This window comes from Ruminiclostridium papyrosolvens DSM 2782, from assembly GCF_029318685.1.
GTDB classification, from domain to species: domain Bacteria; phylum Bacillota; class Clostridia; order Acetivibrionales; family DSM-1351; genus Ruminiclostridium; species Ruminiclostridium papyrosolvens.
On sequence record NZ_CP119677.1, the window covers coordinates 3092400 to 3323085 of the forward strand.

Consider the following 230686-nt stretch of genomic DNA (forward strand, 5'->3'; position numbering starts at 1 on the left):
TTTATTCCTCCGTGTCGAATATCCATTTTCTGTATATTATATTATTAAACAACTACTAATTTAAACTGGTTTTTTCAATCTGTCAACCTTACATTAGTAATTCTACATTAATTACTTGAAATTATTCTTATTTTTTTTATGTATTATGACTATATTATAACCTCAAATGATTTACCGGGGTTCTGTCCGATTATCCCTTTCATTTCAAGCATAAAGAGTATACTGTTTGCATCTTTTGCAGAAATATTACTTCTTACAAGTATTTCATCAATATTATGTGCTCCCATTAAAATTACCTTTAATATTTTTATTTCGTCAGTTGTTAGTCCTTTAAACAGATTTAGGTATTCTTTACAGATTTCATTATTGGTATCCTCATGTATAGGTGTAAAATTTTGTATTCCGCCGTATTCAAATTCTTCTAAAATATCTGAAGCATTTAATACCAGTTTAGCTCCTTCTTTAATTAATTGGTTTGTACCCATACTATAGGCACAGTCGATATTTCCCGGAACGGCAAATACCTCTCTTCCCTGTTCCAAGGCACACCCTGCAGTAATAAGTGAACCACTCCTTTTAGCTGCCTCAACCACAAGTACTCCACCGGAAATACCACTTATTATCCTGTTTCGCGCCGGAAAGTTATGTTGCAACGGAGGCATTCCCGGAGGGTATTCAGATAACACTAATCCTTTGGAATCAATTATTTCCTTAAATAATCCTGCATTTTCCTGAGGATAAATATTATCAAGGCCGGAACCGAGAACTGCTATGGTTTTTCCTCCTGCGTCCAGACACCCTCTATGGGCAATACTGTCTATTCCTCTTGCTAGGCCGCTTACTATTGCTACGCCTCTCATTGAGAGGTCATATGACAGTCTGCCTGCCGCTTTGGCACCATATACGGTAGTTCTTCTGGAGCCAACAATTGCAATAGAAAAACTGTCATATTCGAGCTTTCCTTTATAATATAAAGCTATTGGCGGGTCATAAATATTTTTCAGTTTTTGAGGATAGGTTTCTTCATAAATATTTACCATTTTTATATTATTTCGTATCATTGCTTGGTATATAGTACCAACTCTAGCTCTTTTGTCTGAGTTTAAAAGCTCTTTTATGTTTTTTTCAGTTAATCCTTTTGTATTTTTAAGTTCATTTTTAGAAAGGCCATATATAACATCGGGACTTTTAAATTTATCCAGTAAATCAAATGCTTTTTTGGGACTTAATCCTTCCAAAGATGATAACCAAATCCAATACTCAATATCTCTCATAAACTCTCCTCTATATTTTTATTCTGTCCATGCTGCGGTATTGTATCGCTTCGGCAATATGTTCAGATTTTATTTTCTCGCTATCATCCATATCAGCAATAGTCCTTGCTACTTTTAGTATTCTGTCATAAGCACGAGCACTCAGTCCAAGCCTTTCAAATGCCATTTTAAGAAGGCAAGAAGTACTTCGGTCAAGTTCACAGTATTTTCTTATCAATGTTGGTGTCAATTCAGAATTGGAATATATTCCTAATTTTCTGTACCTGTCATTCTGAAGCTTTCTTGCCCTGTTTACTCTTTCACGTATGACAGCAGATGTTTCTTCCTTAACCGCATTATTTAAATCCTCGTATCTTACCGGATGTATTTCTGTGTGTATATCAATCCTGTCCAGTAACGGTTGACTTAGTTTGCCAAGATATTGCTGCACCATTTTGGGTGTGCAACTGCATTTGTTGGTCTGCTCCAGATAATAACCGCATTTGCATGGGTTAGCAGCACAAATAAGAGTTGTTCTTGCAGGGTATGTAATACTTCCGTTAACTCTGGATATGGTTATCTCTCCATCTTCCAGAGGCTGTCTAAGTACTTCAATAGCACTTTTTTCAAATTCCGGGAATTCATCCAGAAACAGAACACCGTAATGAGCTAGGCTAACTTCTCCCGGTTTACACTGTTTTCCGCCTCCTACAAGACTTATTGCTGATATGGTGTGATGAGGATTTCTGAAAGGTCTCTGAGTAAGCAGAGAAGTATTTCTCGGCAAAAGACCCGAAATACTGTGTATTTTCGTTATTTGAACTGCTTCCTCGAAGGTCATGTCAGGAAGTATTGAGGGCAGTCTTTTCGCCAGCATTGTTTTTCCGCTGCCGGGTGAACCCATCATCAACATATTATGTGAACCACACGCAGCTACCTCCATTGCCCTCTTTAAACTTGCCTGCCCCTTTACATCACAAAAATCCAAGCTATCCTTAGTATTATGCATAAATATGCTGTCCACGTTCGTAAAGTAGGATAGAATAATGCTATCTCCATTCAGGTGCTTTATAATATCATTAAGGCATTTTACCGGTAAAATGTTTACACTGCTGAATACTGCTGCTTCATCCGAATTTGTTTCAGGTACAAATATATTTTTTATGTTATTTGCAGCTGCACAGCAAACCATTGATATAATCCCATCTATAGGTTTTATACTTCCGTCCAGAGAAAGTTCTCCTAAGAACATGTACGACGAAAGGTCAGTATTTTTTATTATATCCGAAGCTACAAGTATTCCTACTGCAATGGAAACGTCATACATTGATCCTCCCTTCCGCAGACTTGCAGGAGCAAGATTTATTGTTATTCTCCTTACGGGAAAATCCATACCGCTGTTCTTAATAGCAGCTCTGACCCGCTCACGTGATTCTCTCACTGCCATATCGCCAAGTCCTACTACGTCAAAATTGGGTATACCATTGCTTATATCCGTTTCAACGTCAACAATACAGCCGTCAATACCCAAAAGGGCACAGCTCTTTACCTTTGAGACCATATAAAAGATCCTCTCATTTAATTTTTTTAGAAATTTCAGATGTAAAACGCTTTAGAATATAACTTAAGAATTTTAATTAGAAGCCTTACCAATTTTTGAAAAAATACTAAGAAATTACAAGAAATGATATCATTTAAATGAAATTTTACCATATAATTTAAATAAAGTCAAAAAGCCCATTCAATAAAAGTGAATGGGCTGTATTTTTTATATAGACTATTCTATTTTTTCATCTCTAAGAAGCTTTCTGAGCTCGTCCATGAAAGTATTTATATCCTTGAATTGCCTGTAAACAGATGCAAATCTTACGTAAGCAACTTCGTCCATAGCTTTGAGCTTTGACATAACCATTTCCCCAATGTCTTCTGTAGTTACTTCCCTTTGAAGTGAATTATGCAGTTGTGATTCGATATTTTCTACCATTTTTTCCAAATCATTTATAGAAACAGGCCTTTTCTCACATGCTCTCAAGAGTCCGTTCATTAGTTTATCCCTATCAAAGGGCTGTCTTGACTTATCTTTTTTTATTACCATAAGTGGTAAACTTTCAACCTTCTCATATGTGGTAAATCTTCTGTTGCATTTTGTACATTCACGTCTTCTTCTTATAGCAGAGCCTTCGTCTGTAGGTCTGGAATCAATGACCTTATCTTCTATAAAACCGCAAAAGGGACACTTCATTTGTTTTTATCCTCCTGTTGTAAAAGCAAGTGTTTTTTATGCTGATTCCATTTTACCTTATTTGATAATATTTGTATACCTACAGCTACTATCATTCTAAAAACTTTCTGACAATATTCTCATTCATTTCAACCAGTATTATTTCGTCACCAACCTTTATTATGCTTTCCCATGGAATTATGTATTCATTGTCCTTTCCGAACAGACCAAACCATTTACCCGGTATCGGTACTACTATACCCTCTATTCTTCCTTCATTCAGGTTTATTTCAACATCTGAGACCATTCCCAGTCGTGTACCATCCGAAACATTTATAACTTCCTTCTCCTTCAGGCTGCTTGCTCTTCTCATATATTGACCTCCGCAATCTATAAAAAAATTAGGACATATATTAATCATTATATGTCCTAATTTTTTTGATATGAAATATTTAGTTGTTCATTTGTTAAATGTACTTCTTCATATGCATTAATGCTGTCTTTTCAAGCCTTGATACCTGTGCTTGAGAGATTCCTATTTCATCTGCAACTTCCATTTGAGTTCTTCCTTCAAAGAATCTGAGATTGAGAATCAGTTTTTCCCTATCATTGAGTTTACGCATGGCTTCCTTCAGAGAAATCGTTTCAAGCCAATTTTCGTCAATATTCTTGTCATCACTGACCTGGTCCATTACGTAAATGGCATCTCCTCCGTCATGGTAGACGGACTCAAACAACGATATAGGGTCTTGAATCGCATCCAATGCAAAAACAATATCCTCCTTTGGAAGTTGAAGCTCCTGAGCCAGTTCTGCGATTGTAGGCTCCTTTGAATTTTGTGTTGTAAGCCTCTCCTTTGCCTGTAATGCCTTATATGCAATATCTCGCAATGAACGGCTGACTCTTATGGAGTTATTGTCCCTGAGATACCTTCTGATTTCTCCTATTATCATGGGGACTGCATAAGTTGAGAACTTGACATTCTGACTTACATCAAAATTATCTATAGCTTTTATTAAACCTATGCAGCCTACCTGAAACAAATCATCTACATATTCTCCTCTATTATTAAATCTCTGAATAACACTTAATACAAGCCTGAGATTTCCATTTATAAACTCATCTCTAGCAGAATTATCGCCTTTATGCATTCTTTCAAATAGTACTTTTTTCTGTTCGTTAGTAAGAACAGGAAGTTTAGATGTATTAACGCCACATATTTCAACTTTATTGATAAGCATATAAAAAACCTCCAGAGCAATAATAACTATGCAATATCATTATTGCCATGAAGGCCTAATTTATACTGAATCAGCATCCAAAATATTTTTCTCCAAACCCTTGACAATCTTGCTTTTGAGGGCTCAACGGCTTCTTTCTAGGTCATCCTGCTAATCTCTTTTTTTAGTCTGCTGATAATTCTTTTTTCAAGTCTGGAAATATAAGACTGTGATATGCCCAGCATGTCTGCCACTTCTTTTTGAGTTTTTTCAACGCCGTTAGAAAGTCCGAAGCGGAGTTCCATTATTTTCTTCTCTCTTACTGATAATTTTTTCATTGCCGCAGCAAGAAGTTCCTTGTCAACCTCGTCCTCAATACTCCTATGAATCATGTCATTGTCGGTTCCAAGTATATCCGACAGCAGAAGTTCATTACCATCCCAATCGATATTTAAAGGTTCATCAATAGATATTTCGGCCTTAACCCTATTGTTTCTTCTCAAATACATGAGAATTTCATTTTCAATACATCTTGAAGCATATGTTGCAAGCTTGATATTTTTTGAAGGATTAAAGGTATTTATAGCCTTTATCAAACCTATAGTACCGATGGAAATCAAATCCTCTACTCCTACACCTGTGTTTTCAAACTTTCTTGCGATATAAACAACCAGTCTGAGATTTCGTTCAATTAAAATACTTTTAACACCATAATCGCTTTGTTCAAGCTTATTAAGAAGGTATGTCTCTTCGTCAAGGGTAAGAGGCGGCGGCAAAGCCTCACTGCCTCCTATGTAATGTACGGGAAAGACACTTCCAATCTTAAATTTTCTTAATAGCGTTTCGTACTTGATAAGTAAGTACATCTTACACCTGGATACAAAATTCATTTAGCTGTCCCCTTTCAAATATGTATATAGTAATTCAGCCTACGCAACCAGTTCCGGACCAAGCAGTGCCTTGTACTTTTCATTCCTTGATAGGGACTTGTTGTATATACCTACAATCACATTTTTTACATCCCTTTTTTCTTCTTCCTCACCTATTTCAATAAAATCAGGTTTAAACCCTATAAGCATTCCGTTTTCCTTGCCTAATGAGCTAAAGGGTATCAACCTGAATCTTGAAAACCACTTAGAAGTTGAAATTGTTGTAGTTACACAGCTTAAATCGTCTTCTTTTGAATTTTTAAAGATATCCTTTATCTCTATGGGCAGTAGTTCTTCTAATGCGTTAAATTCTACAACCATTACAGGATTATTTGTTAAAGGGTCCTTTAATGAATTACCGGTATCTACTAAAGCAGGAAACCCAATCTTTCTGTTATCAAAGGTAATCTTTACCGGTATCAGAAGATTCTCTCTTGTAAATTTACTTTGAATAACTTCCATAAATATTTTTATGATTATACCTACAGTAACAAGTGAAAAAAACATCAAACTCCACTTCGATTGTCCAAAAACATAAACAATACCGTTTTTCACAAAACCTCCCTGGTCATTGAAAAACAAGAACGCAAGTGCCGCACCGGCAAATATAAAAGTTGAAATGTAAAAGATTACCAATGTTTTTATAAATGTCATAATACTCCTCGGGAAAAAGGTTACAGCAATTATAAAAAAGGACAAAAGTATTTTTGCTACTGTAGTGTAAAATACCTTTATATCAGGTTCAATTATGATTATACCAACATATAAGGCACCTATTATCGCGCCTAAAAATAATCGCAAAGTACTGGTTCTGTATTTGGAAAACTTTGCAGTAACATATAGAATAAGATAATTGATAACCAAATTTTCAAGTATAAGAACATCCAAATAAATTTCCACTTTTATACCTCACAATTACTAAAAGACCTGTACGGAAATTTTATCTATTAAATTATTATTCAAGCCTTTATGTTTTTATGTTTATTATACATAGCTAAATAACAAAAGTTTGTCAAAAAGAAATGTAGAAAAAGAATTTTCATATGACAAAATAGGTTTGCAAAAACCTCGAAAATGCAAAAAACCCGTTGGAACTTCCAACGGGTTGTAAATGCGATAAATTAACTTAATTTATGCTCTATTTATTTAAATCTATTTCTTCTCAGAAAAGTTGGTATATCAAGTTCATTGTCAACTGACATTGAACCTGAGGTATTCTTCTCTTGGGAAATTGAACCGTAACTACCGCTTTCAACAGATGCTGAAGCATTTGTTGTTACAGAATTTTTAACTACTTTTTCAACGGGCTTCTCAGTCTTCTTAAGAATAGGACTAGTCTCAAAACCGGTTGCAATAACTGTTATCATAAGTTCATCCTTGAGATTGTCATCAATAACAGCTCCAAAAATTATATTTGCTTCGGGATCAGCAGATTTCTGAACCAGTTCAGCTGCAGTATTTACTTCAAACAGCCCCAAATCAGGTCCTCCTGTAATATTTACAAGAACTCTCCTTGCTCCCTCAATTGATGTTTCAAGAAGGGGACTTTGGATTGCCTGTTTTGCTGCATCTTCCGCCCTGCTTTCACCGGATGCTCTTCCAACACCCATGTGAGCTAAACCGGAACTAAGCATTATTGTTTTTACATCGGCAAAGTCAAGATTTACCAATCCGGGAACTGCAATCAAATCTGAAATACCCTGCACACCCTGACGTAGTACATCATCAGCCATTCTGAAAGCCTCTACCATTGTTGTTCTCTTCTCAACAACCTGAAGAAGTCTGTCATTTGGAATTGTTACCAAAGAGTCAACTGAATTTTTAAGGTTTTCTATTCCTCTTTCAGCATGCTGCATACGGGTTCTGCTTTCAAACATAAAAGGTTTTGTAACAACAGCTACTGTAAGAATACCCATCTCTCTTGCAAGTTGTGCTACAACAGGAGCAGCTCCTGTTCCTGTTCCGCCTCCCATACCGGCAGTAACAAAAACCATGTCGGCACCCTTTATGGCTTGAGCAATCTCATCTCTGCTCTCATTTGCTGCTTTTTCTCCGGTTTCAGGATTTGCACCGGCACCAAGCCCTTTAGTAAGCTTGTCGCCTATCTGAATCTTTGTATTGGCTTTTGATAAAAACAATGCCTGCTTATCAGTATTAATCGCTATAAAATCCACGCCTCTTAACCCGGCTGCTATCATCCTGTTAACGGCATTATTACCACCGCCGCCGCAACCAATAACTTTTATTTGGGCAAAATGGTCCATGTCAATTTCGAAATCTAGCAATTTAAATCCCCCTTTAGCATTTGTAATAAAACTTGATGTGTATATCTATTAAATTAAACGGAATAAATTGTCTTTTTTTATATATAGCGTAGAAAAACACATATTAATACTATATATTATAAAAACAAATTAGGCAAGTTTTGATTTTATTACCTAGTAAAAAAATTCTTTTAAGGCATTTAATACCTTTTTAATAAAGGATTTTTCTTTATCTTTTTTTACAGGCTTTAAATCAGTTTTTTTACTGATAGAACTTGTTGTACTTGCTTCTCTTTCCTGTTTTCCTATGTAACTGATTATACCCGCTGCAGTACAATGCTGCAGGCCGGATAAACTTCTTACCTTTGGTGTTGCTACCCGTACAGGCATATTGAATAGCTCATTTGCTATTTGTACCGCTCCATCCATTGCAGCTATTCCGTTTCCGGAAAGCACAACTCCTGCACCGTAATTACCCGGACAGTTATCTTGGATAAGCTCACAGCATATGCTGAACATCTCATAAACTCTTGCTTCAATTACCTCTATAATATCTGAAACCTTAATATTCTTCTTATAACTCTCGCTGATATCGTTTACGGTTATATCCTGATCAAATTTAATAAGAGCCGTGGAGGCCAGTTGAAGTTGTCTTTTTATCTTTTCCGCTTCTGAATAAGTAATTTTAAGAGCTATAGACAAGTCGTTGGTTATATGATCCCCACCCACAGGAATACACTTGTTCATAACCAACATCTCATTTTTGAAAACACTTATCTCTGTGGAACCTCCTCCAACATCAATAAGCACTACTCCCATCTCCTTTTCGTCGGGAGCTAAAATGCATTCCCCCGCAGAAAAGCCTTCGGGTATTATCCCATCAACTTTCAAACCTGCTTTTTCCATACTTCTTACAATATTTTGAACCGAGATAATTTTTCCTATTACTACGTCAAAATCTCCCTCAAGTTTTGTCCCCTTCATACCTACAGGATCTGTGATACCATCGTAACCGTCTACCAGGTACTGTCTTGGAACAACATCTATAATCTCACTGCCTTCGGGTATATCCATAGTACCCGCTGAGTAAAGAAGTTTTTGTACGTCGTTCCTTGAAATTTCCTTATTATCGCTGGCAACAATAGTAAAATTCTTATAATTTTTTATATCCACATGCAGTCCCGAAATATTTACGTATGCAGTAACAACCTTGATTTCTGCCTGAGTTTCAGCGATTTTCAACGAATTTCTGATAGATGACGAAACCGCTTCAATATCTATAATTATTCCTTTTTTAACTCCTGTACAAGGATCAGTTCCTTTACCTAAGACCTCTACCTCACCCATGCTGTTAATCTTTCCGATTACCGTACTTACTTTGGAAGTACCTATGTCAATTCCTACAATGATATCAGACACCGAACTGACCCCCTAAATGTGTATCTATAGTACTTTGCACAATATTTTAATCTAAACATCCTCTTTTACTATATTATCTTTTTTAAACGTTTTATTCAATAGATATCTTCTAATTAAAGCAAAGTTTAAGAAAAGTCTGTTACCGAAGGCAAAAATAGCTGCAAAGTATATTTGTATTCCCAGTTTGTCCCCAATATAAGCAAGACCGGCAGCAAGCAACGCATTACCAAAAAAGCCTGACAGGAATACTCTCATCTCAAATTTTTTGTTTATTGACGCAACTATTCCTCCAAAAACAGAGTCTAATGCAGCTAGTATAGCCACCGCCACATATGTAAAATACTCTGATGGTATTGTAATTGGAATAAACATCCCTGCAATTATTCCCAGAATTAATCCTAAAATCGGTATCATATTAACCTCCATAAGCCACAATATTATGTATTTTAATTATTCAGCCGGAGCAAAGAACGGATACTTGCCTGTGGTAAAATCCAGTGTACCCTTTTGCTTGGCATTAATATTATTAACAAAAAAATTCCTTAAGAACCCTATTTTATAATCCAATTCATCCATGTCACCAAACTTCACTGTAACCCTGTTTTCAAACACAGCTGTTATAACACCGGGATCAGACATATTAACTACAGTCAGCCTTGGATACATCTTTTGTTTAGTATCCTTATCATTTTTTATAAGGGCATTACAAAAAATCATCAAGTCACTCAGTGTATCTTTATTCTTAAATTTTAACTCTTGTCCCAACTTAAAGCTATCCAACGAATTACCTATTATTTTGATATATTTCTTTTTTTCATTTTGATTTGTAATAACTTCCAATGCAAACCCCTGTTTATCAATTAACAGACTTGTCCCTTTAATATCCAGTATGCAATAAGGTGTTCTCTCAGTAACCTTAATTTTTATGGATTTGGGTAGAGATGGCCTTATACTGATAGAGCTTATATACGGCATAGATTCAGAAACTGCTTTTTCCTTGTCTCCAAACTTCAGAGTTAACAGATTCTTTGGTTTCTCTCCAAGCATTTTGAACACATTCTGGCCTGTAACAAGCCCTGAACGTAAAATTATTTCGTTGGCCTGATATTTTTTATTGCCTGTAACCTTTATGTTATCTACTATAAAAACTGAAGAACGGACGAATAAAACAGCCGCCGTCACAATCACAACAAGTGTAAATAACTTTTTGAGCCTTCTTATTTTAAATCTGTATTTCTTTTTCTTTTTATCTTTTGTAGTTTTTAAATTTTTCTTTTGACTGTTATTCATTCGCTTTTATACCCTAATAATTTTTGCGCCTAAAGCAGACAGTTTATCTTCTATTTTATAGTAGCCTCTGTCAATATGCTCAAGACCAGTAATTATAGTTTCTCCTTTTGCTGCTAATCCGGCAAGAACCAAAGCCGCACCTCCACGTAAATCTCTTGCTGCAACCTGCGCTCCATTAAGGCTGTCAACACCTTTTATGACAGCTACACGACTGTCTATTCTGATGTTTGCACCCATCTTTAAGAGTTCGTCAACATGTTTATATCTGCTTTCAAATATTGTCTCAATTACAATGCTGGTACCCTTACATATAGAAAGCAATGTCATCAGCTGTGCCTGCATATCCGTCGGAAATCCCGGATACGGCAATGTACGCACTACCTCAACGGCATCTAGCCGTGTTCCGGCATTCATCTGTATGTCATTCCTTTTTATGGAAATCTGACAGCCAATATCCCTTAACACCGATGCAATTGATATAATATGTTCAGGTATAATGTTCTTTATTGTTACATTGCCGCCTGTAATAGCAGCAGCAACCATATATGTACCTGTAATTATCCTGTCTGGGATTACAGTATGCTCAACATTATTGGGCTTTTTCTCAAGGCCTTTAATTCTTATAACCCCTGAGCCTGCTCCGGTAACCTTTGCCCCTATTTTTTGAAGAAAATTCTGCAAATCTACAATCTCGGGCTCTTTTGCTGCGTTTCTGATAATAGTGTCACCCTGTGCATAAACAGCAGCTATCATTGTATTTTCCGTCGCCCCTACACTTGGATAATCAAGGTAAATTTCGCAACCCTTCAGTCCGTCTGTCTCGCATAATATGTAACCGCCGCTAATATCATCTATTTTTGCACCAAGGCTTCTTAGTGCTTTTAAATGTAAATCAATAGGTCTTGGGCCTAATTCACAACCACCTGATTGTGTTATATTGTTGTCATCATACTATAATAATTATATCATAATGTAATATTGCCCATCAATGCGATATAAAACATAAGAAAATTGTTAAAAATCAAAATAGTATATTTAAAAGCAAACTCAAGATGATATAATGTTTACTAAAAGTTATTTAATTTTTGGTTTTTAAAATTACTTAGGAGAACATATGAACTTAAGAAAAGTACTGACAATAATAATATCAAAATTAACCATAAGAATACTCAGATTACTGAAAAAAGGCGGCACGACCCTGCCCGGCAAGGTTGCGTTCAAATTATATCCGGATATTCTGAAATCAATAGCAAAAGACTTTGAAATAATCATGGTTACGGGAACTAACGGAAAGACAACAACTTCCAGAATTATTGAAGAAATTCTAAAAAATAATAATGTTGATTACATAACCAACAAATCGGGTGCAAACTTATTAAGCGGTATAACTACAACTTTTATACAGGCTGTTTCTCCCTTGGGAAAGCCAAAACATAAAACCGCCCTTATTGAAAGTGATGAGGCGGCATTTAATCAGGTTACAAAACATCTCCAACCAAAATCTGTAGTCGTTACTAATTTTTTCAGAGACCAGTTGGACCGTTACGGGGAACTATATTCTACATTAAATGCTGTTAAATCCGGTTTGGACAGGCTGGATGAAAAAACTACCCTTATACTCAATGCCGATGATTCAATGTGTGCGTCACTTGGTCACAAAACCGAAAAACTTGTATTTTACTATGGTTTCGGTGAAGCGGCAAGTCAACAGAGTTCTGAAAATATCAATACGGATGCCATGTTCTGTATTTTCTGCAAAGGGAAATATCAGTACAAAAGCCATGTATATGGCCATTTAGGCGGATTCTATTGCCCTGAATGCGGATATTCAAGACCCGTGGCAGACCTTGAATGTATTGGTATTGAAGAAGCCGGTAGCAACCATACAACCATCAGATGGAAATGTTCAAAAGCCTTGGACACCGACGAATCTGAGTATACTACTCAGATTAATCTTCCCGGTCTCTATAATGTATACAATGCAATGGCTGCCGCAACCTGTGGTCTTTCCCTTGCATATAGTCATGAAACAGTGCAGAAGGCTGTAGAATCCTTTGAATGCGGCTTCGGCAGAATGGAAACCATCAATGTTGGAAATAAATCAATAAAATTAATCCTTGTAAAAAATCCAACGGGATTTAATCAGGTACTTAACTTCCTGACCCTTGACAAGCAGCCCTTGAATATAGCCTTCCTTATTAATGACAAGCTGGCTGACGGGACAGATATTTCCTGGCTGTGGGATGTTGATTTTGAACATCTGAATACTGCAGGTGACAGAATCGTTAATCTTATAACCTCGGGTATTAGAGGTGAGGATATGGCTGTACGTCTTAAATACAGCGGCCTAGATACAAAGAAAATCAGAATAATAAAAGACTACCATAGGGTTATTGATGAGGGACTAAAAGCTGTTGCTGACGGAGGATGTTTTTATATCCTTCCTACTTACACAGCTATGTTGGATATCAGAGGTATTTTAAAGAAAAAGTTTAACTTAAAGGAGTTCTGGAAATAAATATGTATCAATTAAAAATTTGTCATTTATACCCTGACCTTTTGAACACCTACGGAGACATGGGAAACATACTTGCTCTGAAAAGACGTGCTCAGTGGCGCAATATTGATGTAACAGTAACCAATGTCACAATCGGAGACAGCTTCGACTCGGAAGAATACGATATTATTTTCCTCGGAGGCGGTCAGGATTACGAGCAGGAGATTATCCAAAACGATGTACTGCTTCAAAAGGGAGCAGAAATAAAAAATGCAGTTGAAGGAAGTAAGGTATTCCTATGTATATGCGGCGGATATCAGCTCATGGGAAAATACTATAAGACCTGGGACGGAAAAGAGCTTGAATACTTGGGTGCACTTGATTTATGGACAATCGGCGGTAAGGAGAGAATGATAGGCAATATTGTATTTGAAAGCGGTTTGATTTCAGATAATGGCTCACCTCTCAAAATCGTTGGATTTGAGAATCATTCGGGACGCACATATCTCGGTGATAATGTTCGTCCTTTGGGTAAGGTTCTTTCAGGTAATGGTAATAATGGTACTGATGGGTTTGAAGGTGCTGTTTACAAAAATGTATACTGCTCCTATTCACATGGAAGCCTCCTGCCTAAAAACCCTCATCTGGCAGATCATCTTATATCTATGGCACTAAAGCAAAGGTATAATGAATTTGAGGGCCTTACTCTGTTAGAAGATGAGTTTGAGAACGCAGCAAGAATTACCATGCTGCAGAGGCTACTAAAATAGTGTTAGCCATAAAAAACCATTGACTTTTTATTATAGTGCATGTTACTATAGTTCTAATACAATATTTGTAAGTAAATGTGATGAATGGGAAAAGTAAACTTTACGAGTCTTTAAAGCGAGCAGTGGTCTGGTGGAAGCATTGCAGGATAGTATTTTTGAAGTTCTCCCATGAACAGTTGGCTGAACCTTTTATGTAGGTCATACCGGGTCTTTCCCGTTACAGGAAGAAGTGTATCGGAATTTTATTTGTTTTCCCGTACATGATTGAGTGGGTTTTACCAATTTGGGTGGTACCGCGTAGGCTATAAGTCTTCGTCCCTTGTTTATAGGGATGAGGGCTTTTTTATTATCTAAAACCCAGAAATGCTCACTAGTTTGCTTGAGACATTTGTATTAAAAAATTAATTTGCGGAGGGTAAAGTTATGATTATTGTAATGAAGCAAAGTGCGACTGTAAAGGATATTGAAAACGTTGAAAACAGGCTGCTTGATTTAGGTTTTAAAACCCATCCCATTCACGGAGATATAAAAACGGTAATCGGAGCAATCGGTGATAAAAGGCTTCTGAATGTTCACGCTATATCCCAGATGCAAGGTGTAGAAACTCTTGTTCCAATTATGAAACCGTATAAACTTGCAAGCAATGAACTTCAACATACACCAACCGTTATAGACATCGGCGGTGTTAAAATAGGCGGTGAAGAAATTGTCGTTATGGCAGGACCCTGTGCCATAGAAAATGAAAAGGATTTTGTTGATACTGCTATAAGTGTAAAAAACAGTGGTGCTAAAATCCTTAGAGGCGGTGCCTTCAAGCCGAGAAGTTCTCCTTATGCATTTCAGGGACTTGAAGAAGACGGTCTCAAAATAATGGTTGCAGGTCGTGAGGCTACCGGTCTTAAAATGGTTACTGAGGTTGTGGATACCAGAGATGTAGAGCTTGTAAATAAATATACAGATATCTTCCAGATTGGCGCAAGAAATATGCAGAATTTCAGGCTATTAAGTGAGGTTGGAATGACCCGCAAACCTGTACTTTTGAAAAGAGGTCTGTCTGCCACTATTGAAGAATGGCTTATGGCTGCTGAATATATAATTGCAGAGGGAAATCATGAAGTTATTCTTTGCGAGCGAGGTATACGTACTTTTGAAACAATTACCAGAAATACCCTTGATTTAAGTGCAATTCCCGCAATAAAGGATGTTTCTCACCTTCCCGTTGTTGTTGACCCCAGTCATGCCACCGGTAATTGGAAGTATGTTCCTGCACTTGCAAAGGGAGCTATAGCTACCGGTGCAGACGGTCTTATAATTGAGGTTCACCCTAATCCCCCATGCGCATTGTGTGATGGTCCCCAATCACTAAGGCCGGAGAGATTCAAAAGTCTAATGGATGAATTGAGATTAGTGGCTCAAGCAGTACAAAGAACTATTTAATCTATACCAAAAAGGAAAGCTACTGATGAATCAGTGCTTTCCTTTTTATTTTTTGTGTCTTCTATACTATGTATTCCATATCGGCAGGCCTATACGTAATAACGTCATCCTCATTAGAAATAACCTGCATACAATCAACCCCGCTGTAATTGAGTTTATCCGCTTCGTTTAGTTTAAGATACACTAAGGTGTTTTCAAATATTTTAATGTTTATTCTGTCGAATATCTCCTTTTGCAAAATATCAATTATAGTATTGATATTTTCAATTGCCGAATGCATTGACTTCGATTCTATTATAACGGGTATCCTGGAATTTGCGGGACTTAAAAGCTTTACATGAAGTATTCCGGGATCTATAACATTTTGTGTAGGATATAGCAAATCTCTCTCAAATAGAAGTGAATTCATTTCTATTGCACCCTCCTAATCAGATATTACATTTTTCCTTACACTATAAAAATATCACTATTTGTCATCAGCGTAAAGCTTTTTATACATTTTATAGTATTTTTGTATTCTTGAAACATAATTATCTGTTTCTTCAAAAGGTATAATGTTAAGGCTCTTTCCATCATGACTTTTTTCAGGGTCCTTCAGCCACTTAGAAACATTTCCGCTGCCTGCGTTGTAAGCAGCCAATGCCAATACGGTATCATTATCAAACTGCTTTAACAAAGTTGCCAGGTACCAGCAGCCAATTTTTATATTGGTTTCGGGTTCAAGTAGCATACTATTTTCAAACTCTTTGATACCAGCCTTTTTGGCAGCCCACTCCCCCGTGCTATCCATTATCTGCATGAGCCCCTTGGCTTCTCTTGGAGAAACAGCCTTAGAATTAAAACTGCTTTCTGCTTTTATAACTGCATAAACCATATAGTTATCCAGCTTATATTGCCTAGCGTACTTCTCAACATACTCGGTATATTCCATAGGATATAAATACTCCAAAACATACCGTGAAGCAAATAGTCCGCCTGCTGCTATTATAACCAGTGTGATTAACACACCTAATAATTTTAAACCGCCTTTTTTCTTTTTCCTCAAAGAAATCACCTTAACAGCTTTTTAAACTGACTTTCCACTTCTTGTCTAAGGGTCGTCACATCATCATCATTATTGATAACTTTATTTGCGATACTTAAATATTCCTCATCGGAAATCTGGGATTTGATTCTTGAAACGGCTTCCTGATAGGTCATACCGTTTCTTTTCATTATTCTTTCAACCCTTATCTCCATTTGCGCAAAAACCGTCCAAACCTCGTCACATAAATCAAGAAAGCCGTTTTTAATAGGAATGGGTGCATCAATAACAATAATCTTTGTCTGTTTTAGCAGCTGTTCTTCCACATTTTGTTGTATTTTTTGGACAACATATTTATGCACAATACTGTTCAAAATCCTGAGTTTGTTTGCATCATTAAACACTCGAGCTGCCAGTTCCTTGCGATTAAGCTGTCCCCAATCATCAAGTATATCCTTACCGAACTCTTGTGTCAACTCATCTAAGGCCATTTTCCCCGGCTCTACGACTTCTCTGCTTATTACATCTGCGTCAATTACAACAGCGCCAAGTTCTTTTAGAATACTGCTTACTGTACTTTTCCCGCTTCCTATTCCACCTGTTACCCCTAAAATAATTGATTCGCTATTTTGTCTCATACCAACTATCCCCATGTTTTACATCCACTGTTAAGGGCACTTTTAATTGTACGGCATTTTCCATGCAATCCTTTAACAATTTTGAAACCTCTTCCAATTCAGATTTTTCCGTTTCCACAATCAATTCATCGTGCACCTGAAGAATAAGTTTTGACTTGAGTTTTCTCTTTTTCAGTTCATTATAAACTTTTACCATTGATATTTTTATTATGTCTGCCGCACTTCCCTGAATAGGCGTATTCATAGCAACACGCTCTCCGAAGGAACGCATATTAAAATTACTGGATTTAAGCTCAGGAAGATATCTTCTTCTGTTATAAAGTGTTGTCACAAACCCAAATTCTTTGCCTTTTTCAACAGTATCACTCATGTACTCCTTTACCTTTGAGTACTTGTCTAGATAGTCATCTATATATTGTCGAGCTTCCTTTTTGGTTACCCCGATATCCTTTGACAGGCTGAAATCACCTATACCGTAAACTATACCAAAATTAACGGCTTTCGCCCTCGACCTCATTAAGGATGAAACCTCCTCAGGAGGTATTCCAAATACCTTTGACGCAGTAGTAGTATGGATGTCCTCGTTTTTTAAAAAGGCTTCTATCATGTTGGAATCATCTGTTATATGCGCAAGTACTCTCAGTTCTATCTGTGAATAGTCGGCATCCAGAAGTACATAATCCTGATTGGTGGGAATAAATACCTTACGTATTTTTCTTCCCATTTCCAGCTTTACAGGTATATTTTGCAAATTAGGCTCTGTACTGCTGATTCTTCCGGTTGCAGTTACTGTCTGGTTAAAGTTTGAATGAATCTTACCATCCTGTTCCAGAACAGACAATAGTCCATCGGCGTATGTTGACTTGAGTTTCATCAGCTGTCTGTATTCAAGGATTCTTTCAACGATTTCATGCTTGTAAGAAAGTTGTTCCAGCACCTCTGCATTCGTTGAATATCCTGTCTTAGTTTTCTTTCCCACAGGCAGTCCAAGTTTTTCAAAAAGAATTACACCCAGCTGTTTTGGAGAATTAATATTAAAGGTCTCTCCTGCCTGCATGTATATTTCATTTTCAAGTATTACAAGTCTTGAATCCATTTCCTTTGAATATGCTTGCAAGCCTTCCACGTCAACTTTGAAGCCCCTTAGCTCCATATCAGCCAGTACCTCTACAAGAGGCAGTTCTATTTCATAATAAAGCTCATCTTGGCCGTTATCCCTGATAATAGGCCTCAGCTTCTGTATCAGCACATATATGGCATTTACCGCAGCAGCACAAACCTCGGATGAACTTATATCCTGTTCCTGTTGAAGTCTTTTGCCGTGCTTGTCATACAAAATCTCAACAGGAGTAATACTTTGTTTGAGTTTATCTTCATACAACTCAGAAATCGTGTAGGTACTTCTGGTAGGTTCAAGTATATATGCTGCTATGAAGGTATCAAATATTACATTTTCAAGCTCTATTCCATGAGATTTAAGATACTTGTATAAGTTTTTCAAATCATGTCCGTATTTTTCAATATCCTTACTCTCAAAAATTTCTCGCAGTTCATTAAGAGCCTCTTGGCAAGTTAATTTTTCAGAGAAAACAATATTTGCGGGAGCATATTCCTCATTGCAGGCAAAAATACACAAATCATCCATATAACTTCCTGTAGGGTCAACGTGATAATACACTGCTACCTTGCCGCTAAGCTTGATTGCACTTATATATGATTGTAAATCACTTATGGAATCAACATCTAAATGTTCAATTTTTAAAGCTTCAGTTGCTTCTACAAAAGGAGTATTTTCCAGACCGAACTTTTCTATGAGAGTCTTAAATTCCAGACGTTTGAAGATACCATATAGAGCTTCCTTATCAGCTTCAGTCCTTGCAAAACTGCTTAGATCCTCCACTCCGGGAACTTTTCTATATATAGTAGCCAGCCTTTTACTCATAAAAGCAAGTTCTTTGTTATTCTCAAGTTTTTCACGAACGCCCTTTTTCTCCACTTTATCTATGTTTTCATACAATTCTTCTAAAGAGTTAAACTTCTGAATAAGATTAAGTGCAGTTTTTTCTCCGACACCTGGCACTCCGGGAATGTTATCCGAAGTATCTCCCATAAGCCCCTTTACATCTATAAGCTGCCCCGGTGTTACACCGTATTTCTCTACTACCTTCTCATAATCGTACTCATCTGTTTCGGTTTTATTACCTCTTGTTACAGGAAGTTTTATTCTTGTATGGCCGGATGCCAACTGTAATGAATCCCTGTCTCCGGTTAATAGTATCGTTTTCAATCCCTGCTTTTCAGCATACGAAGAAACTGTTCCCAGTATATCGTCAGCTTCAAAGCCTTCAACTTCAACCCTTGCAATATTCATAGCATCCAAAACCTGTTTTATGATGGGAACCTGAACGGCCAACTCATTTGGCATTCCCTTTCTTTGGGCCTTGTATTGGTCATACTCCTTATGTCTGAAGGTAGGGGCTTTTAAATCAAACGCTACGCAAACATACTTTGGATTTTCATCCTGAAGATATTTTGAAAGTATATTTATGAAACCAAAAACCGCATTTGTATATAATCCCTCGGATGTTGTAAGCATAGCTGCTCTGCTTAGTCCGTAAAAAGCTCTGTTAAGTATACTGTTACCGTCTACAACTAAAATTTTGTCTTCAGAATTCATTTGTGCCTCCATTAATTATTTATCTGCAAAAGATATTCTTACCGTTATCATACCACTATTCTTTACAATCTCATCCATCTTTTGCGATAAATCGTCTCTTTCTTTTTCAAGAGTTACTGTGTTGTTACCTTTTACTTCCATATCGCTGATTTTTTGGCTCACCACATTCCTCTGTTTTTCAAGTTCTTTATATTTCTCTGTAATATTTTCTTTTGTAACGGGTATCTTTATGCTAATGTCCAGATTATATTTATCATTAGCCAACTGCTGTATTTTAGTAAATGATTCTAAGGGAATGACATAATCACTATAACTACTATTAGCCATAATAGCTATAGTTTTGTCGTCAGCAATCAGTTCTTTGCCTCCCAACTCTGACATTAGCCCCTTTAAAGCCTCGTCTTTATTTTCTTTATCCTTAGTATCCGTATTCAAAATCACTTCAGCCGTATTTGAATAATACTCCATAGGAGCGGCGGCAGTTTTTGTTCTGAATATAGATTCTTTTGAATCTTTTAATTTTTCATCCGCTTCTTGGATACTTTGGCTTGACTTTGATACAACTTTATTTTCACCTTTTTCCTCAAAAACCCTCTTTTTCGGGTAATCTTTTAATGCACCACTGCCTTTGGCAGCTGGCATTTTGTCTGAGGACAAATGGCTTTCATTACTACTCTCTTGGGAATTAGGGTTTTGTACAGCTTCCTCCTTTGAGGCTGCCGCTGAATTCTTTGCAGCATCCTTAACACTATCCTCGGTTGAGGTAAAAGCAGTTGTACCAGACGAGATACTATCATTCTTACGATTTAAATTTGTATGAGGAAGCAGGCTGTATGCCAATAAAGTTAATACCAGTACAGCAGCCGTTGACAACCCCGCAATTAACTTTTTATTATATATAAACAATTTACCTTTATTTTGTTTTTGCTTATCTGCAACTTCTACAAGTCTGTCATGGAGGGAAGATGAAAAATTCTGCGGCAGCATTATATCGTCGCTTTCTCTGCACAATTCCACCAAAGCCAAAGCTTCTTTGACCTTTTGAGAACATTTACCACATTCATTCAGATGATTTTCAAATTCTTCTTTTATTGCCTCTTCCAGCATGTCATCAATATATAAAGATACATAATAATCTGATTCCTTACAAAAATCCATTTCTATTCCCTCCTTTCAACTTATTTGACGTAATCGGTAAATAAATGTTCCTTATCCTTGCATAATAATTCTCTTAATTCATTTCTGGCCCTATTGATTCTTGATTTCACAGTGCCTACGGGAACTTTCATGGTGTCCGATATTTCGTCATAGCTGAGTCCCATAAAATCACGGAGTATTATAACCAATCGGTTTTTTTCATTCATTTTATCCATGGCTTCTTTAATGGCCTGTTTCTGAGCGTTGGTCTCTGCCACTTTTTCAGGCCCCGGATTTTCTGAAACCAAACTGTCTTTTAGCTGTAAATCTTCAAAAGTGTTTTGCTCTATGGAGATTACTTTCTTATTCTTGTGTTTTCTAATAAAGTCCAGACATACATTGGTTGCAATTCTGTAAAGCCACGTTGATATGGCGCAATTTCCCTTAAAGTCTTTTATGTACTTGAAAGCCTTTATAAATGTCTCCTGAGCCTGTTCATATGCATCTTCGGTGTTATTGAGCATCCTGTAGCAGATACTGTAGACTTTTGAATAGTATTCAGTCGTAAGCTCTTCAAATGCCCCTACGTCCCCGTTGCGTGCCTTTTGCAACAAGTTGTTTTCATTTATTTTTTCCATATTTTAGATCCTTACTTTTTTTATAGATCTGAAATGCCATTGTATCCAATAGCCCATAATATTGCAAGCCTTCATATTATTTAATAACAATTATACCATAATAATGTACAACTAAAATGTAACTTTAAATTCATCATTTTGTATAATATTTACAAGCTTTTATTTTGATGAAGGTTTTTTGTATTCTATATCGAATACTGTACTGGAATCAAAATAAATATACATAAGAAGGAGTATTCTATGATTAGTACTATTCTTGTAACTGATGATAATATCCTGGACAATGCAATACTAAGAAATTATCTCTACAAAGAACGTGTTAATATAGTTTCAGTCCTTAATGGACGGGAAGCTCTGGATATGGTAGAAAACAGAAACGTTGACGTAATAATACTTGATTTGGTAATGCCGGTTTTAGACGGGTTTGGTTTTCTTGAGGAATTCTGTAAAACGAATTCTTATAAGGAAATACCGGTAATAATAGCATCCAATATTGAAATGGATGAAATTGAAAAAGTGTTGAATTACGATATTTATGATTTTATTCCAAAACCAATCAATAAGCTTAACAAAATGGTGGTAGTAAATAAAGTTAGAAAAGCTATACAATTCAGAAAAATGATAAGTCAGCTTAAATTACTTGAATCCAAAGTAACACACTCACCCGGATAGCTTATAGTCACTTTTCCCTCTCTTGCCAGTATAGGACCCATAAATATTATTGATGATCTCATTTCTGCCGCAAGAGATTCAGGAACCTCTGTAGAAGATAATGTTGATGAATCTACAGTCACAACGTTATCTTCTACTTTAACTTTGCAACCGATAGTCCTTAAGATTTCAATTATAACTTCCACATCCTTAAACATTGGACAATTCTTGATTACATTCTCGCCACGGTTAAGAATTGTAGCAGCCAATATTGGTAAAACAGCATTTTTTGCACCCTCAATTTCTATTTCACCTTTTAATTTTTTACCTCCCGTGACTATTATTTTGCTCATAATAAAAAACACCTCCGTCATTCCGGGACATTGTTAAAATTTGTAATGTCACTTTTTTTCACTCCTATTTTAAAGTTAATTATAATAAATTTTATCTCGAAATATATGAAGCTTATAATAGCCCTATATAAAAAATTAAAATACAGATATATAAACCCCTATCCCTGCAATATCAGTTTATGCGTATGTGAATAAATTGTTACTCATGTTTATATTACGGTACAAGGCAGGCTGCTGCCTGCCTTGTACCGTAATATTACCCCATCTGGGATTCAATACCCTTAACCTTTTGCTGTGCTTGTGAAATCTCCTGCTGGTTTGCATTCTGAACGGAATACCAGCCTTTTTGGGACATAATGTCAAAAACATGTTTCTGTTCGTCAAAAGTTCTGGTCAATATACTCTTTGCATCGTTTCTAAGAGTCGGATTGGAGCTTTCCAGAATCAAATTTGTTAAAGATGATGCAGCAAGCTTTCTTTCATTTAATATTGATGCCATTATTTCCTTATCAGTTAACTCTGCCATATTCTACACCTCCTATTGTTGACCTGCTGTGTTTATGTGCTTCATCAAAAGCTGTAAACCATTCTTTTCTTCACTGGCTAATTGGTTACAAAGATTCTTTACCTGACTGTCATTTGCCAGCTGTGCACAGCCTTGTAAATACTTTATGTTGTTTTCACACATACTGATATTATCCTGAATCAGCATTAACTCTTTACTTGTAAGTGGCATGTCAATCCTCCCTTTTATTTTGTAAAATTATTCAACTTAAAGAAGTTGAATTCAAATGTTATTTTATACAAATATAAATATCATATTCTTAATTAATAATAATTGTATAAACATAAATAGTTCTGACTAACGATGATATTTGAAATAATAAGCAATATATGGTAGTCTATATAATTAGACATAATATAAAAATAATTAAAGGGTACTAACTAAATGAATAAAGTAAAATTAAAAACTAAGGAACATCGTCTTTTAAACATTGCTCCATCAAAGCTTTTGGTTTTAAGCTTCGCTGTTTTGATACTTACAGGGGCCGTGCTTTTGTCCATGCCGTTTTCCAGCAGGTCGGGAGAATGGACACCTTTTATGAATGCTCTGTTTACCTCTACCTCGGCATCATGTATAACGGGTCTGGTTCTTTACGATACCTATACTTACTGGTCAACTGCCGGTCAAATAATAATACTAACCTTGATTCAAGTAGGAGCATTAGGGATTATTACTCTGGCGACCTTTTTTTCACTGTTATTAAAGAAAAAAGTAGGGTTACGAGGGATGCTTATTGCTCAGGAATCCGTTAATACCTTTAGGTACGATGAAGTTCTTAGACTTGTCAGAAGAATTGTAACTACTACACTTTTGGTTGAAACTATTGGGGCAATATTATTGGCTATTAGTTTTGTGCCAAAGTTCGGTGCCTTTGGCTTTTATATGAGTGTTTTTCACTCTATCTCCGCTTTCTGTAATGCCGGCTTTGACATAACAAGCGGCGCCATTAACGGCGAATTCCTCAGTATTACGCCTTTTAACAACGACCCTATAGTAATATATACTATTTCAGGTTTAGTAATACTTGGAGGGCTTGGATTTACAGTTTGGAGAGATTTGTATGAGTTCAGAAAAAACAAAGCACTCCTTTTTCATACAAAACTGGTGCTTGTAATAACTGCTATACTTTTGGTATTCGGTACATTATTTTTCTTTGCAAACGAATATAGCAATATCAAAACACTTGGACCTATGAGCTTTTTTGAGAAAATTAACGCAGCCTTCTTTCAATCGACAGCCGCCAGAACTGCTGGCTTTAATTCAATTAGCCTTGCAGATATGAAAGAAATATCAAAAGTCTTCACAGTTTTCCTTATGTTTGTAGGTGCTGCTCCCGGCTCAACAGGAGGTGGTATAAAGGTCACTACCTTTGGTGCCGTTATGATTGCTGTTATATCACAAATTAAAGGCTCCGGAGATATAGTTCTCTTTAAGAGAAAACTGCACCAGTATACAGTAAACAAGGCTCTTTCAATAACCGGGCTGAGTGCTATTCTGGTTGTAATAATTACCACTGTCATTGTCACACTCCAAAGCAATTTTCATGTACTGGACATACTCTATGAGACAACTTCTGCTTTTGGTACAGTAGGGTTATCTCTTGGCCCTACACCCTTACTAAATACTGCCAGTAAAGTCCTCATTATTTTAACTATGTTTTTGGGTAGAGTCGGTCCTTTATCCTTTGCTATAGCATTGACCCTTAAGTCCTCTAAAAGAACTTCAGACATTGTTTATCCTGAAGCCAAGATACTTGTAGGATAAAAAAACGTTTGAATAAGTTTATTTGAAACTTATTCAAACGTTTTTTTAATTGGTCTATACTATACAAGCTTTACCTTTACAAAGCTCTTCTTACCCTTCTGAAGCATCATTTCACCGTTAACAAGGTCAGTTGTACCAACTGTGTAATCAAAAGCAGTTATCTTTTCGTCATTCAGGAGTACCCCACCCTGCTGAACAGCTCTCCTTGCCTCACTCTTTGAAGGAGTAAGCCCGGCAATCATCAGCAAATCAATTATTTTTATACCGGCCTCAATATCAGCTGACTTCACTTCAACAAACGGTATGCTGTCTGATTTACCTTTCCCCCCGAATATTGCTTCTGCGGCTTCTTTGGCTTTTTTAGCCTCTTCTTCACCGTGTACGATTTTTGTAACCTCATAAGCCAAAACTGCTTTCGCCTCGTTTATCCCGGCATCTTTCAATGCACCAAGTCTTCTTACCTCATCCATAGGAAGGAAGGTCATAAGTGCAAGACAATTCTCAACATCATTGTCAGCTATATTTCTCCAGTACTGGTAAAATTCGTATGGAGTAGTCTTTTCAGGATCCAACCAAACCGCACCATTCTCAGTTTTACCCATCTTCTTACCTTCACTTGTAGTTAGAAGTTTAAAGGTCATTCCGTAAACATCCCTACCCTCTGACTTTCTTACAAGGTTGATTCCTCCAAGAATATTAGACCACTGATCATCTCCGCCCAACTCCATCTTACAGCCGTATTTATCGTTTAAAACAAGAAAATCGTAACTTTGCATAAGCATGTAGTTAAATTCAAGGAAGGTCAAGCCCTTTTCCATTCTTGACTTAAAACATTCAGCAGTAAGCATTCTGTTTACAGAAAAATGTACTCCCACTTCTCTAAGGAACTGAACATAATTTAAATCCATAAGCCAATCGCCATTGTCAACCATAATTGCCTTGTTATCAGAAAAATCAATAAACTTGGATATCTGAGTTTTGAAACTGTCAGCATTGTGTTTAACAATTTCTCTGGTCATCATTTTTCTCATATCATTCTTACCCGTAGGGTCTCCAACCATAGCTGTACCCCCACCTATAAGAACTATAGGTACATGTCCGGCCTGCTGCATATGAGCCATAACCATCAACTGTAAAAAGTGTCCGATGTGCAGACTGTCTGCTGTTGGATCAAAGCCTATATAGAAAGTGACCTTTTCTTCACTTAAAAGCTTTTTTACTTCTTCCTCATGGGTAATCTGTGCAATAAATCCTCTTTCCTTTAATACATCAAAAACACTGCTCACTTTATCCACTCCTTATTTTTCTTATTAAAAATATATAAATAAAAGCCCTTTGTCCTGTATAAGGACGAAGAGCTTCGTGGTACCACCTTAATTCACACTTATGATATAACAATTATCAAAAATGTCTTATTGATGCTGTAACGGGCAAACCCGGCAGTAGCAGCTCATAATCTGTAATTCACTTACCTGCGCACTCCAGTCTTTTCACCCACCAGACTGTTCTCTATAAGTACGTTGCAGACAGTTACTGTAATTAATCATAGCTGTTTTCATATTCTTTTTACAATTCTAACATATGAAATCAATAATATGCAATAAAAATTATTATCCCAGGAAAAAGTCCTTTAATTCCTGTTGATCCTCTATGGATGACGCAGCCAGTATATGATCTCCCTCCATTAAGAGGGTATCACCGTTTGGTATTATTACATTCTCTTCTCTTATAACTGAAATTAGAACACATTCCCTTGGAATATTTATTTCCTTGAGTCTTTTGTTTTTTACCGGGGAAGTGGAAGAGAGCAATATCTCACTTAGAGAAATTTTGCCGTTTTTCAGTTTCATAAGAGTTTTCATTCCCGAATAGTCAACTTCCTGTTCAATTAAGTCAGCAATTATTGAAGTACTGCTGACAGCAATATCTACACCGAGCTTTTCAAAAACAGTAATGTTTTTTGGGTTATTTACTCTCGCTATGGTACGCTTGATTCCAAAATTTCTTTTTGCAAGCTGACATGCAATGAGGTTTTCTTCATCCTTTCCCGTAACTGCAATAAATATATCCGCCTTCTCTACATTGCATTCAGTCAAATGCTCAATATTAGTTCCGTCTCCGTTTACTACACAAACATTTAACTGATTTGCAATCTTTTCACAAAGCTCATTCTGCTTTTCAATAACTGATATTTTATGTTTATACGGCAATAGGGTTTTTATCAGATAAAATCCAACTTTTCCTCCACCGGCAATTACTATATACATTTAGTTTGTCTCCTTATAATTCTTATGAGTAGTATCTGCTACAACCAATATGTCACCTTTAACTAATCGGCCTGCGGCATTAGCCAGTAAAAATTCTCCCGAGCGCATAACACCAAATATCATACTCTGTTTAAGCTTAACCTGCTCAATCCTTTTGCCTATATAACCATCCGCTAATTTTACATGCTTGAATAATACAGAGGTATTCCCGATATTATGAGTACTGACATCAGCATTTGATTCCAGCATAGCCCTCATTACATTTACAGTAATATCCGTGGGACAAATAGTTTCCAGACCAAATTGATGGAATACATGTTCACGTGCAGGATTATAAATTCTGGCAATAACCTTAGGTACCTTGAATATTTCTTTTGCAACCTGACAAACCATGATGTTTACATTATCGTCTTCCGTTACTGCCACCAAAACATCAGCATTTTCTATGCCTGCCATTTTTAAAACATCCTGATCAATAGGCACTCCTGTCAAAGTCACTCCGTCAAAGTCAGGCGGAAGATTCTTGAAAGATTTTGGATCATTTGAAACAATTACAATTTCATTTCCTTCCTCAGAAAGAACTTGTGCAAACTTTGCTCCAACCTTCCCACATCCTATTATAACTACCTGCATGATTTCCTCCTATAAAAATCCAGATAAAAATAATGAGCATCATAGGTATGGTGTTTCTATGCCATACATAATGCCCCATAGTAAAGAATACCAAACAATTATATCATTATTTAATTATTTTATTAATCCGCAAAAAATGATTAAATATAAAAAAAATAACTTCACCAAACCAAATAGAGCTAAATTTTGCGGATTATCATTTATTATCTTAATATTACTTCAAATTTAAAACATTTTTTACTAATAAAAATAATGTATTTTTTTTAAGCTAATAAAAATAATAAGTTTATAATAAAACACATATGAAAAGAGGTATTTAATTGCTTGTTGTTTTTATAAGAACCCTGATACTTTATATCATCGTAATCATTGCAATGAGGATTATGGGAAAAAGGCAAATTGGACAGCTGCAGCCTTTTGAGCTGGCCGTTGCAATCATGATTTCAGAGCTTGCCTCAGTACCAATGCAAAACACAGGTATACCTCTGGTTAATGGAATTATACCCATACTTACCATGTTGGCTGCACAAATACTGATATCCTTCATATCACTTAAAAGTACAAAAGCCAGAACCATTATCTGCGGACGTCCAAGTATTCTTATTTCAGGTGGCAAAATAATGGAACAGGTTTTCAGGCAAGAACTGTATACCCTAAACGACCTGTTAGAGCAACTGAGAAATAAGGATATATATAATATTGCAGACGTGGAATATGCAATACTGGAAACCAACGGTCAGATTAGTGTCATACCCAAAGCCGGAAAATCAAAACCAACCTGTGAAGACCTCAATATTACAGGTAAATATGAAGCACCATCCGTTGAAATAATTATTGACGGAGACCTTATAGAAAAAAATCTTAAATTTTCCAAATTCAGCAAAGCCAAGTTGGAAAATGAATTAAAAAAGCTTAATATAAAAAGTACTAAAGATGTTTTTTATGCATGCGTTGGTTCAGATGGTCAGTTGTTCTGTCAGGAAAAAGAAAAAACTAAAAGGAGCTAATTGATATGTCAAACAACACAAAAACAGTAACTGTGGTTGTAAGTTTAGTTTTGGTTATAATCATTTCAGGAGTTCTGACTCTATTTTATCTGAATCGCTCCTGCGAAAAACTCCAAAAAGCTGTGGACTCTGCGGGTTTATTAATACAAGCTAAACAATGGGACTCAGCAGAAAAACTTCTGGATGCTTTTGCAACTGATTGGGATAGAACAAAGCCCGGTTGGGCTATCCTTTTAGACCATTTTGAGATTGATAATATTGATAATTCATATATAAAAACCAGAAAATATGTTGAGTGCAAGGACTATCCCTCTGCTTTGGCAGAGTTGGAAGCTTTGAAAGCATACATTAAGCATATTCCTAAAAAAGAGAGTTTTTCTCTGGAGAATATTATGTAGAATTATTTAAATCCCCTGAGTATCAAAAATACAATAAACAAGGCATAAAATATCCCTCCGGTGAGAAGTGGCAAGGGTGTTAAACTCCTTTTAACTTTTATCCATATATATGTAACAAGAGTTGAAGCCAGTGCCAGCAGAGAGCTTACTAAGGTTATTATATCAAGCTTCCAGTCTGTTGTGATTATGCCTATAGAAACCGGTATACAGCTTTGGAAGACCATTGCCCCGGAAATGTTTCCAAGGGAAAGTGTATCCTTGTTTTTGCTTATCCAAATAACACTGTTAAATTTTTCCGGAAGTTCTGTTGCAACAGGTGTAATTATAATTGACAGGGCAAGTGTTGAAATGCCTAGTGTCCCTGATATAACTTCAATATTCCCAACAAACATTTCAGCACCTAGAATTATTGAGAAAAGAGCAAGAGCAATCTGAGCCACAATAACCGGGATATTTTCATTTAATTTGAAAGTCTTTGAAAATATGAGCTCGTCAATTTCTCCATTGCTCGCCTTGTCACTGTTGACAGTTTTAAATACGTAATAGACATACGCTGCTATCAGAAAAATTGCAGTTATATTCTTTACAAAGCCTACTGAGAAAAATGACACGGAAATAGCAGATGTATAAACAATTACAAAAAATGAAATGTCTCTCCCAAGGATATCCAAATTGGTACTTAAGTTCATTCCTGTCTGTCGTCTGCCTGAAAATATTATTACACTTAAACCTGTAATAAAGAATGCAAGAGTCGCTAACATGAAAGGAGCGCCAACAATAGCGCCGATTCCTATATCCACAGAGTCCTTCTGATTTGAAAAAAGCAAAGCAATTACAGGAATCAGTGTTTCAGGCAGACAGGTTCCTACAGCAGAAAAGATACTCCCCACAACCCCGTCTCCAAGCCCTAGTTTTTTACCCAACCACTCAATTCCATTTGTAAACAACTCGCATCCTGTTAGAATTATTCCAAGACTAAGTAGTAAAATCAGTATGTTATCCAGCATAGTTCTCTCTCTTCTCATTTTTTTAGGGACAATGTCCTTCAATAATTCATATGCCGGATAGACAAGATTTAACACAAAAAAAACTGCTTGTATATACCAAGCAGTTCTGGTGACGAATACTGGGCTCGAACCAGTGACCCCTACCATGTCAAGGTAGTACTCTGACCAACTGAGCTAATCCGTCATTTGTACTACTATTATCCATATATTTTTATCTACTGTCAAGTACCTGTAACATTATTTTTAAAATACATATAAAACTATTATCCATTCTCTTTTTTTACGCCACCGGTCTTGAATTTATAGGTAAAAAATACTGCACACAAAATTATAAATATACCTGATAATCCGAATAGTATCAGCATGTTGTTGAGTACCGTTATGCCTATATCAAGTTTTATATTACTCAAGGCTCCGACGAGAAACGCACCCAATAATGCGCTTACAAATCCTGCCAATCCTGATGCTGCAGCATTAAATCCTACGAATATTGTACGCCCTTCCTGTGGTGCATGCTTGAACTGAATGTTAAACAAGGACATGTTAACACCTGACCATCCGGCTCCAGCTACTATCTGAATAAACGGTATAATTAAATAGCAGATTTCTTTGGTCACAAAAGCCCAAGTCAGGTGGCACAAGCCTAACATACCTATGGAAGCAACAGTAGTGACCTCCCAGCTGAATTTATCAGCCAGTTTCCCCCAAAACTTAGCTGTAGAAGCCTGTACTACGGATAGCAAAATATTCGCAAACATTATAAAGGTATAAGACAGTTTCAGGCCTGTTACCATGTAAACAGAAAAGAAAGGCAGTGCAATCTGCGCTGCAAAGCTCCATGCTGTATTTAATAAGATAACCGAGCGGAACTGCTTATTTTTCAGAGGCAGCGTAAAAAGACTCTTAATATTTACGTTCTGTCTGATAGGCACTATTTCAGGTTCTTTAATCTTTCTAAGTACATAAATATTCATTACAACTATAACCAATACAATTGAAAAAACAAGAATAAATCCCATAGATTCTTTGCCGGATAATTTGAATATATCAAGAATTCTACCCATGGATAGTGACAGAACAGCAGCCGATGAAATTATGAAGGTATCCCTTAGACCGAAATACCTGCCTCTGTATCGCTCCGGAACCAGACTGATAATCCAACTTCCCCCTGCCGGATTAGAAAAGCTGAAAATCAGATATGAGGTAAAATACATACCTCCCAGTAAAAGCAGTCTGGCAGACGTATTCTGTGTTATAAGGGGAATAATTATCATCAATCCGAGTAATGACCTATAAAAAAAGCAGGTAGTAACAATCAAGCTCTTTCTGCTGGTAAGTTTCTCCAAAAATATTGGACTGAACATCTGTAGAATATTTGCCAACAGGGGCATAGCCGCAATAAGACCTATAATCTGATCTGATGCCCCTAAAAATTTTGCATACCCAGCCAAAAACGCACCTGCCGTGAGGGTATAGACACCGTTGGAAAGGCAGCCCTCAAGTATAAAACGTCTACGGCTCAGCTCATAATTGTCATCTGAAACATCACCATAAAGCCTCGGTCTTTTTAATTTGAAAACCATGGAAAATAATCCCCCATCAAAGAACATTAGTATGAATTATGCTATAAATATTGAGTGTAAATATAAGTGTGACAGTTCTATTACCTATGGGTTACTTCTACCTTATATTCCAAATCCATATAAATTTTAATAATAAAGCGTTGCAGAATCATGCTGGATATTGTTGTCAAAAAAGCACCAATAAGCACACCTGCCATAGAGTTTTCAACTAAAAGAAATATCGGTAACTTAAATATTGCAAAATAAGCTACAAGAACGCCTGCAATCTGAGCTTTCTTGCCCTTTGTAGTCTCACTGCTGGCAGTCATTGCATCCGCCACCGTCAATTTGAGATCCAAAACATAGCAATAACCAAAAACAAACATTACGTAAGCTATTATACCGGGAATAACAAAAAACATTGAGCCAAACATTACAATAAGTCCAAAAATGACATTGTAAGCTATAATCCGGCCCATGTGCTTAAAAGCACCTGAAAAGCTTGCCCTAAATCCGCTTTCTTTACCTCTTTGTTCCGATAAATAAGAATACATATAAACCGACAGGAACAAATTTGAAACCAGCTTGGCCAAAAGAGATATTCCAAGTGCCACTAAAAAAGCATACAAAATATGTATGGACGGTTGATATATATCTGCGGACGATTTTGAAGAGAGCGATGTTAAATTATTATAAATCTTCTCAATTTCCTCTATAGGGAACATTTGGGTATATTTGTATAATGCATATTTACCTAACAATTGGCAAAAAAGGACAAGCACAAATATGAACCGTGCCAGCCCTTCTTTTTTTAATTTGTGAAACTTAATACTCTCCGGAAGATATTCAAAAAAAGTTTTGACTCCTGAAGAATTTCCCATTTATTATCCTCCAAGCCGCCAAGGCAGCATAAAATTTTTATATGTAATAAATTTGTGTCAATCACTAACAAAACAGACACTAGCTAGTATATACTTAGCATTGTATAAATTCAAGAGTAATTTGTAATAATAAATTTCTTTAACATTTAGTTAAATTAAGAACCCGCCGTTTGGGCTTATTACCTGCCCAGTTATAAACTTGGCGTTATCTGATGTCAGGAAGTAAACTGTTTCTGCAATATCATTACCTGTTCCAATTATGCCCAATGGTGTTTGTTCCTTCAGCTCGTCCAAGGTTTGGTCATCAAGTTCTGAGTTCATATCTGTATCAATTACACCGGGTGCAACACAGTTAACCTGTATATTAGACGGGCCTACTTCCTTTGCCAATGCACGTGTCAAGCCTATAATCGCCGCTTTTGAAGCAGAATAATGCACCTCGCATGACGCACCTGTCAATCCCCAAATAGAGGATATATTAACTATTTTCCCCCATTTATTCCTTATCATTTGCGGAAGTACGGCTTTACAGCAGTGAAACATCCCTTTGACATTAATATCAAACATTCTGTCCCATTCTTCTGTTGTAATGTCAGTAAATAAGCTTTGCCCCGCTATTCCGGCATTATTGACCAGTATATCTATATTACCTAAGTGTGAATTAACACTTTCTATCATGTAGAGAACCTGTTCCTGACTGCTCACATCCGCTTTTACAGTCATTACTCTGCACTGCAGTGAAGCTAACTCTCTTTCCAGGCTTTCAGCTGCTGTCCTGTTAACATTATAGTTTATAGCAACGTTAAATCCGTTTTGGGCAAACTTCTTAGCTATGGCATAGCCTATTCCTCTTGAAGCACCTGTTACAAGAACAGTTTTTTGTGTATTCATTAGTTAAATTGCCTCAATTCATTTATTTTTTTACACTGTAACAAATCTATTTGCCGGTAATCATATCATAAAAAGCTTCCTTATCATCAGCCTCTTTAAACATACCGAAATAATCGGCTATTTCAATAGCAAAATCAACAAAGGATATTCCTTTTGAAGTTATTACATTTTTATCCCTTACTACTCTGGTGTCGATAAAGTTTTCCCTTGGAAAAGGATCATCCTCGTTATTAAATGCTTCTCTTCTGGCTTGTGTCCATTCAACTATTGAAGTAGTATATTTCACATCATCTAATATGCCCGCCTTTGCAAGATATCTGGGGCCTGCACAAATAGCTGCAACGAGTTTTCCACTTGTATAAAAAGCTTTTATCAAATCAAGGATTTCTGTCTTTACAACAGGATTCCAGCCTCCGGGAATCAAAAAACCTTCATAATCATCTGCTTTTGCTTTGGCAACTGTGATTATCGGTGTAAATAGCAAACCACCTTTACTCTTAATAGTATTTTTTTCATATGCACACGGAACTATCTCTTTTGATAATTCATGTCCCAACAGGTGTGTAGCATATGTTATTTCAAAATCCGCCATATCGTTATACATAAATACCAATATTTTTCCCATATTTATTCCTCCTGATTTTGTTAGTTCTTCAAGCTTGTACAGATATTCCAAAGCAAACTGCCGGGATTCTCCGCACATTTCCTTTGAAGGCTTTAGGCTTGAACATACTTTAGGCCTTTCCGGCAGTCCAAAAAGCCTACAGCTATTGTCACTATTCAACTGGACGCATCTTACTCCCGCAGGCTTACCTTTTGGCATACCCGGTATAGACGATGATATTGATGGAGCAATACAGCAGGCCCCGCAATATTTTCTGCATTCCATTTGTAATCTCTTTTCATAAAAACATTAACCTGCTTACCAGGCGTTATAGGGATTATTGACAAGGTTTGAGTTATAATATCTGACATCTGAAGTTATTTCTTCTCCAAGCCAGTCCGGTTTATCAAAACAATCCGTCTCATTATTTAGTTCAATTTCAGCTACTACAAGACCCTCATTAGCTCCAAGGAATTCATCTACAACCCATTCATTACCCTTATATACCATAAAATACCTTACCTTTTCTATTATAGGCTGTACACACAAATTATCAAGCATATTGTCAGCATCCTCAGTTGGAATGCCATACTCGTATTCTAATCTGCTGCAATAATTTGTCTTCCCTTTTACGGTAATAAACCCCTTGTCGTTATATCTTCTTACCCTCACAGTTCTTCCGGCAGACGTACTTAAGTACCCCTGTCTGAATAAAACCGGCTTTGCACAAGTCTTGTATTCATCACTTTTTACAAGAAACTTTTTTTCAATTTCAATTGACATATAAGCTACTTCTCCTTTTGGCTACAAATAATTATAATAAGCAGGCTCAAGTTTTTCAATAGATTTTATAAGCATACGCAAGAAAGAGTCCGGTATATACCGGACTCTTTCTTATTCTAATAACTTTTTTACAATTTGGTTAACTAATTTACCGTCAGCCTTGCCTCTGGTCTTAGGCATTACTGCCTGCATTACCTTTCCGATTTCCTTAGCCGATGTAGCTCCGGTAGAAGAAATAGCTTCTTTTACAATTTCCTCTATCTCACCTTCACTCAACTGCTGTGGTAAATATTTTTTCAAAACTTCAATTTCTGCTTTAAGATTATCTATAAGATCCTGTCTGTTGCTTCTTTCAAAGTCAGGCAAAGTATCCGTTCTTTTTTTAACTTCTTTAGCAATAATCTCAACTATACCATCATCGTCAAGGGTAACCCTAGTGTCCTTTTCAACCTGAAGCACTGCTGATCTAGCCATCTGAACAGCTGTCTTTGAGACATTATCGCCATCCTTCATGGCTTTTTTCAAGTCTTGAACAAGCAATTCTTTTAGTGACATAATAAATATCTCCTATAGTCTTACTATTGTCACAAGATAAATTATTTAAATTTTCTTTTTCTTGCTGCTTCAGATTTCTTTTTTCTCTTTACGCTAGGCTTCTCATAATGTTCTCTCTTTCTAACCTCAGCCAAAACACCTGATTTAGCACAAGATCTCTTAAACCTTTTGAGAGCACTATCCAAAGACTCATTCTCTTTAACTCTTACTTCAGACACACACTTCCCTCCCTCCGATGGTAACAATTGTGCCGGGAAATAAGCCGTAGTACCTTATCACATACTGTAGGGAATTAAGCTAAATACAGCACACACTATATTATATATTAATTTTCAAAAATGTGTCAATATATATTTCATAAAAGATACAAATAATAACGACTTATTTACAAAAAAACAATGTTACAGTATTTTCGAACCCATTGCTGCGCCCCCCACAAGATGATAATGTAAGTGGAAAACAGTTTGTCCTGCATCTGCTCCGCAATTATTGATTAATCTGTATCCGCTGTCGGAAATACCGAGCTTTTTCGCAATTTCATTGGCAGCCAGATGAATATCCTTCATTACGTCAACATTATCTTCAGAAAGTTCGTTATGTGAAGATATATGTTGTTTAGGAACTATCAGCACATGTACCGGTGCCTCGGGATTAATGTCATGAAAAGAGTAAACCTTATCTGTTTCATAAACCTTTTTTGAAGGAATCTCGCCTTTTACTATCTTACAAAATATACAATCGCTCATAGTATCACTCCTTTTCTATTTTTGAATTTTATTTATTTAATTTGTGATTCCACAATAGAAACAGCAGACTTCAATGCTTCATCAATCTTTGACAAGTCTTTACCGCCTGCCTGTGCCATATCAGGACGTCCTCCACCGCCGCCTCCGGCAGTTTTTGCTACTTCCTTGATGATATTTCCCGAATGGATTCCTTTCGCCACAACATCCTTTGTAGCAGTTACAACAAAGCTTACCTTATCGCCATAGCCTGAGCCAAGAACAATAACTCCTGAACCAAGCTTATTTTTCAGCATGTCTCCTGTATTTCTAAGGCCTTCCATATCCATAGTGTCAAATCTCGCCATAACTACTTTTACGCCTTTTACTTCAACTGCATTGGCAAGAACGCTCTCTGATTCTCCGCTTACAAGCTTGTTACGAAGCTGCTCTATTTCCTTTTCTGCATTTTTTAGTTCCTGTCCCAGGCTTTCGACTTTTTTAAGGCTATCCTGTGGAGTTGCCTTTAAAGCCTGTGAAACTTCGTTCAACAGGTTTTCTCTCTCTGTGTAATATCTTATGGCCGCTTCCCCTGTTAGTGCCTCAAGACGCCTTACACCCGCTGCTACGCCGCTTTCACCAAGAATCTTAACAAGACCGGCCTGAGCTGTATTTTTCAGGTGAGTACCTCCGCACAATTCTACGCTATAATCCTCTACCTTTACTACTCTTACCGTATTACCGTATTTCTCGCCAAATAATGCCATTGCTCCCAGTTTTTTGGCTTCATCAATAGGCATTTCTTTTACATCAACTTCCATGCTGTTGAGAATAGCCTCGTTTGTCATATCCTCAACCTTTTTAAGTTCTTCAGGAGTCATTGCTGAAAAATGGCTGAAGTCAAATCTTAATTTATTTGGCTCTACAAGAGAACCAGCCTGATGAACATGGTCTCCCAATACAGTTCTCAGTGCCTTGTGCAGCAAATGAGTAACCGTATGGTTTCTGTTTATGGCAGTTCTTCTCTTTTCATCTATTGAAGCCGTAACAGTGCTCCCTGTCTCTACAAGACCGGTTTCAACAAAGCCTGTATGCAGGAATTTACCATCAGCGGTTTTTGTGCAGTTTTCAATCTTTATTACGCCATTTTTTGCAATCAGAGCTCCTGAATCGCCTACCTGACCTCCCATTTCAGCATAAAATGGAGTTTTATCAAGAATAACGGTAATTTCGTCTCCTTCTTGAGCGGTATCAACAATTTCTCCGTCCTTAACTATATACAATATTACAGATTCGCAAACTATATTTTCATACCCTACGAAAGCTGTTTTTTGACTTTTGTCCAGTTTGTCAAAAACACTGTCAGACCATGCCGATGTGTCCTTGCTGTTGTGAGCATCTCTTGCTTTCTTCCTCTGAGCGTCCATTTCCTTTTTGAAACCGTCCTCGTCAATTCCCAGACCGTTTTCTTCTGCAATTTCTCTGGTCAAATCAAGTGGGAATCCATAGGTATCATGGAGTTTGAAAACCATTTCACCGGGTATTACTTCCTGCTTTTTAGCTTTTATTTCATCAATAAAATCATTGAGAATAACTATTCCCTGATCAACAGTAGCCTCAAATCTCTCTTCCTCTATTTTTATAACCTTTTTAATGTACCCAGCCTTTTCAGCAAGCTCCGGATAGGCTTCCTTTGATTCGTTTATTACAACCATGGCTACATCATACAGGAAAGGTTTATTTATGCCCAATAACCTGCCGTGTCTTGCAGCCCTTCTCAGTAGTCTTCTTAAAACATAGCCTCTGCCTTCATTTGACGGCAAAACTCCATCGCATACCATCATTGTTGTACTTCTGATGTGGTCTGTAATTACACGGATGGATACATCTGTTTTCTCGGATTTTTTGTACTCAACTCCTGCTGTTTTACAGATGTAATCAAGTATATTCCAAACAGTATCAACTTCAAATAGATTATCAACATCCTGTGAAATACATGCAAGCCTTTCAAGCCCCATTCCGGTATCTATGTTTGGGTGTGTAAGTCTTGTATAGTTGCCCTGTTCATCTCGGTTGAACTGGGTAAAAACGTTGTTCCAGAATTCTACATAGCGGTCGCACTCACAACCGACCTTACAGTCCGGGCTTCCACAACCTTTTTCAGGCCCCCTGTCAAAGTATATTTCTGAGCAAGGACCGCAAGGGCCAGTACCATGTTCCCAGAAATTGTCCTTTTTGCCCATTCGTACAATTCTTTCAGCCGGCAACCCTACAACCTTGTGCCATATATCAAAAGCCTCATCATCATCCTCATAAATTGTTACCCATAGCTTTTCAACAGGCATTTTCAGATCTTCAGTTACAAATTCCCAAGCCCATGGAATAGCTTCATTTTTAAAGTAATCCCCGAAAGAAAAATTACCCAGCATTTCAAAATAAGTACCATGACGTGCCGTCTTTCCAACATTCTCTATATCAGGTGTTCTTATGCATTTTTGACAGGTTGTTACTCTTTTTCTGGGAGGTTCTTCTTGTCCCGTAAAAAATGGCTTCAATGGTGCCATTCCTGAGTTAATAAGCAATAGACTTGGGTCATTTTTGGGAACCAAAGGAGCACTTGCAAGCCTTAAATGTCCCTTGCTCTCAAAAAACTTCAGATAACGTTCTCTTAATTCATTTAATCCTAGTTTTTGCATTTATATTCGTCCTTTCAAAGTATATTGGTCTTCATTTTTTAAGAAGTTCTTTACATAAAAAAACTCCCATCCCAAAAATAAAGGGACGAGAGATATCTCACGCGGTACCACCCTAATTCCCCAAATAGGGGCTCTTAGTCAATCCACAATAACGCCGTGGGTACGTCTATCCTTTTTACCGGACAGAAGCTCCGGAAACTGCTTCGTAAAATGCTCTGCAAGAACTCGCACCATCCGTTCCCTCTCTTTAGCCAGAAAACATAAAACTACTTCTATCCTTCATTGCCATTCTTGATAAAATTATATACAATCTTATATTCCAGTGTCAAGGATTGCAATAAATTTAATCCCTCTGAGCAGCAGTTACAAAGTAAAACAGTTCTAAAGGCGAAGTCAACAGTATTTTTCCGCCACATGCCAATAATTCTGCTTCTTCACGAAAGCCCCATAACACTCCGGCTGCCAGCATCTCTGCATTATTTGCTGACTCCATATCGCCTCCTGAATCTCCCACATATATGGTTTGCTCAGGTGCAACTCCCAATCTTTGTGCAGCTTCTATCAGTGAAGTGGGGTCAGGCTTACGTGGTATTCCTTCCCGTTCGCCAAATACTACCTGAAAATATTCATATCCCAATAATTTTTCAACTATCTCATTTGTAGGTTTATGGGGTTTATTTGAGCAGACTCCCATTTTTATCCCTGCTTTTTTAAGCTTATCCAACATTTCAGGTATTCCTGCATAAGCTTTTGTTTTGTTTACATAATTTTTATTGTATATTGTATGATAGTCTTCCAGTAACTTCTCCACTGTTGTGTCATCTATTCCGTCAGGAGCAGCGTTTTTTATCAGGTTACGTACTCCGTTTCCTACAAACTTTTTATATGATTCAGTTGGGTGAGTCTTGAAGCCGTGTTTTTCTAAAGCTTCATTGGCACTGTCGGCCAAATCCTCCAGTGAGTTTATAAGCGTCCCATCCAAATCAAACAATATGGCTTTGTATTTCATTTTTTCCTCCGATAAATTGCATAGATTAAAGGCAGAACTATTATAGCATAATATTTTTAGTTTAGATTGAATATATGTCAAATTTAAATTGATTCATTCTGCATAATTATGTATAATCAACTTAAAATAAAGATGTTATTATTTGTATTCAAATTTAAATAGAGCCTGAATAGGCACATGGAGGTTCACATGAATATTATTGATGGTGGTGTTACTGCTCCCAAAGGCTTTAAGGCTGCAGGAGTTGCCTGCGGAATAAAGAAAAATAACAGGAAGGATCTTGCGATAGTTTGTTCTGAGGATACAGCCGTTGCATCAGGCGTATTTACAACCAACGTTGTAAAAGGACACTCCCTGCAAGTTTCAATGGAACATATTAAGAATGGTTTTGCCAGAGCGATTGTAATCAATAGTGGAAATGCCAACGCCTGTGTTGGAGAAACAGGTTATAAGGATGCAAAGGAAATGACCGAGTTAACTGCGGAGCTTTTACAGTGCGATGCTCAGGATGTTCTGGTAAACGCTACCGGAGTTATAGGTACAAAGCTGAATATGCCTTCCATAAGATCAGGTATTCGTTCGGCTGTTAATGCCCTAAGCTCTCAAGGCGGGTCGGACGCAGAAGAAGCTATTATGACTACCGATTTGATGCCAAAGGAAATAGCTGTTGATATTGAGCTTCAAGGTGAAACTGTTCGTATCGGCGGTATTGCAAAGGGTTCGGGAATGATTCACCCTAACATGGCTACTATGATAGGTATACTCACAACAGATGCAAATATTTCAAGAAGCCTTCTTGATAAAGCCCTTAAGCAATGTGTAAAAAAGACTTTTAACAGAGTTTCCGTAGATGGAGATACCAGTGTTTGTGATTCTGTTTTTGTACTGGCCAATGGTTTTGCAGATAATGATGCCATTGTTAAAGAAGACTATGAGTATTCAAAATTTGTTGATGCGATGATGTTTGTTTGTACTTACCTTGCAAAGCTAATGGCTAAAGACGGTGAAGGAGCTACAAAGCTTATTGAAATTCAGGTTGACGGTGCCGGTGATGAAAGCGATGCTTATAAAGTTGTCAGTACTGTTGCTAAATCTCCTTTGGTAAAGACAGCTATCTTCGGAGAAGATGCAAATTGGGGAAGAATATTTACAGCTGTAGGATACTCAGGAGCTTCCTTTGACCCTAATCTTACAGATATCTATATAGGAGATATCCTTGTCTGTCGGAACGGAGCTGCCGCTAATTTTGACGAAGCTGCCGCAAAGGAATTACTCAAGAAAAAAGAAATTATCATTAAAATAAATCTTAAAAAAGGAAATGTTTCAGACAGGATATGGACATGTGATTTTTCCTATGACTATGTTAAGATAAACGGAAGTTACAGAAGTTAAACGATTGCCGAATTTTACTATTACTGATATAATGTTTGTACAAGAAATATTTTGGGGAGGTAATTGTAAAATGTCTACGCAATTGGTTTTATTTAAGATAAATAATGAGATATTTGCAATTAGTATAAATAATGTAAATATTATTGAGAGAATTACAGATATTTACAAAGTTCCTGATACACCTGAGTATATTGATGGATTGATTAATTTAAGAGGAAAAGTCCATACAGTTTTCAATTTACGAAAGAAATTTGGATATTCACCAAAAGAATCTGATGACAATACAAGAATTATTATTTTGAATCATCAATCAAACGTTGGCCTTCTCGTTGATGAGGTAATGGAAATATTCAGCGCAGAAGATTCTGAAGTAAAGCCTGCACCTGAGCTTATTTCAGGTATTTCAGGTAAGTTTTTCAGCGGCGTTATTGAAAGAGACGGTCGTATAGTACTTATTCTTGATCTTGAAAAATTGTTTGAAGTGAAATAATACATTAAAAAACAGGTTTGATATTCTCAAACCTGTTTTTTATACCCCATCCGGTATTTTCTAAACTTTAAATAAACCTACAGATGAATTCAGCTTTTTAGATAAGCTCTTAAATATGTTTGATTTTTCATGGACTTTTTTTACGGAAGTAATATTATTTTTAGTGTACTGATGCACATCGTCAGAACTGTTTGCTATCTCTTCGGCAGCGTTATTTATTTGATTAACCAGTAATACAAGATTGTCTTTTTGTTTATCCATTTCATGTAAATAATCAGTTATATTATAAAGGCGAGTATTTATATTGTTTATATTCTTTTGGATTTCCTGAAAACACTCTTTAGTTTCATTTATACAGCTGTTTTGAGAATCCGTTCCTGTGCTTACCTCTTCAAAACCCATGCTAAGATTGTTGGAATTCTGTACAATGCTTTCAATCATTTTTCTTATTACCCCTGCCTGTGAGTTTGTCTGATTAGACAATTCCTTAATTTCTTCCGCCACTACGGCGAATCCTTTGCCTGACTCTCCTGCTCTTGAAGCCTCTATTCTGGCATTAAGTGATAACAGTTGTGTCTGTTTTGCTATACTCTGAATTGTAGCAGTTATAGAATTTATCTGTTGCATTTGTGTCTGTAGTCCAACTATCATTTCATTCATTTTACTTATGCTTTGAAGATTAAGTGTCGAATTTGCCTCCAGCTTATCCATTTGGCTCTTGCCTCTTTCCGCTGAACTGTTGAGTCTGTCAAGAAAGTTGTAGACATTGTTTGAGTGCTCCCTTGTGGTAGCAATCTGAGCTGCAAGACTTTTTATCTCTGCCGCTGCATAATTTGTATTGTCTGCTTGATTCTTAATATTGACATTAATGTTTGATATAGATTTTTGAGTATATTCTGATTTTTCAAATGATTCACTGGCCTCGCTGTACATGAGAGCGGACATTTCATCTATTTCCTTTGATGCCGAACTGATACCTGATATAAGTATATTCAGATTGCTTACCATTTTCATAAATGCATTTCTTAAACTGTTTATTTCTGATATATTGCTTTTTTCGGTAAAGTGAACTTCCAAAAAGCCTTCTTCAATTTTCTTTATTTGTGTAGTAAGTTCAACTACAGGTTTTGATATATATTTTGAATAAATAATGGAGATAATTGTGGCAAGGAGAAGCGATAATACTAAAACAATTATAAGAATAAGAATGTATTGATTCACAGGCAGCATAACTTTGCTATGACTCATTTGAGCACATACAGTCCAATTTGCAAGACCTGACTTCTCCAAGTGGGCTATTTTTTTTATTCCAGAATCCATATAAGTAGTATTTTCACCATATACAGCTCCCTTGATTGGAATTTTGCTGTTTACTTTACTGTTGTCCGTATCGTATATAATTTTAAAACCACTGTCCAATACAATAATTTCGCTTTTTATTTTGCTCTTATCAAGTTTGAAGAATTTATCATAGTCCACTAATGCAGTTATTGTACCACTGAAGCCTGCAAGACTTTTGACTGGTTTTGTAACCGGTATTACTTTTTTGTTTGTTTCTTTTAAAGTTATGTAATTTCCCACTAAAACTTCGTTATTTGTATCTTTTCTTATTCTTTCAAAAAGCTGCGTATCGTAAAAATTAACTATTCCTGATGTTTTTGATTTTTTGGCTGCTGAAGCTATCACTTTTCCGTTTTTATTACACAAATACATTGTTTCAATGAGTCCCTCTGAGCCTTCTACAACATTTCTCATTGAAAGCTGAATTCCGCTGTAGGTTGCTGTATCCATCTTTGCATTAACACTGTTTGCCATTTCAAGTCCTACTAAAAAGGCAGGCTGAGAAGCCACTCCCTTAATGGTACTGTCCAAGCTTTTTATTTTTACTTCTAAATTGTTCATGGTATTATAGGAATCAGATTTAAGATTGTTTAATGAAAGTTCGGTTATTTTTCCTATTGTTGTTACGTAAGTTGTAGTGCTTACTGCAATTATTGGAATAAGTGTTACTGTTATAAGTACAATAAGTAGTTGTATACGAAGCCTTATATTAGTTTTTATTATTTTTCTGCGTATTTTTGTCACAATCATTTTCCATTCCCCTCTGGAGATATTAAGAATTTTATATAAAACGTGGCACCTAAGTAAAAGTGCCACGTTTTATCACAATTCATTACTTATTTAAGCTTAGCTTTTTCAGCATCATAGCTTTCGAGAGGTATATAGCCTACTTCTTTGGTTAATTGTTCTGCTTTATCTATATAAAACTTTACAAATTCCTTAACCGGGGATTGATTAAGTTTATTTTTGTTTACATAAATATACAATGGTCTTGATAAAGGACTATAGGTCTTATCCTTAATTGTCTTTGCAGTCGGCTCAATAGGTCCTTTCCCTGAATCAATTTTCAATACCTTTAATGAATCCTGATTCTCTTCATAGTATGCGAATCCGAAATAACCCATTGCATCTTTGTCACCGGATATACCCTGAACCAGAACATTGTCATCCTCACTTGGAGTGTAGTCAGTTCTTGATTCCTTTGCCTTTTTATTAATCTTTTCGGTAAAGAACTCAAATGTACCAGAATCTGTACCCGGACCATATAATTTAATAGGCTCGTCTGGCCATGCAGGATTTACTTCCTTCCAAGTCTTTACTTTGCTGTCCTTACCCCATATTTTATTCAGTTCATCTACAGTAATAGTTTCAGCCCAAGTGTTATCTTTGTTAACAACAACAGAAATTCCGTCATATGCAATTTCAAGTTCTACATAATCTATACCTTTTGCTTTTGCTGCCTCTACTTCCTCCGGTTTTATTTTTCTGGAAGCATCACATATATCTATTTCCCCAGCAGTAAACTTTTTCATTCCTCCGCCGGTTCCTGACATAGCTACTGATACCTCAACCCCGGACTGCTCGTTCTTAAATTCTTCAGCAACAGCTGATGTTACCGGGTAAACAGTGCTTGACCCGTCTATAACTATCTTTCCGCTTAGATTGGAGTTACTGGCATTATCATTCTTTGTACTGCTTCCGCAAGCTGTCACCGAAACGGCTAAGGCAACGCCTAACGCTAATGAAACCACTCTTTTCATATTTACTAATTTAATCATTTTTATACCTCCCAAATTGAATCCTGCTTAGTTTTTGCAATTAACTGTAATTTATTATGATTAAATTATATAATTTGTTTTTAAAGTCCATATTGGGATTTGGTTAATTATTGTTAAGTCATTATTAAGAATTATTAACACATTTTTTTTCATAGAAAAAGCGGGCCTATTCAGACCCGCTTTTTCTATGAAGTGTCGATTAACGCTGTTTTCTTTTTGCAGTAAATCCGGTTGAAACAAGTTTTAAAACCGTTACTCCCTTTAGATGATTATCTTCATATGTGTAGTCATTTCTTTGAGTGTATTTTTTCATTATGAGGTTCAAACCATGAATTTTATCTTCATTATTAATGAGTACATGAGCAACAGCATCTCCTATAACACTTTCAAATTCCATTGAACAGTCACAGGCTTTTGTCCCTGTTACCAGCTTATGTTTGCAATCCATTTCAAAACATACCCTATTGTTGTTTTTTAATATGTCAAGTTTTCTTCCTGCATTTGCACAATGCAAATATATAATGATATTGCTGTCAACAACTTCGTAACCAAAATTCATAGGTATAATATAAGGCATATTATCATCTGATAAAGCAATTCTGCAAACATCACATCTTTCTATAATTTCAACTATTTCATCCAAATCCGTTACTTGCCTGTCTTTTCTTCTCATTATTATCTCCTGAGTATCAAATATTTTAATAAGTATTATAATGCAGAAAAAATAATTATTCTATGGATTTTTGATATTTATTTCTCAGAACAATGGCAATTGCGTTTGTAGTTAAAAGAATTCCCAGAAGTACTATAATACCTGCAGCAGCTAAGTCCTTAAACTGTTCTTTCGGAAGTCCCATCCAATAATATATTTGCATTGGTAATGCCGTAAATATAGAATTTAATCCTTCAGGGAGCTTTGAAACGTATGTTGCCGCCCCTACCATAATAAGTGGCGCAGTTTCCCCCAGTGCCCTTGATACAGAAAGTATGACTCCCGTAAATATTCCGGGAAGTGCCGCCGGTATAACAATTTTTCTGATGGTCTGCCACTTTGTAGCACCCAGTGCATAGGAGCCGTGTCTCAAATACTGTGGCACAGCTTTTATAGCTTCCTGTGAGGAAACTATTACTATAGGCAGTACAACCAGCGACATGGTCAAAGCTCCGGCTAAAATACTTTTTCCTAAACCAAGAGTTTTTACAAAGACAGTAAGTCCAAGTAATCCGTAGACAATGGACGGAGTTCCCGACAGGTTTGATATATTAATTTTAATAAACTTTGTAAAACGATTGTTTTTAGCGTATTCCTCTAAATATACTGCCGTCCCCAAACCTATTGGGACTGCAAAAAGTATTGTCAACACTATAATATACACACTACCATAAATACCGGGCAGTATTCCTGCTTTTTTAGGAAAACGAGATGGGAAATTTGTAAAAAATTGCTTTGTAAGAAAGGGTACTCCTCTCCTTATAATATCAGCCAGCAGAATGACAAGTACTACTATTCCTATTAGCGTTACGCAAAAAATTACTCCGTGAAAAATTGAATTTTTCATTTTTCTATACTTAATCTGATTCATACAATTACCTCCGATATTATGCTTTTAATATTCCTTTCTGTATTTTTCAACCATGTGATGAGAAAGAATATTAAGTCCCAGTGTAATAAGGAATAATAGCAGTCCTACGGCAAACAATGAATAGTAACCTACTGTTCCGTGAGGGTTATCGCCCTGACTTGCCTGTACAATAAACGAAGTCATGGTTTGTACGCTTTCCAACGGATTAAATGTAAGGTTGGGCCTTGCTCCTGCAGCGATTGTTACAATCATTGTTTCGCCTATAGCTCTTGAAATTGCAAGAACGAAGGAAGCGGAAATTCCAGATATTGCTGCCGGAACAACTACCTTCAAGGAAGTTTCCATTTTAGTTGAGCCTAAAGCAAGTGCCCCCTGTCTTAAGCTATCCGGAACAGCTCTTAATGCGTCCTCACTCAGTGAAGAAACCAATGGTATAGTCATAATACCAACGGCAATACTGGCGCTAAGTGCATTAAAAATTTCCGTCTGTGGCAAAAAAGTTTTGATTAGTGGTGTTATTACGGTCAATGCAAAATATCCGAATACTATTGAAGGTATTCCTGCCAGAACCTCCAGAATAGGTTTTATAATCTTTCTTACTCTTTTGTTGGCATACTCGCTGAGATAGATTGCAGTAAGCAACCCAATGGGAATTGATATAACTGCTGATACTAATGTGATTATTAATGTCCCCATAACCAGAGGTAGCACGCCAAAGCTAGGTTCGCTGAATAAGGGTGTCCATTTCCTTCCGAAAAGGAAGTCCGTAATTGATACATTTGAAAAGAAACCTATGGAATCCTTTAATAATGAAGCAATGATTCCTATGGTCGTTAATATCGTAATTATTGCAAACAAAAACAGGATGTTTCTCGCAATTACATTTGAAACCCTCATTCTTTTTATCCTGCTGTTTACAGCTTTTTTATTCTGAAAAGTACTTGTCGATTCTGTCATAAACACTCCTCCTAATATTGTAATAATAGCATCTGGAGCAATAGTCTAAAAGTAAAGTCATGTTAAACGTGTGTTAATATAATGTTAACTCATATCTGAAATCTATATTCTAGTTTTGTCCTATTGGAACAAAATTTATATATTTTTGTGTTTATGTTAATAATAAAAAATATATACATTATTAACACCGAATTAACACAGAATTAAACCTGCATTAAAAATATATTGATATTATTAATCTGCACAAGTAAATATTTTTTGTATAAGGAATGATAACATGACTAACGAATATAGAATTGTTACTAAGGATCTTAATCTTTACTATGGAGATATGCAGGCGTTAAAGAATGTTTCATTAGAAATTCCCAGCAACAAGGTTACTGCATTTATAGGCCCTTCCGGCTGCGGTAAATCTACCTTCTTGAAGACTTTAAACAGAATGAACGATCTGGTGGCATCAGTCAGGATTAATGGTGATGTCTATTTCGACGGTTTGAATGTTTATAAGGAATATGATATAGTTGAGTTAAGAAAAAATATTGGAATGGTATTCCAAAAGCCTAATCCGTTCCCAATGTCTATATATGATAATGTTGCTTACGGGCCTCGTATTCATGGGATAAAGTCTAAGTCCAAACTGGACGATATAGTTGAAAAGAGTCTCAGAAACAGTGCCCTTTGGGACGAGATTAAGGACAGATTAAAACAGAATGCATTGGGTTTATCAGGTGGTCAGCAGCAGCGTCTTTGCATCGCAAGGGTTTTAGCTGTAGAGCCTGAAGTTGTTTTGATGGATGAGCCTACGTCAGCTCTTGACCCGATTTCAACTCTTAAGATAGAGGATTTAATTGAAGAATTGAAGCAAAATTATACTATTGTAATAGTTACGCATAATATGCAGCAGGCAGCAAGAATATCAGATTTGACAGCTTTTTTCCTCCACGGGGAGGTAGTTGAATTTGGCAATACAAACCAATTGTTCAGCAATCCAAAAGATAAGAGAACTGAAGACTATATAACAGGAAGATTTGGTTAAGAGGTGATTATTAATGGTAAGAAATTCATTTGACAAAGAACTGGAACATTTGCACGGACTTATGGTAAAAATGTCAGCACTGGTTGAGGAATCTATAGAAAACTCTGTTATCGCTTTCAAGAAACAGGATGTTAGTCTTGCTAAACAAGTATTTGAAAGTGATGATACCATTGATGATATGGAGAGTAAAATAGAAAAGATTTGTATAAATCTGATTGCAAGACAGCAACCGCTGGCAAAAGACCTTAGAGCAATAAGCACAGCACTTAAAATTATTACTGACATGGAGAGAATAGCAGACCATGCTGCAGATATTGCCGAATTAACAATCAGAATGGCTGATTTAAAGCAAGTTAAGCCACTGATTGATATACCTCTTATGGCTGACTTAGCGAAAAAAATGGTTACTAAATCCATTGATTCCTATGTAAAGCATGACATTGCTCTTGCTAAAGAGGTCTGCAACAGTGATGATGCAGTAGATAATTTATTTTCAAAAATTGTTCTTGAACTGATTAATATAATGAAGAACAACCCTGAAACTGTAGAACAGGCTACTGATTATATGTTTATAGTGAAATATCTGGAAAGGATTGGAGACCATGCTACCAACATAGCAGAATGGGTGGTTTTCAATGTAACGGGTTCCCATGATCATTTGGCCCGGAAAAATGAATAAATTTTAATTTTATGGGGTGACAGAATGTCTAAACAAGTAATATTTGTAGTAGAAGATGAAATGCATATTCAACAATTGATAAAATATAACCTTGAGGCCAACGGCTTTAAGGTTAATGTTTTTGATAATGGAGAAGATTTGTTGGCATATAGTTCTGAAAATATACCGGATTTATTTATTCTGGATATTATGCTCCCCGGTATAGACGGGCTTGAAGTTTGCAGAAACCTGAAGCAAACAACTAATACAAAGACTATTCCAATAATTATGTTAACTGCTAAAAGTGAGGAATTTGATAAAGTATTGGGACTGGAGCTTGGGGCCGATGACTATATTACAAAGCCTTTTAGTGTAAGAGAACTTGTTGCCAGAGTTAAAGCTTTGTTTAGAAGAGTTAATACAGCTACGGAGCCGAAAATCGATGTCTTGTCACATGGTGAGATTACAATCGATTGCAACAGAAGAGAAGTATACAAAGGCAGCAGGCTTCTGGAAATGCCACTAAAAGAATTTGAACTTCTTAAAATGCTGGTTCTTAACAAGGGCAAGGTTTTATCCAGAGAGCATCTTTTGGATAAAATATGGGGGTTTGATTATTACGGAGAAACTAGAACAGTTGATGTTCATATAAGATATTTAAGACAAAAAATTGAAGATAATGATGAAAATCCTACTTATATCGAAACTGTTCGCGGAATAGGCTACCGTTTTACTGATAAGAACCCTGATTCAGCTAATTAGATGTATTAATTTATCGCTAATGGGGGTGCCCTGAAATAAATGAGAAAAAAAATAATTCAATACTCCGTAATGTTAGTAATAATTGGTATAACCACTGCAGGTATTTTTACCTCTGCAATGGCCAGATATTTCTACAAGCTGGAGGTTCAAAATAATATAGAAAGTATTGCTGTTCTGCTCAAAAACGATATAGTAAAAGAGACCTCTGCTAAAAGCAACTTGGACTTTAACAAGTTTGTAAAAGATTATGCATATCTTCTTAATTCCAGAACAGATAAAGATAAAAATTTCCCTTTGGCCACCAGAATAACAATTATTAACTTTCAGGGAAAAGTACTAGGTGACTCCGACTCTAATATCGATACAATGACAAACCATTTAAATCGAAAAGAAGTTCAAGAAGCTATCCAAGGTCAAACAGGAAAAGACCAACGCTTCAGTTCCACTATGGGAATGCCTTATTTGTATGTTGCTCTGCCAATTAGCGAGCATCACATTATTATAAGAATTTCTGTGCCTTTATATCAGCTTAATGCTATAAATAAAGCATTTTTATATTATACATTGCTTGGAATTCTGGCAGGTTTGTTACTTACTTTACTTATCTCATTAAAATTATCCAGTTTTATTACAAAACCCGTTTACCATCTAATTAATACATCTAAAGAAATAGCCGGAGGTAACTACAAAAAGAGAGTTGATGTGAATTATAAGGACGAGATTGGTCAGTTAGCGTTAACCTTTAATGAAATGGCCGATAAACTTGATGAAACTCTCAGTGGTATAATGGATAAAAATGTAAAGGTAGATACAGTTATTAATAGTATGCGAAATGGTATAATTGCTATTGATAACAACTCAAAAATTATTATCATAAATGCCACAGCCTGCGATATGTTTGATGTCCAGTACGGACCTGGAATTATTGGTAAGAATCTTATAGATATAACGAGAAATTCTAAAGTTAATTCATTATTACGGGAAACAATTAAAAATGATTCCTCGTTGATTGACGAGATTGTAATGTTTTCCCCTTCACTGGGAATAGATAAAATATACAGAATCTATACTAACACAATTAAATCATCAGATGGAAAACACCAAACAGCCGGAGCAGTAATTACTCTTAATGATATAACTTCAGTAAGAAAATTGGAGCAAATACGCACCGAATTTGTGTCAAATGTCACTCATGAATTGAAGACTCCCCTCACATCAATAAGAGGATTTGTTGAAACTTTAAAGAACGGTGCTATTGAGGATACCACAGTAGCTGTAAAGTTCCTTGATATTATTGATATTGAAGCTGAGAGGCTCTATACTCTCATTAACGATATTTTGCAGCTGTCGGAAATAGAGGCTATGCGAAAAGATGACAGTGTAATGGAAATAGATTTAAGGCAAATAATTGATGAAGTTGTCCTTATATTAAAATCTTCAGCGGACAAAAAGAATATTCTTCTTGAGGTTTCAACTGTTCCCTCCCATATTCAGATTATAGCCAGTAGAAACAGAATAAAACAAATGTTAATTAATCTAATTGATAACGCAATTAAGTATAATGTTGAAAATGGAAAAATTTGCGTTAAAGCAGAAAAAAATAATGGGAATACAGTGATTTCAATAAAAGATACGGGCATAGGGATTCCGGAAATGCATCACTCAAGAATCTTTGAAAGATTTTACAGAGTAGATAAAGGACGTTCAAGAAACATGGGTGGCACAGGCCTTGGGCTATCTATTGTAAAGCATATAATAAATCTATATAGCGGTGACATTCATATTATAAGTGAACCCGGCAAGGGAACAGAATTTATTGTTAAACTTCCATTGTAAAACTATATCTTAGTTAAAGTAACAAAGCAGCCTTCTATTGTATAGCCTGTACAATAGAAAGCTGCTTTGTTTGCATATTGAGGAATCTATTTTAATTTACAGAAATTATCCCATTACAACTTCAACCTGATGTGTCTTTCCATCATTAAATACAGGAATTATATTACCATCAATCTCTTTTCCGTCCACAACAAGCTTCTTAACTCCTTTTGAAACGTGTTCAGGATTACTAATGGTAATTTCAAAAATAGCATTTCTGAATTTTCTCGTTATTTTGTAGCCTTCCCAACTTGTAGGAATACATGGATCAACCATCAGCCCCAAATAATCAGGCTTAATTCCCAGTATATTTTGAGAAATTACTACAAAGTTCCATGCTGCAGTACCTGTAAGCCAGGAATTCTTTGCTTCTCCAGGTCTCTTAGCATCCTTACCTGCAATCATCTGAGAATAAACATATGGTTCAGTTTTGTGAATTTCACTTATCTCTTCAGTATATGCAGGAGCAATTTTTGAATAGTATTCAAAAGCCCTGTCGCCTCTGCCTATAGCCGTTTCACCGGCAATAACCCATGGATTATTGTGGCAGAATATGCCTGCATTTTCTTTATATCCTGCCGGATATGTAGATATTTCTCCCATATTTACATAGTATTTTGTAAATGCCGGATTTTGAAGTACAAGCCCATATGGAGTATCCAAGTATGTTCTTGCAGAGTCCAGAGCTTTCTCAACATAACCGTCTTCAATACCTATTTCTGCCATAGAACAGAAGCCCTGTGATTCTATGAATATCTTGCCCTCTTCATTTTCATTACTGCCAATCTTATCACCGTTATCATCATAAGCACGAATGAACCATTCCCCGTCCCAACCGTACTCCTTAACAGTCTTTATCATTTTATCAATTTCAGTTTGAGCCTTAGCAGCCTCTTCTTCAAGTCCGTTAAGTTTGCAAAGCTTTACATACTCAGGACCATAATATACAAACATTCCCGCTATCAGAACAGACTCTGCAACTTTCCCTTCCTTACTAGTAGTTGTCTGGAAGGATTCATCAGGAGTCTCAGAGAAGCAGTTAAGGTTCAGACAGTCGTTCCAATCTGCTCTTCCTATTAGTGGCAGTCCATGAGGTCCAAGATTATTTACAACATGATAGAAAGATCTTCTTAAATGTTCAAATAAAGAAGCAGTTTTGTTGTCATCATTATCAAAAGGAACATTTTCCTTTAGTATATCCATATCCCCTGTCTCTTTTATATAAGCAGCAACAGAAGCAATCAACCACACCGGATCATCATTAAAATTACCACCGATTTCGTTGTTACCCTTCTTTGTAAGAGGCTGATACTGATGATATGCACCGCCATTCTCCAATTGGGTAGCAGCTATATCAAGTATTCTTTCTCTTGCTCTGTCAGGTATCTGATGTACAAATCCCAATATATCCTGATTTGAATCTCTGAAACCCATACCTCTTCCGATACCTGTTTCAAAGTATGAAGCACTTCTTGACATATTGAAAGTAACCATACATTGATATTGATTCCATATGTTTACCATTCTGGACAGCTTATCGTCTTTATGCTCCAGTTTGTACTGTGTAAACAGTTGGCTCCAATAGTTCTGCAGTTCTTCGAAAGCTGCCTGAACTCCAGCAGGATTACCCTTTTCTTCTATCATTTTATATGCGCTCTTTTTATTTATAACGCCTTTGCTTTCCCATTTATCATTTACATCGTTCTCAACATAACCCAGAATAAAATCAAATTCCTTTTCTTCACCTGCTTTTAATTCAACAGTTATACAGTGTGAAGCCATTGGCCCCCATCCGTCAGCCATAGTATTCTTAGGTTCACCACTGACAGGAACCTGAGGAGCATCAAATCCATTATATAAACCAACGAACTGATCTCTGTCAGTATCAAATCCTGTTAATTCGGCATTAACAGAATAAAATGAAAAATGATTTCTTCTTTCCTTATATTCTGTTTTATGATAAATAACTGAGTTCTCAACTTCAACTTCACCAGTACTTAAATTTCTCTGATAATTTGTCATATCATCATAGGCATTCCATAAGCAGAATTCGATACATGAGAATAATTTGACACTTTTATTATCAGATGTTGTATTTTTAACTCTTACACGATGAATTTCACCATTAAACTTTAATGGTACGAAATATAATACTTCTGTGCTGATGCCATCTTTGCTTCCGGTTATCTTGGTATATCCCAAGCCGTGTCTGCACTCGTAGGAATCCAGTTCAGCCTTAACAGGAGACCATCCCGGTGACCAAAGTGAACCGTTATCGTTTATATAGAAATATCTTCCTCCCACATCAATTGGGACGTTGTTATATCTGTAACGGGTTATTCTGCGCAAACGTGCATCCTTGTAGAAACAATAGCCACCTGCAGTATTTGATATTAAAGAAAAGAAATCCTGAGTTCCAAGATAATTTATCCAAGGATAAGGTGTTTTAGGTGTTGTGATGACATATTCTCTATTTGAATCATCAAAAAAACCGTATTTCAAATTTATAACCCCTTTCGATTGTTCAATTATTTTATGAGAAATCTCTGTTAAGACTTATAACATGTTTCTCTAATAATCATTATTTTAAATTTTTACTTTTAGAACTATTAATAAAGAAAATTTCTATTATAGTATTTTTAAGAAATCAAAAAGACGGGGGTCCCTTTTTAGAGACATTTCTTTGAACATTAGCTTCTCTTCTCAATTCTTCCCCCGCCTGTTTCTACATTGTAATAAAATACTTTTTCCAACACAGATATATTGTTTATAGACAACAAGTGAAACAATACTTTTATTTTTGGTATTGTATAATTGCCGATGCCATTTTTTCGTACAAAAAGTTTAATAATGCAACTTTTTGTAGAAAATCAACCTATTTATATTTTATTCAAATTGAGAAAAACTTGAATAGAACAACTTGCTTAAATGTGCAATATTTTGTCATGGCTTAGTTGTAATAATAATAATCCATATTTAACATTACTCCAGTTAATTTTCTTTGAGCAGTCTTTTATCTGCTCAAAGAGTAAATTTAACCAGTTTATTTCAAATACTTTGAATACCCATATTATAATGTATTCAAAACTAAAAACTCTTTAAATAAATTGTACATAAGAAATCTTTACATAAGTCTGCAAGTTAGCCTTTTACGGACCCCGCAGTAATACCTTGAATAAGTGATTTTGAGAATACCAGGAATATACAGAACATAGGTATTGTACCAATAACCAAGGCTGCTATTCTGGCACCATAGTTTGCTCTGTACAACGCATCCAATGTTGATAATCCAAGAGTAACAGTAAACTTCTTCTGAGTATTAATTAATACCAGTGGTAACAGATACGAATTCCAAGCTGCCATAAAGCATAACAAGGCCTGTGAACCAAGTGCCGGCTTAATAAATGGCACAACCAACTTGAAGAAAATACCTCCTTCAGTACAACCGTCCATTCTTCCGCTCTCAATTATTTCTGTAGGAACGCCTTGAACTGTGTATTGTCTTATCCAGTAAACAGCAAAGGCATTCGCAGCTGCCGGAATGATAAGCGACAAATGTGAATCAGTCCAACCAATTAAATTCATTTCACTTACAAATGCTATCAAACCCAACTGAGTAGGAAGCATCATAGTAATCAAAATTGCATAGTATGCTACTTTTTTGAACCTAAAGTTAAATTTGGCAAGTGCATATCCGCACATTGCACATACAAATACTGTTAAGGCTGTTGAAAGCACAGCAATGTATATACTGTTAAAATAGAATCTTCCAAAACCCGCATTTAGAAAAACATCTTTTAGATTTACCATAAAGTTGTTTCCCGGCAATAAATGAAGGTCTGTAAAAAGAGCATTTGAATCATAAGTACTCATAATTACCATAAGATAAAAAGGACCTATAGCAATTACTGAACTAACAGCCAGAAATATGTATAAAATAAAGGAATAAACTTTATTAGATTGCTCCATCTTTATCCCCTCCATTCATGAACTTTAATGAAACAAATGAGAATATAGCTATTACTACAAACATTCCATATGCTACAGCACTACCATAGCCATATTGAGAGTTCTGGAACGCCCCCTTACTCATAAGCATTACCAAAGTCAATACTGCACCATCAGGGCCTCCTGAATATGGTCCGGTTTGATAATTTCCCTGAGTATAAATAATATTTGGTTCATCAAAGGTCTGGAAACCACCTATAAGGGATGTGATAACCATATATATTATTATAGGCTTTATCATTGGAAGAGAAATATTCCAAAAATTATGCCATGCTCTGGCTCCATCAACACGTGCAGCCTCGTACAATTCCTCCGGTACTGATACAAAACCGGCTATGAAGAACAGTACGCAATATCCTGTGTATCTCCACAGCATGATAACTGCAATAACTACTTTAGCTAATTTGGGACTTGCAAGATAATCAATGGGCTCTTTAAGAATATGGAGTTTCAATAAGATAGCATTAATTGTTCCTGATGAACCGCCGTCAAAGAAGAATGCCCACAACAATCCCGCAGCTATCGGTATAACAAGATATGGTGTAAAAATTGCAGTTTTAAAAACTTCTTTATGCCTGACAAGCTTTGAATTAATCATATAGGCAATAATTACTGCAAATATCAACTGCAATGGTATTAACATAAGCATAATGATTGCAGTATTTTTAAGAGCTAAAACAAACTCCCCATTTTCAAACATTCTTTGGTAATTTGCTAATCCTATAAATTTTATTCCCGTGTATCCGTTCCATTCATTAAGGCTCATATACAACGTAAATACTATAGGAATTAATGAAAATGCTATGAAAAGTAGGAAGTAAGGTGCCATGAAAAGATAAGGTGTTGATTTCTTTGAGAGATTTTTCATTACTAACCACCCCCGTGTGCTTGATTAAGTACAAACAGTAAAATAATCAAGGAGAGGGAATTTCACCCTCTCCTAAATCATCAATAACATTCAGATAATTCCGAAATTACTTCAATTCAGGAACATTTTTCTTCATATCAGCAATCATGAAATCAACTGCTTCTTGAGCTGTCTTTCCTTTTTTGATTTCCTGTAATCCTTTTACGAAATTAGCTTCAAGGAAGTTGTCATACTTTCCGAGTGACTTAACTTTAACTGCATCCATGTTATCCATGTAGAATTGTCCTACATCCTGGCCACCCCAGTATTCTTCTTTTTGGCTGAAGAAACCTGGTTTATCAATAAATTCTTTAACAGGAGTAATATTCATACCAGTTGTAAATGAGTTTTTAACACCTTTTTCATTAAGTATCTGGTCAGCTATGTAACCCCAAGCTGCTTCCTTAACCTTTGAATCCTTCCAGATTGACAATGCAGTTCCACCCCAGTTAAACATTCCGCCTGGAGCTACTGTTACACCCCAGTCACCTTTGCCCTTAGCATCGTTTGGCTCTATAACGTACTTGAGGAACCAAGGTGCTGCAGCTGCAAATACATCTTCGCTCTTAGCAAATGATGCATTCCATGCTGGAGTCCACATGTCATATTTGTTGAGAACTCCGGCTTTCCACATCTTTTCTATAACTTGGAAAGTAGGAAGATAAACTTCGTTAAACTTGATTGTTCCGTCTTGAATTGGATTTTCAGGATTATATCCGTCAACTATGTGGAATATATCTCTTACTGATCTGAATGCGAAAACCTTCTTACCATTTATCTTAGCATCCTTGAAGGCAGCAATTACATCATCCCAAGTCTTAAACTTATCTGCCAATGCTTTAGGATCATCAGTATTGAATAATGCCTTTGTCATGCTTCTTCTGTAAGCAACACCTGATGGGTTAAACTGAGTTGGAGCTCCCAGTACCTGTCCCTTGGCGTCTGTAACAAGTGGTAATGACTTTTCAGCCAATTTGCTCTTGTCAAAGTTAAATGGAGCTTGTGAAAGATCTTGACAAATATCCATATCAAAGAGAGTTCCTCTGAAACCAACTTCTCCTCTGATTACATCTGGTAAAGCTGTTTTTGCCGCTACTGCAGTCTGTATTTTCTTAACATAGTCTGCACTTGCAACTGGTACTGATTCAACCTTTACATTTGGATATCTGGTATTGAAATCAGCGATTGATGTCTTAAGCTGATCCTGGTTTTCCCAGTTCCACATTACTATTGTTCCAGTAGCCTTTGTAAAGTCTGTTGATGTAGCTGCTGGTGAAGATGTAGATGCTACTGAGCTAGTGCTGGCTGCTGAGTTTGATGCTGAAGCAGTACTGTCACCTGACTCTGTGTTTCCACATGCAGCCATACCCAGTACCATAACGCCTGTTAAAACAGAAGCTATTACCTTTTTAAACATTTTAAAATCCTCCTTTTTGTTTTAGCAATTCATAATGAAAAGCTTACATATGTGCTATTGAAGCACTTTGCAACATTAATTCTATAAAAATAGACTTTCTTTCTAAATAGATAATGTTGCTTTATGTTTTAATATTTTGACTATATGGGTATGGCAAGAAATTGCACTAAAAAAGACACATATTCTTACAAATATGTGTCTTTTTTGACGATTTTCATTATTTTTTAAAATTGTGGGTCTAATTTTGTCCATAGATAAAACATGGTTACGTACAATTATTTCCATTAAAGGTCAATATTGAACACCTTGCTAATATAATAAAAAACTAAAATAAACTATCTCTGTATTCAGAGGGTGTCATTCCGGAATATTTTTTAAATAGCTTTGAAAAATAGTGTGGGTCAGAAATACCAACTTTCTCTGCAACTTCATAGGTCTTATATTTTACATCCTTTAGAAGTTCCTTTGCTTTATCAATCCTTACATCATTAAGATAGTCTACAAAACTTTTTCCCAACTCTTTTTTGAACATCCTGCTAATATAGAAAGTACTTACGTATATATTTTCCGCTACTTCATTAAGCGTTACCTGCTCATTGTAATGTTCTTGTATATAATCTATTGCTTTTCTCAATATAAGTTTTATACTTTTATTATTAAAACTGTTAACTTTTGATGCTATTTTTATAGATACTTCTTCCAGGAGTGAGTTAAGTTCTTCTGCTTTGTCTGTCTTTTCTATGAGCTTTATTAAGCTTGCTATATCCTCACCTTCTGAATATTTTCTGTCCGTGTCTACAGACGAAACTGATATTCTGATGTTATTTATTGAGGACAATGTAGTATAATAAAAATTTCTCATGTAGTGTATATTTATATTGTTTTTGGTCAGATAATCGGATATAAGTTTTGTATTTTCTCTTACTCCAGTCTCATTTCCAGATTTTATATTTTCAATAATCTGTTTTTGATACTTGTCCAGAGTAGAATAGTCTTCATATCTGAAAAATGAGTTTAAGTCACTATACTGAATTATGGAGTTTTCCCCCATATAACTCTTATATTCCAAAGAGCCCAGACATTCTTTCAGTTTGTCGGGAAGCTCAAGAGCTTCTTTTCCATTTGAGCTGACAGCTATAGTAACAGTAAAACCAAATCCGTTATTTATAACCTCCTGCAGATAATCACATTTTTCACTTACCTTCTCTATATCCAAAAGTAAATTATCAGATTTCTGTATTATAAAACCTACTCTGTTACTGCTGAGCATAATGCTTAAAACTTCATAATTCTCTGCAAATATTTCTTCAAAGGATTTAACGATTCCAAATTGATAGAGATGTTTATCATACAACGAACTGTTTGATTTATCATTGTAGTCATTTTCCATTACAACCAAAACAAAATTACGTATTGATATATCAAAAAGCTTCATTTTTTCATATATTTCATTTTCACTTGTGTTTAGTCCGTATATAATATCATATAGAAGTTTTTCTCTGAGTACAGGAATGTTTTGCTCAAAAAGCATTCGAAACCGCTCAATTTCATTGTGCTTGTCCTTTTGTTCATTTAGTTCATTAACTGCCTTTGCCAGTACTGAGGTCAGTTCTTCAATTTTGGAGGGTTTAAGAAGAAAATCAAATGCTCCGCATTTAATAGCTTTCTGTACATAATCAAAATCTCTGTACCCTGTCAGTATTATTATTTTTGTGTTTGGAACAATCTCCTTTGCCTGCTTAATCATTTCCAAACCATCCATTCCAGGCATACGTATATCTGTTATAATTACTTCCGGCAGATATTTTTTTATCAGCTCAATTCCTTCGATACCGTCACAGGCATCTGCACAAACCTCGCAATCAAGCTGTTTCCAATTAATAATGTTTTTGATACCTTTACGTATAATGGATTCATCATCAATTATTAGAACCTTGTACATAATAACTCTCCTTAGTATTGAATGTTTGAAGCGGCAAAGAAACCGTTACTTTAGTAAATATGTTAACACTGCTCTCTATTTTGATACCATACTTTTCACCATAGAAGAGTTTTATTCTTCTATTTACATTATCAATTCCTATACTCTTATTTTTCTTTTCTCTAAGAGATTTAAAGTACGTGTCATTATCCATTTCCAGACTCTTATTTAGCTTAATTAGATCTTCTTTTGATATTCCGTTGCCGTTATCAATTACTTCCAGCACCAGCAAATCTTCCTGTATTCTGGCATTGAGCATAATGACCCCTTTTTCTCTGCTGTTTTCCACTCCATGATAGACAGCATTTTCAATTAGCGGTTGTATGAGAAGTCTTGGAATCTTTATATACAGAACTTGAGGGTCTATTTCTTTTTTTAGTGTTATTTTATCTTCAAATCTGCGTTTTAAAAGGGATATATATTTATCTATGTACATAAACTCCTCTTCAATGGGTATAAGCCTGTCATCCCTTCCTATACTGGCTTCAAGCAGTGTAGAGAGGTCCGTTACTGTATCGCTTATCTCAGGTACATTATTTAGCCGTGCCATCCAGTTTATTGATTCCAGTGTATTAAAGAGAAAATGAGGGTTTATTTGTGACTGTAACGCTTTCAGTTCAGCCTCTTTTCGAGTAATCTGTTCCCTGTAAATCCAGGTAACCAGATGGTCAATCTCTTTAGTCATATTATTGAAAGTTTTGTGCAAGAAGCCCAATTCATCATTTCTGTCAACCTCAATGTAACTCTCAGGTATATTGTTTATGTTCATATTTTTCATTGCCTTTACCAATCTGTTAATTGGTTTTATCATATCAAAAGACATATAAAAGCTGACTACAGAAAGTAATATAATAGATGCAAGACAGAGCATAATTATCCTGTTTCTCAATATATTTACGTCGGAGTATAACTCGTCTAAAGGAACAAATGTAACTATTCTCCAATTAATATTATCTTTTAAATATGTATAAGCAACAAAAATTTTATTTTTCTGGTCTATAAAAGAATCCTCATCATAAGGCGTATTCCTTATTATGTATTTATATTTTTCTAAGGCTGATTTATTCTTTGAAACAATTATATCACTATTTGGTGAAAGTATTGTAGTATTTTGCATAACCTCAGATTCGAGACCCTTAAGGACATCCTTTAAAGAGTCCATTTTTATTTGAACTACCAACATTCCTATTTCCGTATAATTATCTCTGTTGTATACCTTTTTTACTAAATAAGCATTCTTCACAACTCCTGAAGACGTTTCAAAAAACCAGGCTGCTTTTCTGGAAACTTCATCAGCCTTCTCACTCATTCTGGAGTATTCTCTGTTCACTACTGACCGGAGCTCCGAATCAGTACTCGGATAACGTCTCGGCAGTACCAAACCACTATCTGTTATTATACAGATAGAATTTATTTCCGGTCTGTTTCCTTTTACCGTTATAAATAGGTTTGTTAACTGAGAATCTATTTCATGAATACTCATTTGCGTTAAATCATTATTATCATTACCCGTGTCATAGCTGATTAAAGCGTCATATATATTTTTATCCATACTTATGTCGCCGGATATGTTTGTTAAGTTTGTTACCGTATCCTGTAGTCTTAACCCAATAGAGCTAAGTACGTCATTAGAATACGAAATAGATTTGCTGTTAATAATTTCTTCTGAACTCTTATACGCAAAAAACCCTACAAATATAAGAGGAATTAAAATTTGCAGATTTACTACAAGCAGCAATTTCTTTTTTATTGATATGTTTTTATAAAATTGTAAACTTCTAAGTATTTTAGAAAATATGCTTGAAGTAATTTTATTTATCATTGTCCCACCATATCCTAAACACGAGTAATTGACTAAATGCTATTTTAATCATTGTAACCTATTCAAAGCTTTTTCCCATATTTCTTCTGCAGAGATTTTATTATCAAGATATCTTGGAAACTCCTTAACAATAACCTTTTCCCATGTGCTTCTATCTATTATGTGATCAGGAATTGCACACCGATTTTCTTCCAGGGTTTTTTCATAAACACCGATACTTTGTTGCGCCAATGCGTTATAGGGGGTCTCCATTGATACGTTTAATGTGCTGAATAGTCCTGATTCCTTGTATAAATAATCTGATGTGGCCTTTGACGTAAGGAATTTTATAAGTTTGAGAGTATTTTCTTTACCTTCAGGTGTACTCCAGGCGCTTTTGCTTATATAAAAGGTCCCACCACCTAAACCCGCAGGTATTTTACTACTTCCATTTCCCATAGCCGGAAACGGTATCATCTCAACTGTTTTATCAAACTTCCCAAAGTAGGCTGCAAACCATGATCCCTGAACTATCATGGCTGCCTGTTTCTTTATAAATAGGTTATTTCTTTCTTCGCTGGTTATGGATATTAAATCGTTTGGAAATGCATGCATTTCATATAATTCCTTCATATATTTCATTGCATCTATGTAGCAGTTGTTTATCTTATTATTGACTATAAACTTTTCTACTCCTTCGTTTCCTCCAAGGCTTGCAATCATGTTCTGATATATATATGAGCCTTCGGCTGTGGCGTTATAGGCTATAGGTGTAATGTTATGCTTATTAAATATATTTATTGCATTTTTAAGCTCCTGATAATTTTGAGGTATTTTTACACCAAATTGCTGAAATAAATCCTTATTGATAAACATCCCCTCAAATACAAGCTCAAAGGGTATACCAAAAATCTTATTGTTGTAGGTAGTCATATCAAAGAAGTTTCCTTTGAAGCTTTCCATCCATTCACTGTCCTTCTTAAGCGTGTCCGTTAGTTCAGCAAGCTTATTTGCCCTTATCATATATTTTATATCAGAACATGGCCATAAACCAAAAACATCTGGCTCGTTACCTGACGCAAACCTTGTTTTAAGCGTAGGCAAATATTCATCTCCAAAAATAGACTGATTGGAAACTTTTATAGTTGGATTTTCGTTTTCAAACTTGTCCAGCAAATCCGTTAAACAACCGGCTTTACTGTCAACACCGCCCCAACTTGTCATTAAACTTATTGTACTGGTTTCAGCGTGAGTAATTTTGCTGTTGCGAGCTTCTGAAACATACGAATTATCATTACCACAAGAAACTGACGTAAAACTGACTAGTGTAAATAGTACTAAACATAAAAGTTTTTTTGAGTATTGCATTTGTTTCACTCCAATTCTTATTTTATATAGCCACTTTTTGTCTACTATTAAGAACGAGGATAACACAATCATTTAGATGAATCCTAAATTTTTTATACCATATACAATTATAAATACTATTAGGCATATATTGCAATATATTACAATTAAATAATAAATCGACGCAATATAGTTTATCAACAATAAAATAGCAGCAAGAGTTGAATTCCTGCTGCTATTTATAATATTATAACGCTAGACAATTGTTAAAATTACTTCATTATTATCGTCCAAGTCTACCCCTACAAGAGAACCTTCTTTTATTGTCCCTTTTAAGTACTCTTCTGAAAGGCGGTCTTCTATATAGCTCTGTACTGTTCTTCTCAAGGGTCGGGCACCAAACTTAGGATCGTAGCCTTTTTCCAATATAAATTCTTTAACCTTATCGGAAACATTAACTCTAATATCCTTTTCGCGGGCTTCATGGTAAACTTCTTCCAGCATCAAATCGATTATTTTCTTTAATTCCTCTTTTCCAAGCTCAGTAAATACAATTATCTCATCTATTCTGTTGAGGAATTCAGGCCTGAAAGTTTCTTTTATTACATCTCGCACTCTGCTTTCAAGGGCAGTATAGGTATTATTTGAAAAACCTATGCCACCGGATTTTAAATTAGTTCCTGCATTTGATGTCATGATAATAATTGTATTTTCAAAGTTTACAGTCTTACCGTGACTATCTGTTAGCCTTCCGTCTTCAAGAATTTGAAGCAACATATTGAATACATCAGGATGGGCCTTTTCTATTTCATCCAATAGTATTACGGAATATGGTCTTCTTCTTACTTTTTCTGTTAATTGACCTGCATCATCATATCCCACGTATCCCGGAGGTGATCCTATTAACTTGGAAACAGTATGCTTTTCCATATATTCAGACATATCAAGCCTTATCAGTGCTTCTTCACTTCCAAATAATTCATTTGAAAGTGCCCGTACAAGCTCGGTTTTACCAACACCTGTCGGACCTACAAAAATAAAGGATGACGGTTTTTTCTTCTTTTTAAACCCTGACCTGCTTCTTCTTATAGCTCTTGCAACGCCTTCAACAGCTTTTTCCTGTCCTATTACCCTTTTATGAATACGTGTTTCCAGACTCATTAGTTTTTCCGCTTCACCCTCAGTAAGCCTCTGAATCGGAATTTTAGTCCACGCTTCAATTACTGCTGCTATGTCTTCCATGGTTAGCTCAACATCTTTACTGGTATCCTCTATATCCTTGATGAGCTCATTAAGCTTACACTCATAAACCTTCAAATCTGCTGCCTTCTGGTAGTCTTCTATTGAATCCGCTGAAACTGCAAATTCTTTCTCTTCCTGAACCTTTTTCAGTTCTTCTTTGTATGACTCAAGCTCAGCCAGTTTTGTATTTCTCAGGTTGGCTCTGGAACCTGCTTCGTCTATTACATCTATGGCTTTGTCAGGCAAAAGTCTGTCCGTAATATACCTTTCAGAATAATTTACTGCAGCCTTTACTATTTCATCACTTATTTTAACTCTGTGATATTGCTCATAGTAGTGTTTTATACCTGTTAATATTTCTATACTTTCCCCAATAGATGGTTCATCAACAATTATAGGTTGGAATCTTCTCTCTAAAGCAGTATCTTTTTCTATATGCTTTCTGTATTCATTCAGGGTTGTAGCCCCAATTACCTGAATTTCACCTCTTGATAAGGCAGGCTTTAAAATGTTTGCAGCATTCATTGCACCTTCAGCTTCGCCTGCGCCCATTATATTATGAAGTTCATCGATTACAAGAATAATATTTCCAAACGACTTGGCTTCTTCTATTATACCTTTCATCCTGCTTTCAAATTGTCCCCTGAACTGTGTTCCTGCGACAACGCTGGTCATATCCAAAAGGTAAACCTCAGAATTCTGTATTTTTACAGGAACAGTTTTTTCAGCAATCCTTAAAGCCAGTCCTTCTGCAATAGCAGTTTTACCAACACCGGGTTCTCCTATTAACACAGGATTGTTTTTAGTCCTTCTGTTTAAAATCTGAATAACTCTTTCAATCTCACGTGCTCTGCCAATAATCTTATCAATACTTCCTTCTTTAGCCTTATCTATAAGATTCGTACCGTACATTTCAAGGTATTTTTTCTTTTTAACAGTCTTTTTGTCCTGAGCTTTTGTTTTTGTTGAATTTTTGTCCTTATCGTCGCCGTCTTTATCCTGGCCTATGGGTTGAAGACTTTTTGAATTGTTTGCTTCAATATCATCTGGCTTTGGAAACGCCTTATTTAATATACTAAAAAAAGGATTTGCCTGATTAATGTTTTCAGGGTCTACCTGCATCGCTTCCATTATTTCAGACCCGTCCATCTCTTCAAGCATATCTCCTACTTGTTTGCTTATATTATCAAGCTCATATTCTGTCATACCAGTTTGTGACAGTAACTGATCTATTGGCTGTAAATTCTGTTTCTTTGCGCAACTTACACACAAGCCTTCTTGAATTTGCTTCCCGTCTATAATTTTTGTTACAAACACAACTGCAATATTTTTATTACAAATGGAACATTTTATCATTTAATCACCTCTTCTTTTAATTCCAGTATATTCCTTCCAATATATATACTATATTATTTCCATAAATGTCCAAAAAATTTATTATTTATACTGCTCTTTTATCTTTATTAGTTTTTACTAGTATAACACAAGTAGATTTCGAGGTCTAACCGATTTGCTTTTATTTTTTTGATTTTTGTCTTATATAAGTAGTTCATATGCCCAAAGACGAATAAACCTGAATTATAGTCCTAATATCTAATCTATACGACTCTAATTCAGGTTTATTAATGTATAGTTTTAACCATTTCTATTTAAAAATAAGTATGTTTTTAATATTTATTAAGCAAAGAATTTAAATATAGTCGTAATAAATGCTCCGATGATTGCTGATACAGGGATTGTAAATATCCATGCATATACTATATTTCTTGCCAATGCCCACTTTACGGCAGAAAATCTCTTTGAAGCTCCTACACCCATGATAGATGTTGATATAACATGAGTTGTACTTACAGGTGCTCCGAAATGCGTCATTGTTTCAATAACAATTGCCGCTCCTGTTTCTGCTGCAAAACCGCCAATCGGCTGAAGTCTAATCATATTAACACCTATTGTTTTAATGATTTTCCAGCCACCTATTGATGTACCAAGTGCCATTGAAATAGCACATGCAATCATAACCCAAGGCTGAACTCCAGTATGTCCATTATTTAAATTTGCACCTATTAAAGCCAATGTAATTATTCCCATAGACTTTTGAGCATCATTATTTCCGTGAGAATATGCCATAAATGCCGCTGAAACTATTTGTAATTTAGAGAACCATTTATTTACGAACCTTTGTGAAAACGGACGGAGTAGCTTGTATAGAAAAGACATGAACACAAAACCAATTGCAAAACCTATTATCGGTGATGTAATTAATGGTATAACAACCTTATCCAGTATACCTTGCCATTTTACTATGCTTAACCCACCTGAATATGCTATTGACGAACCTACCAGTGCACCTATTAACGCATGTGATGAACTACTTGGTATACCAAAATACCATGTAATCAAATCCCATATAATTGAAGCTATTAAGGTTGCAATAATTACATATTGAACCTTTATCATAGTACTATCAACCAGACCGTTAGTAATGGTATGTGCTACCTTACTGCTCATTAATGCACCTACAAAATTAAGTACTGCAGACATTAATATTGCCTGACGCGGTGACAAAACTCTTGTCGAAACTGAAGTAGCGATAGAATTTGCGGTATCGTGGAATCCGTTAATGAAATCAAATCCTAGTGCCAGTACAACAACAACTACTAATGAAACACTAAGCATTTTTCATAACAACCCCTTCTACTATATTCGCAACATCTTCACAAGCATCTATTGTGTTTTCAAGAAGTTCAAAAATTTCTTTCCACTTTATAACTTCTACTGCGTCATGCTCAGTTATAAACAGGTTTGCCATTGCATCTCTGAAAATAGTATCAGCTTCATCCTCAACATTGTTTACTTCAATTATTTTTTTCTGGAGCTGTTTACTCTTCTTCATATTTTTCATTTCAATCATTACATTTTTAAGCTCGCTTGTTGCTCTGACAATCAACTTTGTCATAGTAACAGCTTCGGGTTTTACAGCCTTTACGTTATACATGCTGAATCTGTGTGCAGCAGTTTCAATATCGTCTGTAATGTTATCCAGTTCTTTTGCTATTGTGAAAATATCTTCACGGTCAATGGGGGTAATAAAAGATTGGTTAAGCTCATTTAGAATTTTATGGACATTACTATCGCATGCATGCTCAGTTCCTTCTATGTTTGAGATTTTTTCATTAACATTAACATAGTTTGTAGTTAAATCCTCAAGAAGTGATGCTGCTTTGCAAATAATCTCACATGTCTCAATAAAATAGTCAAAAAATTTCTCTTCCTTAGATGTAATTCTAAACATTTATTAATTACCTTCTTTCGACAAAATGTAACATTTTTACTATTTAATTATATAGCAATGTAAATTTTTTTACAACAAAGTTAACATAGAATTAACAAACCTTCTTAGTATTTACCAGAGTCCTATATATAATGTATTTTTTATAATTTACTTGTTTTATTATATTATTTTTGATAAACAAGCTTGTACTTTTGGGCAATAATAAAAAAATTTCCAAAGATAAGTACGTTAAAATACTCGTCTTTGGAAATACTTATTTATAACTGAAGCTACTTACTTTTCATAATTTTGCTTAAATACTGCCCTGTATAGGATTCTTTTACTTTTGCCACTTCTTCCGGGGTACCCTGTGCTATAATAATACCTCCTTTGTTACCACCCTCAGGCCCGAGATCAATAATATAGTCAGAAGTTTTTATAACATCAAGGTTGTGTTCAATAACGACTATTGAATTGCCTGTTTCCACCAGCCTGTGAAGAATGTCTATCAGTTTGTGAACATCAGCTACATGAAGTCCTGTTGTAGGCTCATCCAATATATACAGCGTGTTTCCAGTGCTTCTCTTAGACAACTCAGTGGCAAGCTTTACTCTCTGGGCTTCTCCTCCCGACAAAGTTGTAGAAGGCTGACCAACTTTGACATATCCCAATCCTACATCATACAAGGTTTGCAGTTTTCTCTGGATTTTGGGTATATTCTTGAAAAATTCAAGAGCATCTTCTATAGTCATGTTAAGCACATCTGATATGCTTTTACCCTTGTACTTAACCTCAAGAGTCTCTCTGTTATACCTTTTTCCCTTACAAACCTCACAAGGAACATATACGTCAGGTAGAAAATGCATTTCAATTTTTATAATTCCGTCTCCGCTGCAGGCTTCACACCTACCGCCTTTTATATTAAAGCTGAATCTTCCTGTTTTATATCCCTTCATCTTTGCTTCATTTGTAGAAGCGAAAACCTCTCTTATAATATCAAATACCCCTGTATATGTTGCCGGGTTTGATCTTGGTGTTCTTCCTATTGGTGATTGGTCAATACTTATAACCTTATCAATATTTTTCAGACCTTTTATTTTTTCATGATTACCCGGTTTTGCCTTGGATCTGTATAAGTGATTTGCAAGGCTGTTATACAGGATTTCGTTAATCAATGTGCTTTTTCCTGACCCGGAAACCCCCGTAACCGACGTTAATACCCCAAGCGGAATCTTGGCATTAATGTTTTTCAGATTATTCTGTTTTGCCCCTACAATTTCAATCCACTTTCCATTTGGTTTCCTTCTGGTTTCCGGAACTTCTATCTTCTTGCGTCCGCTAAGATATTGCCCTGTCAGAGAATCTTCACATTTTAGTATATCATCCAGAGTACCTTCAGCAACCACATGTCCTCCATGGATTCCTGCTCCGGGACCCATGTCAATGATATGGTCCGCTGCATGCATGGTGTCTTCATCATGTTCTACAACAATCAGCGTATTACCAAGGTTTCTGAGTCTGTTTAAGGTTTTCAGAAGTTTTTCGTTATCTCTTTGATGAAGACCTATACTTGGCTCATCCAGAATATAAAGCACTCCCATCAAGCCGGAGCCAATCTGAGTAGCAAGCCTTATTCTCTGTGCCTCTCCTCCCGATAAAGTTCCAGCCGGTCTTGAAAGTGTGAGATAGTCAAGACCAACGTCAACGAGGAAGCCTATCCTAGCCGCAATCTCTTTCAAAATCTGGTTTGCTATCATCTTATCTCTTTCACTTAGCTCAATGTTATCAAAAAATTCTTTTGTATCAGCAACAGACATAGACGATACTTCGTGAATATTTTTACCTCCGACTGTAACCGCAAGACTTTCAGGTTTTAATCTTGCACCCTTACAATCAGGACAAGGGTTGTCGCTCATGAACTGCTCGTAATACTGCTTCATGCTTTCTGATTGGGTTTCGTGATAACGGCGTTCAATGGAATTAATAACTCCTTCAAATGAAGCCATGTAGGACCCTTTGCCGTATTCTCTTTCGTAATCCACTTTCATTTTCTCGCCTTTAGTACCGTATAGGATGACATCTACTACTTCTCCCTGAAGCTTGTTAAACGGTGTATCCAAATCAAATTTATAATACTTTCCCAGGGCGTTGAATATCATCCTGGTATATGCATCCTCACTCTCAATATTCCATCCCGTAACATTAATGGCACCACTTGTAAGTGACAGGGATCTATCCGGTATAACAAGCTCAGGGTCTACCTTTAAAAGGTTCCCTAATCCGGTACATGTCTGGCATGCTCCAAAGGGATTGTTAAAGGAAAACATCCTTGGTACAAGTTCTTCTATACTGATTCCGCAATCACTGCATGCAAAATTCTGACTGAACAGAAGCTCTTCTTTACCGACTATATCTACTATAACTATACCACCGCTTAAGCGAAGTACTGTTTCCAATGAATCAACAAGTCTTTTCTGTATATCTCCACGCATTACAAGCCTGTCAACAACAATCTCAATGTTGTGCTTTTTGTTTTTATCCAGTTTAATCTCGTCATTTATATCTACTATTTGTCCGTCTACTCTAAGCCTGACAAAACCATCTTTTTTGGCATCCTCTATAAGCTTATGGTATTCCCCTTTTCTGCCTCTTACCACAGGAGCAAGGAGTTGTATTCTCGCTCCTTCTTCAATAGATATAATCTGGTCTACCATCTGGTCAACAGTTTGCTGTGCAATCTCCTTGCCGCACTTTGGGCAATGGGGAATTCCTATCCTTGAATACAAAAGCCTTAGGTAATCGTGAATTTCCGTTACAGTTCCTACGGTTGACCTTGGGTTTCTGCTGGTTGTCTTCTGATCTATTGATATTGCAGGAGACAAACCGTCAATATAGTCTACGTCCGGCTTGTCCATCTGACCCAGAAACTGCCTTGCGTAGGAGGACAGTGATTCAACATACCTTCGCTGACCTTCCGCATAAATAGTATCAAAGGCGAGAGAAGACTTACCTGAACCGCTTAATCCTGTTATAACAACAAATTTATCTCTTGGTATCTCAACATCTACATTTTTTAGATTATGTTCACGTGCACCTTTTATAAAAATATTATCCCTTATCATTTAAAACACCTTTTTCATAAATGTTATATTTTAACTATATATTAATTTTATCCTAAACACTTTTACCGCCTTTACTATTATACCAAATAGCAAAACAAATGCAAACATTTGTTCGATGTTTGCCAATATTTTATAAACCAACGGATAATTTTAAAGGTTGATAGTTGTTTTACTATCTGCTATAATCACTTTTATTAAAAAATTTAAATATTAAAGGGGAGCTGGAAAATAATTCGGCTGAGATAAGTATGTTTTACTTAAAACCCATGTACCTGATCTGGGTAATGCCAGCGTAGGAAATTTATTATGTCATACTCTGCGCTTTCCATCAGGTATGGCATTTTTATATTTTGTTATGGAAAGGACTGGATACCTATTATGAATAAAATGTCTACCAGAGTATTGGTGGAGGCAGGAGTTTTTATAGCTCTTGCACAGATTCTCAGTTTTATTAAATATGAAATGCCCTATGGAGGCTCTGTAACACTGGGAAGCATGGTTCCAATAATTATTTTTGCCATTCGTTGGGGTACAAAGCGTGGTATTCTTGTGGGACTTGTTCACGGTTTTCTGCAATTTGCTCTTGGAACACATTTTTCTTACCATCCCCTTGGCATATTTCTTGACTATATTTTCGCCTTCGGATGTCTTGGCCTTGCCGGAATATTCAAGAAAAATTTATTTTTCATACTTTTAAGTACGTCTTTAGCAATGCTGGGAAGATTTGTGTTTCACTTTCTTTCAGGAATCATTCTTTGGTATACATATGCTCCCAAAGGAATGAACATTTACCTTTATTCTCTTATATACAACGGTCAGTACATGGTGCCTGAGTTAATAATTACATCAGTTATTATATCTGCTTTGTATAAACCCTTACGTAAATATATTGCCAGACAGGGTACTCTTTATAAATATTAATATGCCAAAAAAGATGATTCTTTACCTTGAATCATCTTTTTTTGTTATTTATGTTTAATGTGAGCTACAGTATAATACATATCAATCCGCCGCTGCCCTCATTTATTATTTTCTGCAAGGTTTCCTGAAGTTTAAGCTGTGCATCCTCCGGCATTCTGAACAGCTTGTTCTGCAATCCCTCATTTACCAGTTCATGAAGAGACTTTCCGAATATGTTTGAGTCCCATAACTTGCCGGTATCATTTTCAAACTCTTTTAGCAAATATGATACTAACTCTTCAGATTGCTTTTCAGTTCCAACCAAAGGAGCTATTTCTGTTTCAATATCAGCCCTTATCATATGTATTGTGAGGAACAAACAGAAGTATTCTTTCTCTCTCGTAATATCTTATAATCAAAGGGTTTTGTCAATACTTTGAAATATACTTTCAAATCTACTTCATTTTTTTTATTTGTATTATATACTTCAATCTTTTCCAGTAATGACTCAATTAGTTTATTGTCCAGTCCCTCCTCGTAATTAATTTCCTTTGCAATTACTTTTCTCAGGGTTTCAACTGAATAGGTTATTTCTTTGTTTCTCAATTCATCCTCATCAAGTTCCTTTAACCTCATATTCAGTTTATCAATCTCCTGATTGAACCTATTGTTTCTTCTTTCAAACTCATCGTCTGACAGTCTTCCGTTTATACTTAACTCTAAAAGCTTGTCTTTCATTTTAAGTATTTGGTCAATCTCCATTTTTACCTTTGCTATATCTTCTTTTATCTTGGATTGAGCTCCCAGACCTGAATACATTGCAATCATTTCGTGTATAATCTCTGAACGGTTAATTATCAGTTCATCATATGCTTTCTTTATTATCATATCTAACTCTGATGTATATATGGATGGAGAAGTACAACCCGATTTACCTTTTTCAACGTACCTTTTACATTGCCATACTTCCTTATTCCCTGAGCTATAACGATAAAGCGTTCTGTAATATGGAGCATTATGCTCTGTGCAAATTATTTTTCCGCTATAGGCATACTTGTTTTGGTAGCTTGTCTTGTCTTCCGCTGATTGCTTTTCGCTTCTGCCTCTTAATATATAATTTGCCTTTTGCCATATGTCTTCATTTACAATGGGAGGTACAGTTTCTTCATCTTTATACATAACCCATTCAGTCTGATCCAGATACTTTCTGTCATGAAGCTTATAATCAAATTTGTGGGTTTTGTTTCCGCAATAATATCCCATGTATTTAGGATTTGTAAGAATATTCTTGATAGTAGAAAAAGAAAACGGATTACCTTTATTGTTTCTTATTCCCATATTATCAAGCCTTGCACTTATTCCTCTTATACCCATATTTTGTGTGGCGTACATATCAAATATCAGTCTTACTATCTCGGCTTCCTTTTCATCAATTACGAGTTTGCCGGCGTCTTTCCTGTAGCCCCATATTTTATTATTTCCAAGTACTACTCCTTTTTCAATGGCTCTTTTAAAGCCGAATTTCACTCTCTCAGATATTTTTCTGACCTCGTCCTGGGCTATACTGGACATAATTGTCAGCCTCAACTCTGCATCCGGCATTAAAGTATTAATATTGTCAGATTGAAAAAGAACCCCAACCCCATACGACAACAGCTCTTGAGTATACTTAATACTATCTAAGGTATTTCTGGAGAATCTTGAAATCTCTTTTGTAACAATAAAGTCAAATTTTTTAAGTTTAGCGTCTGAAATCATTTTAAGGAATGATTCTCTTTTATTTACACTGGTACCACTTATGCCTTCATCTATATAACCGTCTACGTATGTCCACTTCTGATTTCTTTTAATGAAATCAGAATAGTATTCTATCTGGTTTTTAAGAGAGTGAACCTGTTCATCCTTTTCAGTGGATACTCTTGCATAATAAGTAACTCTTAGCTTTAAATCATATATTGATTTACCGGTATTAAGTTCGTTTCTTATAGTGTACAAATCCATTCTACACACCTCGTTTATACTTCTGTTTGTTACTTCTCATTATATTATCCGAATAATATTTGTCAACTGTTTTCCCAACAAAAAAGCACTGTTATACAGTGCTGCTACTTTGTATATGCTGTTAACCAAAGAAAGAATAAGTATCACTTTCACGCTTCCCTATCTTGCTTAATAAGGCAAGTATAAACGATACAATCATAGATATGCAGAGCAGAATAACTACCAGTATAAACGGTATATACGGATTAATGCTGTAGGTATAGCCAGCCAGAAATCCCGAAGGTATACTGGAAAATGCGGCCAACGTTTGTACTGCCGAAAACACCTCAAAAGGTAGGTATTTTTTACCTCTTCTTTTTTTTTATGGGAAATCCTCTTATAGTGCAAAAATGAGGTATAATTTTACTCTTTTTTATCATTTTATCAATCGTGTATAAATCTGCTATATCACCATTCTTATCTATCATATCCATTATTCTTTGAGTTCCCGATTCCGCACCAAATGTAAGCATTTTACATCCGGCCTTTTCCAGTTTCCTCAAAAATTCCTCACCTTGCTTGACAAGAAAGTCAGCTCTGACATTTGTATACCATTTAATATTCAGATTTCTAGATACCATCAAATCAATTATTTTCTCTTAAAGCAAATATTACCATTTTATGTAATTGTTGTCAACAAATTCAATTATATCGTTTCCCAACAAAAAAGCACTGATCAAGTACTACATTTACAACCTTCATTTCTATCCCTTCAGAATTATTTCCTTCGCTTTTGTATACATTTCTTCGGTTATATACCCCTGTTCAAACAGTCGCTGGTTAATGTGTAGTTTAACTTCCACTATCACAAGCTTTACTGCTTCATCATTAAAAGCCATCTTAACCTCCAATGTATTTTCTGTCTGTTATAAATTTATTAGTTAAAAGCTTTTTTATGATTTAAATATAAAACCGTTTAATTATTTCCTATTACTTTAAAATATTTGTGTACCAAAACAAGTAAAAAACTATTTTGATAACATATAATTAAATGTTATAATGTGTTATTAGTGAGTTGAATTATTTTTGAACAAAATAATCGAAAAAGCAATAAAAATATTTTAAAATATCATTTTTTTTACAATAAATGATATCATTAAGGGGAAAAACGTAATATAATGTAAATTAGGAAAGGTGTACTGGAAATTAATTGCCCTTTGATTTAAAAATAATAAAGATATTATCAAGTATTCCGAGCTTGGAGGGAAATTATAGTGCTTATAATCGGTCAGCTTTTAATAAATACAGTATTTGCAATGCTAACTGCCTGCATAACTTACTTATTTCTTAAAGAAAATTTTAATTTAAAAATACAACTGAATTTATTAGTTGCATTTATTGTTTGTAATGGTATTCTAAACGGTGTTTTTTCTACCTTGTGGATGAGTATACTTCCAATTCCCGACAATTTACAATTTCTTAAATCTATAATTTTGACAATCCTAAATATAATATTAACTAAATTCCTGCTACGTGTTGATTGGCTAAAATCCGTTTTATCCTTTTGTTTGATTATACTTTTTATGGGAGTAGGAAATTTTACAGTACCATTGATTTTTTATTCCGTAGGTATTAATGCAACTCCTGAAACAATAAATAATAATCTGTTTTTATTTTTCGTTATGAATCTGATTATTTATTGCCTAGCATTGGTTCTTATAAAATTTATACCTTATGCGAAATTAATCGGAAATATAAAAAACCTTACACCTGTAGGTATTTTACTCATTATTACTATTTTGATAATGGCCTCATTTCTTGGAATGCATTTCGTAGTTCACTTTGATCCTGTATCATTTGTTATTGTTCTTGTTTCGTCACTCTCATATTTCTTTTTCTCTGCTTGGTATATAAACATCTATCATAAATACGAAATGAAGAAGGAAGAACAAAAGCAGCAGGAATTTTATAATGAATCTCTTTCAAATACACTTCATGATTTAAGACGTATAAAACATGATCAGATGAATCACCTCTCTGTCCTATACGCTATGCACCAAATGAATAAGTATGAAGCGGCTGCTTCATACCTGAAAGAAATAATAGGAACAAGTCAAAGTATAGGGAATACTGCTATTTATAACATTAAAAATGCGGGATTATTTGGATTAATATCATCAAAAGTAAACTATGCCAATAGCCATGGAATTATTTTTGACTTGGATACCATAGGCGAAGTTGATTCCATTCCTAATATTAAAATTTCTGATTTATGTGAGGTAATAGCCATTTACCTTGACAATGCACTGGAAGAGGTTTTAAATAACGGAAAGCTTAAGCTGGAAATGAAAATTTTAAGTACTGATGAGAGTCTTACAATAAGAATTGAAAACGAATGTGTTAAAACACCTAACACGAAAAGTTCTTCAAAAGGAGCGGATCGTGGAAACGGATTAGTCATTGCAAATAAAATACTCGCTTCATATAAAAATATTTCAAGTTCTACTATATTCGATAAGAAAAGAATGGTATTCTCACAAGTTCTGAGAATAGCAAAAGAGGCTTAACAGCCTCTTTTTGCTTACTTGAGTAATGATTTTGGACAGTCTTTTTGATAATAAGACCAAAACCAGCATGCGCCTGCTGAAGCAGTAGCTGCAAATACTCCAATTAGAGATAGAACAGTTAGTACCAGTAATTTAATTTTACCCTTCATGTAATTATCCCACCCCTCTTATTTTTTGTTAATCTATACACTATTGGTGTAATATTAACCGTTGAAATTAGTGTAATTACTGAAATGATATTTGAGTAAATATTAGGAACTATTAGTGTAATAACAAAACACACTACTAATAAAATACTACCCTTTATCCTTAATTCCCTTTTTCTTTTTTCAGTAACAATCGGTTTTGACGTCAGATCTGCAGGTGCGTATAAAAATGTCAAAACTCCTGCTATAGCAAATAAACCTATATTTAAGAATTTTATACTAAGAATCTGTGCCATATATACAGTACCAAAAATAAATGAAAAGTGGGTAATTACACATCCAATCTGCGTTTTCGCATGTACTCCTCCTAAATAGGACTTATTTAATGAAAACACTATCACAGCAACTGCGGCATACTTTAATTGTCCCAGGAGTAATGCAGTAATCAACACTGCAAGTAATTTCAAACCATCTGCAAAAGCCATATATAAACCATAATCAATTTGTTCAGCTTTTTCTTCTGAGATTCCCGGGATATTTAATACAATCTCTTTAGTGATTTTCTTTGTTATATCCTCTAGCACTCAATCACCGCCACTTACATTTTACACCATTATATCCTATTTTTCTTTCTTTGTCGATATTTTTTTCTTTATATTAATATGTTACCAATTAAATAATAGCTCTATTACCTACATTAATAAAAAGCGCACATATTGCATAATATTTAAGTTCAGTACTAAATGTTACATTTATTTACTCATATAACTAATATATCTCTATATTTAAATCAATTTTCATTTGATGCGCCTTCACAAAGAATTTTATCCTGATTTATACATGTTTTTAAAATAATGCTACATCTGGAAACCAATAAAGTCAAGCTACATCATCGGCACTATAATAAAAATAAAACCTGCAAATAATTTGCAGGTTTTATTTTTATGAAACCCCTATTAGAATTTGAACATTAATTTTAAAGTCATGCGGTTTTATTGTACCGGTGCCTCCTCTTGTTGCAATTACGCTTCTGTTTGTACCTAACAATATGTATTGAAGGAGCACTTGCTCTGAGTTTCACTCCAAACTTGTTACCCTGCTTTATAATCTCCGGTTCTTCCAAAGTAAGTTCTTCCATCTGGGGTGAGACCATACCATAGCCTTTTACCTTGACTTCATGTAAGGCATATTCTACCCTGTCGTATTCCTTCTTTACTCTTGCAAGGTCTTTTATAAGGCTTATAAGCTTATGTTCACCCTCTATTTCCATTCCCGACTCTTCGCTTAAAATTCTATACAAAAGTCCGTCAGCAGCCGATAAATCAATTAGAACATTTCCTTCACCGAGGCTTACCTTATCTATTACTGCCCTTTTGACAAACTCATATTGCTCAAAAGAAGGCAGAGCATCCTTTATTGTACGTATTTTTGTGGCTGATTTAAAAGTATCCCTTATTGAAGTTATAATATCTGACTTTAACCAATGAGAATCCTCCAAAGCTTCAACCCATTTTGGTATATTGATACCTATCTCACAGATTGGGAACTCGTGAAGAACCTTCTCCATAACAGTATCAACATCATCAATTCTCATTTGGAGACAGTCCATTGCGATTACTGTTACACCATATCTTTGCTCCATCTCATCACGCAGCTTCAATGTTTCTGAATCTCTGGGATTTGTTGAATTGATAATAACCACAAAAGGTTTATTTATAGCCTTCAGTTCTGTTATTACCCTTCTTTCAGCTTCAACATAATCCTCTCTGGGGATATCTGAAATTGAGCCGTCTGTTGTGATTACAATACCTATGGTTGAATGTTCATTGATTACTTTCTTTGTCCCAAGCTCAGCCGCTTCCTCAAAAGGTATCTGATGATCATACCACGGTGTTGAAACCATTCTAGGTGCATTATTCTCCAAATGTCCCATTGCACCCTTGACCATGTAGCCCACACAGTCAATCATTCTTACTTTAAGCTGTACGTTTTCGTCAATAACAACTTCTACTGCTTCATTGGGGATAAATTTAGGTTCAGTGGTCATTATAGTTCTTCCGGATGCACTTTGCGGAAGTTCATCTATTGCCCGCTCTTTTTGATATGTGTTCTCTATGTTCGGGATAACCAACAGATCCATGAACCTTTTAATAAAAGTTGATTTTCCCGTCCTGACAGGTCCCACAATTCCTATGTAAATATCCCCTTGAGTTCTTTCAGCTATTTGCTGGTATATGTTGAATTTATCCACCCTTAGAACCCTCCCCTATATTGTTACACGTCCCGTAACGGACTATGTATATTGTCTTTTTCAATATTAAATATATGTCCGAAAAAAGTTATTATTACAAAAAAATAAATTTATTGAAAAATGTGTTTTATTACTGAAAACCTTGAGAAGAGTGATACGGGAATTGACATTAACAAACATTCCACGATATAATTTTTTATATAAAGGCTGAATCCTCTTTAACGAGGTACGGAGGAACCAATTTTGGGGCTAATCTGAAAAAGATAATTAGTAAGTGTACATATAATAATCATCTTTGTCTTTTTCGTAGGGCGATCCTATTGCCCGAACCCGACAGCTAACTTCGGAAGCCATAAATAGGAGGCTTAAATGTTTCAACTAAAGAAAATGATTTCCGGTGCTGCAACTATTGTGCTGTGCCTGGGATTGTTTGCATTTTCATCTTTTGCCGATGAAATTCAGACTGGAACAGTTTCCGCATCTGTTCTAAATCTCCGAAGTGACCCCGGAACATCTTCAAAGGTTATTGGAAGTATGACCCGTGGGGACAAGCTCAGTATTCTTGAAAGCTCAGGTGATTGGTTAAAAGTAAAAACATCAGATGGTGAAACGGGTTGGGCATACAGTCAATATATTGCCCTTTCCAAAGACTCCGATGACATTACATCGGTTAAGCAGTCTGATAAAGCTACCGACTTATCAGAGCAGCTAGTTAAGTTTTCCAAAACTCTATTGGGTACAGAGTATGTTTATGGAGGTACAACCCCCAAGGGCTTTGACTGCTCAGGATTTGTACAGTATGTCTTTAAACACTTTGATATTTCATTAGAGAGGGTTGCTGCAAGTCAGTCAACCCAAGGTAGTCGGGTCTCAAGTCAGGACTTGAGTGCCGGTGATTTGGTTTTCTTTGACACTGACGGAGGTCACAACAGTATTAGCCATGTTGGAATATACATTGGCGGAGGACAATTTATCCATGCGGCATCAGGAAGTTCTACACGAAAAGTTATAATTTCTGATATAACTTCCGGATATTATGCAAACAATTTTATGAAAGCAAGACGAATTATAGTGTAATTATTTTTGAGCTGCTCTTTCGAGCAGCTTTTTTTTAGCTGAAAAAGGGCTGCTATCTGCAGCCCTTTCATCAATATTACATTTCATTTTTCTTATCTCTTGTCATTAAAGCCCCTACAGCACTTCTTGGGTCTTTACCTTCAAAAAGTATTCTATATGCTTCTTCAGTTATTGGCATGGAAACACCAAGTTTTTTGGCTAAATCGTAGGCAGGTTTTGTAGTTGCTACACCTTCAACAACCATATTTACTTCATCCAATGCCTGCTGTACACTCTTTCCCTGACCAATCAGAATACCGGCCCTTCTGTTTCTGCTATGCATACTCGTACATGTAACTATCAGGTCTCCTACTCCCGTAAGTCCTGAAAAAGTGTCAGCACACCCTCCCATAGCTACACCAAGTCTGGATATTTCTGCAATTCCTCTTGTCATAAGAGCAGCCTTTGTGTTGTCACCATACCCCAAACCATCTGAAATTCCAGCACATAAGGCAATTATATTTTTAAGAGCTCCTCCAAGTTCAACACCAACTACATCAGTATTTGTATAAACTCTGAAATTAGGAGTCATAAACAAATCCTGAAGGAACTCAGCAGTTTCAATTTTTTCACAAGCAGCTACCACAGTAGTGGGTATATCTCTTCCTATTTCTTCTGCATGGCTTGGCCCTGACAGCACTGCTACGTTGTTATCAGGTAATTCCTCCTGCATTATTTCCGAAAGCAATTTACAGGTTTCATTTTCAATTCCCTTTGAACAGGTAACTACAACCGTATCCTTTGAAATAATACTTGCAAGGGTTTTGCAATTCTGCCTTGTTGTTTGTGAAGGTACAGCCAGCACAACTACCTCCGCTTCTTTGCAAGCCTCCAAAATATCATTTGTAAATTCTACGCTTTCAGCTACTTTAACACCGGGTAGCCTTGTAATATGCTCTCTGTTTTTCTTTAACATTTCTATTTCTTCTATCATAGGTGACCACAATCTAACCTTGTTACCATTCTTAGATAACAATACCGCCATTGCCGTACCCATGCTTCCCGCACCAACAATTGCTATATTTCTATTCATGTTTGCCTCCCTATATCAATTAAATTATATCATTAAGCTTTTTTCTTTTCACCGATTTTTGATTCTGTTCCACTCAACAGTCTCTTAATATTCCCGTTATGACGACTAATTGCCAGTATAGACAATATTGCAGCAAATATAATAAAAACCGGACTGTTCCCTTTTATGGCAGCTCCTATTGGAAAAGCTGCACATGCTAATATTGAGCCCAGTGATACATATCTGGTAATAGCTACTACTATAACAAATACCCCCAGAAGAATAAGGCCAAGTTTCCAGTCCATCATCATTACCACTGAAAATGAAGTAAGAATACCTTTTCCGCCTTTAAACCCAAAGTATAACGGCCAGTTATGCCCTGCTATAGCAGCGATACCGCCAACCATACCGCCTATCCCTGAAATATTAAACAAAGTAATTGAATCAGGTATGGAAGTAATAATCAAGTTACCAATAATATATGATAAAACTCCTTTAAGAATATCTCCGAATATTACAAGAATAGCTGCGGTTTTTCCAAGTGTCCTCAATGTATTTGTCATTCCTGCATTACCGCTGCCATGCTTGCGTATATCAGTTCCGTAAATTCTCCCCACAACAATGGAAGTATTCAAGCTCCCAAGGAGATATCCGATTATCATAACCAATAAAATCTTTATTGCAAAAAGACCCATCTTTCCCTCCAAGCCAAACCGGCTAAAAATCTTTTAAAAGATAAAAATTCCTATTCTCTCTACAATGCTAAGACTAATCTTCCTTTTCACGCTGCCTATGGATAAATCTTATTGGAGTACCTTCAAAGCCAAAATTCTTCCTCAACTGATTTTCCAAATAGCGCTCATAAGAATAGTGGAATAAATCCAAATCATTAACAAATATAACAAACGCCGGTGGCTTTATACCTACCTGAGTCATATAGTATATTTTCAATCTCTTACCCTTGTCTGAAGGAGGCTGAACCATAGCAACTGCTTCATTTACAAGATCGTTTAACATTCCTGTGGAAATACGGAAAGCTGCCTGATCTGCAACAAATTTAATAAGCTCATAAATCTTATTAACCCTTTGTCCGGTTTTAGCAGATATAAAGAGAACCGGTGCATAGGTCATAAATCCCAGTTTCTCATGCACTACTTTCCTGTATTCCTCAAGTGTACCCGTCTGCTTTTCAATTAAATCCCATTTGTTAACAACTATAATTGAGGCTTTTCCCTGCTGATGTGCATAACCCGCAATCTTTGTATCCTGCTCTGTTACACCGTCTTCGGCATCAATCATAATGAGGCATACATCTGCACGTTCAATAGCAGTCCAAGACCTGATTGTACTGTATTTTTCAATAGTCTCGTTGATTTTGCTTCTCTTTCTTATTCCGGCTGTATCAATAAAAGTGTATTTTTGTCCATCCATTTCCACATGAGTATCAATAGCATCTCTGGTAGTGCCGGGAATATTACTTACAATAACTCTGTTTTCGCCAAGTATAGAATTTATCAATGAAGATTTTCCTGCATTAGGCTTTCCGACAACGGCTACCTTAATAACATCCTCATCTTCTTCAGCATCAGTATCTTCAGGAAAATGCTCAAAAATTGCATCAAGAAGATCACCCATACCAAGGCCATGGACAGACGAAATAATCTGCATATCACCCATACCCAGATTATAAAATTCATATACATCAGGAGGTGGCTCACCAATCCTGTCAACCTTGTTTACACACAGAACAACAGGCTTCTGAGATTTTCTAAGCATGGTAGCAACTTCCTTGTCGGTAGCTGTCATACCGTCCTTCCCATCCACCATAAATACAATAACGTCTGCTGTTTCGATTGCAATTTCAGCCTGACGCTTCATTTGCTGCATAATGATGTCCTCAGAATAAGGCTCAATTCCTCCCGTATCTATTAATGTAAACTTAGTACTTCTCCACTCTATCTCAGTATATATCCTGTCTCGTGTTACACCAGGAGTATCTTCTACAATAGAAATTCTGCTGCCTGCCAGATAATTAAAAAAGGTAGACTTACCAACATTCGGTCTGCCAACGACTGCTACAACAGGTTTACCCAAATACTACACCTCCAAATAAAATTAACAACAAACTTTATTATATTTATATAAAATATCTAATTCCCAATCAATGAATTCACAAACTCACTGCCCGAACCATCCACTATTCGAATAGGGATGTTAAGCTCCGCTTCAATACGTTCAACAGTATAATCGTCCAGTAAGACCTGTTCCCCTGCTCTCAGCATATTTCTGCTTATTAACAGCTCCTGACCCAAATCACGGCCTTTCAGCTGCTTTACAATATCCTGACCCGTAAGCAATCCCGTAACAGTTACGTAAGGGCCAAAGAATTCATTTTCTATATCATAAACATTGACTTCCAAACCATTATATACATTTTTTATTTCATCTACCAATTGTAATATATTTTTATATACAAGTCTACCTGTTACCAGACTTACCTTCCGGCAGGCAGACAATATATGCTTTTTCTTATTCTTTAGGGCTTCCTTTACTTCTTGTCTGAGTAAGGCCACCATACCAACACCGTTTTCAATCTGCGGAAAATCTTCGTATTCCCTGTACCGTGGAATATCAATATCAGCATTAATATAAAACTCATCAGACAGGTATATAACTCTGGAGCCTTTCTCTTTCAATAGTTTATTCTGCCATTTATGTACCTGATTTATAACATTCGCACTGCTCTCCATATCAAATGGCTTCAATTCAAACAGGTTTTCCCTATGCCTGCTTATACCAACCGGCACAATTGAAACGCTGTTTATAGAAGGATAAAGCTGACACAAATCTTCAATAGTTTTATCCAGCTCATCTTTATCATTAATATCCCTACACAAAACAATCTGACAGTTAACTTCAATACCGTTATCCGTCAACATTCTTATTTTGTCCATAACATCACCGGCAAACCTGTTTCCAAGCATGAATTTTCTTAAATCAGGGTTGGTGGTGTGTACAGAAACATTTATAGGTGACATCCTATAATGAATAATTCTCTCAAGCTCTTCATTTTTTATATTAGTTAGAGTAACATAATTTCCGGTAAGGAAAGAAAGTCTTGAATCATCATCTTTAAAGTATACTGTTTCTCTCATTCCCTTTGGAAGCTGGTCTATAAAACAGAAAATACACTTGTTGGTACAGCTCTTAGCTCCATCAATAAGTGAATCCTCAAAATCAAGCCCTAAATCTTCAGTTTCATCCTTTTCGACTTCTATCTCCCAAATCTCACCATCAGGCTTTTCAATCTCCAGAAGCAGTTCCTCTGAAGACTGATAATACCTGTAGTCAAAAATATCCTTTATATTCTGCTTGTTTATGGATAGCAGGAAGTCTCCTGCCTCAACCCCCGCTTCTTCAGCAATGCTCCCGGGTTGAACCATACATATTTTTATTTTGCTGTGCAAACTATAACACCATCCTACTAATTTTTCATAAACAAGCGAATACTTTTTCGCTCTATACTATGATTTACATTTGCTAAAGAAATAATCAATAAATTTTTTTTTAAAATCAAAAAGCAGCAAGATATCATCCCGCTGCTTTAATGACATATTATTATTTAGCTTCTACTTTAACTACCTGTTTGCCATCATAATATCCACATTCACCACATACCCTGTGAGGCAGCTTGAAAACATGACACTGTGGGCAGCTTACTAGAGTTGGTGATGCCAGCTTCCACTGGGATCTTCTCTTACCTGTTCTTGCCTTGGACCATCTACGCTTTGGATTTGCCATCAATAACACCTCCCTACTATAATGCAACCATCAAAGTAGAAACCTACTTGAAATAATCTTTAAGTATTTCCATCCTTGGGTCTACTATCTCTCGCTCATCACACTTGCAACTTTTAATATTTAAATTGGTTCCACAAGTCCTGCATAGCCCTTTGCAGTCTTCACTGCATACAATTTTCATGGGTATTGCAAGAATAATGTTGTCTATAAGTGGTTTATCAATGTCAACAACATTACCTTCAAATGTATATGCATCAACATCATCGGATTTTGAAACCTCGACAAAGCTTTCTTCAACCTCAATATCTTCAGTAATATCTAAATGCTTAAGACACCTGAGGCAGTTTGCACTAAACTCATAATGAAGCTCACCACTTAACTTTAACAGGCCACCTAAATTAACCATGCGCCCTGCAAACTTAAAAGAAGGTTTAAACTCTACTGAAGTATCATACTCCTGTATTTCAGGCAAATTATCAACAAAGTTGATATCTATCCCTGCTCCTTCAGTTTTAATAATATCAGACACATTTACTCTCATAAGTAACCTCTTAAAAACCGACAACTGATATTATACTAACTAATGCAGCTTTTGTCAATAATTCAATTTCGGTAAAATTATTTTATTACTATTATTGCCTTGTTTTTACATATATATTATTTCGAAAATTACTTTATAAACTTTACTGTTTCTTTAGCAATTGCAAGCTCTTCGTTCGTTGGAATTACAAGAGTTCTTACACTAGCGTCTGCAGTAGAAATATCTATTTCCTGTCCTCTGAGTTTATTCTTCTCTTCATCTATTTTGACACCGAAGAAATCCATATCGCTGACAATCATATTTCTTACTACGGAATTATTTTCACCTACACCCGCTGTAAATACTATTGCATCAACACCGTTCATAACTGCAATATATTCTCCGATGAATTTCTTAACACCATAACTGAAAATTTCAATTGCAAGTTCAGCTCTGCTGTTTCCTGAATCAGCCGCAGCATGTAAATCTCTAAAGTCACTGCTTACTCCTGATATACCCAGAACGCCGGACTTTTTATTTAAGAGATTACTGATACCCTTAACATCCAAATTTTCCTTTTCCATCAGGAAGGTAACAACTTCAGGGTCAATTGTACCACTTCTTGTACCCATTGCAAGTCCCTGCAAAGGTGTAAAGCCCATGGATGTATCAACTGACTTGCCCTTGTTTACTGCACAAATACTTGAACCGTTTCCAAGATGACATGTAATTATCTTTAATTCGCTTAATGGCTTACCAAGCATTGCAGCAGCTCTTTCTGCAACATATTTGTGGGATGTTCCATGGAAACCATACTTTCTAATACCATATTTTTCATATAGTTCATATGGCAATGCATAAAGGTATGCATAATCAGGCATGGAGCTGTGGAAAGTAGTATCAAACACTGCAACCATAGGGATATTCGGCATAATCTGCTGACAAGCCTCTATACCTATTATATTTGGAGGATTGTGAAGTGGAGCTATGTCTATACACTCTCTTACCGCTGCCATAACACTATCGTCTATAACTACTGAGCTATTGAATTTTTCTCCGCCATGTACTATTCTGTGTCCTACCGCTGATATTTCGGACATGTTTTTAATAACGCCGATTTTATCATCTGTAAGTGCACTGATAACTGCTTCTATTGCATCTTTGTGATTCTTTAATTCCTTGTTTAGAACAACCGCCTCTTCAGAACCCCTTGATTGCTTTATAAAGGAATTGTCAATTCCTATTCTGTCACATAATCCCTTTGCAAGAACTGTTTCATTTGTCATATCGATTAATTGATATTTTAATGAAGAACTTCCCGCATTGATAACTAAAACTTTCATTGTTAGTTCATCTCCCCTAATAATAGTTAACGTAATTTATATTATGAATTCTGTGCCTGTACACAAGTTATGGCAACAACACCTACTATATCTTCCGCACTGCATCCTCTTGAAAGATCATTAACAGGTTTTGCTATACCTTGAATAATAGGGCCATAGGCTTCTGCCTTTGCCAGTCTTTGTGTAAGCTTGTAGGATATATTACCACAGTTAAGGTCAGGGAATATTAATACATTGGCCTTTCCTGCAACATTGCTTCCCGGTGCTTTTGATGCTCCAACGGAAGGAACTATGGCAGCATCTGCCTGCAATTCTCCGTCAAGCTGAAGTTCAGGAGCTTTTTCCTTTGCAAGTTTGGTAGCTTCAATAACCTTTTCTGTAAGTACACTCTTTGCGCTGCCGTATGTTGAATATGAGAGCATTGCAACAACCGGTTCAGCCTGTACAAGGCTCTTGAATGATTTTGAAGAAGCTATTGCAATTTCTGAAAGCTCTTCTGCATTTGGATTTTCCACAAGTCCGCTGTCTCCGTAGATGAATACTCCATTTTCGCCGTATTCGCAGTCAGGTACAACCATTACGAAGAATGCTGATACCAGTTTTGCCCCAGGTGCGGTCTTTAATATTTGAAGAGCCGGCCTTAATGTGTTTGCAGTTGAATTAATTGCTCCTGCAACCATTCCGTCAGCCTCGCCCATTTTTACCATCATAATTCCGAAGTACAAAGGATTTTCAGATAATATTTTCTTTGCCTGTTCCTGAGTCATTCCCTTTGCCTTTCTGAGTTCATACAGGGTATTTACATACTCATCAAATCTTTCAAAGTTTGCAGGATCAACAATTTTAGCCTTTGATATATCCAGGTCACCACCCAGTTTCTTTATATCATCCTTGTTTCCCACAAGTACGACATTGGCAATACCTTGTTCCTGAATCATTGCAGCAGCCTTCAAAGTTCTAATATCATTGCTTTCAGGAAGTACTATTGTTTTGATATCTTTTTTTGCTCTGCTTACAATCTGCTCTAAAAAGTTCATGTCTCAAAAGTCCCCTTTCATTGTTACGCAATACTAACTCAAGGCCATTTTCTCATGGACCTGATTATTTTATCAAACTGAAAGTCTTGTAGATAAGGAAATTCAATTCAATAAAGTTCATATTGCACTCTGACATAATTATATTATTTAAGATTTAGTAAAAATTTATTATTATTACCTGGTTATAATACCTGAAAACAAGTATACGCACCACTTTTATTATATACAACTTGTTCATTGTATACAAGAAAAAATTTGTTATTAAATTTTGTATTTCAAAACAGCTAAAACTGTTATAAACTTATATAGAAAATAGCACATGCTTATTGTTCAAAAATACAGCAGCTACCATTACGAAAGGTAAGGTTAATAACCAATGAAAAAAAAGCTACTCTTATATTCCACATCATTCTTTTGCGGAATGTCTGTAATGGCGGTAGAACTAAGTGTTTCCAAGCTTCTTGCACCCTATTTCGGGACTTCTCAGATTATATGGACCGTCATTATCGGATTGATTATGATATCCCTGAGTGTGGGAAACGTTTTGGGCGGAAGGTCTGCCGACAAGCATAACAGTATGAACAGATTATATCTTATTATATGGGCAGCCGCTATATGGATTGCCATAATTCCTTTTGTAGGCAAATATATCGTTGTTGGTATAATAGGCCTGCTTTTTATGTTTCTTCCTCAAAATCTGCTTATCACAGGTTCGGCAATCTCCTGTCTTGTTCTGTTTTCCGTTCCCCTGATTGGACTTGGAATGGTTTCTCCTTATCTTGTGAAGCTGGGTGTTACCGATATTGAAAATACAGGTAAAACCACAGGAAAGATATACGCCATGAATACTATAGGAAGTATTATAGGGACGTTTTTACCTACCTTTGTTACAATACCTACTGTAGGTACAAGTAAAACCTTTCTGATTTTTGCACTTGTTTTAAACGTTATCTGCCTTGCTTATTTTATTATGAATAAAGTTAAATCTGTTAAGACCTCTTTAACATTTATAATTATTTTCGTTTTGCTTTTTATACCTCTCTCAAATTCATATGCCTTCTGGAGGGATTGTGTTGTTGAAGACGAATCTGTTTACAATTATTTACAGGTAACGGAAGACAAGGATTCCGTGTACCTTTCTACTAATGTAGCTTTTGGCGTTCAGTCAGTATACAAAAAAGACAACAAGCTGTCAGGTATGTACTATGATTTTGCACTGGCTGCCCCGCAATTTATAAAGAATTTCAGAAGCGATGACAAAGCGGAGCTTTTGGTTCTTGGAAACGGTACCGGTACTTATGCAAAACAATCCAAAATATATTATACCAATATTAAGACAGATGCCGTTGAGATTGACCCTAAGATTGTTGAGTTATCCAAAAAGTATTTTGACTTAAAGGATGATGAAGCAACAATTTATGAGACTGACGGAAGAACCTTTCTTTCTGATGAAAATTGCGGTATGTACGACGTAATAATGATTGATGCCTATCACGACATAACAATACCCTTCCATATGTCCACAAAGGAGTTTTTCTCAAAGGTTTCAGAGCATTTGAAGCCCGGTGGTGTGATTATTCTCAATATTAACATGAAGGCAAAAGGTGATAATCCCATAAACCGGTATTTAAGCCAGACTGTGAGGAGTGTTTTTGAAAAGGTTTATACTTGTGAATTGAAAACAAGTACAAATGAATTGCTGTTTGCGTCCAATGATACAAATATGGTGAATAATTTGTTTGACAATATCAGTAACATGAACAATGCCAACCCATTAAAGAACGTTTTTCAGTTTGTCATTGAAAATCTGAAGGAGGTTACTGAATCCGGTCATGTATTTACTGATGAAGTGGCCCCTGTTGATATATTAGGACAGAAGCTTTTGAATTCCATGGTTCAGGATGAAACTTCTGACTTGAAGGAAATGATTAATTTTAAAGAAAAGGGACTTAAAGGTTTACTGGACATGCTCAGATAGATAATTCACCTTGACACATATTTATTTAAAATAATATAATATTATAGCGGAAGATTACCTTTCGTCCTACATATGGACGAAAGGTTTTTTAATATGTTTTCTCAAAATTATATAAATTTCTATTGAAAGGAGATTATTTATGCAAAACGTACGAACCAGATTTGCACCTAGTCCAACAGGCTATATGCATATAGGAAATTTGAGGACTGCGCTTTATGAATATCTTATTGCAAGAAAATACAATGGTAAATTCATTTTAAGAATAGAAGATACCGATCAGGAGCGTTTTGTCGAAGGAGCTGTAGATGTTATATACAAAACTCTCAAGCTTGCGGGAATAAGCCACGATGAAGGCCCGGATGTTGGCGGTAACTATGGCCCTTATGTTCAAAGTGAAAGAAGGGGCATGTATCTTGAATATGCTAAAAAGCTTGTTGAACTTGGCGGTGCATATTATTGCTTCTGTACCAAGGAAAGACTTGCGGAGCTAAAGGAAAAACAAGATGCCGAAGGTCATGGCCACAGATATGACCGTTGCTGCCTGTCGCTTTCAAAAGAAGAGATTGAAGAAAACCTAAAAAATAACGTACCTTATGTTATAAGACAAAAAATGCCGGATACAGGTACTACAAGCTTTGAAGATGCGGTTTACGGTACAATTACAGTTGATAATAGCGAACTTGATGATCAGATTCTTATTAAAACTGATGGTCTTCCTACCTACAACTTTGCAAATGTAATTGATGACCATCAGATGGAGATTTCACATGTTGTAAGGGGTAACGAATACCTTTCTTCTACTCCTAAATACAACCTTCTGTATGAAGCTTTTGGATGGGACATTCCAACTTACGTGCATGTTCCTCTTATTCTCAAGGCTTCCGGACAGAAGCTCAGTAAAAGAGCCGGAGACCCATCTTTTGAAGATTTGGTTTCAATGGGTTATCTGGTTGAAGCCATTGTAAACTATGTTGTGTTACTGGGTTGGAGTCCAAGTTCAAATCAGGAGATTTACTCTTTAAAGGAGCTTGAAGAGGTTTTTGAAATTTCGGGTATCAGTAAAGCTCCTGCAATTTTTGATATTAACAAGCTGACATGGATGAATGGTGAGTATATCAGAAAAATGCCTGTAGAGGAATTCCACAACCTTGCTCTTCCCTTTTATGAGAAAGCAATAACCAATAAAAATATTGATACATTGAAGCTTAGCAAACTCCTTCAAATAAGAACAGAGGTTTTGACAACTATTCCGGAAACTATTGATTTTCTTGACCAATTACCGGATTATGATGTTCAGATGTATATTCATAAAAAGAGTAAAACCACCCTTGAAAATTCTCTTGAGAATTTAACTGCTGCCTATCCGATTCTGGATGGTATAAGCGATTGGAATGCTGACAGTATTCACGAAAAGATTTTTGCACACATAGAAGCTCTTGGAATTAAAAACAGCTTAATGCTTTGGCCTATAAGAACAGCTGTGTCCGGAAAGGCTGTTACACCGGGCGGAGCTATTGAAATTGCAGATATTATCGGAAAAGAAGAAACACTAAAAAGAATCAGTATTGGTATGGATAAATTAAAAACTGCTTTGGGGACCAATGCATAAATAATATTAAGTAAAGGATTTGATAGTATGAAATATGTTGTGATTCTTGGTGACGGTATGGCCGACTATCCCATGCCTGAACTTGATAACAAAACCCCCCTGCAATATGCAAAGAAACCCACAATTGATATGTTGGCTTCAAAGGGTACCGTGGGACTTGTTCGTACTGTTCCTGAAGGCATTGCCCCGGGCAGTGATGCTGCCAACCTGTCGGTAATGGGTTATAACCCAAAAGTATATTATACAGGTCGTTCACCTTTAGAGGCTGTAAGCATGGGGTTGGATTTGTCATCTACTGATGTTGCCTTAAGATGCAATCTTGTGCATCTTTCAGAGGATGAATCCGAGTATTCGGATAAAACTATGATTGATTACAGTTCAGATGAAATTTCAACAGCTGAATCTAAAGTTCTTATAGAGGCTGTAAATAATACGCTTAAAACCGCAGACATAAATTTTTACCCCGGTATAAGCTACAGGCATTGTATGGTCTGGAGTAATGGAAAAACCAGCCTTGGCTGTACTCCTCCCCATGACATTTCCGACAAAAAGATAACAGATTATCTTCCAAAGGAAGAGTCCGGGCTGCTACTTAATTTAATGAAAAAAAGTTATGAAGTTTTAAAAGACCATCCTGTAAATCAGGCAAGAAAAGCACGCGGCCTAAGAACCGCAAACTCCATATGGCTTTGGGGTGAAGGTAAAAAACCTGCTTTGTCCTCTTTTCAGGAAAAATACCACAAAACCGGAGCAATGATATCGGCTGTGGATTTACTTAAAGGTATCGGTATATGTGCAGGCCTTGATTCAATTGATGTTGAAGGCGCTACAGGCAATATAGATACAAATTTTATCGGCAAGGCTAACGCGGCTATTCAGGCTCTTGAAAGCGGAAAAGATTTTGTTTATGTACATGTTGAAGCCCCTGATGAGTGCGGTCACAGACATGAAATCGAAAACAAAGTCAAAGCCATAGAATTGTTGGATTCACAGGTTGTAAAACCCATACTTGAAGGTATAAGTAAGTTTGATTACCGTGTATTGGTGCTTCCTGACCATCCTACTCCTCTTCGCTTACGCACTCATACATCCGAACCTGTTCCGTTTATAATTTATGACAGCACCCATGAAATTCAATCGTCAGCTAAGAGCTACGATGAGTTTGAAGCAAAAAAATCGGGTGTGTTCGTAGACGATGGCTATAAATTAATGGATTTGTTCATTAAAGGAAGTCTTTAATCGCAAAACTAATTTTTAACTTTTGAACCTTTACTCAGAGTATAAATTATATCAATGGAAGCTTGGTTAAAGATATTTACAGACGTTTGCCGGTAAAATATCCTAAAATGAGCCGCTATAAACTCTTGCAAATATCTTGGAAGCAATCATTGATATAATTTTATACGGGAGTATCGATGTTAAAACAGTGAAACTCTCTGTTTTGCGATACTTCCTTATTTTTTTATGCTCTCACTTTCTATCTGTCTGCTGTTTCCAGTTATTATAGTTATATTCGATTACTATGCAGCCGCTTTCTGTATCCTCCAAAGTCCCATCTGTTTCTGGGAGTACATCTTTATTGTCAAATATTGTTATTTTATTAACCATTAATTCAATTATGTTTCTGGTAATTCCCTGTGTTTTTATTCTGGTAACAAAATTTTTAATCAGCTGCTCTTTATCCAACTGCTTTGTTTCTTCTTTCTTTAATTTTTCTACTTCCTGCCTTATTGTTGCAATTCGGGTTTCAAGGTTTTGATTCATTCTATAAAATAGCTGTTCCGATATTCGTCCTTCAAGCCTGTCATTATACAAAATATCTTGCTGCTTTTGTTTTTGGATTATCTGCTGTTCAAATCTTTTTATACTGTGCAGCAGACGCTCCTTCTCTACATATTCACTGCTATAATTAAGGTTCAGGTTATCAATCAGTTCGTTATTTGACAGGAGTTCCAGCAGTTCTTTTGTTACTATGTCAATAATACTCTCTTCCGTAACATAGTGGCTTGAACATGCTTCGCAGCCTTTTTTGGAATAGGAGCTGCATATATAGCCCACCGGCCTGTCTTTTCTGACCCGGACATACATTGCCTTACCACATTTTCCGCAATAGACAAGGTTACTCAGGAGATGTGTTACATTACGGTTGTACCCCTGATTTGACCTTTTTTTAGCTCTCAATTTCTGAACTTCATCAAACTCTTCATTGGATATTATGGGTTCGTGTGTGTTAGTTGTTATTATCCATTTGTCAAAGGGCAGCCTTCTGGTTTTTTTGTTTTTAAAACTTATTTTTTCACTGACTCCCTGCACCGTGTCTCCAATATATACCCGGTTACATAAAATCCTCTGAACTGCAACCTGATTCCATGGCGTTATAGGTATTTCAGAATTTTTTGACGAGGGCGACGGATATCCTTTTTGGTTAAGCATATTTGCTATGGCAGAATATCCATATCCCTTTCTGTATAAGCTGAATATTTCTTTTACAACAGGTGCATTTCTGCTGTCTATTACCAGCTTATTCTTTTCATTTACCGATTTCACGTACCCGAATGGCGCATTTCCTATGTATTCACCCTGCTCAATTTTAAACCTGAGATTAGCTCTTATTTTTTTTGATATGTCTCTAATGTATCGCTCGTTGTACCTTATATCATGGATATAAGCGTGTACTGCTGCTTTTGGCAGGTGAAATTTTAGTCCTGTTTTGTGCCTTTGTATTTTTTTTATTATTCAATACTTCTTCCCTTGTCACATATTTGCATTGGTACCCTGTTATACTGGATAAAACCTCTCCAACATTGTTAAGTCTCTTTAATCTTTCTTCAGGAGTTATATCTGGTGTAATTATTACTTTATACGACATAAATACTCCTCCTTACTACAAGTCTATTTTCCATGGTCTGTCCCGTATACATTTTTCAACGTTTTAACAAGGACTCTTTTAGCATAGAATTTTAATACATATTATTTCAATGGAGTTTTTAAATGGTAAAAACCTGCATTTATCTAAGAAAATCAAGAGAAGACGAGAGAATGGAAAAAGAACTGGGAAAAGGTGAAACACTTTCAAAGCATAGAGACGATTTGTTGAGTTTTGCCAGAAATAGAGAACTTTGTATTGTAAATATCTATGAGGAACTGGTTACAGGTGAAAGCCTCCTTTACAGACCTGCTATGCTGGAGCTTCTAAAAGATGTTGAAGCCGGTGTTTACGATGCTGTACTGGTAATGGATTTACAAAGACTTGGTCGTGGAGATATGGAAGAACAGGGAATTATTCTTAAAGCCTTTAAAAATACAAATACAAAAATTATAACACCGGACAAGGAATATGACCTTTCCAATGAGTTTGACGAGGAATACAGTGAATTTGAAGCTTTCATGAGCCGCAAGGAATACAAAATGATTAACAAGCGTCTTCAAAGAGGAATTATTCATTCAGTAAACAGCGGCAACTACAATTCACCCTACCCGCCCTTTGGCTATATTATAAAGCAAGAGAAATTAGGACGTACTTTGGAACCCCATCCCCAGCAGTCTGAAATTTTAAAGTGTATATTCGAGTGGTATGTAAATGAATCAATTGGCAGTCAAATTATTGCACAAAGGCTCAACAATATGGGTGTTAAAACAAATAAAAGTAATAACTGGACTTGTCAGGCAGTAACAGCTATTCTGAAAAATCCTGTTTATACCGGGAAAATAGCCTGGAGAAAAACAACAAGCAATCGTCTTCCCAAAAAAAAGAGTAAAAAGACCCAACCCAGACAGGATTGGATTCTGGCAGACGGAAAACATCCCGCACTGATTTCAGATAGTACCTATCAAAAGGCACAATGCATTATGAATAATAACAGTAAAACTCACACAAAACAGTCATCCGGCCTTCAAAATACTTTAGCAGGAATAATCGTTTGCGGAGTTTGCGGAGCTAAAATGCGATATAGACCATACCTCAATTCAGAGCCACATCTTGTATGCATCAATAAATGCGGTAATAAAAGCAGTAAGTTTGATTATATAGAGAACTGTGTGCTGTCGAGTCTTAGTGAATACCTGACTGAATATACTTTTCAATTTTCAGGAGAGTTGCCACAGAACAACAGCAGTCAGTCTGCTTTAAAAAATAGTGCTGCTATGCTTGAAAAACAGTTGAAGGAAACTTTTTTGCAAAAAGAAAATGTTTACGGTCTTTTGGAAAAAGGTGTTTATTCCATAGAGGATTTTAATCAAAGACTTATTAGGGTTAACAGCAAAATTGATGAACTCCGACAATCTATGTCTAACATAAACAAACTAAATAATAAAGCTCTTCGCCAAAAACCAGGCAATGAAGAAATTCAAAGTGGTATAACAAAAATTATTAAGATATATAAAAATCTAAAAAACATTGAAGATAAAAATGTATTACTTAAAAGTGTTTTAGGAAAAATTGAATACTTCAAGGGTAAAGATTGTAGAAATGATGATTTTACACTGAGGATATATCCCCTTATTTAGCCTTATTATTTCTTACTTCCCAATAAGCATAACAACCGAAAAAGTATTATGAATCGGCTGCTATGCTTATTAAATCTTCTTTTTTATCTGAAAACCACTATAATCTCAAAGATTTCATCAGGACCTATGGTGTCGCTTACTGCACATAATTTCTTGTTATTATCTTTCTTATAGCTTACAAACTTTCCGTTATTTGCTCTTATTGCAACCTTATTCATCCCAAGGCAAATGAAATCAAATGTTTCTGTATTTGTAATACTTTCATTGCTGGGCTTAATTCTGATGTGTCCATCATCAGCAACACTGAGCAAATCTCTGGTATGTGTTTGTATGTATGTACCGCTTAAAGCCGCCGGTACAGTAAAAATAATATCATGTCTTGTCTCATCATACATACCTGATGTTAACAAATTGTTAACTTTTTCGATACATAGGTATTCGCCGTTACTTGTTTTAACAGCCACTCTTGCTCCCATAAAAGACATAAATCGTTCCTCCCTTAAAAAACTATAAATTTTGTATAATTATAGCAGATTTTATAAGGTTTATCAATTAGTCATTTTTATGGGAATGGTTATATATATTGTAGTTCCTTTACCTTCTTCCGACTCAATGGATATAGAACCTCTAAATTGACTTTTAATGGCAATATTTGCAAAATACAACCCAAGACCTGAGCCATCTTTGCCTTTAGTTGTAACCATTTCGTTAAAAATTCTATCCTTTATCTCTGTTGGAATTCCTTTTCCAAAATCCTGTATAGTAAATAAAATACCTTCGGGCTTCTTGTCGGCTATCAAATTAATTACACCGCCTTGACTATATGCCTGTGTCGCATTTATTACTGCGTTGCCAAGAATTTGAGTCAATGAAGAAATGTCTCCTTCTATATAAGTATCCTCACTAACATTTATAATACTGTTTAGGCTGCAATTGGACCTTTTTAACTCGAAATCCAACAATAGTTCAAGCTTTGAGAACACCTCCTTAACTTCAAATCTTCTATTCTGGTTTCCAATCATACTGGCCGCCTGTTCTTTAACTGCGGTAATTATGTCTGACATATAAACAAGGTAATTTTTTATTGAGTCCTCCCACTTTCTCATGTCAGATACAATTTCCAGATATTCAGAGTACTCCCCACTATTATTCATATCAGTTATCAGGTTCTCTATTTTGCGGGTATGGTTTTTCAGAGCAAGAATACCTCCCGATGATGACATCAGCGGAGATTTCATATTATGAGAAATACCACCTATAAGATTATGCAACGAAACTAATCTTGCCTTTTCAATCATTTGTTTTGCATTCTCTTCCATGAGCTTTATCACCTGCATATGCTCTGTCATGTCATGAAATAATATAAGTATCGCAATATATTGCTCATGAGCATATACATGTATAATTTCTATTTCAAAGTAGCGTACGGTATTATTTATTAAGAATTCCTGCTCAAATTTGGTATTCTGGTGTGTTCCCCCCTTAGAAGTCATTTGGGATATTTGATTTTTAAGATTATAAAAATTGTCATTACTCATGACTTTAGAAAAATCACTCTCATTTTGCTTTATTATTGAGCCAAATTCTCTTTTAAAGTTCTTGTTCATTTCAAGAATTTTATTTTTATAATCTATTACTACAAACGAATCGCTTATGTAGTCTACTATACTCCTTATTGCAATAGGAAGGGTATCAAGAAACCTGTATTTTCTTATTGCAACTGCCAAACACACTGTTGTAAAGCAATAACTCAATGCGTGTATGCTGTCCGGCAATGAAATAGGCAGATTTGAAAAATAGTTCAGATATACCACATAATCTACTGCTATAGGCATGATTATACCTGATACTACAAAAAGTATTTGTTTTGTAAGGCAGTTTGTGTATTTCAAGCTGAAATATACAAGGTATAAAACCGCAAAAGTTGCATAAACCAATTGCCATGTACAATGAACATAATAATAGCTCCCAAACACCATTGTATTGGCATCTGCTGAAATTTCTTTTATAAAAAGCTTATGAAAGCTATTGGTAACAAGCATTACCGTACTTGTTGCAGGGGGAATGCAAATCAGTATATACGTTGCAAGAGAGCTGATTTTGTTCTTTACCAAGAGTATGCAAAGTATAATGAGAGTTGCAGGTAGAATAAATGCACAGACTGAACCCAAAAAGTAAATAAAGTATATTTTGTGTCCCGTAATACTGTCCCATATAATATTTGACAACGCGAGTATAGTCCACATAAACAGTATAAAAATATTCAAAGCGCAGATATGATGCAGCTGCCTTGAATATTTTATACTCTTTATTCTCATTAGGAGTACTAAATGTACTCCTGCAGAAAATAAATAAATTAGTATTTTTATTAGTGTTTCAAGCATAAAAGCTTACCTCTATTTTTTTGCCAGATTAGGGGTATCTCCAAAATTGGCCTTGTAACAAAGCAAATAGTCTGTTGTTACTCTGAAAAGTTCTGCGAGTTTTTTTATGTTTTCCCCTGTAGGCTCAGTTTGATTGGTTTCCCAGTTTGCTATGGCTGTGCGGCCTACACCTAAGACTTTACCTAATTCTTCCTGACTTATGTTATGGATTCTCCTTAACCTTTTTAAACGAATACCAAAGCTTCCTTCTTTTCTTGAATGTTCTACAGATTTTCTTGCTGATTCAACCATAATCAGTATTTCTTCAAAATTTGCTGATTTTTCGCAATACATCTGAATATCAAGATTTTTAAGTGTCTCCAAACCCGGAGCTTCTTCAGCTCTTCCGGTAAGAAGCATAATGTACAGCTCATCATCTGTTTTTCTTATCTTTTCGGTTATTTGTTTTCCATTCATGGAATCAATAAAATAGTCTAAAATCAAGAGGTCGTAATTATTTTCCCTTATTGCATCAATGCCTTCCTTTGAAGTCACAAATCCATCAACAATATATTCGGACGAAAGATTTGCTTTTATTGCATCAATAACTCCCGGTTCATCATCAATAATAATTACTTTGAATTGTTCTTCCATATCGGCCTCCTCACCGTCATGCTTATTTAATTATTATACCGTATTATGACATTTTACCAACTAAAAAAATTGAAAAATTTTTTAATAATTCAAATAATAATATAAATTAGTTTTTTTAGCAATAAAATTTTCATTATTTATGACATTTATTATACTATATTTCCTAATTAATTGTATATTATAAATGTCTTTTTTATTACTCATATTTGTTTATAATGCAATTAATTTAATATAATCCACATATTGACATGTCATATTTAATGACGTATAATGGGTTCAACAAATGATATCATTTAATGACAAAATCAACCAGATACCGAAAGGAGAGTTTAAAATGACACAAGCTTCAACACCATCCCCGTCAGATTGTAATGTAAAAATTGTTATTTACGTTGATACGGCAAAGGCAAGGACAGGTTCAACCCAAGGAGTTTATATGGTAGATAACAGAGCACCTAAAAGCTACAACGAGGGAACCGCCTGTCTGGATACATACTGTAACACTAACGACTATATTTGCTGGAGAATATTGCCTATTGATCCCGATACTCACGATTCAGTTGCTATTACAAGCTTTGACCAATCTCTTGCCTGGGGATACGGAGGACAACCAAAGGCTTCAGATAACACAAACACAGTTTGGGTAGGGAGAGCAGAAAATGCGGGTAGCAATCAGACACCCATCAATATTATTATTACCGAAAGTTATAAAAACCCTGTAACATTAAAAATCAATCCTGTTCTGAATGTTAATGGATAATATTTTAAATAAAGTAAAGGAGGTCACAAGAAATGACTGATACTATTGTTTTAAAAGCCCAGATAAGAGCACAAACCAAGATAGTAATAACAGTGGATACTTCCAGAGTTCTAAGTGGAGATACAAGAGGAATATTCATGATAGACAATCGCGCCGAAGTCGGAAGCAGTAATGAAGGCACTCTGGAACTGAGCACAAAATGCTATGCAGGAGATTATGTATCATGGTTGGTTAATCCTATCGATCCTGATACACAGGATGTAGTGTCCATAGCAGGATTCCAGATTTCAAGCGGAAATGTATTCGGTGGAGAAGGAAGTCCACAACCTGCATCAGATGACAATACTTATTGGATGGGGCGCGCATTTAATCAAGGAACCTCAACATATCAAATAAAGCTTCTTATAAACGGTACACATGTTATACAATGGGACCCTTTTATAACTGCTGTTTAACATTTGAATAAACGTTGTAAATAGTTTTTTGATGATATAAATATTGAATACTTCATAATGGTTAATAGGTTAAAAATTAACTATTATGGAGTATTTTCTTTTTTCTGCCACCGTCTTAAACTGCAAATTGCTTACCCTTGTTTGGCGACGTATTGCCCCTGTATCGGATTTTCAATCTCTTTAGGATACAAATACCTCTGCAATTACTGAAAAGGTTTTTGAGGGCAATTTGAACGACTGTTCCTTTAAGCACTTTTCCGAACAAATTGTGCTATATCCCTATGATTTTGGTGCTGGTTAAAGAGAGGTGGTCGCAGAGCGCCCCGTGCCGAAGCACAACCGCCGGCAATGCCGGCGGTGGAGTGGTTAGGTTTAGGTGGTCGGAATGAGCCATCGTGTGACAGGTAGGTGGTCGATATAGGTTGCAAGTAGCTATTTGTTGGCGTTTAAAAGGTGGTCTTTAAGGTGGCTGTTAAAACCTCTTAAAGATGCTTGAAGCTATCTATTACATTTTGCAACAATATTCTCATTTTTTACTTGCTCATTAGTTGCAAACCGCAACACCTTTGATATAAGTTGTTTTATATATATTACTACGGCAAATAAAAATGCAGTATAAAGTATTCTAAAGTATATTCTCTATCGGTTGCATTTTCTGAATTTTATGTCTACCATCGTGATAAGAAGAAAGGCCACATCAGCCTAAACTGTGTGACCATTTCTACAGTGCATGTTCTTTAGTAGTTAAAATCCCCTTCAATCTTATTCGAAAACCGCTCTTTTTGACTATCCAAGTAGCTTTTCCACTTCTTATATAGACGTGCCTCATTTAATTCTAATGAGCCTAAATCAGGTTCATCAGATGGCATATAACGAATAAAAGTGGCAATAAGCTCTGGATAATCAAAGTCAGCATATAGCTGTTCAACTATACTAAGTGGGTCTGAATAGCTATTTTTATGTTTATATACCCACTCTAATAATAAATACAACCATTTCTCAATCATGATTTCATCATTTTCATCAGTAACTTGATTAGCTAACTTCATTAAAAATGGATAAACTGATTCAGATTCACTCTTATGTAAAGATACTAAATCCATTACTTGCTGAGGGAAATCGTCATTACAAGAAACCTCAGTAATAGCATGTTCAATTGCAGCGTCTGGTGGAAGGTACTTTTTTTCAATTCCGTATAGAATGTCCTTCCATGTTAATTTAACTTGCTTTGATACAAAATCATAATCTACCGATATCGCTAAACCGTCCATTATTTACCTCCCTATTTCACAACTTGATTCGGAATACCATTAATTATACCACCTTGAATAAAGCGTTGATGTGATACCTGTCCATTTGGTTCTAATATGTATTCATATATACCACTTTTTCCATTAAGTTCCCCTTTGGTTTGAAGAAGAGTTCTATTTACTTTATCTCCTCCACGGATACTAAATGTCCTACCTGCTGCAAGTTGCTCTTCAGGTATAAAGCTAGCTGCGAGATGTCCAGGGTCAGATTTTGATAAAGCGGTACCAGTTCGTTCAGCATTAACTATTTCCTTTGCAGCTAGAGAAGACCTATATCTTTCAAAATCTGCAACATTATTAGCAACAGCCTTACCCGTTCCCTCACTACAGTAACTATCCTCATTATATAATTCCTGTCCCAATTCCTCAATTAAAAAATGCAAATAACTCCCAACACTTATATTACTGTTTTTGAATCAATTCTGACTAATCTTTTTGATATGGTCTGTATTCCGTCTTTGATTTCATCATGCCGTAAATTATCCTCACAAGCCGCCTTGCAACGCAAACTAAAGCCTGTGGCTTGTTTTTGCCCTGTTGTACCTTTTGCTCAAAATACTCTCTGAATACCGTATGTCTTGGCTTTCCTGATGATGAAACTGCCACCATTTGTATTGCAAGGAAGTGAAATATAGCATTTAATGCCCTATTGCCATTTCTACACCTTTCATCCTTGCCCTTTCCGGCAGAGCTGAATTGTACGGGAGCAAGCCCCATAAATCTAGCAAGCTTGTCTGAGTCAGGGAAACGGTTAATGTCTCCAATTTCAGATATCAATTGTGCTTCGGTTACAAGGTCAATGCCCGGCATTGTCTGAAGCTTATAGCCTGTTAAAGGCAGTAGCTTCCTCAATTCATAGTCTATTTCTGCAATCAATTCCTTGTTATGTCTGATTTCCTTGACTATATTCTTGACGATAAAATCTCTTTCAGACTGTTAATCTTTCCTAGTGTCCCCATCCTTTTCAATCATGGCTATAATCTCATGGACACGCTGTATTTTCAGTGCTTGATGTACAGGCTTTATGGTTTCGTATATCTTTTCTGGAGTGCTATCCTTCACATGCTCAGGCGAAGGGTAGTTCTCCCAAAAGCATAGTGCACTCTTGGCATCAATAAGGGCAAAGAACTTCCTGTAGGATGGGTATGCGTAAGAAAGCTGGCTATGTAGTTGGTTCTTGTTCATGACATTACTCTTTACAATCAAGTCACGTCTTTTTACAATCTGCCGAATAGTCCAGTAAATATCCTCATGCTTGGCATCCTGCAGAGTGTCTACCATATCTCTTAAAACTCTTGCAACACAATAAGCATCATAGGAGTCGTCCTTGAAAACAATAGGGTTTGAAAGCCTAACCGCACTAGTATAGGCAGGGTTTACATGTTTAACGTCATACCTTCTGCCAACAAGATAAGCAGCCAGATTTCTACCAAAGCCTCTGGTATCCTCAAGACCAAATATAAATTCCTTTGTACCGCATATTCTCCTTACATCCTCAACGAATGCAGGAAATTTGGAAGGTCTGTTTTCAAACTTGATTTCACCAAGCTTGTGCATCCAACAGTCAATGATAACTGCGCAGTGCATGTCTTTATGCATGTCAATTCCAATAAAACAGGTATTTCTTTTTTGATAAATCCTTATCCTCTCCTTTTTCAATGTCTCCACTACTCTCACCGGCAACCTCAATTTAAGAGCGTTAGATTAAATCAGTGACCTACCTGCTGTCATTAACTTAACCCTCGCAAGGGAACGCCAACCTATCTGTTAATAATGTGACAAATTACGTGATATAGGGAATCACGAGCCTTTATTCTGTTCTTCCGTTGCGTGAACTTTTTACTATCCGTAAATGCACTCGCAAAAGTACAAATTTCAATTGTGTGTGATGTTAACTCTGGTGAGAAGTGATTGCAAGTAGATTCTGAGAAAGAGACAAAACAAAAAACAGAGAAGAAAAACATTTATCGTTTTATTCTTCTCTGCCTAATATTTATTTTGATATGCTGTTTTTTGCTAAGATTTCGGGGGAAGTAATTTTCCCCCTTAAAACCCCGGTTGCGTCCCAGTTTACCACAGATAAAAAAGCCTGACAAGGAGGGGTTCAGCATGAACTGAGGGTGCTGTCTCGTTGCTCTTGGTTGGAACTATTTATGTTTAATATGAATCCTCACTCATTGTCAGAAATCTGATGCAAATTATCTTACCCCTGTGTCGCGACGTGTTACCGCTGTTTCCGATTTTTAATCGGTTGTAGGGTACAAATACCCTTGCCAAGACTGAAAAGGAATTTGAGGGCAATTTGACGACTGTTCCTTTCGGCACTTTTCCGAACAAATCGTGCTGACCCCCATATTGATTTTGGTGCTGGTTAAAGAGAGGTGACCGCGGTGCGCCCCTCTCGGATTACATCAGCCCGCAATGCGGTCTGTGGCATTTGACATAGGTGGTCGCAATGAGCGTTAGTGTGTGGGATAGGTGGTCGAGATGGGTTGCAAACAGCCATTTACTGGCTTTTAAAGGGTGGTCTTTAAGGTGGCTGTTAAAGCCTCTTAAAGATGCTGACAGCTATCTATTGCTTTTTGCAGCAATATGCTCTTTTTCACTTGCTCATTAGTTGCATACCGCACAACCTTTGATATAAGCTGTTTTTATGTGTTGTATAGTATAAAGTTGCTACGGCAAATAAAATGCGGTATAAAGTGTTTTAAATTTTTATCTATAGTTTCATATTATTAGACTTATGTCTACTCATATATTTAAGAGAAAGGCCACATCAGTTAAAACTGTGTGACCCTAAATATATTTCTTGTACTCCAAATAGTTTGCATCATCAAAGCAAACAAATATAACTTTCTCAATACTGGTGTGCTCCAATAAAAGTGAAATAATTTTATTTACTGCTACTTTTGCCGCAATATCTTTGGGAAAGCGATATATACCCGTACTAATACAAGGGTATGCTATACTCTTTACATTATGCTCATGTGCTAATTGAAATGAATTTTTATAGCACCTATCAAGCAACTCAACTTCTCCCTTTGTACCTTCATTCCAAACAGGTCCAACCGTATGTATAACAAACTTTGCTTTCAAATAGCCTGCATTAGTTATAACTGCCTCTCCAATAGCACAACCACCTTGTTTATTCCTGATTTTTATACATTCCTCTAAAATTTCTCTTCCTCCTGCTTTATGAATAGCGCCATCAACCCCTCCACCCCCAAGTAAGCTACTATTAGCTGCATTAACAATAGCATCAACTTCAAGCTTTGTAATATCGCCTTTAATTACTGAAATTCTTTTATCAATAGCTTGGCACATAATTTCCATCCTTCTTATATTTTTTGTCATAGAAGAAAAAAGGCCACACCATCACAATGTGGCCTTTTTCAGCTTATTATTGCTTTGGTTCAGAAAAGTCATCTAAATCAGCTTTAATCTGCCTAAGTAAGTCTTCAATGTTATCAAAGTACAAAGTTTTACTTGATTTAATTTTCTCACTTTCAACTTCTCCAACAAAGAAATCATATGTCAAATCAGTTAATACAGATAATGAAGCCATATAACTGTTAATTGATAATGCATACTCTAGCTTCTTACCATTATGAATAACATCACTATCCACAGTAATCTTATTATTTGAACTACTAACATAATCGTTAATAAATTCTCTTATTTGTTGAAACATCTTGTATACCACCTTTTACTTTGTAGTTACATGAGTTATGTTCGTTCCATTTGGTGCAGGCAGAGTTTGCCCTTTCTTTTCCGCTAATTTCAAATACATATCATTCTTTGATTTAACTAAAGACCAACCTAATTCTTCATTCTTTGTGACCAGCAATGATGAATCTACATTAAACTCAACATAATAGTCTCCAGGGTTAGCTTGTTTAATGTACCCTTCTTTTCCTTTTGTCAAAACATTAGTCCTTGGTATCTCTCCTGTTTTAACAAATTGCTCATATTCAGCTTTTGACATCCACTGTCCAACTCTTGATGTCTGAATTTCTGGAACAGCCTTACCCGTTCCCTGATTGCTAAAGTTAAATCCCTTAAAGTCATCTTTGGTAATAAAGCTTCTGCTGCTACTTCCCGCACTAGCACCAAGCATAAATCCAATCAAAGCCACTTGTTCAAGGTTTGGAGTACCAAAACTTGCTATCTCTCTACTTACTGCTCCATTACGCATGTAATCTATAACTGCTAATTCTATTTGTTTTCTTACTGGTATGATAGAATCATCAACAATTTTTATACCATATAATACTTCTGCTTTTTGAATATACTTCTCAATATCAACTGCTACATCATAAGCAACCTCGTATTTTCCGTTTTCCCACTTCTGATTTATTTCTTCCTTCATTCTCTTTAGAACATCTTCATTATTCCCCGTCCCCTTAACATTATTTGTTACCCTCGGACTAGGACTAGAGTTAGCTTGAGGTTTTGTCTGTGTTGTTGATTTCTTAACTCCAGCAGTAACAGTGTTCATTGTAAATTTAACAGCTTGATTTTTATAATTACTTGGGACATATTGATTTTCAGCCATTTTTAACCCAATTATAGCATTCTGAGTTGACTCCTTTTTATACGTGTTACTGATTTTTAGCCAATCGCTGGCTGAAACATAACCGTCTTTTTTCAATTGTTGCCCATACAACATGCCAACTTCAGAATATTGAGGCGTCTTTGCAATATTGGCAGAACAATTTCGTATAGCTGCTGCTTGTGTAGCACACGCTCTTTTTACTTCCGGGTCACTTGTTGTAACATAAATATCTGTTAGCTGAGATATTGCAATTCTAGCACTTTGAATTAAATTTTTGTCACTTTCCTGCCAATGTCCACTCGGATCAACATACATCACCGGCTCATTATGACAATACGTATACAAATTCAAACTCAACGGATCATTTGTGTTACCTGTATAAGTATCCTCACTTAGGAATCTGGCTGTTTTGCTGTCATAGTACCTTGCATTCAGGTAGTAGAGGTCTGTTTCTTTGTCGTACTGGTAACCTGCGTAGGTTATGTTGTTGTTAACGTCTCCCGTCTGTTCTGTTATGTTTCCGAAGGCGTCATAGTAGTAGGTTGCTTGGATTGCTCCGTTTTCTCCTACTAATGCGGTTACGTCTCCGTGGCCGTTGTACATATAGTTCATTGTATCATTTTGAGCAGTTCTTGTCAGGAGATTTAATCCATAGATGTTTCTGGCTGTCTCGTTGCCTTCTATGTCTGTTTCCAGTACTACCTTGTCTGCTTCATATAGGTAATTTGTGGTACGCTGGTTTTCGGTCTTGGTTACCCGATAGCCTTCTGCGTTATAGGAATAGGTTGCTGTTTTCTTTCCTGCTGTGGTTTTGACTAACTGGTTCCAGACATCGAACTTATAGTTGGTTAAATTGCTTGTTGTACTCTGACCTGACTTCTCCAGACTGAAGCCACCTGATACAGACGTGGCAACGGGTTTTACCGTTTCTGCAGTTTTTGATACTATGTTTCCGTTGTTGTCAAACCTGTATGTGTCGGTTATTGTTTCTGCTCCGCTTCTTTTTACTGTTGATACAAGCCTGTTCTGCTCGTTGTAGGTATATGTAGTGGTTACTGAAACCTTACCTGCCAATATGGTTTCTGTAAGCCTGTTTCCTGCCTTGTCAAAGGTATATCCCGTTGTCCTGCCGTTTGGCTCCGTTACCTTTTCAAGTCTGTTGAGACTGTCGTAGTTATAGCTGGTTGTTCCTTTTCTGTCTGTCTTTGTAGTCTGGTTGTGGGCTTCATCATAGGTATAGTTATAGGTGTCTATTACTGTTCCGTCAGCTTTTTTGTTTGTGAGGGTTTTATTTAGTCCGTCCTTGTAGTAGGTGTATTCCTCTTTTGCTCCGTCACTGTAGGTTACGGTTTTTCTGCTGCCGTTGCCGTAATATTCGTATGTTGTGGTCTTTTTGCCTGATATTACTTCATATAGTCTTCCTACTTTGTCGTATACTTTTTTTGTAAGGTTGTGTTTGAAATCCTCAGCAGTTTCAGAGTACAAGCCTCCCCCCTCAGAATTATCATAGGTATATGTTGTTGTACCAAAGCCCGGTGCTTTTTTGGTTGTTACTCTGTTTTCTTCGTCATAGGTTCTGGCAGTAGTCCCCGTTTTGTCAGTCATGGTGAGTTGATTGTCGTTGTTGTCATAGGTATAGGTGATTGCTGCTTCAACAGTTTATATGATTCCTCTTTACAGCTTTCACTGAGCAAAGTAGGGTCTCTCCAGTTCCGAAACACACTTTCAATAGATACCGATTCCTATACACCGAGGGATTCTTCGATGGTGATTTCCAAGTTCTTCCTATATTCTATGGTCTTCGCCCAGTTTACCAAGGCTCGACTTCCCTTTCTCTGTAAACCAGAGACCTTTTTGACGATGCGGCAGAATTCACTTTATGTTACGGTCTGCATTTTCGCTCGCCCTGCTGTTTAGACAGGTACTTTTTTCCCCCACATAGCACATACCATTACTGCTATGCACCGGGATTAGCTAACGGGCTTCTTGGGTTCCTTATTTATTTACTATCAACGAATTAAAAGGGGATTGAAGCTTTATCAGAGGTTTTAACTGATTTTAAAGTATCTGTGGTGTTATTTCATAGCGGAATATTTGTGTGCTCAGTGACAGTTTTATTTTTATAGTTTTATGTCTACTTATTGCAAGACAAAAAGAAAGACAGTCATCTTGTTTGATAACCATCTTAAAATGAGTTTTATGCTTATATTAACCTTTTTTAGGTAATCCAACAAAGATTGAAATATCTATTCCTTTTGTCATTAAATAATCCTGTAATACTACCGACAATACTAAAACAATAATGATAATTATGGAATATTTAATAAACCTAAATGCACCCTCAAATAGAGCAACTTTCATATGTCCATAATAAAAGGCAGTACCCATAATCACTCCGATCAATAACGAAAAAAGTTTGAATGGCATTAGATGATAAATATCTATAGTTTCATCAATCGCTATTGGTAGAATATAACCAATAATATAACCAAGTAAATAGTATTTCCATCTTTGTTTAAAAAAATTCCTCATTTTTTCCACATGTATTCCTCAATTCTTTTTATTTATTAGTGAGAGAACTGCTATTATCCGATATACCATAACCATCCAATGTGATAAAAAATTCTTCTTTTGCTAATTTTTTTCCATTAAGGATAGTCTGTTGTAACATCATACCACTTTCTGTCTTTGTTTCAATAACCAGTGTATTACCTATACTCACCAAAGAAGTCTGAGTTTTTGAACCCCATATTTTAGCGTTTTTTATATTTTTTCCCCATGTCAGCGTTTTACCAGCATTTTCAGGCAAAGACATAACACCTTCTGTCATTGAAAATACACCAATCCCTATCTGCGTAAGATTATATATATCTTCTCCATTATCTGGACTCAACTTAATAAACGCTCTTTTTACAAAATTCCAAGTTTCTTCACTTTCTGACTGTTTCCCACGTATGGTATTTATAGCTTTTTGTAATCCTTCAGCTACATTTCCCCCACCGTCAATCATTAAATATCCACCTGTAGGTACTGCAATTTCACTGGCCAATCCTGCGGTCAAGACGGTTCCACCTGTTGCAACTCCCCAGCCAAGAAGTGCCTCTGTGCCACCACCAACGATTTGAATCAGCCCACCGCCAACACCAGATGTATAATAAACACCTTTTGATATCCATTGCCCTTGAGGTGAACTCATGTTGTTAATCCATGTATTTAGCATTTGAGTATATATGGACAGTTCTGTATCATCTTTTGCATTCATAATACTGTCAATCAACTGATTAAACGAATCCTTATATGATTGTGGCATTTTTTCAAAATCAATGGAAGACATTCCAATTTTATTCCCTGTTATAGTCCCACTATTACCCACGCCCTTACTAGATGCCGCCTCTCCGGAACCTTTTGAATTCACCGTTGTTCCCATATTGGTGCTTGTTTTTGGTGCAACAGGTTTATTCGAACTCTTCACATTTGATAGCTGTTGATTAAACGTATACCTTGCATTATTTGCTGCATATGCTCTTGAATTACTTTCAGTGAAATTATTTGCATAGTGCATATTATATGAATAATTAAGATATGCTAAAGTTGTTTCTCCAGCTAACCCTCTATTACTTCCTCTATTTCCTGCTGGAAGAACATTATCCTTATATTTATTAAGTGCAGCTAAAGTATCCGTACCAAAATAACCTGTTGCTTTAAAAGCTTTTCCGTTTTCACCCTTATAACCAAGTGTAATCAACATGGTCTGTAAATTTCTTACATCATCCCCACTCATTCCTTGCTCTAATGTCCTATGTCCACTCGGGTCAACATACATTATAGGTTCATTAGCACAATACGTATACAAATTCAAACTCAACGGATCATTTGTGTTGCCTGTATAAGTATCCTCACTTAGGAATCTGGCTGTTTTGCTGTCATAGTACCTTGCATTCAGGTAGTAGAGGTCTGTTTCTTTGTCGTACTGGTAACCTGCGTAGGTTATGTTGTTGTTAACGTCTCCCGTCTGTTCTGTTATGTTTCCGAAGGCGTCGTAGTAGTAGGTTGCTTGGATTGCTCCGTTTTCGCCTACTAACGCGGTTACGTCTCCGTGGCCGTTGTACATATAGTTCATTGTATCATTTTGGGCAGTTCTTGTCAGGAGATTTAATCCATAGATGTTTCTGGCTGTCTCGTTGCCTTCTACATCTGTTTCCAGTACTACCTTGTCAGCTTCATACAAGTAGTTTGTGGTACGCTCGTTTTCAGTCTTGGATACCCTGTAGCCTTCTGCGTTATAGGAATAGGTTGCTGTTTTCTTTCCTGCTGTGGTTTTGACTAACTGGTTCCAAACATCGAACTTATAGTTGGTCACATTGCTTGTTGTACTCTGTCCTGACTTCTCCAGACTGAAGCCCCCTGATACAGACGCGGCAACGGGTTTTACCGTTTCTGCAGTTTTTGATACTATGTTTCCGTTGTTGTCAAACCTGTATGTGTCTGTTATTGTTTCTGCTCCGCTTCTTTTTACTGTTGATACAAGCCTGTTCTGCTCGTTGTAGGTATATGTAGTGGTTACTGAAACCGCACCTGCCAATATGGTTTCTGTAAGCCTGTTTCCTGCCTTGTCAAAGGTATATCCCGTTGTCCTGCCGTTTGGCTCCGTTACCTTTTCAAGTCTGTTGAGACTGTCGTAGTTATAGCTGGTTGTTCCTTTTCTGTCTGTCTTTGTAGTCTGGTTGTGGGCTTCATCATAGGTATAGTTATAGGTGTCTATTACTGTTCCGTCAGCTTTTTTGTTTGTGAGGGTTTTATTTAATCCGTCCTTGTAGTAGGCGTATTCCTCTTTTGCTCCGTCACTGTAGGTTACGGTTTTTCTGCTGCCGTTGCCGTAATATTCGTATGTTGTGGTCTTTTTGCCTGATATCACCTCATAAAGTCTTCCTGCTTTGTCGTATACTTTTTTTGTAAGGTTGTGTTTGAAATCCTCAGCAGTTTCAGAGTACAAGCCTCCCCCCTCAGAATTATCATAGGTATAGGTTGTTGTACCAAAGCCCGGTGCTTTTTTGGTTGTTACTCTGTTTTCTTCGTCATAGGTTCTGGCAGTAGTCCCCGTTTTGTCAGTCATGGTGAGTTGATTGTCGTTGTTGTCATAGGTATAGGTGATTGCTGCTTCTCCTATTGCTTTTCTGGTAAGCCTACCATGTATGTCATATACATATACAGTCTGTTTTCCGTTTCTGTCGGTGTTTGAGGTAAGAGTCTCCTGCTCAGATTTATTAAACTTATTAATTTAGTATTCGAAAGTAGTGTTTTTAAGACCATTTTTCAAGCACCATGCATATATGCTCAGACCACTTCGCTTGTATTCCTCAAACCTCTCTTTCGTTTATGTTCCAGAGCTATGTCTTTAGCCATAAAAAAATCCTCCTTACAATATTCATTTTTTTAAGAATATCAAGTTTGGAGGATTTTTGAACTACGTTGCTTGTTCCATCGCTTACAGTAAAAGCCCCCATACACCTGATATTAAATTAGGGATATGGGGACTTTTACTGTTGTATACTTCAATACGCAATATCTGCCATTGACTAAAAGTTGTGTGGTAGTTATTTCTATATTTGTTATTCTTCCGGTTTATAGATACCAGCACAACGGGTCTTTGGACCACCACCATCAAACTGTGTGTCTTTGTCTTCTGCTTGTATTACTTGCAGCATATACACACCAACGTTTTCAGGATGGTCTGTATCAGTAGTACATTCCAAAAAGAACAATAAGTATTTCTTTTTATCAGTATTAACATAATACCACGAACTTGACTTTTTAATACTACTCCCATGCTCAATTGATTCTGTAGTAGCACCATGTACAATCGTTTTCCATGACTCAACGTTTCCTTGGACAAAATTAAACAAATAATCCATTCGTCCGTCAAGGTCTTCTGCTTCATTCAGTGCCTGCTTGGAAAATACCGTTTTTAAAGAATCTTTATCCTTGCTTTTTATTGCTTCAATAATTTGTTCTAACCTAGCATCAGCTTTCCCTTCGTCATTATCTTTGTTTAACATTTGTACTCTTGATTCCCCTAAGGAACAAGAACATAAAAAAAACATACTTACTATTAATAGAATAACTATAATTTGTTTCATCATTTAGAACCCTGCCCTTGTTTAAAAATTAATTTTGCAGAATAATTTTTGTCGTCAAATGACCATTTACTACCTGCACTGTCATAAACACCATTCCATGTATCATAAAATGCTCTATACAAATCTTGTTTGTCAGAAAAGTCGACTGTGTAAGTAGCTGTTAGTTGGCTGGCTTTTACGTTTTGATAATCAGGATTAAAACCCGTCACCCACCATTTATCTGTGCTTTCACGTAGTGGATCATTAATTTTGGGATCAACTTTCCTTGGATCATAAGATATTATTTGTTTTCCGTTATAATCTAATGTTAATGTCATTGGCATAGCAAGACTTTGGTCAACAAGCCAATGTTTCGTAGAGTTACCATTAACCTCCATGTTTTTATATATACCCATTTCTGCTCCTGCACCTAAATTCAAATAATCCCCTTTCCATGCCCACAAAATGTAATCGTTACCTTTATCATCACTAAATGGGAATTTAGCTTTTGCCATACTTGTAGCGTAATGAAAAACAGTATCGTAAAAATCATTATACCCTGAGTACTTAAAGCTCTGAATTGACCATTCCTGTCTAGCATGGTAAACGCCATCACCATCCATGACAAATCCACCCGCATAAAATAGTGCTAATACATCTATTCCTGTAAGAGCCTTCGTAATGTATGGATGTTGAGTTACAAACGCATTAATCGGGTTTCCTATTAACCATTTAGTAATATCTCTTGTTACATCTTCAGGTTTAAGATTAGATAAATATATATTACTAGATGCCGCCTCTCCGGAACCTTTTGAATTCACCGTTGTTCCCATATTGGTGCTTGTTTTTGGTGCAACAGGTTTATTCGAACTCTTCACATTTGATAGCTGTTGATTAAACGTATACCTTGCATTATTTGCTGCATATGCTCTTGAATTACTTTCAGTGAAATTATTTGCATAGTGCATATTATATGAATAATTAAGATATGCTAAAGTTGTTTCTCCAGCTAACCCTCTATTACTTCCTCTATTTCCTGCTGGAAGAACATTATCCTTATATTTATTAAGTGCAGCTAAAGTATCCGTACCAAAATAACCTGTTGCTTTAAAAGCTTTTCCGTTTTCACCCTTATAACCAAGTGTAATCAACATGGTCTGTAAATTTCTTACATCATCCCCACTCATTCCTTGCTCTAATGTCCTATGTCCACTCGGGTCAACATACATTATAGGTTCATTTGCACAATACGTATACAAATTCAAACTCAACGGATCATTTGTGTTGCCTGTATAAGTATCCTCACTTAGGAATCTGGCTGTTTTGCTGTCATAGTACCTTGCATTCAGGTAGTAGAGGTCTGTTTCTTTGTCGTACTGGTAGCCTGCGTAGGTTATGTTGTTGTTAACGTCTCCCGTCTGTTCTGTTATGTTTCCGAAGGCGTCGTAGTAGTAGGTTGCTTGTATTGCTCCGTTTTCTCCTACTAATGCGGTTACGTCTCCGTGGCCGTTGTACATATAGTTCATTGTATCATTTTGAGCAGTTCTTGTCAGGAGATTTAATCCATAGATGTTTCTGGCTGTCTCGTTGCCTTCTACGTCTGTTTCCAGTACTACCTTGTCAGCTTCATACAAGTAGTTTGTGGTACGTTCGTTTTCAGTCTTGGATACCCTGTAGCCTTCTGCGTTATAGGAATAGGTTGCTGTTTTCTTTCCTGCTGTGGTTTTGACTAACTGGTTCCAAACATCGAACTTATAGTTGATTACATTGCTTGTTGTACTCTGTCCTGACTTCTCCAGACTGAAGCCCCCTGATACAGACGTGGCAACCGGTTTTACCGTTTCTGCAGTTTTTGATACTATGTTTCCGTTGTTATCAAACCTATATGTGTCGGTTATTGTTTCTGCGCCGCTTCTTTTTACTGTTGATACAAGCCTGTTCTGCTCGTTGTAGGTATATGTAGTGGTTACTGAAACCGCACCTGCCAATATGGTTTCTGTAAGCCTGTTTCCTGCCTTGTCAAAGGTATATCCCGTTGTCCTGCCGTTTGGCTCCGTTACCTTTTCAAGTCTGTTGAGACTGTCGTATTTATAGCTGGTTGTTCCTTTTCTGTCTGTCTTTGTAGTCTGGTTGTGGGCTTCATCATAGGTATAGTTATAGGTGTCTATTACTGTTCCGTCAGCTTTTTTGTTTGTGAGGGTTTTATTTAATCCGTCCTTGTAGTAGGCGTATTCCTCTTTTGCTCCGTCACTGTAGGTTACGGTTTTTCTGCTGCCGTTGCCGTAATATTCGTATGTTGTGGTCTTTTTGCCTGATATCACCTCATAAAGTCTTCCTGCTTTGTCGTATACTTTTTTTGTAAGGTTGTGTTTGAAATCCTCAGCAGTTTCAGAGTACAAGCCTCCCCCCTCAGAATTATCATAGGTATAGGTTGTTGTACCAAAGCCCGGTGCTTTTTTGGTTGTTACTCTGTTTTCTTCGTCATAGGTTCTGGCAGTAGTCCCCGTTTTGTCTGTCATGGTGAGCTGGTTATCATTATTGTCGTAGGTATAGGTGATTGCTGCTTCTCCTATTGCTTTTCTGGTAAGCCTACCATGTATGTCATATACATATACGGTCTGTTTTCCGTTTCTGTCGGTGTTTGTCCCCATGCTTCCGTCTGCCAAATAGGTGTACTTTTCTGTTTTGGCCTCCAGATATGTATATTTCCCCGGTGTGCCTATTCTTCCCCCTTGGTCTATTTTTCTGATAACCTTATTTGCAGCGTTGTACTCATAGGAGGTGGTGTTTCCGTTTCCGTCGGTCTGGGTTAGCTTGTTTCCGTTCAAATCGTAGGTATAGGTTGTTTTCTCAGACTTGGGGCTAATTACCTCTGCCAATCGGTTAAATTCGTCAAATCTATATGTTGTGGTAATATTCCTGCCGTTTGTTTTGGCTATGATATTTCCAACATCATCGTAGGACTGGCTTGTTGTATGGCCCTCCGGGTCTATTGTTGCAATAAGTCTGTTGTTTTTGTCATATATGTAGCGGGTTTCGTTGCCCAATGCATCTGTTGATTTTATCTGTTTACTGTTTTTGTTGTACTCTAATTTCTGTATTGTGGTGTATGCATCTCTTTTTTCTATGAGTCTGTTTAAAGCATCATAGACATTGGTGCTTGTATTCCCAAGCCAATCGGTTTCAGAGGTTTTGTTTCCGTTGGCATCATAGGTACAGGTAGTTGCTTTTTTCCTGCCCCCTACTGTTGTTTCAGCAGCTACAAGCCTGTTTAAGCTGTCATATTTATATGTTTTTAAATTACCGTTTCCGTCAGTCTCCGAGTATTTGTTCCCATTCAAGTCATAGGTTGAATGCGTAGTTATGGCCTGAGTATTATCGGACTTTTTCTCTGTATGAGAAAGCTGTCTCCCCTGATTATCGTAGGTATAGAGGTCAACCCTTCCCATTGAGTTTGATTGTTGCTTCAGCTGGCCCATTTCATCATACTGACTTGTTGCCGTCATTGATGGGATGGTGCTGTCTCCCGGTGCAGCTGTCTTTCTGACTTTCCCCAGAGCGTTATATTCATATATAGTAGTATTGCCGTTTCCGTCAGTTTGCTCAAGTATTCTGCCTGCAAGGTCATAGGTAGATTGCTTTACTAGCTTTGGCGCAGACGAAGCATTCTTTTTCAAGCTTACTGAAAGTATATCCCCTGCATCGTTGTATGTATACAGGGTTTCCACTTTGTTTGCATTGGTTTCAGATATCTTTCTTGCCAATCCGTCATATTCATATCTGGAAGTAAATGCTAAAGCGTATTCCTTTGCTACAGGGTCTTTTGAGGTTATAGGCAGGTTTGCCAGATTGTAGATATATTCAATACCGTAACCTGTATTTATTTTTTCTTCCTTTGTAGTTCCTGTTCCGGAGTCATATCCCGCCGCATCCAGTTCTTTTATAAGATTGCCCGAATTATCATATTTGCAGGTTTTTGTATATATGGTTACCCACTGTTTTGTGGCAGCATCCGAGTATATATCTTTTTTTGCCACAAGTCTGTTCATTGTATCATAAACATATTCAATTCTGCTCACGTCGTAAATGCTTTTTGTGCTGTTGTAGTTTTCAGGTGTTACTTCTGTTATCTTTCTGCCTGCTAAATCGTATTCATATGCTGTTGTACCGTTTTGAGCATCAATTGCTTTAATCAGCAATCCCCTCTGATTATACTCATACTTGGTAATACCGCCCTTTGCATCTGTTTTTGTAAGTGGATTTCCGTCCCAACTATAAGTTGTGGAGTTGGTTATTGTTACGGCTGTACCTTTTTCATCCACTCCGGGTTCACTTTGGGACAGCTGTCTGTCCAGTGCATCATATTCATAGGTGGTGATTACCTTGTTGGGGGCTGTCACAGTTTTTGTGTTACCATTCTTATCATAGGTGTAGGAGGTTGTAAGTACAGTGTCAGTATTGTCGTCAAAATCTTTTCCGTACAGATCTCCTGCTTTTACATGTTGTTCCTTTTTTTCCAATTTCCCAAGATAATTGTATGTATAATCTGTTACAAGCTTATTTGTTGCATCGGTATATACACTTTCTTTTATAACATTTCCATCATCATCGTACAGGTATTCCGTCTTTCTACCCTCGGAATCCCTTGTCCCGCTGATGTTACCGTTTTTGTAATACTGATAGTTTGTTATTGCAAAGCTTTCAGGTATTGACCAAAGGATTACCTTGTCTTTGCCTGATTTCACCGCAGTTTTTCTTCCAGCCTTGTCATATTCCGTTTTATTATAAGTGTACAGTGTGTTTCCGTTGGAAACCTCAAAGGGAGACCATTGCTCCGTCAACCTGTCAAGACCGTCATATTTGAAGTATGTACTGCTTCCATTGGCTGCAATCTGTCTGTTGATTGTTCCGTTTGCATTGTATATTGTTCTTATTCTGGTACCATCAGGATTCTGCTGTTCTACCAACCTGTCAGCATAGTCATATATGTAAACTGTGACAGCCTTGTCTTTGGAATTTTGATATTTTGTTTCTGTTTTTTGTGTTTTTCCATCCTCTAAGGTCGCATAACTATATTGGGTAAGCAGTACTTCCGGTACCGATGAATTATCTCTTAGGTAAAGTTTTAGTGGTCTGTCCAGAACATCATACTCATACCTGTACATTGCACCGTTGGGTTTTGTTTCGGTAAGAAGGTTTCCATATACATCGTAAGTGAAGCTGGTTTTATCGCCCAATGCATTGGTTGCTTCCTTGATTTTACCGCTGTCATAGTATTCGTATTTTGTTCCTGCGCCATTGTCAGTGTATGTATCGGTTACTACATTGTCCTTAGTACTGTCATATTGGTTAGGAGCAATTTCTTGTATTTTTCTTCCAAGAATGTCAAATACGATTCTTTGTGTTTCATTTTTTGAGCTTACTGTTGTCGTTTTAATTAACTGGCCGTTTTTGTCGTAAGCAAATTCTGTTCTGTTGCCCTTCGGTGTTATTTGCGCGGTTTTCCAACCTATGCGGTTATACTCATATGCAGTAACTTTTCCTGTTTCCGGGTCAGATACGGTTTTTACATCTCCGTAAGCGTTGTAGGTGTATGTAGTGGTATTGCCTTCCGCATCAGTTTCACTTTTTAATAATCCTTTTGCTGATGAGCCTGATTCTTCTCCTGTATAATATTGATAGGAGGTTATTGCAAAGCCTGTATTGTTTGTACCGTCATATACGTCTAATCCGTTAAGGGGTTGTACCTTCTTTATGAGGTTTATTTTATTTTCATCGTACACATTGTAAGTTGTTTTTCCTGACTCATCCACTTCTTTTGTTACATTGTTTTTTTCATCATATTCTTTTAATTGGATACTTCCGTCAGGATTGATAATTTTAGTTACATTACCTCTGTTATCAATCTCATACTGAGTTTTATTTCCATTGCAATCGGTTTTAGATTTTACATCACCGTATTTGTTTTTGCCTCCACTTTGGAAATACTCTGTATAGCTTGATTTTCCATCAGGCTCCTGTATATGCGTTGTAAAAAAGGAGGAGTCAAACCAGTAAGAGGACACCCTTCCATTTATATCTGTAATGGTAGTTTTTTTATTTGTCATGTCATAGGCATATTTTACCGTATCTCCCAGTGAATCCGTCGCCTCTGACACCTTGTGCTGGTTTTCGCCTTCTGCATGATTATATGTAATTTTTTCAACTATTTTCTGGTTATGGTCCTGTATCTGATTCACATATCCCCATGTATCGTAAAAGTACCTCATTTTACCGCCCATAGGGTCTGTAACTACTGACAGTCTGTTTTCAGAGTCATACTCGTATACTACCGCTCTGTTTTCAGAGTCAGTTATTTTTTGTACCAGTCCGTTTGCTCCATAGCTGACAGTAAAAACCCTGCCCACTGTGTCGGTTATTTGGGTTATTTTTCCGCTGCCGTCAACAGTTATGTTTATTGCATTACCGTTTCTGTCCTCCATTTTTACTAAGTAACGGTTTGTATTAAAGGTATACTTATATTGGTCTTGAGTAGTCAATGTATATGTACCGTCTGCATTTTTAACAAATTTGCTTCTGGATTCCTCCGGCTCGTATACATTACCATTTAACCTGAATCGCTCAACGCTTCCGTTTGGAAGTGAGACATCCACAACTTCCGTTCCTTCGACTCTTCCGGTAAACCCAAAAGTCCAGCCTCTGCCAAATTCTTTGCTGATATCACTTCTGGAGTTGTAGGTACGTGCTATGTTTACCTGAAAACCCGGTGCAGGAACACTCATATCGTTTACTGTAACCGAGAAGTTTCCTGATGCAGGATTCACACCTGATTCACCGTAATGAAGCTTCTCTTTTATTTTTGCAAGCTGATCCATGGTGTACCAAGTGTCAACATTACCGCCCTGCTGTCCTGCAGGAACAGTACTGTTGTCATTTCCGGGGCCATCGTATGTATCCGGTTCCGGTTTTGTGTTTGTCAAAGCTGCAAAGGCATCCACCCTTCCACCTGCGGAAACCTTTCCGTTTAGGTTATTGCAGGCTACCACGTTTTCTTTTATACGCTGTGAAATCTGTGTTATGGTCAGATTTGGCACATAACTTTGCAAAAGTGCTGCAATACCCGTTACAAAAGGAACGGCTGCCGATGTTCCTGTGAAATAATCATATGTGTTTCCGGGTGTAGTACTTAGAATATTCACTCCCGGAGCCGCTACATGTATTTTGCTGCCATAGCTTGAATATGGGGAAAGTACTCCCTTGCTGTCTATAGAAGCTACCGATAATACATTTGGAATGTCAAAACATGCCGGGTATACCGGGGATACTGCAACATCTGCGCCTCTGTTTCCGGCAGCACATACGAACAGGATGCCGCTGTTTGCCATAGTATCCTTCAGAGCAAAATTGTCATCGGTACCGCCAAAACTGCAGTTTATTATTTTGACACCCATATTCATAGCATATTCTATTGCATCAATTGCATCACAGGTGTAGCCCCAGTTGCCGTTAATGAATTTTAATGGCAGTACCTTTACTTTTGGTGCAGTACCTGAGATTCCTTCACTGTTTGCTTTTGCTGCAATTATTCCTGCAACATGAGTTCCGTGAAAGTCTAATGTTGCATCGTCATATACGGTATTGTCCGAATTTACGAAGTCCCATCCGTTAACATCGTCTATGTATCCGTTGTTGTCATCGTCTATGCCATTCCCCGGAATTTCCTTAGTATTTACAAATATGTTGTCTTTTAAGTCATTGTGCGTGATGTCCACACCCGTATCCAAAAGTCCTACTACAACAGTGGAAGAGCCCTGAGTAAGATTCCATGCGTTTAATGCATTTATATCCACTCCGCTTCTGCCGGGTTGCCCTTCTGTTTCCTGTCCCTTGTTTTGCAACCCCCATTGGTGCTCAAACATCGGGTCTGACGGAGCAGACATGATATCGAGTTTGTAGTTTGGCTGTGCATACAAAACATTAGGGTCTTTTTTTAACTCTTCAACTACTTGGGATATATTATCCTTTGCGTCTATCTCCAATAAATCAATCTTGGTTTTTTCAAATTTCTTTTTTAAATTAACCTTTTTGAGCTTTGCGTTCTTTTTCAGGTTAGTTTTAATCTTGTCCTGATTAACACTGTTTTTATATTTAACCAGAATTTCAGTTTTTTCATGGTGAACCGTAGTAACAGTTTTTTTGTCAGCCTTTTCATTGCTATTTCCTGCTGCAAAGCTTAGTGACGGTAAATATACAAGTACATTTGTAATTAATAATGCCATAACTAGAATTCTGGATATTGCGATTTGTATTTTTTTCACTCAATTATCACCCCTTTTTATCCGTTACTGTATGGTATAGGTAATTTCTGCCGGGCCGTCATGTTTTGCCCTGAGCCTTATACTATTAACAATACCCGACCATACCTGCCAGGACTGCGCAGACCCCTTCTTAACAAACACAATCGTTCCGGGAGCTACCTGTTTTACGGTAATATCAGTACCGTATATATCCCCTTCCTGTGTGTCTGTTTTTGGAGTGAAGCCGCAGAGGTCTAATAAATCAAAATCCTTAGTATCGTACTGAATTGAAAATGTATATTTGTTTAAGTCCTGAATGTCTGAACCTGATAAAATCAAGTCAAATTCCTCTCCGGCAGATGAAGTAATATCATATGTCTGTACTGAGTTCAGTGTCTTTATTATCATCGGAGTACTCCATTCGCTAATACCTGAAACACTTCTTGCCCTTACTTTATAGGTATGGGTAGTGTCAGGTGAAAGCCCTTTATGTAAACAACTTGTTCCTGTACCGTTGTCAATAATTAATCCGTCAACCTCAATTTCATATTCCTCCGCTCCTGTAACTTTATCCCAACTGATAAGTATGGAGGTCATGTTAGAGGAGGACACCACATTTGAAGGTATAACGGGGCCTTGGGGAAGTGTTGAAACAGTAAATACACTGCCCCAGTCTCCTGCTCCCGAACTGTTATTTGCCCTTACCCGATAAGTATGTTTTGTGCCTGCCTGAAGTCCTTTGCTTGTATAAGTCAATGCGTTAACATTTGAGGTTACTGCTCCGTCTGCTTCAACATCATAAGAAGTTGCACCATCAATTTTATTCCACATAACTGATATAGAAGTCTTTTTAGCTATAGCTGAAACCTTGGGTACATTACCGGAAGTAAATTTTGTAGATTTGATTAATGCATTACTCCAGTTACTGGTACCACCTTCACTGACCGCCCTGACTTTTATCTCATGTTGCGAATTTTGCTCCAGTCCCCCTGCTAAATATGTTGTTTCTGATATTCCTGTTATAACTGAGCCGTCAAAATCAAGTTCATAGCCTGTTGCTCCCTCAATCGGCTGCCAGTTTATTGTCATAGAGGTTTCATCCGAGTTTGCTGTTAACTCTTTAGGAGTTTGGAGTAAAAATGTATTGACTGCCAATGGCTCAGTCCATTCACTTATCTCGGCATCTCTTTTCGCTCTTACTCTGTAGGTGTGGGTTGTATTTGGCAGTAATCCGTTATGTATACAGGTAGTTTCATCTCCGTTATCCGTGGCAACACCATCAACTTCAACTTCGTAGCCGGTTGCATTGGCAACAGGATTCCATGACAATACGATTGAAGAATTATCCGCATTAGCCTTTAGGTTTAAAGGTGTTCCAAATTCATTTGTTAGCGTAGCGGAAACAACTGCAGCACTCCACTCACTTGCTACCCCGCTTTTCTTTGCCCTGACACGGTAAACATGCTGTGTTCCCGGTGCAAGATTACTATGGGTATAGGTAGTTCGTGTACCATTGTCAAACGCAACTCCGTCTACTGATATCTCATAGCCCGATGCTCCGCCTACCTTGTCCCATGTGAGGGCTATACTGTTCAGGGAAGGAGTTGCAGAAATATTTATCGGTACCGGTACCGTATCAAGAAGCGTAGTGGTATTTACATATCCGCTCCATTCACTCTTACCTCCCGGATTAATGCTTCTTACCCGATATGTGTGATGGGTTCCCGGAGTGAGGCTGTTATGAATGTAGTTGGTATTCGGGCCATTGTTTACAAGAGCCCCATCCACCTCTATATCATATCCGGTCGCTCCTGAGACATTGTTCCATGTAACCGTAACTGAGGTACTCAGAGGTACTGCATTAAGGTTAACAGGTATATCCGGCGAAGCTGGAAGTGTGGATTTTGTGATTGGTGCACTCCAGTTGCCGGGGCCTCCTGCATTTCTGGCTCTGACCCTATATGTATGAGGTGTTCCGGAATTGATACCAACATGTGTGTATACAGTTGCAGTATCAGTATTTACAACTGTTCCGTCAACCTCGATTTCATAACCTATAGCCCCACTTGAAGCGTCCCATGAGACAGTTATGGTCTTGTCTGTTGCGGTAGCAATAATATTTGCAGGTGAACCGGGAGGTGCTATAAGGGTTGTCCCACTCACAGAAGAACCGGCAACAGTTTCAATATTTTCAGCATTTCTTGCTTTTGCGGTAAAGGTGTAGGTTTGCTCCGGAGACAGACCCGTGACAGTTACCTTTTTGTTTGTCAGTGTAATCCAAACAGGTGTTGCGGTTAGGGTTCCTTCTTGGGTTACATACTGACTGCTGTTATTTGTACTAATCTGGTACTGTGTAGAATCCGAATTGTTATCGGACGTTGAGACATCAAGAGTATAGGAGGAGGCGTTATTTACCGCCAAATCAGGTACATCCGCCTTTGTATATACATTCTGTGAGCTGGTTGAAATGTGACCTACCGTATCTCTTGCTTCGAATTTTGCCTCATACATCATATTTGATATCAGATTGTTTTGGGAAGTATACGTGGTAGCGTTTCCCCATGGAGAAACTTCCGATCCGATAGTGTATCTGTAGGGATTAGAATCCATCCCTGTAAAACTGTCCGTAGCCGAACCTAAGATTGTGACAGTATTAGTTGTAGTTGATACTGTCACTGCACCCATGACCGGATAAGATTTATCCAAATTAAAACTGACTGTTTTAGTAACCGGTGTAGTTATTCCAATATCATCTGCCTCAAATCTGATTGTATGAGTTCCTTCGCTTAGTGTACTCATATCCAGAGAATTGAAATTCACAGTTTGTGCCGCCAAAGTATTTGTGAGTGTCTTTGTATCCCTTGGAGTAGTTTCAGAATCTATGTAATATCTGCATGACAGAGTATCATTATCTATATCTGAGATTGTTATTCGAGGAATAAATCCAGTATCTTTCTCAGAGAATGTCATGTTATCCGAAGGTGAATTTACCGTATAACTCGGTGGCGTACTGATAGAACATTCCCAGAGTGAATTTGTCATTCCATGACCATTAGCAGAACCAAAAACATATATTTTATTGTTTATGGCTGCTGCTGAATTATTACCGACAACAAATGGTGCATCAGCCATTTGAATCCACTTATTTGTTGCCGGGTCATACTCATGCATGCCTTTTACATACACATCGTTGTAAAGTCCTCCGCAAACATACATCTTTCCGTTTATGACAACGGCACTGTGCTCTCTGCTAGCAGGGCCATATGACTTGGTAGTCCATTTGTTTGTCAGTGGATCATATTCCATTAAACACCCCGTAATTCTCCAATCCTTATCACCTGTTTGCCCTCCATAAACATACATCTTCCCATTTATGCCCACCGCTGTCTGATTGACTAATGGCACCGGGCTGTTCGCTTTATTAGTCCATATTGTTGATTGAGGATCATACTCCCATAAGTCACTTGTAATAAAATCTCCACTATAATTACCACCAAATATATAGATTTTACCATTTACAGAGGCCATCGACCGCCCACCGCTAGAGATCTTGGGACAGGCACTTAGTATTGTCCATTTGTCAGTTGCAGGGTCATACACGTAAAAATCTCTATATGAATTAACATACATTTTTCCATCTACCACTGCTGCACATGGGCCAACTAGTGTAGCTGGACAAGTTGCTTTCTGTAACCACGTATCCGTTACAGGATTATATTCCCATAAGTCATGATTATATTGAAATCCACTATCGCCTCCGAAAACATACATCTTACCATTTATCGCTACGGAAACCTGATTATAACGCGGTGTTGCCCCACTTGCCTTCTGAACCCAGGTGGAATACGCAGCAGCCGAAGCTGTGTTATTTTGTCCAAACCTCACTCCCCCCCCCGCTTTGCGAATCAAAAATAAAACTAACCCCCGACAACACAATAGCCATTGCCAGCAGCAAAGCTATTATCTTCTTACCCCTTCTGTGCAAAAACATAACATAATCCCCTTTTTTATTGAATTTTGTCAAGCGATGGATTATATAATATTACCATGACATGTAAATTCTATCAATTATGTTCTGTTTTTGATTTACAGCTTTTATTTACACATTACAATTATTTCAGATTCCTGTACCCCTTCCGCCTCACCGCTTTCAGTAATACATCCTTGATGTATTGTACTGCTCGTTGTACCATGTATCTATTCCAACGGTTTCATTGTCCTTGAGGCTGTCATATCTGCCGTCAGATGTAATAACTCGCACCCCATATTCCTCCAGAAAATCAAGGAAAAGCAGAGTTTTGGCATTGTTTCTTCCCAACCTTGACAAGTCCTTTAAAACAACGAGATTCACATTGCAAGCCATTACGTCTTTTTTCAGTTCTTCAAGGGCATACCTTTCGAAGCCCGCTCCTGAAACATTGTCATCAACATAAGTTTTATAGATAGTTCCAATGTTATTCTTTTTCACAAAGTCTGCCAGAAGCTTTTTCTGGGTTTCAATGGTATCAATATTTTCTTCATTCTCGTCTCGGCTTTGCCGTACATATATACCTATATGATAATTGATATCTGGTTTGTTAAATCCAAGCATGGCATCCTCCCCATTTTTACAAATTAAGTCTGGATAAATACTATTCTATTTATATTCAGTAAATTCGAATTATAAAAATTGTCCATGAAAAAGGCATACTAACCGATTAACAGTCAGTATGCCTTTTTATGTAAGAAAACTCTTTATACTACAATTTTTTATCTGGTAGGAAGCATTTCATCAAGATATTTATTAATTAATTTAGCAGGTATATGTCCCGGTCTTTCAAATCCAAGTATCATATTACAGTGGGCATAACCTTTTACAATGTGTAACTTTGTATGCTTGGCACCTTTTTCAACAAGCCTGTCATGCAGTTCAATGGAATTTGTTCTGGGAACGAGCCAGTCATCTCCTCCATGCAAAATAAGACAAGGGGGTTCTTTTCCCGTTATATGTGAAACAGGCGAACATTCAACTTTATTATCATCTCCACCCAACATTGCAATTATTGCCGCACCAAGCATAGGTGGCATGTAATTTTCCTGAAGGTTAAAATCATGTATCCCACTCAAAGGTATCCAGCATTTAACCTTCTTAATATCTATATCATATTTCTTATGCCATTTAACTCCCGCAACAAGAAGAGCTGCCAAATGTCCTCCGGCAGAATGTCCCACTACACAAATTCTATTTGGGTCGCCGCCATAATCATGTATATTTTCCTGCACCCATTTAAGAGCTTTAGCACAGTCTTCTATTATTGCAGGATGTGTCACATTTGGTGATAACCTGTAGTTTATGGAAACAACCGTATATCCTTTTTTTATCCAGTCATGCGCAACAAATCTTGTATTGCTTTTATCTTCATTCGTCCAGCCGCCTCCATGTATATAGAAAATAACCGGTCGTTTCTTTTTTTGTGGAGTTTTTAAATGGTGAATGTCCAGTCTTTGCAGAGGGTCCTCACTGTAGGGTCTTGCAAAGTAGTCCTGACGCTTGGGATCCGGTGTGGCATAAAAAAACGGATACTCTAGTCCACATTGTCCATAAAATGCCCAGTCCTTCTCTTGGATTGAGTTTAACGGTTCTTCTGAATCTACAAACTGCCTATAATCAGCCTCATAATTCATAATTTCTGCCTCCGTATTTGGTTATGACATTGATTTTTAATTTCATTTTGTAGATTTCTACAAATATTTACATATTCCTCCTACTAATACAATATTTTAATAAAATTAACAACTAATTCTAAACTTTTAAATCTCTGCGTCTATAAAATAAATACGTTGCACTCACAAAAACTGTAACAGCAACAATACACAAAACCACTATTGTAATATCAATACCTTTCCCATCAACTATATCCTTGTAACTAAAATATTTAAAAGGCGAAAAAACATTAATTATATTTACTTTATCAGTCAGGTCAGTAATCTTTGCTACGATAAAACTTCCCATAAGTATTCCTGCTGCCGCTGACCCTGAAACCTTTGGTTTTTTAATTACAGCAGCAAGGGCTGCACCTAAAGACAAAAATACAAGTTGGACAATAAACATGCTCACAAAAAACACTGCAATATTCTTTGTAATGTCCTCTCCCTTGCTATAAACATCAACCATCATTAACGACGTACCAAAACTTATCAGGTTAATAACCACCAAATTAGCAAAAGCAGCAAAAAACTTTGAAGTAATTACCTTTGTACGGGATACAGGTTTCACCATTAAAAATTCCGTAGTTTTATCCCTTTCCTCTTTTGCTATTATTCCGCTTCCAAGCAAAACTGCATGTATGGCCACCGCAAGCTCAATATAGACAAACATCATTCCGAAAAAACCGCCTATAGTTGTAACATCAAAAGAACCCATTCCCAGTAAAGCCTTCAAGGTATACGGCATTTTTTCAAAAACGTCACTGCCTCCTCCGCCTGAAGAGTAAGCAGTATATTTTCCCATCCCGCTGAGTATCAACAAAAACATGCAGACACTCCATATAATCAAGGCTTTTCTGTTTGCCTTCAATTCTCTAAAAAAAATATTCATAAATAAAGCCTCCTTTAGCAATCCCGAGCAGTTAACTTACCGCATGGATATCCTTTCTGATATAAATGATATAGCTTGAAATAATGGCTGCAACTACTATTACAGCAGCCGTAACAAGATATGAAGCCTCATAGCCTGCATTATTTATGATATAGGTAATATCAAAATATCTGAAGGGAGAAATATATCGTGTAAAATCCAAAGCCCCCACCATATAAAGTCCAAAAACCACGCCAAGAGATATTGGAAGAACAGATTTCAGTTTTTTAAAAAATACCGAAATAATCATACCTATCGCCATAAAAATAATCTGCAGGAATAATAACGTCAGGTTTATCATAAAGAACAGTTTATTACTATAATTTTCAGTCTTAACAGCGTTTGCTATAAGAAGTGTTACAACATAAAAAGCAATATTTGTATAAACTATGGTTGCCAATGCAGCCATCAGCTTTGCACTTACTATTGATTTACGGGAAACAGGCTTTACCAGAAGGAAATCTGCAGTACGCTCTCTGGATTCCCTTGAAAGTATGGAAATTCCAATATTCATACCCTCAATAGCACCTCCAAGTGTAATAAATGAGAATACCATGGAATAAAAGCCTAATAAGGAAGCAATATTATCAATATTTATTCCAAGCATAGCCCTTATTGCAGGAGGATAGTTGGCAAGGAGTTTTTTGAACTCTTCAGCCTCAGCAGCAACATTAGGATATATGGAAAGAAAGAGTGCTGACAAAGCTATCAGGCTTATTGTCCATATAGACGCTGACTTTCTCATGGATTTAAGCTCATGGAGAAACATATTCATAAAAATCAATCCTCCTTTACGTAATAATGCATAAAGATTTCCTCAAGGTCAGGTTCTTCAATTGAAATATTGCTAAGATTGATATCAGCCATTTTTGCCATAATCAAATTGATGTTTCCTTTAAAAATGAAATTAATGCTGTTACCTTTACTTTCCAATTTGCTGACACCCTTTATATCAAATACATCTTTAGAAATAATTTCTTTAGTTTCAATACCAATCTTCTTATAACTGTTTTCCTGAAGTGTACTCATTTTTTCGAGCTTTATAAGCTTACCATCCTTTATGAAAGCCACTCTGCTGCACATTTTCTGAACCTCACTGAGAATATGCGAAGAAAAGAACACTGTTGCTCCCTTACGGTTTTCCTCTGCAATAAGCTCAAAGAATTTCTGCTGCATAAGAGGGTCAAGTCCACTGGTAGGCTCATCAAGAATAATCAACTTTGGTTCGTGAAGAAGCCCCTGGACAATACCCACCTTTTTCTTATTTCCGAAGGAAAGGTCTTCTATTTTCTTTTTAAGGTCAAGATTCATTACTTCTGCAAGTTCTTTAATTCTATTTGTACAGTCCTTTTTGTAAAAACTGGCTGAATACTTCAAAAGGTCTATTACCCTCATATTGTCATAGTAAAAAACCTCTGAAGGAAGGTATCCCAATTCTTTTCTCACCTCAGGATGTTCAGTACAGCTTTTTCCAAATACAGTTGCACTCCCCTCAGAGGGATATATAAGGCCAAGGAGGGTTCTGATAGTAGTTGACTTGCCTGCTCCATTAGGACCGATAAAACCGAAAATCTCGCCCTGCTCTACGCTAAGATTTATATTGCTTATACCTCTTGCTTTACCATAACTTTTTGTAAGATTCTTAATTTCAATGACACTCATAAATACTCCTCCTTATAAAAATTGTTCCTGAGCAAATCCATACATTCATAAAATTCCTTTAACATAGCGTCAATATCCAGTATAGATGCAGGCAATTGACCGAAGTAACCTTCCGCCATCCATATAAGCATTTTTAGTACTGACTTTGGGTCAATACCTTCTTTAAATTTTGAAGTATCCATTCCTTCAAAAGCAATTTTGTCTCTGTAATCATCTCCAGCGGCAAGCAGAGTTGTAATATCCGACTTTACTTCAGGGTCAGACTCAAAATATACTCCAATCAGAAAAGCTGGAATATAATTATGCTTCTTCATTACCGAGGCCTTAAGCTTAGATGATTGCTTTATTCTTTCAAAGAAATCGGTAACCGTGGAATCAAAGCCACTATTTATTTCATTAATAATGATGTCAGTGCACATTCTTATTAAATATAAATACAAATCCTTTTTTGTCCCGAAATAGTGAAATACCATTGCTTTTGAAATATCAGCAGCTTTTGCTATATCGCTGACAGAGGTTTTCTTGTAGCCATTTGCCCCAAATGATTTAAGAGCTGCATCAACAATTCTTTTTCTTTTATCTTCAGGCAGGTTTAAAAACTTATCCAAAATATCACCTCAAAAAACTAATAAACCGAATCGGTTGATATAAGAATATCATCATAAACCGATTCGGTCAATACATTTAATAAATAAATCAGATTACAAACAAAAAAGCATAACACCGTATTATAAGAAGCCTTACAGGCTAATCACTTTACGGTTATTATGCTTTTTAACTCATTCAGGCGAAATTTACCATCCTAAATCAGTTTTTATAGTTTCAGCAAGCTGGTTTGCCATCAGCTCATGTGTTTTAACGCTGGGATGCCAGTCCTCGCCGTAGCCGTTTGACTCAAGCTGTACAGGAAATTCTATTAAATGAATCTTTGAATCTCCTGAAGCTTTTTTCTGGTCGACAACACTGGTTATAGCACCCTTGCACTTTGTCAGTTGATCCCCTGACAGCATTGGCCCTGCTGCACAATAGATATGGGCATCAGGATACTGTCCCCTTATTTTTGTTACAAAGTTTGAATATGCCGTTGCAAAGGTTGTTTTATCAACAGAACCTGTACTAAAGTCGTTGGTACCCAGATTGATTACAACTACTTGAGGAGTCCATTTGCTTGAATCCCAAGTGAGAGTTGTATTGTAAGGAAGTACTCTTGAATAAACTGCCGGCATTAAGTCATTAAGATCCCCGCCATAGTTTTGTACTAATCCTTTACCTGACCAGCACACAGTTGTCGGGTCAGCCTTCAGAAGTCTGGCAGTTATTGCGCCATACGCCATATATGCATTTTCATTTTTGGTTGTAAACGACTGATACTGGGTTGTTCCTTCGTTACCGTAACCGCATGTAATAGAATCACCTATGAACTCAATTCTTCTTGTTGATGGTAAAGGAGCAGGTAACAATTCACCGCCTGTAACATTAAAGCCTAAAAATTGTGCTTCACCAATCCAAGCTTCAGTTCTTCTGACCAGTTCAACAGTATGTGTAATACCGTCCTTAAGGCCGGAAGCAAGAGTAATCGGAGAAGAAGACCCGGAAGGAATATTAACAGGTGTTTTTACAACTCCGTCAATTATAACGTTAAACCAGTTGTCCCCTGAGGATTTAATAGTTGCACTTATTGCAGTTCCTGTAAAACTTGCCTTTATAGTAGAAGTACTCCACCCGAATTTAGGTCCGGCAGAATCGCTGGTATCAAACCTACCAACCAGCAGTACTCCGGGTTTTTCAGGTGCAGCGTTAATCGGAAGGGTCTTAACCATGCCCAACAGATATTGTTTCAAAATAGCTAAGTCCATTGCATCCAACGCACTATCACTATTTAAATCCATATATTTGTAGTATGTAGTATCCTGCTCAATGAAATATTTCTTAAATTTAACAAAATCCAGAGCATCCACATTGTTGTCACCATTGAAGTCACCATACACACCGGCTGGCTCAGTTGCAGAAACGTTTGTGCTGCCTGCAGCAGCTAAAAATAGTACAAAAAGCATTGAAAACACAATTAGAAATGCCCCTGATTTTCTTGTCACATTAAATTTTTTCATAATAAAAACTCCTATATTCTTTATTTTTAAAATTATAGAAAACTCAATTTTAAATTGCTTCTCAGCATCCCCCCTTTACAATAGAATCAGGAAATACCGGTAGAATACAGGAATATTTACAATGGCTAATAAAGAATTCAATTAGAAAGAAATGTATATCGTCGATAAAGAAATAACTTAGTAGTTTATAGAATAAAAACCGGTACTAAATTTGATTATAAAAAATATCCCACCTCCCAACTCAAAGTATAATTTCAATTTCCAAGAATACTTTAATATTAACTTATACAAAATTCAATATTAAAAATTGTACTCCTTTATATGCTAAAAATATACACCCAAAAAATATTACAAATTACGAGTCAATAACTTAATAATAAGCTCCTTAATATCAATTTTACCTTTATATATGCTAACAACTTTTTTCGTTTTTGCTTTTGACATATGAATACACCTATACCCCTGTTAGAAATACTAGTATATTTATATTCAGTTAATGTTAATTTAAAATTTGTCCTTTAAAAATCAAAAAGGACACAACAATCTGAAATTACCTGTAACAAGTGTAACTTCGGTGTTATGCCCACAATTTCAAAACCTGATAATTTAAATAATTTTATCTTCTGTAATAATAATGTCCATGGGAATGTCAAGTTCATCGCAGGGTATTTCATCCATTACCTGAAAATCAAAAGCAACCCCTACCTTCAAGCAGTTGTCTGATATTAATTTCAGAAACCTGTCGTAATAACCGGCTCCATACCCCATACGATTTCTGTGTAAATCAAATGCACATCCCGGTACAATCACCACATCAATTAAATCAGGACTGACAGTATTATTTTGTCCTGTAGCAGGCTCCAATACACCATAAGTTCCAGGCTCCAGTTCCTGTAGGCTGCTTATTTTTACTGCCTCCAAGGATTTTCCCTTAGTTTTAACAACCCGGGGAACACATACCTGTTTTCCTTGGGAAAGCCAGTTATTAATAATATCATGAGTATAAACCTCGCTCCCAAAGCTCACATAACACATCAAGGTCTCTGCATTCTTAACGCAGTCTAACTCATTTAGCCTTTGAGCTAAAATACTTGATTTTTCAAGTAAACTATCTGAACTCATACTATCCCTAAAGGAAATGTACTTTTTTCTCATTTCATTCTTTTTACACAAATTACAGTATTCCTCTCCAATTTAGCCACAATAAAGCCAACGTACAAAATGTAATAATAGAAACAGCCATTAGTACAAATCCAAACCACCTTTTATCTTTTGCCTCATCAGATACAAATACCATACCCGCAATCAGACCTATAAATTGCCCCAGTACGGGAACCAATACGGTAAGGGAGGTTAATACTCCTTTTTTCCAATTACTGATAACCTTATTGTTTATGTAATTAAGATTCCCCAGTAACATTTCACGTTCAAGGCTGGTTACCTCACTACTGTTCCAAGCCAGGCTGCTGTCGTCATAGCCCTTGTTATTGCTGTGTTCCTGCTTCATCTGAATTAACCTCCAAACCTATTATGTTAATATTATAACATAATTTAACAATCATGAAATGAGACCTTGTTATCATTTTATACAGGAACATAATACATTTCAAATAGTCCCTTTACAACGTCTTCATAGTTTAAGCTTGTTATTTTGTATAAATACCCGTTTTCCATATGTAAATACATAGCTACATCGTATTTCTCGCTGTTGTCCATCAACGCACAAATCATGTCTACTGAATCCAGAGGCCTGTAAAATTCCGTTGCCCATCTTCTAAGTGAACAGTTTACATCCATATCCTTCTCATAAAAGCTATCTAAAAATCGATTTAATTCTCCATGCTTGGTTGTCCACAAACTAATTGTAATTGCCATGACTATTCCTCCATAAAAAAATCTGAATTGCCCAACAATATATATTAGACATTCGTTCGGAATAACCTTTATGTAAATAGTGTCAAAAACCAAGGCAAGAATTACCGACCCAGAAGCCTCTTGGATAAAGACTCTACCTCAAACTTAATTTTTTCTTCATCTATGTGTGTAAATTCACGATTCTTCATCAGAATACTTCCGTCAACAATAACAGTATCAACATCAGCTGCCTGCGCAGAATATACAATCATTGCCATTGGGTCATTTTTAGGGTAAAAATGAGGTTTGTCAGTGTCAACCAGTATTATGTCTGCTTTCATCCCTTCAGACAATACTCCGGTGTCGTCAAAGCCTATGGCTCTTGCACCATTAACAGTCCCCATTTTAAGAACATCCTGAGCCTTCATTAGCTGTGGATTCATAGCTATCCCCTTGTGCAGTATTGCAGCAAGATTCATTTCCTCAAACATATTAAGGTTATTATTGCTTGCAGCACCATCTGTACCAAGGCATACATTAATTCCCATGTCCATCATATCAGGAACCCGTGCAATTCCGCTTCCCAGCTTGAGATTGCTGGTGGGATTGTGAACCACGCTTGCCTTCTTTTCCTGCATAATTCTAAGGTCACTGTCAGTCAGGTGAACACAGTGTGCCGCCATAACAGGGACGTCAAGTACTCCTGTTTCTCTGCATATCTCTATTGAAGTCATACCATAGTCTTTATTACTGGACTCAACCTCTGCTACGGTTTCAAGTAAATGTATATGAATCCCCGTATTCAGCTGTTTAGCCAACTGAGCCGCATTTCTCAGGGTATTTTCATTAAACATATAAACTGAATGTATTTCTACAAATACCTTTATTCTTCCGTCTGCCGAATTATGATAGCTGTTGTAATAATCAATTGTTCCCTGACTTTTATCAAGTCTTTTCAGTTGTCCGTCCTCGAAAAACTGAACCGGGCTTTTGCAAAGGTTTGCCTTTATACCTGTTTCAGTTACAGCCCTTGCAACCTCGTCCATAAACATATACATATCAGCAAAAGCAGTAATTCCTGATTTAAGCATTTCAGAGATACCAAGCATAGTACCCCAGTGTACATCTTTATCCGTCAGTTTTGCTTCTACAGGGAAAATATTATCAAACAACCATTTTTCAAGTGCCATATCATCTGCATAATTTCTCATTAGCGTCATGGCACTGTGACTATGGGCGTTTACCAGACCGGGCATTGCAATCTTGTTTCTTCCGTCAATTACCTCTCTAGCTTCTGCATTTTCAGGAAGGCTGTCTGAAATAAAAGCAATACGCCCATCCTTAATTCCTATGTATCCGCAGGTAATCAACGGCTTACTTTCATCGTTGGTTATTAATTCGGCATTTTTTATAAGTATGTCAAACATAATATTCATCCTTTCACCTTTTCAATTAAAAATTAAGCATATTACCGACATTTTATGTAAATATCGATTAATATGCTTAATCTTTTCATAATGCAATTTTAATCTTTTTACTCTGCCCAACTGTTGAGATAATTCTTTTGCTCTTTAGAAAGCTTATCTATTTTTACTCCCCATGATTTTAGTTTCATGGTTGCAACCATTTTATCTAAATCAGCAGGAACGTCAATTACCTTGTTCCCAAGTTTACTGTAATTTTTTAACATATATTGTGCTGACAGTGCTTGAAGAGCAAAGCTCATATCCATTATCTCAGCAGGATGTCCGTCGCCTGCAGCAAGATTTACAAGTCTGCCTTCAGCCAGAAGATTTATCCATCTTCCGTTCTCCATCTTGTAGCCTGTAATATTATGTCTCTGAGTCTGTTTCTCAACAGCTATTTTCTCTAATTCTTCAACTGAAACCTCAACATCAAAATGTCCTGCATTACAGAGAATAGCTCCGTCTTTCATAAGATTGAAATGTTCTGCTGTAATAACATCTCTGCATCCGGTTACGGTTATAAAGAAATCTCCAACTTTTGCGGCATCGGACATTTTCATTACCTTGAATCCGTCCATAACTGCTTCTGCTGCCTTAATAGGGTCAACTTCAGTAACAATAACACTGGCTCCGAAGCCTTTAGCTCTCATGGCAATACCTTTGCCGCACCATCCGTAGCCTGCAACAACTACATTCTTTCCGGCTACAATAAGGTTTGTTGTTCTGTTAATACCATCCCACACAGATTGTCCCGTACCATACCTGTTATCAAACAAGTACTTACAGTTTGCATTATTTACCGCAACCATCGGAAATTTAAGTACACCTTCTTTTTCCATTGCCTTTAAACGAAGTACACCTGTAGTTGTTTCTTCACATCCACCCATAATATGCGGAAGAAGCTCTTTTCTCTTGGTATGCAGCAGATTAACCAAATCTCCTCCGTCATCGATGATAATATTTGGCTTATATCCTAAGGCAAGATTCAAATGCTCCTCATACTCTTCCTTAGTTGAATTGTACCATGCGTATACATCAAGCCCATCTGCTACGAGGCCGGCTGCTACGTCATCCTGGGTGGATAACGGATTACTCCCCGTAACGGAAACCTCTCCTCCTCCAATTGCAAATAACTTTGCAAGATAAGCTGTTTTAGCCTCCAAATGAACTGACACTACAACTCTTACTCCGTCAAAGGGCTTTGTCTCCCGAAACTCATCCTCAAGACTTCTGAGAAGAGGCATGTTTTTTCTTACCCATTCAATTTTCTGCTTTCCTTTATCTGCCAAAGATATGTCGCGGATAACGCTTTTCATAAACCTAACCCCCATCTTTTAATTATCAGCAGTATGTAACACTCCGGACAAACTACTGTAAACAATCATACTGTACCTTATCACAATTAATAACATATAAAATATTTTTTCAACACCGGATAATATTATACATATAATTAAAAATAAATATATCCGAATTTACCTATTCGATATTAAAATAAAATATCCTGCAAAAATAGCCAAAATGTGATAACTAATCAAAGCTTTAATGCTTTATTTTGCTTTTTTGGCCTTTTTGTCATACTTTTCTTTCTGACAGTTTTTTGGGATATGGTAAAAACGTAATTTTCACCGGAATTATTATCCCAGTTATCTGCTGCATCCTTAAAACAAATACCGCAGCTCTTACCGTCTTTTATATCAATTTCGGCCACAAATGAGCTGTTTTCTTTTGTCATAGTGACAAAATACCTATCATCCCAACTTTCTCCGAAACCAACATGAACATATATATCCTCTGCTCCAGCTTGGGAAAGTAACCCGTTATATTTTAGAATTACCTTATCTCCGCTGTACAACTTTTTTTTGGACAAAAATACTCCATTATTATCATAAGTCTTCTGTGCCATGTAGCTCCCTCCTTAATGTATCTTTAAACACATAACATGAATGATGCTATTTACCAGAATATTATACTATTTGAATTTATTTTTGTCAAAAATTGCCATATACAGTTAAAAATATGGCTGTATGAGCTTTTCAATAGTAGGATGTATTCCCAACGTATCTTTAAGCTTCTTGTATTCATTTATAAGTCCGTAGTTTATACCTCCTGCTTTTTCAGCCCTTATCATAAGATTTTTTGGTGTTTCAAGAGGTGATACATATTCCACGATAGATACCTTATATCCAAGTGCCTCGAGAATCAGCAATCGTATCCCATCAGTAAGTACATCTGCTAAACGTGCTTTCAGAACGCCATGTTTAGTAATGCTTTGAAGCATATCAAAAGAATACTGACTCAATATTTCCTTTTGGCAGCAGGGTACCATAACCATTGCTTTTGCATTGTTCCTCACAGCCAGACTTATTGCTTCATCTGTAGCAGTATCACAAGCGTGAAGACTTATTACAAGATGAGTATCCTTATCGGCAGTATAATCTCTTATATCAGTAATTTTGAAATCCATGTTTTTGTAATCAAGGCTATCAGCAATTTTATGGGATGCATCAATTACCGTTTTAGAAATGTCCAAACCTGTAAAATAGCAGTTCTTTTTCAGTACATCCTTGATATAATAGTTCAGAACAAATGAAAGGTATGACTTCCCGCATCCGCAGTCAATTACATTTAAGCTTCCGTATTTTGAGCATAATGATTTAAGCATACCGTCAACCAACTCAATATAGTGGTCAATCTGGTTGTACTTCCTAATCATATCGTTTCTGATTTTGCCGTTTTCCCCAAGAATACCAATTGCTTTTAAAACATCATCCGCAGGTCCGACTTTTATAAAGTAATCCCTGTTTGCAATCTGTGCGGTTTCATTATGACCTTTTGAGGATTCTATGGTCTCAGTATCTTTTGTCCTCATTTTAACATTTTTGTCATCTGCTTCAATTAGTATGGAAGTCCCTCTTTCTTCATAAGTAAGGGTTAAAGCTTCGTAGCTTTCGGCAATCTTTGAGACTCTGGCACTAAGCCATGAAATCTCAAGTTTATCGGTTCTGCCATTATAATTTAGAAACAGCTTTTCATCCTTTAGGCTAATATTAGCTTCATACTGTTTTGTACCTGATTTGAGCTTTATAACTATGCCCTTAAAAAAGCTTGAATTGTCTATAATTCTTTGCTCAAGTCCTGTCAGGAAAAGCACCAGTTTTTGTACACTCTTTTTATTCATATCTCTAACCTCAACTATTTTTTATTATCTGGAATTACTGCTTGCTTTAGCAGTTCAATATCACTTTCTCCAAGTTCCTTACATTCCCCAAGTTTCAAATTCTCATCCAGCCTAAGATTTCCCATGCTGAGACGTTTTAAATAAATTACTTTTTTGCCTACAGCCTCAAACATTCTCTTTACCTGATGGAATTTCCCCTCTACAATTGTAAGCTTTATTTCTGATAATTCATCGGATTTTAATACTTCCAGAACCGCCGGAAGCGTACTATACCCATCATCAAGAGTTACTCCCTGACGAAATGCGTCTGCATCCTCCTGATTGACCCTTCCAAGAACTTTTGCATAATACTGTTTGGGAACATGCTTTTTGGGTGAAAGTATTTCATGGGACAGCTGTCCGTCATTTGTCATGAGTACAAGACCTTCTGTATCTATGTCCAGCCTTCCTGCCGGAAAAAGCTCAAAACATTTGTATTCTTCAGGCAGAATATCAAAAACAGTTCTTTGCTTTCTGTCACTGGTAGCCGAAATAACTCCCTGCGGCTTATTCATCATGATGTATATAAACTTGCGGTAATTCAGCCTTTCTCCGTTTATTTCAATAATACTTGCTTCAGGGTCAACATGAATTCCACTGTCTTTTACTATTGCACCGTCTACTGTAACCAGACCTTTTTTAACTGCACTTTTTATATCATTTCTTGAACCAAACCCAAAATTTGAAATAACCTTATCCAACCGTTGCTTCTGTTTCAAAATATACTCTCCTTATTTTTAGGGATTTAATAGCTCAGGACATCTTTCTCCACCCTTTTGGATATAGATTTTTCAGCATATCTCCTGTTTGCTTGGCCCATCCAAGAGGAAAATCATCCACACAAACACCAGTATAACCTTTTTCACCTGAAACCATTAGCGTTTCACCCTTCAAATAACTGTTAACCTCACGTGAATCAGACCTGAAGTTTGTAATATTCTTTAGTTCTCGTATATTCATTGATACTGCAAAGGAATGGGAAGGAATAAAACCTTTGTTTCCGCTTTCGCCAAGATACCAGCCAAATTTTGCAACCTTCAGTCCTGATAAATCAGGGCATTCAACGGGTAAATGATACAGATTGACACCCTTTTGAAATAAATATCCCTCAAGACTCAGGTTAGTGTTATTTTCAAGAAATTCTCCCAACTGAGAGTTATATTCTTTAACATCCCTGATATCGTTTATTTTAGCTGCCTGAGACTTATCTGCAGACTTGTATAATGAATCAGCATGACTGCTTGTGTTTTCTTCTGAGTCTTTTTTTCTCAGCAATGCCGCAAAATGTCCTTCTCCATTAAGTCTATGTGGCCATAAACGGGCAGCCTTACCAAAGTCATAGCCTCCTTTTGACCAATGAGTACGACCTCCCTCAATGCCTCCTGCTTTAGGTATTTCCACTAGCTCGTAGTTCCCTTTATGCTCGTCCATAAACCTTTCTATCATTAACTCATCCTCTTCAGGCGAGAAGGTACAGGTTGAATATAATATAATGCCTCCGGGCTTTAACATAGTATCAACCTTCTGCAGAATATCCCACTGCATTGTGCAGCACTTTTCACATTTGTACTTTTCCCAGCTTTTTATGGCATCCTCGTCTTTACGAAACATACCTTCACCTGAGCAAGGCGCATCAACCATAATTTTGTCAAAGTAGTTCTCAAAGTTTACAGCCAGCTTATTCGGGGTTTCATTGAGAACTATAGCATTTCTCACTCCTGCCAGCTCAACATTCTTTACTAACGCCTTTACTCTCTCTGAATTTATATCATTAGCCACAAGCAAACCCTGTCCTTGCATCTGTGTAGCCATTTGCACAGTTTTACCTCCCGGTGCGGCACAAAGGTCTAAAACCTTATCTCCCGGCTTCACTCCTATAACAGCTCCCGGCAGCATGGCACTAGGCTCCTGAATGTAGTATAGTCCCGCATAATAGTAGGGATGTCTCCCCGGATTATCTCCCTCCTGATAATAAAAACCATCTTTGGTCCAGGGAACAGGTTCAAGATGAAAGGGCGCAATTTTTAAGAATTCTTCCACTGAAATCTTCAGAGTATTTACTCTAAGACCATAAAATCTTGGTTTTTTATATGATTCAAGGTAGCTGTTGAATTCATCACCCATCAGACCTTCCATTTTCTCAACAAATTCAATCGGTAGCTTCATATAATAAATATAACTCCTATATTTAAATTTTTACAGGAGTTATTATAACACATACTTATAAAAGATTTTATAAAATTTTGTAAACCGCACTTGAAAAATAGAAATCACCATGCTATAATAGCTTTTGTCATTGAAAAATGGCCCATTGGTCAAGTGGCCTAAGACACCGCCCTCTCACGGCGGTAACAGGGGTTCGAATCCCCTATGGGTCACCAAAAGAAGCTTTGCATATTTGCAAGGTTTCTTTTTTTATTTATAAGAAATATTACTATAAAAGCCTTGGAAGGCAACCCTTCCAAGGCTTTTATAGTATATATAATATCTATTTCTGATGCTTTTCATTGAAAATCCTGCTGGCATTTCTGATATGCTCTACTGTTAGCTTCTCAGCAGTTTTTCCGTCTTTTCTTATTATTGCCTCAAATATTGCACGGTGCTCATCAAGTGCTTTTGCCGGTCTGCCCGGTGTTTCAAATGAATTGTTTCTGGCATTTTGTATATAGTGATGAAAAGTACTTAACATATGCATCAAAGGTCTGCTCTTGCAGGCTCTGAAAATAATATCGTGAAATTTGGAGTCGTATCTCATCAGATGCTCCGCGTCGTTCTTTATCGTATAGAACTCCTCAAACTCAAGAGCTTCTTTGAGTTCAATAATCTCTTCCTCGGTAATCTTTTCAGCAGCCCATCTGGCAGCAAGACCTTCAATCATTGTTCTGATAGTAAATATGTCTTCAACGTCCTGATCAGTAACGCCCTTTACTACCGCACCTTTGTTTGGTATAGATACTACCAGACCTTCAAGTTCAAGCTGCCTGATAGCTTCTCGTATAGGTGTCCTGCTAACTCCAAGCTCCTCTGAAAGACGCAGCTCTATCAGACTGTCTCCGGGTTTGTACGCTCCTGTCAGAATCTGTTTGCGAAGCTGATTGAAAACCCTGCCCCTTAATGAATTTACTAAGTTATCACTTTCATCGTAGTCCAGCCTAGCCATTTTATTTACTCCCCTTAGGGCATATTTTTTTAACCATTGTTTACTTTGGTATAGTTAAGCAATCCACCTGCAAGAACCATCTGCACCTGTCTGTCTGACAAAGTAACCTTTGCATTAAACTGTGTATTCTTTGTGAGATTCTTAACAACTATAGTATCGGCATTTTTAACCTGTCCTATAGCATTATCAATTGCAAGTTCATCATTCATATCTATTGTATCGTAATCTGCTTCGTTTTCAAAAGTCATTGGTATGATTCCAGAATTTATAAGGTTAGCCATATGAATTCTGGCAAAGGATTTTGCAATAACTCCCTTGATTCCCAGCTGTAATGGTGCAAGAGCCGCATGTTCTCTGCTTGAACCCTGTCCGTAGTTTGAGCCTCCGATTATGAAGCCTCCTCCGTTTTCCTTTGCTCTTGCAGGGAATTCAGCATCACAAGGGGTCAGACAGAATTCAGCAAGGTAAGGAACATTTGATCTGTAAGGAAGCAATTTTGCATTTGAAGGCATTATATGGTCAGTAGTTATATTATCTCCAACCTTTATCAGAGCTTTACCCTCAACTTTATCAGAAAGTGCTTTGTTAATAGGGAAAGGCTTGATATTCGGGCCTCTGACAACCTCAACGTCGCTTCCTTCCGGAGCAGGTTCTACAACCAAATTATCGTTTATAACAAACTCTTTAGGCATTTCAATCTTTGGAGCCTCTCCGAGTTCTCTCGGGTCGGTTAATACACCTGTAAGAGCGCTTGCAGCAGCAACTTCAGGACTTACCAGATAAACCTTTGCAGAAGTAGTTCCGCTTCTTCCTTCAAAGTTTCTGTTAAATGTTCTCAGTGAAACTGCATCCGAGCAAGGTGCTTGTCCCATACCGATACATGGGCCGCATGCTGACTCAAGAATTCTGGCTCCTGCTGAAACCATATCCGCTAAAGCTCCGTTTTGAGCTAGCATAGTCAAAACCTGCTTTGAACCGGGTGCAATTACCAGGCTTACATTTGGATTTATAGTCTTGCCCTTTAATATTGCAGCCACCTTCATCATATCCATGTATGAGGAATTTGTACAGCTTCCTATTGCTACCTGATCAACTTTTAATTTTCCGATAGTTGATATCTTTTCTACGTTGTCAGGGCTGTGTGGTTTTGCTGCCATTGGCTCAACAGTTGATAAATCAATAACAATATGTTCTTCATATACTGCGTCAGTATCCGGTAAAAGCTCAACCCAATCCTGCTCTCTGCCCTGAGCCTTCAGGAATTCCAGTGTTACGTCGTCACTTGGGAAAATTGAAGTTGTTGCACCAAGTTCGGCACCCATATTTGTAATAGTTGCTCTTTCAGGTACAGTAAGAGACTTTATTCCCTCTCCCGCGTATTCAACAACCTTTCCAACTCCGCCCTTAACAGACATTACCCTTAAAACTTCCAATATAATATCTTTTGCAGTAGACCATGGATTTAGTTTACCTGTCAACTCAACCTTACAGACTTTAGGCATTGTGAGATAGTATGGCCCGCCGCCCATTGCAACGGCAACGTCAAGACCGCCGGCTCCAATTGCAAGCATTCCTATTCCGCCTCCGGTTGGTGTATGACTGTCAGAGCCCAGCAGTGTCATTCCGGGTACTCCGAAACGTTCTAGTTGTACCTGATGGCATATGCCGTTTCCGGGCTTAGAAAAGTATATACCGTGCTTTGAAGTAACTGTCTGTATATACTTGTGGTCATCAGCGTTTTCAAAGCCTGCCTGTAAAGTGTTGTGATCGATATATGCTACTGATTTTTTAGTCTTAACTCTTGGAATTCCAATAGCTTCAAACTGCAAGTAAGCCATTGTTCCGGTAGAATCCTGTGTAAGAGTCTGGTCAATTTTTATGGAAATTTCACTTCCTGCAACCATATCTCCGCTAACAAGATGATTCTTTATAATTTTTTGTGCCAAGTTCAAACCCATTATGAAAATTACCCCCTAATTCTTATATTAATAAAATCGATTTGCAATATTTTGTATCCGCTTAATATAATAACATTTTTACGTAAAAAAGCCATATGTTAATTACCATATTTTTAAGAAGGAATAATATCCGGTGCTATTTCCCTAATACCTTTGAGCATTTCCTTATCGCTGATAGAGGTAATTCTGCCTGCCTGGTACTGGGCATCTACCCACTCTTTTATTTTTCCGACTCTTTCATCTTTTTTGTCAATTAACTCATTTCCTCTAAACCTGAAATTATTGTTAATCCATAATGCAATACCGGCAAGACCGGAGGTTTGAGTTATTGCAACACCTATAGGTCTGTTAAGCAGCTTGTCCGTATTAAATATATTATATATCTCTTCATCCTTCAAAAGTCCGTCTGCATGTATACCGGCCTGTGTAACATTGAAGTGCTTTCCTACGAAAGGTGTTCTCGGCGGAATTTCATAATCAAGCTCTTTTTCGTAGTATTCTGCAATCTCAGTAATAATTCTGGTATCCATACCATCCGTTGTTCCTCTAAGAGATGCATATTCAAAAACCATAGCTTCAAGAGGAGTGTTGCCGGTCCTCTCTCCAATACCCAGAAGAGAACAATTGACTGATGAACAGCCATATAACCATGCTGTTGAAGAATTGCTGACAGCTTTGTAAAAATCATTATGACCGTGCCATTCAAGTAATTCACTTGGGAAACCGGCGTGGTGTCTTAAACCGTAGATTATTCCGGGAACACTTCTAGGAAGTGCAGCCCCTGGATAAGCAACACCATATCCCATTGTATCGCAAGCCCTGATTTTTATAGGCACTCCGCTTTCGTCCATCAATTTTCTGAGTTCTAATGCAAAAGGAATAACAAATCCGTAGAAATCAGCTCTTGTTATATCTTCAAGATGGCATCTTGGTTTAATACCAACACTTAATGCTTCCTTTATAACACTCAGATAACTTTCCATAGCCTGTTTTCTTGTCATTTTGAGTTTTCTGAAAATATGATAATCGGAACAGCTTACCAAAAAGCCGGTCTCTTTCATTCCCATGTCTTTCGCAAGTTTGAAATCGCTTTTTGAAGCTCTTATCCAACTGGTTATTTCCGGGAAATCATAGCCTAATTCCATACATTTATATACAGCTTCCTTATCCTTGTCGCTATAGAGAAAAAACTCAGTCTGACGTATCAAACCCTTTGGTCCTGACAGCTGATGAAGATATTCGTATAGCTTAACAATCTGTTCTACGGTATAAGGTGCACGTGACTGCTGTCCGTCTCTGAAAGTTGTATCCGTTATCCAAATCTCATCAGCAGGGTACATAGGTACTCTACGGTGATTAAAGGCACACTTTGGAACATCGTCATAGTTATATATCTCTCTATATAAATTTGGCTCTGAAATGTCCTGAAGTGCGTACCTGTACTGGGTTTGCTCCAATGTATTGGATTTTTTATTAAACTCTATCATTTATTAAACCTCCTGCAAAAAAATATTAAAATATCATAGGATATTGCTTTTGTGTATTAATGAATTTTTGTATGTGTGTATAATTGTATACAATGATACACTGGATGTCAATCTGTTAATTTTGATAAATTGTAAAGTATTTCTAATATCAGAAGGAATTTAATTTTCAATTTCGAATTATTGTTGTATAATGAAGTATATATTTAAAACAAATACATATTTACCTAAATCGGGGGGATTCATGTTATGAAAAAAACTGAGGAAAGAAGTAGCTCCACCAATTTATATGGTATTGGTGCTATAATTAGTATTGTTTTGTGTATTATCGGAGGTATTATCAGCGGCAAACCGGTATTTGCTGTGTATACTTTCTTTGCATGTCTTGTATCTTGTATAACCTTCATAGTTTTGTCAGGATTACAATACAAATCAACTATCAAAACATTCTCTAAAGATATTGATGGGTTCAAGTCAGGAGATTTTTCACGAATGATTGAGCCTAAGCAATATGGTATTCTGGGCTTTGTAGCTTCTGTAGTAAATATCGTAATCAGTGATATACGTTCACTGATAGAAAGTTTCTTTAATCTCTCCTTATCTATAACACAAGCATCCAGAAAAGTATCTTCTACAGCAGAAAATGCATCAAATGCTATTGAAGAGATTTCAAAGACAATTGATGAAATAGCAAAAGGTGCTTCAGCACAGGCTGCAGAAGCTCAAATGGGTGTACAGGTTGTTGATAAGCTTTCTGATCAGATTAATTTTGTATATGAAAGCTACAGTGGAATTACAAACGAAACAAACAAAATTATTGACTTGAATACAGTAGGTCTGAAGGCAGTTACAACACTGAGGGACAAGTCAAAAGAAACCTATGAAACTTCTGAAAAAATATTTGCGGTTGTTGAAAATCTTACAAACACAACAAAAGATATCGGTCTTTTCGTTGAATCAATTGAAAACATAGCTGAACAAACCAATCTCCTTGCTTTAAACGCTGCCATAGAAGCAGCAAGAGCCGGTGAAGCAGGAAAAGGCTTTGCCGTAGTTGCCGACGAAGTACGTAAGCTGGCAGACCAGAGCAGAAAGTCCACTGAAGAGATAAACAACATGATGGAAAGTATTCAGGAAGAATCCGCTTTGGCTATTTCTTCAATGGAAATAATGAAAAAGGTATCACAGGAACAAAATATTGCTGTTGATAAGACAAACAGCTCTTTCAGCGATATTGCAAATGCTATTGATTTTATAGTTTCAAAAATTAATGACGTAAATGAAGCAGTTATTAAGATGCAAACAGACAAGAGCGAAGTTATCAGCGCAATAGAAAATATATCATCTGTATCTCAGCAGACAGCAGCGTCAAGCGAGGAAGTTGCTGCTACTACCGAAAATCAGCTTAAAATTATTGATGATATGAAGATTGCATCAGAAAGCTTGAATCAGTTGGTTAAGCAGTTGGATAACAAGCTAAAGAAATATAAGTTGAGATAATATTAATAACAAGTTCAAAAAGGGAGAATAAAAAGCTAAACGCTTTTTATTCTCCCTTTTTTGTACTTAACAATCAGTAGCTATAAGACTACTTTCTTCCAATATCTTTTCTGTAATGCATACCCTCAAACTGTATTTTTGCAATTCCTGCGTATGCCTTTTGGATTGCTTTGTCCATTGTTGACTCAACTGCAGTAACACCAAGTACACGTCCTCCGGCAGTATAATACTTACCGTCTTTGCAGGATGTACCTGCGTGGAACACGATAGTCTCGTTGTTTTCTTCGGCCTTGTCAATACCGTTTATTTCGATTCCTGTGGCATACTTGCCCGGATAACCGCCGGAAGCAGCTATTACGCATACAGCCGAATTGTCATCCCATTCTATGTTTATTTCGCTAAGTTTTTCGTCAATAATTGCTTCAAAAATTTCTAAAAGGTCAGTTTTTAATCTTGGAAGAACAACCTGTGTTTCAGGGTCTCCAAAACGGGCATTATATTCTAAAACTTTAGGGCCGTCCTTCGTTATCATCAAGCCAAAATAAAGAACTCCCTTGAATTTACGTCCTTCTTTGTTCATAGCTTCTACTGTAGGCATAAATACTTCCTTCATACAGTAGTCAGCCAGCTTTTTATCATAAAGAGGGCTTGGAGAAAAAGTTCCCATTCCGCCCGTATTGGGTCCTTGGTCGTTGTCAAAGGCACGCTTATGGTCCTGTGATGAAACCATAGGGACAATAGTATTTCCGTCTGTAAACGCCAATATAGAAACCTCTGGCCCCTGAATAAATTCTTCTATTACAACTCTGCTTCCGGCATCACCGAAAACCTTATCCTTCATCATACCGTTTACGGCATCCTTTGCATCCTGTATGGTCTGAGCAATTATTACGCCTTTGCCCAAAGCAAGACCGTCAGCCTTTACAACAATAGGAGCCGAGGAAGTATCCAGATATTGTAATGCTTCTGAGCAGTTGTCAAATACCATATAGCCTGCTGTAGGTATATTGTATTTTTTCATTAAATCCTTTGAAAAAGCCTTGCTGCCTTCTATTATTGCTGCCGCCATTACAGGCCCGAAAGCCCTTATACCCGCTTCTGTCAGCTTGTCAACCAACCCGGCAGCAAGAGGGTCGTCAGGTGCAACCACAACCATATCAACTTTGTTTTCTTTTGAAAAAGTTAATATTCCGTCTAAGTCCATTGCTTTTATGGGAACACATTCTGCAATACCGGAAATACCGCCATTTCCCGGTGCACAGTATAATTTAGTTATTTTAGGGCTTTGTGAGAGCTTCCATACAATAGTATGCTCTCTTCCTCCCCCACCGACTACAAGAACCTTCATATATACCTCCACGTATCATGCCTCCTGTGCTACAGGCAATCAATCCTGTAACACAGGAGGTAGGCTTTTTTAGTGCTTAAAGTGTCTCATTCCTGTAAACACCATTGCGATTCCGTATTTATTGCATGCGTCAATGGATTCCTGATCTCTTATTGAACCACCGGGCTGTATAATAGCCTTAATACCTGCAGCCGCAGCGGCTTCAACACAATCTGAGAACGGGAAGTAAGCGTCAGATGCCATTACAGCACCCTGTGATCTGGTTCCTGCATATTCGATAGCTACCTTTGTAGGTACAATTCTGTTTGTTTGACCCGGGCCAACACCTATTGTCATTTTGCCCTTTGCAAGAGTTATTGCATTTGACTTTGTATGCTTTACAACCTTCATTGCAAAAATCAGATCTTCCATCTGTTCCTTGGTTGGCTGTAGATTTGTTACACATTTCAAGTCTTCCTGATTGAAGAGGAGGCTATTATATTTTTGAACCAATAAACCGCCTGCAACCTTTTTCATATCATATGAGTCAGGTGAAATCTTCTCCGATATGTCTTCAAGCTTTAGCAATCTGACATTCTTCTTTTGTGTTAAAACAGCCAGTGCCTCTTCTGTAAAAGAAGGTGCTACAATAATTTCAACAAATATTTTGTTGATTTCTTCAGCAGTTGCCTTGTCAATTTCCCTGTTTGCAGCAATTATTCCGCCATAGATTGAAACTGGATCGGATTCATATGCCCTTACATAGGCATCGTGTATATTATCAGCACTGCCAACACCACAAGGATTTGTGTGCTTTACTGCAACAACAGTTGGCTCGTCGAATTCCTTGACAAGCTCAATAGCTCCATTAGTATCATTTATATTATTGAAGGAAAGTTCTTTACCGTGAAGTTGTACTGCACTTGGGAGAAGTCCTCTGTTTGCTCCGACTTCTTTATAGAATACTGCTTTTTGATGCGGGTTTTCTCCATAACGCATATCCTGAACCTTTTCATAGGTAAGAGATAACGTTTCAGGAAAATCAATATCTCCAAGAGTGTCTCTCAGATATTTTGCAATTAATGTATCGTAATGACTTGTGTGTTCAAAAACCTTGTAGGCCAGTCTGAACTTAGTCTTTACACTGACATCTCCTGATTCGTTCATTTCGTTAAGTACATTTTCATAATCAACAGGATCAACAATAACTGCAACATCCTGATAGTTCTTAGCAGCTGCCCTAAGCATTGTGGGACCGCCTATGTCAATGTTTTCTATAGCTTCTTCCAACTCTACATTACCTTTTAAAATTGTCTGTTTGAAGGGGTAAAGGTTTATTATTACCATGTCAATTGTTTCAACACCAAGTTCCTTGATTTGCTTCATGTGTTCTTCGTTGCTTCTTATTGCAAGAAGTCCTGCATGTACTTTTGGATGAAGAGTTTTTACTCTTCCGTCAAGACATTCCGGGAAACCTGTTATATCAGATATGTTTATAACCTTTAATCCTGCTTCTGTAAGTGTTTTTGCAGTACCTCCGGTAGAAATTATCTCCACACCCTTTGAAGTCAGGGCAGATGCAAACTCAACAATACCTGTTTTGTCTGAAACACTTATTAATGCGCGCTTAATCATTTAAAAAATCCTCCAATCACTTTATTTAAACTAAATTATCTTAACTCGTCTTCCTTCTACTACCAACCTGTTTTCCGCAAAAAGCCGTACTGCCTCAGGTAATATTTCCCATTCAGCCTGTTCCATTACTCTCTTTTGCAAAATTTCAGGTGTATCATCCTCCTGCACATAAACTGCTTTTTGAAGTATTATAGGCCCTGCATCAGCCTCAAGTTCAACAAAATGTACTGTGGCTCCGGTAACTTTGACACCCGTCTCAAGTACCTTCTGATGAGGTATGATTCCATAAAAACCTTTTCCGCAAAAAGAAGGAATCAAAGCAGGATGAATGTTTATTACCCTGCCTTCATAAGCCCTTGTAAAACGTTCCCCAAGTATAGAAAGGAACCCTGCCATTACAACCAAATCAACCTCAAATGCTTTAAAATGACTTATCAGAGCTTCGTCGTATTCCTCTATGTTGTTAAAAGTTTTTCTGGATATACATATGCCTTTGATACCATGCTGTTTTGCCCTTTCCAGAGCGTAAGCATCAGGTCTGCTGGAAACCACTGTAACTATTTTGACATTTTTAATGTAGCCGCTTTCCACCTTGTCTATAATGGCTTGGAGATTTGAGCCTCCACCTGATACCAGTATACCTACATTTAACATATATCCACCCCTGCTTCGCCTTCGGCGATTGAACCGATAAGGTAAGCCTTTTCACCTTGAGAATCAAGGTAAGTGATGATTTCCTCAGCTTTTTGTGCATCAACAGCCAGAATCATTCCAATTCCCATATTGAAGGTATTAAAAATGTCTTTATCCGCCATATTGCCAAGGTCCCTGAGTAAATCAAATATAGGAAGCACAGGCCATGTACCTTTTTGGATTTTAACACGCAAACCCTCAGGAATCATTCTCGGAATATTCTCTATGAATCCTCCGCCTGTAATATGGGATATTCCCTTTATTTCAAATTTTTCAATAAGGTCAAGAATTGTTTTTACATATATTTTTGTTGGCTTTAGAAGTTCTTCTCCTAAAGTACAACCCAGCTTTTCAACATATTCTTTAAGGTTGTTTTCAGTAGGGTTTATAAGCTTTCTTACAAGAGAGTATCCGTTACTGTGAATTCCGGATGACGGAAGTCCGATTAATTTATCCCCTGCTTTGATTTTTTTACCGTCTATTATCTTGTTTTTATCAACAATTCCTACAGTAAAACCTGCTAAATCATATTCGTCAACAGGATAAAACCCCGGCATTTCAGCGGTTTCTCCTCCTATAAGAGAACAGCCTGACATTACGCAGCCATCGGCTACCCCTTTTACAATTTGAGCAACCTTTTCAGGATAATTTTTTCCGACTGCAATATAGTCCAGAAAGAACAGAGGCTCCGCACCACTGCATACTATATCGTTTACACACATTGCAACACAGTCAATACCCACAGTATCATGCTTGTCTGTCAAAAATGCAACTTTAAGCTTTGTTCCTACTCCATCAGTTCCCGAAACCAATACCGGCTGTTCATACTTTGATTTATCCAGACTGAAAAGTCCTCCGAAGCCGCCCAGTTCTGTCATAACCTCAGGCCTGAATGTGCGCTTTACATGATTCTTCATTAATTTGACAGATTCATAACCTGCCTCAACATCTACACCTGCTTCTCTATAAGTGGTCATGCAATTTACCTCCAAAGAAATTTGTTAATATCTATTTAACAGCCGCAGCTGAATTTATCTCCTTCTTCAGGAACCTCAATGGGATAATTTCCATCAAGACATGCCGAACAAAAACCTCGTTTAGAGCCAATAGGAGTTTTTAGTAGCCCTTCCAAACTAAGATACCCCAACGTGTCGGCACATATCATCTCTCTGATTTCTTCAACTGAAAGCTTATCTGCCACAAGTTCCTTTCTGGAAGATATATCAATTCCAAAATAGCATGGGAATTTTATAGGCGGCGAGCTTACTCTCATGTGAACTTCCTTTGCACCCGCTTTTTTAAGAACCTGAACTATCCTTCTGGTGGTTGTTCCTCTTACAATGGAGTCATCAATGATAACAACCCTTTTTCCCTCAACGGATTTTTTTATGGCATTGTGCTTTATCCTAACGGCTACTTCTCTCATACCCTGACTTGGCTGAATGAAGGTTCTGCCCACATACCTGTTTTTAACAAGCCCTTCACCGTATGGTATCCCGGTCTGATTTGAAAAACCGATTGCAGCAGAAATACCTGAGTCAGGAACTCCAATTACCACATCAGCTTCTACAGGATGCTCTATTGCCAGACGTTTACCCGCTTCATATCTGGATTGCTGAACGCTTGCACAGTCTATAACACTGTCAGGTCTTGCAAAATATACAAATTCAAATATACAGAGTTTTGTATCTTTTTTGTTAAAGGGTCTTACTGACCTGATTTCATCATTTTCTATTATTACTATTTCTCCAGGTTCAACGTCTCTGATAAATTCAGCATTTACTGCGTCCAATGCGCATGATTCGGAAGCCAGAACATATGCTCCCGCAGTTTTACCAATGCATAAAGGCCTTATTCCGTACGGGTCCCTCACTCCTAGCATCTTACTGGCAGTCATAAGTATAAGACCGTAAGAACCCTTTACATCCACCATCATTTTTTCCACAGCTTCTTCCAGAGTTTCTGAAGTAATACTATGTTTAGTTATAAGATTTATAAGTACTTCGGTATCATTAGTTGTTTGAAAAATTGTACCATTTTCTTCCATCTGTTCTCTGAGCATAGAAGCATTTACTATATTGCCGTTGTGTGCAAGTGCCAGTTGTCCGTTCCTTGATCTTACTACTATAGGCTGAGCATTTTCTCTTCTGCTTGCTCCTGTGGTGGAATAACGAACGTGTCCGACTGACATGGTACCTTTTAAGTGGTTTAGCATTACCTTGTCGAAAATTTCGGGCACCAGTCCCATGTCTTTGTGAAATACTATGGTTTCCCTGTCGCTTACTGCTATTCCGGCACTCTCCTGACCTCTGTGCTGGAGTGCATAAAGACCGTAGTATGTTAACCCGGCCACATCTACTTCATTGCCGTCCAATGAATATACGCCAAACACGCCGCATTCTTCGTGCATCTTATCCAATCTTTCATCAAAACAATCGGGATTACTGCACTTCAAACAATCACCAAAATTACACATGGGTAACTCCTTTATCCAGATATGTGAGCGGCTTTACCTGTGAAAAACCGCTTTTCCTATTTTTATTTGCTTATAACTATTATTTAAGAACTATATTTCCAGAAGCTTTTTCTGAAGCTCCGCATTTTTCTTTTCTACTTTTTCTTGAAGGGATTTTTTATAATCAATCATTTTATGTCTTAATTCATGATAGGCAACCGAAAGAATCTGTATTGCCAGCAATGCAGCATTATCTGCACCGTCTATGGCAACAGTTGCAACCGGAATTCCGGAAGGCATCTGAACAATGGAAAGGAGTGAATCCAATCCATCCATAGTGGAGGATTTTATGGGTACTCCGATAACAGGAATAGGTGTGTAAGCTGCCAGTACACCCGGAAGATGTGCTGCTTTTCCTGCTGCTGCAATGATAACATCAAAACCGTTAGCCTCTGCATTTTTAGCAAACTGTGATGCTTTATCAGGTGTTCTGTGTGCTGAACAAACCATTACCTCACAGTCAATTTCGAAATCCTTTAAAATCTTAATACAGCTTTTCATAACTGAAAGGTCTGAATCACTGCCCATGATAACAGCTACCTTTGCATCCTTGGAAATACACATAACATATGCCCCCTGTATTTTATTTGTTATTTATGAACATTTTTTATAATTTCACAAAAATAATTCGTCTTTTTTATGCTTTTATATTACCAATAAAAAGACTGTATTGTCAATTAATCTAATAAAAAAAGCGAACGTTTTTTTAACGTTCACTTTTAATATTCGGAATGATCATCCCAACAAATAAACTATCAATGGAAGTGTAATAATTGAAAGGATAGTTGAAACAAATATTCCTTCTGTAGCTGCATTATAATCCGAATCATATTGAAGTGCCAGTGCAGAAACAATTGTTGAAGCAGGCATTGCCAGCTGCAATACAACTATTCTTACAACAAAGGGATTGAAAACTCCTTTTGCAAGATTAAAAAACAGTATTGCTGCAAACGGGACTATAAGAAGCTTGAACATAGATAAAACAAAGTATTTGAGCTTTGATACTATGTCATTAAAATCTGTTATTTTTATACCTGAAAGTATTAATCCGATAAATACCATGGACAAGTAAATAGTAGTGTGTCCCAAGCCGTTGAAGGCCTCATAGAATACGCTCCAAATCTTTTTGAAGGCATAGGTTTTTTCAATTTTGAATTGAAATTTTAAGAATATCATTGCTATTCCGCCTAAAAAGGCAAGTGTATTAGGATTTATAAGGTGAAGTAGATTGTCTCTGGAACTTTTGGTATTATGCTTGTTAAACAGGTATATTCCCAGTGTCCAAAGGATTGCGTCGTTTGCGATATTAAAGAATATGGCATAAACAATTCCTATATCCCCGTACATTGCTTTTAGTAAAGGGTATGCCATGAATATAACATTTCCGAACATTGACTGGGCGATATATATGCTTTTTGTCTTTTCCTTTATTCGCAGTATTTTACATTGGCCTAAGGCAATCAACCCGGCAATAAGGATAAAAATAACGCCTAGAATAAAAATATATAAACCGTTTGTCAGTGTTTCACGGGTAAAAGTATAATTCCCCATGGTTGTAAATATAAGAAACGGCATGGTTATTTTCAGAATCAAAGCTGATATATATTTGTGAGAATTTTCAGGCAAAAAACCTGTTTTCCCTGCTGCAAAACCTGTCAGTCCCAGTAGTGTAAGAATTATTATCTGGTTGGTTATAATGTGTATCTGCTCCACGGCAATATGCCTCCAAAATTATGATATATAAAAGCGACTTATTAAAGCCGCTTTATGATATCATATAATTTTGTCTTAATATTGTCTACCCGTTTTCACCGTTCAGATTCAATCCACAGGACGGGCAAGTGTTATTATCAAGCTTAACTGTTGCTCCACATGCCGGACAGGTATCATACGGAACATCCATAGCCTCATAATTATTATCCGATGGTATATTCTGCTTTAGTGATTCTCCATATTGCTTTTGCAATATCATTCTTATTTGTCTGATTTCCTCGGCTGTTTTTGAGCCGTCAATTGCCGACTGAATTATCAAATACAATATACAGAACGACAAAATAGTAAAGAATAAAAATAATATAATCTCCATAGCAACCCCCAAAGCCAAACTATTTTTTTGTATAATATACCATATATTCAAATTAATAACTATATAGAATTATTGGGTAAGAAGCAGAAGACAATCCTCAGGGAAAATCAAATTAACGGGCAAAGACTTTTTGCAGATTTCCTCCCATATGTCTTTATTGACCTCCCATCTGACTTGCGAATTATTTTCATTAGAATTTCTGTCTCGATTTTTAAGCATAATAATATAGGAAAAAGGATTTTCAATAACTTTTACCAATTCGCAAGACATTACATTTGAGCCGTTATTTTTTTCAGAGTACTTGAAATAATGAGCTCTCATTCCCACATATTTAGTATTTTCAGGTATATTTCTGTTACAAACCAAAGTTATGTTCCAGTCAATAGCCAATAGGGAATTATCTGATAAACGCCTTATGGCAGAAATATTTTTACAACCTGTGAGCAGTGCTGCTGAAATGGTTTTCGGATTGTTAAATAAATCCTCCTTCTTATTTACCGTTTCGATTTTTCCTTCAGAAATTACTGCTATATCATTAGAGAAACGGTATACCTCATTTCTGTTATGGGAAACCAATAACACTGTCCCGTTGAATTTTGTCAGGGTTTCCATAAGTTCCTGCTCAAGCTGCCATTTCAAAAAGCTGTCCAGAGCGGAAAATGGCTCATCCAGCATAATTATATCGGGTTCCGAAGCAAGCATCCTTGCCAGAGCAACCCTTTGCTGCTGCCCCCCGGACAATTGTGACGGACGCTTTTTTTCCATACCTTCGAGAAAAAACATTTTGATTTTTTCCTGTACGTACACTTCTTTTTCTTTTTTGGGCAGCTTTACTCCTGCACCGATGTTTTCTTCTACTGTCATATTGGGAAAAAGTGCATAGTTCTGAAAGAGATATCCAACCCTTCGATTTTGAGGAGGCAGATTTATTTTCTTTTCAGAATCAAATAAAATGCGGTCGTTAAGCACTATCCTTCCTTCATCAGGGGTTTCAATCCCCGCTATACATTTCAATGTCATGCTTTTACCTGAGCCGGAGGAACCGAGGAGAGACATGATACCCTGCTGTGAGCTAAATTGCACTTCAAGGTTGAATTTTCCAAGCCTTTTTTTTATGTCTACATAAAGAGCCATTAAAATTCCTCCCCTTCGGCTTTTTTGCCTGATTGTCTTGTATTCCAGAAATTCATAAGAATCATTGACACGAAAGACATGGCACATATTATTAAAACCCATTTATACGCCTGCTCCCTATCTCCTGCCTGAACTGCCGTATATACTGCAACGGCCATGGTACGGGTTTTTCCCGGAATGTTGCCTGCAAGCATTATGGTAGCTCCGAACTCTCCCAACGCTCTGGCAAAGGCAAGAACCAATCCTGCTATTAAGCCGGGATAAACATTGGGGACAATAATTCTCAAGAATATTTTAAGTTCAGTCATTCCAAGGGTTCTTGCAGCATTTACAAGATTCTCATCAAACTGTTCAAATGCTCCTCTTGCAGTACGGTACATCAGCGGAAAAGATACTATTGCAGAGGCAATAACTGCTCCCGTCCACGAAAATACAACACTTATGTTAACCTGTCTCAATACCTCTCCAATAAAGCTGTTCCTTCCAAAAAGGATTAATAAAAAAAAGCCCACAACCGTGGGGGGCAAAACCATGGGTAGAGTAAACAAGCCATCTATTAATCCTTTGAATCTTTTTAGTTTTAAAATATAGTATGCACAAAGGATTCCCGTAAAAACTGTTATGACTGTTGCAATAACTGCTACTTTAAGTGAAATGTATAGTGGAGATAAATCCATGGTTTCCACCTCCTTTTAATATAAGCAGGCTGATTTTACAGCCTGTTATATACAGTTTTATTTTATCTCAAAGCCATACTTTTTAAATACATCGGCAGCCTGAGCAGTGGTCAGAAAGTCTATAAATTTACCTGCTTCTTCCTGGTTTTTACTGTTTTTTATAACAGCTACCGGGTATATGACAGGTTTATGGGAGTCCTTTGGAGCCTCACAAGAAACCTTTATTTTTTCAGAAGAAATAGCATCTGTTTTATACACTACTCCGCAGTCCACATCTCCGTTCTCCACCCATGTAAGTACCTGTCTGACATCATTTCCAAATACAGCTTTACTTTTTACTTTGTCCCAAATGCCCAAGGTTGTAAATGCCTCCTTTGCATACTGACCTGCCGGAACACTGTCAGGCTCCCCCAATGCAATCTTAGATACTTTGTCAGATGCAGCGTCTTGGAACTGTGTAAGCTTTATATTACTGTCTTTTGGTGAAATCAGTACTACTTTGTTAACCAGAAGATCTTTTTTCGAGCCTTCAAGGAGCAACCCTTTTTCCTCAAGTGTTTTCATTTGTTTAAGGGCCGCAGAAATAAATACATCTGACGGAGCTCCTTCTTCTATTTGGGTTGCCAATGTTCCTGATGACCCCAAGGTAAATTTGATATTTATGTTTGGTTTTTCCTTTTTATATAACTCTGTCAAATCCTTGGCTACATCCGTCAGACTAGCGGCAGCAGACACAAGAAGCTCTACTTTATTTGTTGTACTCTTTTGTGCAGCATCGTTTACTTCCTGCGTACCACAGCCTGTGATAATTGATATCATTATGAAAATACTTATAGCAAAACTAAAGATTTTTTTACTCTTTAGCATGTCAAATCACCTCCGTTTTTTGTAAGTCCGAAAACAACAAGTTCTGTGCTTTTTTAATTACATCTACAGCATCTGTATGCTCCGGTTTTATGTTAAAAATCCCTCCGGCAGCTAGTATAAACTGGTATAAGTCACAGTTTCCTGCTCTCTCTCCGATACCTCCAATTGTGGTATCTATGTATAAAGCGCCGGCTTTAGCTGCAATCAGAGAATTTGCCAAGGCCATTCCCAAATCATTATGAGCGTGTATTCCTACGGGTATATCAACATTTTCCTTTATTTCACGTATACACTGATATGTTCTTGCCGGAGTCAGCACCCCTACCGTATCAGCAAATCTTACACTTTTTACTCCCATATCAGCCAGCAGGTTTGCCATGCTTATTATAAATGTTATATCAGCCCGTGAAGCATCTTCAAACCCAACTGTTACTTCATAGCCTTTGTCTTTTGCCATAAAAACGCATTCCTGCAATGTGTTTCTTAGCCATTTTTTATTTTTGTTAAGCTTTGAGTATATGTGTATATATGATATAGGAGCAGTTATATGAATAATATCCGGATGACAGTCAAAGGAATTATTTATATCATCCCTGCTCATTCTGTTCCATGTGGAAATCAAGGCATTTTTTCTCTGACTCATGATTTCTGATATTGTTTCTTTTTCATAATTACCCATTGCCGGTATGCCTGCTTCTATCTGATAAATTCCCGCATCATCCATCACCTTTGCCAGTTCTACCTTCTGAGCTTTGCTAAAGGCATATCCGGGAGTTTGTTCCCCGTCACGGAGAGTTGTGTCGATTATATATTTCTTTTCTTTCATATATATCAACTCCAATTAGTTTATGAAAACTTCATTGCAATAGAAATAAATTCACTGTCATTAAGGCCTCTGCCAAGACGTATGCTCTCTTCCCTTATTCGGGTTAACAATAATGATATTTTTTCATTCTTGGGAATTACTCCATATTCTTTCAATTTCAGTTCCACAGCGGATTTTCCTGAATGCTTGCCTATTACTATATTTCTTGACATCCCCACAACTTTAGGCTCAAAAGGCTCATAATTTGAGCTTTTTTTAAGTATACCGTCCACATGTATTCCGGATTCAACATCAAATATATGATCTCCTATAACAGCCTTGTTTCCGGCAATGTGACATCCGGTTAACTCCTGATATAGTTCTTTTATTTCACGGAAAACCGATAAATCCATATTGGGCTTGTGACGTTTTGCAATACGCAGTATCATAACTAATTCTTCAAGTGCTGCAAATCCTCCGGCTCCCGAAAAGCTTACAGCTATGTTTTCCCCTTCATTTAAAACCCATTCAGCCGCAAGTGCCGTTGCACAATAATACCTGTTCTGGGGGCAGAATTCCAACCTGCCGCTGAATATTTCTTTAATTTTCTCAAAGGTATTAACATAATCATGTATTAAAAGGTCATCAAGCCCAATAATTCTGACATTTTTATTTTCTGAGTATTTAGTTATTTGATTTAATTCCCTGATATCATTAACCTGAATTTCCGATATTAAATTTGGTGGTGTTTCAAAACTTCCTAAACGGCATACATAGCCTGCAAATCCGGGAAATGTACTTATCTGAGTGGGATAATGTATCCTTAGAACAGTTTTTGCTTTGTCTACTGTTTCTTTAATTAATTCAAATAAAGGAATATCAATTTCAATATAGCTGATTCCCGTTTGCAATAGCAGACTGTAAAGCTGAGAAAGCTTTTGTTCCGGGGCAGCTTTATAATTAAACGTACATAATGTTATATCCGTTATTTTTATCATATTATGCCCCCCTGATATTTGCTTTACTGCCGGCTTATATAACCAGATCTTTTACCTTCTCTCCCCCAATAAGGTGCTGTTCGACTATTGTTTCAACATCGTCTTCCGTGACATTTCCGTACCAGGTACCTTCCGGGTAGATTACTACAACAGGCCCCTTGTCGCATATTCCAAAACAACCTGTATTTGTTACCATAACCTCGCCGGTTAAATCATTATCGTCTATTTCTTCCATAAATTTTTGTATCAGTGCAACACTTCCCTTTGAGTGGCAAAAGCCCTTCTGGGTTCCGTTAATTCTACAGCTTGCACATACAAACACATGATATTTGGGACTTACCATAAAAACCTCTCTTTCTACACGCCTACCGGACACATAGCTGTTCGGCCGCCTTTTTTACGGCATCTTCAATCCTGTCATAGGTTGTAAATATCTCAATTGATTGCTCCTTGAGCTTTTGTTTAGGTACTTCTCCTATTCTCATTGCCACTACTCCGTTACAATCCTTGACGGCCTCAAGAATGGCATCCATTTTTCCTTCTTTATTGCCACCACCCATTCCGTCACAGCTTTCGGAGCCATCACAATATTTGGAAACACTCCTTTTTTCTCTGAACCGTATGCTTTTATTTAGATATTCATATATATAGAAATCCGTTGCGTGACCAAAATGCTGGTCTACAAGCACTCCGCTCTTTGAGGAAACTGCAAACAGCATACTTTCTTGCTTCTTTTCTGACGTACATCCTCTGAATTCTATTGACTGGTCATTGTCCAGAGTACCCACTGCATCGGCTCTGCACTGACGGCAATGATACATTTGCGGCATTACTTCTCCGCAGATTTTTCGCATCTCCATTATCTCCTTGTTACTTGTAAGGGGCATATTTTCAAACGCACTTCCGGCTACAGGTATCAGTTGCATTATGTTGGATATATGGCATCCAAGTTCCTTTGCTTTTTTAACTACCTGCCGGACATGGTACTCGTTGATTCCTTTAAGCATAACTACATTTACCTTGCATACAACACCCAGAGCCGAAAGCTTTTTAAGTCCTGCCATCTGGTTTGCCATAAGAATTGCTGCTCCAACCTCTCCAAAGTATCTGTTGCCCATATAATCAATGTGTTTATATATTTTTGCTCCTATTGCTGCATTTACGGCATTCATTGTAACGGTTACATGAGATACTCCCAACCCCGCAAGTTCTTCTGCATACAGTGGAAGCATCAGTCCGTTTGTAGACAGGCAAAAGGTTACTTGTGGGTCAAATTCTTTAATGAGTGCCAGTGTCTTTCTGGTATTTGTAAAATTCGCCAGAGAGTCTCCCGGTCCTGCAATTCCTACTACGGTGAGGTTTGGCATCTTTTGTTTTACGATTTTATATTTTTCCAGAGCTTGTTCAGGTGATAGTATTTCAGTTGTAACTCCGGGTCTGCTTTCATTTGGGCAATCATATTTTCTGACACAGTAGTTGCACTGTATGTTGCATTTAGGAGCTATGGGAAGATGTATTCTGGCATATCCGCTGCCACAGCCGTTAAAACATGGGTGAGTTGCTGATTTTTTTAAATTAATGGCTTTCAGGTCCTCTGAAGTTGTTTCAACAGGTAAAACAGCCTCTTCCATATCTGACTTTGTTTCAGGCTCTGCCTTGTAATACTGATTGTATAAAGAGCTGCGGAAGCTGTGTTCTTTTTGTGTCAGCAGAGTGTTTGTAATTTTGTCAAGCAGGGTGATTGAGCCTTCGTAACCCAGTATTCTTATCCTTTGCCCGCCGATATTGTCATGGATGGGAAATGCACATCTCACAAGGGGGAGTTTGTGTTTTTCTTCGATTCGCCTGCCGTCAGAGCTTCCTATCATCAGGTTGGCACCTAGTTCTAAAGCATATTTTTCAATTGTATCGAAATCACAGTCATCAATTATTTTAAATTTTTCTACAAATGCGTAATCAGATGCTTTTTGTATTTCCTCTGTCAAAAGATTGCTAAGGGAGCTGCATTTTGATCCGGTGGCAACTACTACAGGCATAATCCCATTTTCAGTACACAATCTCACTGTGGAGTATACAAAATCCGGTTCTCCGAAAATTACTGCTCGACCCTCACTATTGTACTTATGTGAATCAATTATGGAATCCAGATACCTTCCCCGTTCTTTTTTTATCTCAGCAGTCATAGTGCCTCCTGCCTTTACAAGCTGACGGATAAATATATCCGTATCTCGCAGTCCGACAGGAAGACTGCATCTGACAAATGGTACCCCATAAGCTTCATATAAATATTCCGCCGGGGAGTCTTCTCCGTTTATAAAGCTGGAAAGCTCTATTGTCAACTTTGCACCGCCCATAAGTGAAATTTCCTCAATAGAGGTTCCACCCTCCGGCAATCGGTTATATACCTTGGCATACTCTCCGTCAAGATTATCAGATATATCAGGAAGCAATATATAATCTATTTTCATGGAATCAAGTAATTTTTTTAAATAACGGGTGTCTGCCGGAGAAATAAGACCTGTTATAATATTTATCCTGTTATTCTTTTTTACGTTCATTTCTACATTTTCAACAATAGCTCTGAGTGCTTTGAAAAATCCTTCGTATTGTGTTCCTGAATAGCCTGCCGAAGATACTGGAATTATTCTGACATTTGCCCCGGGATGTTTTTCATAAAATTCATTTATTATTCTCTTGATATCTTCCCCTATGGTTTCTGCCAAACAAGTGGTTGCTACTCCTATTATTTCAGGTTTGTACAGTGATATCATGTTTTCTAAACCCTTTATAAGATTGCCTTCACCACCAAAAACAGTTCCTTCCTCTGTAAGTGATGAAGAAGCAATATCTACAGGTTCATTGTAGTGTGTTGCCATATGCCTTCTTATATAGGTACTGCAGCCTTGTGAGCCGTGAAGTATTGTCATACATTTCTTTATTCCGCAGAAAGCACTTACACTTCCCATAGGCATACACATTTTACACGGATTTACAGTTAGGTTTACCAGGTTTTTGCTCATTCTTATTCACCCCTTCCCTTTTCAAAATTTAAGTTTCCTGCTTAATGTACTCCCATACCGGACTGTTCATTGACAGATTTATTTCTTTTGTAAAATTAACTACTCCCTCATATCCGGCAAGTGCGTGTTTTCTTTCATGGTTGTGGTCGCAAAAAGCAATTCCAAGTTTATAAGCAAGAGGTCTTTCCTTAACACCCCCTACCAGAATATCCGCTTCCTTCTCCTTCATAAAGGTTTCCAGCTCAGCAGGGTTTGCATCATCCAGAATTACGGCATTTTGTCCAACCAGATTTGTAATAATCTCATATTCCTCAGGTTTTCCTGTTTGTGTTCCAACGACAACTGTTTCAATTCCCATCTGATTAAACTGTCTTATTAGAGAAATTGCCTTAAAACCCCCGCCCACGTAAATTGCTGCTTTTTTACCTTCAAGTCGGCTTCTGTATTTTTCCAACATTGGCCTAAGTCTCTCGGTTTCTGATTGCGTAAATTGTTTGGCTTTTTGTATATTTTCTTCTGTGCCTATTGCTTCTGCTATTCTGATTAATGATTGTGAGGTGTCTTCTACGCCGAAGAAGCTGACCTTTATAAAGGGAATATCCATTTTTTCTTCCATTTTCTTTGCCAGATAAGTCATTGAACCAGCACACTGAACAAGATTCAGCCTCGCCGAAGGTGCCTTTATAAGATTGTCGTAGCCGGCATCCCCGGTTATTGTTGAAACTACGGGGATACCTATTTCATTAAGGTAATTTTTAATTATCCACATTTCGCCGGCAAGGTTGAAATCTCCAAGGATATTGACTCCATTAGTTTTAGGAATATCGTTATGTGGCTTCAAAAGTTCCAGTATGGCATTACACGCCATTTTGTAACCATAGGATTTGTTACCTGAGAATCCGGGGGACTTTACGGGGATAACCCTTGTACCGTGTTTCTTTTCTGCATGTCTGCACACGGCTTCCACGTCATCACCTATTACCCCAACAATACATGTGGCATAGACAAAAATCACTTTTGGATTATGCTTCTGGACAACCTCGTCAATGGCAGCACTGAGCTTTTTCTCTCCTCCGAAAACAATATCCTGTTCCGTCAAGTCTGTTGAAAAGCTGTTTCTGTAAAGGTCGCTTCCACTGGTCAGGCTTCCCCGGATATCCCATGTATAACTGGCACATCCTATGGGACCGTGGACAATATGAAATGCGTCTGTAATTGGGTTCAGCACTACTCTTGCACCGCAGTATACACATGCCCTCTGGCTTACGGCTCCCGATACGCTGTTGCTTTCACATTTGATAGCTGTCTTCCCGGTTTTTTCAAATCCGAATTTTATAGAGTCTTTTCTTTCTTCCAATATAAGTGATTCTGTCATTCTTATGCCCCCTTCTCCAAAGGTTTAGGTTTTCTTGATTTACATAACTATTTCAAATTCTTCATCACTTGCATCTCTGTCCTGTCTGTCCATCAAGGCTCCCGCAATCATCTCCACCAGTCTTATTGCTCCTTTGTAGCCTACTATTGGTGCATATGAATGTACATATCTGTCAAGCACAGGAAATCCGGCACGTACAAAGGGTATGTCCTCGGCCTTTGCTATTTGTTTACCATAAGATGTTCCAAGAAGCAGGTCAACCTTTTCATTCTTTATCCATTGATGAAGTTCGAACAAGTCTCCTGCTGCTTTTGCAGTGCAACCGGTTACACCATATTGGTCAAAAAGCTTGTTAGCCAGCTTTACAAAAGCTTCTCCGGGGGTTCCTGTCAGAACATATTTAGGAATCATTCCCATTTCCAACGCTAGACGGGTAAGACCTAGAACTGTGTCGGGATCACCGAATATTGCAACTGTTTTCTCATGAAAATAGAAATGTGCATCTAGAATAATGTCTACCAATTGTCCACGTTCCTCTTCAAGCTCGTATGGAATTTCCTCGTTTGTTATCTGTGAAAGCTCCATAACAAATTTGTCAGTAGCATCAATTCCTATAGGCAGCTCCATCAGAGAATGCGGTACCTTGCACTTTCTTTCCAATACATTTGCAGGCTCCTCACTTGTAAGTTCACCCAGAGCAAGGACCTTATCGCAGTCGCCTAACCCCATTATTTCAGGTATTGTCGTTCCGCCCTTAGGATACATTGCGTACATTCCTGTCATGGGTGCATCCATTACTCCGCTCTGGTCAGGGAACATTGTAAAAGGTACTTTCATAAGATTTAGTATTCTTTTTAATTCCCTGATGTCGCCCGGATTTACAAACCCGGGGAAAATTGCAGTTTTGCCGTTTGATTGACCTGTTGATTCGGCCATATAGGTAATAAATCCGGACATCATATTATAAAATCCATTTACGTGTGAGCCTACATAGCTTGGTGTGTTTGTATGAACAACGTATTTTCCTTCGGGTATATCAATATCCTGGATAAAAGCATTCAGGTCATCTCCTATTGTTTCACTCAGACAGGTGGTATGTACTGCAATAATATCAGGGTTGTATATATCGAATACATTTTTTACACCTGTTTTGAGATTGCTTCCGCCACCAAATACCGAAGCACCTTCTGTAAATGAACTTGTAGATGACATTGCAGGCTCTTTGAAATGCCTTGACAAAAATGTTCTGTGGTAGGAGGCACATCCCTGTGAGCCATGGCTATGAGGCATACAGTTATGTACTCCAAGTGCTGCATACATTGCACCAACAGGCTGACAAGTTTTACACGGATTTATTTTTAAGCTGCTGCGTTCTGTTATTTCTTTTGGAGTCATTTTAAGCATTATTCTTCACCTCCTGCTAATGAAGCTTTTAGAGTTGACCTGTTTTTCCACGGTGGTGTAACAAATCCCCAAGCCGGGGTATACAGTCCCATTGTTATATCTCTTGCAAAGTTAACGGAACCTCTGAAGCCTGAGTACGGGCCGCTGTAATCATAGGAATGCAGCTGTCTTGCCAGAACTCCTGACTTTTGGAGTGAGTATTTATCCTTAATTCCCGAGAAAAATATGTCAGGTTTCAACAGTTTCAGGAACTCGTCAGTCTCAAACTGATTCAAATCGTCAACTATAATACTGCCGTTTTCCATATGTCTTATCATACCTGTATAGTCTTCCAGAGGAATTTTTGATTTTAGCATTTCATATTGCTCATCAGTAAGGTATGCATGATATTTTTTGTCGTCTTTTTCTACATTGAGGTGTTCTATATTTTTGCTGTCGGCATCTTCTTTTATAGTAGGAATTACTTCTCTGCCTTCGTAGTCATCTCTGTGTGCAAATTCGTAACCTGCAAGAACTGTGGAAACACCGAAGTCTGAAAGTAACAGCTGATAATGATGTGATCTTGACCCGCCTACATAGAGAGCAGCTGTTTTACCTTTAAGCTTTGAATAGTAGTATTCCTTCTCTTCTGCAATGTTTGCAAGTTCGTCGTCTATTACCTCTTCGGTCCGCTCTGCGAGTTCCTTATCACCAAAGTAAGCTGCCATATCTCTTAAGGATTGTATAGTTGATTTTATTCCAATGAAGTTTACCTTAATCCAGTCCACACCGTATTTGGTTTTCATCATTTCAGCAATGTAGTTTATTGAACGGTGACATTGCACCAGATTAAGATTTGCCATATGTGAATTCTTTATTGCTTCAAAGCTTCCATCTCCGGTAAATACCGATATTACATCGTAGCCGATACGCTTCATGATTCTTTCAACTTCCCAGCCGTCTCCGCCGATATTATATTCTCCCAGTAGGTTTACAGAGTATTTATTTTTAGGAGGAGTATCATTTGTGCCTATAATTTTTTTCATGATAGTGTTATTGGCAATATGATGGCCACCACTCTGGCTGACACCCTTGTATCCCTCACAACTGAATGCCATACAGCTAATTCCGTACAACTGTTCAGTTTCTGTCGCAACTGCATGTATGTCGTCACCTATAAGTCCTACGGGGCAGGTAGAGCATATCATGATACATTTTGGCTTAAAGATTTCTACTGCTTCTTTTATTGCCTGTCTCAGCTTTTTTTCGCCGCCGAAAACTATATCAGGCTCCTGAAGGTCAGTTGAAAAGCAATATTCAATAAAGTTTCTTCCGTCCTCAGTTTTTGCTTTGTTTCTTCTGGTTCCCCAGGAATAGAAACCGCATCCTATAGGCCCGTGTGTTAATACCAGAACATCCTTTAAAGGCCCGAGAACAACACCTTTACATCCTGCATAACAACATCCCCTGTTTGTTATGATTCCCGGAACAGTACGGCTGTTTGCCGCAATGGGCTGTTCTTTAGTTTCCTCAGTCAGCTCCATTATGTGTTCTTTTCTATTTTTGTATACTTTTGCACTATATTTATCTAATACAATATTTCTTACATTCATTTGTCTCACCACCTGTCATTTAAAGTATGTTTTCACCTGTTCTAACCTTATAAGTCTCCTGAACAGGTATTACGAATATTTTTCCGTCTCCGGGATTTCCGGTCTGGTTTACGTTAATAATTGTTTTAACTGCCAAATCTACCTGTTCGTCATCTAAAACCAATGAAAAAAACCTTTTGGGAATCAATCTGGCCGTCTCTGTAAATGCTTCACCTGCATTGGATACAGGCAATTCTCCGGCTTCCATGATATAGTTTAAAACGGTTGCATCAAGGCTTTTTTTACCTCTCCCGAGGCAAGGCCTGCAGGAGAAGGCCGGAAATCCGGCATTGGCAAGTGCTTCCTTGGTTCTGTTAACTTTGTTGGTACGTATAAAAGCCATAACCTCTTTCATAAGCAACACCTCCTATAAGCCTTGTTTTGCAGTACTAATGGTATATGCATCCATAACTTCACTGATAAATATTCTTCCATCACCAAAGTTTCCTTTTTCCCCTGTACGTGCATTCCTCATAATTATTTTTACAACATCGTCCTTGTCTTCATCATTTACAACAATCAACAGCATTTCTTTTGGAATCTCATCATACTGGATATCACCTATTACAATTCCCTTTTGCTTTCCTCTTCCATATACATCCATTTTAGTTACTGCAGGAAAACCTGCTGACAGCAACTCTGAAAGTACTATACCTGTTCTTTCAGGTCTGATAATTGCTCTTACCAATATCATAATTTCATCCGCCTTTCTTTTTAGTAGGTTTAATTTCATCACTAACATTTCAATGATGTTTTTAAACTTTCCGTAGTGAAGTCTGATTAAAAATATTTTGGAGACGAACCATGGAAAGATTTAAACTCATCAAGCATATCAAAAATGATGCTGAGTGATTAATATTAAATATCCATAATTCCGTGTTCCATCAACAGTTCTTCAAGTCTTTCCTGCTTTAACGGCTTAGGAATTACGAACAATTTGTTTTCGTCTATCTTTTTGGCAAGAGACCTGTATTCGTCCGCCTGATTACATTCCGCATCAAAATCAATTACTGTCTTTTTATGAATTTCAGCTCTTTGAACCATGTTGTCTCTAGGAACAAAATGTATCATCTGAGAGCCAAGCTCCTTTGCGAAAGCTTCAACCAAATCTGCCTCTCCGTCAACCTTACGGCTGTTACATATAATTCCGCCAAGTCTTACACCGCCTGTCTTGGCGTACTTCTGGATTCCTTTTGATATATTGTTTGCCGCATAAAGTGCCATCATTTCTCCGCTGGCAACTATATAAATCTCCTGTGCCTTTCCTTCACGAATCGGCATTGCAAATCCTCCGCAAACAACATCTCCCAAAACGTCATAGAAAACGTAATCCAAATCGTCTTCATATGCACCAAGTCTTTCCAACAAGCCTATGGAAGTAATTATTCCTCGACCTGCACAACCTACTCCCGGCTCCGGACCTCCTGATTCAACACAATTGATTTCGGAAAAGCCTTTCTTCATAACTAAATCAAGATCAATATCCTCGCCCTCTTCCCGGAGTGTATCCAGAACTGTCTGTTGTGCGAGGCCCCCCAGTATCAGTCTGGTTGAATCAGCTTTTGGGTCACAGCCTACAATCATTATCTTTTTACCCATTTCCCCCAAGCCTGCAGTCAGATTTTGTGTTGTAGTTGACTTTCCAATACCGCCTTTTCCATAAATAGCTACCTGTCTCATAATAAATACCTCCCATTTTCCTGTACTGTTGTACATTAATTTTCAAACTGTAAAATAAAAAGGTCCCAAAACAGAGTTTCCACTCTATGTTTTAAGACCTCATCGTCTGACTTTTTGATGTAATTCTACTAAAAAAGTCCCATTATTCACTCGATGTGAATTAATGAGACTTCGTCGTCGTTTTTATTAATTTGTTTAGCTTACTAAGAGTATAAGCCTTTATATTCATATTAACAATACACGAATTCGTCAATAAAAGCTACTAATTCTAAAGCCATTTTGTATATTTTTTACAAATACGTATTTATTATTCATTGATATGGTTGATTATTTCTTTCTCTCCTCATATAATAATAGTAAGTGCAACGGGGCGAATCAAGCTAAATGCTTGATTGCCCCGTTTTTTGTATTTTTAATAAAGAATATTATATAGGAGGTTAAATTATGTTAAAGAGAATTGCAGTGATAGTAAATGATGAACAAGAGCTTTCACCTTTTGAAAAGGGTTCCTTCATAAATATATATAATAAGAATAATACACACTGGGAATTATTTAAGGAAGTCCGTTACTATATTAATACTACCATGTCTCTATCAGACCTTAGGGAAAATATAAAAAGTCTTATTATGGAACTGGAAGATTGCAAGATTATAGTTGGTAAAGTTATGTCAGGTCTTGCTTACAACATATTTGACAGGAATGGGTTTGCAATATTTGAAGCAAAGAACATTACAAGCAGTATTCTTGATGATATGTATAATGAAGTCATCAGCTTAAAAGCTGAAGCTGCGAACTCAGAGCAAGTTGCTCTTTCACCTGTTCAAGTAGAAGAAAACGGAGTTTTTTACATAAACCTGATGGAGCTTCAAGCCAAGCATCCTGAAATTTCTTCTAAAAAAGCTATTAAACCTTTTCTGGAAACTACCCCTTTTTTCAAGCTTGAGGTTATATGCTCCCATGTACCCCCATGGTTTGACAACATACTTCCGGAATTGAATCTAAGCTATTCAGTAGAAGAAAACGGAGACAACAGATGCAAGGTTTCAATATTAAATAATGTCTGTTCACATTAATTTTCCATAATAAAAAGGAGGTTGCCAATATGTCAGAAAATATTCGTGAAAATCTATTAGGTATTGTCAGTGCTTTTTGTTTTGAAAGCGGAAGAATTAAAGAATGCATACTCTGCAAAAAAAATGTAATTAAAACTGAATACGGCGATTTAATTCCTAAATATGGTGAAGATGAAGTACGTAAAAAATACTGTCACTCTATTTCGTTTTATGAAAGCGGAAAAGTTAAAAGTATTTCTTTAGAATCCTCAACCTTAATAAAAACAACCTTGGGTACTTTCCCCGCAGAACTTGTTACTTTTTATGAATCCGGCAGTCTGAAAAGGATTTTCCCATTGAATGGAAAGCTAAGCGGTTATTGGGGCCAAGAGGATGAAGAAAAACTTTGTGACGAATTCAGGTTTCATTTTCCTTTTGGTAGCTTCAAGACAAAAATAATTGGTCTTTGCTTTTATGAAAGCGGAAACCTAAAATCATTGACCTTGTGGCCGGGTGAAAATATTATCCTTAAAGCTGCCCACGACCTTATCCCGGTTAGGATAGGTTTTTCATTATATGAAAACGGAAAGCTTAAATCGGTGGAGCCTGCCTATGAAATAACAGTACCTACTCTAATCGGAGAATTAACAGCTTACGATGCAAATGCTCTTGGTATACATGCCGACTGCAACTCACTGGTCTTCACTGAAAGCGGAAATATACAAGCTCTTTCCACAAGCAGCAGTAAGGTGGCTATATTTGAAAAGGGCGGCTCCTTTGAAACAATGAAAGCAATAGTTAAGCCCGACCCTTTTGAAGAAGGTGTTGTTTCCCTGGTGCCACTGGAAATTTCTTTTGAAGGGCATTATGTAAAATTCAACAGTGATAAAAAACGTATATATGATATTAACACAACAAGATTTACAATAGTAAATGATTCCGCAGCAGCTACAGGTTCCGGTCTTTCATGTACGGACTGTTCAAGTTGCAGTCTGTGTAAAAAAAGTAATTACATCTGATTGAAAATGTGAAATTGCAGGGGCTGTTTTGCAGTTGTTTATAGTTGAATGCGGGAAGTCACATTTTACTGAATTATATATAAAAAGCTACAAGAAAGTAACCTTTTTGTAATTGTAAAGTAACTTTAATATAATTTTCTATTAAACTATGTTAAAATATTAATAATCATTATAAAAGTTGTGTATTATAGGGGCAGAAATAGACTTTACATTTGATACATATATACGGCTGTGCTCTTATGTTTTACTCTTTCAGATATTCTTTTGTTTATCTTGATGTTCCTATTTATGCATTTCTTTTTTTTGAAAAAAATACAAAATAGGAATTGGAGAGATTATGAGTTTAAAAAAGATAAAAAGTTTAATAAGTAATATACCAAAGAAAATTAAGAATTATAAAAATAAATATCCATCAAAATATAAATATATAATTGTTTCATGTTCAGGTGCAGCAGCGTTGGCTCTTACGGCAGCAATCGTTTTAACACTACCGCACTCAAATCCTAAAATCAATGTAACGGATAAACCGGAAAAAACGGTTTCAGTATCCGACCAAACACCACAGCAAAAGTATTCTAAACCCGCTACAGAGTCAAATGCTTTAACTAAGACCTCCCGTGGTATTACTCCTATGAATCCTTTACAAGGGGATGTTATAAAATTAGGAGTAAAAGACAGTACCGTAACAGTTATTCAAAAGAAACTCATGGACTTGGATTATCTTGAAATTGACGAACCAACTGAAGAATTTGGAGAGTCTCTTAAATTGGCAACAGAATTATTTCAACGTAAAAACAAGTTACCCATAACAGGTGAAGTTGACGCTAAGACCTATCAGCTTTTGCTTTCAGATGACGCAAAAGCATATACCGTTTCTCTGGGAGCTGAAGGAACTGATGTACAGCAGCTTCAGGAACGTCTGTATGAATTGGGGTACATGGGCAAGGCAACAGGTTATTTCGGTACGGATACAGATATTGCTGTAAAGGATTTTCAGAAAAGAAACGGCCTTTTTGATGACGGTAATGTAGGTAAGCAGACAAGAGAAGTTTTATATTCTGCAAAAGCAGTTCCAATGTCCTTTTATTTAGGAGACGAAAACAAGGAAATACTTCAATATAAACAAAGATTGTATGAACTTGGCTACCTCACCGCAAAGCCCAGCGGAAAGTATGATAATGATACTGTTCAGGCAGTTAAGCGTTTTCAGGAAAATAACGGTTTGATTGCCGATGGTTTTATAGGGCCGGTTACAAAAGATTTGCTTATGTCGTCAGATGCTACTGAAAACGCCCTTGATATAGGCGACAGCGGAGATGATGTTACCAAAGTTCAGACATACCTGAAGAAACTCGGTTATTTGAAAAGTGTAACAGGATATTTTGGCTCCGATACTCATAATGCTGTTCTCAAGTTCCAGTCAAAAAATGGTCTGGGAAAGGACGGAAAAATAGGCTCTCAAACAATAGCCAAGCTCTTGTCCCCTGATGCAAAGAAATGGACAGGAGGTACGGGTAGCAGTTCAAACGGCAATAATTCAGGAGGGTCAAATAATTCCGGCAATTCCAGCCAGAACAATAATTCCGGTGGTGATGATGACAACGGCGGAGGCTACGTTAGTCCAAGCGTTGAGCAACTTATATCAGTAGCTAAATCAAAACTTGGAAGCAGATATATATATGGTGCAAAAGGGCCTAACAGCTTTGATTGCTCGGGATTTGTTTACTGGGTATTAAAAAATTCAGGAGTCAGACAAGGTTACATGACTTCCGGAGGATGGGCCGGAAATGGCAGGTATAAAAGGATATCCAGTATGAGTAGTATAAAACGTGGAGATATTATTACATACAATGGTCACGTGGGTATTGCACTGGGCGGAAATCAGATGATTGATGCATCCTCAAGTCAAGGCAAAGTTCGTATTACAAACATAACTTCTTCCTACTGGACAAGGAATTTTGTCTGTGCATTCAGAATATTCTAGATTTTTAAATATATTAGGACGCTATGCATTTCATAGCGTCTTTCTTATTATGTAGTCAGAAAAAATCCGTCGGTTTTCGCCGACGGATTTTTTTAGGAGTATTATATATGGAAATATAAAATTAGTCTATTTTTATAACTGCCTTAACAACATCCTGCTTGTTGTTTATTACGTAGTCAAAAGCATGTGCAACATCATCAAAATCAAATTCATGTGTTACTATACCTGTTATATCTATGATTCCTTTAGATATAGCCTTTATAGCTACCGGATATATGTTTTTGTAACGGAAAACCGATTTAATTGTAGCTTCCTTTGCCATAATCTTTGCAAAGTTAAATTCAATTATATCCTGTGGAGCTAAACCTACAAGAACAATAGTACCACCGTTTTTAACAAGGTAAGGAGTTTGTGAAATAGTCCTTGCAGAGCCTGCAGTTTCTATAACAATATCCACACCCCTTTTATCAGTGAGTTTGTCTATTTCTGCAAACACATCTGTTTCCATGGCATTTATTGTTTTGGTTGCTCCAAGCTTCATTGCATATTCAAGTCTCTTAGGTATTACATCGACTACAGTAATATCAGTTGCTCCGTTTGCTTTACATGCAAGCAAAGTAACAAGTCCTATTGTTCCTGCTCCAAGAATAACAACTGAGCTTCCAAGCTTTACTTCTCCCTGGTTTGCCGCATGCATACCAACAGCCAAAGGTTCAACTAATGCTCCCTCTTTTGTTGTTATATTTTCAGGCAGTTTAAAGCACATATTCTCCGGGAAAGCAATATAATTCATTAATGAACCATGATATGGCGGTGTTGCCAAAAATTCAACATCGGGGCAAAGATTATATCTTCCTGTTTTGCAGAATTCACATTGTCCGCAAGTTATTCCCGGTTCCAACGCAACCTTGTCTCCCACCTGCAAATTTTGTACTCCGCTGCCAACTTCAACAACAGTTCCGGCACATTCATGTCCAAGTATGAAATCTCCGTTTACTATAAAATCACCGATTTTTCCATGCTCAAGATAATGCACATCAGAACCGCAAATTCCCACATACTCAAGCTTTACAAGTACATCCTTTTCTCTGAGCTTTGGAACCGCTATGTCCCTTATCTCCATTTTGTTTATTCCTGTCATATAAGCCGCTCTGTTTTTCATAATAAAAACCTCCACACGATAGTTTGTCCTTTAAATATATATTTAAACCAACTTTATTATCAACTTTTATAAAACGTTTTAATTAACTTTCATTTTCTATGATACACCAAATAATTTAAATATACAATACAAAGATACGTGAATAAAGATTTTTTCACGTACCTTTGTATATTTAATAGTAGAAATATTACTTAATAGCTCCGGACTTCTTCAATATATCTATATATTGCTGTACATTATCTTTATTTACAAGTGGGTTACCAATATCTGTATCAATCTGCTTTTCTCCGCCTGTTAAGAGCTTATTGCCTGATTCAAGCAACTTTGTAGCAAGGTCGTATGCACTCTGCATACAAGTAGAAGTCATTTTTCCTTCCTGTATTAGAAGCAGTGCTTCTGCTGTTCCATCAACACCATATGCAAGCATGTTTTTGAACTTAGGGTTATCTTTAACAACTTCAATTGCTCCGGCTGCCATGTTGTCATTCATTGAAATAACTGCATCAATCTTGTCATTGGACTGTATCCAGTCTTCCATGTACTTCATAGCTTCGTCTTTGTTCCAGTTTGCAATCTGTTCGCCAACTATTTTAACATCAGGACGTTTTTCAAAGAATTCCTTCTGCCAGCTCTTACGTCTTTCATCAGCGTGGAAGTTTCCTGAAGGTCCATCTAACACTACAACTTTTGCATTTTGAGGAATTTGCTCTATTGCTGCACGAGCATTTACTCCAGCCTGCTCATAAGGATTTGCATCAACCGATGACGCTCCTTCAATTCCTGAAATACGAGCATTAGTTGTTATTGCATGTATACCTGCCTTAACTACTTTTTCAACATATGGTCTTTGAGCTTCACCGTTATTTGGCTGCACAATAACCAGATCATACTTGTTTGTAATAGCATTTTCAATCATTGAGTTTTCAGTATCATCATTTGCCTGACCATCGAATACATCCAGCTTAATGTCCGGGTACTTCTTTGCTTCATCCTTTACAGCGTTTGCAAGCCAAGCCGCAAATGAGTCAGATTGGGCACGAGCTATATATGCTACTTTATAGCCCTTTGAGCTGCTTCCTCCTGAAGCTGTTGAATCGGAAGTTTTTGGTGTCCCTGCTCCACATGCTGCCAAAAAAGTAATTGCCAGTGACATTGATAGTACGCTAATTAGTCTCTTCTTCATCTGTGTGTCCATCCTTTTAATAGATTTTTGGTAGATTTGTTTTTATTATTTAAACAGCATTGCTGTTTAATTTAAATTAAGCTTATTTCTTTGCTGCTACTTTCTTGTTTTTTGCATTTTGCTTGTCTTCTATTCTTCCAAGTGTACTCTTTGTTCTGCGGTTTTTGGACTGAATATCATATATAACCGCAAGAGCGATTATTGCACCTCTTACAATCTGCTGCATGTAAGAATCCACACTGGTAAGGTTCATAATATTGTCAAGGAATCCTACTATAAATGCACCCGCCAAGGTACCTGTTGCAGTTCCAACACCACCTGAGAAGCTGGTTCCACCGATGATAGCGGCTGTTAAAGCTGTGAACTCATAACCTACAGCACCATTTGGAAGACCTGCATTAACACGTGACATGAACAATACCCCTGCTAAACCAACGAAAATACCATTTATTATAAACGCAGTGTACTTAACTTTATGAACGTTTATACCTGACGCAACTGATGCTTCTTCATTTCCGCCCACTGCATAAAGAGAACGTCCGACTCTGGTGTGTTTCAATATATACCATGTTACTATTGCCAATACTACAAGGAATATGATAGGTATTGGAATAACACCTACAGAACCTTGTCCGAATACTACGAATTTGTCCAACTGTAAAATGTTTTGCCCTTTGGTATAAAGTAGTGCTACACCTCTTGCCATTGTCAGCATTGCCAAAGTGGCAATAAACGGAGGCGCCTTAAAAGTACTAATCATCAATGCATTAATAAAGTTGCACACAACTCCGGTAATTATACCTACCAACACTGCAATAACCAATGATCCGGTTGCTTTATATGCTGATATAGCAAATACACCTGAAAGAGCCAACACGGAGCCTTGAGACAAGTCAAGCATTCCTGAAATTATTAATATTGTCTGACCAAAAGCAAGAATTGTTGTAACTGCCAACTGTCTTGAGATATTTGTCAGGTTACTGGTTGTTAAAAAGTTTGGGTTTGCTAATGAACAAATTATGAATAATACAAACAGTACCATAAAAATACTGTATTTCTTTTTTGCCGTATTCCATAGGTTATTACTTCTTAAATCCATTTTATCTCACCTCATCTGATGTTAAAGTTCCAGTAGCGTATTTCATAATGAGCTCCTGGGAAAAATCTTCTCGTTTTATTTCGCCTGTAACTGCACCCTTTGACATTACATAAATCCTGTCACACATACCTATAAGCTCAGGAAGCTCGGATGAAACCATTATTACTCCCTTACCTTCCTTTGCTAAATTTGTCATTAGTTTGTATATTTCAAATTTAGCACCTACGTCAATACCACGTGTAGGTTCGTCCAGTATAAGAACATCTGGATTTCTTATCATCCACTTTGCCAATAATACTTTCTGCTGGTTTCCACCGCTTAATGAAGCAATAGGTGTTTCCAAAGTAGGAGTTTTTACCCTCATTTTTTCGAACATATCTGATACAATGCTTTGTTCAACATTCTTGTGATACCGGAATCTGTAAAATACCTTTTGAAGGAATGCCAATGTTGTATTTTCCCTTACTGATCTGACCGGAATAATACCATATCTTCTTCTGTCTTCTGATAACATTACCAGGCCTTTTTCAATAATCTGTTGTACATTTTTGACTTTGACTTCTTCTCCCTTGATATTAACTGTTCCTGATGAAATAGGGTCCAGTCCGAAGAGTGATCTCATAACTTCAGTTCTTCCTGCTCCCATAAGTCCGGCAAAACCAATGATTTCACCCTTTTTAAGGTGGAAGCTTACGTCATGATAAACATTTCCGTTACTTAATTTTTTAACCTCAAGTAACTTTTCTCCGATTTTGATTTCTTCCTTTGGATAGGTGTTGGTTAATTTTCTTCCAACCATTAGTGCGATTACGGTTTCAATGTCAAGTTCTTCCTTCGGATGACTCTCAACAACTGTTCCGTCTCTGAAAACTGTTATTTCATCAGCTATCTGGAATATTTCATCCAGTTTGTGAGAAATATAGATGATACAAACTCCTCTGGCTTTAAGTTCTTCAATCTTTTTAAAGAGCTTCTCAACTTCTTTTTGGGTGATGGCCGAGGTCGGTTCATCCATGATTATAATATCGGAATTGTATGATATTGCCTTCAAAATCTCTAGCATCTGAATATCGGAAACCGTCAGATCCTTTAACAGTGTGGTAGGTAAATAAGGCAGATTTTCCTTTTTTAATAATTCCTTTGTACGAGTTCTAACTTCTTTCCAGTTTACATTACCAAATTTGTTAACCGGCAGGTTACCTAAAAACAGGTTTTCTTCTACCGTCATTTCCGGAACGTAATTCATTTCTTGAAAAATCATTGATATACCAAGATTCCTAGCCTGTATGGGATTATTGATTTTTACAGGTTTCTCATCAATGAATATCTCACCACCGTCGGGTTGATAAATCCCGTTAATGATTTTCATCAATGTTGATTTTCCTGCTCCGTTTTCCCCACACAATACATGCACAGTACCTTTTTTTACAGTAAAATCGATTTTATCAAGAGCTTTTACCCCTGGAAAGGATTTTTCAATTTGCGAAACTCTTAGCTTAATGTTTTTGTCCATTTCCTTCCCCCATAAGTTTTCTTGTATAAAAACCTTATAATACTTATTACCATAATTTTCTTCTTTTATCGACCGATTTATATAAGACTTTTATAAATTACTTTTAATAAGATTATATCGCATAATTAGTAAAAGTCAACATAAAATTTGAATTATTTTAGTTATATTTAGTGTATTTGTACAAAAGATAGATTTTTGCATCTAAAAATGAAAAAGCAGTAATATGCTTTTGCATATTACTGCTCCTATGAGAATAGCTTTTAAACGTTCTTTATAAATTGGTCAACATGAGCAAGTGCAGCACCTACAGCAGTTGCCTCAAGCTTATACTTACATGCATGAAGGTAATTTCCGTCTACTTCAAAAGTATTGTATCTTGCAACCATCTGCCTTAGCTCACCAATATACTCGTCCATGTAAGCTCCGGCATATCCGCCTAATATAACTTTACAGTCAAACAACATACGCAAATTATTTATTGCAACTATTAAATGCGATATATATTCATTCCATAAGCTTTTCTGAGGCTCCATATTTAGCTTTAATAATCTGAAAAACTCAGCAATATTTCCATTGGTACTGTCTGACAAATGTTTTGCCGAGCAATAAGCATCAACACAGCCTTTTTGTCCGCAATAGCACTCTCTTCCGTTTGGTACAATTGTCATGTGCCCAAACTCTCCGCCTCTTTGGTTCTGTCCGTCATAAATATTTTTGGCTATTATTATAGAGCCTCCGACAGAATTATTTAAAGAAAGATATGCAACATTTTCATCTGAATCTTCACGCCACATTTCGGCAAAACCACCTGCATTGGCATCGTTGCTCAAAATAATGGGGTATGGAATAAATTCCTGAAAAGAATTTATGCTGCCACCCTGAAAGTCAATAACCGTTGCGTAACTGACAGTCTGACGATCATCGGAAAGTATTGCAGGCAATGCTATACCGACACCAAGTATATTAGCTTCATTGATTTCGGCTTCACTTACCAATTTTGTAACAAAATCGCCTACCCCTTTAAAATACTCTTTATGATTCTTAAAAGGGTACTGTATTCTAAAATTCTTTAGTAGCTTCCCGCTAAGGTCTATTATTACAATACTCACATGATTGCGTGTTATGTCCAGACCTACTGCATATTTTGCAGAACTATTATAGGAAATAGCCTTAGCCTTTCTGCCTCCCGTGGATTCAAAAAGACCTGTTTCTATTACCAGCCCACGTTCCTGAAGTTCCTTTATATTTTGAGTTACTGTAGGCAGACTCATATTTAAGGTATAAGCAATCTCCTGAATAGATATCGGTTCATGTTTGTAAAGAAAGTTATATATGGCATTTCTGTTTATTTTTTTAACCTCAATGCTATTTACCTTAGTTGCCATAATTTCAACCACCCAACTTTTATAAATGTCTTTTATTAATGTTAATACTATAACAAATCTTACTTTATTTCAATAGCAATCACCATGATTATAGCATAAAAATTACCATTCTGTATTGGTAATTTTCTGTAAACAGTATAAAAAATTTAGAATTTAGTATTTTTATGAGATATTGTATAGATTTTAGTACATTTTATGGTATAATTATTTTAGAAAAATAAATAGATTACCGCTGTCAAAAGAATAAAATTTGTCGAAATGCAGAGGTGAGAATTATGTATATTCATAATCGATTGCTCGCATTAATTTTTAGGATTTTGTTTTTATTTGGTTGTGGAATAGGTTTATACTTGAACTCTGGAATTCCCGATGGAAAATTTGCACCTTATATGCTTATTTTTTATACGATACAGAGTAATGCATTGTGCTTTGTGTTCTTTTCTATTCTTGCAGTAAAAAATCTTATTGATATCAAAACTAATGGCATCAAGGGCTCTACCAGCGTCTTTCCCCATTTAAAGGGTGCAGTTACCATGACAATTTCAATGACCTTTATTATTTACCACTTTGTACTGGTTCCATTATATACTTCTCATGATGCAAACTATAGAGTACTTAACTGGCAAAATATTCTGGTACATTATTTTGTTCCCATAATGACTGTTCTGGACTGGCTATTATTTGACAAAAAGCAAAATTTCAGATGGTTTGATCCCATGCTTTGGATTACTGTTCCAATCTCGTATTTTGTATTTCTTATAGTAAGAGCAAAAATCGGAGGAATTATAGCAATAGTTCAAAGCAAATATCCATATTTCTTTGTTGACGTTGATATTCTCGGCTGGCTTAATGTGCTAAAATATGCAGGTGTTTTTATTCTGGGTTTTCTTGTATTGGGATATGTTATTTATTTAGTTGACAAAATCTCTCTTGAAAATATCAGATTTGATTTTGTAAAACCAACTAGTTATTATTCAAATACCTATAAAGCTTAATCATGTTTTCAGCATCATCCACACTTCTGTGCATTTTGCCGTGGTAGTTTTCTCCGATTATTTGGAGTGCTTTAACAAGATTACAGGAGGAAGAAGGGAGTTTTGTAAATTTCATAAACTGTTCTTGTAAATTTATTAGTCCTCCTTTATGGATTATGCTCAAAAAATCCTTATTTTTATATTTATGTCTTCTGAGACTTCGTTTAAGGAGAAAAATGTCATAGTCCCCCCATGTATACAGTACTGTGTTTTCCATATTTTCGTACTTAAGTATCCATTGGTATAAGTGGCTTATTGCTCTATTAAATTCCATGCCGTTTTCTACATCAGTTTGGCTAAGGCCTGTAAGCTCTTTGCAGTAATCAGATAAAACCGGTTCTATTTCGGGTCTTATCACAACTGAAAATTTGCTTATCTCTATTAAATCTTGTCCTGTTACCACAGCCCCTATTTCAATTATTTCAGCATGGGGACGTTTATTTTTCTCATTTTTATCCCAGCAAGTAGCTTCAAGGTCAACAAATATTAACATATATTTTTTTCTCTTTTATATACTCTGTGCAGTTTGAAATAAAAATATCCGTAAATGAGTATTAATGAAGGAAATACCAGCCATAAGAAGCCTCTACCCATTGCAAACGGTGTTTCAAACATAAAAGCCTTCCAAAATCTTGCACCCGTCATAGATATGACTGAAATTTAGTCAATGTATTATTAATGGCTTAATACCTTCAGTGATACTGTTTCTCCCACAGCTTGGAATTTAACTTTACCTCCTATAGGAAATGTAGCCATTGGCAAAACATGTCCAAAATCAACATTAAATACAACAGGTATATTTTTTAATTGTTTTTTTGATGCTATCATCCTTTTTATGGTTTGAACATCCATTTTACAACTTGTATCAAAACTTCCAAATACAACACCTTTAATCCCTCCACCCTCTACTGTCTGAATAAGGGATTGAAGATTTCTATCAAATTCTAAAGTGAAATAGTCTCCCACAATGTTGTCATCCTCAAGAAATAAAACTTTATTTTTCAAGCTGGGCATAAATTGTGTCCCCTGCAATAGGTTTAAGGTGCAAAGGTTTCCTCCTACGATTTCACCCTCACAAAACCCCTCTTGAATAACATAATATTCTTTTGCTTGTTGAGACGGCTCAATATAATACTCGTCTGAATTTACCAAACATTTCTCAAAATAGTTGTTTGTATACTCAATACCTTCACTAAATCCAAATGAAGTAAAATTAGTTCCACAATAAGTAACTAATCCTGTTTTAGTATAAATTGCATTACTTAGCGCCGTAATATCAGAAAACCCGCATAGAATTTTAGGATTTTCTTGTATTATAGAGTAATCTATATATTCTAATATTTGATTGACATTAAAACCGCCAATACAAGCAATTATCGCTTTAACATTTTTATCCAGAAAAGCAGTATGTAGGTCTTCAACTCTTGACTGTATGCTAGATGAATTTTCTTCATCAATTTCCCTACTGTTCTTTGAAAATGATATTATATACCCCTTATCTGAAAGGAATTTCAGAGAATTTTCAAAAATGTCCTGTCTTACGACGTTTAAACTCCTGGAAGGAGCAATTACCCTTATTTCATCACCGAAATTTAGCTTTTTTGCAATCATAATATTCACCTCAAATCATATTAAGTTAAAGTTAGAATTAAAATTCAAACAATTCAGTAAATTCCTTTTCGGGCTTAGTAATTGCCATTTGCCTAAAATGAGTATTTCCTGGTTCAAGTACATATTTACCTGTTTTGTAATTGTGTTCTGCTTTTCCAAGTGCCTCATCACTATCATTTGCAAATGCTTCAAACTCCTGCCATTGATTGCTCTTCAGTATCTTCGGTCTTAATTAATTCGATATGTTGACATTATATTCCACATATTAAGCAAAAGCAACGCCATGTTTATCTCAATCATTTACTTCTGTATAATGGAATGTCCCTATTCCCTATGCTTAATACAGGTTCACGTGAATAATCAATTGTGGAATCAAACATAACGCAGTAATTAGAGCTTTCATCCTTTTGTGATGGTGATGAAATAGTTGCAGCAATTTCTTTTAGTGTTTTTCCGTCCTTATATTTTATTGATATTGGTTTATTAATCGGTTCACTCAGCTTAACTGTTACGCTCATTTGATAAACATTAATTGACTGTATTAACGCAGAATCAACATATGTTTTTTTAGGGAATAATATTTCATTTGGTTTATTATCTAAGTCCAAATCAAAATTTACGCTTAACGGCTCTTTGAAAGTAAATAATTGTGGAGTATTTATTACCAATTCATAATCATTTACATTATTACTTTCAAGAGGCCCGAATGTGTAATTATATATTCCCTCTTCTTTATTTTGCGTATTACGAAAGCTTTGTCCAATAGCATAATGGTCTTGTTTAAAATCTTTATTTCTAATTTTAGGGTTTAGTAATGTGTAGGCATGTGGTTTTTTTATCTTTAAAGAAACACAGGAATTAATAAATTTCAAGTCGGTAATTCGCATTTTGAAATTTTCATCTAAATCATAATTTTTTATAGTAAGCGGCAATATTTTTTGGCTATCTTTATCAATTAAGCCTATGCTTTCAATGACAAACTTAAATTTAGAATTTTTATCTTTCATTATTTCTTTATTTGAATCAAACCTAAAAATAACACAATTTTGCTTCCCATTGTAAATCTCGCCGGAACTGCGAACAAAATTCCTTACCCCATCAATCTCCAGATAACACTCATTAAATGTTACTTTATTTTTGAATATATGATTTGCTTTATCTGTTAGTTTATAAAACAATAATATACCATTATTTTCTACTAATGCTGCATTTACAGTCAGCTGTATACCTTCTTGTTCAGTAGACTTATTTACAAAGTTGCCATTAACCGGGCCTGGATTGCTACCAAAAATTTTAACAATGTAATCACGAATATCATAGTTTACCCCCGCAAATGCCGTAACAGAAACTGTTAAAATAAAAACAATACACAGAGTAACTGCAACAGGAACGTACCGTAATTTCTTTCTCGTAAATTTATTTTTATCAGGCACTACAGAAATTTTATCCCAAATCCCAGGTGTAATTCGCTTAGCTTCTGTTAACAAGGCTTTTTTAATTTTTCTTTCTTTTAAATAAAACATAAAATTAAGCTCCTTTCGTTGTTTCTATTTCAGCAAATCATACATATTCTTTATTGCGGTTCGGTATTTCCAAGTAACAGTGCCCATGGGACGTTCTAGTATATTACTTATTTCTTTAAACTTCAATCCTGCTATAACGTGCATTACTACAATTTGCTGTTGCTCAAAATCTAACTGTTTAAGTGCTTCAAATACTATTAATTTATTTTCAAAATCTGTTTTTTGCTTAATATCAGAAATGATATTTTCGTAGCCTGACTCAGAATCAAAACTTGTAACAATCTCCTTTTTCTTTCTAAGTATATCTATAGAAGCATTTCTGGCTATCTGCAACACCCATGCTTTAGGACTAGTCCCTTTTTTATATGAAGCAGCATTTGCCATTACTTTACAAAACACTTCCTGGGATACATCTTCAGCAAGATACCTATCTTTCAAAATTATATAAGACAGAGTATAAACAGCCTCATTAAGTTCATCATATAAAAATTTAAAGCATTCATAATCACCATTTGCAATTTTTAAAATACTCTGCTCTAATTTTTTCAATAATAATTTCACCTCCTATTATTTAAACGTAATGGAGACATTAATTTATGGAATATTTTGAAATGTTGTATCTTTATACGTTCTAATTTACTTATAAGTACTAAAAGTATTATGATATAGCACCTTTTTATAATATAATAAATCTAACTTAAATGAAAAGGAGAAACCAATACTATGAAAAAACTATTTTTAGCATCCTCTTTTAGTGATGTGGTAAACATATTTGAAAGCGTTCATGGTGATTTAAAAGGTAAAACAGTTACTTTTATCCCTACTGCAAGTGTAGTGGAAAAAGTTACATCTTATGTTCATTCAGCTATGAAAATACTTGAAGATTTAGGGCTTATTGTAGATAATCTTGAAATATCTACTGCCACCAGCGATGAAATAGAAAACAAGTTAAGGAACAATGACTTTATCTATGTAACAGGAGGAAATACATTTTTCCTATTGCAAGAATTAAAACGCACTGGGGCAGATAAAATAATTGTAGAAGAAGTAAATTCCGGTAAGCTTTACATTGGCGAATCAGCCGGCGCCATTGTTGCGTCAGCTGATATTGAATACGCTCAAAAAATGGACAGCGTGGAAGAAGCTCCCCATTTGAAAAATTATAGTGCTTTGGGCTTAGTGGATTTCTACACAGTACCTCATTATAATAGTGTACCATTCGAAAAAGCAGCTCAAAGTATAATAGATAGCTATGAAGCTACGCTGAATTTAATCCCAATCAGCAATGATGGTGCAATTTGGGTTCAAGGTGATAAAATACAAATCCATGGTAAATGACATTGCAAGTAAAAAGATATGCGAACTAGGCTTTATCGTAGTTCGCGTATTTTTTTAGCCCCCCGTAACGGATTAAATATTTTAATGTTTGGAATTTGTCACACAATATGTAACATATTCACTTTCAAAGTGATATCCTAATTTTGCAGCCAATTCTGCTGATGCCCTATTGGCAGAATCCCAGCTCGGATAAATGCCATTGTTTAAGCATTCAAGAATTAGTTTTGAAGCACACGCAAGAGCAAGTCCCTTCCTACGATATTCCTCTTTTGTATCTATTTCAATTTCTATTCCCTTATCATATACCGTATAAGAGGATGCACCACATACTATATTTGAATTATGTGTTACAACAAAACCTTGCCCTAATCTTTCATAGTGCCTATAACTGGAAAACTGAGAACATAAGTCCTTTGACCATTGTTCCATCCTAATATTATTAAAGTGTTCCTCATCTATCTTTTGAATAATATATTCCTCTGGAAGACTACTAACGTAAGTCTTTAATTTTTGTGCATCGAATACATCAAGTTCTTTTTTAAAGGAGTACCGCATAAATTTGTTACAATTGTCTTTATACTCCTCCTCAATTAGGATTTCCCATTCGTCACTTCCGGGAATCATTAAAATACACGGTGAAGTATAATTATCAGGTATGTTTTTTACCAATTCTAAATTGGGGACTCCGGCAAAAAAATAAAAATCACCTATTATAATCTGAGCAGATTTTGGATTTTGAATATCATCAGCCCAAGCGTTTCCCATATAGCCTTGTAAACACGACCATATCATTGTTTTGTTCCAACCATTAAAGATTGGAGCAATTTTATGCATATCTTGTTTGGTAATAGAATACATTACAGACATTCCTTTCTAATATAAAGTAATCTCACTCATCATCAATATATTCAAATAAATCAGCCGGCTGACAATGCAGCGCTCTACATATGGCATTCATTGTCTCAAACCGAATACCTTTCATTTTACCGGTTTTTAAATTTGAAAGATTTACATTTGTCATTTCTACTAATGAAGCTAATTCATTTAAAGATATTTTTCTATCAGCCATTATACGATCCAACCTTATGATAATTGACATAAATCCTCCATTCTGTAAGTTTCAACAAACTACGCTATTTGGTCCATATCTTCTTGTAAAACATAACCATATTTAAAAATTTCAGATATGATCCCAAATACTACACCAATAGAAATAATATAAAAATTCAAAGATGAAAACTCAAAGGCCACGAACTGAAACACAATAATGGAAAAAATTATGTTTACTGCTACAGGTAACAATGCCACAAAAAAACTTAATACTGCTATAATTCTTAATCTGAAAACATTCCTCATGGAAAATGGAGTTATTCCATTTCTTACTTCGCTAAGCATACCATATAAGAAAATAAATATAATTTCAATTAAAATACTCTTCACAATCCCATTCAAATGATCCAAAATTATATTTGCTTTTACATTAGTTTTTCCGTTTTCATCGAGTCTGCCATAGTCATTGTAATCAACGGGATAATATTGTTTACCATCAATATATAAATAATAGTTATACGTATTATTTTTAGTGTCTGTAGGCCCCAGTTTCACTTCAAAAGACGAATTGTTCATTCGAGAATATTGATTTATCTGATTAATGTGAAATAATATCACTAACCCACAAAGAATGCAAAACCCCCACAAAATTATGTTATCCACCTTAATCTTTTTTTGTAATACTTTCATATTCACATTCATAATATAGCCTCCACGTATTAATAAGGTTAAATTCATATATTTGAATTTAACCTTATAATACTACTTTTAGAAACCATATTCAATATAAAAATTTAAAGTGCTACTTTAAATTTTTATGCTTTAACTTATATTCACATGTGAATGGTGATGAGGAAAGTAAAATAGTTAAGACCACATTCGCCTATAAGCCTATTGTTTGATATTAATATTATTGCAAATCGAAGAATTTTTCTTGGTTCTTCTTTTTGAAATTCCAGAAATCGGTGAACATAATTTAGACTTTGCTCTTTTGTAGTAGCATCCTGCATCATATAGTTTGATACAGCTGGGTCAGATAAGTAAGTATGTATGGCATCTATATCTTTCAATTCAAACTCTCTAAGAATTAGACGTTCTGTTTCATATGCTGGGAAAATGCTCATGTAAACCTCCATAGCTTAGTCAAGGTAACACTTTGTTTTAGCTTTAATACTTAATAAATATTTCTATCACCTTTTAAAAATTCTCTATTTAGTTATAAAATTCTGCATCATCTATTTTATCAACAATTCCCAGTTTATTTAATGAGCCTTATTTTCCACATTTATAATCATCAGAAAACCTCTCTGTGTAATTTTACGCTCACCCGTGTCTGTCACATTGGAATGTTTGCTTCCATAATTGTTCTTATCAATGTCAAAAAAGTGTGTACGATGTCCTAAATTTTAGTTACCATCATACACACTTTTCATTATGTTTTGGAAAAATTATACTTATATTCTAACAGGCAGCGCTCGGCATACCTAAAGGTACCCGGCTTGCTGCATAGTCGCTCTGCTCCCCTTAAGGTCGCATTGCTCCTTGCGCTGCGCAATAAACGCCTTCGCTTCTTCTGCCTTTGGGCAGCGCTCGGCGTTTATTCCCACTCAATCGTAGCAAAGCTTTGCAAGCCCCTTAAATACTGGTGTTTCATATAAAGCATCTTCATTTGGTGGGGTCTATGGTGGGTATTATATCAAATTGGGGAGTATCTAGAATAGTGTGTTGTTATATGAAGGCATGGTTATTTTCCATATCCTTCTCTTTCAAGTTGCTTCTTTCTTAGGCTGACTTTTACTTATCTTTTCCTTAATATTAGGGAATAAAAAAATCAATAACTTTATTAATGGCATTAAAATAAAATACTTTATTATTAGATTAAATGTTCCCAAAATAGGCATCGCATAATTATAGAATAATCTTTTTGTATAAACTAACTGAAGTCTTTCTATAAAGAACAGTTCAATTTTAATCATTTTAAGACTAAACTTAGAATTAGAAATTTTTATTTTAGAGCATGGGTTAAAAGCAACATCATTAACAAAAAAAGCTAAAGCCTCAACTTGTGAAACACTATCTAAAAAGTTTAATCCAACTTCCTTTCGTATAGTTCTTAGCATTTCAGCCATTAAATATAGCGATAAACCTTCATCATAGTATTTACATTTTTCTACCAACGGATTAGATGAAAATTCTCTAAAAAAAACATATTGTTTATACAATTTTTTGGAACCATACAATAACAGAGAAGATCCTACATCAAAAAATGATTTCTTCATTTCTTCAGCATTTTTAAATTGCTTCTTATTCATTTGAGAGAATACATTTTCTAAAAGTTCAATGAATTTTATGTATTGTTGCTTTTTTGCTTCATACTTTTTCAAATGAAGCTCATTTCTTTTTCCCATTAAATATATTAAAAATGAAACAATTATCGAAAAAAGAGCAACTTGTTCCGCTTTTAGTTTTGATATTGCCTTTAGTATTTCTATTAATTTATTATTCACCTCTGAAATCATTTGTATATCTCCAATCATTACAAATAATCTTAAAAACCCTGCATTAATATAATTATTGCTTTTACGAACTACTTCTTAACAGCCAACACCAATATAATACAATTATACATATTCCTGTTAAGACGAACAATAGAGAAGAGTAAAGATAGTACACTATTTTTTCAATGATTGATTCCCGTTAAACTTGATTTTTGATTGGTCTGCAGTTTTAATTTCTACATTTCCGGTCATTAACTCAGCAATAGCAGTATCAGCTCCACTCCACATATGAGCATAGTGCTTTAAAGTTATTTCAGGACTTGAATGCCCCATACGTTGCGATAAAACAAGAACTGAAACATTAAACTCGTTGATTAGATATGAAGCATGAGAATGACGTAATCCTTTTGCTTGGATTTTCTTCACATTTGCCAATTTTGCATATCGGCTAATGATCCGAGCTATTGTTGATTTAATCATTGGCAACCCATCATAACTAAAAATATAGTCATTTTCGTTACCTAGGCCTATTTCTGATTGTCGGCTACGCCATTCTTTTAAAATGTTAATAGTGTCATCATCAAGGGCAATTATTCTTTTCCCATCTTCAGTTTTAGTATACGAATTTCTTTTCCAGTTATTTCGCGTTTTAATAATTAGCATATGATGGACTCGTAACCGTTTTTTACTTAGGTCAACATCATTCCAGTACAAAGCGGTACCTTCATTTACTCGAATCCCTGTCATATAATACATCCATAGCATTACAAAATTCAAATGCTCATAGAAATCGCCTATATAAATTTGACTAATTACTTTTTCAAATTCCTGTTTCGTCCAATATGGGATAACAGCCTTTCCTTTTGATATTGCTTTAACCTTTTTCGAAATGTTGTATTCCAGATATTGCATTTCAACTGCCTTATCTAAGCTCTTTCGAAAGACTCCAAAAATTAGACTGGCATAGGATTGGGAATATCCAGTTCCACCATTTTTTTGGCTTGATAATAACCATGTACGAAAGTTTTGTACGTTCTCAACTGAAATAGACCGAAGGGGAATAGAGCCAAATCTATCAAGTAAAATTTCAAATGCAAATTCACGAGAAGCAAATGTACTTCCTTCAACATCAGTCTGATAGTAAGGCATATACACGGTTCTCATAAATTGCTCATAAGTCATTTTGTAGTTTCCATAACTATTGACCTTATGATATTCTCGTTTTAATCGAGTTAACTCTTTGTTAGCTTCGAATGCAGAAGAAAAAGGCTTGCCATTAGCGTCTTTTCTTCCTTTTTTTCGTATTCGTTTTCCTGTGATCCTATCAATTCCAAATTCTGATTGATAAAAATAGTTGCCCTTATCATCAACGTATACACCAGGATATTTTGTTGTTTGTTGTGTTTTATTTTCCATTAGAAATTACCCACTTCTGATGTGAGAGAAACGCCTAAAATGGATTCGACTACATCTCTCGGAACTCTGCCAAGTCTTCTGTTGTTGTAATAAGGACAACCTTTCTGAACCATGATTGCTTTTGCTTGTCTGATTAGTGATACTGCTTGATAATTTTTATAACCAAGCTTAATTAAATCATCTTTGCAAATAGTCGTACTCATCAAAACACCTCCTTTATTTTTACTAGTACTCATCTTTTCTCATGAGCCAATTTTTAGAGAATTCCTCCCCTTCTCCCCCTCCGGAAAGTCCGGCCCAGCTCCATCATGTCGCCCATGCCTGTCGGCATGTCCGAACCGTGATGCATCCGCATCCCGGTCTTGAGGTCAGCGTCTTTGACGATGACCGATTGTCCGGAGATAAATAAATAAGCTTTTGCGCCATTTATTTATCTCCTCCTCGAGAATAGAGGTAGGATTGAAGTTACCACTTCAATCCTACCTCTATTCTCTTATTCCATCTGTGGTAACCAAAACAGCAAAAAAATTGATAAAAGCGATATATTTCGCTTGTATACCTGTAACAGACACAGGTGGTAAATCAGACCAGAGTGTATTTAACTACGGTTACCACCGAAATAACCTCCGGAATACCTCTACTAAACAAGCGAAAAGACCAATATGCCGTGCTGATTTATAATAAGGATCACCGTCAGAATAAACAGCAGTGAGCAGTAAATATATTCAAAAACATTGCCGGAAGCTGTGCCGGTGCTCATAACTGAAATACACAATCTGGCATCCAAAACCTTGCAAATGATTCTGTAGAAGGAAAATTTCATGAGCCTTTCATGAACCCCAAGCTTTCTGAGTATGGTTGGAATCACTGACACAGGAACTCCGGTATTTGTCAGAACATCCGCCAGGTAAATATGACTGAAATAGCCTACTATAAAAGCAGTGCCATGTTGCGGAGCTGCAAAGATGTGTGATATGTATACTGCAATGATCGAGTACAGAATAAAGCCTTCTATAGAATGGAGAAATGTGCGGTGTGGAAGTACTGCTGTTCCCAAAATCACTATGGCAAATATGTAAAGCATTATATGATTGCCGTTCTGAAGATTATATATCGCTAATGCTATTCCGAATGTAAAATATATTATAAGAACTATAAACCTTTTTAATACTGATAATAAAACATTGATAGTAGTTGAACATGTATTATAAATTATTGCAATCACAGGAAGCCTTTTAATAAATCTTTCACTTGCTATTCCTGCAAAAATACAGCTAAACGCTATGACGTAAGAAATAAAGTAAACTTGATCCCTTGCTCCAAACTTCTGTATAATCCACGGTATATTATGCAAAATTAGATACCCTGACGAGAAACCAATTATAAATCTCAGTAATCTGTTCAAAATTCTTTCAAGGGTGGAGGTTATTTTTGCAGCTCCAATGGTTACCGGGTTTGATTGATTAATCATACTTCTTTCTGTATCCGAATCAACTATCAGAGCCCCCAGAGCAGCAGCTCCGACAGCAGCCAGTGAAATTTTACTGTTTCCCTTGATTATAGGAATGGAAGCCATAAACGGAAGGATGGAGAAAACCAGATAATACATAATGCCAAGCCGGTAGTGGGTTTTTCCCGTCATACACATCTTCCTTTCAGGTCGTATTTATTCAAATTACGATTTATTTTTTATTTTAGAATAACAAGTAAAATGACATGGAATTTCTTTACCATCTTTCCTGATGTAATCTCCTGTGAGCTTTTTACATGCCTTGCACTTTCTAATATTCGTGCTATTCCCAATGCAAATTTTCATAATCTTTCCTCAATTTCTTATGGTATAATCTCCCTTAAAGGAGGTGATAAACTTGAATATAACAATATCAACATCAGTTTCAGGAAATGATAGCACAATTGTTATTAATGAATTATCAGAATGTCCAATGTGTAAACATGCAATTAAACCTCATTTGCTTAGCAGAACATCCTATTTCGATGAAAATAAAAAATTGTACTTATCCGTTAATTACTTATGTAAAGCATGTTACAATTCATTTATGTGTCAGTATAGTGTTGATTTAATCTATAAGACTGGATATCATTACCCTAAAACAGTTCTAATGCGAGTTGCCCCTATTAATTTTGTTACTGAAAGATTTGAACCAATAATTAGTGATTCATTCCCTAATTTTATATCAATTTATAATCAGGCATTAGCTGCGGAATCATATAGTTTGTCCGAAATTTCTGGTATAGGCTATCGAAAAGCTCTTGAATTCCTTATCAAGGATTTTTTAATTAAAATGTACCCGGAGAAAGAGGAATCCATTAAAAACACTGTACTTGGTAATTGTATTAATAACTTCATAGATAACACTCAACTTAAAACTGCTGCATCAAGAGCTGTATGGCTCGGTAATGATCAAACACACTACATTCAAAAATATACTGACAAAGATATAACCGATTTAAAGCGCCTAATTCGTCTTACAGTTCATTGGATTTCCATGATCCTTGAAACTGAGGAAGCCGAAAAAATTGAGCAAATAAAATAACTATGTAATTTTCTGTTCAAATGTAAAAGTAAATTTGAAATTCTGAAGCCTATCAATTGTCTCATTCAATTGTTGGGCTTGTTTTTTTGCATCTTCAATTAATTTCTGGAACTCTTCAATATTTGTCGCATGAAAATAAATAGTCCCATCCTCACAAAATGTGTTTATTTTTTTCACTTTTTACTCACCTCCCATTCGTTATAGACTTATTTACGAAGCATTAGCCTATAAGCTCCAATGCTTTTGTCCTGTTATTTTTACGGCTATACCAACTTGTATCGTTTTCAGATTCTTCTGGATATTGTAGATTTTCAAGATATTTGCCTATGGCTTTTATCGCTGCCAGATCGTGCATAAGATTTTTCGTTCCACTTAATAAATTTTCAATTTCATAAATACTTGGTAAGTGTACCCTTTCGCTACTAAAACGGTCACAAGTTACTATCTTCTCAGGCACTTCAAATCCAAATTTTCCAAATAAGTCCCATAGTTCCATGCACCATTTTTCAATTTGAGATTCCTTGGTGCTGTCCAATCTTCTTGCTATTTCATGACCAATACTATGAGCTTTTTTACTTAAAGATAGATTTTCTTCAGCTGAAATTCTGTCTTTAAGCCTTCTCATAACTTTGTTTTCCTCATAGCCGTGATATAACAGGGCAAGAACCGAATTTATATTCAGTTCTTCAGGGTTATGGAATTTAGGTGCTTTTACAACGTGCCAGCCGTTATCATTTCTTACAATCAGACCTGCTTCATCAGGAATATCCGACTTTCTCAGTAATCCTTCAGGGATTGCGAAATAAACTCTATGGAATACCCCTCTATACTTATACCATTTGTTTTTACTTACATCTGCATAGAATGATTGTTTGGTGAGTTTAACTTCATATGCCCTTAAATCCTTAGATGCATACATATGCGGCTTTATAGCGACAACATCAACACGACCATTCTCACACCCCGGTACTGCTACCTCTGTAAAAGTCATAAACCCACACTTCCTAAGATAATCGGCAAGGTCTAATTGCAAATCATGTTCACTTTCCCATTCCAAATTATTCAGCTCCATTCATTGTCATCTAGTCAGTAAGCCTTTAGGCTTCATTCCCTTTTAAGCATATTACTTGTACGACTCAAGTCGTCCTTGCCACCAAATTTGCGAACAAAAAAACCGCAGTCAGACTGCGGTAGTAATTCATTAACTTATTTATTTTCAACAAAGGATTTATGTAATACTATTCCATTTGTTTACTCATTATATACGGAAACAAAATCATTGCAAATACTATAACTATTATAATGATACCTGCAATTCTTCGAGACATAAAATAAGCATCCATAAATATCCTTAACATTTATAACTATATCCGCAAACCATGTTGTAACATGTTCGAAACCCCACTGCTAATGTTAAAAAATGTTGTAATGCATTTCACTTCTCAAAATACTGCTTCAAAGCCTTTTCTATAACATCCAGTACCTGTTTTTCATTTGCATCCTTCTCAAAATATTTCGAAAAATTATTAGCCGGCAGCTTAAAATATGTAGTCTTGCTAGTTGGAGCTGAAACAAGTATGTTTTTTATCTGAACAAGATCAAGCTTTTTATTTTTGCTATAATACTTCATTTCTGCTGCCTGTGACATCTTTATATTTATGTCATTATCATTCAGAAATGAGGCAAGCAGCTCTTGTTCAACCTTATTTAAATAACTGATTTCAACAGCAATATTAAATGCTATTTTGTTTTCATCTACCATATTTAAAAGAGTGTCTGTAAGGTATGTCATTCTTAAGTATCTTTGAACCTGTGAGCCTGAATCGCCATATTCCCGGCCAACAATATCTCTGCTCTTCAATCCTATGGAATCGTCATGCTTACCTTTACGCTGCATGGCCTCCAGCTTCATTTTATATCCATAGGCCTTTTCACTTATCAACAGATCATCCCTTTGCTGAAAATTGCTGTCTACGACAATTATAGAAGCAGTGTCGTAATCAATATCCCTTACAATACATGGCACTTTGTTCAATCCAGCTTCAATGGCTCCATTCCTTCTATTATGACCTGATAGTGTCTGCAACCCCTCTTTTCTGATAATCAGGGGGCTAATAATGCCAAGCAGCCTGATACTTTCAACCAGCTTTTTAAATTTGTCCCCCCTGTGGGGCTTGAAAGGATGTTCAGGAAAGTCATTTAAAGTAGTAGGGACCAGAAACTGGATTTCAGACTCAGGATTTACACCAAGCAAATCATTTAATCCTTTGTTTGCGTTTACCTTGGAAGCTAAATCAAACCTAGACATTCAATATCTCCTCCGTCAGCCCTCTGTATGCATGGGCCACTATATTATTGGGAGAATACTGAAGGACACTCATACCTTCAATGGGTGCTTCTGCAACCTTAATTGACTTGGGTATCAGCGTTTGAAAAATCCTGATATTACAACCATAGTTGTTCTCAAGTATCTCCTTTATCTGTCGGGATAAAATTGTCTGCCTGTTGAACATAGTAATAAGGATTCCTTCAATTTCAAGGGCTTTGTTAATCTGCCTTTTGATTCTGGAAATGGTCTGGACAAGTAACTCCAACCCCTTCAAGCTCAAGAATTCCGCCTGAACAGGTATTATTACACTATCAGCAGCGGTCAAGCTATTAACTGTCAGCATTCCAAGGCTTGGGCAACAATCAACCAGAATATAGTCATATAAATTCCTGATACTCTCCAAGATTTCCTTGAGAACATATTCACGGGACATAGTATTAACCAGAGCAAGTTCAACTCCGGACAAAGACATGTCTGCAGGTATTAAATCTGCCTGCCCAGTCTTAATTATAAATTCCTGCTTCTCCGGAATCCTGTCATTATTCATTTTTTCTAACATTACTTCCGAAAGGGTAATCAAGCCGTCTTGTCGGTCATTAATCTCCGTTTCTATTCCGGAGCTCATGGTCAGATTGCCCTGAGGATCCATGTCCACCTTCAGAACCTTTTTACCCTTCTGTACTAATCCGTCTGCCAGATTGGATGCCGTTGTAGTCTTTCCAACTCCACCCTTTTGATTTGCAATCGCAATTATTCTACCCATTTTCATAACCTCACTTTTTAAAAATCCTTTGCTGTGCTTTAACTCTCAGCTTTTTTGTTACAATCAAGTAAAGAGTGCATAGTAACGGAGCTAAATACACATATATATTTGTATTTTCATAATATGCAGGATAAACAAAATACCCTAAATATACTATTGCTAAAATAAAATCAGAGGGAATGTGTTTTAATGCATTTAGTAAATCCGAAAGGCTATCTGCCATTAAACTTAAGATAACAAATCCCATAATCTCAGTAATACTAAATAGAACCAGAAACATTTTGATTGTGTGTGATATACCCAGATCATTTATGAGTCTTATGTACCCCCAAACTGAATACCAGCCCAAAAACACCAGCTGATAATAAAATAGGAACCTGCCATATAAAAATGACTGTTCCCACCTGTATCGGATTTCCGAATATTTCACTTCCCTGCACCTCCAGTCAATCCTGCTGAATTTATTCATCCCTGCGAACCCTTGCCCTCAATCCACCGTATAAAAAAGGATGCCCCAGCTCATTGCAATAAAAGTAGTACCCGGTAACGCCGTTCCTGGTGGTATGCTCCACTCTTCCTGCATACCATTCCCGGCTTTCATTGTCGAAAACCTCTAAATAGTCTCCACAACTAAAGGAATAACCAATTCCTTTTCCGTTATCATTTCTTATCAATTCAAACTTATCCAGATATGAATCTTCCAGTAGTTCACCCTCAATAGCTTCCATGGAATATCTTTTTAGCTTATATATTGCTGTGTCCATATTTTCAATAATATTCTCAAGTATTCGGTATGCCTGTTTGTTCTCAAAGCCTTTATTATCGTTCTGTCCTTCTTCCCATAAGCTTTTAATATCAGTCTTTGCACGTTCCAATCGTTCCGACGCATTGAGATAATTACTATTCATATTTAAACCTTCCTTTCTAAAAATAGTCTTTTGTGCAGCACATCCATGCACTGGAATTCCAAAACAAACAACTCCAGTACATGATCTATTGCAAAAAATAATTAGTTTTATCTCAATAAAACCTTGCCGGTTCAAACTTTAATTTTCAAGTTCCTCGCAGGGGTTTAACCTCTTGGCTCCCTCCGGTATTTTCAGCTGGAATCCATTCCCGGTATATTACCGGATTAATTTAGTGTGCATCGCTGATACGGTAAATAAAAGAACATCTATGCAATACTCTCTACACTAAAACACAGATTTAACGGCTGTAGAACCAGCTCCATATGCTACCGAATATTTCCATTTGTATTGACTGACACTTTCAGCACCTATACAATATATTTGATAGCATATTTATGTTGTCAAGGATCATAGGGTGGGCGGCAGCACAACGTATGTGAACAGTGTGTTGGTTGTCGCCTTTTTCATTTTCATAAACTGCTATTGCAATTTAGAGGAAAACGCCCTATAATGAAAAATATAGAGGTTGCTTTGATCGGCACCTAAACAACTTTATAGTTTTTTCTAGAAACTATCGGATACTCAGTGGTTGCGACACTGGGTATTTTTCGTTGTATGTGTCTTAAACAATTCTTTTATCAATAACCTTTTTAAACTTGATTCTGGATACCAGCAAGCCTCCTATGAAGAAGCCACCTATAAAACCAAGAATGAAAACCTGAATGACATGTGCGGTAGTATAAAGCTGCATAGCCCACCTCCCTTCACTTTTAGTCAAAACACTTTTACTTACTTTTGTCGGCTTCCGGTATACAATCCAATTCTTTACCTTCTTTTTGATCAGTAAGAGAATAAAACTTTGTCCAATCGAAGCCATACTTCTCCAAATCTAAAGAAGTGGCTATTATTTTTGCAGTTTCAGGATGAGGAGTAGCAGCTCCTGATTCAATCATACCTATAAATTGTCGAGTGACTCCTACCCTTTTCGCTACCTCTGCTTGAGTTAAATTTAACTCATCACGAATTTTTCTTAACCAATTTCTCAAGTCATTCACCTCGTCAGAGCAATTTATATTTGCCTTATATGGTATATATTAGCAAATTTAAATTGCTTTGTCAATTAAATTGCAATAATTATTTGCTTTTTAATGATGTGCAAAAATAACTTGCTATAATGGATAAAAAGGGAGGTAAATAATGGTTGGAGATATTCTAAAAACTATAAGAGAAGAAAAAAAAATAACTCAAGATCAAATTGCTCAGTTATTAAATATTAAAAGGCAAACCTATAGTTCTTATGAAAGAAATAAAAGTCTGCCAGATATTAATATTCTATCAAAGTTAGCAGATTATTTTAATGTTTCAACCGATTATTTACTTGGGCGTTCAGATATCATGAACTATGATGAATATAAAGATTTATTAATAAGCACAACAAAAATTGAAGGTTTATCCGACGATGAAAAACAATTATTAAATTCTTATAGGAAATTATCTTTTGAATTCAAAGCAGAAATCAGAGGCGAAATTAAGGGAATTTTAAGAACCAGCCAAGACCAATCCTCTTCATCAGGAAGTGAAAGCAACAAAAAAATAATTTAGTTTATATTGATATGTATAGGAAATAGCGTGTGTTCAAATTGAACACACGTTAAAAAATACACTAGGAAGGAAAATTTATGAAAAAAAGAATGTTAATTCAAATTTTAGCAGGCATTGTTATCATTTCATCAATTCCATTAATAACATCTGGTGCATCTACCAAAAGAAAAATCGATGTAATTTATCAGGGAATTAAAGTAGTAGTTGACAATGTTGAAAAGAAAGTCTCCCCAGAACCATTTATTTATAATGGAGAAGTATATGTTCCTGCGAAGGCAATCGCTGGAACTCTAAACAAAAAGTATACCTTTAAAAATAATAAAGTATACATCAGTAATACCGGTTCAGCAGTAAAAGAATACAGAGAGATTGATTTAGCAAAAAAACCATACATAAGTGCTGATTCCGGTGAACTTATTAAAGTTGAAACAACAGATGACAAAGTTCCATCTACCAATATCTATTATAACCCAATTGAGCAAGATGGTACATATACTATAGTTTACGCTCTAAACGGTCTTGCAAAAACATTGTCAGGTAGCGTAGGACACCTTAGCCAATGGGGTAGCGACAAACCAGAAATGCAATTATCATTTTATGATGAAAACGATAAACTCCTGTATTCGACTGGTGTACTGAAAAAAGGAATGGATTTGCTTCCAGTCAATATCAACGTAACTGGTGCTCTACAGATAAAAATTAAAATCACTGTTAATGGTTCTGAGTCTTATGTTGATAGTTATCCTGGTATAAAGAATTTGAAAATATTAACAACAGACTATTAAAATTCAGTATCATAACGTGTGTCCAAGTTGGACACATGTTAATAGATTAACAAAATATCTCGAAAGTTAATTAAAAAATTCTTATAATGGTGAGCTAATGATAAATGAAAATTTAAAGCCTGTAATGAATACTTCAGAAGCAAATGTTGAAAGACTTATAGAAACATATTTAGAACCCTATAGCAACGAGCTCAAGCTCAGAGGCAAAACACCCGTAAAGGATGTTTTTACTCTTCCCCAGTATGTGGAAGGTGAAATTTTTACATATTACCTAATGGCACATTTTGATTTTGTAATATGCTCTATGTCAAGTAACAGACCTCTTTTGGCAATTGAGTATGACGGTCCCTATCATGATGAGGAAGATACCGAACGACGGGACGAGCTCAAAAACTATCTGTGTAATCTGACAGGCTTCAGGCTCATGAGAATATCATATACAAATGAACTTAAAGATATTGTAAAAATAATTGACGTAATTAAAGAAATCGCAGGCTTATCTCAGACAAACACCCCCAATAAGCAAACTGCAAATTATATATCTCAAAATCCAAATACTTATATACAGCCACCGTCATATAAAAAGCCAGCCTTCCGAAAAAAGGCATTTAGTGGAGCAAACAGAAAAAAATATGATTCTGTGACATTTGGAGATGTGATGCGTTCTCTTTTAGTTAGTGTTAAAAGAACAAGGATATTCAGATTATACCAGTCATATGTGCGATTACTGGGTATAATTCTTTTAATTGCACTTGTCTATGCAGGTATAAACGATTTAAAAGAACGCCATATATTTGACAGGTCATCATCTCCAACTACAGAAAATCACTCTTCGTCCCAGGCATCAACAAAGAATTCAGCTACTACCCCTTCAGCAAAAAATCTGGTCTTGTCTTTTGTTGTTGGGAAACATCCCGGTAGCAAGGGTACATACATTGAAATCCGTGATGGTAGTAAAACCATAGCCAGCAGCATTTATAAAGAAGGTACAAAAATGGAGTTTTTCAAAAATAAACAAGTAATAATATCAAAGGCAGGCTCTAAGTCAAAAGCCGTTCAGCTAACACACGATATTATTAATCTGGAAGTAGCAAATAATTATACAAAAGTAATTCAAGGTAAGAAATCCTATTCTGGCTTACGGAAATTCAGGTACGATTTTAAGAATGGCAAAATATTAAAAAGAAGTAAGTAACGGGAGGACAAAATACATATGGATATTCCTTCAATTATAAGAATGCTCAAAGAGCCGCCGACAGATTCCCTTATTATAGCTGTCTTTATCTTCGTGACAATATGGCTGTTCAAAGAGATTCGCAGTACACACCAGAAAAGAATATCGGATGAACTGATTAGATGTGAAAAGAATCTGACTATATACACTAAAGTATTTAGGAGCATTTGCAAATATCAAAATAGTGAAATTGACTACAATGAAATGTCTCAGCAGTTGGAACAACTGCCTTCAATGTGTTCTAAAACAGTTTATGAAACATATCTGAAGTTGGAAAAGGGTAGAAATGGAGAAGTGCTCGCAGAACTAAAAGTAAATATAGAAAATGAAATGAATTTTCATAAATCGCAACAAAATAATGAACTATCATATTGGGTAAAAAGTGATTCTGTTCATGACAATATAGCCAACTTTATCAAAAAAAGTCCCTTGAGATCATTCTTGTGGCCTATTATATACACTTTTATCTTTTTATTGGCAACAATACTTATGATTGCTTTATTTATTTCTTTTGAAAGACTCAACACAGTAGGCCAGATTTTTTACATGTTCTATTTATTGGGCGGAACTTTACTTATAATTATTTTTATGTTCGCATTGGAGTATATAATGTTTAACAAAATAAATAGAAAAAAACTATTTTACTCAATTATGTTTGTTTTGGTAGCCATTATTGCTATTACGATAAAATATAGGCCTCCATTCGGCGGTATTGTTTTCTTAGCCGTAAGTGCTGTTTACGAATATTTATTGGTTAAGTTAAATGTAATTAAAAAGAGTTAATAACTAGTATTCTTGTTAAATCAGTTATCAGATTATAGACCTTTCAATTTCAGTAAAGTACTATATATAAATTATAAGTGAGGTTTGGAAATGGAAGTTGATACATATAATATATTATACAATCTTTCAGGTAGAGCTAACTCGTTAATGCGAGAATGCTTTAATGTATGTTCTCCATTATACAAAAAAGATTCAGACATTCCATATAATGTCCAGTTTGTCTTCATTCAATTATTTTCAAGTAGTTACCTATCTAGCGAAAGTGCCTTGATACTGATTGCAAATTACAGGCTATGGGATACAGAAATCATATATAGATCCATACTTGAGGGTACTATTAAACTTTTTTATCTAAGTTATGGATCTAAAAAAGAAATACAAGAAAAATGTGATGAATTTTGGTTTATTATTCCTGAAACTAAACTGATTACTAGACATTATAAGGCACAAGAAATGATATCAAAACTTGATGACAATTCATCAAAATACGTACCTGTAAAAGAATTGCTTTTAAGCGATGAAGAATTACAGAAATTAAGAGACAAATACCCCAAAAAATATATATCTCACTTAAATCAAAAGTGGTCTTTCAGCGAAATGATTAAAGTATTAGCTAACAGTGACATCCAAGAGTTTGATAAATTAGCATCCATGTATTACGGCTATAGCTTAGGGAGTCATTTTACACATCAAGACGGTGATGGAATTGGAATGATATGGGATAGGCAAAATAGAGATACAAAACGTAGATTATCAATTGAATTAGCACATGGATCAAGGTTTGTCTCTGATATTCTTTCATTGACAACGTTAAGAACAACATTATACCTAAAATTTTATGGCGTTGATCCGAAACCTATGACCACCTTGTATAAGCACTTAGATATTTTGTTCAAAGAGACTGAAAACTATTACAAGGAATGGTTTGAAATTGAATATGAAAATAAATAATGCTGCCAAAGGTCAGTAAATTTTCCAAAACTAATATGTGTAAAACTCTTCTCATTGTTGAATAAAGTTAATGGTAAAAAGTAATTTCTGGTTGCCACTAATATAATCTAAAGCGAAAAAAACCGATATTACCATACATATCCATATAATTGAGATAACCCATAAATTTGTTTTAAATCGTTTCTTGTTGGGCGTTAACGATTTATCTTTTTCAATAATTACTTGAACCTCAACAGGATCTAAAATATCGCTATAACTATCCTTTAAGCTATCTATATTATTATCCATCATAAAATACTTGGATAAAGCTTCAAATAGAGATATTGCCAAAAAAGCTATTGAGCCGACTAATATACATGATGTTATCGTAGTTACCTCAGAAGTAAATATATCTTCAACTTTTAACTTTGCAAAGCTACTAGATACTATAAGGGTTGCAAAATATGAAAAGAAAGCAAAAAAATTCTTTTTTAAATCACTAGTAAAGCTGTTTATAGCCTTTGTTACTTCCTGAATGCTCGATTGAACAAATGTTGTAATATCTTTTTTTACTGTGAGATAATTATTTACATTTTCCTTTAAGTATAATCCATAGTTTGCAGTAATGGAGGAAAATGTTTTTTCGTCCAACTCTAATATTGAAGAATATTTACAATGAAGTGTCATTATGTTTCTGGCTAATTGAGATTTATCGTAAACATTCCCGCCATTGTATAGCCATCTGTATATTCCGTAAAGTACTTTTTGATTATCTGTATAATTAAAGGTACTCAAATTTATTTTATAGTCGACAGTCTTATAACCCTTTAAGGTAATATTAATATTATCTTCGTACAAATCGGAAATATCTGAGATATAAATTAATGAAAGAAAAATTTTGATTTCATTAAACAACTTAACAATTTTATCATCAGCGTTATTTGATAGGATAACATTAAAATCATCTGGTATTACATCGTATTGGCTATGATTATAGAAATTACATATTTTCCGGCTGTTTTCAATTATCTCTTGCCTGTTTATTTCATTGTTATGGTATAAGTTTCCACTACTTGGGTTTTGAAATAATATTGTATTGGTTGCAAACACCCCATCAAAGTCATAGCAAATAAATACAAAGCTATTTACCCCCGTGATAAATATTTTACTAAATATTTGCATTATTTCTTGGTAATTTTTGGTCAATATCCACTCGTTGAACTTTTTTATGTTGTAAATTGAGATTTGATCAGAATAAGGTTTTTGTATATCTACTGTTATATCAATTTCCTCATAAAGAAAAGCTTCATGTAAATCATTTATTTTTTCTAATAACTCTTGGATATTGGATTCTTTAGATATAACAATTACTTCGTCAACTGTAAATTTAATCTTTACTTCAACTTTGTCCCTTTCAGGAAACTTTTTGACTGACTCAAAAACTGTATTTATATTAATCCCAACATAATTTACTTTCAAAGAGACTCTTGTTACAGTAACGCTATCAAAAATGTTACAATAATTCGGTGCAAAAGTATCTATTAAGTCATCCAAAATGCTCATAATTTATTCCCCCTAGAATAATATTATTTCCTAATGCCTTGACTTAAAAGTTCTATAGGTCTCGTCATCATTCGTGTATATCTTAACATACCTTCTACCACTTTCATCACCAGCCGTAATAATATTTTCTGCATTGTTTAATGCATTCTTTATTATTAATTCTATGTCATCTGTTAAATTAAATGATTTCTTTATGATTTTTGCTCCTATAGCAGTATTAACACAATTAAATTGTCTATCAAACTTATTACTATCTGGTAATTTTTCTAATGTTGTAATTAATGTATTTTTTACATCTTCCGTTATCTCCTCACAAGGATAGCTTTTAAATACTGTGTCTACCAAAATCCCATAATCTATATAGGGGGTTCTTCTCATATATCCTATTAAATTATTTCTCAACATAAAATAATCATGATTGCTTTGGCTAAATATTTTTTTGCGAAGTACATGTTCTACAGATCTAAAAAGTGTTTTAGTATTAAATTCATCTTTCCTTATAGGATCAACTTCCAAAAAATCATTATGCCAGTATGTAGCTGGATTATCTAAGAATACCTTAATATCTCCTATCTGAAGATTTTTGCTTGTATCTTGAACAACATGAATCAAACATGATTTCCAAAGGCTTACTTTTTCAACCTGGAATCCTCTTTTTAGATTGAAGCTCTCTTCATCAATATAAGCATTATGCTCAACCTTTGTTAACATGTATAAGTATTCATACTCCCCAGTTTCTTCATCATCCCTTTTGATTATTGCTTGAAGTAAACTTCCCTTCTTTATGTTCCTTCCCATCTGTGAAATTTGTTCCTGCTTATGAATTTCTTTTTCAAGTAGTCGATTTGCAATTGTTTTTATGTTTTCTAAAATCATTTCCAATCCATTATTTGCAATTACTCTATCTATGGAATCAAGTACCCGACTTATTACTTGAGTGGACATATCCCTAATTTGAAAATATTGCAAATTAACATTTTTACTGATCTCATTAACTAATTCTGTTACATAATCATTAAATTCGTCAGTAATAGGTTTTCTTAATATACTATGTGAAGTGTAATCAATTAAATATGCATCCTTAAATAAAACAATAGTACTCATATGAAAGTTCCTTTCTATTTTATATGATAATGCAATTGTGTATGTTTATTATACACAGGTAAAGTTGTCATTTATAATATTAATATTCGATTAATTTTAACTTCGAACTTGTAATTTGCATAATAAAGTAACATTCCTTCGGCAAATTTGTTTTCTATACAATTTTAACATTGTTATTCTCAAAACAAGAATATAGCCCCTAATTGGGCAATGTAAGTTATTCATCAGTTGAAACTACATAAATTATTTTTCCTCTTGGTGTTCCAAATTTTGAATTATCAATTAACCTGTAGACAACGTCTTTACCAACAATGTCATTAAAACGTATTTTTGGATTATCATCCTCGTGAAAAAATACATCTTCAGGGTGTCTACTAATAAAACCATAATTGAAATTATTCCGGTCTTTTTTTACAACTGTAACTTTACCTCTTAAATTCTCTTCAGTAATATTTAAGTCTATATTGTTTTCTGGCTTCCCTCCTCGGCTTACTGCAGTCATGAATTTAGTAAATTCCTGATTATCCTTTATAGCACTTCTATATCGATCTCCCTTAATCGAAATCCATTTTTTGCATATTAATTCAAAGTCATTTATACATTCATCAATTATCTTTGTAAAACTTTCTATATTTAAAATCACTTCAAGTAATCGATTACAATATTCGTCTATGCTTTTACTATTAATATCTGGAACAACTTTACCAGTAATTTTTTCTGATGCAAGCAATAATATTTGATACTTGTATGTAATAGAATACCTATACTTTGTTATGTTCTGCCTAAATATTTTATCAAGTTCTAGACACATTGCTACAGCACAATAATAAGGTAAAAATGATTGTTCATCGATAAATATTCTATTTCTATACTTTTCGAGCAAGGTTGATTCATGAATAGGCCCTTCATGTGGAGAACCCAAAAAAATGCTTACAAAACATTGAATTAAAATCCTCAAATTAGCTTTTTGCGTAGCTTTTATTTTCGGATTATCTAAATATTGTTTAGAGCGGCGCTCATAATAATACCTTTCTCCTTCACTGTTACTTGGCATAACATTAAAAAATTCTTCTAAATTTTTATGAAAATTCCTTGTTATTTCAAAGGCTTCGTCATAAACAATATTTTGTCTGTTAGTTCCTTTTACTATTGAGTTGGTGACATTATTATCACGAGTGGAAATTATTTTTACAACTACTGTAACATTAGAAAGATCAAATAAATTTTTATATGCCAAAAACAGTACATTACAAGTTTGGCATCCATTTACAATTTGAGGGCTTTTCATAGTTATTTTCCTGTTTCCTGGCATAAGAGAGTCGCAAACAATTGTTATTCCGTTATTTAGTAGTGAAAATATTGCTGGCGAATTCTTAATGGTATCCATAATTTCAGAGTTTATATCTGTATTTCCTTGGTAATCACGTACATTATCTACAAAGAGAGTTTTTCTCATTATTCCGTCTTGAGTAAGAAGCATATTAATAATCTCTTCCGCACTACATAGAATTATCATTGAATTCTCAACGTTATTTACTTCATTTAGATCAAAACTATCAATAACACGTATAACTACTGAAAATTGATTTTCAATATCATCACACATAATTTTTAAAGATGAGCTATCAATATACTTGATTACCGGTTCGTTATATATTTTTGTTTTAACTAAATCAAGACATGCCTTTTGGGACTTTGCTAGTATATGTTCATTTTCGCTCCATTTACCCATATAAACATAATACATTCGTATATCGGGAGATGTATCCCAATAAATCATAACTTCATCATCAAAAAGATATTCCTTCAATTCAATCCAAAAATTTATTTTGTCATTTCTAGGCTCATAATGTTCTTCACTCAAAAAATCAACAACACCATCAATAAACTTTCCATACTCCCCAGTATCAATTTTGTCTTTGTATTTTGATTGAATAAAAATAAATTCAATATGTATTTTCTTTTGGGATTTAATGATATTATCTATGTCCTGTTTTGAGCTAATAATTATGCCGTTAACCTTAATAGCCAGACCGTCGATACCCATATCGTTTTGTCCGCCAACACAAATCTTAAAAAATAAATCATTACTGGTACTGAACGCATCAGGCTGATGAAAGCGCATAATAGAATTGTTTACAAATCTTTCAAAAGCCTCATTATCTGGTAAGAACTCAATTCCATATGAACTTTTAAAATGATCTAACTTAGTTTTAATTATTGGCTCAAAGTTCATCAATTTTCCCCTCCATTTACTTTTCATTATCAAATTAGCACCATTTAATAAATGTAGATATTAACCCAAATCATATAATCACATTTCTATAAAAGAAATATAAATAATAATACAACACCATTCTCTTTTTAAAACTACTTCTTCAGTACTCACTCCACTTTATATTATTTCTACCAAAATTGCCCAAATCCTCCAAAAATCTAAATAAATATTGAAATTTTTTCGTTATAGGGGTATGGGCAGATTTGTCGGATTATCTTAACTAAATTTGAAAAAACCTTGAATAAACTAAATATCCCACTATGTTTATATACAATCATAGTTATACAATCATATTAGATTAATAAATGTGCAGAATAATCCAGAAAAACACTCTACTCACCGAATAGTTAGTTTTCACCTTCCTAACTTCCCTACCTGCCATCCCCAGCATATGAACTCACATTGCTAAAGAAATTATCAAAGTATTCCTCCGGATAGTCCCGTTGCTCAAAGTTACTCCTGTTGCTTTTCTCCGAGGTGGCCTTGCCTGATCGTCCCTGTGTCTGAGCCCTGTATCCCTGTTCTACTGCAGTAACGAAAAAGCTTTCAACGCTGCCTATCTTCTGTGAGCCGACAATACCGACCCAATTTTGCAAACAGAACTGTATCTTTTCAATACCCTGCTTGTTCAAAAGCTTGTGGAGTACCTTTAGATTTACATTTCCTCCGGTTGTTGAGTCAACTTCCGCTTTAAGATTATTAATATCTATACTGTCATCAACAACAACCTCTGTTGTTGAATTATTTTCTGTTGTTGTTATAAAAGAATTGTTTATATTATAAAAAGACTTGTTTATATTAGTACCCGATTTTTCCGTGCACGGTAAATCCGTGCACGGAAATTTAGGGGACGGCTCCTCTTTCCCCGTACCCTGATTCTTAGGGGACGGTTTTTGCTCATGTTCCGTTACCACATTTTTATGCTTTTTCTTACTTTTCTTTTTCTCAAGTTGCTCTACCATCTCCGGATTAGCTACCGGATGACTTGTGAGGGTATATATGTTGCTCAAAAACGTACCCTTGCCATTTTTACGCTGTTCTACGATTATGTATCCATATGCCTTTAAAAACCGGAGGTGCTTATAATATGTATCTTCACTTATATCCAAATCTCCCAAAATTCTTTCAACTGATGGAAACGGCTGTGATCCTCCACCCGCATAGCTGCAAAAATATGCATATATGGCTTTTGCCTGTATCGTCAGCTTTCTGTCCAGCATTACAAGCTTTGAAATCGTACCGAAACCCTTTGAATTTATGCCTTCGGTTATAAGTATATCTCTAAAATTATCCATAATTGTCCTCCAGTTATATTTTTTCGGTAAAACAAAAAACAGCCCATTTTCAGGCTGTTTCAGATTTATTTACGAATATTCAATATTTTACTGACTTTGCACATAAATCAGATCATCCGTAGCTTTACCCCTGACGTAGAAAACCAGTCTTGATGTATTACGGCTATCCCATGTGTCAATCCATTTCTCACTACCATATGTGGAAGCACCTTTCTTAGTTATCAGATCAAAGCTTACAAAGGTTTTATCATCCGTCTCCAATGGGATGATCCATTCAAATGTATAGGTGTTCCCTGAGGTTCTTGTTAATTTAACTGTATCAGTGTGTGTGTCCCCTTTGATAATGTAGTGTATTCTGAATGCCGAATAATCCGGTTCACCCTGGATATCAATCTTTCCTTTTACCTTGTAACCGGCCTTGATATATGTCCGGCTGTGTCCCACCATGGAGAAATAATTTATTGGCATCTTTATAGCAGGGATGTCCGTGTTACTTCTCTTAGGATACCTGTCGATTTTGCCATCATGATTATCATCAATTCCTTTGCTTGTATCAAAATAATAAGATCTCCAGCCGGGGTCTAGCATCATTGTAACTGCAAAGCTGTATGCCCTGATTCCAACGAATTTATAGTCTACATTAACTGTTTCACTCATTCCTGAAGGAAGCCATGCTTTAAATTCTGCATTCCCTTGCCTCCCGTCAGGATATGCACCCTCTGCAATATCAAGTCTTAGTTCCCAAGTCTTTACCGCCCCCACGTTTGAGACTAACTTTATCTTTCCTGAATCAGAGGTGTATGTCTGCCCTTCAAAGTTTAATTGGGTTTTTGATACATATTGTGAAGTTGTAAATTTAAACTGAGCTGTATCACCGGTATTTATATGTGCTGCAGTTTCCCTGCCGTTTATATATCCTTTCAGGTTTATTGGGGTTTTTACGGTGACTGGGAAGGCTATGGTCTTACTCTGTTCTGCATTTGCTGTTATTTCAAAGATATAATTACCGTCTATAAGGGTATTGGGCACGTTATAAGGTACATTGCTCCAGCTGATGTCATTTCCGCTTTTGCTGCCTGTCGCCGTACTGTAGCTGACGGTTTTTGTACCTGACACCTGTGTTCCGTTCAAATTGTACAGGGCAATTGTCAAATAAGGATTTGACGGATATCTTGTCCATAAATCAAAGGCTTCTAGGTCTTCACTGGCCGGTAATGTGACAGGAGAAGCCGGGTTTCTGAAGGTTATTTTCTTTGCTCGAAGCTTGGCTTCAAATTGCATTGGAGGGGTATCAGATAAGGTAAATGTAGCCTCCGGGACATCCTTACAGGTTGTTCCGTTTATATCCATGGTAAATACATCTGACCATGTGTTCTCTATGTCTTTTACATAATACCTGATTCTATAAGTTCCCGGGCTCAGATTGTCGGGTATTGTGTAGTTCCATTCCCCTCCTTCCTTTTTCCACATGATTTTCCGGTCGGATATACCTTTGTCAGTCTTAGCTCTTGTGATATTATGGTCTAAATCAAAGCTTAAATCCTTCCAGTTTGTCTTATAGGTATTAGTAGCCCCATCAAAATCCCAATCCAGTGCTGCCTTGGCAATAGGTTTTCTGTGAACATATATATCAACCTCTGTAGCTCCACTGTAATAGGAGTAATTGTCCCCATACGCACCTGATGGCTTGTCTTTTACTCTTCTGTATATCTGATACTTTCCTACATTGGAAAATGTATTTTTTATATCATCTTTCCATCCGGTATCAGCTTTGAACACCGCTTGCGTTCCGGCTTCCTGTCCTGTAGGGTTATCAAAATAGTCCTTGTCATGTACATATTGCAGTTCTCTTAAAACTATCTCATCCTTTTCAAGGTCATCTTCTCCCACATTTAGTGTGAATTTTTGATTCTGAAGAAGATATATCTGCTCAACCTCGGGTGTTTCCTCCGATATGTATTCCAGAGCTTCATTCAAAATCTCCTGAACTGTCTTGTCTTTTGCATTTATATACTTTGCACAGTTCGGGTTTTGCTGCTTTACCTCTGGTGTCCCTGCCAGAATAACCTTTGCATCGGTTTTTGATACAGCTGAATTGAATTCTGAAAGTTCTGATACATCACCATCACTTATATAGAGAATGTATTTACTACTGTTTCCACGCCACGTATCGGTGTAAGGCTGCCGTACATATTTATAAATAGTACCGCTGTAGTAACCCGTGTAGTTGGCAACCCACTGCATATTGGGTACCCAGTACGTTACAGTCCTTGAAACTGTACCCGAATACCCTGCGTAAGAACGTGTCCAGTCAAAATCTCCCGCTTTGTCAGAACGTGCCGTTGACGTGTATGTATATCCATATCCTGATAGCGAACCGGAATATCCTTCCCCATCACTATAAGATACAGATGAGGGAGGATAACTTTCGCTGTATCCGTGGCCACTGGTTGATCGTCCTCCTACACTGGCTGTTTTAGTCTCGGTTTTTGTTTCATAATGGCCAAAATCATGATACCCACCGTTGTCTGTTGCACTTGTTCTTTGCAGCTTCCCAGAGTAACCGGCACTGGTATATGGAATTTCCCCTGAAGGGTAATTTGTTCCGGTATTGCTTGATATACTTGCAGGGGTTGAATATTCATAGGTTTTCATGTCCCAGATATTGACGTTTGGAATGATATTTCTGCCCAGCAAAGTATTTTCCATCGTCACTCTGTTGCTTGCAATGTATTCGTATTTATCCTGTGGCAAATCCTTATCCCTCATGATATACAAATCCACATTGGGCCTTTCTATTGGAGCATCTATATATATGTCACTTAACGGCTGGTAGTTATCTACCCAAAAATCACATTCCAGACTTGCCGACTTTTTATCCGATTGAGTAACATACTGGGATAGTGTATCCTGTCCACTTACTCCAACAAACTCATCTTGGGCATATACAAAGAATTTATAGTAACCAAGCTGTGTTGGAGAATATTTGGGGAAATCACCAAGGCCATTCCATTTTTGAATCAATGTGTCAACGCTGCCGTTGTTGTCACTGTCATACCACAGTTCTATCTTTGCACTGGCTATTTTGTCCCCGTCCGTACTGTTGACATCATAGTGCCATGCACTTATTTCATCATTCCTTGTTACTACACTGTCAGACAAGTTCAGCTCTATATTTGGTGCAATATCCTCAAGTACTTGGAATTCTACTGTATACGGGTCAGACCATTTGCCAAGAGAGTTTTTGCACTCCAGAGTCAAGGAATATGAACCCGGTTCTTTATATTGCAATTGCTTTTTTAAATCGGTATCGGTACCTTTATTCAGCTGTGATGTGTCACCGCCGTAATACCATCTGTATTCAACTATCGGATATTTGTCCAGAACCAGTTGAATGTTCCCGTCAGCAGAGGTATTTTCAATATTTATTATTCGGTTCTGTTTCCAAGAGTTTGAGGAAAGCTTGAACTGTGCAATTGGCTTTGTGGGATAAACATATACATAATCCGTTGATACATATTCCACCACGGCAGCACTAAGTATCTCCTGCTTTTTCTCTTCAGATAATCCCGAAAGTACTATCTTGCTTTTATCAAGGTTGTACTTACAGATAACTTCTGCAAAGTATCCGTTTTTATCGGATGTAGCCGGAAAGGTGTAAGAGCCTGAAAAGAATTTGTCATAGTCAACGGCTTCGCCGTTAATGTACAGCTCGGTACTTTTAACCGCAGACATATCAGTACTGTCTGTTGCATCTCGGAATGGAATGGAGTCAAATGCTATTTCTCCTATATGATTATGTATTTGAAGTGTAGGTATATCAATCACTGGGGTTTCTATTTTAAAATTATTTATATGAAACTTGTTATTACCTTCAGCCTTTTGGGAGTGTGCATCTTTGTATGCAACTTTTGCAGTAGCTTCCACTGCCAATTGATATTTGTCCCCTGACTTTGGAAGTTTTTTTATATTTGCTACAGTTGTTTCTACTGTAATGGTTGCAGTACCTTGGTTGTCGGCAGCACTCTTTGGTACTACCGTAACGGTTTTCTTTTCCTCATCAGTCAGCTGCAGGCCTGCGATTTTGTCAATGTTTAAATCCCAGTTTTGTATATCCTGTCTCGTATAAAATGCACTTCTTGTAACAGAATCCATATAGTAGTCATCATCTTCCAAAACACCTTTAACCTTGAATTGTAGCCGTACCTTCTGACTGTCAAGCTCTCCGCTTTCAGGTATCCTTGGCAAGGAAGAAGCAAGTGTGACGTAGCATCTTACCGGTAAATCATATTTGATATTTTTCAGTATCGGTATTGAAAACGTCTGATACCAGATAGAGCCATTTGGCCTTACGTGCCACATCTTTCCGCTGCCGGAATACTGAATTGTAGGAGCGGACTGTACGTACAGGTATTGATATACATTGGGGTCATAGTGTCCATTTCCGTCCGGTATTCCGGAAAACTTATTCACGGAGGTAAAGGTTTTGTACATCCAGTCTTTTAGCTTTTGGATTGTCTGATTGGTATACCGATTAAATGAATTATATGCTGCTTCATTATAAGTACTTATTGTATTTGTCAGTTTCTTTTTAACCTCATTACTTGCAATCCAAGGTTCCTTTATCCAGTTCCTTTCCCGGAAGGTAGTAACAGTGGCTACATTTATCATCCACATATTGCTGAATGCTTCACCATTCACATCAAAGCCCAGATACTTCCATTCGCCACGATTTGTCTTGCACTTGTCTCCATGAGTTTCCGGGTTCTGCTCCTTTCCCTTGCAGGAGATTCCCTCTGGTTTTAAGAAGTAACCACCATCATAATAAATATCCGGCTGCTTGTTGTCTAGGTCACTATGTATCTGATACCCGCACTTAAAATAATTTCCCGGAACACAGTTGTAGTTCCCATATACAACAAGATTCTTTTGTACAAACAATCTATAGTTAAGATAGTATCCTCTTACCTTTAAAGGTAAAATACTTCCATTTATAAGTTTTGGTAGCTGACTATTTTTCTTATACCTGTCATAAGTATTCTGGTCAAAAAATTCCCTTCCCCCGTTTTCATATTTCAGGGATGTATAGCTTCCTGCTGCACTAATCTTGAAAATCACAGGAAAAAAAGCAATAAAAAAAGCTGTACATATTGTCATGCACAGCATCTTAACTAATCTGTTATTCAATTAAATCACCTTCTCGAATTTTAATTTAATTTTAGCATCATATCCTTGGTGATAAATCCCTTTGCCCATACTTGCAACTTAAATGCATCACCATTAATTCCTGTTGTCCCATTTCCACCTCCAATGTATATTTGTCTGTTATTGAGAAGATATACTCCTTCCCTCCAGTCAGCATCTTTTACCGCAATGCTCAAATATTGGTCATGTATCTTCTTGGCCTGCTCATAGTCTTTACCGAACCAAAACTTCAAAAGTTCATATATGTAGTTCTTCAAGTCCTTGTTATATTTACCAACCTCGTAACTTGATATCTCATAAAGATAGCCTTCGCAGTTATCATACAAGCTTTCTTTTTGTCCCTTCTTTATTTGGCTTCTTTGAGTAGCTATGCCCATACCATTTAAAGGTAAAATCGTTCCATCGTTATAGTTCATATACTTCTTAAAGTGATCCTCACCATTAAAATAGTTTACCCCAAAGCTTTCGTATTTCTCACTGAAAGTAAAGTCTATCTTCCCTCCTGTTATCAGGTTACGGTTCTTGTACATTGTTTGTGCCGTTTCCCATATCTCCATCATTGGAAACAGTCCTTTATACAGGGTGTATTCCTTGTTTTCGTAGAAGCCTGCGGATTCATTATCATATGTGCCGTTGTTGGCATTGCTGTTTGTCCATTTGAAGCTTTCATCGGCTGAAGGAACACTTTCCACCCTTGCCTTCTTATCCAGAAGCTTTATTATTATGACAGATGCTTCGGCTCTGGTAAGAGTACCCTTGGGATTGAATTTGTTGTTGCTGCCTGTTAAAAGCCCTACACGGTAGCAGTCTATTACATCCTGTAGATAGTTGCCTGTGATAGTAGGGTAATCTGTCATTTTAATCTTCTGGTAGCCTGCATATACGTTGTCAAATAAACCCTTGTTACCCTTGGATGGGTATGGGTCGCTTCCCTTTACAAAGTAGTCCTTTGGAACAGTTTCATATTTTCCTATGGTTCTTCTTGCAAGACTGGCTGCAAGCTCACGGGTAATAGGTTTTGCATAATCTGAAATCTCGCCTTTTGACAAAATGCCCTCTTTTAGAGCAATATCAACGAAGGGCTTGTAATATGGCACTCCTTGAGGTACTTCCGGTCGGTAGCCTATTGCTCTGACCAGCATCAAAATGTATTGCCCGCCCAGTAGTTTTTCATCAGGCCTGAAGCTACCGTCAGGATATCCTGATATTATTTCAAGGGCAGATATTTTTGATATGAAATTCCTGCCCCAGTGGCTTTTGATATCTGAGTACTTAGCCAGCTCAGTATCTAGGCTTGCTTGTGTCAGGCCGTTGTATTTGTCAAGCAGAGGCTTCATACGCATTGCTGTTGTTGTACTGTCTGACGGATCAGCATTTTCCGCAGTTATCGGTAAAAGTGCTGATAATATAATTGTTAAAACTGTTATCATACATAAAAGTTTTTTTATCATACTCTCTATTCTCCTTTTGACTCATGTAAAATTTCGCTTGACATATGTTTACATTCGATTTGATTTTGGTATAATATAATTAAGGTGATTGAATGTCCACAAGATGTGGCAGTCACTCAAAAATGGTTAAAAGTTAATTAATCACTCTGTGTGCTAGACAGGGTGATTATTTTTTTCCGTTTTTTGTTATTGAAACAATCACGGAGAGTAATGTAAGCAGTACCATACTAAAGCCAAACATTAAGCTTAATGCTTCAAATGTACTCATTACCGTCACCCCCCTTCTTTTGTAAGAAGTAGAGCGACTACCACCCTGTAACATCCAATCACCAAAAATGATGATGTGACGTAATTCTTTGTAATATTATACCATGTATTATTTTGCCAGTGAAGTTTATTTTGTACCTGATTTGTTTTCCTCGGCCCTATATTTCTCAACTGTAAGGATAAAATATAATGTTAAAACTGTTATTAATAATATTGCAGTTAAGTCACATACCGTAAATGTATTTTTGTTGAAAAACAATGCAGCACATCCAATTAAAAGATTATATATATATACTGCAAAACTGAATAAAAACCGGTTTCGGGTTTTTACTCTGATGTTGATTGATATTAATAGTAATATCAGACCTATAAACTGAAACAGAATGAAAATGATTTCAGCTTCAGTCATCACTACTGCTGTCCCTCCTTTCTATATGCGAACCTTTAAAAGCTATAAAGGTTGCAGTACGTTTTTTAAAAAGGCCGTCTATTTCAAGGTTTTTAATAAAAACCATATAACAGGGTTTTTTCTCAAATTCAGTTGTTTTGGGGTTTCCATTTACATATACGGTTTCCGAATCCGGGTCAGCAGCATCCCAGAACGCCAACGAATTTGTATTTATTACGTTTTCCATGGAGGCCGGATTCGTGACACTGCCGGATATATTTTTTGATTCATTTGTTATTATGTAGTTCATTTCCGTATCTGTTGGATTAATTATGATTATCATCATTTTTGATATAACTTGATCTTTTCTTATACCGGCATTTGATTCCAATGTACTAAAAAAAGCAGCAGATACCTTTTCTGTATCAATTACGATATTATCGGTAGATATTTTTCCTGTTGATTCGTCCACACCTTCAGCATAACCCTGTCGGCTGAGCTCGATATTATTCTCCTGCACTGCAGCTGACACTGCAAAATCAATTGCACTGGCAATACATTTCTTCTTGTATGAATATAAAGAATAATCCGCTACGGTAAGTACTATAATAGCGAGTACAAGAACTATTGCCATGCTGAAAAACATGAAGCTAAGTGTTCCCTTGCTCACTGTACACCTCTATTCTGCATTCAGCCCTGGCTTTATAATATAAATTCTTACTATCGTCAGCACTGATTCCGCCGTTCTGCAACCTGCTGTACATTGATATGCTTCCGGATTTGATATAAACCATGAATGCCTCACCCTTGTTTAATTTTTCTCCGATTGTGTAATTAGTCAATACTACTATTCTCCCCCCAGCGTATACCCCCTTTTTTAGAATAATGCTGCTGCCAACTGAGCTAAAGTCTGCGATTTTGCTAATTTTGGTCTTGAACTCGTTATAGGCTTCAGCAGTCAGTCGACCTGTAATTTTTATCTGGTAAGCTATCAGATCAACCTGATCCTTTAGATACCTCTGCTTCAGATCATAGTCCGAAATTGCAATCCCCTTAAACATCAAAAGTGCAATAAAAGGGATAATTATCATTGATACAAATATCTTGTTCATAGACCACCTCTTTACGGTTCAGGCACTATATTATTATTTGTCTGCTTTACCGTCATGAAAGTTTTCTCACCTCCCGTCCTGATTTCGGTTGCAATGGGAATTATTACTGATACAACCAAGCCAATACAAAGTGCAAATAGAATTATTGATACAATTACCTTGTTCATAAATCATCAGCTCCTTCAGTAATTAAACAGTCTGCGTAATTTCATATCCAAAAACGTTGTATGACACCGGAGCACTCAGAGTATTGATATCTGTCTGAGTATCGTCCAATTTGTCCTTTGCTCCCTGTCCTGCGGTTTTACCGGATTTCATAATAGGAATGATAACTGCCACTATTATTGCTGCCGTGAGTGCAAATAGTATTATCGCAACCAGTACTTTGTTCAAGGTTCTCACCTCCTCCCAAGTAAATTGTTTTGACTTAAACCACCTCCTTAAACCTGAAACCATAACGCTATAATTTAATAAAAACCCCGCATCAAGTAAATTTTTGCAGGGTTTTTCGGGCATGAAAAAAGAGTTGGCAGTGAACCAACTCTTTTTTAAAGTACGTATACTAACACATATTCTAAGGCTTTTCTTTGGATTGTTAAGATAATCCAACACCCCCCCTCCGGAGATATGCTACTCAAGGGATAAACGCTTTATTTGTATTCTAATCATTGACCTTTTCATTTACCAATTTTGCATATTTATCAACTAACGAAGCTGTTTCAAGATGGTGATTTTGAGCTAATTGAGTGACTGCTTCATTCCTAGCACCTTTAATAATTGGTTTCATAACAATATAATGCAAGCCGTCTAAATCACTAATACCAACTTCAAATACAACGGTTTGCCGATATCCATCTTTAAAAGATATCAATGTTACTGTTCCTCTTGGGGCTATTCCATTTTTAGAATTTTCCGAATATTTTGGGTCAGTATTCGTTTCTATATTTACTTTTGATTCACCGTTTTTATCAGTAGTCGTTGTAGTTAGTATTTCGCCATCTGAACCGATTATTACAACTTTTGAATCTGCGACAGGTGCCCCCTGTTCATTTACTGTGATAAATCTCACATCAGACTTGAAAACGCATTCTTGTCCTATACTGTTAAAAGAACAAACTGATATAGTTATTAGTACTACAAAAATCATAGCAAATTTTTTCACATTATCATTCCCTTTGCCTATTTTTTTTAGTTTAAGTAATTTTAGTATGTTTTACTCTCATAATGCAAAGATGACTGCCTCGAATTTGAGACAGCCGTAATTACATGCCATTTCTCCAGCAATAAGGGATTCAGAAGCCCATGTAGTACCCCATTCGATTGAAAGGACATCTTTTAAATAAGTTGTAAAATCAACTGTCTGATTCACTCCTAGTGATACTCTCCTGACTCTAATGGGGGCATCTGTAACGCTAAATATATTTAAACGCTTCGAATACCATGTCCAACATAGGCTTAAGCATTAGGTTTGCCAGCTCATACAGCAGTGGAGTAATACCCACGAATGCAGCAATATCCAGCCAGTCAATATCCTCATCGGCGGTAATCAATATTCCCTCTGCCTTGCTCCTACGGTTTTTGGCAAGTATATCCATAGCAAGCTTTTTATCAACGAGAGAATAAATCCTGATGGTATCAACCAACTCCGACATTTTCTTATTTTTTGTTGCAGCTTTCAGGCTTTCTACAGCAAGCCGTCTGTCCGTTTGAAACAGTTCTCTGCATTCTCTCATATGCTTTCTATACCGCCGTGATCCTTTAGCCATCTGCTCTAGGATATCTGTCGTCTTGAATTCCTCCATGCTGCCCAAAAGCTCAAATATGTTCTCCAGTCTGATAACTTCTTTGCGGTAAACACTGCCAAGCAGAAGCCATTTCAACAGAAGAAATATTTCAGGCGAGAAGAAGGAAAGTATAGCCGTAAGGAAGATTTTCCAGTCAAACAGATGTATTCTTTTCAAAGCATACCAGGTAGAAAGGAATTTTTGGACATTATACTCTATATCTTCCTTATTGGAGGAATGGATCAGTCTAGGTATGATTTCAAAAAGGTGTTCCCTTTTAGATTTGTCGTCCATTTTCTCAAACTTACCTTCATCATTCACTGTGTCCAGGATAGTATAATACAGGGAATAGTTATATCCGTTGTCAGAGCTGGATTTTTGAGAGCCGAAAGTCTGCAATACATCTATATTACTACCGGCTTTTGATATGATATTCACCTTTGTAATATCAAGATTTGTATAATTTATCACAAGTATAGTGGACGTAATCAGCACCATACAAAAAATTTTCACAATATACAGGGCCTGTAGAGATAGGTTTGTTTCAGAATATTTTAGCGATATCAGTCCAAATTTATTAAGAATAAAATTTTTATCTTTTGTAATGAAACCAAGAATGTCTTTTAGGCCTCGTATTTGTGTCAAATTTTCCAAATCGAACTCTTTTAGAGTAAGAAATCTTGACTCTCTGGGATACTTGCTTATAAAGGCCCCTACCGCCGTCAGGAAAAGTCCAATGGAAGTCAAAATAAACATTGTTCTCATAATTCACCATCCTATTTAAGTCTAACTACATCTTTCTGAGGATTCTGACTACAACTAATGACAGTACCGAAAATACTATAACCCTGCATATAGTAAGGTTTGTATCCGGATCAACCAGGCTTACATCGTTGCCTATAATCAATCTGTTAATCCAAAGCACGGCGGGTATACTGAGGATTGATGCACATACGGCGAATATCTCATACCATAAAAGCCTTCTGTTTTTCTTTTTTTCAATACTAAGCTGAGTGGACATTGTATTGTTTAGTTTGTAAAGCTGCCCGATGAGATCTCCGCCGTTTTCTTTATAGTTTTGCAGCATAACAACAAAGATACTGAACCAGATATTATCAATCCTGTCTCTCATATTTCCCAGCACTTTTTGGGTATCAGAACTGTCCGCTGCCTGTAGCATCAATCTGCCCATATTTTTATTTACATTTTTACTGCACTCTCTTAGTGCAGGCTTTATTTTATTGTGTTCAAGGAAAGCACTTCTGAACTCATCAATCAACTTTGGAATCTGTGTGTTCATCCTGTATTTATGCAAATCAATTAGCAGTGACAATAGGTAATACGGAAGGACAATACTCATTACAATTATCATTACCTTTACATACCACAGTTGACCGATTCTATTAAGCAGTAATATCAGGGTAATGCTAAATCCTGCCATAATAACTATCATTACATTGGAAATAGTATTAAGAATCGAATCCTTAGAAAATGCAAATTCCAGATTGGTTTGATAGTGCTTTTTAATTTTTCTGATACCCGGCAATTTCATGACGAACGAAAAAACATATGCTAGTCTGCCTCTGCCACGTATTTGGACATTGCTTTTATTCAGCCTATTACCGCTTTTTTCATATACTTCCCAAAGAAGTCCGGACAACAAAAAAATTGCACCGGCTGCCAGTGCAATAATGTAATAGTTATCATATTTCAGGATTTTATCCATGGGGCTCCTCCTCGTAAGAAAAGCAGTCTTCTTCAGGTTTTAGTACAAACAATCCCTTCAGGTATTCCCTGTCCTCCTGAGTCATTTCAAATTCCATACACGAATTCAGGGTGCTTTCGCTGATGCCATTCCTGTTAACAAGGTATTTACCACTGACTTTATCGTAAATGAATAAATCACGTATTATATAGCTCATGTCTTCTTCGTTTGCAATAATCTCCGCAAATTTGTACACGTATCTGACTCCCGTGTCCCTGTCAAGTTTGATTTGAATAACAAGGTCTATTGCATCCGCAATGTCAAAGCGTGCTTCCCTGTAATCTGTGTAGAATCCGGTCTGCATCAGGAGCTTTCGCAGGTCATGTACAAGTCTTGGAATACTTGATGAATGGAATGTACACATGCTGCCCCTTGCCTGTCTCAGCATTGCATTGATCATTTCAAAGGCCTCCATATGACTCCTTACTTCCCCGAATATTACAATATCCCGGTTCAGGCGGAAAAATATCTCCATGATATCAGTAGGAGTGTACTTATCTGCGTACTGAAGCTCAATAACGTTTTTATCCTGATACTTTCCTGATATATTCAGCTCATGTATGTTCTCTGCCAGTCCTATGGCAAGATCATCATCAAGATTCTTTATTACTAGTTCATCCGCTGCGGTCGTTTTTCCTGAGCCCATCTCTCCTATAATGGCAATGTTTCTTCGGCCCTTACTGCTTAATATTTTTAGAACCTCCATCATCTTCTGATGCATAAACCTGTTGCGGTCTTTGCTGCTTAATGACTTGTAAGCGAAAATGCGGATATTTACTACATAATACCTTGATAATGGCGAGCGTAGCGCTGTTACCCTGGAGCCGTTTTCAAGGGTTGAGTATATTATTGGATTTCCCTTGTTCATTTCCAGATTTGCGGTAGAAACTATTCTGTCCTCAATAATTTTCGTGTATACGTCATTGCTGTAAAATCTGAACTTAGGGTTTGGCACCTTACGCTTTATGCCCTTGTATTGGATCCATACGTAATCACTCCTCGTTGTGGCAACCTCGTTCAGCTCACTTTCAAATATGAGCTCATCCAAAATACTGAAGCCAAATAACTCTTGATATACAATCTGTGCAAGCTTCTGGAGCTTCTTTTCCAAAGTATCATAAGTACTTATGGAAAACTTCTGAAGATAGCCTTCAATTTCAGTATCAATCGGTTTTTTTATATTATCCTGTTTATCTCCGGTATAAATATTTTGATAATAATTCAGATGGTATTGTGAGATAATTTCATCAATGTTTTTATGCGTGATTTCATCTATCTCGCTTAAAATGAAGAAAACCATATTTCTGGTAGTATCTCTGGCCTGTTCGTTTCCTTCGGTAGCTTTGATTCTCAGCTCCTGTTCCCTGTCCGCTATCCGCTGCAGCTCCGTAACTTTTTCCTTGTCGCTTGTGAAGGTCTTTTTGCCGGATTTGATTTTTTCTTCAATTACCGCAATCAGTTCGTCTAATTTAATCATGGTTCAAACCTCCGTGTATCCAGTTGAACAACTGCCTGACTTTCCTCGAAGGTACAGTGCTTATTTTGCCAGTCGTTTTCAGATTCAAGCTTTTGAGTATAAATTCACTGATTCGGTTTAGCTCTTTATTGTATTCAGATGTATACTCATGAAAAGCTACCAGTCTGTTCTTATTTTTCATTTCAAGCAATTCACTACTGTCTGGAAGCATAAAAACGTTATGGAGGTTATACAGTTTTTTTATTTCAGTGACATTAGGATATATATGACGATAGGCATTTACAACAAAGGCTATTTCTTTACCGGCAACGAAATTAAGGTAATCGAGAATCTCCTTATCCTGATTAATTACATTGATGATATAGTCGCTGTTTTCCAGCAGCATGTTTGTAAGGATATTTTCATGTCCTGAAATTGTATCAAAAAACACGATGTCGAAATTCTGTTTGAATTCATAAATCAATTTTTCATATTCAGGGAGGTTCCTACTGACATAAGACATATTCGTTTTCTTACTTCCGAGAAAATAGACATTCTCAATCCGCCCCAGGATTTTCAGTAGATCAATACTATTATCCTGTGATAACTTTAAATTGACAACATCCTCAATGTTTAATTCATTGTCTTCAATTCCAAAAAGTTTCAATAAATTTCCGTAGTTTAAATTACAGCAGCAAACCAGTATTTTCTTACTACTGTCAAGCTGCTTTAAAAGGCTGTTTACAAGCATATACAAAAAAGTGGTCTTTCCGGTTTTCTTAGCCGGTGACCACACAGATATCATTTCCCCCATAATATCGCATCCTTTACTTTTTATTTTTCTGTTTGCGGAATTCCGTTCTTTATCTCATCTGAAATATTATTATTGGTCTTAGTGGGAATTACATAGTTTTCTTTTGAGGGCAGCTGTGTTTCGTCACAGTAAAGCTCATAAGAAAGTGTGCCTGCAAGTCTGGCAGAATATATTTTTGCCCTTTGGTTGCTGTTTAACAGCAGTTTTATAAAGCCTTTTTTACTTCCGACTTCGCTGCCTTCTGTATTGATCCCTGAGTCATCAAATACCATATCAACCCTGACCTTTGATAAAACGATCTGTGGTCTTCCCGATGCCTCTTTAGGCTGGACAATGATATCTACAAGGGAACCTTTCTTTACAAGGTTTGCAGCCCTATCCTCTATTGTCGCAGGCAATACAATTGCCCTGATATCATCAGCATATAGTTTGCTTTTGGATATAAGGTTATACCGGTATATGTAATCTCCTTCTTTAATCAGTCCGGTGGATTTACTTCCCGTACATTCGCTTATATCCTTAACCATGTTTTCGGTTGCTGCAGAGGCTTTTACTGTTTTTTTCCTGATCATACTTTCATTAATGATTGTATTTTCATCAATTTTAGTTGATGCCGCAAGTACCGTTACATTCTTTTCCGTATCCAGCTTATAGGTATTAAAAATAAAATACCAAGCTGTTGCAGACAGGATAATAAAAATGCCAATACAAATAAGAACTGTTTTAATTACTAACCTTTTTCCCATTTTTACCTCCAAGAATTTTCTTTAAAAATATTTTAGATTTGTTGTTGTCTTTGTGACTCTCTGAAATATTAAACGTACCAAGTAATTTTAAGTACTCCTCAAGATTTCTTCCGTTTATTCTTCGGGCATATGAAGCTTTGCTGTTTCTGAACCTGCATCGTTTCTCACTGTAACTGATAGATGCCATTCTCGGAAGATTCGCATTGAAATATCCCAGAAGAGCATCAGTTTTTTCGTTATACTCAAACAGAACAAAGTGAAACTTATCCTGACCAATCCTATGATTATCCCTCATATAAATTGTATAGTTCTCTGCCTGTCTCCTGCTGATCCTGTCACCGTGCATTGTGACAAGTATATGATCGGTATTCTGTAAAACAGAGATTGCACACAAATCAAGGCAGGATCCGTTGACATGAAGCAGGGTTAAATCATAGTTTTTATATGCAAAATCAATTAGCTGACTGATTGGTTTATTAATTAGTTCACTGTATTTATACTGTGAAAACTTTGGAATTAAAGAGAATACATTGAGTTTGTTCAACTTGATACAGCATTGTTCCAGTTTCATTCTGTCAAGACTGCCATTGTCAATAAGTTCAAAAACATCCGGCAGATCCTCCAGTTGATTTTCTATGCCCAGAGCTGCATCCATACCGGAATCAAAGAAATCAAAATCCATCAGCATAACATTTTTATCGCAATGTCGGCCTGCGACCGCTGCCAATTCTGCTGCGAGTTCTGCATTTCCGACTACAGTGATCACCTTGTTATGGAAATTAACAATTCGTTCAATTATTTTTTCTTCTTTAACAGTAACAGGCTTTTCTTTTATAATCGTTTCTGCTAATAAACAAAAATCAAATTTCTCCGGATAAAAGCTTAATACATTTTCCAAAACTTTGTTATTCAGTTTCTCAAATGTAATAAAGGCATGTACGGACAAATTAGCCAATTTGCTTACCAGAATTCTTTCTGCATAGCTTTCTATTTTATCTGTTAGCAGTACAATCTTTATATTTTTATCAAGTGCCGTATTAGATAGTCTGATAAGCAGCTCACCTTCTGCATCATCAAGCAACATATTTACAATCAGAATATCTACTGATATATAGTTCAGCAGATCCATCAATTCGGTTAAATCACCCACATTATCTACCAGGGTATGATTCTCACTTAATTGAATCCTTTTATCAATTTCAGGGCTTCCTGTAGCCAGTATCACTTTCATAATATCAGTCACCTCCTCCAACATTTGCTTCTTCATGCAAAGTAATTCTGAATTGATCCAGATAAGCTACAATATTGTATGGGCTAATATAAAAACGTTTCTTTTGGCCCTCCAGCTTAATTCCAATCTGCAGGTGCAAATGAGTTATAAACATTCCGGACGTACCGGGTGGACCGTATCCGGTATTACCGACATACCCTAAAACGTCTCCTGCCTTAACCCGATCCCCCTCATGGAAGGCTGTATTAAATCCTCTCATGTGTGCATAATAAAAATAGGTATCCTTGTCAGTAAGGACACCTACTATATTTCCACCAAAATCATTCCAGTTCATATCTCTTATAACACCATCTGTAATTGAAACTATGGGGACTCCTCCATCAGCAATTATATCGTTCCCCTCATGAGCCCTGTCACCACCGAAGGTTCTCTGTGCTCCAAAATCGTCTGAATGTGAATAAGTGTACTGTATCTCAGTTGAAGTTGTTTCATACTGCGGTTGGTCGTTTTCAGAACCGGCTTCTGTGCCGTCGGCCGGTTGTTTACTATCATCGTTGTTTTGTTTCTTCTGAACTGTAGTTGTTATAATTTTTGATTTTGGAATTGGCCCAACTTTGAGGTCGTTGTAGTATTTTGAGTAGATACTGTAAATTTCCTTTAAGCTATCAGGTAGTGAATCCGGATTACAAGTTTTTGCTTTTCCCAACACTTCCGGAATGATTTCATTTGTAAAGTTATCCGGATTGAAGTTGGCTGCTCCGGCAGATAGTGTTAAAAAAAATGCAAATTCAATACCATTTTCCGTTGCGGCCTTATTTGCAATACTCAGAAACCCTGCCGGTATGTCCAGGCCTTTTGCCATAACAATAGGATTACTGCCGGTACCGGATCTCTGCGTAAACATTATCATTAGAAAAAAGATCAAGAACAATGGCATCAGGAGTACTGATCCGGTGATAATTATCTTTTTCTTTATACCTTTTTTAGTCAATCTTATCAGCTCCCTTGCTTCTCATGGAACCTCCATTTTCCATACTTGAATTTTTAAGGCTCTGTGTCAGGTAACCTGCAGGATTCTTTATATTTCCCTCCTTTTCCTTAACTTCCTTCATCCTGCTTAAAATCTGCCTTACATTTTGCTGACCGTAACGCTTTATCAGATCCTCAAAAAATTTGTCATCATACTTTTTGTTGTACTCCTGGTTGAACTCATTTGTATAATCTTTTGCAGCATCTTGTACAATGATTTTGTATGCCTCACCTCTATCAATCGACTGCTGCTGTCCGTTAACCACAAGTCCTATAACGTCCTTTGGTCTGGATTCAGCTTCCGGAGATTTACTTGTTTCATTTCTGGATAGAAGTTCCTCCGGACTTCCACCTGCATCAACGATTTTCTGCAAGTTGTTTGCTACCGCAATTATTTCACGTTGTTCAAACTTCGGAGCTCCCAGAGCTTCTCTTGTGTCGGCTTTTCGTACAAATGAAGAATATTCAGGTTCTTTTTGTAGTTTGTCAGCTTTATTTTCAGCCTCCAGCTTAGATATCTCATATTGCTTCTGAAGAATCTCTTCGGCCTTTTTCATCAGCTGTCTGAAGTTATTGTTGTCTTCCGTCTGATCGTCATTCATTTCATTCAAAATTCCGGAATATGAGGCTTCTGGAGTGAATGCGTTACCATTTGAAGATGAACTGTATGGCTGCCCGACTTCCTTTGTCCCAGTACTGCCACTATTTGATTTCTGTTTTTCCTTTTGTTTTTTAGGTTTTTTTGGCTTTTCATCTTTAGTATTATCACTGGTACCTTTTGTATCATTTTTGTCTGACAACTTACCATTTGATTTTTCCTCTGAATTACCGGGTTTTTTATTTCTAAAGCCGGACATTCTTGATCCCATATAGCCATTGATCCTTGACTCAACATTGGAATCCTTTCGGAGCTGCTTGTTTATCATAGACGGGTTTTGCGGTGTTAGTCTGATGAGTGTGAAAATCTCCAGCAAAGCTTCCCTTTTCCATATTATGGACAGCACGATAATCACCACAAGCAAAAGTGTCAATATCCATCCGTATTGATCTGAAAGTTTGAAAATAGCTGTCATAAATGCAAGCATTACTCCTATACAAAAACAGATAATTACTTTTATTGATGCAAACCCTATAATTTTGGCAGCCCAATTCTGCAAGATCTTCATGCCGAAAAAGGGTATCAGTGCCATTACCAGAACGAATGCTCCCAACAGCGTGAAAAGAATGGTAAGCACCTGATAGGAAATCATAAAGAAACACATGATAGCAATCACTGCGAAAATCAACATTAGCGGTATGGCGTATGCAATCTGAAGTCCCAGTCTCTTGACTCCCCAATCAGGAGTAAAATGTTTCTCATCCTCAGCTAACTTCTTTATGTATTCTTTCCGTTCCTTGCTCCCTGGAGGAAGAGACAATATTTTATTTTCTTCTCTCTTAGCCATTTCCATATTACCAAACTCAAGCATTTGCCATGGCTGATGTACATATGCCGACCAAATGTTATCAACTGCTGCCATAACTGCCGACTGAGGAGATGCACCACTGTTGTTTGCTTTGAATGTTCCGGCCAATACACTTTTTGATACGGCCTTTGAACCGTTGTCAACGTGTTTGAGTATTTGCATAGGGTTACTAAAAAAATATAGTGCTATGGCAACAATCAAAGCAGTTTGTATTATGGCCACCCATACCTGAGTTTTTTGATTCTGAATTACTTTAATGATAAAAAACAATCCGAGAATTAAAATAGCAATCAGAGAAAGTTCATCGAATATAGATGTCTTCATTTCATGCATGAATGTATTCACTACTTCTGAGAGCATTCCATAAATATCAAGTTCAAAGCTGTAATAAAACACTGTGATTAGCATATATGCAAAAACCACCTGAACCTGAAAAAGGACATTTGCGAATGAATTCAGCCCATTCTGAATAGAGTCGGATAAACTGAACATGCTACCGTCTATTGTATCAAGACTATAATTATCTCTATACCTTATATGGTCATTTGCATTTTTGCTGTTGAATATGTCATCAAGTGGAGATGAAAAGGCAGATGAGCTGGGCCCGTCTTCAGCATGAATAGTGATTGGAGTTAAGACTGTGAAAAGTAATATAAAAACTGAGCAAATTAATTTCCTAATTACGCCCATCCTCCTCACGCTCCTTTTTCAACCGGAGTGGTTGAAAATGCATTTATTAGATGTTCGAATACCGCATCAAACTTCAGCTTTCCAACTCTCCGGTCAAGATCCATAAACAAGCACTCTCTATTCTCCAGGTTTTGGACTTCCTTAATGTTTTCTTCCGTTACCTCCAGATCCAGAAATTCAAGAACTCTTTTTACTTCATTTATCTCTGTAGTTTTGAAACAGAACTTATAGGTTATGGCATTTTTAATTCCTTCACCCTTCAGATCATTTACGGAGTGACCAATAAATATACAGCCTGCATTAAGTGATCTGCCCATACGAGCGAGGAAGTTCATAAGCTTTATCCCCATCTGAGTTGAAGACAAGGCCCATGACTCATCAAATAGTATGATTTTGAATATGCTTCGGTCACTCATTGCGAATTTCTTTGCAAAGCTTGCAATAGGGAGCATTAACACAGTAGATACTGTCTCTTCCTGAGTATAATCATCTTTGGGTGTAGAAGGATCCGGCATAACCAGATTTTGAATCTGCAGTATATTAATCCTGTTCTTTATATTCAGGCCTTCTTCATCTCCGGTTCCGAACAAAAGTCCTGCCATCCCTGCTTCCCTGAGTAAAGCTATACGCCTTCCCACACGTCTTGCAACGTTTTTGAATTCATCGGTTTCGGGAAAGTCCATGAGCCTTCCGGCCAAGGCACTCATGGACGGCTTTTCCTGCTGCTTAGTCCACTTTATTGCTTCTAGGACTACCAGGTATTCATCGTCTTTTGGATTTAATTTATATAGCTCTGCCAGAATATTTAGTGCAAGTTCGCCTGCTTCATCAAGGTTATCCCTATAAATGATAAAAGGATCAAGTTTGCCCCGATCCTCCTCATTTGACGAAAGCGTTATGATATTTATGTATTCTTTAAGTTCAGGTAAATCCTCAAGCCATTTGGATCTTTCGCCCTTGGGGTCGAATATAAGCCCGCAGCCACCGTATAGTACATTTAAGTACATCAACAAATTGGCGTTAAATGATTTACCTCCACCCAGGGTTCCCAGAAATGCGGCCGAAGCGGATCTGTCTTGCAAGCAGGCTGCTCCCATTGAAAGGAATACCCATTTTTCAAGTATTCCGGTTGTTCCGATATAGGGGCCCTCGTTATCACCAAGAAGCCTGGTTGCTCCTATCATACCACCTGCCAGAGTTCTTGGCGGTAATGGCTGAATGTAATCGTTCATATATCTCCCAGCACCCGGAATGAATTCCATGAACAACTTCAGCTGATCCGCAACAGGTCTTTCAATTACGAAATTAAAGTCCTCATAAACCTCTTTTATGAAATTTGCCCGTTCATCCAGCAGCTCCTTATTATCCGCAGCTAAGCAGAATGTGATAGATGCTCTTGTAATCGGAGCTCTTGAAGCCTTCAATTCCGATTCCAGAGCATCTGCAAATTCCTTTGAGTCGGCCAGTTCATCCGGAACGTCTTCACTATTGTCTTCAATATGCTTTATCTGGCTTTGGATCTCTCTTCTTTTACCTCCAATATTCCGTATACTTTGCTTATGTTCTATAGTATCAATATGTATGCATACCTCAGTTTGAACCGGATAATCCTGAAGAACTAAAAGCCACTCACTCCCCGGAAATTCAATACCATCAGGGATATGATTAATTGCCAGAAAGGTCTGCCAAGAGGTTGTCCCGTCTCCGTGATCAATTTTGATACATTTTTTAAAGCTTTTGTGATCCACAAGTCCTTCACTTAAAGTAAGTATATCTTTTTTATGAGCTCTTATTGCAGTTTCTCCGTTCCGGGTTACCCTTTCTGCAAAGGGACTCCATGAGATAAGCTCACCGTCGCTTAGATTATATTTTAGTTTCACATCTCCCAGTCCACGTCTGAACATTCTTCTTATAAGCCACTGGCAATCAATGGAATCAGCCTTTTTTATCGATATTCTTTTTGATTGTTCCTTCATGTAGGAATTAGCGAGCAATGAGAATGAGTCTATTTCTCTTTTTAAGAGTTCCTTTGTTTCAACTGAAAAAAGTTCTGAAAGAAATCTGGTTGGACTCTTTATAAAGAACTCAAATCCATCCTTAAGATCTTTAATGATACTATCACTACTCTTCAGCTTTGTCAGTACATAAACAACATAATCATTGCTGCTGCCTTTTTTGCCTATTTTTTCTTTAAGATATACACCCGTACCTTTTGCATGTGCTTCAGCCCTTATATACAGGTTATCTTTTTTCTGCATTCTGCCAATGATGTTCTTATAGTGCTCGTCAATGTTCTGCGACATTGGAATAATCAATATTTTTGCTTCAATTCCAATATTGGCTATAAACCTTGCCAGACTATTCAGTATTGATATTTTATTCTGATCTGACTTATAGTCGTAATTGAATCCGTTCATTTTATACATGGCCCAGCACTCTTTATAGCTATTATTAAATATAAGGTTATCTTCGTAATACTTTACCGGAAAATCAAACAATTCTTCTCCCTCCTTTCTTTCCTTTTTGTTTTTTAGTTTTATGATTCAAGGCAGCTTCAGTCTTGTTAACAATTAATAAGTCTCTAAATATTATAGGAGTTGAAAAACAGACATTCTTGATTTTATATCCATCCACTGCCTTAAACCTTACCAGCTTACCCGGAGACATTAGAAAAGCCATATAATCCAAAAAGAATTTATGAGGGAGCTTACCATCAAGTTTTTGCTTTGTAAAGAACTTCATCAGACCATACGGAATTGCAGCATACTTAAAAACAAAAGGCAGATAGCTGAGAAACGGCAATATTTTAAGCAATAAATATGTAATACACAAGCTTGCTACAAAATACATTGCCTGATCCACATCAACGGGCACAAACAACTTAATACTGTCTATTGAATAAATTTTTCTTGGTATTTTCCATACCGATTTATATGTCCTAAGTATTACCCTGTTCTCATTCTCCATATTCATCCTTCTCTCTAGTTAAATACCTTCGACCAAATAGTTGAACCTAATGATTTGAGTGCTGTGGGATCATTGACTATGTAAAGTACTATTGCTGCCAATACAAGAAAACCGGCCAACTGCATCCACATTTTTTTCATTATGAACGGTACACATATTACAGCTACTATTAACAGTGCAATAAACCAGATTTGTGACTGAAGCCAAGTATATGCATTCTGCCCGAAATTCTCCCCTGCTGCAAATACATTCACAGCCATAAGTGAAAAAACAATAACCAGTATTAAAACTGAAACTACTCTAGGCATATTTCGTTTTAAAAATAACATATTTAATTCCCCCATTTTTAATTATTAGACATTCATTTTGTCAATGTAGTATTTGTCCTCTTTTCTTACCAGATCGATTTTATACTGTTGTGGAACAGTTACCCCGTTAGTGCTGTCTTTAATTGATAGTTTAACGATTACGTAGTACCTATTTTCTGTGTTTTGATAGACTGTAATATCATTAAGGCTTACAAACTCATATCTTCCCTCCAGTCCTTTAAGAGTCTTAGTAGAATCCAACATGTAATAGCTGATTTCTCCGGGATTACCGGTGTAATAAATTTTAAAGAAGCTTTCCATTACACTCAATATGGCCTCTTTGGTTCCTTCTGACGCTTCTTTTCCTGAATATGGCTTAATTTCAACGTTTGCCTTATCTTCACCAGGGATAAACGCTGGGTAGCCTGTAATCTGGAAATGTCCATCTTTTTCAAGTACCGGAATCCGCAGACATACATCCTTAATCTGATAATCCTTCATTAATTCATTTTGTTTCACTAGTTCAGAAGATGAAGCTTCTACGTTAAAATACTTTACCCTTGCCCTGACATCAACTGTAAAGGTATTGTCAGAAGTCCACATAAGCTTATAACCATCTGCACTAAAAGCTTCGGTTCTTACATCTGTGAGCATATTCATATTCATGTCGATATCCTTTTGAATGTAGCCAACAAGCCTTTTTAAATAGCCTTCAGTATCCCGTCCATTCAAGGTTAAATATTCCAAACAGAAGCTTTCTGCAAATGCTTTCCCCTGAAATTCAACAGTTTTTTTAGCTTCGGAGTCTTTTACATAAGAATTAATCAAGGTCTGAGCCGTTACTGTCTCGTCCTGCTTAAAAAGCGTTCCGATACCCCTTAATAACAAAAATACTACTAAAGTCCATAGTAGTATTTTCCCTATTTTCTGAGGCATGGTACTTTTAAGTTTTAAAACTTTATCTTTCAAATTCTCACCTCCTTCATATGATATTTTTAAAACCCCTCCAGTTCATCATCTCCTTCCTCATTATCAAAGTTGCTTGGTTTTGCCGGAGTTTCCAGCGATATATTATTATCAGATTCCTCGATACACTCTTGTGCTGCAGCGGAATCATCTCCGCAGGGTATATATACTCTTTCTTCGTCATACGGTCCGTTATCCCAATCGTCAAAATTCGTAAGCATTTCTCCCTGTTTATAATCACCTTTTCTCAGGAACTTGTCCTCAAAAGCATATGCCTGGAATTCAAATGTATCGGCTCCTACGGAATACATAAATCTTCCCCGGGTATCATCCATATCAGTGGCTTTTGTATTGCCTAAAACCATTTCTGAGGCTTGAGGGTCTACCATACGGCCTGATATTCTTATTGGCAGGTTGTTTTTTATCTGTCCCGGTATGACTTTAGCATCAGGCCTTTGGGTAGCAAGCAGCATATTAATGCCTGTGGCTCTTGAAAGCCTGGCCAGAGTTGACATTTCTTTTTCAATCTCTTCATAGATTTTCTTATCGGCTTTGCCGAGCCCTGTTTTATCCAGCATCTCTGCTATCTCATCACAAATTATAACTATTCTGCAGAGCTTCTTTTCTGCTATGGCATTGTATTCAGGCAAGTTTTTTACTCCCATCTCCCTGAACTTATTCAGTCTGGCAGTATTTTCAGCAACAAGCTCCTTTAAAATTTCAAGTGCTCTTTGGCGCTCAGTTACAACTTCTCCGAACTGCTCATATAACGTACCGAATTCAACACCGCCTTTGAAATCTATCATATATGGCTTTGCACCCTTTTTAATGCACTGCCAGAGCATACATCTAAGCAAAACAGACTTTCCGGACCCGGTGACGCCTGCTATCAGAGCATGAGGTACTTTATTCAAATCAAATACCACATCCTCCAGCATTGCAACACCTACAACCAATTCAAAATCCTTTTGGCTTACACAATCGTCCGACCATGGTATGAAATCCATTAACCCCTGATGTGTGGGTATTGTATGCAAACTGATTATCTGTTTTGATGCTTTTGTGTGTTCCAGTTTAATAATGTTACAATCCATTACAGTTTCCAGATCAAGGCATCGGGCTTTCCATTCTGAAACAGGAATATTGCTTTTAAAGGAGTAAAT

208 protein-coding genes, 2 tRNA genes, 3 pseudogenes, 2 riboswitches and 3 other annotated features (1 of these 218 running past the window's edge) are annotated in these 230686 nt (G+C 36.5%); of the genes and pseudogenes, 36 read left to right on the plus strand and 177 right to left on the minus strand.

The annotated features are described in order from the left end of the window. Positions 1 to 149: 149 nt before the first annotated feature. From dprA to murA, 12 genes are all read right to left on the minus strand, one after another. Positions 150 to 1274: a DNA-processing protein DprA gene (gene dprA / locus P0092_RS13845; protein WP_004622031.1), complete on the minus strand. Its 1125-nt coding sequence runs from the start codon at positions 1272 to 1274 to the stop codon at positions 150 to 152. Positions 1275 to 1284: 10 nt separating this feature from the next. Next, the gene (locus tag P0092_RS13850) at positions 1285 to 2814 is read right to left on the minus strand and encodes a YifB family Mg chelatase-like AAA ATPase (protein WP_004622033.1); all 1530 of its coding nucleotides are present in this window, start codon (positions 2812 to 2814) and stop codon (positions 1285 to 1287) included. Positions 2815 to 3030: 216 nt separating this feature from the next. Beyond that, the gene (nrdR, locus tag P0092_RS13855; RefSeq protein ID WP_004622035.1) at positions 3031 to 3495 is read right to left on the minus strand and encodes a transcriptional regulator NrdR; all 465 of its coding nucleotides are present in this window, start codon (positions 3493 to 3495) and stop codon (positions 3031 to 3033) included. 91 nt (positions 3496 to 3586) lie between these two features. Continuing rightward, positions 3587 to 3847 carry a YlmC/YmxH family sporulation protein gene (locus P0092_RS13860; RefSeq protein WP_040759403.1) on the minus strand — a complete coding sequence of 87 codons (261 nt, stop codon included), beginning with the start codon at positions 3845 to 3847 and terminating at the stop codon, positions 3587 to 3589. A gap of 94 nt (positions 3848 to 3941) precedes the next feature. After that, entirely contained in the window at positions 3942 to 4715 is a 774-nt protein-coding gene (gene sigG / locus P0092_RS13865; protein WP_004622038.1) for an RNA polymerase sporulation sigma factor SigG, read from the minus strand. Between the two features lie 137 nt (positions 4716 to 4852). Continuing rightward, complete coding sequence (sigE, locus tag P0092_RS13870) at positions 4853 to 5584, minus strand: RNA polymerase sporulation sigma factor SigE (protein ID WP_004622040.1); 732 nt, start codon at positions 5582 to 5584, stop codon at positions 4853 to 4855. Positions 5585 to 5623: 39 nt separating this feature from the next. Further along, positions 5624 to 6523, minus strand: a complete 900-nt coding sequence (gene spoIIGA, locus P0092_RS13875; RefSeq protein WP_004622042.1) for a sigma-E processing peptidase SpoIIGA — start codon at positions 6521 to 6523, stop codon at positions 5624 to 5626. Between the two features lie 242 nt (positions 6524 to 6765). Further along, positions 6766 to 7908 carry a cell division protein FtsZ gene (ftsZ, locus tag P0092_RS13880; RefSeq protein WP_004622044.1) on the minus strand — a complete coding sequence of 381 codons (1143 nt, stop codon included), beginning with the start codon at positions 7906 to 7908 and terminating at the stop codon, positions 6766 to 6768. 153 nt (positions 7909 to 8061) lie between these two features. Next, on the minus strand, positions 8062 to 9306 hold the full coding sequence (gene ftsA, locus P0092_RS13885) for a cell division protein FtsA (protein WP_004622046.1): 1245 nt from the start codon (positions 9304 to 9306) through the stop codon (positions 8062 to 8064). Between the two features lie 51 nt (positions 9307 to 9357). Beyond that, the gene (locus P0092_RS13890) at positions 9358 to 9720 is read right to left on the minus strand and encodes a small basic family protein (RefSeq protein ID WP_004622048.1); all 363 of its coding nucleotides are present in this window, start codon (positions 9718 to 9720) and stop codon (positions 9358 to 9360) included. A gap of 36 nt (positions 9721 to 9756) precedes the next feature. Beyond that, positions 9757 to 10596: a cell division protein FtsQ/DivIB gene (locus tag P0092_RS13895; RefSeq protein ID WP_004622050.1), complete on the minus strand. Its 840-nt coding sequence runs from the start codon at positions 10594 to 10596 to the stop codon at positions 9757 to 9759. Between the two features lie 6 nt (positions 10597 to 10602). Next, positions 10603 to 11532, minus strand: coding sequence for a UDP-N-acetylglucosamine 1-carboxyvinyltransferase (gene murA / locus P0092_RS13900; protein ID WP_081580295.1), 930 nt, complete (start codon positions 11530 to 11532; stop codon positions 10603 to 10605). 178 nt (positions 11533 to 11710) lie between these two features. Between murA and P0092_RS13905 the strand changes: the two genes are divergently transcribed. The 3 genes from P0092_RS13905 to aroF all read left to right on the plus strand — a co-directional run bounded on the left by P0092_RS13905 (position 11711) and on the right by aroF (position 15300). Beyond that, entirely contained in the window at positions 11711 to 13114 is a 1404-nt protein-coding gene (locus tag P0092_RS13905) for a Mur ligase family protein (protein WP_004622052.1), read from the plus strand. Between the two features lie 2 nt (positions 13115 to 13116). Further along, positions 13117 to 13863: a type 1 glutamine amidotransferase gene (locus P0092_RS13910; RefSeq protein WP_004622055.1), complete on the plus strand. Its 747-nt coding sequence runs from the start codon at positions 13117 to 13119 to the stop codon at positions 13861 to 13863. Positions 13864 to 13934: 71 nt separating this feature from the next. Beyond that, positions 13935 to 14186 (plus strand) — a binding site (T-box leader). A gap of 100 nt (positions 14187 to 14286) precedes the next feature. Further along, positions 14287 to 15300 carry a 3-deoxy-7-phosphoheptulonate synthase gene (gene aroF, locus P0092_RS13915; protein WP_004622057.1) on the plus strand — a complete coding sequence of 338 codons (1014 nt, stop codon included), beginning with the start codon at positions 14287 to 14289 and terminating at the stop codon, positions 15298 to 15300. A gap of 61 nt (positions 15301 to 15361) precedes the next feature. Here aroF and P0092_RS13920 read toward each other — a convergent pair whose 3' ends face one another. The 6 genes from P0092_RS13920 to P0092_RS13945 are packed head-to-tail and all read right to left on the minus strand — an operon-like array spanning position 15362 to position 21414. Beyond that, positions 15362 to 15709, minus strand: a complete 348-nt coding sequence (locus tag P0092_RS13920) for a hypothetical protein (protein WP_004622058.1) — start codon at positions 15707 to 15709, stop codon at positions 15362 to 15364. Positions 15710 to 15766: 57 nt separating this feature from the next. Then, positions 15767 to 16354, minus strand: a complete 588-nt coding sequence (locus P0092_RS13925) for a lytic transglycosylase domain-containing protein (protein ID WP_004622061.1) — start codon at positions 16352 to 16354, stop codon at positions 15767 to 15769. Further along, positions 16351 to 16962 carry a dephospho-CoA kinase gene (gene coaE / locus P0092_RS13930; protein ID WP_040759407.1) on the minus strand — a complete coding sequence of 204 codons (612 nt, stop codon included), beginning with the start codon at positions 16960 to 16962 and terminating at the stop codon, positions 16351 to 16353. The genes P0092_RS13925 and coaE overlap by 4 nt, the downstream gene beginning before the upstream one ends. Next, complete coding sequence (polA, locus tag P0092_RS13935) at positions 16949 to 19639, minus strand: DNA polymerase I (RefSeq protein ID WP_004622065.1); 2691 nt, start codon at positions 19637 to 19639, stop codon at positions 16949 to 16951. The genes coaE and polA overlap by 14 nt, the downstream gene beginning before the upstream one ends. Before the next feature lie 15 nt (positions 19640 to 19654). Beyond that, positions 19655 to 20797, minus strand: a complete 1143-nt coding sequence (locus P0092_RS13940; protein ID WP_004622066.1) for an anti-sigma factor family protein — start codon at positions 20795 to 20797, stop codon at positions 19655 to 19657. Positions 20798 to 20817: 20 nt separating this feature from the next. Further along, positions 20818 to 21414: an RNA polymerase sigma factor gene (locus P0092_RS13945; protein ID WP_004622068.1), complete on the minus strand. Its 597-nt coding sequence runs from the start codon at positions 21412 to 21414 to the stop codon at positions 20818 to 20820. 240 nt (positions 21415 to 21654) lie between these two features. On the opposite strand from P0092_RS13945, the gene P0092_RS13950 reads away from it, so the two are divergent. Then, entirely contained in the window at positions 21655 to 22086 is a 432-nt protein-coding gene (locus P0092_RS13950) for a response regulator (protein WP_004622071.1), read from the plus strand. Here P0092_RS13950 and P0092_RS13955 read toward each other — a convergent pair. From P0092_RS13955 to P0092_RS13965, 3 genes are all read right to left on the minus strand, one after another. Beyond that, positions 22041 to 22418 carry a UDP-N-acetylglucosamine 1-carboxyvinyltransferase gene (locus P0092_RS13955; protein WP_004622072.1) on the minus strand — a complete coding sequence of 126 codons (378 nt, stop codon included), beginning with the start codon at positions 22416 to 22418 and terminating at the stop codon, positions 22041 to 22043. The two genes, P0092_RS13950 and P0092_RS13955, sit on opposite strands and share 46 nt — an antisense overlap. Before the next feature lie 256 nt (positions 22419 to 22674). Further along, positions 22675 to 22944 carry a spore coat protein gene (locus P0092_RS13960; RefSeq protein WP_004622075.1) on the minus strand — a complete coding sequence of 90 codons (270 nt, stop codon included), beginning with the start codon at positions 22942 to 22944 and terminating at the stop codon, positions 22675 to 22677. A 12-nt stretch (positions 22945 to 22956) separates the two neighbouring features. Next, positions 22957 to 23154, minus strand: coding sequence for a hypothetical protein (locus P0092_RS13965; protein WP_004622077.1), 198 nt, complete (start codon positions 23152 to 23154; stop codon positions 22957 to 22959). 213 nt (positions 23155 to 23367) lie between these two features. On the opposite strand from P0092_RS13965, the gene P0092_RS13970 reads away from it, so the two are divergent. Then, positions 23368 to 24747, plus strand: a complete 1380-nt coding sequence (locus tag P0092_RS13970) for a TrkH family potassium uptake protein (RefSeq protein WP_004622079.1) — start codon at positions 23368 to 23370, stop codon at positions 24745 to 24747. A gap of 59 nt (positions 24748 to 24806) precedes the next feature. On the opposite strand, the gene tyrS is transcribed toward P0092_RS13970, so the two are convergent. The 3 genes from tyrS to P0092_RS13985 all read right to left on the minus strand — a co-directional run bounded on the left by tyrS (position 24807) and on the right by P0092_RS13985 (position 27647). Further along, entirely contained in the window at positions 24807 to 26033 is a 1227-nt protein-coding gene (gene tyrS, locus P0092_RS13975; RefSeq protein ID WP_004622081.1) for a tyrosine--tRNA ligase, read from the minus strand. 57 nt (positions 26034 to 26090) lie between these two features. Next, positions 26091 to 26303, minus strand: a binding site (T-box leader). 54 nt (positions 26304 to 26357) lie between these two features. Then, entirely contained in the window at positions 26358 to 27014 is a 657-nt protein-coding gene (locus P0092_RS13980; protein WP_004622082.1) for a potassium channel family protein, read from the minus strand. Next, the gene (locus tag P0092_RS13985; RefSeq protein ID WP_004622083.1) at positions 27015 to 27647 is read right to left on the minus strand and encodes a potassium channel family protein; all 633 of its coding nucleotides are present in this window, start codon (positions 27645 to 27647) and stop codon (positions 27015 to 27017) included. A gap of 320 nt (positions 27648 to 27967) precedes the next feature. Here P0092_RS13985 and P0092_RS13990 point away from each other — a divergent pair, with 320 nt between their 5' ends. After that, complete coding sequence (locus tag P0092_RS13990) at positions 27968 to 28654, plus strand: DUF421 domain-containing protein (RefSeq protein ID WP_004622084.1); 687 nt, start codon at positions 27968 to 27970, stop codon at positions 28652 to 28654. 5 nt (positions 28655 to 28659) lie between these two features. Continuing rightward, positions 28660 to 29052, plus strand: coding sequence for a DUF4363 family protein (locus P0092_RS13995; protein ID WP_004622085.1), 393 nt, complete (start codon positions 28660 to 28662; stop codon positions 29050 to 29052). 2 nt (positions 29053 to 29054) lie between these two features. Here the strand turns inward: P0092_RS13995 and P0092_RS14000 are convergent, their stop codons facing one another. The 12 genes from P0092_RS14000 to P0092_RS14055 form a co-directional block, all read right to left on the minus strand. After that, positions 29055 to 30059, minus strand: a complete 1005-nt coding sequence (locus tag P0092_RS14000; RefSeq protein WP_040759421.1) for a sodium:calcium antiporter — start codon at positions 30057 to 30059, stop codon at positions 29055 to 29057. A 107-nt stretch (positions 30060 to 30166) separates the two neighbouring features. Continuing rightward, positions 30167 to 30243, minus strand: a tRNA-Val gene (locus P0092_RS14005). 79 nt (positions 30244 to 30322) lie between these two features. Continuing rightward, positions 30323 to 31642, minus strand: coding sequence for an MFS transporter (locus tag P0092_RS14010; RefSeq protein ID WP_004622087.1), 1320 nt, complete (start codon positions 31640 to 31642; stop codon positions 30323 to 30325). 80 nt (positions 31643 to 31722) lie between these two features. Continuing rightward, positions 31723 to 32502 (minus strand): hypothetical protein, encoded by a 780-nt coding sequence (locus P0092_RS14015; RefSeq protein WP_004622088.1) that lies wholly within the window; start codon positions 32500 to 32502, stop codon positions 31723 to 31725. A gap of 150 nt (positions 32503 to 32652) precedes the next feature. Continuing rightward, positions 32653 to 33393, minus strand: a complete 741-nt coding sequence (ymfI, locus tag P0092_RS14020; RefSeq protein ID WP_004622089.1) for an elongation factor P 5-aminopentanone reductase — start codon at positions 33391 to 33393, stop codon at positions 32653 to 32655. 46 nt (positions 33394 to 33439) lie between these two features. Further along, positions 33440 to 34282, minus strand: coding sequence for a DJ-1/PfpI family protein (locus tag P0092_RS14025; RefSeq protein ID WP_004622090.1), 843 nt, complete (start codon positions 34280 to 34282; stop codon positions 33440 to 33442). A gap of 33 nt (positions 34283 to 34315) precedes the next feature. Continuing rightward, the gene (locus tag P0092_RS14030; protein ID WP_004622091.1) at positions 34316 to 34780 is read right to left on the minus strand and encodes a CYTH domain-containing protein; all 465 of its coding nucleotides are present in this window, start codon (positions 34778 to 34780) and stop codon (positions 34316 to 34318) included. 111 nt (positions 34781 to 34891) lie between these two features. Continuing rightward, positions 34892 to 35335, minus strand: coding sequence for a GatB/YqeY domain-containing protein (locus P0092_RS14035; RefSeq protein WP_004622092.1), 444 nt, complete (start codon positions 35333 to 35335; stop codon positions 34892 to 34894). Positions 35336 to 35376: 41 nt separating this feature from the next. After that, entirely contained in the window at positions 35377 to 35553 is a 177-nt protein-coding gene (gene rpsU / locus P0092_RS14040; RefSeq protein WP_004622093.1) for a 30S ribosomal protein S21, read from the minus strand. A 183-nt stretch (positions 35554 to 35736) separates the two neighbouring features. After that, on the minus strand, positions 35737 to 36081 hold the full coding sequence (locus P0092_RS14045) for a histidine triad nucleotide-binding protein (protein WP_004622094.1): 345 nt from the start codon (positions 36079 to 36081) through the stop codon (positions 35737 to 35739). A gap of 32 nt (positions 36082 to 36113) precedes the next feature. Next, the gene (gene alaS / locus P0092_RS14050; RefSeq protein WP_004622095.1) at positions 36114 to 38753 is read right to left on the minus strand and encodes an alanine--tRNA ligase; all 2640 of its coding nucleotides are present in this window, start codon (positions 38751 to 38753) and stop codon (positions 36114 to 36116) included. A gap of 78 nt (positions 38754 to 38831) precedes the next feature. Next, positions 38832 to 39045 (minus strand) — a binding site (T-box leader). Between the two features lie 51 nt (positions 39046 to 39096). After that, positions 39097 to 39762, minus strand: a complete 666-nt coding sequence (locus P0092_RS14055) for an HAD family hydrolase (protein WP_004622096.1) — start codon at positions 39760 to 39762, stop codon at positions 39097 to 39099. 189 nt (positions 39763 to 39951) lie between these two features. Here P0092_RS14055 and argJ point away from each other — a divergent pair, with 189 nt between their 5' ends. Both argJ and P0092_RS14065 read left to right on the plus strand, forming a co-directional pair. Beyond that, positions 39952 to 41154, plus strand: a complete 1203-nt coding sequence (gene argJ, locus P0092_RS14060) for a bifunctional glutamate N-acetyltransferase/amino-acid acetyltransferase ArgJ (RefSeq protein WP_004622097.1) — start codon at positions 39952 to 39954, stop codon at positions 41152 to 41154. A 70-nt stretch (positions 41155 to 41224) separates the two neighbouring features. Further along, positions 41225 to 41644: a chemotaxis protein CheW gene (locus P0092_RS14065; protein ID WP_004622098.1), complete on the plus strand. Its 420-nt coding sequence runs from the start codon at positions 41225 to 41227 to the stop codon at positions 41642 to 41644. 60 nt (positions 41645 to 41704) lie between these two features. On the opposite strand, the gene P0092_RS14070 is transcribed toward P0092_RS14065, so the two are convergent. The 5 genes from P0092_RS14070 to pstC form a co-directional block, all read right to left on the minus strand. Next, positions 41705 to 43735 (minus strand): methyl-accepting chemotaxis protein, encoded by a 2031-nt coding sequence (locus P0092_RS14070; protein WP_004622099.1) that lies wholly within the window; start codon positions 43733 to 43735, stop codon positions 41705 to 41707. Positions 43736 to 43821: 86 nt separating this feature from the next. Beyond that, positions 43822 to 44763, minus strand: a complete 942-nt coding sequence (locus tag P0092_RS14075) for a PstS family phosphate ABC transporter substrate-binding protein (protein WP_004622100.1) — start codon at positions 44761 to 44763, stop codon at positions 43822 to 43824. Positions 44764 to 44962: 199 nt separating this feature from the next. Next, entirely contained in the window at positions 44963 to 45436 is a 474-nt protein-coding gene (locus tag P0092_RS14080) for a pyridoxamine 5'-phosphate oxidase family protein (protein WP_004622101.1), read from the minus strand. A gap of 55 nt (positions 45437 to 45491) precedes the next feature. Continuing rightward, the gene (gene pstA, locus P0092_RS14085; protein ID WP_004622102.1) at positions 45492 to 46346 is read right to left on the minus strand and encodes a phosphate ABC transporter permease PstA; all 855 of its coding nucleotides are present in this window, start codon (positions 46344 to 46346) and stop codon (positions 45492 to 45494) included. A 24-nt stretch (positions 46347 to 46370) separates the two neighbouring features. Further along, on the minus strand, positions 46371 to 47303 hold the full coding sequence (gene pstC, locus P0092_RS14090; RefSeq protein ID WP_004622103.1) for a phosphate ABC transporter permease subunit PstC: 933 nt from the start codon (positions 47301 to 47303) through the stop codon (positions 46371 to 46373). Between the two features lie 277 nt (positions 47304 to 47580). On the opposite strand from pstC, the gene pstB reads away from it, so the two are divergent. The 4 genes from pstB to pnpS are packed head-to-tail and all read left to right on the plus strand — an operon-like array spanning position 47581 to position 51595. Beyond that, on the plus strand, positions 47581 to 48339 hold the full coding sequence (gene pstB / locus P0092_RS14095; RefSeq protein ID WP_004622104.1) for a phosphate ABC transporter ATP-binding protein PstB: 759 nt from the start codon (positions 47581 to 47583) through the stop codon (positions 48337 to 48339). Between the two features lie 13 nt (positions 48340 to 48352). After that, the gene (gene phoU, locus P0092_RS14100) at positions 48353 to 49018 is read left to right on the plus strand and encodes a phosphate signaling complex protein PhoU (protein WP_004622105.1); all 666 of its coding nucleotides are present in this window, start codon (positions 48353 to 48355) and stop codon (positions 49016 to 49018) included. Between the two features lie 24 nt (positions 49019 to 49042). Then, complete coding sequence (locus tag P0092_RS14105) at positions 49043 to 49759, plus strand: response regulator (RefSeq protein WP_004622106.1); 717 nt, start codon at positions 49043 to 49045, stop codon at positions 49757 to 49759. A 39-nt stretch (positions 49760 to 49798) separates the two neighbouring features. After that, positions 49799 to 51595, plus strand: coding sequence for a two-component system histidine kinase PnpS (gene pnpS / locus P0092_RS14110; RefSeq protein WP_004622107.1), 1797 nt, complete (start codon positions 49799 to 49801; stop codon positions 51593 to 51595). A gap of 105 nt (positions 51596 to 51700) precedes the next feature. Here pnpS and P0092_RS14115 read toward each other — a convergent pair whose 3' ends face one another. The 11 genes from P0092_RS14115 to uvrA form a co-directional block, all read right to left on the minus strand. Continuing rightward, the gene (locus P0092_RS14115; protein ID WP_004622108.1) at positions 51701 to 54136 is read right to left on the minus strand and encodes a glycoside hydrolase family 94 protein; all 2436 of its coding nucleotides are present in this window, start codon (positions 54134 to 54136) and stop codon (positions 51701 to 51703) included. Between the two features lie 639 nt (positions 54137 to 54775). Next, positions 54776 to 55603 (minus strand): carbohydrate ABC transporter permease, encoded by an 828-nt coding sequence (locus P0092_RS14120; RefSeq protein WP_004622109.1) that lies wholly within the window; start codon positions 55601 to 55603, stop codon positions 54776 to 54778. Next, entirely contained in the window at positions 55590 to 56510 is a 921-nt protein-coding gene (locus P0092_RS14125; protein WP_004622110.1) for a carbohydrate ABC transporter permease, read from the minus strand. The genes P0092_RS14120 and P0092_RS14125 overlap by 14 nt, the downstream gene beginning before the upstream one ends. Before the next feature lie 106 nt (positions 56511 to 56616). Continuing rightward, positions 56617 to 57966 (minus strand): ABC transporter substrate-binding protein, encoded by a 1350-nt coding sequence (locus P0092_RS14130; RefSeq protein WP_004622111.1) that lies wholly within the window; start codon positions 57964 to 57966, stop codon positions 56617 to 56619. A gap of 325 nt (positions 57967 to 58291) precedes the next feature. Continuing rightward, positions 58292 to 59908 carry a response regulator transcription factor gene (locus P0092_RS14135; protein ID WP_276186934.1) on the minus strand — a complete coding sequence of 539 codons (1617 nt, stop codon included), beginning with the start codon at positions 59906 to 59908 and terminating at the stop codon, positions 58292 to 58294. Continuing rightward, positions 59886 to 61769, minus strand: a complete 1884-nt coding sequence (locus tag P0092_RS14140) for a sensor histidine kinase (RefSeq protein ID WP_004622113.1) — start codon at positions 61767 to 61769, stop codon at positions 59886 to 59888. Before P0092_RS14140 ends, P0092_RS14135 begins: the two co-directional genes overlap by 23 nt. Before the next feature lie 48 nt (positions 61770 to 61817). Beyond that, a complete protein-coding gene (locus P0092_RS14145) occupies positions 61818 to 63116 on the minus strand; it encodes an ABC transporter substrate-binding protein (protein WP_040759413.1) in 1299 nt (432 codons plus the stop codon). Between the two features lie 234 nt (positions 63117 to 63350). Continuing rightward, the gene (locus P0092_RS14150) at positions 63351 to 65693 is read right to left on the minus strand and encodes an ATP-dependent Clp protease ATP-binding subunit (RefSeq protein WP_004622115.1); all 2343 of its coding nucleotides are present in this window, start codon (positions 65691 to 65693) and stop codon (positions 63351 to 63353) included. A gap of 321 nt (positions 65694 to 66014) precedes the next feature. After that, positions 66015 to 67013: an inorganic phosphate transporter gene (locus P0092_RS14155; protein ID WP_004622116.1), complete on the minus strand. Its 999-nt coding sequence runs from the start codon at positions 67011 to 67013 to the stop codon at positions 66015 to 66017. Then, entirely contained in the window at positions 67006 to 67629 is a 624-nt protein-coding gene (locus P0092_RS14160) for a DUF47 domain-containing protein (RefSeq protein WP_004622117.1), read from the minus strand. Before P0092_RS14160 ends, P0092_RS14155 begins: the two co-directional genes overlap by 8 nt. A gap of 269 nt (positions 67630 to 67898) precedes the next feature. Next, positions 67899 to 70730: an excinuclease ABC subunit UvrA gene (uvrA, locus tag P0092_RS14165; RefSeq protein WP_004622118.1), complete on the minus strand. Its 2832-nt coding sequence runs from the start codon at positions 70728 to 70730 to the stop codon at positions 67899 to 67901. A 204-nt stretch (positions 70731 to 70934) separates the two neighbouring features. Further along, a riboswitch (TPP riboswitch) is annotated at positions 70935 to 71047 on the plus strand. Positions 71048 to 71108: 61 nt separating this feature from the next. On the opposite strand from uvrA, the gene thiT reads away from it, so the two are divergent. Continuing rightward, positions 71109 to 71651: an energy-coupled thiamine transporter ThiT gene (thiT, locus tag P0092_RS14170; protein WP_004622119.1), complete on the plus strand. Its 543-nt coding sequence runs from the start codon at positions 71109 to 71111 to the stop codon at positions 71649 to 71651. Between the two features lie 64 nt (positions 71652 to 71715). Here the strand turns inward: thiT and P0092_RS14175 are convergent. From P0092_RS14175 to P0092_RS14195, 5 genes and pseudogenes are all read right to left on the minus strand, one after another. Continuing rightward, positions 71716 to 72000 (minus strand): annotated as a pseudogene (locus P0092_RS14175) (sporulation stage IV protein A); the annotation flags it as partial. Further along, a complete protein-coding gene (locus P0092_RS14180; protein ID WP_276186935.1) occupies positions 71988 to 73631 on the minus strand; it encodes a recombinase family protein in 1644 nt (547 codons plus the stop codon). The pseudogene P0092_RS14175 and the gene P0092_RS14180, both read right to left, overlap by 13 nt. A gap of 121 nt (positions 73632 to 73752) precedes the next feature. Then, on the minus strand, positions 73753 to 73956 hold the full coding sequence (locus tag P0092_RS14185) for a hypothetical protein (protein ID WP_276186936.1): 204 nt from the start codon (positions 73954 to 73956) through the stop codon (positions 73753 to 73755). A 19-nt stretch (positions 73957 to 73975) separates the two neighbouring features. Next, positions 73976 to 74251, minus strand: a complete 276-nt coding sequence (locus P0092_RS14190) for a radical SAM protein (RefSeq protein WP_276186937.1) — start codon at positions 74249 to 74251, stop codon at positions 73976 to 73978. Positions 74252 to 74374: 123 nt separating this feature from the next. After that, positions 74375 to 74509 (minus strand): hypothetical protein, encoded by a 135-nt coding sequence (locus P0092_RS14195; RefSeq protein WP_004622635.1) that lies wholly within the window; start codon positions 74507 to 74509, stop codon positions 74375 to 74377. 375 nt (positions 74510 to 74884) lie between these two features. On the opposite strand from P0092_RS14195, the gene P0092_RS14200 reads away from it, so the two are divergent. After that, entirely contained in the window at positions 74885 to 76177 is a 1293-nt protein-coding gene (locus tag P0092_RS14200) for a sensor histidine kinase (protein ID WP_004622634.1), read from the plus strand. A 14-nt stretch (positions 76178 to 76191) separates the two neighbouring features. Here P0092_RS14200 and P0092_RS14205 read toward each other — a convergent pair whose 3' ends face one another. From P0092_RS14205 to spoIVA, 3 genes are all read right to left on the minus strand, one after another. Continuing rightward, the gene (locus tag P0092_RS14205) at positions 76192 to 76326 is read right to left on the minus strand and encodes an AgrD family cyclic lactone autoinducer peptide (RefSeq protein WP_004622633.1); all 135 of its coding nucleotides are present in this window, start codon (positions 76324 to 76326) and stop codon (positions 76192 to 76194) included. After that, on the minus strand, positions 76323 to 76907 hold the full coding sequence (locus P0092_RS14210; protein ID WP_004622632.1) for an accessory gene regulator ArgB-like protein: 585 nt from the start codon (positions 76905 to 76907) through the stop codon (positions 76323 to 76325). Before P0092_RS14210 ends, P0092_RS14205 begins: the two co-directional genes overlap by 4 nt. Before the next feature lie 398 nt (positions 76908 to 77305). Further along, a complete protein-coding gene (gene spoIVA, locus P0092_RS14215; protein ID WP_004622631.1) occupies positions 77306 to 78574 on the minus strand; it encodes a stage IV sporulation protein A in 1269 nt (422 codons plus the stop codon). A gap of 195 nt (positions 78575 to 78769) precedes the next feature. Then, a riboswitch (cyclic di-AMP (ydaO/yuaA leader) is annotated at positions 78770 to 78941 on the plus strand. A gap of 2 nt (positions 78942 to 78943) precedes the next feature. Here spoIVA and P0092_RS14220 point away from each other — a divergent pair. Next, positions 78944 to 79651 (plus strand): C40 family peptidase, encoded by a 708-nt coding sequence (locus P0092_RS14220; RefSeq protein WP_004622630.1) that lies wholly within the window; start codon positions 78944 to 78946, stop codon positions 79649 to 79651. Positions 79652 to 79727: 76 nt separating this feature from the next. Here P0092_RS14220 and P0092_RS14225 read toward each other — a convergent pair whose 3' ends face one another. From P0092_RS14225 to pta, 8 genes are all read right to left on the minus strand, one after another. Next, positions 79728 to 80723, minus strand: coding sequence for an NAD(P)H-dependent glycerol-3-phosphate dehydrogenase (locus tag P0092_RS14225; protein WP_004622629.1), 996 nt, complete (start codon positions 80721 to 80723; stop codon positions 79728 to 79730). 32 nt (positions 80724 to 80755) lie between these two features. Continuing rightward, entirely contained in the window at positions 80756 to 81397 is a 642-nt protein-coding gene (gene plsY / locus P0092_RS14230) for a glycerol-3-phosphate 1-O-acyltransferase PlsY (RefSeq protein ID WP_004622628.1), read from the minus strand. Positions 81398 to 81470: 73 nt separating this feature from the next. Further along, positions 81471 to 82796, minus strand: coding sequence for a ribosome biogenesis GTPase Der (gene der / locus P0092_RS14235; protein WP_004622627.1), 1326 nt, complete (start codon positions 82794 to 82796; stop codon positions 81471 to 81473). Positions 82797 to 82852: 56 nt separating this feature from the next. After that, complete coding sequence (locus tag P0092_RS14240; protein ID WP_040759574.1) at positions 82853 to 84145, minus strand: radical SAM protein; 1293 nt, start codon at positions 84143 to 84145, stop codon at positions 82853 to 82855. Positions 84146 to 84320: 175 nt separating this feature from the next. Next, positions 84321 to 84503, minus strand: coding sequence for a 50S ribosomal protein L32 (gene rpmF, locus P0092_RS14245; protein ID WP_004622625.1), 183 nt, complete (start codon positions 84501 to 84503; stop codon positions 84321 to 84323). Between the two features lie 43 nt (positions 84504 to 84546). Further along, positions 84547 to 85044, minus strand: a complete 498-nt coding sequence (locus P0092_RS14250; RefSeq protein ID WP_004622624.1) for a YceD family protein — start codon at positions 85042 to 85044, stop codon at positions 84547 to 84549. Between the two features lie 128 nt (positions 85045 to 85172). Further along, positions 85173 to 86366 (minus strand): acetate/propionate family kinase, encoded by a 1194-nt coding sequence (locus P0092_RS14255; protein WP_004622623.1) that lies wholly within the window; start codon positions 86364 to 86366, stop codon positions 85173 to 85175. A gap of 41 nt (positions 86367 to 86407) precedes the next feature. Then, entirely contained in the window at positions 86408 to 87403 is a 996-nt protein-coding gene (gene pta / locus P0092_RS14260) for a phosphate acetyltransferase (RefSeq protein ID WP_004622622.1), read from the minus strand. A 376-nt stretch (positions 87404 to 87779) separates the two neighbouring features. On the opposite strand from pta, the gene P0092_RS14265 reads away from it, so the two are divergent. The 3 genes from P0092_RS14265 to P0092_RS14275 all read left to right on the plus strand — a co-directional run bounded on the left by P0092_RS14265 (position 87780) and on the right by P0092_RS14275 (position 92229). Next, positions 87780 to 89381: a spermidine synthase gene (locus tag P0092_RS14265; protein ID WP_004622621.1), complete on the plus strand. Its 1602-nt coding sequence runs from the start codon at positions 87780 to 87782 to the stop codon at positions 89379 to 89381. Positions 89382 to 89520: 139 nt separating this feature from the next. Beyond that, the gene (gene gltX / locus P0092_RS14270) at positions 89521 to 90990 is read left to right on the plus strand and encodes a glutamate--tRNA ligase (RefSeq protein ID WP_004622620.1); all 1470 of its coding nucleotides are present in this window, start codon (positions 89521 to 89523) and stop codon (positions 90988 to 90990) included. Between the two features lie 27 nt (positions 90991 to 91017). Next, positions 91018 to 92229: a cofactor-independent phosphoglycerate mutase gene (locus P0092_RS14275; protein WP_004622619.1), complete on the plus strand. Its 1212-nt coding sequence runs from the start codon at positions 91018 to 91020 to the stop codon at positions 92227 to 92229. Positions 92230 to 92460: 231 nt separating this feature from the next. Here the strand turns inward: P0092_RS14275 and P0092_RS14280 are convergent, their stop codons facing one another. Together P0092_RS14280 and P0092_RS14285 are read right to left on the minus strand one after the other, a co-directional pair. Then, a complete protein-coding gene (locus P0092_RS14280; RefSeq protein WP_242831811.1) occupies positions 92461 to 93537 on the minus strand; it encodes a recombinase family protein in 1077 nt (358 codons plus the stop codon). Between the two features lie 109 nt (positions 93538 to 93646). After that, the gene (locus P0092_RS14285; RefSeq protein ID WP_004622616.1) at positions 93647 to 93859 is read right to left on the minus strand and encodes a hypothetical protein; all 213 of its coding nucleotides are present in this window, start codon (positions 93857 to 93859) and stop codon (positions 93647 to 93649) included. Between the two features lie 122 nt (positions 93860 to 93981). On the opposite strand from P0092_RS14285, the gene P0092_RS14290 reads away from it, so the two are divergent. Continuing rightward, positions 93982 to 95496 (plus strand): recombinase family protein, encoded by a 1515-nt coding sequence (locus P0092_RS14290; protein ID WP_004622615.1) that lies wholly within the window; start codon positions 93982 to 93984, stop codon positions 95494 to 95496. 83 nt (positions 95497 to 95579) lie between these two features. On the opposite strand, the gene P0092_RS14295 is transcribed toward P0092_RS14290, so the two are convergent. From P0092_RS14295 to P0092_RS14305, 3 genes are all read right to left on the minus strand, one after another. Continuing rightward, the gene (locus P0092_RS14295) at positions 95580 to 95981 is read right to left on the minus strand and encodes a fascin domain-containing protein (protein WP_004622612.1); all 402 of its coding nucleotides are present in this window, start codon (positions 95979 to 95981) and stop codon (positions 95580 to 95582) included. Positions 95982 to 96044: 63 nt separating this feature from the next. Beyond that, positions 96045 to 97880, minus strand: a complete 1836-nt coding sequence (locus P0092_RS14300; protein ID WP_004622610.1) for a sensor histidine kinase — start codon at positions 97878 to 97880, stop codon at positions 96045 to 96047. A gap of 12 nt (positions 97881 to 97892) precedes the next feature. Then, on the minus strand, positions 97893 to 98513 hold the full coding sequence (locus P0092_RS14305) for a helix-turn-helix domain-containing protein (protein WP_004622609.1): 621 nt from the start codon (positions 98511 to 98513) through the stop codon (positions 97893 to 97895). A gap of 334 nt (positions 98514 to 98847) precedes the next feature. On the opposite strand from P0092_RS14305, the gene P0092_RS14310 reads away from it, so the two are divergent. Next, the gene (locus P0092_RS14310; protein WP_004622607.1) at positions 98848 to 99273 is read left to right on the plus strand and encodes a hypothetical protein; all 426 of its coding nucleotides are present in this window, start codon (positions 98848 to 98850) and stop codon (positions 99271 to 99273) included. 32 nt (positions 99274 to 99305) lie between these two features. Then, positions 99306 to 99728, plus strand: a complete 423-nt coding sequence (locus P0092_RS14315; RefSeq protein WP_004622606.1) for a hypothetical protein — start codon at positions 99306 to 99308, stop codon at positions 99726 to 99728. A gap of 737 nt (positions 99729 to 100465) precedes the next feature. On the opposite strand, the gene P0092_RS14320 is transcribed toward P0092_RS14315, so the two are convergent. The 3 genes and pseudogenes from P0092_RS14320 to P0092_RS14330 all read right to left on the minus strand — a co-directional run bounded on the left by P0092_RS14320 (position 100466) and on the right by P0092_RS14330 (position 102637). Continuing rightward, positions 100466 to 100999, minus strand: coding sequence for a DUF2247 family protein (locus P0092_RS14320; RefSeq protein WP_004622603.1), 534 nt, complete (start codon positions 100997 to 100999; stop codon positions 100466 to 100468). 11 nt (positions 101000 to 101010) lie between these two features. Further along, positions 101011 to 101400 (minus strand): hypothetical protein, encoded by a 390-nt coding sequence (locus P0092_RS14325; RefSeq protein ID WP_276186940.1) that lies wholly within the window; start codon positions 101398 to 101400, stop codon positions 101011 to 101013. A 64-nt stretch (positions 101401 to 101464) separates the two neighbouring features. After that, positions 101465 to 102637, minus strand: a pseudogene (locus P0092_RS14330) (IS110 family RNA-guided transposase). Positions 102638 to 103493: 856 nt separating this feature from the next. Here P0092_RS14330 and P0092_RS14335 point away from each other — a divergent pair. After that, positions 103494 to 103655 carry a hypothetical protein gene (locus tag P0092_RS14335; protein WP_158498428.1) on the plus strand — a complete coding sequence of 54 codons (162 nt, stop codon included), beginning with the start codon at positions 103494 to 103496 and terminating at the stop codon, positions 103653 to 103655. A 179-nt stretch (positions 103656 to 103834) separates the two neighbouring features. Here the strand turns inward: P0092_RS14335 and P0092_RS14340 are convergent, their stop codons facing one another. From P0092_RS14340 to P0092_RS14460, 26 genes and pseudogenes are all read right to left on the minus strand, one after another. Beyond that, the gene (locus tag P0092_RS14340) at positions 103835 to 104392 is read right to left on the minus strand and encodes an O-acetyl-ADP-ribose deacetylase (RefSeq protein ID WP_276186942.1); all 558 of its coding nucleotides are present in this window, start codon (positions 104390 to 104392) and stop codon (positions 103835 to 103837) included. 46 nt (positions 104393 to 104438) lie between these two features. Continuing rightward, complete coding sequence (locus P0092_RS14345; RefSeq protein ID WP_004622599.1) at positions 104439 to 104729, minus strand: hypothetical protein; 291 nt, start codon at positions 104727 to 104729, stop codon at positions 104439 to 104441. A 15-nt stretch (positions 104730 to 104744) separates the two neighbouring features. Beyond that, a complete protein-coding gene (locus P0092_RS14350; protein WP_004622597.1) occupies positions 104745 to 107198 on the minus strand; it encodes an RHS repeat domain-containing protein in 2454 nt (817 codons plus the stop codon). Positions 107199 to 107801: 603 nt separating this feature from the next. After that, positions 107802 to 108134 (minus strand): hypothetical protein, encoded by a 333-nt coding sequence (locus P0092_RS14355; protein ID WP_004622596.1) that lies wholly within the window; start codon positions 108132 to 108134, stop codon positions 107802 to 107804. Positions 108135 to 108153: 19 nt separating this feature from the next. Next, positions 108154 to 110871: an RHS repeat domain-containing protein gene (locus P0092_RS14360; protein WP_479692166.1), complete on the minus strand. Its 2718-nt coding sequence runs from the start codon at positions 110869 to 110871 to the stop codon at positions 108154 to 108156. After that, a pseudogene (locus P0092_RS22160) lies at positions 110872 to 110949 on the minus strand (hypothetical protein); the annotation flags it as partial. Between the two features lie 253 nt (positions 110950 to 111202). Continuing rightward, positions 111203 to 111733, minus strand: coding sequence for a DUF5104 domain-containing protein (locus P0092_RS14365; protein WP_004622710.1), 531 nt, complete (start codon positions 111731 to 111733; stop codon positions 111203 to 111205). Then, complete coding sequence (locus P0092_RS14370; RefSeq protein WP_276186944.1) at positions 111730 to 120027, minus strand: S8 family serine peptidase; 8298 nt, start codon at positions 120025 to 120027, stop codon at positions 111730 to 111732. The genes P0092_RS14365 and P0092_RS14370 overlap by 4 nt, the downstream gene beginning before the upstream one ends. 24 nt (positions 120028 to 120051) lie before the next feature. Continuing rightward, positions 120052 to 123891, minus strand: a complete 3840-nt coding sequence (locus tag P0092_RS14375) for a fibronectin type III domain-containing protein (protein ID WP_004621749.1) — start codon at positions 123889 to 123891, stop codon at positions 120052 to 120054. Continuing rightward, entirely contained in the window at positions 123872 to 123997 is a 126-nt protein-coding gene (locus P0092_RS14380) for a hypothetical protein (RefSeq protein ID WP_276186945.1), read from the minus strand. Before P0092_RS14380 ends, P0092_RS14375 begins: the two co-directional genes overlap by 20 nt. A 159-nt stretch (positions 123998 to 124156) precedes the next feature. Continuing rightward, a complete protein-coding gene (locus P0092_RS14385) occupies positions 124157 to 124597 on the minus strand; it encodes a recombinase family protein (protein WP_004621748.1) in 441 nt (146 codons plus the stop codon). Positions 124598 to 124755: 158 nt separating this feature from the next. Beyond that, positions 124756 to 125670 carry an alpha/beta hydrolase gene (locus P0092_RS14390; protein ID WP_004621747.1) on the minus strand — a complete coding sequence of 305 codons (915 nt, stop codon included), beginning with the start codon at positions 125668 to 125670 and terminating at the stop codon, positions 124756 to 124758. Between the two features lie 118 nt (positions 125671 to 125788). Beyond that, complete coding sequence (locus P0092_RS14395; protein WP_004621746.1) at positions 125789 to 126583, minus strand: ABC transporter permease subunit; 795 nt, start codon at positions 126581 to 126583, stop codon at positions 125789 to 125791. 31 nt (positions 126584 to 126614) lie between these two features. Continuing rightward, positions 126615 to 127397, minus strand: a complete 783-nt coding sequence (locus P0092_RS14400) for an ABC transporter permease subunit (RefSeq protein WP_004621745.1) — start codon at positions 127395 to 127397, stop codon at positions 126615 to 126617. 5 nt (positions 127398 to 127402) lie between these two features. After that, positions 127403 to 128284 carry an ABC transporter ATP-binding protein gene (locus P0092_RS14405; RefSeq protein WP_004621744.1) on the minus strand — a complete coding sequence of 294 codons (882 nt, stop codon included), beginning with the start codon at positions 128282 to 128284 and terminating at the stop codon, positions 127403 to 127405. Next, the gene (locus tag P0092_RS14410; protein WP_004621743.1) at positions 128281 to 128892 is read right to left on the minus strand and encodes a TetR/AcrR family transcriptional regulator; all 612 of its coding nucleotides are present in this window, start codon (positions 128890 to 128892) and stop codon (positions 128281 to 128283) included. The genes P0092_RS14405 and P0092_RS14410 overlap by 4 nt, the downstream gene beginning before the upstream one ends. A gap of 186 nt (positions 128893 to 129078) precedes the next feature. Then, on the minus strand, positions 129079 to 130392 hold the full coding sequence (locus P0092_RS14415; protein ID WP_004621742.1) for an SGNH/GDSL hydrolase family protein: 1314 nt from the start codon (positions 130390 to 130392) through the stop codon (positions 129079 to 129081). Positions 130393 to 130998: 606 nt separating this feature from the next. Beyond that, complete coding sequence (locus P0092_RS14420) at positions 130999 to 131547, minus strand: 5-formyltetrahydrofolate cyclo-ligase (protein WP_040759338.1); 549 nt, start codon at positions 131545 to 131547, stop codon at positions 130999 to 131001. A gap of 19 nt (positions 131548 to 131566) precedes the next feature. Then, positions 131567 to 131899: a hypothetical protein gene (locus P0092_RS14425; RefSeq protein ID WP_004621740.1), complete on the minus strand. Its 333-nt coding sequence runs from the start codon at positions 131897 to 131899 to the stop codon at positions 131567 to 131569. 77 nt (positions 131900 to 131976) lie between these two features. Continuing rightward, entirely contained in the window at positions 131977 to 132267 is a 291-nt protein-coding gene (locus P0092_RS14430; RefSeq protein WP_004621739.1) for a hypothetical protein, read from the minus strand. A 101-nt stretch (positions 132268 to 132368) separates the two neighbouring features. Next, complete coding sequence (locus P0092_RS14435) at positions 132369 to 133673, minus strand: amidohydrolase (RefSeq protein ID WP_004621738.1); 1305 nt, start codon at positions 133671 to 133673, stop codon at positions 132369 to 132371. A gap of 107 nt (positions 133674 to 133780) precedes the next feature. Then, positions 133781 to 135028, minus strand: a complete 1248-nt coding sequence (locus tag P0092_RS14440) for an adenosylhomocysteinase (RefSeq protein ID WP_004621737.1) — start codon at positions 135026 to 135028, stop codon at positions 133781 to 133783. Between the two features lie 218 nt (positions 135029 to 135246). After that, entirely contained in the window at positions 135247 to 135618 is a 372-nt protein-coding gene (locus P0092_RS14445; protein ID WP_004621736.1) for a carbohydrate-binding protein, read from the minus strand. Between the two features lie 105 nt (positions 135619 to 135723). Then, a complete protein-coding gene (locus P0092_RS14450) occupies positions 135724 to 136893 on the minus strand; it encodes a class I SAM-dependent methyltransferase (RefSeq protein ID WP_004621735.1) in 1170 nt (389 codons plus the stop codon). A 14-nt stretch (positions 136894 to 136907) separates the two neighbouring features. After that, entirely contained in the window at positions 136908 to 137651 is a 744-nt protein-coding gene (locus tag P0092_RS14455) for a pseudouridine synthase (RefSeq protein WP_004621734.1), read from the minus strand. 34 nt (positions 137652 to 137685) lie between these two features. Then, on the minus strand, positions 137686 to 139098 hold the full coding sequence (locus tag P0092_RS14460; protein WP_004621731.1) for an RsmF rRNA methyltransferase first C-terminal domain-containing protein: 1413 nt from the start codon (positions 139096 to 139098) through the stop codon (positions 137686 to 137688). A gap of 139 nt (positions 139099 to 139237) precedes the next feature. On the opposite strand from P0092_RS14460, the gene P0092_RS14465 reads away from it, so the two are divergent. Further along, positions 139238 to 139313: transfer RNA gene (locus P0092_RS14465), tRNA-Glu, on the plus strand. Positions 139314 to 139420: 107 nt separating this feature from the next. Here the strand turns inward: P0092_RS14465 and P0092_RS14470 are convergent. The 3 genes from P0092_RS14470 to P0092_RS14480 form a co-directional block, all read right to left on the minus strand. Beyond that, a complete protein-coding gene (locus P0092_RS14470; RefSeq protein WP_004621730.1) occupies positions 139421 to 140092 on the minus strand; it encodes a GntR family transcriptional regulator in 672 nt (223 codons plus the stop codon). Positions 140093 to 140121: 29 nt separating this feature from the next. After that, positions 140122 to 142050 (minus strand): aconitate hydratase, encoded by a 1929-nt coding sequence (locus P0092_RS14475; RefSeq protein WP_004621727.1) that lies wholly within the window; start codon positions 142048 to 142050, stop codon positions 140122 to 140124. Between the two features lie 113 nt (positions 142051 to 142163). Further along, positions 142164 to 143537 carry a beta/alpha barrel domain-containing protein gene (locus tag P0092_RS14480; RefSeq protein WP_004621726.1) on the minus strand — a complete coding sequence of 458 codons (1374 nt, stop codon included), beginning with the start codon at positions 143535 to 143537 and terminating at the stop codon, positions 142164 to 142166. 246 nt (positions 143538 to 143783) lie between these two features. On the opposite strand from P0092_RS14480, the gene P0092_RS14485 reads away from it, so the two are divergent. Then, positions 143784 to 145034, plus strand: coding sequence for a methyl-accepting chemotaxis protein (locus P0092_RS14485; protein ID WP_004621723.1), 1251 nt, complete (start codon positions 143784 to 143786; stop codon positions 145032 to 145034). A gap of 88 nt (positions 145035 to 145122) precedes the next feature. Here P0092_RS14485 and purD read toward each other — a convergent pair whose 3' ends face one another. From purD to nifH, 21 genes are all read right to left on the minus strand, one after another. Continuing rightward, a complete protein-coding gene (gene purD / locus P0092_RS14490; RefSeq protein WP_004621721.1) occupies positions 145123 to 146382 on the minus strand; it encodes a phosphoribosylamine--glycine ligase in 1260 nt (419 codons plus the stop codon). A 69-nt stretch (positions 146383 to 146451) separates the two neighbouring features. Further along, entirely contained in the window at positions 146452 to 147996 is a 1545-nt protein-coding gene (purH, locus tag P0092_RS14495) for a bifunctional phosphoribosylaminoimidazolecarboxamide formyltransferase/IMP cyclohydrolase (RefSeq protein WP_004621720.1), read from the minus strand. 30 nt (positions 147997 to 148026) lie between these two features. Beyond that, positions 148027 to 148650: a phosphoribosylglycinamide formyltransferase gene (gene purN, locus P0092_RS14500; protein WP_004621718.1), complete on the minus strand. Its 624-nt coding sequence runs from the start codon at positions 148648 to 148650 to the stop codon at positions 148027 to 148029. Next, positions 148644 to 149666, minus strand: coding sequence for a phosphoribosylformylglycinamidine cyclo-ligase (purM, locus tag P0092_RS14505; protein ID WP_004621716.1), 1023 nt, complete (start codon positions 149664 to 149666; stop codon positions 148644 to 148646). Before purM ends, purN begins: the two co-directional genes overlap by 7 nt. Positions 149667 to 149701: 35 nt before the next feature. Continuing rightward, complete coding sequence (gene purF, locus P0092_RS14510) at positions 149702 to 151165, minus strand: amidophosphoribosyltransferase (RefSeq protein WP_004621714.1); 1464 nt, start codon at positions 151163 to 151165, stop codon at positions 149702 to 149704. A gap of 90 nt (positions 151166 to 151255) precedes the next feature. Continuing rightward, complete coding sequence (gene purE, locus P0092_RS14515; protein ID WP_004621712.1) at positions 151256 to 151768, minus strand: 5-(carboxyamino)imidazole ribonucleotide mutase; 513 nt, start codon at positions 151766 to 151768, stop codon at positions 151256 to 151258. Positions 151769 to 151939: 171 nt separating this feature from the next. Further along, positions 151940 to 152917 carry an AEC family transporter gene (locus tag P0092_RS14520; RefSeq protein WP_004621710.1) on the minus strand — a complete coding sequence of 326 codons (978 nt, stop codon included), beginning with the start codon at positions 152915 to 152917 and terminating at the stop codon, positions 151940 to 151942. Positions 152918 to 153002: 85 nt separating this feature from the next. After that, entirely contained in the window at positions 153003 to 153290 is a 288-nt protein-coding gene (locus tag P0092_RS14525) for a zinc ribbon domain-containing protein (RefSeq protein WP_004621708.1), read from the minus strand. 69 nt (positions 153291 to 153359) lie between these two features. Then, entirely contained in the window at positions 153360 to 154424 is a 1065-nt protein-coding gene (locus P0092_RS14530; RefSeq protein ID WP_004621706.1) for a sulfate/molybdate ABC transporter ATP-binding protein, read from the minus strand. After that, entirely contained in the window at positions 154424 to 155101 is a 678-nt protein-coding gene (gene modB / locus P0092_RS14535; protein WP_004621697.1) for a molybdate ABC transporter permease subunit, read from the minus strand. Before modB ends, P0092_RS14530 begins: the two co-directional genes overlap by 1 nt. A gap of 57 nt (positions 155102 to 155158) precedes the next feature. Then, on the minus strand, positions 155159 to 155968 hold the full coding sequence (gene modA, locus P0092_RS14540; protein WP_004621695.1) for a molybdate ABC transporter substrate-binding protein: 810 nt from the start codon (positions 155966 to 155968) through the stop codon (positions 155159 to 155161). A gap of 1 nt (position 155969) precedes the next feature. After that, positions 155970 to 156794, minus strand: coding sequence for a beta/alpha barrel domain-containing protein (locus P0092_RS14545; protein ID WP_004621693.1), 825 nt, complete (start codon positions 156792 to 156794; stop codon positions 155970 to 155972). 20 nt (positions 156795 to 156814) lie between these two features. Beyond that, positions 156815 to 157771, minus strand: coding sequence for a homocitrate synthase/isopropylmalate synthase family protein (locus tag P0092_RS14550; RefSeq protein WP_004621692.1), 957 nt, complete (start codon positions 157769 to 157771; stop codon positions 156815 to 156817). Between the two features lie 34 nt (positions 157772 to 157805). After that, positions 157806 to 158114 (minus strand): 2Fe-2S ferredoxin, encoded by a 309-nt coding sequence (locus tag P0092_RS14555; RefSeq protein ID WP_040759315.1) that lies wholly within the window; start codon positions 158112 to 158114, stop codon positions 157806 to 157808. Between the two features lie 22 nt (positions 158115 to 158136). Next, entirely contained in the window at positions 158137 to 160791 is a 2655-nt protein-coding gene (locus P0092_RS14560) for a nitrogenase component 1 (RefSeq protein ID WP_004621687.1), read from the minus strand. A gap of 28 nt (positions 160792 to 160819) precedes the next feature. After that, positions 160820 to 162166, minus strand: coding sequence for a nitrogenase iron-molybdenum cofactor biosynthesis protein NifE (nifE, locus tag P0092_RS14565; protein ID WP_004621685.1), 1347 nt, complete (start codon positions 162164 to 162166; stop codon positions 160820 to 160822). Between the two features lie 39 nt (positions 162167 to 162205). Further along, entirely contained in the window at positions 162206 to 163570 is a 1365-nt protein-coding gene (locus P0092_RS14570; protein ID WP_004621684.1) for a nitrogenase component 1, read from the minus strand. After that, complete coding sequence (locus P0092_RS14575; protein ID WP_004621682.1) at positions 163570 to 165162, minus strand: nitrogenase component I subunit alpha; 1593 nt, start codon at positions 165160 to 165162, stop codon at positions 163570 to 163572. The genes P0092_RS14570 and P0092_RS14575 overlap by 1 nt, the downstream gene beginning before the upstream one ends. Positions 165163 to 165181: 19 nt before the next feature. Then, positions 165182 to 165556 carry a P-II family nitrogen regulator gene (locus tag P0092_RS14580; protein WP_004621680.1) on the minus strand — a complete coding sequence of 125 codons (375 nt, stop codon included), beginning with the start codon at positions 165554 to 165556 and terminating at the stop codon, positions 165182 to 165184. A 12-nt stretch (positions 165557 to 165568) separates the two neighbouring features. After that, positions 165569 to 165895, minus strand: coding sequence for a P-II family nitrogen regulator (locus tag P0092_RS14585; protein ID WP_004621678.1), 327 nt, complete (start codon positions 165893 to 165895; stop codon positions 165569 to 165571). 164 nt (positions 165896 to 166059) lie between these two features. Then, on the minus strand, positions 166060 to 166881 hold the full coding sequence (gene nifH / locus P0092_RS14590) for a nitrogenase iron protein (RefSeq protein ID WP_004621676.1): 822 nt from the start codon (positions 166879 to 166881) through the stop codon (positions 166060 to 166062). A 444-nt stretch (positions 166882 to 167325) separates the two neighbouring features. On the opposite strand from nifH, the gene P0092_RS14595 reads away from it, so the two are divergent. The 3 genes from P0092_RS14595 (at position 167326) to P0092_RS14605 (ending at position 170937) form a co-directional block, all read left to right on the plus strand. Beyond that, a complete protein-coding gene (locus tag P0092_RS14595) occupies positions 167326 to 167955 on the plus strand; it encodes a Fe-only nitrogenase accessory AnfO family protein (protein WP_004621674.1) in 630 nt (209 codons plus the stop codon). 29 nt (positions 167956 to 167984) lie between these two features. After that, positions 167985 to 168953, plus strand: coding sequence for a hypothetical protein (locus P0092_RS14600; protein WP_004621672.1), 969 nt, complete (start codon positions 167985 to 167987; stop codon positions 168951 to 168953). 337 nt (positions 168954 to 169290) lie between these two features. Beyond that, positions 169291 to 170937 (plus strand): C40 family peptidase, encoded by a 1647-nt coding sequence (locus P0092_RS14605; RefSeq protein WP_276186949.1) that lies wholly within the window; start codon positions 169291 to 169293, stop codon positions 170935 to 170937. A gap of 121 nt (positions 170938 to 171058) precedes the next feature. Here P0092_RS14605 and P0092_RS14610 read toward each other — a convergent pair whose 3' ends face one another. The 5 genes from P0092_RS14610 to P0092_RS14630 form a co-directional block, all read right to left on the minus strand. Then, the gene (locus tag P0092_RS14610) at positions 171059 to 172099 is read right to left on the minus strand and encodes an NAD(P)-dependent alcohol dehydrogenase (protein ID WP_004621668.1); all 1041 of its coding nucleotides are present in this window, start codon (positions 172097 to 172099) and stop codon (positions 171059 to 171061) included. 187 nt (positions 172100 to 172286) lie between these two features. Then, the gene (locus P0092_RS14615; protein WP_004621665.1) at positions 172287 to 173282 is read right to left on the minus strand and encodes a sugar ABC transporter substrate-binding protein; all 996 of its coding nucleotides are present in this window, start codon (positions 173280 to 173282) and stop codon (positions 172287 to 172289) included. A gap of 82 nt (positions 173283 to 173364) precedes the next feature. After that, the gene (locus P0092_RS14620) at positions 173365 to 174381 is read right to left on the minus strand and encodes an ABC transporter permease (RefSeq protein WP_004621663.1); all 1017 of its coding nucleotides are present in this window, start codon (positions 174379 to 174381) and stop codon (positions 173365 to 173367) included. A 1-nt stretch (position 174382) separates the two neighbouring features. After that, the gene (locus tag P0092_RS14625; protein ID WP_004621661.1) at positions 174383 to 175894 is read right to left on the minus strand and encodes a sugar ABC transporter ATP-binding protein; all 1512 of its coding nucleotides are present in this window, start codon (positions 175892 to 175894) and stop codon (positions 174383 to 174385) included. 260 nt (positions 175895 to 176154) lie between these two features. Further along, positions 176155 to 177279: an ROK family transcriptional regulator gene (locus P0092_RS14630; RefSeq protein WP_004621660.1), complete on the minus strand. Its 1125-nt coding sequence runs from the start codon at positions 177277 to 177279 to the stop codon at positions 176155 to 176157. A 389-nt stretch (positions 177280 to 177668) separates the two neighbouring features. Here P0092_RS14630 and P0092_RS14635 point away from each other — a divergent pair, with 389 nt between their 5' ends. After that, positions 177669 to 178274 (plus strand): Pr6Pr family membrane protein, encoded by a 606-nt coding sequence (locus P0092_RS14635; protein WP_276186950.1) that lies wholly within the window; start codon positions 177669 to 177671, stop codon positions 178272 to 178274. On the opposite strand, the gene P0092_RS14640 is transcribed toward P0092_RS14635, so the two are convergent. The 4 genes from P0092_RS14640 to P0092_RS14655 all read right to left on the minus strand — a co-directional run bounded on the left by P0092_RS14640 (position 178243) and on the right by P0092_RS14655 (position 181996). Beyond that, positions 178243 to 178806, minus strand: a complete 564-nt coding sequence (locus P0092_RS14640) for a 3'-5' exonuclease (RefSeq protein WP_004621656.1) — start codon at positions 178804 to 178806, stop codon at positions 178243 to 178245. The two genes, P0092_RS14635 and P0092_RS14640, sit on opposite strands and share 32 nt — an antisense overlap. A gap of 182 nt (positions 178807 to 178988) precedes the next feature. Beyond that, a complete protein-coding gene (locus P0092_RS14645; protein ID WP_004621654.1) occupies positions 178989 to 179924 on the minus strand; it encodes a S66 peptidase family protein in 936 nt (311 codons plus the stop codon). Between the two features lie 296 nt (positions 179925 to 180220). Further along, positions 180221 to 181447 (minus strand): DUF4179 domain-containing protein, encoded by a 1227-nt coding sequence (locus tag P0092_RS14650; protein WP_004621653.1) that lies wholly within the window; start codon positions 181445 to 181447, stop codon positions 180221 to 180223. A 24-nt stretch (positions 181448 to 181471) separates the two neighbouring features. Next, on the minus strand, positions 181472 to 181996 hold the full coding sequence (locus P0092_RS14655; protein ID WP_004621651.1) for an RNA polymerase sigma factor: 525 nt from the start codon (positions 181994 to 181996) through the stop codon (positions 181472 to 181474). A 174-nt stretch (positions 181997 to 182170) separates the two neighbouring features. Between P0092_RS14655 and P0092_RS14660 the strand changes: the two genes are divergently transcribed. Then, on the plus strand, positions 182171 to 182785 hold the full coding sequence (locus P0092_RS14660) for a peptidase E (RefSeq protein WP_004621650.1): 615 nt from the start codon (positions 182171 to 182173) through the stop codon (positions 182783 to 182785). An 81-nt stretch (positions 182786 to 182866) separates the two neighbouring features. On the opposite strand, the gene P0092_RS14665 is transcribed toward P0092_RS14660, so the two are convergent. The 8 genes from P0092_RS14665 to P0092_RS14700 all read right to left on the minus strand — a co-directional run bounded on the left by P0092_RS14665 (position 182867) and on the right by P0092_RS14700 (position 189391). Continuing rightward, a complete protein-coding gene (locus tag P0092_RS14665; RefSeq protein ID WP_276186951.1) occupies positions 182867 to 183619 on the minus strand; it encodes a GNAT family N-acetyltransferase in 753 nt (250 codons plus the stop codon). 55 nt (positions 183620 to 183674) lie between these two features. Next, positions 183675 to 183884: a helix-turn-helix domain-containing protein gene (locus tag P0092_RS14670; protein WP_004621645.1), complete on the minus strand. Its 210-nt coding sequence runs from the start codon at positions 183882 to 183884 to the stop codon at positions 183675 to 183677. Between the two features lie 29 nt (positions 183885 to 183913). Continuing rightward, on the minus strand, positions 183914 to 184537 hold the full coding sequence (locus P0092_RS14675; protein WP_004621642.1) for a DUF2975 domain-containing protein: 624 nt from the start codon (positions 184535 to 184537) through the stop codon (positions 183914 to 183916). A 131-nt stretch (positions 184538 to 184668) separates the two neighbouring features. Next, positions 184669 to 184959, minus strand: a complete 291-nt coding sequence (locus P0092_RS14680) for a GNAT family N-acetyltransferase (protein WP_004621641.1) — start codon at positions 184957 to 184959, stop codon at positions 184669 to 184671. Between the two features lie 642 nt (positions 184960 to 185601). Further along, positions 185602 to 186372, minus strand: a complete 771-nt coding sequence (locus tag P0092_RS14685; protein WP_276186952.1) for a hypothetical protein — start codon at positions 186370 to 186372, stop codon at positions 185602 to 185604. Between the two features lie 135 nt (positions 186373 to 186507). After that, entirely contained in the window at positions 186508 to 187749 is a 1242-nt protein-coding gene (locus tag P0092_RS14690) for a tyrosine-type recombinase/integrase (RefSeq protein ID WP_004621637.1), read from the minus strand. After that, the gene (locus tag P0092_RS14695) at positions 187749 to 187952 is read right to left on the minus strand and encodes a DUF3173 domain-containing protein (protein WP_004621635.1); all 204 of its coding nucleotides are present in this window, start codon (positions 187950 to 187952) and stop codon (positions 187749 to 187751) included. The genes P0092_RS14690 and P0092_RS14695 overlap by 1 nt, the downstream gene beginning before the upstream one ends. A gap of 437 nt (positions 187953 to 188389) precedes the next feature. Next, complete coding sequence (locus tag P0092_RS14700) at positions 188390 to 189391, minus strand: metal-dependent hydrolase (RefSeq protein WP_004621633.1); 1002 nt, start codon at positions 189389 to 189391, stop codon at positions 188390 to 188392. Between the two features lie 226 nt (positions 189392 to 189617). Here P0092_RS14700 and P0092_RS14705 point away from each other — a divergent pair, with 226 nt between their 5' ends. Further along, the gene (locus P0092_RS14705; protein ID WP_004621630.1) at positions 189618 to 190304 is read left to right on the plus strand and encodes a DUF4145 domain-containing protein; all 687 of its coding nucleotides are present in this window, start codon (positions 189618 to 189620) and stop codon (positions 190302 to 190304) included. Here the strand turns inward: P0092_RS14705 and P0092_RS14710 are convergent, their stop codons facing one another. The 8 genes from P0092_RS14710 to P0092_RS14745 form a co-directional block, all read right to left on the minus strand. After that, on the minus strand, positions 190305 to 190481 hold the full coding sequence (locus P0092_RS14710) for a hypothetical protein (protein WP_004621629.1): 177 nt from the start codon (positions 190479 to 190481) through the stop codon (positions 190305 to 190307). A 43-nt stretch (positions 190482 to 190524) separates the two neighbouring features. Then, a complete protein-coding gene (locus tag P0092_RS14715; RefSeq protein ID WP_051132029.1) occupies positions 190525 to 191376 on the minus strand; it encodes an MmcB family DNA repair protein in 852 nt (283 codons plus the stop codon). A 363-nt stretch (positions 191377 to 191739) separates the two neighbouring features. Then, positions 191740 to 192612 carry a ParB/RepB/Spo0J family partition protein gene (locus tag P0092_RS14720; RefSeq protein ID WP_004621623.1) on the minus strand — a complete coding sequence of 291 codons (873 nt, stop codon included), beginning with the start codon at positions 192610 to 192612 and terminating at the stop codon, positions 191740 to 191742. Continuing rightward, positions 192605 to 193396: a ParA family protein gene (locus tag P0092_RS14725; RefSeq protein WP_004621622.1), complete on the minus strand. Its 792-nt coding sequence runs from the start codon at positions 193394 to 193396 to the stop codon at positions 192605 to 192607. Before P0092_RS14725 ends, P0092_RS14720 begins: the two co-directional genes overlap by 8 nt. A gap of 10 nt (positions 193397 to 193406) precedes the next feature. Then, a complete protein-coding gene (locus P0092_RS14730) occupies positions 193407 to 193826 on the minus strand; it encodes a hypothetical protein (protein WP_004621620.1) in 420 nt (139 codons plus the stop codon). Positions 193827 to 193857: 31 nt separating this feature from the next. Beyond that, positions 193858 to 194304, minus strand: a complete 447-nt coding sequence (locus tag P0092_RS14735; RefSeq protein ID WP_004621618.1) for a DUF5348 domain-containing protein — start codon at positions 194302 to 194304, stop codon at positions 193858 to 193860. Between the two features lie 622 nt (positions 194305 to 194926). Beyond that, positions 194927 to 195055, minus strand: a complete 129-nt coding sequence (locus P0092_RS14740; protein ID WP_004621617.1) for a hypothetical protein — start codon at positions 195053 to 195055, stop codon at positions 194927 to 194929. A 34-nt stretch (positions 195056 to 195089) separates the two neighbouring features. Further along, the gene (locus P0092_RS14745; RefSeq protein ID WP_276186953.1) at positions 195090 to 195359 is read right to left on the minus strand and encodes a helix-turn-helix transcriptional regulator; all 270 of its coding nucleotides are present in this window, start codon (positions 195357 to 195359) and stop codon (positions 195090 to 195092) included. Between the two features lie 142 nt (positions 195360 to 195501). Here P0092_RS14745 and P0092_RS14750 point away from each other — a divergent pair, with 142 nt between their 5' ends. The 5 genes from P0092_RS14750 to P0092_RS14770 all read left to right on the plus strand — a co-directional run bounded on the left by P0092_RS14750 (position 195502) and on the right by P0092_RS14770 (position 199659). Further along, a complete protein-coding gene (locus P0092_RS14750) occupies positions 195502 to 195906 on the plus strand; it encodes a helix-turn-helix domain-containing protein (RefSeq protein WP_004621615.1) in 405 nt (134 codons plus the stop codon). A gap of 77 nt (positions 195907 to 195983) precedes the next feature. Next, on the plus strand, positions 195984 to 196691 hold the full coding sequence (locus P0092_RS14755; protein WP_004621614.1) for an NPCBM/NEW2 domain-containing protein: 708 nt from the start codon (positions 195984 to 195986) through the stop codon (positions 196689 to 196691). A gap of 97 nt (positions 196692 to 196788) precedes the next feature. Continuing rightward, entirely contained in the window at positions 196789 to 197886 is a 1098-nt protein-coding gene (locus tag P0092_RS14760; RefSeq protein WP_004621613.1) for a DUF2726 domain-containing protein, read from the plus strand. Between the two features lie 18 nt (positions 197887 to 197904). Then, complete coding sequence (locus tag P0092_RS14765) at positions 197905 to 198708, plus strand: hypothetical protein (protein WP_004621612.1); 804 nt, start codon at positions 197905 to 197907, stop codon at positions 198706 to 198708. Between the two features lie 90 nt (positions 198709 to 198798). Continuing rightward, on the plus strand, positions 198799 to 199659 hold the full coding sequence (locus tag P0092_RS14770; RefSeq protein ID WP_004621611.1) for a DUF5677 domain-containing protein: 861 nt from the start codon (positions 198799 to 198801) through the stop codon (positions 199657 to 199659). Between the two features lie 51 nt (positions 199660 to 199710). On the opposite strand, the gene P0092_RS14775 is transcribed toward P0092_RS14770, so the two are convergent. From P0092_RS14775 to P0092_RS14900, 26 genes are all read right to left on the minus strand, one after another. After that, on the minus strand, positions 199711 to 201201 hold the full coding sequence (locus P0092_RS14775; RefSeq protein WP_004621610.1) for a hypothetical protein: 1491 nt from the start codon (positions 201199 to 201201) through the stop codon (positions 199711 to 199713). 30 nt (positions 201202 to 201231) lie between these two features. Next, positions 201232 to 202305: a nucleoid-associated protein gene (locus tag P0092_RS14780; protein ID WP_004621609.1), complete on the minus strand. Its 1074-nt coding sequence runs from the start codon at positions 202303 to 202305 to the stop codon at positions 201232 to 201234. Positions 202306 to 202522: 217 nt separating this feature from the next. After that, the gene (locus tag P0092_RS14785) at positions 202523 to 204541 is read right to left on the minus strand and encodes an AIPR family protein (protein WP_004621608.1); all 2019 of its coding nucleotides are present in this window, start codon (positions 204539 to 204541) and stop codon (positions 202523 to 202525) included. A 413-nt stretch (positions 204542 to 204954) separates the two neighbouring features. Next, on the minus strand, positions 204955 to 205878 hold the full coding sequence (locus P0092_RS14790) for a helix-turn-helix domain-containing protein (RefSeq protein WP_004621607.1): 924 nt from the start codon (positions 205876 to 205878) through the stop codon (positions 204955 to 204957). Positions 205879 to 205965: 87 nt separating this feature from the next. After that, positions 205966 to 211065: an Athe_2463 domain-containing protein gene (locus P0092_RS14795; protein ID WP_004621606.1), complete on the minus strand. Its 5100-nt coding sequence runs from the start codon at positions 211063 to 211065 to the stop codon at positions 205966 to 205968. A gap of 20 nt (positions 211066 to 211085) precedes the next feature. Next, positions 211086 to 212534, minus strand: coding sequence for an S-layer homology domain-containing protein (locus P0092_RS14800; protein WP_004621605.1), 1449 nt, complete (start codon positions 212532 to 212534; stop codon positions 211086 to 211088). A 166-nt stretch (positions 212535 to 212700) separates the two neighbouring features. Then, on the minus strand, positions 212701 to 212802 hold the full coding sequence (locus P0092_RS14805) for a putative holin-like toxin (RefSeq protein WP_004621604.1): 102 nt from the start codon (positions 212800 to 212802) through the stop codon (positions 212701 to 212703). A 126-nt stretch (positions 212803 to 212928) separates the two neighbouring features. Further along, positions 212929 to 213210 (minus strand): hypothetical protein, encoded by a 282-nt coding sequence (locus P0092_RS14810; RefSeq protein WP_040759303.1) that lies wholly within the window; start codon positions 213208 to 213210, stop codon positions 212929 to 212931. Continuing rightward, the gene (locus P0092_RS14815; RefSeq protein WP_004621602.1) at positions 213203 to 213859 is read right to left on the minus strand and encodes a hypothetical protein; all 657 of its coding nucleotides are present in this window, start codon (positions 213857 to 213859) and stop codon (positions 213203 to 213205) included. Before P0092_RS14815 ends, P0092_RS14810 begins: the two co-directional genes overlap by 8 nt. Further along, the gene (locus P0092_RS14820) at positions 213840 to 214301 is read right to left on the minus strand and encodes a hypothetical protein (protein ID WP_004621601.1); all 462 of its coding nucleotides are present in this window, start codon (positions 214299 to 214301) and stop codon (positions 213840 to 213842) included. The genes P0092_RS14815 and P0092_RS14820 overlap by 20 nt, the downstream gene beginning before the upstream one ends. 11 nt (positions 214302 to 214312) lie before the next feature. Further along, the gene (locus P0092_RS14825; protein ID WP_004621600.1) at positions 214313 to 214468 is read right to left on the minus strand and encodes a hypothetical protein; all 156 of its coding nucleotides are present in this window, start codon (positions 214466 to 214468) and stop codon (positions 214313 to 214315) included. Positions 214469 to 214490: 22 nt separating this feature from the next. After that, positions 214491 to 214694, minus strand: coding sequence for a hypothetical protein (locus P0092_RS14830; RefSeq protein ID WP_131451647.1), 204 nt, complete (start codon positions 214692 to 214694; stop codon positions 214491 to 214493). A gap of 268 nt (positions 214695 to 214962) precedes the next feature. Then, on the minus strand, positions 214963 to 215463 hold the full coding sequence (locus P0092_RS14835; protein ID WP_004621598.1) for a hypothetical protein: 501 nt from the start codon (positions 215461 to 215463) through the stop codon (positions 214963 to 214965). 250 nt (positions 215464 to 215713) lie between these two features. After that, positions 215714 to 216850: a hypothetical protein gene (locus P0092_RS14840; RefSeq protein WP_004621597.1), complete on the minus strand. Its 1137-nt coding sequence runs from the start codon at positions 216848 to 216850 to the stop codon at positions 215714 to 215716. Positions 216851 to 216875: 25 nt separating this feature from the next. Continuing rightward, the gene (locus P0092_RS14845) at positions 216876 to 217811 is read right to left on the minus strand and encodes a hypothetical protein (RefSeq protein WP_004621596.1); all 936 of its coding nucleotides are present in this window, start codon (positions 217809 to 217811) and stop codon (positions 216876 to 216878) included. After that, complete coding sequence (locus tag P0092_RS14850; RefSeq protein WP_004621595.1) at positions 217804 to 219327, minus strand: ATPase, T2SS/T4P/T4SS family; 1524 nt, start codon at positions 219325 to 219327, stop codon at positions 217804 to 217806. Before P0092_RS14850 ends, P0092_RS14845 begins: the two co-directional genes overlap by 8 nt. Next, positions 219320 to 220120 (minus strand): P-loop NTPase family protein, encoded by an 801-nt coding sequence (locus P0092_RS14855; protein ID WP_004621594.1) that lies wholly within the window; start codon positions 220118 to 220120, stop codon positions 219320 to 219322. Before P0092_RS14855 ends, P0092_RS14850 begins: the two co-directional genes overlap by 8 nt. 20 nt (positions 220121 to 220140) lie before the next feature. Continuing rightward, a complete protein-coding gene (locus tag P0092_RS14860) occupies positions 220141 to 220866 on the minus strand; it encodes a CpaB family protein (RefSeq protein WP_004621593.1) in 726 nt (241 codons plus the stop codon). After that, the gene (locus P0092_RS14865) at positions 220844 to 222097 is read right to left on the minus strand and encodes a hypothetical protein (RefSeq protein ID WP_004621592.1); all 1254 of its coding nucleotides are present in this window, start codon (positions 222095 to 222097) and stop codon (positions 220844 to 220846) included. The genes P0092_RS14860 and P0092_RS14865 overlap by 23 nt, the downstream gene beginning before the upstream one ends. 4 nt (positions 222098 to 222101) lie before the next feature. Then, positions 222102 to 223088 carry a M23 family metallopeptidase gene (locus tag P0092_RS14870; protein ID WP_004621591.1) on the minus strand — a complete coding sequence of 329 codons (987 nt, stop codon included), beginning with the start codon at positions 223086 to 223088 and terminating at the stop codon, positions 222102 to 222104. Continuing rightward, a complete protein-coding gene (locus tag P0092_RS14875; RefSeq protein WP_004621590.1) occupies positions 223081 to 225282 on the minus strand; it encodes a CD3337/EF1877 family mobilome membrane protein in 2202 nt (733 codons plus the stop codon). Before P0092_RS14875 ends, P0092_RS14870 begins: the two co-directional genes overlap by 8 nt. A gap of 5 nt (positions 225283 to 225287) precedes the next feature. Next, a complete protein-coding gene (locus P0092_RS14880; RefSeq protein WP_004621589.1) occupies positions 225288 to 227780 on the minus strand; it encodes an ATP-binding protein in 2493 nt (830 codons plus the stop codon). Beyond that, positions 227773 to 228249, minus strand: a complete 477-nt coding sequence (locus P0092_RS14885; RefSeq protein ID WP_004621588.1) for a TcpE family conjugal transfer membrane protein — start codon at positions 228247 to 228249, stop codon at positions 227773 to 227775. Before P0092_RS14885 ends, P0092_RS14880 begins: the two co-directional genes overlap by 8 nt. Positions 228250 to 228263: 14 nt before the next feature. Continuing rightward, entirely contained in the window at positions 228264 to 228578 is a 315-nt protein-coding gene (locus P0092_RS14890; RefSeq protein WP_004621587.1) for a TcpD family membrane protein, read from the minus strand. Between the two features lie 24 nt (positions 228579 to 228602). Then, positions 228603 to 229526: a conjugal transfer protein gene (locus P0092_RS14895; RefSeq protein WP_004621586.1), complete on the minus strand. Its 924-nt coding sequence runs from the start codon at positions 229524 to 229526 to the stop codon at positions 228603 to 228605. 26 nt (positions 229527 to 229552) lie between these two features. Continuing rightward, positions 229553 to 230686, minus strand: the 3' portion of a protein-coding gene (locus P0092_RS14900; RefSeq protein WP_004621585.1) for an FtsK/SpoIIIE domain-containing protein. 444 nt of this gene lie beyond the right edge of the window; only the last 1134 of its 1578 coding nucleotides appear in the window; its start codon lies off the right edge, out of view; its stop codon occupies positions 229553 to 229555.

Excerpts from the sequence above, each read along its gene's own strand:
- P0092_RS14805 (WP_004621604.1), bottom strand. The coding sequence starts at position 212,802 with ATGAGTACATTTGAAGCATTAAGCTTAATGTTTGGCTTTAGTATGGTA.
- P0092_RS13860 (WP_040759403.1), bottom strand. The coding sequence starts at position 3,847 with ATGAGAAGAGCAAGCAGCCTGAAGGAGAAGGAAGTTATAAATGTTTCG.
- P0092_RS14615 (WP_004621665.1), bottom strand. The coding sequence starts at position 173,282 with ATGAAGAAGAGACTAATTAGCGTACTATCAATGTCACTGGCAATTACT.
- aroF (WP_004622057.1), top strand. The coding sequence starts at position 14,287 with ATGATTATTGTAATGAAGCAAAGTGCGACTGTAAAGGATATTGAAAAC.
- purF (WP_004621714.1), bottom strand. The coding sequence starts at position 151,165 with ATGTGTAATTTTGGTGATTGTTTGAAGTGCAGTAATCCCGATTGTTTT.
- P0092_RS14395 (WP_004621746.1), bottom strand. The coding sequence starts at position 126,583 with ATGAATATTTTTTTTAGAGAATTGAAGGCAAACAGAAAAGCCTTGATT.
- P0092_RS14605 (WP_276186949.1), top strand. The coding sequence starts at position 169,291 with ATGAGTTTAAAAAAGATAAAAAGTTTAATAAGTAATATACCAAAGAAA.
- P0092_RS13920 (WP_004622058.1), bottom strand. The coding sequence starts at position 15,709 with ATGAATTCACTTCTATTTGAGAGAGATTTGCTATATCCTACACAAAAT.
- P0092_RS14195 (WP_004622635.1), bottom strand. The coding sequence starts at position 74,509 with ATGGCTTTTAATGATGAAGCAGTAAAGCTTGTGATAGTGGAAGTTAAA.
- P0092_RS14475 (WP_004621727.1), bottom strand. The coding sequence starts at position 142,050 with ATGGGTTTGAACTTGGCACAAAAAATTATAAAGAATCATCTTGTTAGC.
- P0092_RS14650 (WP_004621653.1), bottom strand. The coding sequence starts at position 181,447 with ATGTTTTATTTAAAAGAAAGAAAAATTAAAAAAGCCTTGTTAACAGAA.
- P0092_RS14775 (WP_004621610.1), bottom strand. The coding sequence starts at position 201,201 with ATGAGCATTTTGGATGACTTAATAGATACTTTTGCACCGAATTATTGT.
- P0092_RS14885 (WP_004621588.1), bottom strand. The coding sequence starts at position 228,249 with ATGGAGAATGAGAACAGGGTAATACTTAGGACATATAAATCGGTATGG.
- nifE (WP_004621685.1), bottom strand. The coding sequence starts at position 162,166 with ATGACAGAATCACTTATATTGGAAGAAAGAAAAGACTCTATAAAATTC.
- P0092_RS14585 (WP_004621678.1), bottom strand. The coding sequence starts at position 165,895 with ATGATATTGGTAAGAGCAATTATCAGACCTGAAAGAACAGGTATAGTA.
- sigE (WP_004622040.1), bottom strand. The coding sequence starts at position 5,584 with ATGAATTTTGTATCCAGGTGTAAGATGTACTTACTTATCAAGTACGAA.
- P0092_RS14160 (WP_004622117.1), bottom strand. The coding sequence starts at position 67,629 with ATGTTTAGAATTACATCTAAGGAAGAGAAATTTTTTGACTATTTTATT.
- P0092_RS13950 (WP_004622071.1), top strand. The coding sequence starts at position 21,655 with ATGATTAGTACTATTCTTGTAACTGATGATAATATCCTGGACAATGCA.
- purD (WP_004621721.1), bottom strand. The coding sequence starts at position 146,382 with ATGAAGGTTCTTGTAGTCGGTGGGGGAGGAAGAGAGCATACTATTGTA.
- purN (WP_004621718.1), bottom strand. The coding sequence starts at position 148,650 with ATGTTAAATGTAGGTATACTGGTATCAGGTGGAGGCTCAAATCTCCAA.
- argJ (WP_004622097.1), top strand. The coding sequence starts at position 39,952 with ATGAATATTATTGATGGTGGTGTTACTGCTCCCAAAGGCTTTAAGGCT.
- P0092_RS13965 (WP_004622077.1), bottom strand. The coding sequence starts at position 23,154 with ATGCCACTTACAAGTAAAGAGTTAATGCTGATTCAGGATAATATCAGT.
- P0092_RS14660 (WP_004621650.1), top strand. The coding sequence starts at position 182,171 with ATGAAAAAACTATTTTTAGCATCCTCTTTTAGTGATGTGGTAAACATA.
- sigG (WP_004622038.1), bottom strand. The coding sequence starts at position 4,715 with ATGCTTATCAATAAAGTTGAAATATGTGGCGTTAATACATCTAAACTT.
- P0092_RS14365 (WP_004622710.1), bottom strand. The coding sequence starts at position 111,733 with ATGATGAAACAAATTATAGTTATTCTATTAATAGTAAGTATGTTTTTT.
- P0092_RS14075 (WP_004622100.1), bottom strand. The coding sequence starts at position 44,763 with ATGATTAAATTAGTAAATATGAAAAGAGTGGTTTCATTAGCGTTAGGC.
- P0092_RS14575 (WP_004621682.1), bottom strand. The coding sequence starts at position 165,162 with ATGAATGTAAGAAATATTGTATTAGATAAATATAGTGCAAAAGTATAC.
- P0092_RS14685 (WP_276186952.1), bottom strand. The coding sequence starts at position 186,372 with ATGATTGGAGATATACAAATGATTTCAGAGGTGAATAATAAATTAATA.
- P0092_RS14415 (WP_004621742.1), bottom strand. The coding sequence starts at position 130,392 with ATGAAAAAATTTAATGTGACAAGAAAATCAGGGGCATTTCTAATTGTG.
- rpmF (WP_004622625.1), bottom strand. The coding sequence starts at position 84,503 with ATGGCAAATCCAAAGCGTAGATGGTCCAAGGCAAGAACAGGTAAGAGA.
- modB (WP_004621697.1), bottom strand. The coding sequence starts at position 155,101 with ATGGATTTATCTCCACTATACATTTCACTTAAAGTAGCAGTTATTGCA.
- P0092_RS13910 (WP_004622055.1), top strand. The coding sequence starts at position 13,117 with ATGTATCAATTAAAAATTTGTCATTTATACCCTGACCTTTTGAACACC.
- P0092_RS14265 (WP_004622621.1), top strand. The coding sequence starts at position 87,780 with ATGAAAAAAAAGCTACTCTTATATTCCACATCATTCTTTTGCGGAATG.
- P0092_RS14665 (WP_276186951.1), bottom strand. The coding sequence starts at position 183,619 with ATGCATAAAATTGCTCCAATCTTTAATGGTTGGAACAAAACAATGATA.
- P0092_RS13960 (WP_004622075.1), bottom strand. The coding sequence starts at position 22,944 with ATGGCAGAGTTAACTGATAAGGAAATAATGGCATCAATATTAAATGAA.
- P0092_RS14765 (WP_004621612.1), top strand. The coding sequence starts at position 197,905 with ATGGATATTCCTTCAATTATAAGAATGCTCAAAGAGCCGCCGACAGAT.
- P0092_RS14435 (WP_004621738.1), bottom strand. The coding sequence starts at position 133,673 with ATGTTTGACATACTTATAAAAAATGCCGAATTAATAACCAACGATGAA.
- P0092_RS13985 (WP_004622083.1), bottom strand. The coding sequence starts at position 27,647 with ATGCAGGTAGTTATAATAGGATGTGGGAAGGTTGGAGCAAAGTTTGCA.
- P0092_RS14150 (WP_004622115.1), bottom strand. The coding sequence starts at position 65,693 with ATGATAAAATGTTCCATTTGTAATAAAAATATTGCAGTTGTGTTTGTA.
- P0092_RS13905 (WP_004622052.1), top strand. The coding sequence starts at position 11,711 with ATGAACTTAAGAAAAGTACTGACAATAATAATATCAAAATTAACCATA.
- alaS (WP_004622095.1), bottom strand. The coding sequence starts at position 38,753 with ATGCAAAAACTAGGATTAAATGAATTAAGAGAACGTTATCTGAAGTTT.
- P0092_RS14295 (WP_004622612.1), bottom strand. The coding sequence starts at position 95,981 with ATGTCTTTTATGGGAGCAAGAGTGGCTGTTAAAACAAGTAACGGCGAA.
- P0092_RS14760 (WP_004621613.1), top strand. The coding sequence starts at position 196,789 with ATGATAAATGAAAATTTAAAGCCTGTAATGAATACTTCAGAAGCAAAT.
- P0092_RS14385 (WP_004621748.1), bottom strand. The coding sequence starts at position 124,597 with ATGCTTGGATTTAACAAACCAGATATCAATTATCATATAGGTATATAT.
- P0092_RS14800 (WP_004621605.1), bottom strand. The coding sequence starts at position 212,534 with ATGATAAAAAAACTTTTATGTATGATAACAGTTTTAACAATTATATTA.
- P0092_RS14715 (WP_051132029.1), bottom strand. The coding sequence starts at position 191,376 with ATGGAGCTGAATAATTTGGAATGGGAAAGTGAACATGATTTGCAATTA.
- gltX (WP_004622620.1), top strand. The coding sequence starts at position 89,521 with ATGCAAAACGTACGAACCAGATTTGCACCTAGTCCAACAGGCTATATG.
- P0092_RS14275 (WP_004622619.1), top strand. The coding sequence starts at position 91,018 with ATGAAATATGTTGTGATTCTTGGTGACGGTATGGCCGACTATCCCATG.
- P0092_RS14055 (WP_004622096.1), bottom strand. The coding sequence starts at position 39,762 with ATGAAATACAAAGCCATATTGTTTGATTTGGATGGGACGCTTATAAAC.
- P0092_RS14070 (WP_004622099.1), bottom strand. The coding sequence starts at position 43,735 with ATGATTGTGACAAAAATACGCAGAAAAATAATAAAAACTAATATAAGG.
- P0092_RS14155 (WP_004622116.1), bottom strand. The coding sequence starts at position 67,013 with ATGCTTAGTGTTTCATTAGTAGTTGTTGTTGTACTGGCACTAGGATTT.
- P0092_RS14720 (WP_004621623.1), bottom strand. The coding sequence starts at position 192,612 with ATGTCTAGGTTTGATTTAGCTTCCAAGGTAAACGCAAACAAAGGATTA.
- P0092_RS14620 (WP_004621663.1), bottom strand. The coding sequence starts at position 174,381 with ATGGATTTAAGAAGTAATAACCTATGGAATACGGCAAAAAAGAAATAC.
- P0092_RS14305 (WP_004622609.1), bottom strand. The coding sequence starts at position 98,513 with ATGGAAGAACAATTCAAAGTAATTATTATTGATGATGAACCGGGAGTT.
- P0092_RS14380 (WP_276186945.1), bottom strand. The coding sequence starts at position 123,997 with ATGTTTTTGCACAGAAGGGGTAAGAAGATAATAGCTTTGCTGCTGGCA.
- P0092_RS14145 (WP_040759413.1), bottom strand. The coding sequence starts at position 63,116 with ATGCAATACTCAAAAAAACTTTTATGTTTAGTACTATTTACACTAGTC.
- P0092_RS14855 (WP_004621594.1), bottom strand. The coding sequence starts at position 220,120 with ATGGGGGAAATGATATCTGTGTGGTCACCGGCTAAGAAAACCGGAAAG.
- P0092_RS14725 (WP_004621622.1), bottom strand. The coding sequence starts at position 193,396 with ATGGGTAGAATAATTGCGATTGCAAATCAAAAGGGTGGAGTTGGAAAG.
- P0092_RS14065 (WP_004622098.1), top strand. The coding sequence starts at position 41,225 with ATGTCTACGCAATTGGTTTTATTTAAGATAAATAATGAGATATTTGCA.
- modA (WP_004621695.1), bottom strand. The coding sequence starts at position 155,968 with ATGCTAAAGAGTAAAAAAATCTTTAGTTTTGCTATAAGTATTTTCATA.
- P0092_RS14690 (WP_004621637.1), bottom strand. The coding sequence starts at position 187,749 with ATGGAAAATAAAACACAACAAACAACAAAATATCCTGGTGTATACGTT.
- P0092_RS14850 (WP_004621595.1), bottom strand. The coding sequence starts at position 219,327 with ATGATTAAATTAGACGAACTGATTGCGGTAATTGAAGAAAAAATCAAA.
- P0092_RS14440 (WP_004621737.1), bottom strand. The coding sequence starts at position 135,028 with ATGAAAAGCGTTATCCGCGACATATCTTTGGCAGATAAAGGAAAGCAG.
- P0092_RS14035 (WP_004622092.1), bottom strand. The coding sequence starts at position 35,335 with ATGTCACTAAAAGAATTGCTTGTTCAAGACTTGAAAAAAGCCATGAAG.
- P0092_RS14555 (WP_040759315.1), bottom strand. The coding sequence starts at position 158,114 with ATGGTAAGTCCCAAATATCATGTGTTTGTATGTGCAAGCTGTAGAATT.
- P0092_RS14635 (WP_276186950.1), top strand. The coding sequence starts at position 177,669 with ATGCTTATTTTTTATACGATACAGAGTAATGCATTGTGCTTTGTGTTC.
- P0092_RS14125 (WP_004622110.1), bottom strand. The coding sequence starts at position 56,510 with ATGAAAAATCTCTCAAAGAAATCAACACCTTATCTTTTCATGGCACCT.
- P0092_RS14860 (WP_004621593.1), bottom strand. The coding sequence starts at position 220,866 with ATGGGAAAAAGGTTAGTAATTAAAACAGTTCTTATTTGTATTGGCATT.
- P0092_RS14550 (WP_004621692.1), bottom strand. The coding sequence starts at position 157,771 with ATGATAAAAATAACGGATATAACATTATGTACGTTTAATTATAAAGCT.
- P0092_RS14485 (WP_004621723.1), top strand. The coding sequence starts at position 143,784 with ATGAAAAAAACTGAGGAAAGAAGTAGCTCCACCAATTTATATGGTATT.
- P0092_RS14400 (WP_004621745.1), bottom strand. The coding sequence starts at position 127,397 with ATGAATATGTTTCTCCATGAGCTTAAATCCATGAGAAAGTCAGCGTCT.
- P0092_RS14140 (WP_004622113.1), bottom strand. The coding sequence starts at position 61,769 with ATGATAAATAAAATTACTTCAAGCATATTTTCTAAAATACTTAGAAGT.
- P0092_RS14810 (WP_040759303.1), bottom strand. The coding sequence starts at position 213,210 with ATGACTGAAGCTGAAATCATTTTCATTCTGTTTCAGTTTATAGGTCTG.
- P0092_RS14645 (WP_004621654.1), bottom strand. The coding sequence starts at position 179,924 with ATGATTGCAAAAAAGCTAAATTTCGGTGATGAAATAAGGGTAATTGCT.
- P0092_RS14780 (WP_004621609.1), bottom strand. The coding sequence starts at position 202,305 with ATGAGTACTATTGTTTTATTTAAGGATGCATATTTAATTGATTACACT.
- dprA (WP_004622031.1), bottom strand. The coding sequence starts at position 1,274 with ATGAGAGATATTGAGTATTGGATTTGGTTATCATCTTTGGAAGGATTA.
- P0092_RS14120 (WP_004622109.1), bottom strand. The coding sequence starts at position 55,603 with ATGGAGCAATCTAATAAAGTTTATTCCTTTATTTTATACATATTTCTG.
- P0092_RS14560 (WP_004621687.1), bottom strand. The coding sequence starts at position 160,791 with ATGAGCAAAAACCTGGTAAACCTAACTGTAAATCCGTGTAAAATGTGT.
- P0092_RS14680 (WP_004621641.1), bottom strand. The coding sequence starts at position 184,959 with ATGAGCATTTTCCCAGCATATGAAACAGAACGTCTAATTCTTAGAGAG.
- nrdR (WP_004622035.1), bottom strand. The coding sequence starts at position 3,495 with ATGAAGTGTCCCTTTTGCGGTTTTATAGAAGATAAGGTCATTGATTCC.
- thiT (WP_004622119.1), top strand. The coding sequence starts at position 71,109 with ATGAATAAAATGTCTACCAGAGTATTGGTGGAGGCAGGAGTTTTTATA.
- P0092_RS14450 (WP_004621735.1), bottom strand. The coding sequence starts at position 136,893 with ATGAATAAAAAGAGTGTACAAAAACTGGTGCTTTTCCTGACAGGACTT.
- P0092_RS14290 (WP_004622615.1), top strand. The coding sequence starts at position 93,982 with ATGGTAAAAACCTGCATTTATCTAAGAAAATCAAGAGAAGACGAGAGA.
- P0092_RS14285 (WP_004622616.1), bottom strand. The coding sequence starts at position 93,859 with ATGTCGTATAAAGTAATAATTACACCAGATATAACTCCTGAAGAAAGA.
- P0092_RS13890 (WP_004622048.1), bottom strand. The coding sequence starts at position 9,720 with ATGATACCGATTTTAGGATTAATTCTGGGAATAATTGCAGGGATGTTT.
- P0092_RS14255 (WP_004622623.1), bottom strand. The coding sequence starts at position 86,366 with ATGAAAGTTTTAGTTATCAATGCGGGAAGTTCTTCATTAAAATATCAA.
- P0092_RS14300 (WP_004622610.1), bottom strand. The coding sequence starts at position 97,880 with ATGCTTGAAACACTAATAAAAATACTAATTTATTTATTTTCTGCAGGA.
- P0092_RS14345 (WP_004622599.1), bottom strand. The coding sequence starts at position 104,729 with ATGTTTCAACAAATAAGAGAATTTATTAACGATTATGTTAGTAGTTCA.
- P0092_RS14405 (WP_004621744.1), bottom strand. The coding sequence starts at position 128,284 with ATGAGTGTCATTGAAATTAAGAATCTTACAAAAAGTTATGGTAAAGCA.
- P0092_RS14180 (WP_276186935.1), bottom strand. The coding sequence starts at position 73,631 with ATGGATTTGTACACTATAAGAAACGAACTTAATACCGGTAAATCAATA.
- P0092_RS14820 (WP_004621601.1), bottom strand. The coding sequence starts at position 214,301 with ATGAACAAGATATTTGTATCAATGATAATTATCCCTTTTATTGCACTT.
- P0092_RS14445 (WP_004621736.1), bottom strand. The coding sequence starts at position 135,618 with ATGGCACAGAAGACTTATGATAATAATGGAGTATTTTTGTCCAAAAAA.
- P0092_RS14420 (WP_040759338.1), bottom strand. The coding sequence starts at position 131,547 with ATGAGAAAAAAGTACATTTCCTTTAGGGATAGTATGAGTTCAGATAGT.
- P0092_RS14570 (WP_004621684.1), bottom strand. The coding sequence starts at position 163,570 with ATGCTTAAAATGACTCCAAAAGAAATAACAGAACGCAGCAGCTTAAAA.
- plsY (WP_004622628.1), bottom strand. The coding sequence starts at position 81,397 with ATGGGTCTTTTTGCAATAAAGATTTTATTGGTTATGATAATCGGATAT.
- P0092_RS14430 (WP_004621739.1), bottom strand. The coding sequence starts at position 132,267 with ATGGCAATTACAATTAGTTTGTGGACAACCAAGCATGGAGAATTAAAT.
- P0092_RS13955 (WP_004622072.1), bottom strand. The coding sequence starts at position 22,418 with ATGAGCAAAATAATAGTCACGGGAGGTAAAAAATTAAAAGGTGAAATA.
- P0092_RS14610 (WP_004621668.1), bottom strand. The coding sequence starts at position 172,099 with ATGAAAAACAGAGCGGCTTATATGACAGGAATAAACAAAATGGAGATA.
- P0092_RS14135 (WP_276186934.1), bottom strand. The coding sequence starts at position 59,908 with ATGTACAAGGTTCTAATAATTGATGATGAATCCATTATACGTAAAGGT.
- P0092_RS14250 (WP_004622624.1), bottom strand. The coding sequence starts at position 85,044 with ATGAGAGTAAATGTGTCTGATATTATTAAAACTGAAGGAGCAGGGATA.
- P0092_RS14480 (WP_004621726.1), bottom strand. The coding sequence starts at position 143,537 with ATGATAGAGTTTAATAAAAAATCCAATACATTGGAGCAAACCCAGTAC.
- P0092_RS13940 (WP_004622066.1), bottom strand. The coding sequence starts at position 20,797 with ATGGATTTTTGTAAGGAATCAGATTATTATGTATCTTTATATATTGAT.
- P0092_RS14695 (WP_004621635.1), bottom strand. The coding sequence starts at position 187,952 with ATGAGTACGACTATTTGCAAAGATGATTTAATTAAGCTTGGTTATAAA.
- P0092_RS14735 (WP_004621618.1), bottom strand. The coding sequence starts at position 194,304 with ATGAATAGTAATTATCTCAATGCGTCGGAACGATTGGAACGTGCAAAG.
- P0092_RS14205 (WP_004622633.1), bottom strand. The coding sequence starts at position 76,326 with ATGAAGGGTAAAATTAAATTACTGGTACTAACTGTTCTATCTCTAATT.
- P0092_RS14425 (WP_004621740.1), bottom strand. The coding sequence starts at position 131,899 with ATGAAGCAGGAACACAGCAATAACAAGGGCTATGACGACAGCAGCCTG.
- uvrA (WP_004622118.1), bottom strand. The coding sequence starts at position 70,730 with ATGATAAGGGATAATATTTTTATAAAAGGTGCACGTGAACATAATCTA.
- P0092_RS14530 (WP_004621706.1), bottom strand. The coding sequence starts at position 154,424 with ATGGCTCTTTATGTAGACATAAAAAAAAGGCTTGGAAAATTCAACCTT.
- P0092_RS14825 (WP_004621600.1), bottom strand. The coding sequence starts at position 214,468 with ATGAACAAGGTAATTGTATCAATAATTCTATTTGCACTTTGTATTGGC.
- P0092_RS14320 (WP_004622603.1), bottom strand. The coding sequence starts at position 100,999 with ATGGACGGTTTAGCGATATCGGTAGATTATGATTTTGTATCAAAGCAA.
- ymfI (WP_004622089.1), bottom strand. The coding sequence starts at position 33,393 with ATGAATACACAAAAAACTGTTCTTGTAACAGGTGCTTCAAGAGGAATA.
- pnpS (WP_004622107.1), top strand. The coding sequence starts at position 49,799 with ATGAGAAAAAAAATAATTCAATACTCCGTAATGTTAGTAATAATTGGT.
- P0092_RS13850 (WP_004622033.1), bottom strand. The coding sequence starts at position 2,814 with ATGGTCTCAAAGGTAAAGAGCTGTGCCCTTTTGGGTATTGACGGCTGT.
- P0092_RS14240 (WP_040759574.1), bottom strand. The coding sequence starts at position 84,145 with ATGGTTCAACCCGGGAGCATTGCTGAAGAAGCGGGGGTTGAGGCAGGA.
- P0092_RS14770 (WP_004621611.1), top strand. The coding sequence starts at position 198,799 with ATGGAAGTTGATACATATAATATATTATACAATCTTTCAGGTAGAGCT.
- P0092_RS14525 (WP_004621708.1), bottom strand. The coding sequence starts at position 153,290 with ATGGAGATTATATTATTTTTATTCTTTACTATTTTGTCGTTCTGTATA.
- P0092_RS14460 (WP_004621731.1), bottom strand. The coding sequence starts at position 139,098 with ATGAAGCTACCGATTGAATTTGTTGAGAAAATGGAAGGTCTGATGGGT.
- pstB (WP_004622104.1), top strand. The coding sequence starts at position 47,581 with ATGACTAACGAATATAGAATTGTTACTAAGGATCTTAATCTTTACTAT.
- P0092_RS14310 (WP_004622607.1), top strand. The coding sequence starts at position 98,848 with ATGACACAAGCTTCAACACCATCCCCGTCAGATTGTAATGTAAAAATT.
- nifH (WP_004621676.1), bottom strand. The coding sequence starts at position 166,881 with ATGAGACAGGTAGCTATTTATGGAAAAGGCGGTATTGGAAAGTCAACT.
- P0092_RS14785 (WP_004621608.1), bottom strand. The coding sequence starts at position 204,541 with ATGAACTTTGAGCCAATAATTAAAACTAAGTTAGATCATTTTAAAAGT.
- P0092_RS14000 (WP_040759421.1), bottom strand. The coding sequence starts at position 30,059 with ATGCTGGATAACATACTGATTTTACTACTTAGTCTTGGAATAATTCTA.
- P0092_RS14340 (WP_276186942.1), bottom strand. The coding sequence starts at position 104,392 with ATGACAAAAAATATAAGAAGGATGGAAATTATGTGCCAAGCTATTGAT.
- P0092_RS14755 (WP_004621614.1), top strand. The coding sequence starts at position 195,984 with ATGAAAAAAAGAATGTTAATTCAAATTTTAGCAGGCATTGTTATCATT.
- purH (WP_004621720.1), bottom strand. The coding sequence starts at position 147,996 with ATGATTAAGCGCGCATTAATAAGTGTTTCAGACAAAACAGGTATTGTT.
- P0092_RS14315 (WP_004622606.1), top strand. The coding sequence starts at position 99,306 with ATGACTGATACTATTGTTTTAAAAGCCCAGATAAGAGCACAAACCAAG.
- P0092_RS14750 (WP_004621615.1), top strand. The coding sequence starts at position 195,502 with ATGGTTGGAGATATTCTAAAAACTATAAGAGAAGAAAAAAAAATAACT.
- P0092_RS14640 (WP_004621656.1), bottom strand. The coding sequence starts at position 178,806 with ATGTTAATATTTGTTGACCTTGAAGCTACTTGCTGGGATAAAAATGAG.
- P0092_RS14890 (WP_004621587.1), bottom strand. The coding sequence starts at position 228,578 with ATGTTATTTTTAAAACGAAATATGCCTAGAGTAGTTTCAGTTTTAATA.
- P0092_RS14790 (WP_004621607.1), bottom strand. The coding sequence starts at position 205,878 with ATGGATAATTTTAGAGATATACTTATAACCGAAGGCATAAATTCAAAG.
- P0092_RS13980 (WP_004622082.1), bottom strand. The coding sequence starts at position 27,014 with ATGTATATAGTAATTGCCGGTGGAGGAAAAGTTGGATTTTATCTGATA.
- P0092_RS13995 (WP_004622085.1), top strand. The coding sequence starts at position 28,660 with ATGTCAAACAACACAAAAACAGTAACTGTGGTTGTAAGTTTAGTTTTG.
- P0092_RS14545 (WP_004621693.1), bottom strand. The coding sequence starts at position 156,794 with ATGAAAGAAAAGAAATATATAATCGACACAACTCTCCGTGACGGGGAA.
- P0092_RS14105 (WP_004622106.1), top strand. The coding sequence starts at position 49,043 with ATGTCTAAACAAGTAATATTTGTAGTAGAAGATGAAATGCATATTCAA.
- P0092_RS14350 (WP_004622597.1), bottom strand. The coding sequence starts at position 107,198 with ATGACTGACAAAACGGGGACTACTGCCAGAACCTATGACGAAGAAAAC.
- P0092_RS14225 (WP_004622629.1), bottom strand. The coding sequence starts at position 80,723 with ATGAATAGAAATATAGCAATTGTTGGTGCGGGAAGCATGGGTACGGCA.
- P0092_RS14015 (WP_004622088.1), bottom strand. The coding sequence starts at position 32,502 with ATGGGAAATTCTTCAGGAGTCAAAACTTTTTTTGAATATCTTCCGGAG.
- P0092_RS14045 (WP_004622094.1), bottom strand. The coding sequence starts at position 36,081 with ATGAGCGATTGTATATTTTGTAAGATAGTAAAAGGCGAGATTCCTTCA.
- P0092_RS14875 (WP_004621590.1), bottom strand. The coding sequence starts at position 225,282 with ATGGGCGTAATTAGGAAATTAATTTGCTCAGTTTTTATATTACTTTTC.
- P0092_RS14390 (WP_004621747.1), bottom strand. The coding sequence starts at position 125,670 with ATGAATTATGAGGCTGATTATAGGCAGTTTGTAGATTCAGAAGAACCG.
- purE (WP_004621712.1), bottom strand. The coding sequence starts at position 151,768 with ATGTGTATTTCCAAGGATGCAAAGGTAGCTGTTATCATGGGCAGTGAT.
- P0092_RS13895 (WP_004622050.1), bottom strand. The coding sequence starts at position 10,596 with ATGAATAACAGTCAAAAGAAAAATTTAAAAACTACAAAAGATAAAAAG.
- P0092_RS14595 (WP_004621674.1), top strand. The coding sequence starts at position 167,326 with ATGTTAAAGAGAATTGCAGTGATAGTAAATGATGAACAAGAGCTTTCA.
- coaE (WP_040759407.1), bottom strand. The coding sequence starts at position 16,962 with ATGAGACAAAATAGCGAATCAATTATTTTAGGGGTAACAGGTGGAATA.
- P0092_RS14010 (WP_004622087.1), bottom strand. The coding sequence starts at position 31,642 with ATGGTTTTCAAATTAAAAAGACCGAGGCTTTATGGTGATGTTTCAGAT.
- P0092_RS13945 (WP_004622068.1), bottom strand. The coding sequence starts at position 21,414 with ATGGAAAAAATAAATGAAAACAACTTGTTGCAAAAGGCACGCAACGGG.
- P0092_RS14625 (WP_004621661.1), bottom strand. The coding sequence starts at position 175,894 with ATGGACAAAAACATTAAGCTAAGAGTTTCGCAAATTGAAAAATCCTTT.
- P0092_RS14740 (WP_004621617.1), bottom strand. The coding sequence starts at position 195,055 with ATGCAGCTTTATACTACCGCACATGTCATTCAGGTTTTCATTCTTGGT.
- P0092_RS14130 (WP_004622111.1), bottom strand. The coding sequence starts at position 57,966 with ATGTTTAAAAAGGTAATAGCTTCTGTTTTAACAGGCGTTATGGTACTG.
- P0092_RS14600 (WP_004621672.1), top strand. The coding sequence starts at position 167,985 with ATGTCAGAAAATATTCGTGAAAATCTATTAGGTATTGTCAGTGCTTTT.
- polA (WP_004622065.1), bottom strand. The coding sequence starts at position 19,639 with ATGAATTCTGAAGACAAAATTTTAGTTGTAGACGGTAACAGTATACTT.
- P0092_RS14220 (WP_004622630.1), top strand. The coding sequence starts at position 78,944 with ATGTTTCAACTAAAGAAAATGATTTCCGGTGCTGCAACTATTGTGCTG.
- pstC (WP_004622103.1), bottom strand. The coding sequence starts at position 47,303 with ATGACAGAATCGACAAGTACTTTTCAGAATAAAAAAGCTGTAAACAGC.
- P0092_RS14675 (WP_004621642.1), bottom strand. The coding sequence starts at position 184,537 with ATGAATGTGAATATGAAAGTATTACAAAAAAAGATTAAGGTGGATAAC.
- P0092_RS14190 (WP_276186937.1), bottom strand. The coding sequence starts at position 74,251 with ATGGTATCTAGAAATCTGAATATTAAATGGTATACAAATGTCAGAGCT.
- P0092_RS14845 (WP_004621596.1), bottom strand. The coding sequence starts at position 217,811 with ATGGATAAAATCCTGAAATATGATAACTATTACATTATTGCACTGGCA.
- P0092_RS14030 (WP_004622091.1), bottom strand. The coding sequence starts at position 34,780 with ATGTCAATTGAAATTGAAAAAAAGTTTCTTGTAAAAAGTGATGAATAC.
- P0092_RS14335 (WP_158498428.1), top strand. The coding sequence starts at position 103,494 with ATGAGCGTTAGTGTGTGGGATAGGTGGTCGAGATGGGTTGCAAACAGC.
- P0092_RS14840 (WP_004621597.1), bottom strand. The coding sequence starts at position 216,850 with ATGAGAACAATGTTTATTTTGACTTCCATTGGACTTTTCCTGACGGCG.
- P0092_RS13970 (WP_004622079.1), top strand. The coding sequence starts at position 23,368 with ATGAATAAAGTAAAATTAAAAACTAAGGAACATCGTCTTTTAAACATT.
- P0092_RS14470 (WP_004621730.1), bottom strand. The coding sequence starts at position 140,092 with ATGGCTAGGCTGGACTACGATGAAAGTGATAACTTAGTAAATTCATTA.
- purM (WP_004621716.1), bottom strand. The coding sequence starts at position 149,666 with ATGACCACTTATAGAGAAGCAGGTGTAGATGTTGAGGCAGGTTATGAA.
- P0092_RS14865 (WP_004621592.1), bottom strand. The coding sequence starts at position 222,097 with ATGAAAGTGATACTGGCTACAGGAAGCCCTGAAATTGATAAAAGGATT.
- phoU (WP_004622105.1), top strand. The coding sequence starts at position 48,353 with ATGGTAAGAAATTCATTTGACAAAGAACTGGAACATTTGCACGGACTT.
- P0092_RS14670 (WP_004621645.1), bottom strand. The coding sequence starts at position 183,884 with ATGTCAATTATCATAAGGTTGGATCGTATAATGGCTGATAGAAAAATA.
- pstA (WP_004622102.1), bottom strand. The coding sequence starts at position 46,346 with ATGAATCAGATTAAGTATAGAAAAATGAAAAATTCAATTTTTCACGGA.
- P0092_RS14700 (WP_004621633.1), bottom strand. The coding sequence starts at position 189,391 with ATGACGGGAAAAACCCACTACCGGCTTGGCATTATGTATTATCTGGTT.
- P0092_RS14580 (WP_004621680.1), bottom strand. The coding sequence starts at position 165,556 with ATGAAAGAGGTTATGGCTTTTATACGTACCAACAAAGTTAACAGAACC.
- P0092_RS14025 (WP_004622090.1), bottom strand. The coding sequence starts at position 34,282 with ATGGAATGCAGAAAATATTGCGGGGCCTGCTGTATTGCTCCATCAATA.
- P0092_RS14080 (WP_004622101.1), bottom strand. The coding sequence starts at position 45,436 with ATGAGAAGAAAAGACAGGCAAGTAACGGATTTGGATGAAATAGTTGAA.
- P0092_RS14630 (WP_004621660.1), bottom strand. The coding sequence starts at position 177,279 with ATGGCAACTAAGGTAAATAGCATTGAGGTTAAAAAAATAAACAGAAAT.
- pta (WP_004622622.1), bottom strand. The coding sequence starts at position 87,403 with ATGAACTTTTTAGAGCAGATTGTAAGCAGAGCAAAAAAAGATATCAAA.